The sequence below is a fragment of the Ideonella sp. genome (assembly GCF_041914305.1).
Classification (GTDB): domain Bacteria; phylum Pseudomonadota; class Gammaproteobacteria; order Burkholderiales; family Burkholderiaceae_C; genus Ideonella.
Genome location: NZ_JAYSDQ010000011.1, coordinates 1 through 209,422, shown reverse-complemented (window position 1 = coordinate 209,422; position 209,422 = coordinate 1). Strand labels below are relative to the sequence as shown.

Sequence of the window (209,422 nt, the reverse complement as noted above, 5' to 3'; positions counted from 1 at the left end):
GCGTCGCGCCGAGCGTTCGCCAGCCCGCCGCCACGCAACTGGCGCAGCGCTGATCCGCAGAGCGGTTCAACACCAGCAAGAAGGGCGGGCTTGACCCCGCCCTTTTTTGCGTTGGGCCCGGCCTACACCGCCAGCAATTGGCGGTACAGCGCCGCATAACGCGCCGCCGACGCTGACCAGCCCACGTCGCCCGTCATGCCGGCCTGTTGCAGGCGTTGCCAGGGCGCCCCTTCGGCGTACAGGTGCACGGCCTTGCGCACCGCCGCCATCAGGCCTTCGTGGCTGACCGAGGTCAGCTGCAGGCCGGTGGCCACGCCGGCGCGCAGCGCCGCATCGTTGGCGTCGATCACCGTGTCGGCCAGGCCGCCGACACGCGCGACGATCGGCACGCAGCCGTAGCGAAGCCCGCACAACTGCGTCAGCCCACACGGCTCGAAGCGCGACGGCACCAGGATCGCGTCGCAGCCGCCTTGCATCAGGTGCGACAGCGGCTCGTCGTAGCCGATCTGCACGCCGACCTTGGCCGGGTAGTGCACGGCCGCGGCCTTGAGCTGGCTCTCGAACGCCCGGTCGCCCGAGCCCAGCACCACCAGCCGCGCCCCGGCGTGCACCAGGGGGTCGAGCGCATCGATCACCAGGTCGATACCCTTCTGGTCGGTCAGGCGACTGATCACGCACAGCAGCAGGCTGTTGTCGTCGGGCGGCAAGCCGAAGTGGCGCTCGACCGCGCGCCGGTTGTGGATGCGGTCGGCCGCGGTGGCCGCGCTGTAGCGCCGCGCCAGGTGCGTGTCGGTGGCCGGGTTCCAGACCTCGGTGTCGATGCCGTTGACGATGCCGCTCACCGCCTCGGCCCGCCAGCGCAGGATGCCGTCGAGCCCCATGCCGCCATGCGGCGTGCGGATCTCGTCGGCATAACTCGGGCTGACAGTGGTAATCGCATCGGCCAGCAACAGGCCGGCTTTCAGGAAGCCGACGTCGCCGTGGTACTCGAGCCCTTCGCTGGTGTAGGCCTGGGCCGGCAGCCCCAGCAGGCCGAACAGCCGGCGGTCGAAGCGGCCCTGGAAGGCCAGGTTGTGCACGGTCAGCACGGTGCGCGGCCGCGGTCGATCGCGGCTCAAGTAGTGCAGGTAGGCCGCGGCCAACGCCGCCTGCCAGTCGTGCGCGTGCACCACCTGAGGCGCCGGCACCGGCGTGTCGCCCCAGCCGATGCGCGCGGCGGCCAGCGACAGCGCGGCGAAGCGCTCGCCGTTGTCGGGCCAGTCGCGCCCGTCCGGGCCGAGATAGGGGTTGCCGTCGCGCGCGTACAGGTGCGGCGCGTCCAGCGCGAGAATGTCCAGCCCGTCGAGCCGGCCTTGCAGCAGCCGCGCAGAGCCGCCGAAATGGTCGGGCCAGACGGCGATGCGCTCGGCCTGCGACAGCGCCTGCAGCACCGCCGGGTAGCCGGGCAGCAGTGTCTGCACATGCACGCCCTGCGGGGCCAGCGCTGCCGGCAATGCGCCGGTCACATCGGCCAGGCCGCCGGTCTTGACCAGCGGGAACATCTCGGACGCGACCGAGAGCACCCGCAGCGTGGTGGGATCGTCGATGGTGATGGCCATGCGCTCAGCGTAGCTTGTCGAGCATCGGCTGCGTGATCAGGCAAACACCCTTGGCGCTGCGGCGAAAACGCTTCGCGTCGAGCTCCGGGTCTTCGCCGACGACCAGCCCGTCGGGGATCTCGACGCTGCGGTCGACCACCGCCTTGCTCAGGCGTGCGTGGCGGCCGATGCGCGCCCGCGGCAAGATCACCGAATCGGCGACCGATGCGTACGAATGCGTGTGCACGTTGGTGAACAGCACGCTGCGTTGGATGCGGGTGCCCGAGATGATGCAGCCGCCCGAGACCAGCGAGTTGATCGCCTCGCCGCGCCGCTCGCCCTCGTCGTGCACGAACTTGGCCGGCGGCGCGAGCTCGCTGTAGGTCCAGATCGGCCAGTTGTTGTCATACAGGTTCAGCGCCGGCTGCACCGCGCACAGGTCGATGTTGGCCTCCCAGTAGGCGTCCACCGTGCCCACGTCGCGCCAGTAGGGCTCGTCCTCGTCGGCACCACGCACGCACGACTGCGAGAACCGATGCGCCACCGCCTTGCCGTGCTGCACGATGTAGGGCACCAGGTCGTGGCCGAAGTCGTGGCTCGAGTGCGGGTTGGCCGCATCGCGCTTGAGCAGCTCGAACAGGTAGTCGGTGTTGAAGATGTACAGCCCCATCGATGCCAGCGCGATGTCGGGCCGGCCGGGCATGGCCGGCGGGTCGGCCGGCTTCTCGACGAAGCTCAGGATGCGGGCGTGCTCGTCGACATGCATCACGCCGAAGCCAGTGGCCTCCATGCGCGGCACTTCGAGGCAGCCGATGGTGATGTCGGCCTTGGTCTCCACGTGCTGCACCAGCATCAGCTCGTAGTCCATCTTGTAGATGTGGTCGCCGGCCAGCACCACCACGTAGCGCGGCGCGTAGCTGCCGATGATGTCGAGGTTCTGGTAGACCGCGTCGGCGGTGCCGCGGTACCACATCTCTTCGTCCACGCGCTGGCTGGCAGGCAGGATGTCGAAGCTCTCGTTGCGCTCGGCGCGCATGAAGCTCCAGCCGCGTTGCAGGTGGCGGATCAGGCTGTGGGCCTTGTACTGCGTGGCCACGCCGATGCGGCGGATGCCCGAGTTCAACGCGTTGGACAACGCGAAATCGATGATGCGGGTCTTGCCGCCGAAGTAGACGGCCGGCTTGACGCGCCGGTCGGTCAGCTCGTGCAGCCGGCTGCCGCGGCCGCCGGCGAGCACGAAGGCCATCGCTTCGCGGGCCAGCGGCTGGTACCTCTGAGGGTTGGACATGGGGCCTCCGTCAGCAGAAGACCGGGCCATCATGCCCCTGCGCCATCACCCCGACAAGCCGCGGGTTCACCTGCACGCGGGCACGGGCAGGCCTGCCGATGGGTCAGCCACGGGCGATGCCGGGCCACGAGGCAACCACCGATTCAAGGCCCATCCAGCCCGGTGCGGCTGAACCACGCCTGCACGAACTCCACGCAGATCCGCACCCTGGCCGAAGCCGACAGCCGGGACGGACAGACCGCCCAGACATCAGCCGGCTGGTGATGGTCTGGCAAGACCTGGGTCAAGCGCCCGGCTTCCAGGTCCTGCCGCACATCCCAGGTCGAGCGCAGGATGATGCCGTGACCTTCCAGCGCCCATTGCCGTACGACGCCGCCATGGTTGGCCGACAGCGGCCCCGACACCCGCACCGAGGCCGGGCCTGCAGGGCCGATCAACTCCCACCGGCCGAAGTCCTGGTCTCGTTCACGAATGGCGATGCACTGGTGCGCCCGAAGTTCGTCCAGCGTTTGCGGTGTGCCGCGGCGGCGAAGATAGTCCGGCGCCGCGCACAGGATGCGGCGGTTGCTCGCAACCCGCCGGGCGGTGACATGGCCTTCGCGCACCTGGCCCACGCGGATGTCGAGCTGGAAGCCCTCTTCGATCAGGTCCACCGGCCGGTCCAGCAGTTCCAGGTGGATCTCCAACTGGGGATGACTCCGCGCCAAGGCCGACAAGGCCGGGGCGAGGTGTCGGCTTCCGAAGCCGGTACTGCTGCAAAGCCGCAGCTGGCCGGCTGGGGCCACCCGCTCGAAAGAGATGGCCTCGCCCAACAGGTCGACGTCTTCGGCGATGCGCCGGGCCCATTGCAGGACAACCTCGCCTTGGACCGTCAACGTCACGCTGCGGGTGGTGCGGTGGAAGAGCTGGACCTGCAACGCAGACTCGAGCAGCCCGATGCGTTTGCTGATCAATGCCTTCGAAACGCCCAGCGTGCGGGCCGCCACGGCAAAGCTGGGATGGCGCGCCATGTCGCTGAACAGGCGAAGGTCCTCCAGCTGGGGTCGAGCTTTGGCGTTCACAGTTCGTGTCCATCACGTCAACGGAATGAGAGATTGTTTCCCAATTCGTTGTCAGTAAGCTCCTTGTGCGTCCACCAACTCGACACCAAGGAGCCCACAAATGGCACACCGCATCGCAGTGATCGCCGGCGACGGCATCGGCCAGGAAGTCATGCCCGAGGGACTGCGCGTCTTGAACTCGGCCGCGCGCCGGTTCGACATCGACCTGCGGTTCACCCACTTCGACTGGGCCCATTGCGACTACTACCTGCAGCACGGGACGATGATGCCCGGCGACTGGTTCGACCAGCTCAAGGGCTTCGACGCCATCTACTTCGGTGCCGTGGGATGGCCCGCCAAGGTGCCCGACCACATCTCGTTGTGGGGCTCGCTGCTGAAGTTTCGGCGGCAATTCGACCAGTACGCCAACGTGCGCCCGGTACGGCTGATGCCCGGCGTTCCATGCCCGCTGGCCGGCAAGAAGGTCGGCGACATCGACTTCGTGGTCGTGCGCGAGAACACCGAGGGCGAGTACTCCTCGGTCGGTGGGCGCATCTTCGAAGGCACGGACCGCGAGGTGGTGGTCCAGGAATCGGTCTTCAGCCGTCACGGCACCGACCGCATCCTCAAATACGCGTTCGAGCTGGCCCAGTCACGCCCGAAGAAGCACCTGACCTCGGCCACCAAGTCCAACGGCATGGCCATCAGCATGCCCTACTGGGACGAGCGCGTGCAGGCCATGGCCCAGCACTACCCGCTCGTCCGCTGGGACAAAGACCACATCGACATCCTGACGGCGCGCTTCGTCCTCAGCCCCGAGCGATTTGACGTCGTCGTCGCATCCAACCTGTTCGGCGACATCCTCTCCGACCTCGGTCCGGCCTGCACTGGCACCATCGGCATCGCACCATCGGCCAACCTGAACCCGGAGCGCCGCTTCCCGTCACTGTTCGAGCCCGTTCACGGCTCGGCCCCCGACATCCACGGCCGAGGCATCGCCAACCCGATTGCGATGATCTGGTCCGGCGCGATCATGCTGGACTATCTTGGCCGGGGCGACCCACGCCACCAGGCAGCCCATGACGCGATCCTGAAGGCCATCGAAACCGTTCTCGTGGAAGGCCCCCGAACGCCTGACATGGGCGGCACGGCCGGGACGACCGATGTGGGATCGGCGATCGCGGATCGGCTGAACAGCGCCAACCGCTGATCGGCCGCCAGCCGTCCTAGGTGCCGACGGGCGGCTCGTCCACGGCACCGGCGCGCGCCGCGGCCAGCGCCTCGCGCAGCACCCGCAGGTCGCCGATGTGGTTGGCCAGCAGCAGCACCAGCCGGGCGTTGACGAGCTGGCTCTGCTCGTCGCTCAAGCCCCGGTGCGCGTCGATCAGCGCCTCGTAGAAATCGTCGCCGGGCGTGAAGGCGCGGGCGAAGCGTTGGCCGGGGACGCCGAAGTTCGGCTGGGTGTTCAGGTGCGGCATGGCGGGCATCCCTTCAGGCGGTGGTCAGCAGGCGGCCCAGCGCGCGGGCCAGCGCGGCCTGCACGGCCGATGCATCGAAGCGGCGCCAGCGCGCCACCACATGCTGGTCGGGGCGGATCAGGTAACAGGTGCCGGGGCGACCGTCGTAGCGGCGCGCCACCAGGCCCTCGGTGTCGACCCAGGCGCCGTGGGCGGCCACGGTGCCAACGCGCACCAACCGCAGCGGCACCGGCGTGTCGGGCAGCTCGATCGGCGCACCGCCGAAGACCAGCAGCGTGAAGCCGCCACCGGCCGCCACCTCGTGCAGCAGCCAACCCGGGCGGCCGTCGACCGCCACCGGCGCGTCGTCCATCGGCGCGCCGGGCACCATCCAGCCCTCGAACGCCTCGTCGTCGGGCGTATTCAGCGGCGAGTCGAGCGCCAGCGTCGGCACCGACAGGCGGCCCGAGTTGACCAGCGCGCGCGCAAACGCATGCTCGCGCGCCAGGCCCAGCACCGCGTTGCGGAACAGCTTCGAGGTGGCGCTCTTGGGCGTGATGAAGTCGGTCGAGCGGGTCGAGTTCAGGATGTTCTCGTCGGCCGCCGCGCCGCGCTCGCTGGCGTAGGTGTCCAGCAGCGCCGCGGGCGCCTCGCCGCGGATCACCGCCTGCAACTTCCAACCCAGGTTGTCGGCGTCCTGGATGCCCGAGTTGGCCCCGCGGGCACCGAACGGCGAGACCTGGTGCGCAGCGTCGCCGATGAACAGCACCGGCCCATGGCGAAACTGCGGCATGCGCCGGCACTGGAAGGTGTAGACGCTGACCCATTCGAGCTCGAACTCCCGCTCCGGGCCGAGCATCGCCCGGATGCGCGGGATCACCTTCTCGGGCTTCTTCTCTTCGTCGGGGTCGGCGTTCCAGCCGAGCTGAAAGTCGATGCGCCAGACCTGGTCGGCCTGCTTGTGCAGCAGCACACTCTGGCCGCGGTGAAACGGCGGGTCGAACCAGAACCATCTTTCCGCCGGCCACTCGCCGGCCCCCACGCCCGGGTCTTCGACGCCGTGCTGCCCCCCAAGGGGGCTCTCGGCCGCATGGGAGCGGCCCTGCGCCGGCCTCGGCGGCTGCATCACCACGTCCGCGATCAGGAAGCGGTCATGGAAGACCTGGCCCTCGATCTCCAGCCCGAGCTGGCGGCGGATGGGGCTGCGGGCACCGTCGGCCACCAAGAGCCAGTCGGCCTCGACGCCGAACACCCCGTCGGCCGTCTCGACCTGCAGCGTCGCGCCATCGCCGTGCGGCTCGACCCTGATGACCTTGTGCCTCCAGCGCAGGTCGAGGTTGGGCAGCTCCCCGGCGCGCTGGACCAGGAACTCTTCGAGGTAGTACTGCTGCAGGTTGATCATGCCGGGCCGCTGGTGGCCGGCCTCGGGCTGCAGGTTGAAGTGGAAGACCTCGTCGGTGTCGAAGAAGGTGCGGCCGACGTTCCAGGTCACGCCCTTGTCGACCAGCCGCTGGCCGCAGCCCAGGCGGTCCAGCACCTCGAGCGTGCGCTTGGCATAGCAGACGCCGCGCGAGCCCAGGCTGACCGTGTCGTCGTCGTCCAGCAGCAGCACCGGCAGGCCGCGCTGCGCCAGGTCGATCGCCGCGGCCAGGCCGATCGGGCCGGCGCCGACCACCACCACCGGGTGCCGGCGCGGCGATGCTTCGCCCAGTTCCGGCGGGCGCCGGTAGTCGAACTTCGGGTAGGTGTAGGTCGAGAGCATGGGGCGTCTTCGCCTTCCGTTCCGGCTCGGGCTGGCCGGGCACCGAAGACTATCTCACCAAAAACAGGGTCGCCCCTCGGGCTGCCTTCGAGGTCGCCTGTTTGCAGGCTTGTAGGCCGCGTCCGACAACAGGATGGCGCCCTGCCCGCTTCGTGGCCGCGCGGCCGATCGGTCCAATCCCATCCGACAGGCCCTGCAAGCGTTTGTCAGCTTCGCAACACGACACGCTGACGGCGCCACGCAGCAAGGGCCGAAACCACTTGACCTGGGAGAACCCAAATGGAACACGTGATCAACATGATGCTGGGTGGTTTGCTGGGTTGGACGATCACCCTCTTGTTCGAACACCAGCGCTGGCTGCCTTGCCAGGGCGACTTCGTCGGCGGACTGCTCGGCAGCCTGGCGGGGAGCGTGATGGCCACGACCTTGGGCGGTGCCGCGGCCAGCAACACCCACACGATGGCGTCGTTGGTGGGCGCCGCCGTGGCCATCGCGGTGTGGCGCAGCGTTCGAGGCCGGTTCACACGCCGGGCGGCGGGCCCGTCGGCGAGTCATCGATCGGGCTCGCTGCCCCGCTCGATGGCATGAGCGGTCGGCGCGCCGCTCACCCCTCCAGCGTCTGCCACATCTGCCGGTCGCGCTCGGCCGTCCAGACGCGCGGGTCGACGTGATTCGTCGCCTCGTCGTAGCAGCGGGTCACGTCGAAGGGCAGGCAGTGGTCGAAGATCACCCAGTGCCCGTACTTGGGCTTCAGCGCGGCGTAGGTGGCCTTGTAGACGGCGTTCAGCGCCTGCCCCGCCGCCACGCCTGCCTTGACCTGGGCCCACATGTCGCTGACGAAGGCGCGGGTGCCGGCCAGGCCGGCAGCCACCTGCTCAGGCGTGGTCAGCGCCGCGCCGCGGCCGGGCACCAGAGCGCGCGGCTGCAGCGCGGCGATGTTGTCCAGCGTCTGCGGCCAGTCCTGAAAATAGGCGTCGCCGGCATAGGGCGTGGCGTCGAACTCGACCAGGTCACCCGAGAACAGGATCTTCTGCTCGGGCAGCCAGGCCACCGTGTCGCCCTTGGTGTGGCCACGGCCGAGCTGGATCAGCTGCACCTCGAGCTTGCCGAGCCAGATGCTCATGCGGCCGCTGAAGGTGATGGTCGGCCAGGTCAGCCCCGCCGGCACCGACTCGACGTTGCGGAACAGGCGCGGAAAGCGGCCAATCTCGCTCGCCTTGTCTTGCTCGCCGCGCTCGACGATCAGGTCGTAGGTGTCGCGGCTGGCGATGATGTGCTCGGGCGCGTAGCCCGAGGCGCCGAGCACCCGCACCGCGTGGTAGTGGCTCAGCACCACGTACTTGATCGGCTTGTCGGTCACCTCGCGGATGCGGCGGATCACGTCTTGCGCCATCACCGGCGTGGCCTGGGTGTCGATCACCATCACGGCGTCGTCGCCGACGATCACGCCGGTGTTCGGGTCCCCCTCGGCCGTGTAGGCGTAGGCGTTGTCCGAAAGCTTGGTGAAGCTGACCTGCTTTTCTTCCAGGTCGGCTTGCGAGGCGAAGGCTTTGGTGTTCATGGCGGCGCCTGTGCAGCGGTTGGGTGATCGGAAATCTTAAGCCCGCCGTCGCGCCGGCGTGGCCACCGGCCGCCAGGATCGGGATTCCGAGGGGATCGTCACCGATGCACCGTGCGAGACTCGCGCCAGTGCAGTGTTTGATGCCAGGCGGCCAAAGGCGCGGTTTTATGTTCCGCATAGCGTCGAGCACTGCCCAGCACCATGCTCGGCGCCACCCATCATTCCCCCCTGGTCAAGAGAATCCTGCTGCTGGTGGGCGGGCTGGGTTTGGCAGTCTCCTTGCTGTGGGGTGGCATCGCCAGCGAGATCGACCGCTCGCGCTCGCTGCAGGCGGCCACCGAATCGGCCCATTCGGCGATCGAAGCCAGCGCCGAGCCGATCGCGCTGGCGGCCTGGCTGCTCGACCAGCGTCTGCTGGCCGCCCACACCCGCGGCCTGACGCAGAACCGCGCCATCGTGCACGCCCGCGTGGTGGCCACCGACGGCCTGACGCTGGCGCAGGCCGGCAACCAGCCACCGCCCGGCAGCAAGCAGCGCAGCGTCACGCTGTATTCGCCCGACGGCAAGACACGCATCGGCGAGCTGCAGGTGAGCGAATCGTTGGCCGAGATCGAGGCCGAGGTCGGCCGCCGCTCGGCCTGGCTGTTTGTCGGCGAGGTGGTCAAGGTGCTGCTGCTGACGGCGGTGGTGCTGGTGGTGCTGCATGCGCTGGTCACGCGCCGGCTGATGAGCCTGTCGAAGCAGCTGCACGCCGTGCCGGCGGACGGCACGCCGCCGACCATGGTCGTGCCGACCAGCCGGCTGGCCGGGCGCGACGAGCTGGTGCTGCTGGCCGAGGCGCTGAGCCAGCACCTGAAAGACCGCGACGCCGTGCGCCGCCTGGCGCGCGAGCGCGATTCGGCCGAAGCCGCGAGCCAGGCCAAGTCCGACTTCCTGTCGCGCATGAGCCATGAGCTGCGCACGCCGCTGAACGGCATCCTCGGTTTCGCGCAGGCGTTTCGCCGCCACCCGGCCGTGGCCAACGACGAGACGCTGCTGCGCTACGCCCGGCTGATGCTGCGCTCGGGCTGGCACCTGAAATCGCTGATCGACGATGTGCTCGACCTGTCACGCATCGAGTCGGGCACCGCGCGCATCGCGATCGTGCCGGTCGAAGTGGGCAGCACGGTGGACGCCGCGACGTCGATGCTGCGGGCCGAGGCCGAGGCACGGCAGATCGGCATCGACACCGGCGTGCCTTTCGGGCTGCCGGCGGTGATGGCCGACCCGCTGCGCCTGCAGCAGGTGTTGATCAACCTGATCAGCAATGCGGTGAAGTACAACCGCGAGGGCGGCCGGCTCTCGGTGCTGGCCGGCAGCGGCGACGACGCGCGGGTGTGGATCCGCGTCAGCGACACCGGCCTGGGCATGAGCGCCGAGCAGCTGGCGATGCTGTACCAGCCGTTCAACCGGCTCGGCCGTGAACACACCGGCGCTGCCGGCACCGGCATCGGCCTGGTCATCACGCGCCGCCTGGTCGAGATGATGGGCGGCGAGCTGCTGGTCGACAGCACCGCGGGCGTCGGCTCGCAGTTCACCGTCTGGCTGCCGGCCAGCACCGCGCCGGTCGAGCCGCTGCCCACGCGGCCAGCCAAGCTGGCGCCCGGCGACGGCGAGCGCCGCACGGTGCTGTATGTCGAAGACGACCCGGTCAATGTCGAGGTGATGCGCGCGCTGCTGCAGGCGCGGCCGCTGATCACGCTGGCGGTGGCGCCCGACCTGGCCTCGGCCAGCCAGCAGATCGGCCGCCAGGCGCCCGACCTGGTGCTGCTGGACATGAACCTGCCCGACGGCGAAGGCCTGGTGCTGCTGCAGGCCCTGCGCGAAGACCCGATGCACCACGACCTGCCGGTGGTGGTGGTCTCGGCCGACGCGATGGACGCCAGCGTCGGCCGCGCGATGCAGGCCGGCGCGCAGGCCTACCTGACCAAGCCCTACAACTTCGACGCCGCGCTGAAAGAGGTCGACAAGCTGCTCGCGTGATCCAAGCGGCTCAGCCGGACCGGCGCGGCAGCGTCAGCGTGAAGCAGGTGTGGCCATCGGCCGAGCAGGCCTCGACGCGGCCGCCATGGGCTTGCGCGATCTGGTCGACGATGTACAGGCCCAGCCCCAGCCCGGCACGGCTTTCACGCGGCCGCGCGCTGCCGCGAAACGGGTCGAAGATGTGGGGCAACAGCTCGGGCGGGATGCTGCCGGCGTTGTCGACGCTCACCGCCACCGTGTCGGCCGCACGGCCGTCCAGCCGCAGCGTGATCGGCCGGCCCCGCTCGCCGTGCACCAGCGCATTGCCAACCAGGTTGGCCAGCGCCTGGGCCAGGCGGTCTTCGTCCCACGCGCCGGTCAGTGGGCCTTCGGCCTGCAGCACGAACTCGCGGTCGGGGTGGGCGGCGCGCTGCTCGTCGACCACCCGCTGCGCCACGCGGCCCAGCTCGGCCGGCTCGCACTGCACCGGGATGCCACCGGCCAGCCGGGCGCGGGCCAGGTCCAGCATGTCGCCGATCATGCGGCTCATCGACCGGCCGCTGGCCACGATGCGGCCGGCCGAGCGCCGGATCGCGTCGCTCTCGGCCTGGCGGTCGATCAGCATCGCCGCGGTCAGCATCGCGTTCAGCGGGTCGCGCAGGTCGTGCGCCAGCACGGCGGCGAAGATCTCGTTCAGCCGCAGCGTCTCGGTGCGCTCGTCCAGCTCTTGCGCCAGCTGCTGGCGGCTGCGGTAGAGGTCGAAGAAGACCTGCGCCTTGCTCTGCAGGATCCACGGCTCGATCGGCTTGAACAGGAAGTCGACCGCGCCCGCGTCGTAGCCCTTGAACAGGCGCTGCGTCTCGCGCGCGCCGGCGGTGACGAAGATCAGCGGCACATGGCGCGTGCGCTCGCTGCTGCGCATCAGCTCGGCCAGCTCGAAGCCGTCCATCTCGGGCATCTGCACATCGAGCAGCGCCAGCGCCACGTCGTGCACCAGCAGCAGCTCGAGCGCCTCGCGGCCCGATCGCGCGGTCAGCACCTCGACCCCATCGCTGCGCAGCAGCGCCGACATCGTCAACAGGTTGTCGTCCAGGTCATCGACCAACAGGCACTTCACCGGCATCTTCACAGGCAATTTCATCGAAGCGATTTCCTGGCCACATCTCTCAGCAGCGTTCCCATGTCATTCAAACCCAGCACCCGCGCCGCGGGGCAGCGGCGGATGGCAAACAGCGGCATCGCCGGCGTGGCCGCATCCTCGGGCCGCTGCACCAGCGTGGCGCCCCCGGCGCGGTGGATGGCCAGCAGCCCGCTGGCGCCGTCTTCGCTGGCGCCGGTCAACACGATGCCCATCAGCCCGGCACCATAGACGTCGGCCGCCGATTCGAACAGCGCGTCGATCGCCGGCCGCGAAAAATGCACCGGCGGGTCGGCCGACAAGGCCAGCTGCGGGCCCGGGTCCAGCAGCAGGTGGTAGTCGGGCGGCGCAAAGTACACCGTGCCGGGCTCGACCATCTCCTTGTCCTCGGCCTCTTTCACCCGCAGCGCGCACTTGGGCTGGAAGATCTCGGGCAGCAGGCTGGGCTGCGTGGGCGGCAGGTGCAGCACGACGAACACCGCCAGCCGAGTCTCGGCCACCAGCATCGGCAGCAGCAGGGCCAGTGCGTCGATGCCACCGGCCGACGCACCGATCGCGATCGCGTCGATGCGCCTCATGCGTCGCCCCGCTTCTGGTACAGCCGCAGCGACGGCACCAGCTCGGCGAACGCGTCGTGGTGGTCGGAAAAGCGCAGCGACTCTTTCGAGCCGATGCCGAGAAAGCCCTGGCGGCACAGCGCCTCGCGGAACAGGCCGATCGCGCGGTTCTGCAACGCGCGGTTGAAGTAGATCAGCACGTTGCGGCACGACACCAGCTGCATCTCGGCGAACACGCTGTCGGTGGCCAGGCTGTGGTCGGAAAAGACGATGTGCTTCTTCAATCGCTTGTCGAACACCGCGTTGCCATAGGCCGCGGTGTAGTGGTCCGACAGCGACGTGGGCGCGCCCGAGCGGCGGTGGTTGTCGGTGAAGCCGGCGATGCGGTCGGTGGCGTAGACCCCCGCTTCGGCGGCCTGCAGCGCGTGGGCGTTGATGTCGGTCGCGTAGATCAGCGTGCGCTCCAGCAGCCCCTCTTCGCGCAGCAGGATGGCCATCGACCAGGCCTCTTCGCCGGTGCTGCAGCCGGCCACCCAGACCTTCAGCGACGGGTAGGTGCGCAGCACCGGCACCACCGATTCGCGAAGCGCCTTGAAGTATGGCGGGTCGCGGAACATCTCGCTGACCTGCACCGTCAGGTAGTCGAGCAGGGCCGGGAAGACGCTGCCGTCGTGCAGCAGGCGGTCTTGCAGCTGCGACAGCGTCTGGCAGCCGAAGTGCCCCAGCGCGGCGCGCAGCCGGCGTTTCAGCGACGACGGCGCGTACTGACGAAAGTCGTAGTGGTAGCGCAGATAGACCGCGTCGACGAACAGGCGCAGCTCGATGTCGAAGGTGGTGTCGGGCGGCTGCTCGCCGCCCGCCAGGTCGAGGGGATCGGTGTTCACTTGGGCATCCACACGCGGATCAGCGACAGCAGCTTCTCCACATCCAGCGGCTTGGCGATGTAGTCGTTGGCGCCGGCGGCCAGGCACTTCTCCTGGTCGTCCTTCATCGCCTTGGCGGTCAGCGCGATGATCGGCAGCTTGCCCAGCTCGGGCCGCTTGCGGATCTCGCGCATCGCCGTCAGGCCGTCCATCTCGGGCATCATCACATCCATCAGCACCAGGTGGATGGCCTCGGACTTCGGGCCCGCCGGCAGCGCCAGGCGGTCCAACGCCTCGCGGCCGTTGCGCGCGATCTCGACCTTGATGCCCTTGGGCTCGAGCACCGCCGACAGCGCGAAGATGTTGCGCACGTCGTCTTCGACCACCAGCACGCGGCGGCCTTCGAGCGCGGTTTCACGGTTGCGCGCCGCCTTGAGCATGCGCTGCCGTTCGGCCGGCAGGTTGGCCTCGACCTGGTGCAGGAACAGCGTGACCTCGTCGAGCAGGCGCTCGGGCGAACGCGCGTCCTTGACGATGATCGCCTTCGAGAAGCGACGCAGCTGCTGCTCCTGCTCGGTCGTGAGCGAACGGCCGGTGTAGACGATGACCGGCGGGAACGAGACGCCGTCGTGGTCGGCCATTTTCTGCAGCAGCTCGTAGCCGCTGAGGTCCGGCAGGTTCAGGTCGAGCACCATGCAGTCGAAGGTCGCGCTGGCCAGCTCGCGCAGCGCCTGCGCCGCGCTGTCGACACCGACGATCTGCACCTCGTCGCTGGCCAGCAGCTGGCCCACGCTCTCGCGCTGGCGCGCATCGTCCTCGACCACCAGCACGCGCCGCAGGCCTTGCGTGAAGCGCGCCTCCAGCCGCTGCAGCGCCTGCACCAGCTCGTCGCGCTTGACCGGCTTGAGCGCATAGCTGACCGCGCCCATCTCCATCGCCTCGTGCGCGTAGTCGGCCACCGAGGTCACGTGGACCGGGATGTGGCGCGTCACCGAATTGCGCTTGAGCTGGTCGAGCACGCCCATGCCGGAATGGTCGGGCAGGTTCACGTCGAGCAGGATCGCGTTGGGCAGGTAACGCTCGGCCGCCGCCAGCCCATCGCCCGCGGTCTGCGTCAACACGCACTGGAAACCCTGCTCATGGATCAGGTCGCGCAGGATCTCGGCAAAGTGCAGGTCGTCTTCGATCACCAGGATCAACCGAGTCTGCGCGTTCAGCTGGTGGCGGTCGTCGGGCAAGGCCGGTGGCCGCGGTGCGGCGGGCGGCGGCGGGGCGCGGCCGCTGTCGCGCGGTGGCCATTCGGCCGGCGGCGGCATGGCGGGGCCGGCAGCGGCGGCAGGCGCCGGGCGCTGGCCGGTGCTGGCCGCTTCAGCGTCCCGCAGCACGGTCTCGCGCGGCAGCGTCAAGGTGAACACACTGCCCTGCCCTGGCGTGCTCTGCACCGTGATGTCACCGCCCAGCAGGCGCGCCAGGTCGCGCGCGATCGACAGGCCGAGCCCCGTGCCGCCGTACTTGCGGTGGGTGCTGCCGTCGGCCTGGCGAAAGGCCTCGAAGATGATCTCGCGCTGGTGCTCGCCGATGCCGATGCCGCTGTCGCGCACATGAAAGGCCAGCATGTCGCCCGCGGCGTTGGCCGCCACGCGCAGCGCCACCTCGCCCCGCTCGGTGAACTTGATCGCGTTGGACAGCAGGTTCTTCAGGATCTGGCCGCAGCGCATCTCGTCGGTCAGCATCACCTCGGGCACGCCCGGCTCGATCGTCACGCCAAAACCCAGGCCCCGCTGGCGCGCCAACGGCTCGAAGGTCGCGGCCATCGCATCGGCCAGCCGCTGCACACCGACCCGTTCGAGGTTGACCTCGACCTTGCCGGCCTCGATCTTCGACAGGTCGAGGATGTCGTTGATCAAGGTCAGCAGGTCGTTGCCGGCCGAGGCAATCGTCTGCGCGAACTTGACCTGCTCGTCGTTCAGGTTGCCGGTCTTGTTGTCGGCCAGCAGCTTGGCCAGGATCAGTGTCGAGTTCAGCGGCGTGCGCAGCTCGTGGCTCATGTTGGCCAGGAACTCGCTCTTGTACTGGTTGGCGCGCTCCAGCTCGTCGGCCCGCTCGGTCAGCGTGGCCTGGGCGCGGGTGAGCTCGTCCTTCTGGCTGCCCAGCAGCTGGGCCTGCTCTTCGAGCTGGGCGTTGGTCTGCTCCAGCTCGGCCTGCTGATTCTCGAGCCGGGCCTGCGATTCGCGCAGCGCGCGGCCCTGCTCTTCGAGCTCTTCGTTGTTGACGCGCAGCTCTTCTTGCTGGGTCTGCAGCTCTTCGGCCTGGCGCTGGGTTTCTTCGAGCAGCTCTTCCATCCGCGTGCGGTCTTTCGACGCGCGGGTCGCCATCGCCAGCGTTTCGGAGATGCGGTCCAGCAGCTCGCGGTATTCCGGCCGTACCGGCTTGAAGAAGCCCAGCTCCAGCACACAGTGCACCGCGCCGTCGACGACAGCCGGCTGCAGCAGCAGCTCGCACGGCGCCGCGGCGCCCACGCTTGAATGCACGTTGAGGTAGCCCGCCGGCACGTCCAGCACGTGCATCGCGCGCTTGTCCTTCACGGCCTGGCCCAGCAGCCCCTGGCCGGGCACGACCTGCTCGCGATCGAGCAGCGAGCTGAGCGCAAAGCTCGCCATGCGGCGCAGCTGGCCGCTGCGCTCGACCACGTAGATCGCGCCGACCTGGGCGTCCAGAAAGCTCGCCAGGAACGACAGCACCTGCTCGCCCATGTGCTCGAGCCGCAGGTCGCCTTGCAGGCTTTCGCTGACGCCGGCCTGGCCCGTCTTCAGCCAGGCATCGATCTCGCGCAGGCGGTAGTCGCGCGAGGTCATCACCGCCGCGGCCACGATCAGGATCAGCAGCGTGGCCGCGCCGCCCCAGGTCACCGCGCGGCTGAGCAGCACCGCTTCGCTCCACTCGTCGCGCCGGCTGCGGAAGTTGTTGCGCTCTTCGGCCTCGAGCTCGGCCGCCGCCACGCGAATGCGGTCCATCAGGTCGCGGCCTTGGTCGGTGCGCATCATCGCCATCGCCGCGTCGCCGCGTCCGTCGCGCTTCAGTGCGACCGACTCGCGCAGCTCTTCGAGCTTCTCGTTGGCCAGGCGCTCCAGCGCGTCCACCGCCACACGCCGGCGCCCGTCCGGCTGGGCGAGCTGGCGCAACGCGCGGATCTGGCCCGCCACCTGGGCGCGTGCGCTCTCGTAGGGCTGCAGGTATTGCTCGGCGCCGGTCAGCAGGTAGCCGCGCTGGCCGGTCTCGGCGTCTTTCAGGCTCGAGCTGATCGACTGCACCTGCTGGATCATCTCGAGCGCCTGCGAGACGGCTTGCGCCGCTTCAGAGCGGCTGCGGTCGGCCTGGTAGGAGAACAGCGAGATCAGCAGCACCGCGAAGATCGCCACGCCGAAGCCGATCACGGTGAGCGGCGGCAGCAGCCCTCCCCAACCGGTGGGCAAGACGATGGCGCGGGCGGCACGGGCAATGAGTCGTTGAGGCATTGAAGAGAGAGGGAGTTGTCCTGGCCGGTCCTGGCTGGATCGGAGCGGCAGCATCCCACAATGTTCCGCGACCGGCGCAGCGCATCCCCTCATTTCGAGCCGCGCAGCGGCGCGCAGACCACAGGCACGCCGTTTGCTACTCGCGCTCACCGTTGTCGATGAACGAGCCATGCCGATCACATCTTCCCAGACCGCCCCCGCCCCGGGCCCAGCCACCGTCAAGATCCTGGTGGTCGACGACATGGACGCCAACCTCGTCGCGATGCGCGCCTTGTTGGGCAGCGATGCGCTGGAGGTCGTCACCGCCGGCTCGGGCGCCGAGGCGCTGGAGATGCTGCTGGTGCACGACGTGGCCCTGGCCCTGCTCGACGTGCAGATGCCCAGCATGGACGGCTACGCGCTGGCCGAGCTGATGCGCGGCAGCGAGCGCTCGCGCCACGTGCCGATCATCTTCCTGACCGCCGGCGCGCAAGAGGCGCGCAACAGCTTTCGTGGCTACGAGAGCGGCGCAGTCGACTTCCTGTTCAAGCCGATCGACGAGCGGGTGCTGCGCAGCAAGGTGGCGGTGTTCGTCGAGCTGCACCGGCAACGCCGGACGATTGCCGAGCACGCGCAGCAGCTGGCGCGGCTGGCACACGCCAACGCGTTGACGATCGCCGCGCTGTCGCACGACCTGCAAGAGCCGCTGACCGCCCTCGCGCTGAACGCCGAGCTGGTGCTGCAGCGCAGCGATGCGCCGGCCTTGCGCCAGGCCGCGGCGCGGCAGAAGTCGGCCACCGCGCTGCTGCGGCGCCAGGTCGCCCACCTGATCAACCTGGCCAAATCGCCTTGCGCCGAGCTGAGGGTCTGCGCCGGCAGCACCGACCTGGCGGCGCTGGTGCGCGAGCGCTGGCAGGCCGGCCGAGACCAGTCGCTGCCCCTGAAAGCCGGCGAGCTGACGGCCGAGGGCGACACCACCGGCCAGTGGGACGCGCGCCTGCTGACGACCGCCATCGACCAGTTGCTGCTGCAAGCCGAAGCGCACTGCAGCGCGACACCGATCAACGTGGTGGTCGACGGCAGCGCGCGCGGCGCGGTGGTGCTGCGCATCAGCTTCGACAAGCCCTTGCAGGACACCGCCGCTGAGCACCTGCTGGGGCCCAGCCTGCCGACCGACGACCAGCTGCCGCCGCCGGTGGGCGCGGGCCTGCGCGAGCCCGAGCGCATCGCCCGGGCCCATGGCGGCTCGCTCGTCGCCAGCACCCGCACGCGCGAGGGCACGAGCTTCGAGCTGATGCTGCCGCGTGGCGCGTAGGCCGCACGAACCGCACAACGCGCCCACGGCGGCCCCGCCGCCGATGCGGTTCTGCGTTTTGCGTTAGGGTGAGCATCAAACGCACCCGCGGGACAGGACACATCCACCATGGCTTTCACCACCCACTTCGTGTCGCCCGAGCCGACGCGCGCCGAGGTCGACGCGCTGACCGGCGCGACGGTCATCGAGTTCGGCACCGGCTGGTGCGGCTTCTGCCTGCGCGCGCAGCCGCTGCTGGCCAGCGCCTTCGCGTCGCATGCCGACGTGCGGCACCTGAAGGTCGAAGACGGCCCGGGCAAGCCGCTGGGCCGCTCTTACCGCGTCAAGCTGTGGCCGAGCCTGATCTTCCTGCGCGACGGGCAAGAGGTGGCGCGCCTGGTGCGGCCACAAAGCGAAGACGAGGTCGCCAAGGCGCTGGGCGAGCTGAGCGCCGCCACCAGCGGCCCGGCGCCCTAGTGTCAGCGGCGTGGCGTCGCCGCGGCGGTGCGCGGCGCCACCTGCGTGACCGACGCCAGGCCCGCGTCCACCGCGGCCCAGTAGCGGTCGTCGTCCATGCCGAGTGCATAGACCGAGGTGCCGCCCAGGCCGTAGGCGTTCACCAGGCCGGCCTTCATCGTCACGCTGCGTTTGTTCTCGGTCCACACGGTGTGGGTGCCGGTGCCGTCGTTGGGCTTGTAGCTGAAGTGCACCGAGTTGGTCGCCACGTCGTACTTCGGTGTCACCTGGTACTGGTCGATCAAGGCCGGCGTGTCGACCCAGTACAGCTGCGTGCCGCTCAAGTCGGCGCGCCAGTCGTAGCCGTAGGCCTGCAGGCCGCTAAGCAGCTTGGCCGGCGGCACCTGCGACACCACATAGTCCAGGTCGTCTTCGACCCAATCCGAGCCCGACACCGGCCCTGGGTCCCAGCCCGGGATGGCCTCGTCGTAGGTCATCACCTGCAGGTAGTCCGCCCCGAGGCCAAGCGCATGCAGGTCGAAGGCGCGGTTGTACGGGTGCTGGGCATCGACCGCCGAGAACGCTGGCACCGAGACGATCAGCTTCAGGCCCTGCGCGTGCAGCGCATCACCCAGCACCTGCACGAAATGGCTGAAGTTGGCCCGGTCGCTCTGGTCGACCGCTTCGAAATCGATGTTGATGCCGGCGAACCGGTGGGCCTGCGCGAACGACACGAGGTTGGCGACCGCCGCGTCCAGCGCCAAGGTCATCACCGCATGCGCCACCGTCGGGCTCCACTCGCCGTGCTTCACGTTCGAGACGCAGCCGTAGGCCGGGATCTTCTGGCGCCGCAGGAAGTCGATCGCCTCGGTCGGTGCCGGGTCGCCGTTGCCGACCACCGCGCCCTTGCCGGTGATGTTGTAGTAGTCGATCGACGCCGCGTTGAAGTGCTGGTAGTGGGCCGTCAGCGACGCATAGTTGTTCGGGTACCCCGAGTAGTAGGCCAGCACCATCGGTTCGGCCGCGTGTGCAGTGCCGGCCATCTGCAGGGTTAGCCAGCAGGAGGCGGCCAGCAGGCCAAGTGTTCGCTTCATGGATGACGCCATGGTTGGGTCGGCTCAATGGCCCAGCACCTGGATTTCCCAGAACGTCGGCTTGTCCACCGCGGTGTTGCAGACGAGCTTGACGTAGCGCGCATTGACGGCCTTCGGCAGCAGCACGGTCGTGCGGGTGTCGGCCGAGCTTGCCGCCTTGGTGCCGCGGTAGGCCTTGGACCAGGTCTTGCCGTCGCTCGACACACGGAAGGTGTAGGTCGTCACGCGGCTGCGGTACTCGTCGAGCACGAACTGGTTGATCGACTTCACGCTGCCCAGGTCCACCTGCCACCACTGCTTGTCGACCGCCGCCGAGGCCCAGCGCGTGGTGGTGCTGCCGTCGGCCGCGGCCCCGGCCGGGTAGTTGGCCGAGTACTCGCTGCTCGCGGTGGCCGGGCGGCCCTGCGCCAGGTTCACGCCGGCCAGGTCACGCTGGTTCTTGACCCACAAGAAGCGCGAGAAGCGGTCGATCGAGGTCGTGCCGACGCCGGGCGTCAGGTCTTCCGACACCATGCTGAGGTAGGCATCGGGGCGAAACTGCGCCAGCAGCAGATACGCGCTGCGGATGTAGCTGGTGTCGGACGAGTGGCCGTCGCCGCTGCTGCCATCGACGCGGCCGGCGTAGTGGTTGGGCCCCAGCGTCATCACGTCGACGAAGGTGTTCGCGAACTGCGTCAACTGGGCGGTCGTGATGTGGTAGCGGCCGGTCAGGAAGGCCCGGTGCATCCCCGCCACGTCCAGCGCCCCGTGGTTCGAGTCTTCGCCCGATGTCGAGGGCGGCGCATAGGCCCAGTTGAACGCGGCGTGGCCGTCGCTGTCGATGTAGGTCGTCGCGCCGGTGGCGAAGAACGAATCGATGTTGGTCTGGATGATGCCTTCGTAGCGGCTGACCCGCGCGGCATCGTCGGCCAGCACGCGGTGCGCCTCGGCCAGGTTCTGCAGGCCGTAATTGAACATCATCTGCTGGTTCCACGGCACCGGGTCACCCGGCTTGTAGGGCCCCGCCGCCGAGAACCGGTACAGGTTGTTGTTCGACAGGTCCAGCAGCGAGGCCGCCACGTGGTGGTCCCACGCGTAGTCGGCCTCGGCCACGTATTTCTTCGCCCGGGCGAGGTAGGTCTTGCCGTAGTGGCGCGGGTCGCCGTCGGGCACGTTCAGGTTCCACACGGCCGGCGTCTGCAGCACCAACCGGGCGCAGTTTCCGAGGTGGCCGATCGGGTCACCCTGCTCGCCGCCGGTGCCGATCGGCGTGATGTCCACGTTGTTGGGCCACGCGGGGTCGATGCGGCCAGTCCAGATCACATGCTGGCCCACCGGCTTGGGGGCCAGGTCGTTGCGCTCGGACAGCACCGCGTCGCAGTACGTGAGCATCTTGTCGAGGATGGCCGTGTCGTGCGAGATCTCGTAGACCAGGCCCATCGCCTTCGTCTGCTCACCGCTGGCGCCCTGCGCCCAGGCGTTGCCGATGTTGCTGGCGGCCGGGCTGATCGTCGTCAGGTAGGTCTTGAACGAATCGATCTCGCTTTGTGTCACCGGCCCGCTGAAGCTGCTGACGACCATCAGGTTCGAGTCGGCCGGCACGGCGCCGTGGGCGGGGGCCACGCCTGCGGTGAATGCGCAGGCCCAGGCCGCGACGATGCGTCGGTCCATCGGTTCTCCTCCTCGTCGGTGGACGCCTGCCGGATCACGGCGCGCGCCCGTTGGTATGGTGGGGTCGATCGACTCTATGCGAAGCGCCGGTGGCTGGCTTGGCGTGGATCCACCGACCCGATGTGGTGGATCCCCTTAAGACGGTGAGGCGGCAGCGCGCAGAACTGGCGCCGACGCTCACATGGGCGCAAGCGGGTTCTTGTTCTGCTTCGCGAGGGCGTACCAGGCAGTGGCCCCGATGTGCAGGGCGCTGAAGTACTTGTCACTACCGTCGCCCGTCGACAGTCCGTCCTTCGATGCGGCGATGATGCCTTGACCATCGGCGTGGGGCCCGTTGACCTGCGCCGACTCGATGCTCGCCAGGTATTGGGCCACCAAGGTCGCATCGCCCGTCTGATTGCGCCGCTTCAAGGCCAGCGCCGTTTGCGCGGTGCCTTCGAACCACACGCCGCTTGTGTCCGACGCGCTGAAACTCAGCCCGGCGTAGGGGCCATCGCCTTTGAGCGCCGTGGTCGACCACGTCAGCGACGCCGCCGAATGCGCGTTCGGCATGGCGAGATAACCCCAGGACTGCACGTCCTCTGGAAGCAGGCTCTTGTTGACGACCGAGTTGCTGGTGTCGGCACCCGTCCAGTAGTACTTTCCGGCGGCATTCCACATGTGCAATTGCACGTAGTTCGAACTGGCTGCTTCCAGTTGTGCCCAGGTATGCCCCGCGGGGGCCGCTGCGCCCGCGGCATCGAGGATCGTGAAGAGCGCATTCACGTCGATGTTGTATTCGGCCGATGACCACTTGATGGCGGTCCGCTTGGCGGTCCAGCCACCCAGGAAGCCGCCGAACCCTTTGGTGGTGTAGGTGTTCTTGACAGCCCAGTCGGCGATGCTCGTGGCGGCATCCAGGTACTTGGCGTCATTCGTCTTGCGGTACAGCTGCGCCAGGGCCAGGCCGGCCCAGGCCACGTTGCCGAGATCGGCGCCGTTGTCGTCCTTGCCGATCTTGCCGGCGGAACTCACGTAGTAGCTGTTCAGGACGCGCCCATCCGGCACGGGCGCCTGGCTTTGCAAGAGGATGAACGCATCACCGATCACGCGTGCGCGCACCATGTCGTCCGGGGTGCCCCGCGCCAGGTAGGCGAGCAACACGAGCGCATTGTCGTAGGTGAAGGCGATGTGATCGATCTGCAGCTTCGGCGTGGATACGTAGCTCTGTACCAGGCGGAGCGTGGATCCCGCATGGTATTTGTCCATCATCTTGTCCAGGAACAGGTAGGCGTTGTCCAGGGGCACGCTCGCCGCTGTGGGCACGTTGCCGTCCTCGGCAGCCTGCGCGGGGCCGAATGCCAGGCAGGCGGCCACGGTCAGGGGAAGCAAGGCCGCGAACCGGGTGATTTGACGCATGTGAATCCTGGTGGAAGGCGATCGACTCTATGCGAAGCCCCGGCGGCTGGCATGGCGTGGATCCACCGACCCGATGTGGTGGATCCCCTGAGACGGCGGCTTGGCGCCGCGCTTCAGTCTTCGACGATATCGAGCACCGGCAGCCCGTGCGCCTGGCAGTGCTGCCGGTACTCGGCGAGTTGCGTCGCCGCATTCGCGCGACCGCGCACCACGCCGCCCGGCCCGAGGAACTCGACCTCGCCCATCACCACGACCAGCGCGACCATCGTCTCGTCGCCGACGATCTTCCACCAGTCGGTGTTGCCCGGCGGCTCGAACACATAGTCGCCCGGGCCGATGGTCTCGCCGGTGCACAGCTGGCGGCTGCCGCTCAGGTTGTAGGCGTGGATCTCGCCCGAGTGGCGGTGCAGCGGCATCACGACGCCGGGCTCCATGCGCAGCAGCTCGACGAAGCCACTGCCACCGGGCAGAAAACGCAAGGGCTTGGCCGATTTGCCCGGCGTGCCCGACGGGATCCACGGCAGGCCGGCGGTGGTCGAGAAGCGGGCGGGCAGATACGACTGCAAGGCGGTCCATCCATTCGTGTTGGCGGTGTTCATGTCAGGCTCCGATGGCGTGAAAGAAGCGGTTGAACGACGCATCGACCGCGGCGCGGCCGTCGCGCGTGATGTTGCGGCCCCAGCTGAAGCCGAACACCTGCTCGAAATCGAACGGCGCCAGCCGCTCGCGCATCGCCCGCACATCGCCCGGCTTCATCGGGATGTAGTTCGGGTAGCTGTACATGAAGCCCACGTGGCGCCGGTCCGACGCGACCTGCAGCGCGTCGCCCGGGAACAGCGCGCCGCCGGGTGTCGGGCCATTGGCCCAGTGCAGCGCGGTGCTGCCGGCAAAGTGGCCGCCGCAGCGCACCAGCGTCACCGCGGCCGACAGGCGCTTCGAGTCGCCGCGCCAGAACTCGACCTGCGGTGCCGGCCGCATCACCCATTCGCGGTCGGCCTCGTGCAGCAGGATTGGCACACCGCCCAGCGCGTTGCTCCACTCGACCATCGCGCTGTAGAAGTGTGGGTGCGAAATCGCGATCAGGTCGACACCGCCGCGCGCCTGCAGCGCGGCCACCGCCTCGGGCGTGACCAGGCTGATGCATTCCCACAGGATGTTGCCGGCGTCGGTGGGGAGCAGCAGCGCGCGCTGCGGGATCGCGAACTCGCCCGGCAGTGCGATGCCGAGCAGGCCGTCGTCGTCGCCGATGCGCAGCGTGAAGCGGCGCGCGAGATCGTCGTGCGTGGCCCAGCGCTGGCCTTGCCAGCCGACGTATTGCCGCTCGTCGTCGCAGACCCGGCACCGGGTCGGCGGCTCGGGCGTGTCGGCGTACTGGGTGCCGCAGGTTTCGCAGAGGTAGCAAGGCATGGCGCGCTCCGTGGAAGGCGGGTTGGAATGGCGCCAGCTTAGAGTTCGACTGGATCCTAGAATGGTCCAGCTCTTGACATTTTCATGGTGCCAGTTTTCCCCTTCGACCTGACCCTGCCGCTGCCCGGTGGCGGCACGCTGGTGCAGTCGCTGCACCAGCAGTTGCGGGCCGCCGTGCTCGATGGGCGGCTCGTGGCTGGCAGTGCGTTGCCGTCGACACGCGCGGTGGCGGCGGCGCTCGGCGTGAGCCGCAACACGGTCGTTGCGGCCTACGACCTGCTCGTCGCCGAAGGTTATGTGCGGCCGCGGCCCGGCGCGAAGGCGGTGGTGGCCGAGGTGGCCACACGCCGCCCGGCCAAGGCGCCGCGCGCCCACGGCCGCCGGCTCGAAGACGAGCGCCTGAATCCGCTCTGGCGCACCCCGTTCATGCGGCCCGAGCCGCCACGCGAGCTGCCTGAGCGTTGCTTTCGCCTGGGCATTCCGGACCATCTTCACTTCCCGCACGAGGTCTGGCGGCGCCTGACCGCGCAGTCGCTGCGCGCCTGGTCACGCACCCGCTTCAGCTACCCGCCGACCGAGGGCCTGCCCGAGCTTCGCGAGGCGATCGCGCAGCACGTGGCGTTCGCCCGCGCCGTGGCCTGCGGGTGCGACGACGTGCTGGTCACCTCGGGCGCGCAGCAGGCTTTCGATCTGCTCGCGCGGCTGCTGGTGGCGCCCGGCCAGACCAAGGTCGCGGTGGAAGAGCCCGGCTACCCGCCACTGCGGGCGGCCTTTGCCGCGGCCGGTGCGCGGCTGGTGCCGATGCCGGTGGACGACGAAGGGCTGTGCGTCGACCAGCTGCCGCCCGATGTGCGCGTGATCAGCGTGACACCGTCGCACCAGTCGCCGACCGGCGTGGCCTTGTCGATGCGCCGGCGCATGGCGCTGCTGGCGTTTGCGCGCGAGCACGACGCGGTGGTGCTGGAGGACGACTACGACGGCGAGTTCCGCTTCGGCGCGCGGCCGCTGGACGCGCTGCAGACGCTGGACCGCGACGGCCTGGTGTTCTACATCGGCACGTTCTCGAAGAGCCTGTTTCCGTCGCTTCGCAAGGGCTTCGTCGTCGCGCCGGCCTGGGCGCGCGATGCGCTGGCCAGCGTCAAGCACTGCGCCGATTCGCACTGCGACACGATCACCCAGGCCGCGCTGGCGGCGTTCATCCGCGACGGCCACCTGGCGCGCCATGTGCGGCACATGCGGCCGATCTATGCGCAACGCCGCGAGGCGCTGCTGGGCGGCCTGCGGCGTGAGTTGGAGCCGTGGCTGGAGGTGATCCCGTCCGAAGCCGGGCTGCACCTGGCAGCGCGCATCCGGCAGCCGCGCCAGGCTGGGCGAATCGTCGCCGCGATGCACCACTGCACCCCCGGCGCACAGACCACCGCCGACTACGCGATGCTGCCCGGCGCACCGTGGGCGCTGACCTTCGGCTACGGCGTCATCGACGCCGACGAGATCGGCCGTGCGCTCAGGCGCATGCGAAGTGCACTGCTGACCTGAAGGGCGCTCCAGGCGCGCGAAGCGCCGCCGCCCATCAAGTGGCGTGCGCGGATCTGGCTCCGCCAGTCCGCTGCGCGAGCCCCCTCGGGGGGCAGGCCCCGGAAGGGGCCGTGGGGGTCAGTTTCAGGCTGGCTGCAAGCGGAACACGCTGACGGCGTCGACCAAGCCGCCGGCCTGCTGCTTCAGGCTCTCGGCCGCGGCGGCGCTTTGCTCCACCAGCGCGGCGTTCTGCTGCGTTACTTCGTCGAGCTGCACCACGGCCTGGTTGACCTGGCCGATGCCGCTGGTCTGCTCGATCGTCGCACTGCTGATCTCGCCGATCAGGTCGGTCACGCGCTGCACCTGGCCGACGATGTCGGCCATCGTCGCGCCGGCGTCACCGACCAGGCGCGAGCCGGTCTCGACGCTTTCGACGCTGGCGCTGATCAGGGTCTTGATCTCCTTGGCGGCCTGCGCCGAGCGCTGGGCCAGGGCCCGCACCTCGCCCGCCACCACCGCGAAGCCGCGGCCCTGCTCACCGGCGCGCGCGGCTTCCACCGCGGCGTTCAGTGCCAGGATGTTGGTCTGGAAGGCGATGCCGTCGATCGTGCCGATGATGTCGGCGATGCGCTTGGAGCTGGTGGTGATGTCCTGCATCGTGCTGACCACCTGGGTCACCACGTTGCCGCCCTTGGCCGCCGCGGCGCTGGCCGAATGGGCCATCTGCGCCGCACTGCGGGCGGTGTCGGCGTTGTTCTTCACGGTCGAGTTCAGCTGCTCCATCGAGGCGGCCGTCTGCTGCAGGCTCGACGCCTGCAGCTCGGTGCGGCGGCTCAGATCGTTGTTGCCCACCGCGATCTCGACCGACGCGGTCTGCATCGTCTCGGCGGCCTCTTGCACCTGGCGCATCGTGCGGCCCAGGTCGTTGTTGACCTTCTTCAGGGCCTGCAGCAGGTTGCCCACCTCGTCGTGCGAGCGAACCGTGATCTCACGCGTCAGGTCGCCTTCGGCCACGGCCTGGGCCACCGCCACCGCCTGGTTCAGCGGCTGGGTGATGCTGCGCTGGATCAACCAGGCGATCAGCCCGCCCAGCACCAGGGCCGCCACCGACAGCACGATGATCAGGCTGACGGCGCGGTGGTAGGCCACGTCGGCCTGGTCGTTGCGCTGCTTCGATGCGGTCTTGATCGCCTCGATGACGTCGTCCAGCGCCTTGATCTGCGCCAGCTGCGCCGGGCGCACCTCTTCGCGCATGGCCTGGGCAGCGCCGGGCACGTCGTCGGACATCGACAGGTCGATCGCCTTCTCGATCGGTGCCTTGGTGGCGGCCAGCAAGGTCGAGGCCTTGTCGAGTGCTGCCTTGACCTCGGGCTCGATCGGCATCGCGGCCAGTTGCTGCGCCGTGCGGTCGTAGTCCGCACGGGCCTTCTTCATCTGGTCGAACTCTTTCTTCTTGAAGGCCACGTCGTCCTGCAAGACCGCATCGCGCAGGGCCATGCCCTGGTAGCGCACGAGGTCACGCATCGAGTTGGCCAGGCGCTCGGGCGCTTCGCCGGTCACGGCCTCCAGGTCGGCCTTGATGGCCGACAGGCGGCTCAGCGAGATGGCGCTGATGATGGTCATCAACACCAGCACGGCCGCAAAGCCCAGCGCCAGACGAGCGCCCACTTTCAGGTTCTTGAACATGGCAGTCTCCAACAACGACCTGGCGACCAGGCGTGCGGTTTGCAGATGACGGGTCGACGCTTACTTGGCGGTCACGCCGGCGTGCAGCACGCCGATGGGCTTGCCGGCGTCGAGCACCGGTGCGGCCACGTGCACGCTCGGGATCTGCGTCGACGTGTCGGGCTTGATCTCGCCGGCCGACCAGGGCTGGCCCTTGATCGCGTTGGCGAACACCGGGCGGGTGGCGTTGTTGAAGATCAGCGGGCGCGTGCTGGCACCCACCAGGTTGCCCTTCTGGTCGCGCAGCACGATCTTGTTGACCGTGTCGTCGGCCTGCTCCCACTTGGCGATCTGCAGGCTGACCTTGTTGCTCAGCGCCTGCTTGACGACGGGGTCGTTGTCGCTCAGCTCGATCCACTTACCGTTGCCCATGCCACCGGTGTCGTGCCCGTTGGCTTCGCGGACGGCCGCCAGCACCACCGGGTCCGCCGCCAGTTCGGTCAGGCGCTTCTTCGCCTTCTCTACCTTGGCGGCCACATCGGCGGGCAGTTCGCCGGCACGGGCCGGTGCCATCAGGCAAGCCAGGGTCGTTGCGGAAATGGCCATCAGCGCGGCCAGGCGCGTCACGTTCTTCATTGAGTTTCCCTGAAATATGAATTGACTGTCAGTGCGGCCGACGGATCGTTGCCGCCTTGCACCGAGCGGTGTATCGGCAAGTTTCAGCGCAGGTTGAGGGCAGCGATCGCTCGAAGTGGCGGCAATTTCGAGGCCAGCTGCAGCCGCCTGCGCCCACCCGTCCGGAAACAAGCCGAGAGGGTTTCGTGTGCGGAATTCCCTACACGGCCCATCAACACCTCCCCCTAGCCGTCGATGGCCAGGGGACGCCAGCACGGGCCCAAGACCCGCGCGGCGCTGTCAACCCCCGCAACCGACGCCGGCCCCACCGCTTGTCCCCGCTCTCGCCGAGCGGGCTGGCGGAGCTCGGCCCATTTCAGATTCAGAGAGGCCCGCAAATGAAAGTCTTCATGATTGGCACCCAGCGTTCAGGCTCCAACCTGCTGCGCCTGATGGTCAACCAAGCCCCCACCATCGCGGCGCCTCACCCCCCTCATGTGCTGGAACGCTTCACCCCGCTGCTGCGGGCCTATGGCAACCTGCAAGACGAGTCGAACTTCGAACGCCTGATCGACGACGTGGTGCGCCTGGTCGAGGTGAACCCGGTGTCGTGGGGCGTCACCTTCGACCGCGCGAACATCCGCGCACGCTGCCGCGACAACAGCCTGGTGGCGGTGTTCGGCTCGGTGATGGACCACATGGCCGAGAGCTACGGCAAGCCAGACTGGATGTGCAAGTCGCTGGCCAACGTGCACTTCCTGCCTGAGATCGAGCGCTACTTCGGTGCCGATGCGCGCTATCTCTATCTGTACCGCGACGGCCGCGATGTGTGCCTGTCGTTCCTGAAGGCGGTGGTCGGCGAGAAGACGGCCTACCACGTCGCCAAGCAGTGGGACGTCGAGCAGCAGCTGGCGCTGGACTGCGGCCGCCGCGTGCCGTCGTCGCAGTTCCTGGCGCTGTCGTACGAAGAATTGACGAGCAACCCCGAGTCGACGCTGCGCCTGCTGTGCCGCTGGCTGGGCATCGACTTCAGCCCCAAGATGCTCGACTTCCATGAGTCGGAAGAGGCCAACAAGACCGCCGCGTCCGGCAAGCTGTGGGAGAACGTCAAGAAGCCGGTGATGGCCACCAACACCAAGAAGTGGCTGACCGGCATGACGCCCGACCAGATCATCGATTTCGAGTCGGTCGCCGGTCGTTCGCTGGTGCAGCTGGGCTACGAGCTCGAGTTCGTCGGCCGCACCCAACCCGCCCGCACTTATGACGACGAGGCCAAGGCCGCGCTGGACGCCGACAACCGCCAACGCAAGGCCGCGGTGAAGGAAGAGCTGCCGCCGGAAGACCTGGCCGCCCGCAAGCCGCAGGAAGACCTGCTGGCTTCGGTGCGCGCACGCCTGGTCGCGGTCTGACCGTTGTGTGAGACTGGGCATGAGCGAAATCACCAGCACCGTCGAGGTCACGCCGCTGACTGCGTCTGTTCTTCCACCGCCGACCAAGGGCCGTTTGTTCGTCGACTGCGCCGTGCTGGGCCTGACGGCCTGGGGCGGCTTCATGGCCCTGCTGGCGCAAGCGCAGGAGCGCTTCGTCAAGCAGCGGCAGTGGTTGACTGAAAAGGAGTTTCTCGACCTGATCGCGCTGGTGACGATGTTGCCGGGCCCGCAGGCTGTCAATGCGATCGCGGCGATGGGCCACCGCGTGGCGGGCTGGGGCGGCTTTGCCGCGGCCCTGGCCGGCATCGTGCTGCCGGGCTTCGGCATCATCCTGGCGCTGTGGTACGGCTACTCGATGCTCAGCGGCCACCCGGGCGTACTGCGGGCCTTGACGGTCGGCGTGCTGGCGCCGCTGGCGATGATCCTCGCGCAAGCGGCCTTCAACCAGGCCAAGAAGGCCGCGCCCGGGGTGAAGGAGAAGATGCTCGCGGCCACGGCCACCGTGCTGCTGCTGGTGATCCCGTACTGGGCCGCGCCGATCTATGTGCTGGCGTTTGGCGCAGCGGTGTCGATGCTCTTCTGGCCGGCGCCCAAGCAGGCTGAGCAAGGCCCCGGCCGGCGCCTGACGCCGCTGGAGATGCTGCTGTGCTTTGCGCCGGTGGGGCTGGCGGTGTTCCAGCTGGTGCCGGCGCTGTTGCCCGATGCGCTGGTGGCGCAGGTCGGCCTGGCCTTCGCGGGCCTGGGCACCACGCTATTCGGCGGTGGGCTGGTGATGATCCCCTTGCTCGAAGGCTTCATTGTCGACCACCTGAAGTGGCTCGACCATGCCGGCTTCAGCGCCGCGCTGGCGGCCAGCCAGCTGACGCCGGGGCCGATCCTGAGCGTGGCCACCTTCACCGGCATGCAGGCCGCCGGCCTGGCCGGCGCGGTGGCGGCCACGATCGGCATCTACCTGCCCACGGCGCTGATCAGCGTCGGCGTCAGCGGCGTGGCCGATCGGCTGAAGGGCTCGCGCCGCTTCCAGCATGCGATGGCCGGCGTGCGCTGCGCGGTGGTCGGCCTGATCGCCGGCGCGGCGATCTCGCTGCTGATGAAGATGCCGTTCAAGGCCGTGCCGTGGCAGACCGTGGCGCTGGTGGCCGCGGCCTACGTCGCCGTCTGGCGCTTCAAGCAGCCGCCCTACATCTCGCTGCCGATCGGCGTGGCACTGGCCTGGTTGCTGCTGTGATGCGTCGCTGATCGGGGCCGGCCGCCCCGCTCGGTATCACCGTGCCAACGAGGCGCATGGGTTCACGCCGCCCGTGGCCACGCCATCAGCCACCTGCCACAGCCCGGTGCCCAGGCTGTAGTTGCGGCCGCCGTTGTTGTCCCAGGTGCCGTTGCCGTTGTTGAACACCGTCTGCCAACCGGTCGCCTGGCCGAGGTTGACGGTGTAGACATCCCAGCCGGCGCAGGCCGGGCTCATCGGCACACCCGGCACCGGCGTCCAGCTGCCGCCGTTGGGCGCGTAGTGGATGTTCACCACCGACCAGCCGCTGGGCACCTTGTAGTACACCGTGGCCGAGTTGCCCGACGCGGTGGTGACCTGCGTCGCGGCAGACGGTACCGACTGGTTGCCGGCGGCGTCTTCGGCCTTCACGGTGTAGCTGTAGGTGGTCGACGGCGTCAGGCCGCTGTCGTCGAAGCTCAGGCCCGCCGACGTGCCCACCTGGCTGCCGTTGCGCAGCACCAGGTACTTCGCAACGCCGTAGTTGTCGCTCGCCGCCGTCCAGCCGAGCGTCAGCGTGTTGCCGGTGACGCCCGACGCCACCGGCGCGCCAGGCGCGGTCGGCGCCTGGGTGTCGGGTGCGCGCGTGGTCACGTTGCGCGCCACGCTCTTGGCCGACTGGTTGCCGGCCGCATCGTAGGCCGCCACCTGGTAGCTGTAGGCCGTTTGCGGCGTCAGGCCACTGTCGGTGTAGCCGGGGGTTGGCGTGGTGCCGACCGCCGCGCCGTTGCGAAAGACCCGGTAGCCGGTCACGCCGACGTTGTCGCTCGACGCGGGCCAGTTCAGGCTGACGCTGCGATCGGTGAGCTGGCCGAGCGTCGGCTTGGGCGGCACGCTGGGCGGCGTGCTGTCAGTCAAGACAAACGGGTAGACCCCGGGCACCGTGCCGTTCACGTCTTCGGTGAAGCCCGAGTTGCCGCCGGGGCGGTAGGTGCCCGCACCGACATACACCTGCTGGATCTCCGAGCGCGTGACGTTGCCCGCCGCATCGGTCATCTTCACGTAGTAGTCGAGCAGCTGGTTGCGGTAGTCCGACAGGTAGGCGTAGTAGAGGTTGCCGATCTCCTGCGCCGGCACCACCTTCAACGTGTCCATCGTCGGCTGCACCCAGCTGACGCCGTTCATCACCGGCGTCATGTCGCGCATTTGCATCGGGTAGGCCTTCCATGCGCCCACCTTGCTCGGCGTGATGTTCAGCCCCGGCTTGCCGACCATCTTCTTCGGGCTGTAGACCTTGTAGGTGTCGTCGTCGTTGTCGATGGTGTTCTGGCTGTGCACACGCACCATCAGCCTGGCCGACGCGATGCCCGACACGTCGAAGCCGTAGGTGTAGACCGCGAAGTCCTGGCTGTAGTGCTGGATCGTCCAGCCCTCGGCCTTCGAGCCGTTGACCGAGCCCGGGTTGTACGGGTAACGCTGCGGCCACCAGACCGACGGGCCGGTGCGGTCTTTCGCCAGGTTGGCGCTGACATAGGGCTTGGAGAACGCGAGCGAGTTGTTGAAGGCCAGCGTCGGCTTGACCACGTCGTCCTTGTTCTCGTCGTAGTAGCCGAAGCCCGAGTCCATCGCCGGCAGCAAGAAATACCAGGCCAGCTCGGCCGGGTTGGCGCCGCCGGCATAGTCGGCCGCGGCGTTGCCCTTGACCGGGAACGACAACATCCACGGGTTCAGCTGGTTGCCGGCGTGGGTCACCTGCTGGTCCAGCGCGCTGGTCGGCGACCAGTGGTTCGGGTGCGCGTCGAGCCAGATCTGCTCGGCCGTCTTCGCGTAGTTGAGCGCCGGCTGCAGCAGCGCGAAGTTGCGCTCGAGGTAGTGCCAGCCGTGTTCGAGGCTGACGGTCGCGCCTTCGTTCTGGCCTTTGAGGTTTTTCTTCGGCGCCAGGTTCAGGCCGGTGGCCTGGTTGAAGGCATTGAACTGCCCTTGCCAGATCAGCGGCGGCAAATGCCAGTGGTACCAGGTCGGGTCGGACGAGCTGTCGCGCGTATCGACCCACGAGCCGTCTTGCACATGCTGCACGTCGCCATCGGGGATCGGGTGGGCCTTCAGGTACTCGTCGATGCCCTGGCAGAAGCCGTTGCCGGCGCAGGTGACGCGGTGGCCGTTCTGCCAGGTGTCCAGCGAGCCGGCGCGGCCGCCCGAGTTGTCGCCATCGTGCGCGACGACGAAGAACTGCCGCGGCTCCTGCGCGGTGTACGGCATCAGCTCGTCGACGGTCGTCGAGCCGTCCCAGCCCTCGGCCCACGAGCCGTTCTGGCTGACGGGGATGGCCGCGATTTTCGACACGGCGCCGGTGGCCGGGTCGACCGCGCGCACCCAGTGCGGCGTCGACGCGAACGGGAACTTGTTGACGATGACCTGCTGCTCGTGCGCCATGCCGTTGGCCACCCAGCTGCCGGTGTTGGCGGTGTTGCGCAGGTCCGCCCGGTTCGGTGGCGAGATCAGCGTGTCGCCGGTCGCGTCGTAGGTGCTGAAGGGGTAGTCCTTCAGCGTGCGCGAGAAGTGGTTGTTGCCGACCACCGCCCACTGCACGCCCATCTTCGCGAGCGACGGGATCAGGCGCTCCGAGAAGCCCAGCTCGGTCGGGAAGAAGCCGTGCGACGAGGTGTAGCTGCTGCCCAGGAAGTAGGGCTGCGCCATGGTCGCGCCGTGGAAGATCAGGTCTTTGAGAAAGTAGTCCGGCCCGACCAGCGGCCCCATCGTGTGGTGGCCGGTGAAGTGGATCAGGTCCAGCGTGCGGTGGCCATGGGTGGTGGGCAGGCCGTTGTAGGCCGTGGTCCACGAGGCACCCCAGTTCGGGTTGGTGTAGCCCGGCACGTTCTGCAGGTTCTCGAGGCTGTTGACGTTGTTGACCACCGCGCCGGACATCGTCACGTGGATCTGCCCGCTGCCGCCGGACCAGCTCTTGACCTCGCCCGCGTCCTGCTGCGGCCACCACTGGTAGGCGCCGGTCTTCGCGTCGGGCGAGTAGTAGTTCACCAGGTCGTCGTGCGGCATGATGCCGCCGCCCAAAGAGGCAGGCAGGTAGTAGCTGTAGCCCGGCGGCGGGCTCTTCTTCAGGTTGATGACCTGGCCGTCGTAGGTGTAGCGGATCGGCTGGCCAACCGCGGTGGCGTTGTAGGTGGCCGCCACGTCCACACCGTAGAACGGCCAGAAGTTCGGCATGTGGTTGTGATAGACGTGGGCCGCCGGGATGCTGGCGGCCGTTGCCGGCAACGGCTGGCCGGCCAGGGCAGCCACAGCGGCCACGGCCAAGGCATGGGGTACGAAACGAATGGGCATGGGCTCTCCCTTCCCGCCACGCGGGAATGCAGGTGTCAAGACGTGGGTCAAGGATCTGACGCGTTAGTTCGCAGACAACTCGCCGCTTCATGAGCAGCAAGCGCTGGGGCGCAGATCGGTGTGGCGTCAGGGGGCCGCAGCTGCCGGCTTGGGCGTCACGGCGGCGACTCTACTAAAACAAAACTACCGGCAACTCTTCGTTTTCCCTAGCCTGAGTCGCAGGGTTGCAACGGCTGTTTTCACAGGAGAAACCACGCTCGCTTCGACTACATCGTAGTTTCAATGTAGCCAGACTACAGACTCAACTCACACCACTCAGCGAGATGCCAGGTAGCGCTGCAGCCGCGCCACGCCAGCGTCCAGCCGCGCCGTGTCGCAGGCGTAGCACCAGCGCACGAAGCCCTCGCCCTCGGGGCCAAACGCGCTGCCCGGCGCGAGGCCCAGGCCGGCCTCGCGCACCAGCGCCTTGCACAGCGCGAGGCTGTGCTCGGCGCCGGGCATCGAGAAGAACAGGTACATCGCCCCCGGCGGCGCCTTGGCCTGCACCCCGGGCAGCGCCGACAAGGCCTGCACCAGGTGATCGCGCGAGGCGCGCAGGTCGCCTACCAGCTGCTGCACAAAGCTTTCGCCCTGCGTCAGCGCGGCGATGCCGGCCTGTTGCACGAAGACCGGCGCGCACGAGGTGTTGTATTCGATCAGCTTGCCGAGGTCGCCCATCAATGCGTCGGGCGCAACGATCCAGCCCAGGCGCCAGCCGGTCATCAGCCAGGCCTTGGAGAACGAGTTAACGCAGATGACGCGCTCGTTGCGCTCGGCGATGTCGAGGAACGACGGCGCTGCCGCACCATCGTCGGCATAACTCAAACGTTCGTAGACCTCGTCGGCGATGATCCAGATGCCCAAGCGCCGGCAATGGTCCAGCACCGTGCGCTGGTCGTCGCGGCTCATCACCCAGCCGGTCGGGTTGTTGGGCGAGTTCAGCAGCAGCAGCCGGGTGCCCGGCGTCAGCGCCGCCAGCAACTGGTCCATGTCGAGCGACCAGCCTTGTGCGCCGAAGCGCAGGCCCACCGTCTGCACGTCGGCGCCGAGGATCTTCGGGATCTCGACCAGGTTGGGCCACAACGGCGTGACCGCCACCACCTGGTCACCAGCGCCCGCCACCAGCTGTGTGGCCAGCATCAGCGCGCTGACGCCCGAGCTGGTCACCGCCACCTGGTCGGCGGTGGTCGGGCCGTGCAGCCGCGTCACGTAGCCGGCCAGCGCCTCGCGCAGCGGTGCGATGCCCAGGTTGTGCGAATAGAAGGTCGCGCCCTGCCCCAGCGCAGCGGCGGCAGCGTCGCGGATGAACTGGGGCGTCACCCGGTCGGACTCGCCGAACCAGAACGCCAGCACGTCGGGCACGCCCAGGCCCGCGTTGGCCACCTCGCGGATCTGCGACGAGCGCAGTGCGCGGACGTTGTCGCGCGCGTCAGCGGTGAGAAGACCTGAGGCAGCGGGCTGGTTCATGCGGTCCATCCATGGCGGTTGAGCCCCGATGCTAACGAGTGCCCCCAAGGTCCGGGCTGCGCCCAGCCCGTCCCCCCGCGGGGGATCAAGAAACTCGGGAACGGCCCTTCGTTTCTTGAGAGCGCAGCACTCAATTGCCTGGGCAAAAATAGCTGCCAGCCGAAGTCAGCTTTAGCATCCAGACCCGCCCCACCCACCGGAGCCTTCACCTGTGCGCGCCAGCCGCCTGCTCTCGATCCAGATGTTGTTGGAGACGCGCGGCCGCATGAGCGCGCGGGCACTGGCCGATGCGCTGGAGATTTCAGTCCGCACGCTGTACCGCGATGTCGACGAGCTGACGGCCGCCGGCGTGCCGGTCTACGCCGAGCGGGGCCGCGCCGGCGGCTTCGAGCTGATGCGCGGCTGGAAGACCACGCTGACCGGGCTGACCCCTTCGGAGGCGCAGGCCGTGTTCTTGAGCGGCCTGGCGGGGCCGGCGGCCGAGCTGGGGCTGGGCGACCATGTCGAGCAGGCGCAGCTGAAGTTGCTCGCCGCGCTGCCCGCCTCTTGGCGCGACGATGCGCGCCGCGTCAGCTCGCGCCTGTACCTCGACCCGATCGACTGGTACCGCGAATCACAGCCCCTGCCGCACCTGGCCACCGTGGCCACCGCGGTCTGGGACGAGCGGCCGCTGGCGATGCACTACGAGAGCTGGAAGCTCACCTCGCGCCGCACCATCCACCCGCTGGGCCTGGTGCTGAAGGCCGGTGCCTGGTACCTGGTGGCGGCCAGCGACGACAAGCTGCGCACCTACCGCGTGGCCAGCATCCTCGATGCCGAGTTGCAGCCCGGCGTGGTCAAGCGCCCCAAGGGCTTCAACCTGACCGAGTACTGGCGCCAGTCGGTGCAGCGTTTCGAGGCCGAGGTCTTCAAGGGCGAGGCCACCGTGCGCGCCACGGCCACCGGCCTGAAGAGCCTGTCGTACCTCAGCGCAGCGGTGGCCAAGGCGGTGGCCGCGGTCAACCCGCCCGAGGGCGACGGCGAGCGCGTCGAGCTGCGCATCCCGATCGAGACGATCGACCACGCCACCGGCCAGCTGCTGCGGCTGGCGCCCGAGGTCGAGGTGCTCGGGCCGCCGGCCCTGAAGCGCGCGACGATCGAGCGGCTGCGGCGCATCGTGGCCCTCTACGGTCTTTGACGCCCCCTCTGCTCAAGTCGGCGGCCAGTGGGCCGATAGAGGCGGCAGGGCCACCACCGGTGGCTCCGGCTCGTCATCTGTGGATCTCCTGCGTCTCTGTCTTCGCGTCACCCGCGCCCTGGGCTGGCCCTGCCGGGTGCTGACGGCGGCCGCCTGCCTGTGGCTGGGCGGCACCGCCACCGCGCAGGCCGCCCCCATCGTGTTGACGCCCGGCCAGGACCGCCTGGCCATCGCCGGCCAGGCCGAGCTGCTGGAAGACCCCAGCCACCAATTGCGGGCCGACCAGGTGCTCGCCCCATCGCAGGCCTGGCGGCCGGTGGCCACGCCGGTGCTGAACCTCGCGCATTCACCGTCGGCCTGGTGGCTGCACCTGCGCCTGGTGGGCGCCGCCGGCGCCGCGACCACGCGCGTGCTCGAACTCGACAACCCGCGGCTGGACGACATCGAGGTGCATGTGCTGCACGCCGGCGGCGCGGCCAGCCACTACCGCGCCGGCGACCAACGCCCCTTTGCCGACCGGCCGATCGCCTACCACGGCTTCGCCTTTCCGCTGGCGGTGTCGGCCGGCGAGACGGTGGACGTGCTGGTGCGGCTCGATTCGCGCGACGGCTTTCTCGGCCTGCTGCCGATCAAGCTGTGGTCGGAGCAGGCGTTTCAGCAGGCGATGCAGCGACACACACTGCTGTGCGGCCTGTACTACGGCGCGCTGTTGATCCTGCTGCTGTACCACCTGTGCTTGCTCGGCAGCACCCGGCACGCAGCGTTTGGCTGGTATGTCGGCTACCTGTTCTGCCTGGTGGCGACGCGCTTCGCCTTCGAGGGCCATGCGGCGCAGTACCTGCAAGGACTGCCGCCGCTGTGGATCAACCAAGGGTTGCTGGTCAACTACTCGATGAGCGTGGTGCTGTTCGGCGCGATGCTGATCGCCAACGTCAAGCCCGCGCTGGCCCGGCGGCCGTGGCTGCTGCGGCTGTGCTGGGCCGTGGTGGGGCTGAACGCCCTGCCGGTGCCGATGGCGCTGGTCGGCTCGTACAGCGGCACGCTGAAGCTCGCGATGCCGGCCACGATGGCGAGCATCCTCTTCGCGATGGGGCTGAGCATCTGGGCCTGGCGCCAGGGGCTGCGCCATACCCGGTTCTTCCTGCTGGGCGCGGCGTGCATGCTGGTGGGCCTGATGGCCGAGCGCATGCGGCTCGAAGCCACCTTGCCCGATCACCCGCTGCTGGCCTATGGCGTGGCGATCGGCTCGGTGCTCGAAGCGCTGTGCATTGCCATCGCACTGGCCGAGGGCATGAACCGGATGAAGGCCGACAAGCTGCTGGCCGAGCGCCAGGCGCTCGAAGCCGAGACACGCCTGAACAACGAGCTGGGTCAGCTGGTGCGGGCGCGCACGCGCGAGCTCGAGGCCGCCAACCAGCGCCTGACCACCTTGTCGATCACCGACGAATTGACCGGCGCCTTCAACCGCCGCCATTTCCAGGACCAGCTGGCCTACCGCCTGGCCCATGTGCGGCGCGAGGGCGGCGCGATCGGGCTGTGCCTGTTCGACCTCGACCACTTCAAGGGCTACAACGACCACTACGGCCACCCCGCCGGTGACGAGGTGCTGCGGCGCGTCAGCGCCACGGTGCAGGCCTGCCTGAAACGATCGACCGACCGGCTGTTCCGCGTCGGCGGCGAAGAATTTGCCTTGCTGCTGTCGGGGCCCGACCGCTCGCACCTGCTGGGCTTTCTGGACGAGGTGCGGCGCTCGATCGAGGCGCTCGGCATCCCCCATGCCCAGCACGGAGCCGGCGTGGTGACCGCATCATTCGGTCTGGCCTGGTGCGACCACGCGGCCACCGCCGAGACGGACGAAGAGGCGCTGTACCGCTGCGCCGACGAGTTGCTCTACCGGGCCAAGGCACGCGGCCGCAACCGCGTCGACAGCGCCGAGGTGCCGGGCGCCCTCGCGCAGCACCAGGCCGGTTGAGGCTCGCCGCCGCCCGGCGCGGCGTCAATACGGCATGCCCGGCACCTTCAGGTCGACCTTGAAGACGCCGCGACCGTTGCCCTGGCCCATCGCGGTGATGAACAGCGTCTTGCGTTTGGCGCCGCCGAAGGCCACGTTGGTGACACTGCCGGCGCCGGCGGGCATCGGCAGGCGGTCGATCTCCTTGCCCGAGGGGTTCAGCACAATCACATCGGTGCTGGTGACGTAGAGGTTGCCCGCGCAGTCGACCACCATGCCGTCGGCGCCGCCGATCTGGCTGGCAAAACGCTTCGCCGGCCCGACCGACCCGTCGGCCGCCACCGCGTACTTGTACAGCCCGTCGAGTGACGACAGGTACAGCGTCTTCTCGTCGGGTGACAGCGTGATGCCGTTGGGCTGCGAGCGGTTGGCGTCGACCACCAGCGCCTTGTGCGAACCGGGGGCGACGCGGTAGACACGCGTCTTGGCCTGCGGCGGCGGGCTGGGCGCCTGCCAAGTCGGGTCGGTGAAGTAAAGCGTGCCGTCGCTGCGAAACGCCAGGTCGTTCGGCGAATTGAACCGTTGGCCCTGGTAGCTGGCCACGATCACGGTCGGCTCCTCGCCGGCGGCGCCGAAACGCACGATTCCACCCACTTTGTGGCTCGCGCCGTAGAGCTTGCCGGCCGCGTCGGTGGCCAGGCCATTGGTGCCGGCGGTGGCCGAGAACACCACACCGGGGGTGTCACCCGTGATCTGCAACACCCGCGACGGCGGCGGGTTGGCGCCCTGGCCGAACTCGCTGACATACAGCGAGCCGCCCAGCCACACCGGGCCCTCGACGTTGGCATTCAAGTTGCCGTTCTGGTTGAACGCGTCGCGCGGCAAGGCGTTGTCGAGGTGGGTGATCTGCGCCCCGGGTGGCACCGGGTGGCCGAACGGGCCGGCCGGGCACGACCAGCCGGCATGCGCCTTGCCCACCATGCCAGCCAGCGAGGCCATCGCGACCAAGGCGCCGACTGTCATCGCCCGCCTCGGCGGGTTGCGAGCGGGGTTCGGGGGCATGAGCTGGTGGCGGGCGTCGGTCATCGGTGGTGTCTCCTCGGTTCGCGCCGCGGCCAGCGCTGGAAAGGGCGCGGTCAGCGCGCCCAGGGAGTTCAACGATAGCGCGTCAGGCCGTGACGCATCACGCGACTCATCGCACCAGCGCGGGTGTCGATGTCCGCACCGTGAAACAAAAGGAACAGACTTTGCCGCACCCCGCCCCAGCTGGGCCCGACTCGGCCCCCGCCCCCATGGCACCGGAGCCGTCGGCACCACCCCCTGGCGGGCCCGTGCGGGCCGAGAACGCCGCCTTGCCCGAATGGCCGCTGCCCGAGCCGCAAGACTGGCGCTACCTGTTTGAGGCGAATCCGCTGCCGCTGCTGGTCTACGACCTGGCATCGCTGCGGATCATGGACGTCAACGCCGCGGCCTGCAGCGTCTATGGCTACGGCCACGACGAGTTCTGCGCGCTGACGATCCGCGACATCCGGCCGGCCGAAGACGTGCAGTACGTCGAAGAATCGGTGCGCCGAATGCCGCGGTCCAGCCGCTATTCGGGGGTCTGGCGCCACCTGACCAAAGACCAGCTGCTGATCTACGTGGAGATCAATTCGCGCGAGCTGCTCTACCAGGGCCGGCCGGCGCGGCTGGTCTGCCCGGTGGACGTGACGCAGCGGGTGCACGCCGAGACGACGCTGCGTGAACGCGAGGCCGAGCTGAACCGCGCGCAGGGCCTGGCGCAGCTGGCGCATGTGGTGACATCGGAAGTCGGCTGGTTCGAGAACTGGTCGGACACGCTGCACCAGCTCGCCGGCTGCGAGCGCGCGAACCTGCCGCGCAGCCTGCTCGATTGGTCGCAGCTGATCCACCCCGACGACCGCGACACCTTCTTGCAGACGATGGCCGTCGGCGCGCTGCCGGCCAGGCGGGTCGATGTGGAGTACCGGCTGCTTCAGGCGTCGGGCGCGCAGATCCATGTGCACCAGACGATCGAGCCCCTGGCCAGCGGCGCGGGCGACGGCCAGCGCCATTGGTTCAACACGCTGCAGGACGTGACGGCGCAAAAGGCGATGGCCGCCCACGCGCAGCGCCTGAACGAGGTGCTCGAGCGCCGCATCCACCAGCGCACCGCCGAGCTCGAGCGCTCGAACGAGGCGCTGGCCGCGGCCAAGGCGGCGGCCGAGCAGGCCAACCGTGCCAAGTCCGATTTCCTGTCCAGCATGAGCCATGAGCTGCGCACACCGCTGAACGCCGTCATCGGTTTCGGCCAGTTGCTGGCCGCCACCGGCGGCAAGCCGGCCAGCGCCGAGCAGCACGCGGGTTATGTGCGCCACATCGTCGAGGCCGGCCAGCACCTGCTGCTGTTGATCAACGAGTTGCTCGACCTGGCGCAGATCGAAGCCGGCAAGGTCAACATCCAGCTGCAGGCGGTGGCCCTGGCGCCGTTGCTGGACGAATGCGTGCGCATGATGGAGCCGCTGGCGGCCACCCGGTCGGTGCAGCTGCACGCGCCGGCCGCTTGCGAGCTGCTGGCCGTGGCCGACCGCGGCCGGCTGAAGCAGGCGCTGATCAACCTGCTGTCCAACGCGATCAAGTACAACCGGCCTCGCGGCGAGGTCCGCATCGTCTGCACCCGTGCGCACGAGCTGTGCCTGCGCATCGAGGTGCAAGACACCGGCGCCGGGCTGCTACCGGCGCAGATCAGCGCACTGTTCCAGCCCTTCAACCGCCTCGGCCAGGAGACCGGCAAGACCGAGGGCTCGGGCATCGGCCTGGTGTTGACGAAGCGGCTGGTCGAGCTGATGAACGGCGAGATCGGCGCGAGCAGCACGCCGCAGGTCGGCAGCGTGTTCTGGATCGAGCTGCCGGCCGCGGCCGCGCCGCGCGCATCGACAGGCAGTGCCCCGGAACACGCCACGCCGGCCACCGCGCGCCAGGCGCAGGAAGACGAGCCACCGCTCACCGCGCTGTGCGTGGACGATCACCCGGCGAGCCAGATGCTGGTCGAAGAGATCCTGCGACACCGCCCGAGGCTGAAGCTGCTGAAGGCCGACAACGGCCAGCTCGGCGTCGAGATGGCGCGCGCCCACCGGCCGGCGGTCATCTTCATGGACAACAACATGCCCGGCATGAGCGGCCGCCAGGCGCAACGCATCTTGCGCAGCGACCCACGCACCGCACACATCCCGATCATTGCGCTCACGGCCAGCGCGATGGCGGGTGATGTCGACAGCGGCGTGGCGGCGGGCTTCTTCCGCTACCTGACCAAGCCGGTCGACGTGGGCCAGTTGCTGGCGGCGGTCGACGATGCCTTGGGCCACACGCCGCCGCCCGGCCCTCGGGCGTAGCGCACGCGCGCCAAACCGGTGTCCGAATCCGGCGCGACAAGCCGCGCCGCCGCCGGCACATTGAGGCACTTGACCCGTTCAATGCTTCATCAGGAGTCGGCATGCACCAGCGGCAAGAACCCGCGATCCTCTACTTCGGCACCCCGGTGGTCGTGATCAGCACGATCAACGACGACGGCAGCCCCAACCTCGCCCCGATGTCGTCGGCCTTCTGGCTCGGCTGGCGCTGCGTGCTGGGCTTGGGGGCGGCCTCGCAAACGGCGCGCAACCTGCAGCGTGAGCGCGAGTGCGTGCTGAACCTGCCGTCGCAACACGAAGTCGGTTTCGTCGACCGGCTGGCGCTGACGACCGGCGCCAACCCGGTGCCGCCGGCCAAGGCCGCGCGTGGCTATCGCCATGCGCACGACAAGTTCGCCACATCGGGCTTTTCACCCGTGCCGTCAGAGACGGTGGCGCCGCCGCGGGTGCACGAATGCCCGGTGCAGTTGGAGGCCGTGGTCGAGGCCGTTCACGGCGTCGGCGACGACGACGCGATGCTGCGCGGCCGGGTGCTGAACATCGAGGTGCGCATCCAGCGCGTGCACCTGCACCCGTCGATCCTGATGCACGACCGCCCCGACCATGTCGACCCCGACAAGTGGCGGCCGCTGATCATGAGCTTCCAGAAGTTCTACGGCCTGGCCGACGGGCAGTTGCACACCTCCGCGCTGTCCTCGATCCCCGAGGCGATGTACCGCAGCCCCGACGTGGACCGGGCACGCCGGGCCGACACCTCGGCCACGCCCGCCTGAACCTGCGCAAAGGTCGCGAGGCGACCACCGAGACCGTCGCAGCCAAAGCGGCCGGGCAAGAAAAAACGGGCTAGACGCCGAAGCATCTAACCCGTTGATCCATTTCTTATTGTTTGGTGCGGCTGGCAGGATTCGAACCCACGACCCCTTGGTTCGTAGCCAAGTACTCTATCCAACTGAGCTACAGCCGCTGAGCCATGCACTATAGCATGGATTTTTCTTTTGTCTCAACTTTCGTGTTGCGATGCACTAAGGCGACACCGAATCAGTCGATCGCAGCCGCGCGCTGGTCGTAGCTGTGGGCGTGTTCTTCGTGCCCTTCTTCGCGCGCGATCGCGGCCAGGCAACGCAGCGCTTGGCGGCGCACCGGCGACGGCAGGCTCGATGCCGACGCGGTCTGCTCCAGCGGGCGGCGGGCCTTGCCCCACAGCTGGCGGTCAGCGAAGGCCATGCCGGCCGCGGCCACCAGCGCAGGCTCGTGGCCGTGCACCGCGAGCGCAGATTCGATGCGCGGCAACCAGTCGCTGCCGACACCGGGCGCGCAGTCGACCAGCGCCAGCGCGAGCTCGCGGCGCGCATCAGGGCCGGCGGTGGCGATCGCGTCCCACGAGGGCTGTAGCCAGGTGCGCCCCTGCGCGGCATGGCCCATCGATTGGGCGCGGCGCGCGGCACGCGCGACGACGAACGCGTCGCGCCGGTCGTCGGCATCGAGTTGCGACCAGACGCGGCGCAGCTGGTCGAGATCGAACGCCTGGTCGATCGCCTCGATCGCCAGCGAGCGCAGCAATGACTGGGCGGCCGGCGCCGAGAAACCCTGGTGCTTGGCCAGCAGGCGCGCGGTCTGCAGGGCGTCCAGCGGGCGGCGCTGCTGGCGCGCGGCCTGCAGCTTCAGGCGCAGGGCCTGGGTGCGGCGCGCCACGCCAGGTGGCAGCTCGGCCAGCAGCGCGAGGCCACGTTCGGCGTCGCGGTCTTCGAGCGCCCACTCGGCGCTCAGCAGTTGCAGGCCGTCGAACGCGGTGCCGCTGCCGATGCGCCCACGCACCAGGGCCAGCGCCGCGTTGACGTGTTCGTCGCGGGCCTTCTTGTCTTGCAGGCGGTGCAGGCCCGAGGCCGCCACCATCTCGGCCAGCACGGTGAACTGCAGGTCGCTGCGCAGGCCGCTGCTCAGCGCCTGCAGGTCGAGCGCGCGCTGGGCCGCACGTTGCGCCCGCGCATAACGCGCGGCGAACAGCTCGGCCAGCGCCTCGCGCAGCGCGGCACCGGCAGCGCGCTCACGCTTTTGCTCGCGCCATTCGCGCGCCCGGGTCGGCAAGCTCAGCAGCGACTGGGTGGCCTGCAAGCCGGCGAAGACGATGAAGACTGCCGCCAGCAGCACGAACAGGAACAGGTTGAGCGAGAGGTCGACCCGCACCGTGCCGTAGAACACCGACACCAGCGCGTCGTTGCGCCCCAGCACCGTGGCGGTGACCACCGCCGCGGTGAACAGCAACACCAGCCAGATGACCGAGCGCATGCAGCCTTCGCCCTTGCTAGCGCCCGGCCGAGGCCGCAGCCAGCGCGGCCAGGGTCTCGTCGGGTCGGGGCAGGTTGACCTGGCGCGTCTGCGAGGCCACCTGGCGCAGCAGTTCGGACGTGGTGTTGACGCGTCGCGAGCTGCGGTCGAAGTAGCGCTCGAGCGAGGTCTGCGCCTGCGCCAGGTCGCTCTGCGCCTGATCGAACTGGCGCGACAACAAGGCCAGCCGCGCATTCAGCAGGCGCAGCTTGAGGTTCTCGCGCAGGAAGTAGGCCTGCTCGGGTGCGACCAGCATCGCCTCGGGTTGGTCGATGCGCGTCACGCGCACCAGCGAACGCACCTCGGCCCAGGTTTCGGTGGCCACACGCTGCCAGGCCTGGTCGATCATGCCCAGCCAGTCTTCTGCCTGGCGCCGCACGGCAGAGGCGGACGGATCTCGCATCGGCGCCGAGGCCACCGGGGCTGGCGCCACCGCCGCCTTGCGTTCGGGGTTCACCAGCATCGGCAATTCATCGACCTGGCGCACCGCCTCGTCGAGCTTGATCGACAGGCTGGGCACATCGGCCACCGTGACGGCGCGGGCACGGTCGAGGTCGCGCGCGACCGCGCGGCGCACCCGCTCGAGCCGAGGCTGGTTGTAGCGCGCCAGGCGTTCATCGGCCTGGCGCAGCACCGCCACCATCGGCTCGGCACTGCCGGTGATGGCCGACTGCTGCTGCGCCACGCGCAGGCCCGCTTCGACGTCGGCCAGCACGTTTTCATCGCGCGAGCGCGACAGCGACTGGATCAGCTCTTCGACCTGCGTGCGCTGCAGCGCCGATTCGGCCACCCGGGCCTCGACCAGCGCCAGCTTGGCCGCGACATCGGCGGCCGCGTCGTGCGCCTGGCGCGCCAGCAAGCGCGCTTCGGTGGACTGATCCTGGCTGCTTTGCTGGCGCCGCACCAGCTCTTGTTCGAGCGACTTGACACGCTGCTGCGTGCTCCACACCAGCGATAGGCTGGCGACACTCAACACGGTCAGCGCCAACGCCCCCAGCGGCCACATCAGGCTGCGCGCGGGCGAAACCGCCGGGCTCGGCGGGGGGGCCACGGCAGCCGCAGCAGGCGCCGCGGACACCGGTTCAGTGGCGCCGGGCACCGGCGTAGACGAGGGCAATTCAGGGGCGTTCACGGGTGCGCGGATTGTATCGACGGGCCTTGTTCACCAGAGGTGGGCGCGGCTTCTGCGCCACAGTGCCTGGGCCATGGCGCAGCCAAGATGAGCGTCTAGGCAGACAGCGTGCCCAGGGCCTCGGCCACCGCCTCGGGCGTCGGTTTCAGCTCGATCACCTGGCCAAAACCCAGTGCGCGTGCGCGCTCGGCAATGCGGGGGTGCGAGGCCATGGCCAGCGCGCCAGACCAGTCGGCGCCGGGCGCCAGGGCGGCCAGATGATCGATCGACTCGGAGCTGCTCAGCAACCAGGCATGGGCGGCGGGTTGCGCCAGCGCACGCGCCAGCAAGGCCTGTTCGTCGGGATTCAGGCGGGGCGCACCGCGCGCATACGACTGGACGAAGCCGACCCGCGCGCCGGCCGCGCGCAGCTGCGTGGCGAGCCAGTCGCGCCCGCCCTCGCCGCGAACAATGCCCACGCGTTGGCCGGCCCAGTCACGCATCGGCGCCAGCACGGCCCACAAGGCCTCGGAGTCGAACTGCGCCGCGTCTTCGGGCGGCGCGACGATCAACCCCGGCGGCACGCCCGCGGCGCGCAGCACGGCCACGGTGCCGGGGCCGGTGGCGGCGGCCAGTGCGCCCTCGGGCCAGCGCCAGCCGGCCGGCAAGGCATCGAACAGGCCACTCGCCGCGTTCGGGCTGACGAACATCACCAGCGCAGCCGGCTGGAACGGGCCGCCGGCCGCGAGGCCGGCAAACCACAGGCGCAGCGCCGCGGGGTCGGGCGCGGGGCCGATGTCGATCAGCGGCAGCAGCTCGGCCTGCACGCCCAGCGCACGCAGCCGCTGCTGCCAGGCCGCACCCTGCGCCCGCGGGCGCGTCACCAGCGCACAGCGGGCCGGCGCGGGGGTCGGGCTCATCCGCCCAGCGGGGCCAGGTAGCGCGACGCGCCGGCGTCGCGCAGGCGCCCCGCGGCCAGCCGGCCCAGCGCCTCGGCCGCGTCGGTGTCGGCCACCTCGGCCTGCATCTCGGCCTTCAGCAAGGGCAGCAAGGTGTTTTCGGCATCACCCAAGGCGACCGCCAGGTGCATCTGGCCCGGCGATGGCCAGGTCGCATGGGCCGCCAGCGGCACCGAGCAGCTGCCGCCGAGCGAGCGCGACACCGCGCGCTCGGCGTGCGTGGCCAGCCAGGTGGGCGAGTGGCTCAGCCGCGCCAGCGCTTGCTGCAGCGGCTCGTCGTCTTCGCGCACCTCCAGGCCCAGCGCGCCCTGCCCGGCCGCCGGGATCATCTGCACGACGTCGAACAGCGCGCGGATGCGATTGGCCAGGCCCAGGCGCTTGAGGCCGGCGGCCGCCAGCACGATGGCGTCGTAGCCGCCTTCGTCGAGCTTGCGCAGCCGGGTGTCGAGGTTGCCGCGCAAGGGCTCGATGCGCAGGTCGGGCCGCAAGGCCTTCAGCTGCACCACCCGGCGCAGGCTGGACGTGCCGACGCAGGCGCCCTGCGGCAAGGCGCTCAACTGGTCGTAGTGGTTCGAGACGAAGGCGTCGCGCGGGTCTTCGCGCTCCAGGATCGCCGCCAGCGCAAAACCGGGCGGCAGGTCCATCGGCACGTCTTTCAGCGAATGCACCGCCAGGCGGGCGTCGCCGTTCTCGAGCGCGGTCTCGAGCTCTTTCACGAACAGGCCCTTGCCGCCGACCTTGCTCAGGCTGCGGTCGAGGATCTGGTCGCCGCGGGTGGTCATGCCCAGCAGCTCAGCCCGCAGGCCCAGCTCGGCGGCAAGGCGGTCGCGCACGTGCTCGGCCTGCCACAGCGCCAGGCGGCTTTCGCGGGTGGCGATGACGACCGTGGGTTCGGCGGACGCGGGGGTGGGGGCGGTGTTGACGGGCATGGGCGAATTATGGCCACCCGGGGCGGCGCGACACGACCGTGATTTATGCGTCGGCGAGGCCCCAGAAGCCTGCTACGATCGCGCAGTGGTAATTTAGTTACCCCGTTTGGAGCCTCTATGCCTCGCGCCGCCCGCACCGCCCCGCCCTCGCCCGCCGCCGCACCAAAATCGCGCAAAACCGCTGTAGCGGTGAACGCCAAGAGCGATGCGGCAGAAAAGAACAAGCCGCTGATGGAGGATATCCGGTTACTCGGTCGCATCCTCGGCGACGTGATCCGTGAGCAAGAGGGCCGCGCCGCCTTCGATCTGATCGAGCGGGTGCGGCAGCTCTCGGTGGCCTACCGGCTGAAGAAAGACGCGTCGGCCGGCCGGGTGCTCGACCGCTTGCTGAAGAACCTGTCGGCCGACCAGACGGTCAGCGTGATCCGCGCCTTCAGCTATTTCTCGCACCTGGCCAACATCGCCGAAGACCGCCACCATGTGCGCCGGCGCATGCACCACGAGGCCGAAGGCCATCTGCAGGAAGGCTCGCTGGCCTTCTGCTTCGAGCGTCTGGCCCGTGCCGACCACCGCGGCGCCGACATCGCGGCGATGCTGCAACGGGCCTACATCTCGCCGGTGCTCACTGCCCACCCGACCGAGGTGCAGCGCACCAGCATCCTCGACGCCGAGCGCGCCATCGCCACGCTGATCACCCAGCGCGACGAGCTGCGCAGCGAGCGCGACCGGCAGGAGAACGAGCAACTGATCCGCGCCCGCGTGACCCAGCTGTGGCAGACCCGCATGCTGCGCTATGCCAAGCTGCGCGTGTCCGACGAGATCGAGAACGCGCTGTCGTACTACCACGCGACCTTCCTGCGCCAGATCCCGCGCATGTACCGCGAGATCGAGCAGGCGCTGCCCGGCCACGAGGTGCCGCCGTTCTTTCGCATGGGGCACTGGATCGGCGGCGACCGCGACGGCAACCCCAACGTGACCGCCGAAACGCTGAACCTGGCCTTGTCGCGCCAGGCCGAGACCGCCCTGCGCCACTACCTGACCGAGGTGCATTCGCTCGGCGCCGAGCTGTCGATGTCGGCCATGCTGGCGCCGGTGCCGCCCGAGATGCAGGCGCTGGCCGCGCGCTCGCCGGACAAGAACCCGCACCGCGAGGACGAGCCCTACCGCCGCGCGCTGATCGGCGTGTACGCCCGCCTGGCCGCGACGCTGCACGCGCTAACGGGCACCGAGGCGCTGCGCCATGCGGTGGCGCCGCAAGACCCCTACGCCAGCGCCGAAGAGTTCGCCGCCGACCTGGACGTGATCGAACAGTCGCTGCGCTTTCACCATGCCGAAGCATTGGTCGCACCGCGCCTGGCGCCGCTGCAGCGCGCGGTGCAGGTGTTCGGTTTCCACCTGGCCACCGTCGACCTGCGCCAGAGTTCGGACCAGCACGAGCTGGTGGTGGCCGAGCTGCTGCGCGTGGCCCGCATCGAGCCCGACTACGCCGCGCTGAGCGAAGACGAGCGCCGCGCCCTGCTGCTGCGCCAGCTCGACGACGCGCGCGGCCTGCGCGTGCGCGGCGCCGACTATTCGCCGCTGGCGCAAAGCGAGCTGGCGATCTTCGAAGCCGCCGCGGTGGGCCGCGCACGCTTCGGCGCCCACGCGATCCGCCACTACATCATCTCGCACACCGAGACGGTGAGCGACCTGCTGGAGGTGCTGCTGCTGCAGAAGGAAACCGGCCTGCTGCAGGGCACCTTGAACGACCACGCCCGCGCGGCGCTGATCGTCGTGCCACTGTTCGAGACCATCGCCGACCTGCGCAACGCCGTCGACATCATGCGCGACTTCTACGCCCTGCCCGGCATCACCGCGCTGGTGGCGCGCGGCGGCGGCGAGCAGGACGTGATGCTGGGCTACTCGGACAGCAACAAGGACGGCGGCTTCTTCACCAGCAACTGGGAGCTCTACCGCGCCGAGATCGCGCTGGTCGAGATGTTCGACACCTTGGAAGCAGAGCACAACATCAGGCTGCGTCTCTTCCACGGCCGTGGCGGCACCGTCGGCCGCGGCGGTGGCCCCAGCTACCAGGCCATCCTGGCGCAGCCCCCGGGCACCGTGAAGGGCCAGATCCGCCTGACCGAGCAAGGCGAGGTGATCGCGTCGAAATACGCCCACCCCGAGATTGGCCGGCGCAACCTCGAGACGCTCGTGGCCGCCACGCTCGAAGCGAGCCTGCTGCACCCGACCAAGGCCGCGCCCAAGGCTTTTCTCGAAGCGGCCGAGAGCCTGAGCCAGGCCAGCATGGCCGCCTACCGCCACCTGGTCTACGACACCGACGGCTTCACCGACTACTTCTTCGCCGCCACGCCGATCCGCGAGATCGCCGAGCTGAACATCGGCTCGCGGCCCGCGTCACGCAAGGCCACGCGCGCGATCGAAGACCTGCGCGCGATCCCCTGGGGTTTCTCGTGGGGCCAGTGCCGCGTGGCGCTGCCGGGCTGGTGCGGCTTCGGCTCGGCGGTCGAAACCTTCCTCGGCGAAGGCGCCGGGCGCGCGGCCAGGCTGGACCTGCTGCAGCGCATGCACAGGCAATGGCCGTTCTTCCGCACGCTGCTGTCCAACCTCGACATGGTGCTGGCCAAGAGCGACGTGCGCATCGCGCAGCGTTATGTCGAGCTGGTCGAGGACAAGCGCCTGGGCAAGCGCATCTTCACCGCCATCCGCACCGAGTGGGACAAGACCCACGACGCACTGGCGCTGATCACCGGCGAGGGCGAGCGGCTGCAAAGCAACCCGGCGCTGGCCCGCTCGATCGAGCACCGCTTCCCCTACCTCGACCCGCTGAACCACCTGCAGGTCGAGCTGATGCGGCGCTACCGCAAGCGCCCCAAGGGCGAGACGGTCGACCCGTCCAACGACCGCGTGCAGCGCGGCATCCACCTGTCCATCAACGGCATCGCCGCCGGCCTGCGAAATACGGGTTGAACCCCACCCAGGCGCGCGAAGCGCCGCCGCCCCTCAAGTGGCGTGCGCGGATCCGGCTCTGCCGGTCCGCTGCGCGAGCCCCCTCGGGGGGCAGGGCCCGGCAGGGCCCGTGGGGGCCTCACTTTTCTTGCTGGCGCTGCAACGCGCGGCGCGCGGCCTGCATCTCGTTGCCGTTGCTGACCAGCGCGAACGAGGCTTCGACCCGGCGGTAGGTTTCGCAGGCCTGGGCCATCGTCATCGGGCCCGGCTGGTCGAAGCCGAAGTTGGTTTCTTCGACGAAGGCCTCGCTCAGCGCACGCTGCTCTTCGGCCAGGGCGTCGACCCGCTCGGCCGGCCAGCCGCTGCGGCGCGCCAGGCCGATGCCGATGCCGTGTTCCATCAAGGTGTCGCCGTGCTCGATCATCAGCCCGGCCACCGCGCCGCATTCGGCCCGCCGCTGCGGCGCGGCCAGCGCATCGGTCGAACACAGGCGCGAAATCGCCAGCAGGCCGTTGTTGACCAGCAGGCTGCCCACGCCGATCAGGTCGGCGGCCAGCACCTGGCGCTCCACCGGCGGCAAGGCCTGCAGAACGGTGCTGTTCGACAAGGGCATCAGGTCGCTCCAGATCAGGCGGCTGCCACGGCTTTGCGCCGCGCGGCTGAGCGCCTCGCGCGCGGTGCGGTTGTCCGAGCGCTCCAGCGCCTCGGCCGCCACCGCGAGCCAGGCCTGCACGTTGTCCGGGTCGACCGCGGCCCAGCGCGCCGGCGACATCGACGAGCAGGCCGCCGCGTGCTCGGCCGGCGCGGTGTCGCACAGCTGCGTGGCCAAGGCCGCCACGCGCGGGTCGTTGCTGCTCAGGGCCTCGCTGACCAGCGCCAGGTAGGTGTCGGCATCGGGCGGCCCTTCGACATCGTTGGCGCGCGCCATCAGCAAGCGGCCGGCAATGCGCTCGAAGGCCTCGGGCGACGCCGCCAGCAACTGGCCGGCATGGGCCAGCGCCGTGGGCCGCAGGCGGCGAAACACCTTGTCGATCGCATCGGCCGGCTTGCCCGCCAGCGCGCGCCACGGCGGCGGGCAACCCGGGTCGACCGGGCCGGCGGCGGGTGCGGCGTCCGGCTCCGAGGCGGCGCTCGCGCCGGGCAGCGGCGCAGACGCCGCCTGGCTGGCCATCACCGCATGCTGCGTCGCCTCGGCCACGCTGGACAAGGCCTGCACCACCGAATCGTCGGCCGGATCGGCTTGCTGCCACCAGCGGTAGCCGGCGGCCCCCAAGCCCAGCAACAGCACCAATGCCAGCAGCGCCCAGCGACGGGCTCGTGCGGCCGGCTCGGTCACCGGGCCGTCAACCGGCACGCGCCAGCACCTCGCGCACCTGCGGCAACTGGCGGCGCGACACCGCCAGCCACTCGCCGATCGGGTCGACCTGCACCGCCCAGCTCTCGCCGGCCTCTTCGGCCTCGGCGCCCGGCAGCGCGCGCCGCTCCAGCGCACGCACCGCCGACTTGGCCACCAGCATGCTGCGGTGGATGCGCACCACCGCGCTGCCCAGGCGTTGTTCGAGGTCGGTCAGCGCATCGTCCAGCACGTAGCGGTGCTTGGTGGTGCACAGCGTCACGTACTTCATCTCGGCCCGCAGGTACACCACCTCGGACACGGGGATGCGCAGCACGCGGCCCCGGTCGCTGACGACCAGGGTCGGCGCCTCGGCGGCCGGCACGCTGGCCACGGGCGGCGACAACGACGCGCGCCCCAGGCGGTGTTCGACCCGGCCCAGCGCCTCTTGCAGGCGGGCGCGCCGCACGGGCTTGGTCAGGTAGTCGACCGCATCGACCTCGAAGGCCTGCAGCGCGTGCTCGGCATGCGCGGTCACCAGCACCACCGCGGGTGCAGGCTGCTGCTCGCGCAGCTTGCGCGCGAGGCTGATGCCGTCCATGCCGGGCATGTGGATGTCGAGCAGCACCGCGTCGACCGGCTGGCGCGCCAGGGCATGCAGGGCCTCGGCCGCGCTGCCGGCCTCGTCGACCACCGTCACCGCGGGGCGAACACAATCGGCCAGCAGGCTGCGCAGGCGCATGCGGGCCAGCGGCTCATCGTCGACGATCAGTACACGCAAACGGTCCATGGTGCAGACGATTGTCGGCGCTGGGGGCGGGTGCTGCCAGCGTGAAAAGAAAGCAGCGGTTGCATCGGTTGCCGGGGTTCAGCAGGGCAGGCCGATGCTGACGCGAAAGCGCCCGTCCTCGGTCAGGCCGCAGCGGAAATCGGCGTCCAGGTCGTGCATCAGGCGCAGCCGCTCGCGCACGCTCGCAATTCCGATGCCATGGCCCGGCCGCGACGGGCCGGGGGCGACGGTGTTGGTGACCGAGATCAGCACGCGGTCGCGGCGGCGCCGGGTGCGGATCTCGATCGTGCCGCCCTTGTCGGCCGGCTCGATGCCGTGGCGCACCGCGTTCTCGACCAGCGGCTGCAGCGCCAGCGGCGGCAGCTTGGCGGCGGCGGCGTTGGCGTCCAGATCCCATTCCACCTCGAGCCGACGAGGGCCAAAGCGAAGTTGCTCGATCGCCAGGTAGCGGCGCGCCAGCTCGATCTCGGCACCGACGGTGGTCGCCTGGTCGAGCGCGCCCAGCGCCGCGCGGAACAGGTCCGACAGGTCTTCCAGCACCTCTTCGGCCCGCTTCGGGTCGAGCTGCACCAGCGTGATCGCGGTGTTGAGCGTGTTGAACAGAAAGTGCGGGCGGATGCGGGTCTGCAGATCGGCCAGGCGCGCGGCCGCGGCGGCGGGCAAGCGCGCGCGCTGGCGCCAGCGCTCGGACTGGAACACCAGCGTCGCCAGCAAGGCCCCGGTCAAGGCCGGCGCAATCGCGTGGGTGCTGCCCGGTGCCATACCCACCGAGGCCATCGGCCACCACAGCATCAGCGCGGCCACCGCCCCCAGCGTGGACGCCGCGGCCACCTGCACCGCCGGCGCCGCGCGGGCAATCAAGTGGCGGGCGGCGCACGCCATCAAGACCCACAGCAAGGTGGCCGGCACCGCCACCGTGGCCGCACCGGACAGATCGGCCAGCCAGCTGCCCGGGCCGTGCGCACCGAACATCAGGCCCACGCCGAGCACCACGATGACCAGCAGCATCGCGCGCAGCAAGGTGCCGCTGCGGCACAGTTGCAGCGCCTCGGCCATCGAGGCGTCGGGGGCGGTGACGGCCTCGCGCAGATCGTCGAAAAGGGTGCTCGCCCCGGTGTCGTGCATGCGTTTCACGGGGCTCATTCTGGCCGCGCCGCTCGCTCGCGGGCCGCGTGACTCCTAGAATCAGTGGTTTCCCTGATCACCCTCCTACCCCATCGCAGGCGCTTCATGAGTAGCAATCAGCTGGATAAGAAGTCACAAGCTTGGTCGGCCCTGTTCTCCGAGCCGATGAGCGAACTGGTCAAGCGCTACACCGCCAGCGTGTTCTTCGACCAGCGCCTGTGGCGGGCCGACATCGAGGGCAGCCTGGCCCACGCCGGCATGCTGGCGCGCCAGGGCATCATCAGCGCGCAAGACCTGGCCGACATCGAACGCGGCATGGCGATGGTCAAGGCCGAGATCGAGAACGGCGAGTTCATCTGGAAGCCCGAGCTCGAAGACGTGCACCTGAACATCGAGGCCCGCCTGACCCAGCTGGTGGGCGACGCCGGCAAGCGCCTGCACACCGGCCGCTCGCGCAACGACCAGGTCGCCACCGACGTGCGGCTGTGGCTGCGCAGCGAGATCGACGCGATCGCGCCGCTGCTGGCCGACATGCAGCGCGCGCTGCTGGCCGTGGCCTCGCACCACACCGAAACGGTGATGCCCGGCTTCACCCACATGCAGGTCGCGCAACCGGTGAGCTTTGCGCACCACATGCTGGCCTATGTGGAGATGTTCGCCCGCGACGCCGAGCGGCTGGCCGACGTGCGCAAGCGCGTCAACCGCCTGCCGCTGGGCGCCGCCGCGCTGGCCGGCACCAGCTACCCGCTGGACCGCGAGAGCGTGGCGCAGGCACTGGGCTTCGACGGCGTGTGCCAGAACAGCCTGGACGCCGTGAGCGACCGCGACTTCGCGATCGAGTTCAGCTCGTTCGCGACGCTGGTGATGATCCACGTCTCGCGCCTGGCCGAAGAGATCGTGCTGTGGATGAGCCAGAACTTCGGCTTCATCGACCTGTCGGACCGCTACTGCACCGGCTCGTCGATCATGCCGCAGAAGCGCAACCCCGATGTCGCCGAGCTGGCGCGCGGCAAGAGCGGCCGCGTGGTCGGCCACCTGATGGGCCTGATCACCTTGATGAAGGGCCAGCCGCTGACCTACAACAAGGACAACCAGGAAGACAAGGAGCCGCTGTTCGACACCGTCGACACGGTGAAGGACACGCTGCGCATCATGGCCGAGATGGTGGGCGGCGAGGTCGATGCCAACGGCACCCGCAGCGGTGGCCTGAAGGTCAAGGCCGAGGCGATGCAGCAGGCCGCGCGCCGCGGTTACGCCACCGCCACCGACCTGGCCGACTACCTGGTCAAGAAGGGCCTGCCGTTCCGCGACGCCCACGAGGTGGTCGCCCATGCGGTGAAAGAAGGCCTGAAGCTCGGCGTCGACCTGTCGGACTTGCCGCTGGCCACGCTGCAGGGCTTTCACGCCTCGATCGGCGACGACGTGTTCGAGGTGCTGAGCCTGACCGGCTCGCTGAACGCCCGCAATGTGATCGGCGGCACCGCGCCGCAGCAGGCGCGGGCGCAGATCGAGCGCCACCGCGCCCGCCTGGGCGCGTGACGCCGCTGCCGGCCGCTCCGCGCCGCCGGCCGTGCATCAATCCTCGATCTTGATCCGCTCGGCGAGCACGACCGTGCCGTCGGTGGACAAGCGGCCCCGCACCTCGACCTTCTTGTCGTTGGCCAGATCGGCCTCGCTGAGGTTGTCGTCGAACACGGCGTCGGTGTAGTCGATCAGCTGGCCGCGCAGCACGAAGGTCTTGGCCTGCGTGTCCAGCAGCGAGATGCGGCCGCTCAATTCGAGGTCGCGGCCACCGCCATCATCGTCGCCACCGTCGTCGCCGCTGCCTTTGACCTCCAGCTTGGTCGCCATCAACACCCCGGCGTTGATGGTGCCCTCCACCTCCACGCGCAGGCCGGCGGCCAGCGTGGCACCGGCCGGCTCGATGCGGGCCGACGAGGCATTCACCGTCAGGCCGGACATCGTGAAACTGGCGTTCGAGGTGAAGGTGGCGATCACGCTTTCGATCTCGGCCTCGCTGCCTTCGGCCGGGCGCGAGCGACCGTCGTCGAAGCGGCCGACCACCCAGCGGCCGTTGCCGTCGACCTGGGTCTGCAGCTGCAGCCGCAGGGTCTGACCGTTGGCCAGGTCGGCCGGGGCGATGCCCTCGGCGTAGCTGAAGCCGGCGCCGCCCATGCGGAAGGTGTGCTGGGTCTTGTCGAGCTGGCTCACCACGCCGCGCAGCTTGTAGGCCGACGGCGCGGCCTTCAGCTCGATGCGCTGCGCCGCGTAGACGCCCGTGACCGGGTCGAGGATCGCGTACACCTGCAAGGTGCTGCCCAGCGTCACCGCGGCCTGGCCGCCGGCCAGCGCGTCGTCGAACACGGTGGACGAGGTCACGCGCACCGTCTGGCCGAGCAGGCCGATGTGCTGCGCCAGCAGGTCGTTGGTGGTGACCGGGCCGATCAGGTCACTGCCCACGTGCACCGCGGTGGCCACCGCGGTGGCCAGGGTCTGGTCGATGGCGCCGGCGTCCACCCGCACCGTCATGCCGAGCTTCAGGTCGGTGGGGGCCAGGCTGTGGCCCTCGTCGTCGCTGATCTGGGCCCGGCTTTCGTCGAAGTGCACGCCGTTGACGACGATCGAGCCATAGCCGGCGATCGGGCCTTCGCTGTAGCTGACCGAGCCCGTGCCCTGCCCCTCGACACCGCCGCAGGCGTGCAGCAAGGCCGCCGTGACGGCCAGCAAGGCCCCGGCCAGGGCACGGCCTGTCGAGGCGGGCAGAAAACGCATCCAACGGTTCATCAAGAGTCTCCTGCCGGCGGCGGCGGGTCGCCTTGTGGCGGCACCGCCGGGTCCGGCTGGTGGTAGCTGTACAGGCCGATCAGCACACGCTGTGCTGCTTCGACCGGGGGATCGTTCGCTGGGCCTGCCGCGCCGTCGGCGCCCGCGTCGATCAGGCGTTCGAGCGCGGGCACCAGGCTGTCGAAGGCCAGCTTCCATTGGGCGGCCACCAGTTGCCGCACGGCTTGAAGTGCGTCAAATGGCACGCCGCTGGCGACGATGGCCTGCTCGAAATGCTGGCGCCCGTCGCCCAGCACATTGGCCACCGCGCCCGACAGATGGCCGCCGACGTTGGCGCCCAGGATGCGCAGCGAGCGCGGCAGGTCGCCGCGCGGCACCAGCGCGTCCTTGGTCGGCGCCACCTCGTCGCTGGCCTCAGTCCACTGCGCGTAGCCCAGGCGCTGCATCTCGCTCAGCAGGCTGCGGGGGTGCACGTCGCTGGTGATCTCGCGCGCCAGCGTCTCGAAACTGGGCCGCGGGCCCTGGCGCGGCAGCGCCCTCGGCTGGCCGGCCACGTCGCGGTACAGCGGGTTGGTCAGCCAGTGGGCATAGACCTCGCCGGCCAGCGAGCGGCGCGGCCGTGCCTGCTCGAGGTGGGCGTTGACCAGCCGGGTGACCTCGCGCCGGTTGATGCCGGTGGCGGTGCTGATCCGGCTGACTTGGCGGTGCGGCAGGCCGCCCGGGTGGGCCTCACGCGCCGCCTGCACGAAGGCCGTCTTCAGCCGCTCTTCGACCTCGCTGAACTGCACGCCGCGGGCCACGGCCAGGCGCGCCAGCGGCGCCAGCAGGGCGTTGACGGCTTCCAGCACGGCTTGCTGATCCGGCGGCAGGGAGGATTCGGTGGGTTCGGACATCGGCCTGGACATCGCATCAGAACAAATGTGCGCTTTGCCCAGGCGGAATGCTAACCCGCCCGGCCGGTGCCTGGTGGCGCCGTGGCCGGGCGGGTGCTACCGATCAGTCCTCGAGCGAGATGCGCGTCGCGTCGAGGTGGGTGCCGTCGGCCGACAGGTTGCCCTTGACCTCGACCTTCACATCGACGGCCAGCCCGGTGTCGGCCAGGCCGCGCCACTCGGTGGTGTCGGTGTAGGCCACCACCACGCCGCGCAGCGTGAAGGTGTGGGCCAGCGCGTCGACCGCGGTGATCGCGCCGTGCAGCTCATAGTCTTCGCCGCGCTCGTGCTCCTGCTCCTCGTCTTCGACGTGCACCTTGGTGGCCATTAGCACGCCGCCGACGATCGCACCCTCGACCTCGACCCGCGCGCCGAGCACCACGCCGGCCTGCCCGTCCGGGAAAGTGGCGTTGCGGGCGTCGACGGCCAGCCCATCGAGGCTGAACTGGGTGGCCGAGGTCCAGGCCGTGATCAGGCCGGTCATCTCGGCTTCGCTGTGGTCTTCGTGCTCACGCTCGCCGTTGTCCACGCGGGTGGCGATCCACTGCCCGCCGGCCGCGGTCGTCTGCAGCCGCACACGCACCCGAACGCCGTTGGCCAGTTGCGGCGTCACCTCTGCCGCGCTGGCGTAGTTGATCGTTGCCGCACCGATCTGGAAGGTGTGGCCGGCCGCGTCCAACGCCGCCACCAGGCCGCGCAGCTTGAACTCCGACGGCGCGCCGGCAGCTTCGATGCGGGTGGCCCGGTACAGGCCCTGCGCCGCGTCAAACTGGGCATGCACTTCGAGCACCTGGTCGACCTGCACGCCGGCCAGGCCGCCCGTCAGCTGGTCGTCGAAGACCGTGCGCGCACCCACCGCCACCTGCTGCCCCAGCACCGTCAGGCGCTGGCCGGCCAGGTCGATGGCCGACACCGGGCCGACCAGTTCGCTGCCGAAGCGGATGCGGGTGGCCACGCCGTGGCCGCTGGCGCGGTCGACCGACGAAGCTTCGATCTCGACCTGCGCGCCGAGCTTGAGGTCGTCGCGGCCGTGGCGCCCACCGTCGTCGTCGACCACCTCGGCGCCGCTGTCGTCGAAGCGCACGCCGTTGACGATCACCGAGCCGAAGCCGCTGATGGCGCCGCTGGTGAACGACGAAGCCGCCTGCGGCGGCGGGTTGGTGTCGGGCGGCGTGGCCCCACCGCCGCCACCGCAGGCGGCAACCACCACGGCCAGCACGGCGGCGCTGCCGGCGGCCGGCAGCAAGCGGGCACCGCGGCCGAGGGCGGCAACGGCGCGGGCGATCACGTTGATTTGGCGAGACATCTGAGGGCTCCTTCCACAAGCGGTTTCGTACAAGCCACAGAGGTGGTGGTGGCCGGATCCGTACATCGACCCGAAAAAACATCCAGCCCTCGGCATGGCTTCACTATAAATGTGCAATTCGCCCATTTCAAGCGAAATCCGCTGCACCCTGGCTGGCGAGTAGGTGCTGGCGGGGCCATCGTTCGCCGGGCCCCCTGTCCAACGGCGGCGTTCGTACTGATAATCCATACAGCCATCTGCCTGTATGTCGACACGCCGCCGCCTCATCGCCCACCTCGACATGGACGCCTTCTATGCGTCGGTCGAGCTGCTGCGTTACCCCGACCTGCGCGGCCGGCCGGTGGTGGTGGGCGGTGGCCGGCGCCACCAGCCCGAAACCCTGCCCGACGGCACGCGCCGCTACTCGCTGCTGCGCGACTACACCGGCCGCGGCGTCATCACCACCTCGACCTACGAGGCCCGCGCGATGGGCGTGTTTTCGGCCATGGGCACGATGAAAGCCGCCGCGCTGGCGCCCAACGCGGTGCTGCTGCCGGTCGACTTCGAGCAGTACCGCCTGTACTCGCGCAAGTTCAAGGCCGCGGTGGCCGAGCTCGCGCCGGTGATCGAAGACCGTGGCATCGACGAGATCTACATCGACCTGACCGACGTGCCCGGCGCACAAGACACCGTCGGCCACGACCCGCTGGGCGGCGTGCGCGCGCTGGCGCTGGAGATCAAGAACAACGTCAAGCGCGTGACCGGCGGCCTGACCTGCTCGATCGGCGTCACGCCGAACAAGCTGCTGTCCAAGATCGCATCCGAGCTGGACAAGCCCGACGGCCTGACCGTGCTGACGATGGACGACCTGCCGACGCGCGTCTGGCCGCTGGCTGCGCGCAAGATCAACGGCATCGGCCCGAAGGCCGCCGCCAAGCTGGCCGAGCTGGGCATCCACACCGTTGGCGACATCGCCCAGCGCGAGCGCGACTGGCTGGTCGAGCGCTTCGGCCGCAGCTACGGCGCGTGGCTGAACGACGCCGCCTGGGGCCGCGACGACCGGCCGCTGGTGACCCACGGCGAGCCGGTCTCGATGAGCCACGAGACCACCTTCGACCGCGACCTGCACGCCAAGCGCGACCGGGCCGAGCTGGGCGCGATCTTCACCCAGTTGTGCGAGCGGCTGGCCGCCGACCTGTCGCGCAAGGGCTATGTCACGCAGACCGTGGGCATCAAGCTGCGCTTCGACGATTTCAAGAGCGTCACCCGCGACCTGACGCTGCCCGAGCCGACCGCCGATGCCGCCGCCATTCGACGCGCCGCCGGCGAATGCCTGAAGCGGGTCGACCTGAGCCGGCGCCTGCGGCTGCTGGGCGTACGTGGCGGCAAGCTGATGACACCCGGCGAGTGGCAGGCGCGCCAGGCCCGCGCCGCGGCCAACCCCGGCCGCCGCGTCAAGCCGGCCGAAACGACTGTGGCGCAAGAGCCACCCGCGGCCTACAACCTGCCGTTGTTCGATTCCGCGGCAGACGAAGCCGTGTGAACAATGGCACACCCGAGCGCGTGGGGCTGACGAATCGGCCCGCTACCGCCCCCGGGCATGCATCCAATCGAGCGCAGTCGACGTAGGTCCGCTGGTCACCCTTGAGCGACCACCGGTTTCACTCTCTTTCCAGAGACCCTGCATGACCCGACACCTTGTGCCCACCCTCGCCGCCGCGCTGGCCCTGACCGCCAGCGCCGCCACCCAGGCAGAAGAACCGCCACCTCCATCACCCCCCCTCACCCACGGCAACGGCAAGCTGCTGCTGACCGGCGGCGTCAGCACGATCGATGGCGCGGCCGGCGGCGGCCTGACACCCTGGGCCGTGACCGCCAGCTACGCCACCGCCAACCAGTTCGGCGGCACCGCCCACGCCACCCGCGTGGTGACGCAGGACTACGCGATGAACGCCTATGGCGCCGCGCTCGGCATCGACGACCGCTTCGAGCTCTCGATCGCGCGACAAGACTTCGACACCGGCCCGACCGGCCCGGCCCTCGGCCTGCCCGGCCTGCACCTGAAGCAAGACATCATTGGCCTGAAGTGGCACTTTGCCGGCGACGCGGTGCTCGACAGCGACAGCTGGATGCCGCAGCTGGCGATCGGCCTCGAACACAAACGTGTCGACGCGGGCGGCCTTGAGCCCACGTTGAAGGCGCTGGGCGCCGACCTCAGCGGCACCGACCTGTACCTGAGCGCGACCAAGCTCTTTCTGGCCACCGGCGTGCTGGTCAACGGCACGCTGCGGGTGACCAAGGCCAACCAGAACGGCCTGCTCGGCTTCGGCGGCACCGAACACGACAGCTACAGCCTGCAGCCCGAGGTCTCGCTGGCCTGGCTGCTGCGCAAAGACCTGGCCATCGGCGTCGAGTACCGCGCCAAGCCCGACAACCTGAACCCGTCGATCCTGGCCGCGGGCCTGAAGGAAGACGACTGGGCCGATGTCTTCGTCGCCTGGGCACCGAACAAGCATGTGTCACTCACCGTGGCCTACGTCGACCTCGGCCACATCGTGCCGGCCGTCGTCGCCAAGCGCCAGACCGGCGCCTACCTGTCGGCACAACTCGCCTTCTGACGGAGCCCCACCATGCGAACCCTCTCCCGCTCCTTTCGCCTGCTGCTGGGCATGGGCCTGCTGGCCTGCGCCAGCCTGAGCCCGGCCCAGACGGGCACACCGCGCGACGACACCCTGTACCAGCAGCTCGGCGGGCAGCCCGGCCTGGTCAAGCTGATGGACAACTTCATGCAACGCCTGCTGGCCGATGCGCGCATGAACCCCTTCTTCAAGGACGTCGACCAGGCCCATGTGAAGGCCCAGCTGGTCGACCAGTTCTGCGAAGTCTCCGGCGGCCCGTGCCGGCTCAATGGCCCCGACATGAAGAAGGTGCACAGCGGCGTCGACATCACCCGCGCCGATTTCAACGCGCTGGTCGAGGTGCTGCAGCAGGCGATGGATGCGCAAGGCATTGCCTTCACCGCGCAGAACCGCCTGCTGGCCAAGCTGGCGCCGATGCACCGCGACATCGTCAACGTGCCTTGAGCGCGCGAGCCACCGCGCCCGAACCACCCTCGCCTTCCTCTTGCCTTTCGGACCCGACCATGCCGCTGAACCGCTTCTCACCCGCCCACACCGCCCTGGCCCTGCTGCTCGCCAGCCTGGGCACCGCCAGCCACGCCAGCACGGTGGACATCAGCGTGCTCGACCGCGACGGGCAGCCCGCCGCCGACGTGGTGCTGCTGCTGCAGGTGCCGGGTTATGCCTCGACCAAGCCGGCGCCGGCCCCGATCGTGATCGCGCAGCAGGACCTGCGCTACGTGCCCTTCCTGACGGTGGTGCCGGTGGGCAGCACGCTGCGCTTCGTCAACAAGGACAGCTACGACCACCACGTGCGCACCACGCCCAGCGGCACGCTCGGCAGCATCCCGTCGGTCGAGTCGTTCGAGCTGCGGCTGGACGCCTCGAAGGCGCCGCCCAGCAGCGGCAGCTACGGCAGCGACGACTACAAGACGCCCGCCGCGCCCAGCAAGAAATCTGGCGCGAGCTCGGCCGACGTCAAGGTCGAGCACGCCGGGCCGATCGGGCTGGGCTGCCACATCCACGGCTCGATGCGCGGCCAGGTCTACGTCAGCGCCAGCCCCTTCTTCGCCAAGACCGACGCCAAAGGCATCGCCCACATCGAAGGCGTGCCCGACGGCGCGGCCGAGCTGGTGGTCTGGCACCCGGACCAATTGCAGGACCAGGCACCGGTCAAGGTGCTGGTCGGCGGGGCCACCACCAAGGTCGACAGCACGCTGAACTTCACGCCCCGGCGCCGCCGCAGCTGAAGCCTGCACGCCGCCGCAGCGTGACACAAGTCGCGCCAACGGTGGCTTCGCAGCGGCAGGCACGCGCCTTGCGCGGCCTGCGCTTCATCCCCAGCCTGGTGCGGCCGAAACACCGAGTGCCTGGTCTTGCTGGCCGGGCTTGCCTCTTGCTGCCCGGCCCCATGCACCATTCCCCACGCGACCTGTCGATCGGCTACCGCCTCGGCCTGTGCTTTTCGCTGATCCTCGTGCTGATGATCGGCGTGGCCGGCGTGGCGCTCGGCAGCGCCCGCGCATCGCGCGACCAGCTGGTGCACATGGTGGTGGCCTCGAACGGCCGCTTGAGCGACCTCGAAGCGATGCGCCAGCACCTGGTGCGCCAGGGCATGTATGCGCAGCAGCTGGCCGTGGTCACGACGCACGACGCCTCGCTGGCCCGCATGCAGGACATCGAAGACGAAGCCCGCCGCTACCGCGACGTGGCCGCGCGCTTCGCCGCCACGCCGGCCAGCCCGGAAGAACATCTGTACCTGGTCGCGATGGCCGGCTATGCCGCGTCGGTGGTCGAGCCGCTGCAAGAGGCCCGCGAGAGCGTCAACGGCTTCAACCCGGGCCGCGCCGCGCGCATCCTGAATGCCGACGTGCTGCCGGTGCACAACCGCTGGCTGCAAGACCTGGACGCGCTGCTGCAGTGGCAGTACCGCAAGATCGAAATGGGCCTGCTGTCGTTCGACGACAACGCCAACCGCTCGGACGTCGCGATCCTGACGATCTCGGGCGTCGCGCTGCTGCTCGCGGCGGTGGTGGCCTGGTGGTTGACACGCAGCATCACGGTGCCGCTGCGCCAGGCCGTGCGTTTCGCCAACGCGGTGGCCGGCGGCAACCTGGCGGTCAGCGCACCGCCGGCCGGTGCCGACGAGCCCGGCCAGTTGCTGCGGGCGCTGGACAACATGGCGCTGCGCTTGAAAGACGCCCGCGAATCGATGCAACGGCTGGCCAACGAAGACGGCCTGACCGGCGCCGCCAACCGCCGCCACTTCGACGACCTGCTGCGCCAGGAGCACGCCCGCTCGCTGCGCCTGCGCCAACGCGGCGAGACGGTGCCGCAGCAATCGCACGTGTCGCTGCTGCTGCTCGATGTCGACCACTTCAAGCACTACAACGACCACTTCGGCCACCAGCAAGGCGACCGCTGCCTGCAGCGGATCGTCGATGCCATCCGCCAGTCGGGGCTGCGGCCGGACGACCTGGTGGCCCGCTACGGCGGCGAGGAATTCGCGCTGATCCTGCCCAACTGCTCGCTCGCCGGCGCCCGCGTGGTGGCCGAGCGGGTGCGTGCGGCGGTGGCCGCGCTGAAACTGCCCACCGACCTGCCCGAGCGGCCGCTGGTCAGCATCAGCATCGGTGTCGCCACCTTGACCGACGCTGCGAACCAGAGCACGGCCGACCTGGTGCGCTGGGCCGACGAAGCGCTGTACGAAGCCAAGCACGGCGGGCGCGACCGCGTGCACTGCAAGCAGCCGGTGGCCGCCCCGAAAACCACGCCGGCCGACAGCCAGCCGGCTTGATCAGTGGCGAGTGGGCAGCCGCCACAGCCACACCGCGGTGGCGATGCAGCACAGCGCCGGCACATAGCGCCAGAGCGACGGGATCACCCAAGCCGCCCAGGCGCTGCTGACCGTCATCATCACCGTGGCCAGTTGCTTGGCCCGCAGCGGCACCGCGCGGTAGGCGCGCCAGTCGCGCACCAGCGGGCCCCACAGCCGGTGCGCCAGCAACCAACGCTCCCAACGCTCGCTGCCGCGGGCAAAGCAGAAGGCGGCCAGCAGCACGAACGGCGTGGTCGGCAGCAGCGGCAGGAACACACCGATGAAGCCCAGCAACAGCGCCAGCGCGCCCCCGGCCAGCCACAGCGGGCGCAGCCACGAGGCCGTGGCGGCCGTGGTCATGGCAGGGTCGACAGGGGGCTCGCTGGGCATGCGGTCATTGTGGCCGCAGCGGGCCTGGTTTGCGCCAGATCAAAGTCTCGCCAAATCGACGGCCGGTGACGCTACGGCGCCACGAGAATGCCCGGCCCAGCCCCACCCGAAACCCGCCGCCATGCCTACGCTGACCTGGACCGCCGACCTCGCCTTGTCCCACCAGCAGATGGACACGACGCACGAAGAATTCGTCGAGCTGCTCGGCGCCACCGAGGTGGCGCTGGTCGACTCGAACGACGCGGCGCTGACCGCGTACGACGCGCTGCTGGCGCACACGATCGACCATTTCGGGCAGGAAGACCGCTGGATGACCGCCACCGGTTTCTCGCCCGAGAACTGCCACAGTTTTCAGCACGCGCAGGTGCTGGGCCTGATGCACGAGGTGTCGCGCATGGCCCGCGAGCAGGGCGATTTCGGCCCGCTCGAACGGGTGCTGCCCGAGCTTGCCGGCTGGTTTCGTGCCCACGCGCAGACCATGGACGCAGCGCTGGCCGCCCACCTCGACCAGGTGGGCTACGACGTCACCACCGGTGCGATCGCCCGGCCGCCGGCCGCCGCCGGCATGACCGGTTGCGGCGGCGCCAGCTGTTCGCCTGCGCCCGCGCCAGCCCCCGGCGCCACGACCGCGGCCTGAGCGCTGGTGCAGTGTTCGATGCCAGGCGGAACTTAAGAAACCGATGAATTTGGTCGTCTGGCTAGGCGCAAACCACAGCGATGCCCAGTGGCATCGCGAGGATTTGCAACGACGCCAGGCGGCCAAAGGCGCGGTTTTGTATTCCGCCTAGCGTCGAACACTGCACTAGAGTGCGGGCGTGAGCGCCCCGCCCCCCTCATCGCCCTCGCCTGACCTGCGCCTGCCGTCGCTCGACGGCCTGCGTGCCTTCGAAGCGGCCGCGCGGCTGGGCACTTTCGAGCGCGCGGCCGACGAACTGGCGATCACCGCCAGCGCGATCGGCAAACGCATCGGCGCGCTCGAAGAACTGCTGGGCGTGGCGCTGCTGCAGCGTGGCGCCAAGTCGCTGGTCTTGTCGGCCGCGGGCAAGGAATACCTCGTGCAGGTGCGCCAGGTGCTCGCGCTGCTGGCGGCGATGCCGCAGCACCAGCGCACCGCCCAGCGCAAGGAAAGGCTGCGCCTGAGCGCGCCGCCCACCTTCGCGCGCCAGGTGCTGGTGCCGGCGCTGCCCGAGTTCACCGAGCAGCACCCCGAAATCGAGCTCGAGGTGGTTCTGTCGGTGCCCTTTCTCGACCTGGCCGGCGCCGACGCGGAGCTCGCCGTGCGCCACGGCCCGCTCGACAGCGCCGGTGCCGGCCTGCTGTGGCGCGACCACCTGCTGCCGCTGGCCAGCCCCGCGCTGTTGGCCGCCGAGCCCCTGCGCGGCCCGGCCGACCTGGCCCGCGTGCCCTTGCTGCGCACCCCGGTCGACCCGTGGCTGCCGTGGTTTCGCGCCCAGGGGCTGGACTGGCCCGAGCCCGACCACGGCCCACGTCTGGTCGACCTGGGCCTGACGCTCGAAGCCGCGCGCTGCGGCCAGGGCGTGGCGCTGGCCCGCCCGGCCCTGGCCCGCCAGTGGCTGCGCAGCGGCGAGCTGCGGCCGGCGTTCGGCGCCGGGCAGACCCCGCTGCTGCTGGCCGACACCGCCTACCACCTGCTGCCCGCCGCCCACCCGACACCGGCCGCCGACGCCCTGGCCGCCTGGCTGCACGACGTGGGCACCCGCGCGGCGGCCGAAGGGCTGGCGCTGGTTTCCGCCGTCGCCTGAATTTCTTTCCGGCCACGGCGGCACCGGCGCCGCTAGCATCCGCTGCGACCCTAGTGTCCTATCTCAGAAATATGCTGCATTGGACGGGCCGCAATGGGGATGATCGCGAGACGACGAGCCGGGCAGATACCGCGTGGTATCTGCCCGGCTTGGCGACGCTGCGAGCGCCCCATTTCGGCCCGCCCTTCGGGTTCGACCAGATGGCGCGCTCGCGCGCCCGGCCGTCAGGGCAGATACGCTGGGTATCTGCCCAGCCGTCCGGACGCGCGATCATCACCATCTGGTCGAATCTCAATGCGGCGTATTTCTGAGATAGGACACCAAAACACCGCCCGGAGACAGCGCATGACCGTGATCACCAACATCGAAGACCTGCGTGTGCTGGCCAAAGCCCGCGTGCCGCGCATGTTCTACGACTACGCGGATTCGGGCTCGTGGACCGAAGGCACCTACCGCGCCAATGAAACGGATTTCGCCAAGATCAAGCTGCGCCAGCGCGTGGCCGTGAACATGGAAGGCCGCTCGACCGCGACGACGATGGTCGGCCAGCCGGTGGCGATGCCGGTGGCGATTGCACCCACCGGCCTGACCGGCATGCAGCACGCCGACGGCGAGATCTTGGCCGCGCGCGCCGCCGAAAAGTTCGGCGTGCCGTTCACCTTGTCGACGATGAGCATCTGCTCGATCGAAGACGTGGCCGCGGCCACCACCGCACCGTTCTGGTTCCAGCTCTACGTGATGCGCGACCGCGACTTCATCGAGCGGCTGATCGACCGCGCAAAAGCGGCGAAGTGCTCGGCCCTGATGCTGACGCTGGACCTGCAGATCCTGGGTCAGCGTCACAAGGATCTGAAGAACGGCTTGTCGGCACCGCCGAAGCCCACGCTCGCCAACCTGATCAACCTCATGACCAAGCCGCGTTGGTGCCTCGGCATGCTGGGCACGAAGCGGCGCAGTTTCGGCAACATCGTCGGCCATGCCAAGGGTGTGGGCGACCTGTCATCTCTGAGCGCATGGACGGCCGAGCAGTTCGACCCGGCCCTGAGCTGGGCCGATGTCGAGTGGATCAAGAAGCGCTGGGGCGGCAAGCTGATCCTCAAGGGCATCATGGATTCGGAAGACGCGAAGCTCGCCGCGAACTCCGGCGCCGACGCGCTGATCGTCAGCAACCATGGCGGCCGCCAGCTCGATGGCGCCCCCTCGTCGATCGAGGCCTTGCCGGCGATTGCCGACGCCGTGGGCTCGCAGATCGAGGTCTGGATGGACGGCGGCATTCGCTCGGGGCAGGACGTGTTGAAAGCCCGCGCACTCGGCGCCCGCGGCACCCTCATCGGCCGCGCCTTTCTGTATGGCCTGGGCGCGATGGGCGAGGCCGGCGTGACCAAGGCGCTGGAGATCATCCACAAGGAGCTCGACCTGACGATGGCCTTCTGCGGGCATACGAAAATCAGTACGGTCGACAAAGGGATTCTCCTGCCCGGCACGGCGCCCCGCTAACCAGGTGGCTGCGTATACTTTCGCCGCCCCGCGGGAGCGGGGAGACCGCGCCTCAAGGAACCCCATGAAAACCCGCATCGCCTGCCTGTTCGCCGCCCCCTTGCTCACCCTCGCCGTGGCCGCCCACGCCGCCGACCCGGTCTACATCACGCTCGACCATTCGACCGACACCGTGCTCGACAAGGCCACCGCCCAGGCCGTCTGGGCCGAAGGCCTGGCCGGCAAGACCGAGAAGCTGAACAAGCTCTACCCGACCAAGCGCTGGGGCTTCGTGAGCGAAGTCGAAGGCGGCTTCAACCAGGCCAAGACCTGCGTCGTCACCGCCCGCGTGATGATGCTGCCGGTCACGGTGGCCAAGTCGCTGGTGTTCAAGCCGAACAAGACCGCCACCGCCTTCGACGCCCTGCCCAACGCCACCCGCGAGCAATGCCAGGACCTGGCCAAGACCAAGCTGAAGGAAGCGATCCAGGGCGTGCTGTCCAGCCTGTCGAATTGACCCCCACGCCCGGCGCAGTAAGCCTTTGTGCGGCGCGCGAAGCGCCGCCGCCTCCAAGTGGCGTGCGCGGATCTGGCTCTGCCAGTCCGCTGCGCGAGCCCCCTCGGGGGGCAGCCCCCGGTAGGGGGCGTGGGGGCTAAGCCACGAAAGCCCAGACGGCGACCAGCGCCATCAGCGTCGTCAGCGCCACGAAGTAGAAGAAGCCCAGGGTCATCACGCGCAGCGTGGTGGCCCACCAGCGGCCGCCGTAGACCACCTGCAACGCGATCACCGAATACAGCGGGATCGCCACCAGCGCCGCCGTGCCAAGCACCGGAACGCCGGTCAGCTTGACCAGCACCATCGCGAAGATGAAGGCATGCAGGTGCAGCGCGAACACCAGGTGTTCGGACCAGCGCATGCGCCGGTTGATGTATAGCAGCTTCAAGAAGAACGCGTACAGCGGCAGCAACGCGAACATCGCGCTGCCCCAGTGCGAGACAAAGCGCTCGGGCACTTTGCGCAACTCACGTTCCATGCCCTTGGCATCGAGCGAGAAGCGCTCCTTCAGCCGCTCGCACCAGGCCGCTGGCAGGCCGCGGCAAACGAACTTGCCGTTTTCCATGCCGGCCTTGAGTGCGTCGGTGATCTCGAGCCGCGTGTTGTTGATCTCGTCCGAACCATCGAAGCGGACGAAGTCCTTGCCATCGGTGGGCCCGAACGAGCCGAACCACTGAAATGAGAGCAGCGTGATGACGCTGATCGTCAGGTACAGCCGCAGCGGCAACACGTAGCGGCGCTTGCGCCCACTCAGGTACTCGCGCGTCAGCCGGCCGGGCACGAACAGCAGCAGCAGCAAGGTGCGCCAGAGCGCGCCTTCCATCGAGATGTAGCTGCCGCCGAACTGCTGCGCAAACTCCAGCAGCGTCGGCGGCTTCAGGTTGGTTTCCTGCCCGCAATGGCCACAGTAGTTGGGGCGGGGCTGTGGCAGCACCTCGCCGCAGTTGCGGCAAGCCTGGGGGTTGTCGACGGGTGGGGGTGGGGTGACGGTGATGGCGCTCACGGCGGGGGGATTATTGCTGTGCCTGCGCTTGCGGGTGGCGGGGGTGGCGGGGGTGGCGCGGGTGGCGCGGGTGGCGCGGGTGGCGCGGGTGGCGCGGGTGGCGCGTGCCGAGGGCGGGGGTGATCGGCTCCGTTCATGTCCCCCGGCGCCGGGCCATGCCCGGCACCTCCTCCTAATACTTCACTGCGCCGATCACCCCCACCCTCGGCCATCACCGTGGCCTGATTGCGTTGAACAGCCACGACGGCGCCTGATCAGGGAGGCGGGATGCGTCCCGAAGCGAAGTAAAGGGGGAGCCGACGGCCGCAGGCCGGCGGCGGAGGACATGAGCGCAGGGATGCATCCCGACTCCCTGATCCGCTCACACACGTCGGAAATAGACCGAATCCCCCCAGCTTTTCCCGCTCAAGCTTTCGCCACCACCCGGCACCATCCAAGGTGACATGGCCGATTCAGCCCAAGACCGCAACTTACCCGCATCAGAGCGGAAGAGAAGCAAAGCCCGCGAGGACGGGCAGATACCGCGTTCCCGCGACCTGGCGCACTTCGGTGCGCTGGCAATGGGCGGTGCGCTGCTGCTGGGCGCCGCGCGGCCGTTGTCGGGCTGGATGCAGCAGATGTTGATGTCGGGGCTGCGCTTCGACCACGACACGATCGCCAACCCCGCCGCAATGGGCGAACAGTTCTGGGCCCTGGGCCTGAAGGGCCTGATGGTCATCGTGCCGATGGGGCTGATGATGATCGCGGTGGCCATCCTCGCCGCGGTGCTGGGCGGCGGCTGGAACGTCAGCTTCAAGGCACTCAAACCCGACCTGGGCCGATTCAACCCGATCTCGGGCATCGGCCGCATGTTTTCCAAGCGCCATCTGGTGGACTTGGCGAAGATGATTCTCCTCGCCTCGATCGTCGGCACCGTCGGCGTGTTCTATTTGAAGGCGCAATGGCAGGGCCTGACGCAGTTGCTGGCCATGCCGCTGCCCGAAGGCATCGCCACGCTGAGCCAGACGATCGCCGGTGGCTTCGGGATGATGCTGATGGTGGTGGGCGGCTGGGCACTGATCGACGTGCCGCTGCAGAAACACTTGTGGCTCGAGAAGCTCAAGATGACCCGCGAGGAAGTCAAGCAAGAGCACAAGGACGCCGAGGGTAACGTCGAGGTCAAGGGCAAGATCAAGGCACGCATGCGCGAGATGGTGCGCAAGCGCATGCTGGCCGCCGTGCCGCAGGCCGACCTGGTGGTGATGAACCCGACCCACTACGCGGTGGCGCTGAAGTACGACGACACCAAGATGGGCGCACCGCGCGTGATCGCCAAGGGCGCCGACCTGCTGGCGCTGAAGATCCGCGACATCGCCCGCGAATCCAAGGTGCCGGTGCTGCAGGCCCCGCCGCTGGCGCGGGCGCTGTACGCGCACTGCGAGATCGACCAGGAGGTGCCCGCCTCGCTGTTCGCCGCCGTGGCGCAGGTGCTAGCCTGGGTCTACGCGCTGCGCCGCACGCCAAACGCCCGCATCGACCAGCCGGATGTCAGCGTGCCGGACGAGCTCGATCCGCATTCGCCGGCTTTCAAGAAACGTTGACCCCCACGCCCCCTTCCGGGGGCTGCCCCCAAGGGGGCTCGCGCAGCGGACCGGCAAAGCCGGCTCCGCGCACGCCACTTGGAGGGGGCGGCGCTGAAGCGCGTCCCATGAGACTCGGGGCACCGGCTTCGCACCACGCCTAGGCTGGACTCGCTCCACCGCGCCAGAAAACCGACCTCACCGCCCAGCCCCATGGCATGAACAGCCGTTCGTGACATTCCGCACCTGAGCGCACCGCCAACCCTGCCGACCCGTCCAGCTCACCGCAGATGACAGCCGATTTCCGGCCCCTTTTCCGGCTCAAGTTTTCGGCGCGCCCGGGCAACATTCAGTTTCACCACAGGCCCTGCCCGCATTCCATTTCCAAACCCTCCGATGAACGCCATCCAACAGCAACTGCAAGCCCTGTTCGGCCAAAACGCCGCCATGGTCAAGGCACTGATGGCGCCGATCTTCATCGTGATGGTGCTGGCGATGATGGTGCTGCCGCTGCCGGCCTTCGCGCTGGACCTGCTGTTCACCTTCAACATCGCGATGTCGCTGATGGTCATGCTGGTGGCCGCCAACATGATCAAGCCGCTGGACTTCGCGGCCTTCCCGACCGTGCTGCTGGTCACCACGCTGCTGCGCCTGTCGCTGAACGTGGCCTCCACCCGCGTGGTGCTGGTCGAAGGCCACACCGGCCCCGGCGCCGCCGGCAAGGTGATCGAAGCTTTCGGCCACTTCCTGATCGGCGGCAACTTCGCCGTCGGCCTGATCGTCTTCGCGATCCTGGTCGTCATCAACTTCATCGTGGTGACCAAGGGTGCCGAGCGCATCGCCGAAGTCGGCGCGCGCTTCACCTTGGACGCGATGCCCGGCAAGCAGATGGCGATCGACGCCGACCTGAACGCCGGCCTGATCGACGAAGCCGAAGCCAAGCGCCGCCGCGCCGAAGTGGGCGAAGAAGCCGACTTCTTCGGCTCGATGGACGGTGCGTCGAAATTCGTGCGTGGCGACGCGGTCGCCGGCATGCTGATCCTGCTGATCAACGTGGTCGGCGGCTTCATCATCGGTGTCGCCCAGCACGGCCTGTCGGCCAGCGACGCGGCCAACAGCTACATCCTGCTGGCCGTCGGTGACGCGCTGGTCGCGCAGATCCCCGGCCTGCTGATCTCGGTCGCCGCGGCGATGGTGGTCTCACGCGTCGGCACCGACACCGACATCGGCAGCCAGATCCGCGCCCAGGTCTTCAGCTCGCCCCGCTCGCTCGGCCTGACCGCCGGCATCATCGGCCTGCTGGGCCTGGTGCCGGGCATGCCGCACCTGGTGTTCCTGCTGATGAGCGGCGTGATCGGCTACTACGCCTGGTGGCTGACCCAGAAGGCCAAGCGCGAGGCCAGGCAGCCCAAGGTCGACACCACCCAAGCCGCCCCGGCCGCCAACGCCGAAGCCAGCTGGGACGACCTGCAGCCGGTCGACACGCTGGGCCTCGAAGTGGGCTACCGCCTGATCGCGCTGGTCGACAAGGACCGCAAGGGCGACCTGCTGGCCCGCATCAAGGGCATCCGCAAGAAGTTCGCGCAAGAGGTCGGTTTCCTGCCGCCTTCGGTGCACATCCGCGACAACCTCGACCTCAAGCCCAGCATGTACCGCGTCACCTTGCGTGGCGCCGTGGTGGGCGAAGGCGAGGCTTTCCCGGGCATGTACATGGCCATCAACCCGGGCGGCAAGGTGCCTGCGCTGCCGGGCACCAAGACGATCGACCCCGCATTCGGCCTGCCCGCCGTGTGGATCGAGGAACGCCACCGCGAGCAAGCCCAAATGAGCGGGTTTACGGTGGTTGATTGCTCGACTGTGGTGGCCACCCACCTTTCACACTTGATGCAAGTGAATGCCGCCAAGTTGTTGGGTCGTTTGGAGACCCAGGCGCTGGTCGAGCATGTGACGAAACTGGCTCCCAAACTGATCGAAGACGTGGTCCCCAAGATGGTCGGCATCGCAACCCTTCAGAAAGTCCTGCAGCTGCTGCTGGACGAAGGCGTGCACATCCGCGATTACCGCTCGATCATCGAATGCCTGGCCGAGCACGCCGCGATGGTCACCGACCCGGCCGAGCTGGCCCGCCGCATCCGCATCCACCTGGCCCCAGCCATCGTGCAGCAGATCTACGGCCCGGCCAAGGAGCTGGACGTGATCGCGCTGGAGCCCGACCTGGAGCGCATGGTCAACCAGGCCCTGAATTCCCCGCACGGTGCCGTGCTGGACCCCGGCGTTGCCGAGGCCCTGACCAAGCAGGCCGCCGACAGCGTGCGCAAGCAAGAGAACCTCGGCGTGCCGGCCTGCCTGCTGGTGCCGGACGCCCTGCGCGCCCCGCTGGCCCGCCTGTTGAAGCGTGCCGCCCCTCGCCTGAAGGTGCTGGCGCACAGCGAGATTCCTGAGACCCACTCGATCCGGATCGGCTCGATCATCGGAGCAACGTCATGAATGTGAAGCGCTTTACTGCCCGTACCTCCCGCGAAGCGTTCGCGCTGGTTCGACAGGCTTTCGGCGAAGACGCCGTGGTGCTCTCGACGAAGCCCGCGCCGGAAGGTGTCGAAGTGCTGGCGATGGCGCCGGACTCGATGGAACAGATCGAACGCGTGGCCGACAGCGCCCCGCAGGTCAGCGCCCCGCGCGGCAATGCCCGCCCCGCCCCGCGCAGCGAGAGCCTGGCCGCCCGCGTCGAGCGCCAGAACGCCCAACCGGCCGCCGCCACCGGCCGCCGCGCCGCCGCCCCCGAGGTGCAGGAAGACGTGGAGCAGATGGCGATGAGCACGCTGTCGTTCCAGGACTATGTGCGTGAGCGCATGCTCAAGCGCCGCCAGGCCGCGCTGGGGCAAGACGACATCGGCAGCGCCGGCACCTACGCCGACCACCACGTGCCGGCCCAACCCGCCCCGCGTGCCCCGGCCCGCGCCGCCGCGCCCGAAGCCCCGGCCCGCCGCCCGCTGCCGCGTGCGCAAGAGCCGCGCCACGACGACGTGCGCGACACCCGCCCCGAGCCGCGCGATTTCGCGATGCCTTCGTTGTCGACCGTGGCGGCCGCCCCGTCGCTCGAAGAGGCCCCGGCCCGCCGCGACCAGCAAGACATGATGAACGAGCTGCGCTCGATGAAGGGCCTGATCGAAGAGCGCTTCGGCGCCCTGGCCTTCATGGAGAAGCTGCAGCGCCAGCCGCGCCAGGCCCTGCTGGCGCAGAAGCTGCTCGACGCCGGCTTCTCGCCCGGCCTGATCCGCAAGCTGGTCGACGCACTGCCCGCCAACGCCGCTGACGAAGCCGTCTGGGCCGCCAGCGTGCTGGAGCGCAACCTGCACGCCGGCGACACCGAGCCTGCGCTCGAAGAGCAAGGCGGCGTGTTCGCGCTGATCGGCTCCACCGGTGTCGGCAAGACCACCAGCACCGCCAAGCTGGCCGCCGCCTTCGCCACGCAATACGGCGCCGCCAACCTGGGCCTGATCACGCTCGACGCCTACCGCGTTGGCGCCCACGAACAACTGCGCGCCTACGGCCGCATCCTCGGCGTGCCGGTGCACACCGCCCACGACCGCGCCTCGCTCGAAGACCTGCTGGAACTGCTGTCGGGCAAGAAGATGGTCCTGATCGACACCGCCGGCATGGCCCAGCGCGACAGCCGCACCCGCGAGCTGCTGGACATGCTGAGCCACCGCTCGATCCAGCGCCTGCTGGTGGTCGACGCGTCGGCCCAGGGCGAGACGATCGACGAGGTCATCACCAACTGGCGCGCCGCCCAGTGCAAAGGCGTGGTGCTGAGCAAGATCGACGAGGCCGTCAAGCTGGCCCCGGCGCTGGACGCGATCATCCGCCACAAGCTCAAGGTGCTGGGCGTGGCCAACGGCCAGCGCGTGCCCGAAGACTGGCACCGCCTGTCGCCCAACGCGCTGGTGCAGCGCGCCCTGCGCGCCCCGACCAGCTCGACCTGGAAGCTCGAAGCCGACGACGTGCAGCTGGTGTTCGCCACCGCCACCCGCGGCGGCCGCGCGGCCGGCGGCGCCTCGCTGCACCTGTGAACGCCACGGACGACACCGCCATGCGCCCGCTGCCCTACCCCACCGAAGACGAAGGCTCCGGCCCGGTCGACCAGGCCGAGGGCCTGCGCCGGCTGTTCGCGTCTGGCCGCCGCCAGCGGCTGGTGCCGATCGCCTTCAACGCCCATGTCGACTGCACGCCGATCTTGCTCGAGCGGCTGGCCGGCGCCTTCACCGAGCTCGGCGCCCACGCGCTGGTGGTCGACGCGGCCGACTGCGCCCCGCGCGCCAACGCGATGGCCGAGATCGACCTCGCCGCGGCGATCGAATCGCTCGGGCCGAACATGTCCTACCTGGCCGCCCGCGGCCTGCCACTGCGCCACGTCAACAGCCGCGGCTCGTGCGAAGCCTGGCTCAACGCCGTCGAAACCGCGGCGCCGCAGGCCGACGTGCTGCTGCTGCACGCCAACGCCCGCGACCTGGTCCGCCTGCTCGGCCGGCGCGAGGTGCGCACCGTGCTGACCACCACGCTCGACCCGGCCAGCCTGACCGACGCCTACACCTCGATGAAGCTGCTGTCGCAGCGCAGCGGGCTGATGACCTTCGACCTGCTGACCGGCATGGCCGGCGCGCCCAAGGCCGCGCAACGCATCGCCGAGCGCCTGGCCGAGACGGCCGACAGCTTCCTGGGCACCGTGGTGCGCGAAGCCGTGTGGCTCGACAAGCGCGACCCGCTGACCGCCCCTGCCACGCCGGCCCTGGCCCGCCTGGCCGCGAACCAACTGCTCGACCCCGAAGCGCCCGACACCGGCTTTGGCTTGGCCCCGCTCAGCGCGGGCCACGACGTGCACGCCTACTGACCCGAACACGCCCCCTCTCGGAGACCGCCCATGTACACCGCCACCGGCCGACTCGACGCCAAAGCGATGCCCGGCATCGACGCCAACGCGATGCTCAAGCAGTACAGCCCGCTGGTGCGCCGCCTGGCGCACCAGATGATCGCCAAGCTGCCGGCCAACGTGGAGATCGACGACCTGATCCAGGTCGGCATGATCGGCCTGCACGACGCGATGGGCCGCTTCGACACCGACCAGGGCGTGCAGTTCGAAACCTTCGCCACCCAGCGCATCCGCGGCGCGATGCTCGACGAGCTGCGCGGCAGCGACTGGATGAGCCGCGGCAACCGCCGCCAGCAGCGCGAGATCGAGGCCGCCGTGCACAAGCTCGAGCAGCAATACGGCCGCGCCCCGGCCGAAAGCGAGATCGCCAAGGAAATGGGCGTCACGCTGACCGAATACCAGGACACGCTGACCAAGGTGCGCGGCACCCAGCTGGTCTACCTGGAAGACATGTCCGGCGACGAAGGCGGCGACGAGTTCCTCGACCGCCACGTGGCCAACGAAGACGGCAACCCGCTGGCGCAGCTGCAAGACCACCGCATGCGCGAAGCCCTGGTCGAAGCGATCAAGAAGCTGCCCGAGCGCGAGCAGTACGTGATGAGCATGTACTACGAGCACGACATGAACCTGAAGGAAATCGCCGCCGTGCTGGGCGTGACCGAGTCGCGCGTGTGCCAGCTGCACAGCCAGTCGATCGCGCGCTTGCGGGTCAAGCTGCGCGAGTGGTGACCCGCCGCAGCTGAGTCGGAACGTGTGGTGCAACGCCTCCTTCGGGAGGCGTTGGCGTTTCTGGGCCGCGCCCGCCCCCGGGATGCGCTTGATGGCGGCCTGGCTCGGCAGGCGCCCCCTTGGACGTGGGGGGCACGATGTTCAACATGGTTCAGCGGGGTGCTTTCAGGGCCCGTGCCAAGCGCAGAATCGCTCGCTTGCACCGGCGCAGGGGCGCCGCCATCCCAGCGCCCAACTTTGAGGAGCATTCGAGGTCATGAGCAAATCGAACGTCAGATGGCACCGCCTTTCCCTCGTGGCCCTGGCCATTGCCAGCGGCACGGCCTGGGCCGGGCAGATCAATGGCGATCTCGCCGCAGCGGCGCGCCGCGACGGGCGGGCCGAAGCACTGATCGTGCTCAAGGACCAGAAGACGCCGGCCGTGGCGTCGCTCCCAGAAGGGGCCGACTACAAGGCCAAGCGCCGCGCGCTGGTCAATGCGCTGGTCAACCGCGCCGATGCGCAGCAAGGTGGCCTGCGCGCCTGGCTGGATTCGCGCGGCATCGAATACCAGGCGTTCTGGATCGCGAACGTCGTCTACGCCAAGCTCTCGGCGGCCGACCTGGCGGCGCTCGCCGCGCGCGACGAAGTCAGCCGCATCGAGCCCAACCCGACCATCAAGGTGCAGCTGCCGCAGCGTGACGCCAGCCGCACCGAATCGCCGACGGGCGTCGAGTCGATCGCCTGGGGCGTGGACAAGATCAACGCCCCCAAGGTCTGGGCCGAAGGCGTCAAGGGCGAAGGCGTGACCATCGCCGGCGAAGACACCGGCTACCGCTGGGATCACTCGGCGCTGAAGTCGCAGTACCGCGGCTGGAACGGCAGCACCGCCGACCACAACTACAACTGGCACGACGCCATCCACACCGCCAACAGCAGCTGCCCGGCCAACTCGCCGCAGCCCTGTGACGACCATGGCCACGGCACCCACACCGCCGGCACCTTCGCCGGTGACGACAACGCCACCCACCAGGTCGGCGTGGCCCCTGGCGCCAAGTGGATCGGCTGCCGCAACATGAACGCCGGTAACGGCACGCCGGCCACCTACATCGAGTGCATGCAGTGGATGCTGGCGCCCACCGACCTGCAGAACAAGAACCCCGACCCGGACAAGGCGCCGGACATCATCAGCAACTCGTGGGGCTGCACCGACGGCGAAGGCTGCACGGTCGGCACCGAGATCAAGGCCGCCGTCAACAACCTGGTCAAGGGCGGCATCCTGTTCGTGGCCGCCGCCGCCAACGACGGCCCGAACTGCAGCACGATCACCGACCCGCCGGCGATCTATCAGCTGTCGTTCACGATCGGCGCAACCGACAGCGCCGACAAGCTGGCCGGCTTCTCGAGCCGCGGCCCGGTGGCCAAGGTGAAGGGCGTCAAGCCCGATGTCTCCGCCCCGGGTGTCAACATCTTCTCGGCCTACCCGCCCAACACCTACACCACGATGAGCGGCACCAGCATGGCCACGCCGCACGTGGCCGGCGCCGCCGCCCTGCTGATGTCGGCCGTGCCGTCGCTGAAGGGCAACCCGGCCGCGGTCGAGAAGCTGTTCCGCAAGACGGCGCAGCAAGACGGCGTGACCGACCCGGTCAACCAGACCTGCGGCGGCACCTCGCCCACCACCTGGCCCAACAACATGATCGGCTACGGCCGCATCGACGTGTACGCGGCCTACAAGAAGGCCATCGCCAGCCCGCTGGACCTGTCGAACGACGACTGATCGAGCACTGAGCCGGCGCAGCCGGCTCGCCCCGCTTCGCAACGCCTCCTTCGGGAGGCGTTGCTGCTTTCGCGGGCAGCGCCCGCGCGTTCAGAACGCCAGCGACTGGCGAATGAAGTCGATGGTCTCGGGCTGGAGAAAGTAGTTGACGTGGTGGACCCGGTCGTTGGTGCCGAAGTCGAACCTGTTTCGCGGATCGACGATGTCGGCACCGACACCGACCCGCGCCATCGACTCGGTGTCGACCACAAAATCATTCGCGCCCGAGAACAGCAGGTCGGTGCCCGCGTCGGCCAGGCGTTGCGCCGGGCGGCGAAAGGCCTCCCAGAAGCGCCAGCCGACCGCCGCCGATTCGAAGTTGCTGGTCACTGCGAAATAACCCGGCGGCGGGGCGGTCCAGCCGAACGACAACTTCTCCAGCTCCACATTGCCCTTGATGAAGTCGACGCCGTCCGGTCCGTAGCGCGACATCGAGGCCAGCCCCGGCACCATCGCCACGGCGGCGTCGGCCACCGGCGAGCTGCCCAGCAGCGCGCTGCCCGAAGCCAGCAAGGTGGCCAGGCCTTCGACCACCTTGAACATCGGCAACGCCAACCCGGCCAGGCCGGCCGCGCCGCCCACGGCTGCGCTGTAGTTGGCCAGCAGCTTCAGCGCGGTGCGCAGGCGGTAGGGCGACGCCAGCCCCGTGCCCATCAGCGGCGAGGCAACGAAGACCACCCGGGCGCTGGCGAGCATCTGCGGTTGCAGCACCTCGAGCCACCAGCGTGTCACCAGCCCCCCGCGGCTGTGGCAGACCACGTCGACCTGGGCTCGCGAGCCCGCGAATGCGCGCGCCAGGTCGAGCGCATTGACCCACGGCCCGACCTGCAACGTGGGGTGCTCGAAGACCAGCACCTGCTGGTAGGCGGTGCCGGCGGCCTGCAGCAGCTGGCGACCGACCGACTGACCGGCGGCATTCTTCGCCTCGCGCAGCTGGCCGAGGATCGCATCGCCCTTGCTGAAGGTGCCGTGCACGATGAGCAAGACCTTGCCCGCCGGCGCGACCTGGTTCACCCGTTGCCCGTGCAGGTCGAACAGGCCGTAGCGGGGGTTGAAGCCGTTGTCGAGTTTTTCCAGAAACTCGCTGACCTTGGAGCCTTCGACCGGCCGGAACAGCGTGTGGTTGATCGGCACGGCGTCGAAGATGCCGGGCGCACCGCGGCGCCAGGCCCGCTGCCGCGGGCGCATCGCGGGGCCCGCGTCGCACTGGAAGTCCAGCAGCCCGTCGCTGCCGCGCACCAGCGTGAGATAGGCCGCCCGGCCGGCCGTGGGGGCGGCGGCCATGCGGCGGCGGCGCGCCTCGGCCACACGCAGCGCCGGGCCGGCCTTGTTGCCGACCTCGAGCCCGTCGTCTTCGAGGCTGCGGGTGGCCGCGTCGAACAGCGCGGCCGCGGGATCGATGACAGGCGGGATCATGGCGCGGCCCCCAGCAGCGGCAAGGGCGTGACGCCCAGGTCCCGCGACAAGCGCAGGTCGATCATGGCCTGGTAGTCGGCCGAGCGCACGTTGTGGCGCCCTTCCTCGGCAGCGGCCTGGAAGCTGCCGCGCGAGGTCAACCAGGTCGCCTCCAGCGGCACCAGGTGGCCGAGGTGGATGTGGCGCTGGACCTCGCGCTGCTGGTCCTTGCCGACCACGCCCTTCGGGTTGTTCAAGGTGCTGCCGGCGCCCCTGTCGTCCGAGCCCTCCTTGACGGCCACGACCTGGCCCTGCGGCACCGAGCGGAAGCTCTCGTACGACGCCTCGCTGCGCCAGTAGCCGGCGAAGGCATGGCCGGACAGCAGGAACAGCACCGGCGAGATGCCCACGTACTCGAGGCAGGCCGCGAGCAGCAGCGCCAGGTCGATGCAGGTGCCTCTCCGCTCGGCCAGTAGCTGGCTCGGCGTGCGCAGGCGCTGCGTGCCCTGGCCGTAGGACGGCGGGGGGTTGATGTAGGTGAGGCCGTGCTGGTTGAGGATCGCGTACCACAGCGCCTGCACCTGCTTGTCGACGCAGCCGTAGCGTGCATCGTCGTCGGCGCCGTTCTCGTCGACGCTCTGGTAGCCGTCGAAGCCGGCCGCGGTGTCATCGGCCAGTGCGCACAGGATCGCCTGGGCCGAATCGACGATGCGCGCCACCGCAGGGTCTCTGGGCAGCACGAACGAAGGCAGCCAGCGCCACTCGGCAAGTTCGCCGTCCTGCCACTCGTCGACCGGCGCCAGGCCGACCCGGTGCGTCTCCTGGGTCACCAGCTCGCCGCCGCAGTGCACCGCCACCCGCAGGCTGCTCTGGATGCGCTCGCTCTGGGTGCGGATCAGCGTGCTGGTCAAGGGCAGCACCACGCGGTCGGTGAGCACGAGCGCCGAGCGCTCCTCGGGCAGGTCGAAGGTCGCGTTGTACGGAAACGCGACATCGCCGGCGTGCAGCTCGATGGAGACCTGGATGTCGCGGATCGGCCCCTGCACGCGCGCACGCTCGATGACCAGCGAGCTGAACGGGCTCTGGCCGTTGTGCAGCAGCGAGTAGTTGATGAGCGGCAGCGGCTCGACCCGCACCTGGATGCGTTCACGCGCCGACACCTCGTCGGCGTTCCGGGGCCGCGGGACACGGCTCTTGGCGACCCTCGTCTTGGCCTGCAACAGCGAGACGGACGACCACAGCACCACGCCCGCGCCGCGCAGAATGTCTTGCTGCCGCAGCGTGGCCAGCGAGTGGCCGAAGGCCTCGAGCACACTGCGGCCTTCGGCCAGTTGCCCGTACAGCGAGGTGCAGAACAGCGCCGCCATGCTGTCGTCGATGGCGTCGTGGTAGCCGATCGCCATCTTGGCCCCGTGCGCCACCATGCGGGCGGCCACGCGCGAGGCCGAGTTGTAGAAGTTGCACATCACCAGGTCGGGCTTGCTGGTGGCGCAGATGGCCTGGGCCAGCGCGTCGGCATCGGCGATGGCCATCGGTTCGTCGGGGTCGGCGCTGCGCATCGCATAACCATCGCGCCGCGCGCGCGAGGGGTACTTGCGTTCGAGGCCGAGCAGCGCAATGGCCTGGTGTGTGTCGACGCCGGCCAGGTGCAGCAGGCTGGGCTGCGTGCTGCCGAGCCAGCGCTCGAGATCATCCAGCGTCGGGTCGCGCAGGCGCTCTTTCACCTTGGCGGGGTCGAAGCCCAGCGCCTTCAGCATCAGGTCGCCTTCGCGCCGCGCGTCGTAGAACTGCGCCAGCCGAAGCGGCGCCGACTCCACGATGGCCGGGCGCTGCAAGCGGACCGACGCATCGGCGCTCGCCCCCTCGACCCGCAGATGGCGGATGATCGTGAGCGAACGCGAGCGCCGCGTGCGCGTGATCGCCGACAGCACGTATTCCCACGGGAAGACCCGGTACTCCCAGCCCCGTTCCTCGATCACCGATCCGGGCAGGCTGACCTCCACGATCTCGGCACGCGCGATGCGGTCAATGTCGTCGGCGCTCAGGTAACTCTGCAGCGGCCCGCCTTCACCTTGCGCAGGGTCCTGCCCGTCGGTGCGCCAACGCTCGCGCGTGCGCGCCACGTACGACCACTGCATCGCGGCCGTCTGGAAGGTGGCCGGATCGGGATGAAACTCGATCGGCTCCTTGTCCCCGCCGAGCCGGATCGTCACCCGCGTGGCATCCGGGCCGGACTGCTTGTTTCTGGTGGCCATGGGCGCTCCGATACCGGATGCGGATGCTGACGCGGCGCGCTCGTGCAAGCATCCACAGCTTGAGGGACGACGCGTTGTTCTGCACGCGCCGAAGACGCGAACTGTATCTGGCCTAATCCCGGTATTGGACTGGAGGCAGCATGCTGGACCGCACCCATCGAATCGCTGCCTGCGTCACCTGCAGCGCACTGGCCTGGCTGCCCCTTCGAAGCCCGGCCGCGAGTGCTCTACCGCCTCCGGTGCCCGTTGTCAGGCCCGACGGGCCGGCGTTGCCAGTAGACCCGCCCTTCTCGTTCGACAAGAAGAAGACCCGGCAATCCGCCAGTGGCATCGCCTGCGCACCGAGTGGAGCGAACAGGCACTGCCTGGTCGTATTCGACGAAGGCACCCAAGCGCAGTTTGCGTGGCTGGGCCCCCAGCGGATGCAACCGATCGGCCCGCCGATCGACTTGACCGGAGCGGACGGCGAGATGGACGCCGAGGGCGCCGCGTTCTCGGGCGACATGTTCTATGTGCTGGGGTCGCATTCGGTCAAGCGCGAGTCCTGCAAACCCAACCCGGCCAGCCGCGTCCTGGTGCGGTTCAAGGCGGCGGCGCCGAACGGCGCACTCGCGGGTATCGAGAGCCGGGTGACGACGACGCGCCTTTGGGACCTGATACTGAAGGACCCCTACCTGCGGCTGCATGCGCAGGGCTGCCTGGGTGACGGCAAAGGTGGTTCCGCAGAACAGTTGCAGCACCGGCCGGGCATCAACATCGAAGGCCTGGCGGTATCCGGCGGACGACTCTACGCGGGCTTCCGCGGCCCATCGGAAGACGGCACGGCGCCGGTCTTTTCAGTCAACGCACAGGCATTGTTCGACGGCACGGACGCCGCGCCGGCCCTGCACCGGCTGGCGCTGGGCACGCGCGTGGGCATCCGCGACATGGCGGCCGCCAGCCATTCGCTGCTGTTGCTGCTCGGCCCGGACGACCATGACGCCGGCGCCGACGCCACATGGAGCGTGGCGGAGTGGCAACCAGCAGGCGCGGCCGGGCAGAACCCTCAGCCCAGGCGGCTGGCGGTGCTCGACATTCGCAAGAGCGACCTGGGAGGCGCCTGTTCCGACGCCATCAAGCCGGAAGCCCTGTCCATCCTCGAGGAGTCGACGACCCGCTACCGGATCGTCGTCCTGTCGGACGGGGTCTGCGACGGCGGGCCGCTCGTGTTCGACATTCCTCGTTAGTGTCCTGTCCCGGACCCACCCATCGGCTTTCGCAAGGTCGCCACTTGATCCACGCCCGCCTTCTTCGCCACCTTGATGTGTCGCCCCCGGCGGGCGACCGCGGCTGCAGCCACCTGAGCGCCGCCAGCGGCCTGGTGCGAATCGACACCACGCTCTACGTGGTGGCCGATGACGAACTCAGCCTGGGCGTGTTCGATCTGGCGGCCAATCGCCCGGGCCGGTTGGTGCGCCTGGTCGAGAACGAACTGCCCACCGATCCCGCGCAACGCAAGGCCGCCAAGCCGGACTTCGAGGCCTTGACCACCCTGCCCGCTTTCGAGGGCTACCCGTTCGGATGCTTGCTGGCGCTCGGGTCGGGCTCGCGGGCCAACCGGCAGCGGGCCGTCCTGTGGGGTCTGGATGCGCGCGGCCAACTCGTCGGCGCCGTGCGCGAGCTCGACATGGCGCCGCTGTACGAGCCGCTGCGACACCGCTTTGCGGATCTCAACCTGGAAGGTGCGTTCGTCGCTGGCGGTGACCTGTGCCTGCTTCAACGCGGCCACCGCGGGTCGCCGGTCAACGCGTGCGTGCGCTTCGCCTGGCAAGGTGTCGAGCGCTGGCTGTGCGGCGTCGGGCCCGTACCGGCGGCCCGCTCCCTCAGCGAGATCGAATTGGGCGGCCTCGACGGTGTGCCCTTGTGCCTCACCGATGGCGCAGCCCTGTCGGACGGGTCGTGGGTGTTCTGTGCCGCGGCCGAAGACACGAGCGACGCCTACGCCGATGGCCGCTGCATGGGGTCGGCCGTCGGGGTGGTGAGCGCCGCCGGCGACCTGATGCGGCTGGAGCCGCTGGCTGTGCCGTGCAAGGCCGAGGGCATCGCACTGGCATCGGGGGGCCCACGGCCCGAACTGCTCCTGGTGACCGATGCCGACGACCGCCGCGTCGCGGCACAGCTGCTGTCGCTGAGCCTGCCCTAGGCTTGCCCGCAACGACGGCCGTCCAGGCGACCACCAGCCTCGCTATTCGACGGGGTCCAGACGCACCGCCACGTACTGGTGGTCCGCCAGCCGCACCGCGGTCGCGGCGATCTGGCCGCGGTCATTGATCGCACCGGGCTCGCGAATCTCGTAGCGGCCCGCGTCCTCGGGCCGAAGCAGGTCGTTCAGGTCGCGCATCGCGCTTCGGTCATGAACAAAGCCATGGCGGCGCGTCGCATCGAGCGGGTCGACATCGCTGACCCCAACCACGTGCTGCCCCGATTCATTGATCGCCGTCGCGCATGCGCCGCCCCTGGTGCCCGCGACAAGCGCGCCCAGGTAGGCGACGCGCCCTTCGCGCCAGACAGCCGCCACGGTGGGCTCACCGGCCCTGGTGTTGGCACAGCCGACGACGATGCCGGCGTTGTTGACGCCCAAGGCCATCGAATTTCTGAACTCGGGTGCGTTCGCGGCCAGGTCCGTCGTGACCCCGTCGCGGTAGATGAACGCGTGCGAGTCACCGGTGGCCGCGACGTACAACTGGCCGACCACCATGCCCTGGTCGTTGATGCCATAGGCCCGCCCCTGGGTGCCGCCGGGCGTCGGCAGGTAGCGAAGCGCGGTGTCGTACACAAACGGCCTGACCTTCAGCGTCGCCCCGACGATCACGCCGCTGGCATTGATGTCGTAGGCATTGCCCCGCTGCAGCAACGCCACCCCCTGGCCGGCGATGCGCCGCGAGGCGTAGGCGACGCCATCGGACCAGACCGTCCCCGCCGTGTCCCCCTGGGGATTCATCGCACGCCAGTCGGTCGAATGCGTGTGCTTGGACAGGTGGCGGCAATCGTCGAGCGAGCACAGCTCGCCGGCCGAAAACACCTGGTTGTTCTTCACCACCTCGACCGTGGCGAGCACATGCCCGTCCTGATCGATGTCCCGCGCGGTCGCCCACCAGTCGTTGTCCGGGCGCGGCAACACGGTCGGCAACTCGTGCACCGCGTAGACGGCCGCGGCAGCCGGCCCCGCCCACCCGGCCAGGGCCGCCAACGCCGTCACCACACTCCGCCAACGCATGCCGCTCATCCCGTGTCCCTCATCTTCGAAGTCAGGGTAGCAGCGTAACGCAGTTCGCAGCTTTCAGTACGAGGCCAGCCAGCGGCTTCAGCACACCCGAGCCTGCACAGCGCCGTCGACAATGTCGACTTCCAGGGTGGCGCCGTCAGGCACGTCGCCGAACAGGGCGCGTGCGATCGCCGCGACCACGTGCTGCTCGACGGCGCGCTGCAGCGGTCGTGCGCCGTAGCGCGGGCTGAAGCCGACGGTGGCGACGAAATCGACCACCGATGGCGCGAAGCGCAGCGTCAAGCCGCGCCGAAGCAGCCCCTCGCGTCGCTCGAGCGCCTGCAGCTCCTGCCGTGCGATGGATGCAATGGCTTCGCGGCCCAATGGCGCGAAGTGCACGAGGCGATCGATGCGGTTGAAAAACTCCGGACGGAAGAACTGGCGGATCTCTTGCGTCGCGTCGACAGCCGCGTCGAAACCCGCAAAGCCAGGCGACGAGCCGTGGCGCACACCGAGGTTCGTGGTCATCACAACGATCGTGCCGCGGAAGTCGGTGACGCGGCCGTGGCTGTCGCGCAGCCGGCCCTCGTCGAGCACGCCCAGCAGCATGTCGAACACCGAGGCGTCGGCCTTCTCGATCTCGTCGAGCAGCACCACCGAGAACGGCCGCTGCCGCACGTGCTCCACCAGCTTGCCGGGTCGCTTGCCGGTGCCGATCAGGCGCGCGATCTGGAACGCGTGCTGGAATTCGCTCATGTCGACGCGAAACAGCGGATCGACCCCGCTGTTGGCGCCGTAGAAATAGCCCGCCAGCGCCTTGGCCGCCGCCGTCTTGCCGACGCCGGTGGGCCCCGCGAAGAGCAGCGTCGCAATCGGTTTGGCCGGGTCGTTGAGGCCCGACTTGAACAGGTACACCACGTCTTTCAGGTGGCGGATCGCGGCGTCTTGCCCGAACAGCTGGCCGGCGAAGTAGGCCTGCACCTCGGCATCGTCCAGCGGCTGGTCGTCGCGCAGGAAGCGCTCGGGCAGGCCGGTGAAGCGCGCGAACTGTGCGATGGCGCGCGTCTCGGTCACCACGGGCTCGCGGTCGGCGATCGCCTCGCGCACGCACTCGCCGAAGAATCGCACGGCCTTGCCGGGGAAACGCTCGTAGCGCACGTAGCGCGTGAGCAGGCGATAGCCGATGTCGAGCGCAGGCTGCTCGATCTCGACCGACAACGCGCTCTTGGACTGCGCCGCGAACAGCTCCAGCACGCGGCGCGCACGCTGGCCATCCATCTCGGGCAGGCTCATCGGCTCGAAGCAGTCGACGAAGGCAGGCAGTCTGCGGCGCGCCGCCTCCAGCTCGCCCGGATTCGCCTCGCCGATCAACCGCAGCGTGCCGCGCTTCAACGCCGGCAGCAGGTAGGCGGCCATCGACTCTTCAGGACCTTCGCCGCCGATCTGCAGCAGGTTCAGGAAATCGGTGACCCACAACACGCCGCGCGAGATGTCCAGCCACTGCATCGCCTGGTCGCACAACGCTTGCCACTCGCCGAGGTACTTGGCCCGACCGACCAGGCGCTCAGAGTTGCTGCGCCAGAACGTCGGCGGCGCAGTGCGGTGGGTGGTGGCGCGGTGCGCCTTGCGGATCGCCTCTGCGATGACCACGCTCTTGCCCACCCCTGTCTCGCCCACCAGCAGCAGGTTGCCGCCGCGCGCCAGGCGCGCAGCGATCTCATCGACCAGTGCGCCCTGCTCCCAGGCCGTTTCCGAAAGCCCCTGCGCAGAACGGCGGCCGCCGACCTCAGGCAGGCGGTCGGCCACGATGGCCAGCTGGGCGTGCGCATCGCGCACATGGCGCGGCACGTACTGGCGCGCGGCCTCACGATCCTCGCGGCGCGACTCTACGACCTCCAGCCACGGCGTGCCGCGCGCCACGTAGCGCTGCGCCTGCTCCGGCGCCGTGCCGTCGAGGCGATCGCGCGTGAAATGCTGGATCAGCATCGGCAGCTGCGCTTCATCGTAGTAGTAGAAGCTTTCTTCCAGCCAGGGCAGCCAGCACTTCAGGTAGCCCTCGCTCGCCTTCGCGCCATACACGGCCGCGACGGCGATCTCGGTGCGCGTGGGCACCGGAAAGCTGCCCTTGTCCGTGCGGTGTGCGAGGTTCACCTGCACCTTCACGATGCGCAGCTGCGGCTCGTCGACGTCGGGATCGGGCACGAAGCGGCCGCGCTCTCGTTCGCGTTGCAGGATCTCTGCCATCGCGGTCTTGAGCCGTTTGGCGTTGCGCTCGACAGCCTGGAAGTCGGTGCCCAGCAGCATGCCGAAGACCGAGTCGTCGTCGAGCTGCCAGCAGACCAGGGGATAGGACAGCACCGCCATCTCAGCGCTCCTCGGGCGATCGCGCCGTGGCCATCGCATTCCATAGCAGCAGGCGCCAGTCCTCTTCAGCCAAAGGCTCGGCGAACTTGCGCACGAGCCCCGAGCGCAGGTCGGTCACGCGACGGTGGTCGCCTCGCTTCCCCGGCTCGTACCGGATGCGCACCACCTCGGTGGGTAGCGCCACCACCGTGTCGCCCTCCAGCGGCAGCATGCGCACCGCCAACGGCACCGGCCGGTCGTCGCCGAGGTACCAGAAGTGCACGCCGCACTCGCCGGCGAACACCTCGGCCAGACCCGCCCCTTCGAAGCAATGAACGCCGGGCCTGGGCGACGGCAGCTCGTGCGCGTCGAGCTGAGACAGCAGCGCGGCGTAGTCCGACCAGGCGGTCTTCACCAGCGCCGCGCCGTCGCCCGCCTGCAGTGGCACGATCTGGACGCACACCCTGTCGATGCCGCCGCGCGCGAGGCAGTCCGCCCGTCGCGCCAGCAGGCTCAGTTCGAGCTGCCAGCGAACAAGCTCCGACTCGACACCGCGCAAGGGTGTCGAGTCAGCCTGCAGGCGATCGAAGAATTCGTGGATGTCCAGCGCGGCCTCCAGCATGTCGCTGGTCTGCCTGCCGTATTCGCGCCAGTCGCGCGCCCGCGCCGTGTTGATCGTCGGCCGGCCCGCCGGCACCGCGCGGCGCTCAGCCAGGTCCCAGCAGCGGCGCTCGAGCACCTCGCGCAACGGATCGAGCCGCACCTGCAGAGCCCGCAGCGCGAACTCGACCTCGTCAGGCGGTCCGGCATCCAACGCCGCCACCAGCGATGCGTGCAGCCCCAGCGCCGAGTCACGCACACGCTGATAGCCCGACGCCGTTCCGTCGTCGACCGGCAAGGGCACCGGATGCGCGCTCGCAAAACTCAGCAGCGTCGCGCGCGTGGCGAGCGAGCCGTCGGCGAACGACACGTCCAGCAGCATCGGGTCGCCGGGGCGCGACGAGGCGAGCCGCTGCGCGATCGGGCCGGTGAGCGAGCGCTCGATGCCGCGCTTGAGTGCGCGCGCGCCGAGCGACTCGTCGCGCCCCATGTCCGCGAGGTGATCCAGCGCGTCACCCGAGACGTTGAGAAAGGTCAGGCGCAGCACGAAGCCGTCGCGCGCCAGCACGCGATCGAGCTGCAGCCGCGCGATGCCGGCGATGTCCTCGCGCGCCAGCGGCGTGAAGCCGACGACCTGGTCGATGCGGTTCAAGAACTCGGGCCGAAAGAAGCGCTCCACCGCCTCGCGGTAGGTGTGGGCCGCATCGCTCGCCTGTTTCATGAAGCCGGTGCTGCGCTCGGCCGCGGCGGCGCCGAGGTTGGAGGTGAGGATCACCACACACTGCGAGAAATCGGTGGTGCGGCCCAGCGCGTCGGTGAGACGCCCCTCACCCAACAGTTGCAGCAGCAGGTCGTGCACGGCCGGATGCGCCTTCTCGATCTCGTCGAGCAGCAGCACGCAGGCGCGCCGCTGCCGAACCGCAGCCGTGAGCTGACCATCGGGCCGCGCCGCATCGCCGATCAGGCGGTCGAGCGCGTCGGGGTCGACATACTCGTTCATGTCGAAGCGAACGAGGCCGCCCTCGTCGGCGAACAGGTAGTCGGCCAGCAGCTTGGCCGCTTCGCTCTTGCCCACGCCGGTGGGGCCGATGAACAGCAGCGAAGACAGCGGCTTGCCGGGCGCCGCGAGCCCGGACTTGACCAGCGCGACGACGTCGACCAGGCTCGCCCGCGCCTGCGGCTGACCGACCAGCCGTGCCGCAAAGTGTTTCGTCACCTCCGAAGGCGCGAGGCCGACATGGCGCGAGAACAGGCGCTCGCGAAAATGAAAGTCGGACAGGTAAGCAGCCATCACCTCGGCGCGCCCCACCGTCTGCTTGGCGTGCCGCAAGGCCAGGCGATCGAGTACGCGCAGCGCCGAACCCGGCAGCACCTCGTCACCGGCGAAGCGGCGTTCGAGCTTCAGCAGCTCGGCCACCGCGGTCGATTCGACCTTGCAGCCATGGCGCTGCTCGAGCTCTGCGCGGCGCCAGCCCACGACGCGGATGGCGTCGGCGCGGGCCGGCGCTTCGACGCGGATGACGCGGAACAGGTCTGCGAAACGGCGATCGCGCTGCTGCACTTTCTGCCAGGCCTCGGGTGTGGCTTCGCCGATCAGCGTGAAGGCGCGACGCTCCAGCTGCGGACGCAAGACGTCGGCCAGCGTCAGCGCGCTCTGTGAGCTCTTGCCCATCGCCAGCAGCGCCACGAGGTTGTCGCAGTAGAGGTGGTCGGGCTTGCCGATCCCGTGCGTCTCTCGCAGCCGAGACTGCACGTGCTGCATCACCACCGCCATGCGGCGCTGCCACTGGCCGATGACGCTCATGCCGGAGATGACCCGTATCGGATCGAGGTGCCAGACCTTCTGCAGCTTGCCGCGCTGGCGGCCCGCCTGACCTTCGATATGCCGGCGAACGGCGCCATGCACCAGCGCGGTCTTGCCGGCGCCGCGCGGCCCCACGAGCACGAAAGCACTCGCATCGGCGCGGTAGATCGCCTGCTCCACCTCGGCCACTTGGGCGTCGCGCAGGATCGCGCGGCCGAGTTCTTCCGGGTAGAGCTCGTTCAGGTCGGTGGCCACGCGCGCCATCTCGGTGGGCCCGTCGCCGATGTCGTCACCACGCAGCGCGGCAAAGCGGTCAGCCATCGCCTCGAACGGGAAGCGGCCGTTGGCCACGTGCAGCGACAACTCCAGCTCGCCCAACTCGTCGTTGGCAGAGGCCAGGCAGCGCAGCGGATCGAACGCCTCACCGAGCTCCTTGCGCTGCTCGCGGAAGTAGCGTTGGATGCAGGCCACCAGGCGCTCGGTGCGCTCCGCCTGCGGCACGCCGCCGTCGCCGAGATCGGCCACGATGCCATCCAGCTGCGGCAGACAGGCATAGCGCCGTTCGCCGAGCGTGAAATGCGCTGCGGCGAACACCCCCTCGACCCAACGACGGCCGGAATCGAAACCCAGCGGCACAAGCTCGAAGCGCAGCGATGGCGTGAAGGCGAGCCACAGGCGCTCGTCCAGCGTCGAACGATCGCTGCGAGTGCCTTGGAAATAGCCCACGATGGCCTGGCGCAGCTTGTTCAGCGCAGATTCGTAGCGCTCGGCCGTCGCTTCGATGTGCGGCAGAAAGAGGCAACGCAACTTGTAGCCCGACTCCTTGCGGTGCGCGACCAGCAGCGGGATGCGAAGTGCTTCCATCACACCTCCTCCCCGAGCAGCATGCGGCCAATCAAGGCCTCGAACTGGCGATCGAGCGCGCGCTTCCAGGCTCTCGCGTCGGGGAATTCGCAGCGCCGGTCCGACGCCGGGTCGATCAGTTGCCCGCCCTTGATGTGGCGGTGCACGGGCAGTGCATCAAAGAAATGCTGGCGGTGCACGTTGGCCGGCGTGTCGAACTTGTCCAGCGTGACCGGGCGCACCGCCACCCAGATCTCGGCCTTGCGGTCGCCCTCGAACAGGCGCCAGACACCGGCCTCCAGCCGCAGGAAGTCGTACGCCGCCGGTCCGCGGCATTCGAACTCGAAGCCGACCATGGGCCCCTCTGTGGACGGATGCACCTTCTCGACCCGCGGCCAGGCGGACTTCTGGTACGGCCCGGGCACAGACTTGGCCTCCCCTTCGGTCTCTTTTCGGCCGCCCTCTTCACGCAGCGATACCACCTGGCAGCGCTGTTCGAAGCCCGCCTGCTTGATCACGTCGGTCCATGCCGACAGCAGCATCGGCAACAGGCGCGGCGCGGCGTACAGGCCCACCGTGCAGACGCCGCTGTCTGGGCGCATCGCGTGGAACGCTCGCTGCTGGAACGCAGCGAAGCGCTGGCGCCACGCTTCGACGTCGGGCGACGGCTGCGGCTCGCCCGCGAGCGCGAGCAGCGCCTGGCCTTCGAGGTCCATGATCTCGGCGAGCAGGCCCTTCGCTTCCTGCTGCACCGTGTCCAGTTCGCGCCAACGTGCAGCCGGCGCCGTGGTGTCCCAGTGCGGCATCGCCGGATCACCGCGGCGCCGCTTCTCGTGGCGCTGGCGTTCGCGATCCAACCGGAACACCTGGTTGACGAGGTTCACGAACATCGGGCCATCGGTCACGCGCATCCAGTGGCGGCGTGCGTCGGCCAGCGTGTCGGCCGCGAGCAGCGGCGCGCTGTCGACCGGGCGCAGCGAGGGCTCCACGTCGACGCTCGGCGAGCCTTGCGCACCCGCGTCGATGCGCACCGTCACCGGCGTGACGTAGGCATGCGGCGACAGCGCATGCGCCAGCGGCAGCACGAGCTCGCGGCGCAGCGTGCGCTGCACGTCGCGCGCGCCGTAGCGCGCGTCGCCCGGCAGCGCGGCCAACTGCACAGGCAGGCCCGTGTCCACATGCAGCTCGGCGTGGCGCTCCAGCAGGCCATCGCGCCGGCGCAGCAGGCCGATCTCACGCTCGAAGATCGGCGCGCGTTCGGCAGCGCTCAACGCAGCGAACGGCACGACGTGGTCGATGCGGTTGAACAGCTCGGGCCGCAGACTCTCTTGCACCACGCGCTCGAAGTGCTTGCGCGGATCGTCATTGCCGCGCATCACGCCGATCGGCGCGCGCATCGAGGCCTCGGCGCCGAGGTTTGACGTCATCACCACGAAGCAGCCACAGAAGTTGGCGGTCAGGCCGTCGCCGCCTGTCAGCCGGCCTTCACCGAGCACCTGCAGCAGCAGGTCGAAGAAGCTCGGATGCGCCTTCTCGAGCTCGTCGAGCAGCAGCACCGAGAACGGTTGTCGCCGCACCGCGCCGGTCAACACCCCCTCCTCGCCGCCCAGATCGCCCAGCAGCCGCACAACCGCGGCCGGGTCGGCGTACTCGCTCATGTCGAAACGGATCATCCGGCGCGGATCGCCGAACATGAACTCGGCCAACGCCTTGGCGGTCTCGGTCTTGCCGACGCCAGTGGGGCCGATCAACAGCAACGAGGCGATGGGCTTGCCGGTGCGGGCGAGGCCCGTCTTGGTCGTCGCCAGCAGGCCGGTGACAACGTCGATCGCGTCGGGCTGGCCAAACAGGCGGCGGCGGAAGAACGCATCCACCTCGGCGAGATCCAGCGGCTGGCGCGGGTCGAGCATGCGCCGCGGCATGCCCGTCTCCGCGCAAAACGCCTCGATCGCGTCGTCGCGGCCCAGGCTTGCCGTTCGGCCGCGCGCGTGCAGGATCAGCTCTTCGAAGAAGCGGATGCCCTTGCCCGGGAAGCCCGAGTACGGCGAGAAGCGCCGCTGCAGCGCGAGCAGCTCGGCCACCGCGTCGCGCGCGACCGTCACGCGGTGCTCGCGCGCCAGCGCCGCCACCGCCTCGACCATCACGCGCTCCTGCGCGGCCTCGCCGAGCTCGGGCATGCGCACCGTCTGGAACAGCGCGCCGAAGCCGGGCGAACGCAGCTCGATGCGCGCCAGCTCGGCCGGCGTTGCCTCGGCCAGCAGCATCAGCCGGCCGCGCGCGAGCGGCTCGCGCAAGGCCTCGCCCAGGCTCACGGCGTTGCCCTGGTACTGGCCCACCTCGAACAGCTCGGACAGGTGGTCGACGTACAGGATCACGTCGCGCTGTGCCAGCTCGCCGCACAGCACCGCCAATGCATGCTGCCAGCCGCCGTCGCGCGTCAGGCCCTGGATCAGGCGGGCGGCGGTGGTCTCCCACGGTGCGGCGGCGTGGCGCCGGGCGCGATCGCGCGCGTAGTGGCGGACCAGCGCCGTCTTGCCGCTGCCCTCGGCGCCCACGACAAGCACACTGCGCGCGAACGCACCTTCGACGGCGCGCTCCAGCATCGCCAGCGGTTCCTCGAGCCCGATGGCGGTGCGCGGGCCGGGCCGCATCTCCTCGGCCACGCCGTTCAGCATGGGCTCGCTGCGCTGCTGCAGCTTGCGCAGCGCCTCGGCACCGTGGAACTCCAACGCCAGCGTCTCAGCCTTGAGCTCCACCTGTTCGAACCACGACGCGGCCACCTGCTTGCGCACGTCGGCCAGCCTGCCCATGCGCCGATGCTCCAGCACGATGGCCTGGATCACCGCGTCACGCAGGCCCGCAACATCGGCCAGCGCCACGACGCCCAGCGCCGGCACGCAGCCGATCGCCCGCGCGCCCTCGGCGCCTGTCGACAGGAAGGCCACGTAAGTCACGCGCCGTGCCGGCTGCGCGATCGGATCGGCGCCGGCCGGCAGGTCCACCTGCAGCTCATGGCGCTCGAGCTCGCAGCCACCAGCGGTGGCCTGCACCGCCTCCAGGTACTCGCCCTGGTCGATCAGGTGCTTCTGCACCGCACCAGCCATCTTGCGAGCCATGGCCGCCGCGGTGCTGCCGACCCAGGCCATCTCCGGAAAAGCCAGCGGCGTGACAACGACCTCGCCCGATGACGTGGTCAGTTCGAAGAAGGCGAGGCCGGGTTGGTTGGCGGAGCGCATCGAGCCGTCAGTCGGGCAAGCGCAAATCGAGCGCTGGGCCAGCAGACAGCCTGCAGACTTCTTGGTGTTTCATTGACTGCAAGATCCCTTTGGAGAGATTCTCGCAGCAGAAGATCCTTGGTAAGAGGGGGCGGCCCCACTCCTCACGACAATGGCGCGATGGCCTCGATCTCCGCCCATCGTCTCATCGCCGCCGGCATGCATCGGGTGCCCAAGCCTTTTCGTGCCTTCGCGGTGCGCAGCGACGAGCCGCGACACGCCTTCGATGCGCGTGCGCCCTATGGCCAGGTGCACCTCGTGCACACCACGTTTCTCGATGCGGGCTCGCTCGCGGGCCTGGTGGCCCAGGGTTATGCGCGGGTGAACATCGAGGTCTTCTCGGACATCGACTACGCCACCACCACGCAGGACGACCTGGCCTCGGCGGCCCCCGGCGTGACCGACCTGGTCGGTGAGATCGCCGGTGCATTGCAGGTGACCGGGGTTCTGGGCGACGAGTTCGCCTGCTACCGGGACAGCGTCGCCACCCGCATCGATTACCTGGCCTCGTGCGGCGCCGGTTTTCACAACGATGTCAGCCGCCACTGGTCGGGTTGCCTGTTCTGGCTGCTGGCACTCGATGTCGTCGACGTGGAATTCGTGATGCCGCATGCCGGTGTGCGCCTGGCGCTGGCACCCGGTGATCTGCTGGTCTTCGACCAGACGATGGCGCATGGCCTGTGCCGGCCGGCCGACCACGGCGAGGCGGTGGCCACGTCTTTCGAAGCCGGGCCTCATCGGCACCAGCTCTTCCTGACCGGTGAGATGCTGCTGACCGACACCCAGTGGGCAGCGCTCGGCGCACCGTGGCTGCCTGTGGAAGAGCATGATCGCCGCGGGGCGCTCGATCTGATGGTCGCCGAGTTCGACGAGCGCAGCGGCGTCATCAAGCGCTTGCATGCGCTGCGCGATGGCATGAAGCGCAGCACTTGCCACGTCGACGAGTCCACTGGCTGACGTGCTCGGGCTTGGATGCAAACGGCCCACCGAGGCGAAACAGGTGTTCTGCCAATGGCCCAAGTTCCAACGCGGGTGCATGTCTGCTTCAGACTACCCAGGCGGCCGCACGCTGCATTCCTCGTCTGATATGTCGAAGAGGGAAGGTCCGACGAATTGCGTCTCAAGCCTTAGCCGAAGCGTTTGCACGTTGAACGTGCCCTTGGCAGACCATGACTCGCTTTTCAGCCAGAATGTTAGGACATCTCCAGTCCTTTGATATGAACGCGGCTGATCCCCGAAGGCGATCTGCTTTGCGTCGTAGTCGATGCGAAAGAACGAGCCGCCCACATTGAAGTACGGAGTTGGCTTGCATACGTAATCGACCACCTGGGCACCGGCTGGTGCCATGCAGGCAGCACAGAGGAGTACAGCGGAAAGCCATCTTGCCAGCCTAGCTGTGCTTGGAGGACACCAACACGTGGGGGTCATGGGGGTGATCCTGCTGAAGTTGGTTCGGCGCAGGCGAGAATGCCACCGTCACGTCGTTCCGCATCACCAAGGTTGATGACTACAGCGCCGCCCGCGTGGCTTCCTTTCGAGGAGCACGGGGGCGGTGGTTCGCCCTCCTCAAGCAGGCTCGTTCCTCACATCAGCGTGACGAATCGAACCGCCTTCTTCGACGATCAAGACGAACCTGCAGCGGTGCCTGCGACCGAGAACATCGACCATTGAAATGACTGCGTCGACTGTCCGAGGAGTGACCTGCGTCTCCCAGTTGAAGTCAACAGTCTCGCCTTGGCCGCAGGCGTCCCATCGCCTTAGCGAATCTACATCTCCGTCGATCTTCAATGTCAGCTTGATTGCATGACCGCCATAGTTCGTGACCCGAAACCCGCGACTACATCTTTCGGGGCCAATTGATCCCCCCGATGGTTCCAAACTCAGCCTCGGGCTTGCCGATTCTTCTCGCCATCGTCGGTCGAAATCAACAGCGGTCTTTTCGTCCTCGAAGGCTTTGAGAGTCGCCGTCAATTGCCGACGCTGCAAGAAATAGCCAAGGGCCAACCAGATGAATGCAAGTGGGGCAAAGAACCCTGCCAAAAAGTCGCCCCATTCATTTGGTGGCATGGCGCTGGCCTTGCTCCAGTTGAAATGGAGGAACACTACGATGCCCAAAATCCAGACCACGGTCAGCACGACGGCGATCCAAATGGCAATGTCTCCGCGATCGATCTTCGAATTGGTCTTCGACATCAAGCCCCCTCTCTACGGCGGCTAGTCCTACGCGACGGTGGAGGCTTCCGGCGTGGCCGCGTAGCTCCCCGTCCTCGATTCTCTCAGCGTCGGCTCCGGCCAGGCCAGATGTTTCCATGCAGGTGGACTGCCGGCGGGTACCGGACGGCCCGCAGCGGAAGCGTGAGCGGCGCACAGGCTTTTGCGGAGGAGCCTTCCGCCAAGTCATTGAATGCCCGATGTGAGTTTTGAGGCGAGCCAGGAAGCCGCCAGCCAGCGCGTCGTCACTCCTCGCCTGTGATCGGTTGAGCTTCTGGGGCCGCCTGAATCGTCGAGGCGCATCTTGGCGGTCCCTCAACTCGATGGGAGACCATCATGGGAACCGCAGCCAACACCATCCAACGCGAGCCGTGGAACAAGGGCAAGATCGTCGAGCAGAAGGCGCCGTTCAAGCTCAGGGACATCTGGGCACTCCGGGTTCGTCTACAGATGGAGAACCAAGTGCGCGAGCTGGCGCTTTTCAATCTCGGCATCGACAGCAAGCTTCGCGGATGCGGTCTCGTTGCCCTCAAGGTGCGCGATGTCTGCCACGGCGACCAGGTAGCCGCACGCGCCGTCGTGATGCAGCACAAGACCCAGCGCCCCGTTCAGTTCGAGATCACGCCTGCTGCCCGCGAGGCTGTGCAGAAGTGGATCAAGGCAGCGGGGCTGAAGTCCGACGACTCCCTGTTCCGCAGCGGCATTCACGACTCGCCGCACCTCGGGACCCGTCAGTACGCCCGGATTCTCGAAGGCTGGGTCAAGGAGCTCGGTCTTGACGCGGCAGAGTACGGCACGCACTCGATGCGGCGAACCAAGGCGACGCTGATCTATCGGCGGACCAAGAACCTGCGCGCCGTGCAGTTGCTGCTGGGCCACTCCAAGCTTGAGTGCACTGTGCGTCACCTCGGCATCGAGGTGGATGACGCCCTGGAGACCTCGGAGCAAACGGAAATCTGATCCCGAGTGGCCGCCCGGCCGTCGGTGAACGCGCAGGCCGCCGGACGGCCTTCGAGGGGAGGAGACCTGGACACCGCGTCTACAGGCGGCGGCTTCCTGTCGCGCCCTCGATTCACAGTCGCGGCCAGAAGCGGTTGTCCGACCTGTTTGCCTAGACCGGCCATTCGAGCGCGGTGGCGGAAAGTCCAGCCACCCGTTACGGCCGATGGGAAAGCGGAACCGTCGTGAACGCTAAGTAGTGGGGGCGCTCGCGGAGAGGAACGGCTTAAGGACCCGCTCTGCGAATTCTTGAAGGCCCACAGCGTGTGACGCGCAAACGATGCCGATGACGTCTTGTCCGGGATAGCTGCGCCGAAAGGCCTTGTAGAGCGCCTTGGGGCGGCCAGGTCCGGGCTGCAAAGCGGCATACATTGAGTCGGCCAGCTTCGGCGTGAAGCCCGCGTCATCGTAGATAGTCGCGAACGCGGTCTCCAACGACCACAACGGCATGCAGTGCGTGTCAGGAACTGCGGCGTGCCCTGTCGCCACTTGGTCCCCATCGAGGATTGCAATCACAGCAGCTGCTGGCCCCAAGAACCCGTGGGTGCGGTTGCGTTGCAGCAGGCTAACGACTTGGCCGGCACCTCCGACCTCGATGATGAAGTGGCTGAAGTAGGTTGGGGCGCAGTAACTACTGATGAGACGCTCAACCACCGCTTTCGCTGCCTCGTCTTCTACGAGGACGTAGCGGTCCCAGCCCTGGAAGCCAAACATCAGGCTCTTGACGTAGCTGAACGAGCGCGGCTCGAGAATGGACCTGTCGCCACTGGACTCAAGGTAGAGCAGTTCGCCGTCGCCCAAGGTCTGCATGAGGGCAAGTGAGTGGCTGGTGAAAACGACGTTCACAGAAAACTGCGTGCACAGGGCGCGCAACCGTGCGACCAGCCTGGCCTGCGCGGCTGCGTCCAGAGAAATGTCGATCTCATCCACGAAGATGAGGCGAATCCCGGACTGCAGGCGACGGTAGAGGTTGACCAGGAAGAACTCGCCCGAGCTGAAGTAGTCCTCCCGAACGTAGCGACCATCGTCAGTTCTGTAGAAGCAGCACGCACCGCGCGAAAACTTGACCTCGCGTAGGTCTTCAAATCGCGCTTCGCCGTAGATGTTGGTGAGGAATTCGATCATCCCAGCGGGCCGCGAGTCCTGCTCCAGAATGATGCCTACCCTAATCTCGTCGTCAGCATCCGCCAGCGTGCGGAAGTAGCTGAACCTCAAGCCATGCGGGATAGGGAGCTCGACAGTGACGAGCCTCTGCAGTGCTCGGGGCACCGGCTGCCGAGTGCTGAGCGTCCGAGCGGCTGGGTCGTAGGCGAAGTCAAAGGTGCTCTCGTCAACCCTGTAGCGCACCGTGCTGCTGGCACGCAACGCCCCTGAAGACGTCGTTCTGCTGAACGTGTCGGCAAGGACAAAGTTCATCACCGCCTTTGCCAAGGTGGTCTTTCCCGCTCCATTGCGGCCAACGATACACAGCGGCGCATTTCTATCGAGGTCCAGGCACAACTCAAGCGCCCTGACGGGTCGCACATCGTTGATCTCGACCTTGAACAGCATCGGGCCTCAGCCGAACGACCGGTGCAGAAACAGGTCGACCACTGCCGCACCGTACTTGCGCCGAAGCTTGTCCAGATAGGCCTGGTCGACCGTGTTGACGTAGTTCAGAAGGCCAGCTAGCCGAGCTTCAACCTTGTCAGGCCCTGCTTCCAGTAGCGCGTTGAAACGCTCACGATTGCGAAGGTAGAGGTGCAGCATGGTCTCAATCTCGTCCTTCACCGCCGAATCGACGGAGACGCTCCCGTTGGGAAGCAAGACCATGCCCAGGAGCTTGATCTTGCCGCCTGCCTTCAAGAACTTGGACTTGCCGCGGTGGAGCTGAAGAGTGTTGTTGAACATGCTCCCCAAAAGTTCCTCCAGGAGGCACGCACTCGCCTCAACCTGAGAGCGTTCGGCCGCAGAGAGGATGATGTCGTCGGCGTATCGGGTGAAGGTGACACCTAGGCCTACGCACCGGTCCTGGAAAGCCCCGTCGAAGGCGTAGAGCGCGGCATTGCTCAGGCCTGGTGAGGTGGAGAATCCCACCGGCAAAGAGCCATCCACGCACATCAGGTCGAGCATGTGCTCGAGGTGCTCCTGAAGGTCTGCAATCGGAAGGCGTTCGGTAGCAGCAACGATTGTCTCGCGCACCAGCCCACGTGTGATGCTAGGGAAAAACGACTCGACGTCGGTGACAAAGAAATGGCGGCCTGCTGTGTGTTTCTCGACGGCTGCACGGGCGTTCACGCCCTTCCTGTATGAGAAGACGGCCTCATGGACGGGCAAGAAGTCCACGAGAAAGAGCTTCAGGAAGTTGTGGTGCGCTCGAAGGCGCTCGCTCGGGCTGACGAGCACCAGCTGCTTCAAGCCCTTTTTCACCTCCTTGCGGTCGAGGTCGTCCACCGACACCTTGCGCATGAAGTCGGCGAAGGTCCTCTTGCCATGAAACATGGCCTCGAACAGAGCTTGCAGGGGCTTCTTCACAGTGGGCTTGGGTTCCTGCGCGGTGGACCGAGAGGGCGGGCTGCGCTACCATGTTGCCATGCTGGCTGACTAGGAGCATCTCCGGTCATCACAAGCCAGCCTCTAGGCCGTCTGATCTACTTGTGTGATGCGTCCCTCGTGGCGCTCACACAAGGCGTAGACTGGTTCGGAGTGGCCCCACCTGCTCCTCAGTCACGATTGCGCCCCTCCCAAGGTAGCTATAGCGTAGCCCTCCCGTCGTATACATGATGACCCGGCCACGGTCGCTGAACCCGTGTGGCTCGGCGTCCATCTCGGCCAGTTCGTTCAACAGCCAAGCTCCTCGCTGACGGATTCATCCAGCTGAACGCAATAGCGCTACCGGCTGCCCATGGCTCAATGCCCCCAGGTTGCCCCTGAGCCGTCGCAGAATGCGTGGCTACAAGAGACTGCTACCGCTGCGTACCGGCCTCCCGCTCCCGCGGGCTGAGGGATCGCAACGGGTCGACTTGAGCGCGTCGCGGCGGGCGGGAGCGGCCTTTCGCGGAGCGGCCTTCACGGTCGCGACGTTAGCGTCAGCTTGACCTCGCATAGCTGACGCTCGGGCCACCACGGGCTGCCGAAGTGGGCGTCAGCTTGATGGCGCTTGCCGTGACCACGCCCGACGGCTGCGAGCGGCTCCTCCCGCTGCATCGCAGACATACGCCCGCCGCACACCCACCCCAACCACCCCTCACACCAGCCTCCACCGCCAAGCCCCGTAAGATCCCCCTCCATCCATGAGCGAAAAGTCAGCTCACCGCTTCTACCGAGACCCCCGCTTTCCGCACATCGAGGTGCGGGACGTTCGTGACGCGCGCGATGTGGGGTATGCCCGTCATTCGCACGACAGCTTCTCGATCGGCATCGTCACCGGTGGACGCAGCACGTATCTGCACGAGCGCGGGCAAGACGAGGTGGGGGCCGGCGCAGTCGTCCTGATGAATCCGGGCGCGATACATGCCTGCAACCCGGTCGATTCGGCCACCTGGTCGTATCGCATGGTGCATGTGGATGCGGCCTGGTTGTGCCGGTTCCAATGCGAGCTCGGTGTCGACGCGGCGGGGAGCCTGCATGAGTTCGGGGTGACGTCGACGATGGATGCGGCGCTTCATGGCGGCGTCGCCACGCTCTGTGATCGCTTCGCGGATTCGACAGAGGACGAATTCGCTCGGCACGAGGCCATCGTCGAGCTGGCCACGGCGCTGCATGAGCGCTTTCCCAGGCGCCCGCTGCCGGCGCGGTCCATCCCGCCGGGGCTGGCGCGGGTGGCCGAGTACATCGCTGCGAACTACGCGCAGCCTGTTTCGCTGGCTGAGCTGTGCAAGGTGTCAGGGCTGTCCGAATCGCACCTGGTGCGTTCGTTCAAGAAGCGCTTCGGCATGACGCCGCACGAGTACCTGATCGATCAGCGCATTCGCCACAGCCGCCACGAATTGCGGCGCGGTCGGCCGATCGCCGAGCTTGCGCTGGAGCTCGGCTTCGCCGACCAGGCCCATCTGCAGCGCATGTTCAAGCGCATCGTCGCCACCACGCCCGGCCAGTACCGCCTTTCGAACGGGGCGCCTGTCAGCCCACCGCTCAGTGCCACAACATGACGACGGCACTGATGGCCAACAGCCCGGCCATCAGCGCGTTGAAGCGGCGCATTGTTCGCGCATTGGTGAGCATGGACGACACGGCGCTTCCGGCCACTGCCCAAGCGCCCACCGACGCAAAGCAGATCGCGAAGTAGATCGCGGCGAACAGCCACACCCTGGCCATGTCGCCGTCTGCGGCGTACACCGCGATGCCTGAAACCGACGCCAGCCACGCTTTCGGGTTCAGCCACTGCATCGCCGCGCCCGCCCACATCGACGGGCGGCGATCCGGCTTCTTCGACTGGCCGATCTCGCCGCTGTCCAGCAGCAACCTGAACGCCATGTAGAGCAGGAACAGCACGCCCGCCCAGCGCATGCCCTGCATCAGCATCGGCAGCGCTCGCGCCGCCTGCTGCAACCCCAACCCGACGAGCACCAGCAGCGCCGTGAAGCCGACCGTGGCACCGGCCACATACGGCAGGCTCGAGCGCCAGCCGTGCCGGGCGCCGCTGCTCAGCGCCACCAGGTTGACCGGCCCCGGTGTGGCCGACGCGACCAGCGCGAATGCGGCCATGGAAAGTTCGATGTTCATGACGTCTGCGATGCGAAAAGCCGCACCGTAGCGTCGAGGCTTGGGGCCTGTATTGAAGGAAGTTGCTCTTCTCGAAGGCCATCGACCGTGAGCCGCTGGACAGCCTCGCCCAGTCGCTGATGTCCCCAACCCTGAGGATGGGCGTCCATGCGCGATGGGATGCGAGGTTCAGGCTTGTCAGCAGCCGGGCGATGAACGCGCCAGGTGTGGACGACGTCGCGAGAAATCGCATCGGGCATAAGGTTGCTTCATGGCTGTGACACTGCGCACTTCCAATTCCAACCATGAGGTGACACCCCGATGAGATTCGCTTCCCTGCGCAATCACCTGCTCGTGGGCGCCGTTGCGCTCGCCTGCGCGGCCGCCCACGCGGCGTCGCAAGCCCCCGTCGCGGCCGAGAACGGCATGGTCGTGACCGCCCAGCACCTGGCCACGCGCGTCGGTGTCGACGTGCTGAAGGACGGTGGCAACGCCATCGATGCCGCGGTGGCGGTGGGCTACGCGCTGGCCGTGGTCTACCCCGCGGCCGGCAACCTGGGCGGCGGTGGTTTCATGACCATCCAGCTCGCCGACGGCCGCAAGACCTTTCTCGACTTCCGCGAGAAGGCGCCGCTGGCCGCCACCGCCCACATGTACCTCGACAAGGACGGCAACGTCGTCAAGGGCGCGAGCACGATTGGCCACCTGGCTGTCGGCGTGCCCGGCACCGTGTCGGGCCTGGAGCTGGCGCGAGAAAAGTACGGCACGATGAAGCGCCCCACCCTGCTCGCGCCGGCCATCAAGCTCGCTCACGACGGCTTCGTGCTCGAACAGGGCGACATCGACCTGCTCGCCACCGCGACCAACGATTTCAAGAAAGACCCGTCAACGGCCGCGATCTTCCTGAACAAGGGCGAGCCGTTCCAGCCCGGCCAAAAGCTGGTGCAGAAGGACCTCGCGGCCACGCTGAGGCTGATCAGCGACAAGGGCAGCAGCGGCTTCTACCAAGGCAGCGTGGGCGCCGCAATCGTCGCGTCGAGCCAGGCCGGCAAGGGCCTCATCACGCAGGCCGACCTCGACCAGTACAAGACCCGCGAGATGGCGCCCGTCGAGTGCGACTACCGTGGCTACCACGTGGTCTCGGCGCCGCCGCCGAGCTCGGGCGGGGTGATCATCTGCGAGATCCTCAATGTGCTCGAAGGCTACCCGCTGAAGGAGATGGGCTTCCGCTCGGCACAGGCGGTGCACTACCAGATCGAGGCGATGCGCCATGCCTATGTGGACCGCAACTCGTACCTCGGCGACCCCGACTTCGTGAAGAACCCGCTCGACCGGCTGCTGTCGAAAGACTACGCCGCCAAGCTGCGCGCGGCGATCGACCCCGCCAAGGCCGGCGTCAGCCAGGAAATCAAGCCCGGCGTGGCGCCGCACGAAGGCAGCAACACCACCCACTACTCGATCGTCGACAAATGGGGCAACGCCGTGTCGGTGACCTACACGCTGAACGACTGGTTCGGTGCCAAGGTCACCGCCGCGAAGACCGGCGTGTTGCTCAACGACGAGATGGACGACTTCACCGCCAAGATCGGCGTGCCCAACCTCTACGGCCTGGTGCAGGGCGAGGCGAACGCGATCGCCCCGGGCAAGCGGCCGCTGTCGTCGATGAGCCCGACCATCGTCACCAAGGACGGCAAGCCGGTGATGGTCGTCGGCACACCGGGTGGCAGCCGCATCATCACCGCGGTGCTGCACACGCTGCTCAACGTGATCGACTACGGCATGACCGTGCAAGAGGCGGTGGATGCGCCGCGCTTTCACCAGCAGTGGCTGCCCGAGGCCACCAATGTCGAGCACTTCGCGCTCAGCCCCGACACGCGCAAGATCCTCGAAGGCATGGGCCACAAGCTGAGCGACCCGCAGCCGGCGAATCACCTTGCGGCCATCCTGGTCGGCGCGCCGTCACTGGGCGGCAAGCCGGTGGGCAAGAACCGCTTCTACGGCGCGAACGACCCGCGGCGCAACAGCGGCTTGGCGCTGGGCTACTGAAAATGACGCGGGCGCTCCCACCCAAGGTGTGGAGCGCCCGCGGGCCTGGTGACAGAGCCAGCTACAGGAGCTTGAGATCGGCCCCAGACCGGGAGATTGAAGACATATCACCTCCTTTCGTAGTTGCTGCGACGCCCGCAGATTACTCGTTTTGGGCCGCAGGTCAACCGCCCCTCACGCTCGGTTACCGCAGCAACCGTCATGGCACGCGGCGGCGGGGCTTTGCCGGCCCTCACGCACAGTCGCGCAGCTCGTCGGCCAGCTTCGGTATCGGCGCGCCGCCCGTGCCGAACTTGGCTTCGTGGGCCTTGAACAGCTCGTCGCTCTTGCGCAGGTAGCGGCAGGCCTCGGCCTTGTCGGCCCGCACCGCCGCGGCCGGTTGCCGCGGCGCCTCGGCCCGCGCCTTCAGCGCGCTGGCCATGTTGTAGTAGGCTAGGCCGTAGTCGCGCAGCGAGACGAGGTTGGTGCGCGCCTCATCCGGCACCTTGGCAAAGGCGTCGAGCGCCTGCTGGGCCGCCTCGACGGCGGCCTGCCATTGGCCGGCCACGAGCAAGGTGTCGGCCAGCTCGCCGCTGAAGGTGCCCAGGTCGATCCGCAGCATCGCGTTGTCCGGGTCTTTCGCGACCATCGGCTTCAGCACGTCCACCGCCTGCCGGTGGGCGGTGATCGCTTCGTCCATGCGCTTGAGCAGCAGCAGTGCATAGCCGCTGTGGTCGTAGACCACGGCCAGGTTGGCCTTCAGCATGGTGTCGTCGGGGTGCGCCTTCAGCAGATCGTTGAGCACCGCCGCGCTGCGGTTCAGGTCGGCCAGCATCGCCGGCGCGTCGACCTCTGGTGTTGCGCCCTGGGCCAGGTGCTGGCTGCGAATGCCGTACATGCTGGCCAGGTTGGCGCCGGTCGACACCTCGTCGGGCTGGTTGGCATGCAGGCGCTCGAGCAAGGTGATGGCCTCGTCGATGGCGGGGCCGAAGTCCTTGTCCTGGCCGGCGAACAGGTGGATCTGCGCCAACGCCCCCAACAAGGTGGCCAGCTGGCGCTGGCCCGCCAGGTTGTTGGGGTCGGCCTTCAGCTGGCGCCGCGTGGCGGCAATGCCCTGCTCGGCGCGCTGGCGGCCGGCGTCCAGCTCGCCCTGCGACGCCAGCAGCACGGCCAGCACGCGGATGGTCCGGCCCAACTCGAGGTACACCCCCGCCGCGGTCTTGGCCGGCAGTTCGGTGTTCAGCAAGGGCTCGAGCAAGGCCAGGCCGCGCTCGTAGCTGGCACGCGCGCTCTTGGGGTCGCCCAGGTTCGAGGCCATCGGCCCGCCCTGGATGTCGCCGATCTGGCGGTAGCCGGTGGCCAGCTCGACCTTCAGCTGGGCATCGTCTTGCGCCTCGGCGCCCAGCCGCTCCAGGTAGGTCAAGGCGTTCTTCACGATCAGCTGCCGCGCCGGCGTGGAGCCGGGCAGATGCTCGATCGCCTGGTGCACGTCGAACACCAGCATGTTCGCCAGCGCGCGCACGCTGGCGAAGTGCTCCTGGGCCCGCTCTTTCTGGCGCTTGGCCTCGATGCCCTCGTAGGCGGCTAGGCCCAGGCCCGCGACCAGCGCCAGGTTGGCCACCAGCGCGGCGCCCATGGCCGCGCGGTGGCGCAGCACGAAGCGGCCGGCGCGGTAGCTCCAGGCACCGCGGCGCGCTTGCACCGGCAGCCCTTCGAGGTGGCGAAACAGGTCGTCCGACAGCTGCTCGGCGCTGGCATAGCGGCGCGCGGGCTGCTTGCGCAAGGCCATCAGCACCACCGCGTCGAGGTCACCCTTCAGGCGTTGGCGTAACGCGCGATTGGTACGCACTGCCGCGCTGGGCGGTGCGGGCTCGTCGTTGCAGATGGCCTGGCTGAGCGTGAAGTCGCTGCTCGTCGTGTCACCCGGGTAGGGGCTGGTCTGCGCCAGCAGGCGGTAGAGCACCACGCCGAGCGCATACACATCGCTGGCCGGCGTCACCGGCTGCCCCAGCACCTGCTCGGGGCTGGCGTAGGCCAGCGTCATCACGCGCTGCTGGGTCGCGGTGGGGGCGTCGCCGTCGCCGGGCATCGCCACCCGCTTGGCGATGCCGAAGTCGACCAGCTTGACCACCCCTTCGTCGGTCACCAGGATGTTGGCCGGCTTCAGGTCGCGGTGCACCACGCCCTTCTGGTGCGCGTAGTGCACGACCGCGCAGACGGTGCGAAACAGCCTCAGCCGCGCCGACACGTCCAGCCCGCGCTGCTGGGCATGCACATCGACCGGCACGCCGACCACGCGCTCCATCACGAAGTACGGCACGCCCTCTTCGGTGATGCCGCCGTCGAGCACCTTGGCGAGGTTCGGGTGGTCCAGGCTCGCCAAAATCTGCCGCTCGGCCCGAAAGCGCTCGACCAGCGACGGGTCGGACAGGCCCTCGCGCATCAACTTGATCGCCACCTGCTGCTCGTACTGCCCGTCGACCCGCTCGGCCAGGTAGACCTGGCCCATGCCGCCCTGGGCGATCAGCGAGACCAGCTTGAACGCGCCCAGCCGCCGCCCGAGCCACTGCTGGGCCAGGTGCGCGTCCAGCGCATCCAGCGCGAGCTCGGCAGGCGCCTCGTCCAGCAGGCTGCGCGAGGGCTCGGCGGCCGCCAGCAAGGTGCCGAGCTCGGCCAGCAATTCGGCGTCGTCGCCTGCGCGCTCGGCCACGTAGGCATGGCGCTGCTCGGCCGGCTGCTCCAGCGCATCGGCCAGCAAACGCTTGATGAGTTGCCAGCGCTCGGCCGGCAGCGGGGTGTTCATGTCGCAGCGTCCTTTCGGTGGCGTGCGATTCACGCACGCCGCCCGGCCCGCTGCAAGACTCTGGCGCCTGGATTTACCCCGTGCTACGAATTTTCGTAGCGCCCGATCGGGTGGCTTTTACGTGGGCCAGCGCTGCGGCGCCGATCACGCCGCGCGCGGGCTCAGCCGCAGCAGCCCGCGCTGGGCCGGGCGGGTGGTGTGGCCGGCAGCGCCAGGTCTTCCAGGATCGTGCAGTCCGGCCGCCCGCCACCCCCAGCAGCGGCACGGCGCAACACGCCACGCAGGCCGCACCGAGCCCCACCATCACTTTCCACGGTCGCATGAACACTCCTTTTGCCGGGACCGATCGTCCCCAGGCCAGAAGGTAGAACCTCAAGCCACTTGAGGAGCAAGCGGTTCTTGCGGCTGGCGGGTGCGTGGGCGCGAGACGGCGCGCCTCAAGCCGGCAGCGCGTCCCCGAACACCTGCAGCGCCTGGCCGTGCAGTGCGCGCAGCAGGTCGACCGGGTCGACCGCCTCGGCCAGCGCCAGCGCGCCGCTGCGGCGATACGTCGGCGCGAGCAGGCGCAGCGCGGCTTCGACGACGATCGGCGCGGTGACGGCGTAGATGTCTTGCCCCCGCACGCCGGCCGACCGGGTGGCCCCGGCTTGCGCCACCTGCACCACGAGCTCGAAGCGTTGCGCCGAGCGGCCGTCGGCGTCGACCGCGGTGGGCGTGGGGGTGGACGCGTCGCGGATGTCGTCGATCGCCGAGCGGTTGATCAGCGAGCGGATCGTGTCGGCCTGCAGATGGTGCGCCAGCATCACAATCTCGCTGAACGGCAGCTCGATCATCTGCTGGCGGCCCATCGGCGGCGCAAAAGCCCAGTCCGGCACATCGGCCGACGGCAGCAGCGGCGCGAACTGCCCACCCTTGACCACCACACGAGGCACGTTGTTGCGCTCGCCCGTCTTGCGCGTGCCGGCGGTGGGCCACCAGCGGTCGAGCGCCACCGCGACGGTGATCTCGTCGATCTGGCCGGCGCGTGCCAGCGCACTGGCCAACAGATCGGCCAAGCCGCCGTAGAACCCGGCCGCCGGCAGCACGACCCGTCCCGCGGCGCGCGCCGCGGCGTCGAAATCGGCCAGGCTGGCTTGCGCGCTCGCCTGCTCGGCGGTCACGTCGATGTAGTGGCAACCGGCCCGCAACGCGGCCTGCGCCACCGGCGCGGCGGTGTCGAGAAACGGGCCAGCGCAGTTGATGACCACCGCGCAGCCGGCAAAGGCCTGCTCGAGGCCGGCCGCGTCGTCGAGCGCCGCCACGCGCGCAACAGCCGACGGGAACAGCTGCCCGAGCCGCGCAGCGTTGCGCCCGACCACCACCACCTGAAGCCCGCGACGCTGCGCTTCATGGACGACGAATTGGCCGGTGTGGCCGGTGGCGCCGTAGACAGCGATGAACGGGGCGGTGGCGAGAGAAGTCGAGGGCATGGGAACCTTTCAATGAGATACAGACCTGTCTGTTCTTCAAATACTACAGACAGGTCTGTATCATGTCAAACATGCCCAGCTCACCTGCATCCCGCCTGTCGCGAACCGCCTCTTCGCCCGGCCACGCCGGCGCGGCGTCGAAACGTTCTTCCAAGGCCAAGCTCGACGCCCCCTCGGCCGAGCCCACCGCCGACGTGCGCGGCCGCATCCTCGACACCGCGTCGGCCCTGTTCTACGAGCGTGGCGTGCGCGCTGTCGGCGTCGACCTGGTGGTGCAGGAGGCGGCGGTCGCCAAGACCAGCCTGTACCGCTACTTCCCGACCAAGGACGACCTGATCGTCGCCTTCCTCGAGCGGGAAGACGTCGAGTTCTGGGGCCAGTGGGACGGCGTGGCCGCGCAGCATGCCGACGACCCCGCCGGCGAACTGGCCGCCCACCTGCGCTGGATCGGCGAGCGCCTGGCCCGCGCCAACTACCGCGGCTGCCCGCAGATCAACGTGGCCGCCGAGTTCGCCGAGCAAGACCACCCGGCCCGGCAGGTGTCGCAGCGGCACATGCAGGCGCTGCGCGGCCGCTTGCTGGCGATCACCAAGCGACTGGGCATCGCCAAGCCCGACGCGTTGGCGGCACAGCTCGCGGTGCTGGTCAACGGCGCCTTCGTCAGCTCGGCGCTGCTGAGCCCCGAAGAAGCCACCGGCGTCTTGCTCGGGGCGCTGAAGGCGCTGCTCGCCGGCGCACGCGCCAGCCGCTGAGCGTGGCGGCGAGCCGCCCAGGTCATCGCCCCGACACGTGAGGCCCCTACGCTGCGCAGCCTCATCTGCTGTTCCAACGAGGAGCCCCATGCACCGATCTCTTGCCCTTCACTTCGCCGTTGCCGCCGCACTGGCCGCCTCGGCGCTGTCGGCCTGCGCGGCCGCGGCCGTCACCGAGACGGCGTACAAGGTGCCGTCGGTGCAGCTCGGCCCGCGCCCGTTCTTCCTCGTCAACGACATGCCTGAGGGCAAGTTGAAGCGCGAGCTCAACGCCTGCGCGAAGAAGACCGAGCAGTACCACGTCAGCGCGTTCTCGATCGCCCACCGTGGCGCGCCGCTGCAGTTTCCCGAGCACTCCCGCGAGGCCTACGAGGCCGGTGCGCGCATGGGCGCCGGCATCATGGAATGCGACGTCGCCTTCACGAAGGACAAGGAGCTCGTCTGCCGCCATGCGCAGAACGACCTGCACACGACCACCAACATCCTGCAGACGCCGCTGGCGGCCAAGTGCACCACGCCGTTCCAGCCCGCCACCTTTGACGACGCCGGCAACCTGGTGAGCCCGGCGAAGGCCGAGTGCCGCACCAGCGACATCACGCTGGCCGAGTTCAAGACCTTGCGCGGCAAGATGGACGCGTTCAACCCGCGCGCCAGGACCGTGGCCGAGTACCTGGCCGGCACGCCGACCTTCCGCACCGATCTGTACGCGGGCCCGACCAGCGGCACGCTGATGACCCACGCCGAGAGCATCGAGCTGTTCAAGAAGTTCGGCGTCAAGATGACGCCGGAGCTGAAGACGCCGGTGGTCGCGATGCCGTTCGACGGCTTCACGCAGCAGGCCTATGCGCAGAAGATGATCGATGAGTACAAGGCCGCGGGCGTGGCGCCGGGCAAGGTGTATGCGCAGTCGTTCTTGAAAGACGACATCCTCTACTGGCTCGCGCATGAGCCGGCGTTCGGCAAACAGGCCGTCTACCTCGACGACGCCGCCACCGTGCCCGACCTGCCGACCGCCGCCGAGCTGCAGGCCTACAAGGCGCAGGGCATCAACATCTGGGCGCCGCCGAGCTGGGCCTTGCTGGCGCTGGACGGCTCGAACAACATCGTGCCGTCGCAAGCCGCCAAAGACGCCAAGGCGGCCGGCCTGGGCTTGATCACTTGGTCGCTGGAGCGCAGCGGCATCCTCGCCGACGGCAACAACGGCTCGTACTACCAGACCATCGATGCGGCCATCTCGCGCGAGGGCGATGTGCTGCGCGTGATCGATGTGTTGGCGAAGGACGTCGGCGTGATCGGCATCTTCAGCGACTGGCCGGCGACGGTGTCGTTCTACGCGAACTGCAAGGGGCTCTGAAGCCACTTGGCCGCAGCAGCCCACGCGCGGGCTGCCGCGGCACGAAGGCGGGTTCAGGCGCCGACGTAGGCCGCGAGGTGTTGGCCGGTCAGCGTCGAGCGCTTCTTGACCAGATCGGCCGGCGTGCCCTCGAAGACGACCCGGCCGCCGTCGTGCCCCGCGCCAGGGCCGAGGTCGATGATCCAGTCGGCATGTGCCATCACCGCCTGGTGGTGCTCGATCACGACCACCGACTTGCCGGCGTCGACCAGCCGGTCGAGCAGGCCGAGCAGTTGCTCGACATCGGCCAGGTGCAGCCCGGTGGTCGGCTCGTCGAGCACGTAGACATCGCCCTTCTCGGCCATCTGCGTGGCCAGCTTGAGCCGCTGCCGCTCGCCGCCGGACAGCGTGGTCAGCGGCTGGCCCAGGCCCAGGTAGCCCAACCCCACCTCGGCCAAGCGCTCGAGGATGGTGTGCGCCGCGGGCGTGCGCGCCGGGCCGGTGCCGAAGAAGTCTTTCGCCTCGGCGACCGACATCGCGAGCACCTCGCTGATGTTGCGCCCACCGAGGTGGTAGCCCAGCACCGAGGCCTGGAAGCGCCTGCCCTCGCACTCTTCGCAGACGGTGGTCACGCCGGCCATCACGCCCAGATCGGTGTAGATCACGCCGGCGCCGTTGCAGCTGGGGCAGGCGCCTTCGGAGTTGGCGCTGAACAGCGCCGGCTTGACGCCGTTGGCCTTGGCGAACGCCGAGCGGATCGGGTCGAGCAGGCCTGTGTAGGTGGCCGGGTAGCTGCGGCGCGAGCCGTGGATCGCGCCCTGGTCGATCGTGACGACGCCGGCACCGGCGGGGATCGACCCGTGCACGAGCGAGCTCTTGCCCGAGCCCGCCACGCCGGTGACGACCACCAGCACCCCGAGCGGGATGTCGACGTCGACATCGCGCAGGTTGTGCGTCTTCGCGCCGCGGATGGCCAGCTGGCCGGTGGGCCGGCGCACCGCCTTCTTCAGCTTGGCGCGGTCGTCGAAGTGGCGGCCGGTCAGGGTCTGGCTGGCGCGCAGCCCGTCGACCGTGCCTTCGAAACAGAGGCTGCCGCCGGCGGCACCGGCCCCGGGGCCGAGGTCGACCACGTGGTCGGCGATCGCGATCGTCTCGGGCTTGTGCTCCACCACGAGCACCGTGTTGCCCTTGTCGCGCAGCCGCAGCAGCAGCTCGTTCATGCGCTGGATGTCGTGCGGGTGCAGCCCGATCGTCGGCTCGTCGAACACGTAGGTGATGTCGGTCAACGACGAGCCGAGGTGGCGGATCATCTTCACGCGCTGTGCCTCGCCGCCCGACAGCGTGCCCGACGGCCGGTCGAGGCTGAGGTAGCCCAGCCCGATCTCGACGAACGAGTCGAGCGTGTGGGCCAGCGCGGTGAGCAGCGGCGCCACGGTCGGCTCGTCGAGCCCGCGCACCCACTGGGCCAGGTCGCTGATCTGCATTGCGCAGGCGTCGGCGATGCTGATCTTCTTGATCTTCGACGAGCGTGCGCCTTCGCTCAGCCGCGTGCCGCCGCAGTCGGGGCAGGTGGTGAAGGTGACCGCCCGCTCGACGAACGCGCGCACATGCGGCTGCAGCGCGTCCACGTCTTTCGACAGCATCGATTTCTGGATCTTCGGGATCAGCCCTTCGTAGGTCAGGTTGATGTTGTCGACCTTGATCTTGGTCGGCTCCTTGTGCAGCAGGTCGTGCAGCTCGCGCTTGGTGAACTTGCGGATCGGCTTGTCGGGGTCGAAGAAGCCGCAGCCGGTGAAGATGCGGCCGAACCAGCCGTCCATGCTGTAGCCGGGGATCGTCAGCGCGCCTTCGTTGAGCGACTTGCTGTCGTCGTAGAGCTGCGTCAGGTCGATGTCGCTGACCGAGCCCATGCCGTCGCAGCGCGGGCACATGCCGCCGGTGCGGTTGAAGGTCTGCTTGACGGTCTGCGTCTTGCCCTCGCCACGCTCGACCGTGATCGCACCAGCCGCCCGCACCGACGGCACGTTGAACGCGAACGCGCTGGGCGGGCCGAGGTGCGGCTTGCCGAGCCGGCTGAACAAGATGCGCAGCATCGCGTTCGCATCGGTCACCGTGCCGACGGTGGAGCGCGGGTTGGCGACCAGGCGCTCCTGGTCGACGATGATCGCGGTGGTCAGCCCTTCGAGCACGTCGACCTCGGGCCGCGCCAGCGTCGGCATGAAGCCCTGCACGAAGGCGCTGTAGGTCTCGTTGATCAGCCGCTGCGACTCGGCGGCGATGGTGCCGAACACCAGCGAGCTCTTGCCCGAGCCCGAGATGCCGGTGAACACCGTCAACCGGCGCTTGGGCAGCTCGAGGCTGATGTCCTTGAGGTTGTTCTCGCGCGCGCCCTGCACGCGGATCAGGTCGTGGCTGTCGGGCCCTTGAGTCGCGGGCGACGGCGTCTTCTTCTTGGTGGCCATGCTCTGGTGGTGTCTTTCGTCTTTCAACGCCGCAGTCGCCCGGCGCTCAGCGCGCCTGCTGGATACGGATCATGTTGCCCGCCGGGTCGCGCACGCCGCAGTCGCGCACGCCGTAGGGCTGGTCGGTGGGCTCCTGCACGATCTCGGCGTCGCGCGACTGCAGGCGGTCGAAGGTGGCGTCGAGGTCCTTGGTGGCCAGCAGCAGCATCGCGAAGGTGCCCTTGGCCATCATCTCGGTGATGGTGCGGCGCTCGTCATCGGTGACGCCGGGGGTGGCGCCGGGCGGGTACAGCACGATCGAGGTGCCGGGCTGGCCAACCGGGCCGACGGTGATCCAGCGCATGCCGTTGTAGCCCACGTCGTTGCGGACCTCGAAGCCGAGGGTGTCGCGGTAGAAGGCCAGCGAGACCTCCGGGTCGGTGTGCGGCAGAAAAGTCGAGTGGATGGTGATGTCCATGGGGCGGTCTCCTTGAGGGGTGGTGGAGGCCCTCGGGCCCGGTGTCAGCGGCGTCCGAGGTCCATGGCGGTCAGTCTAGGTCGGGCTCGGTGATCGGCGCTTCTCGATTCCTGATCGGTCGCGTCACCTGCTTGGCGACACAAGAAGGCATCCCCGCCGTCTCGTGGGCCGACTCGCGCCGGTAGACGCTGGGCGACACGCCCACCAGCTCGGTGAAGCGTGTGCTGAAGGTGCCCAGCGACGAGCAGCCGACCTCGAAGCAGACCTCGGTGACGTTGAGATCGCCCCGCCGCAGCAAGGCCATCGCGCGCTCGATGCGCCGGGTCATCAGGTAGGAGTACACCGATTCGCCGTAGGCCAGCCGGAACTGGCGGCTCAGGTGCCCGGCCGACATGCCGGCGTCGCGCGCGAGGGCGTCCACGTCCAGCGGCTGCGCGTACTCGCGGTCGATGCGGTCGCGCACGCGGCGCAGGCGTGCCAGGTCGCGCAAGCGCTGCGCCTCGGTGGGTTTGTGGGTCGCCTAGTGTCCTGTCCCGCAAATAACTGTCATTGCGACGGGCCGCAATGGGGATGATCGGGAGGCACCGAGCCGGGCAGATACCGGGCGGTATCTGCTCGGCTTGGCAACGCTGCGAGCGCCCCATTTCGGCCCGCCAGAAATGCCGAAAGTGGGTTCGACCAGATGGCGCGCTCGCGCGCCCGGCCATCAGGGCAGATACGCTCGGTATCTGCCCAGCTGTCCGGCCGCACCATCATCACCATCTGGTCGAATCTCAATGGCAGTTATTTGCGGGACAGGACACTAGACGATCGTGCCAGATCACCCCGGCGCGCTCAAGTCCGCAGATTCGGTGCTCGGCCGGCCACCGGGCCGCCTGCTCAGCGGCGCACGGCCGCAGCAGACGGGTCCCGGCTTTCGAGGTAGGCCGCGAGCCACGCGCAGACCGAGGCCAGCTCGGCCTCCACCGGCGACAGCCGCCCGCGCACGGCCGGGTGGTCCTCGCGAAGGGCCGTCTCCAGTTCGCGAGCCAGGTCCGCCAGGTGCAGCGCGCCGACCAGGCCAGCCGACGAGATCAGTGTGTGGGCGGTGCGCGCCGCGCCCTCGTGGTCTTGCGCCGACAGGCACTGCTGCAGTGCGCCGACCACGTCGCCCGCGCTGGCAACGAAACGCTCGGCCACCCGGGCGTAGAGATCGGCCCTGCCCATGCAGCGCGCCAGGCCGGCCTCGATCGACACACCGGCGGGTCGCAGGGCCACCGGATCGCCGGCGCCGGCTTGGCCCTGCCCCGCCGGCGCATCCGGCATCCACTTGGCCAGGACGCGGAACAGCTCGTCCGGCACGAAGGGCTTGGTGACGAAGTCGTCCATCCCGGCTTGCTGGCACATCGCCCGGTCCTTGGCCATGGCGTGCGCGGTCATCGCAACGATGGGCAGCCTCGCCCACCTCGGGTCGGCCCTGAGCCGGCGGGTGGTTTCGTAGCCGTCCATCTCGGGCATCTGCACGTCCATCAGCACCAGGTCGAATGGCGCGGCGCCGATCTTGGCCAGCGCGTCGCGGCCCGAGCTGGCGACCTCCACGCTGACCGCACACACATCCTCGAGCAGCTCCCTGGCCACGATCTGGTTGATGTCGTTGTCCTCGACCAGCAGGATCCGCCGGCCCTTCAAGGCGGCGTAGGTGGGCAGCTCGCCGGCAGAGGGCACCGCGTCGGGCGCGGCGCCATCGGACGCCGCAGTGCCGAACTGGGCCGTGAACACGAACTCGCTGCCCTGACCGAGCTCGGAGCTGGCGACGATCTCGCCGCCCATCAACTCGACCAGGCGCCTGCAGATGGCCAGCCCCAGACCGGTGCCACCGTACACGCGCGTGGTGGAGGCGTCGGCCTGGTTGAAAGGCTCGAACAGCCTGCGCACCTGCGCCTGCGACATGCCGATCCCGCTGTCGCGGACCGAGAACCGCAGCACGACCCGATCGGCCGGCAAGGGCTGGTGCGCGTCGTGCACGTCGGACCGCTCCACCCGCAGCAGGATCTTGCCCCGCTCGGTGAACTTCACGGCGTTGGAGCACAGGTTCAGCAGCACCTGCTCCAGGCGAAGCGAGTCACCGATCAACAGGTCGGGCACCCCCGCGCCGACATCGAGCTTCAGCGGCAGGCCCTTCTCCTGGGCGCGCATGCCGGCGATCGCCATCACGCTGTCGAACACGTCTCGCAACGAGAACGCCTGCTGCTCCATGTTCAGCTTGCCGGCCTCGATCTTCGAGAAGTCGAGGATGTCGTTGATGATGCCCAGCAGCGAATGAGCCGCCGTCTTGGCCATTGCCAGATAGCCGCGCTGCTTGGCGTGCAGTTCGCCCCGCAGCGCCAGATCGATCATCCCGATCACCGCGTTCATCGGCGTGCGGATCTCGTGGCTCATGTTGGCCAGGAACTCGCTCTTGGCCTGCGTGGCCGAGTTGGCGGCGGCAAGCGCAACGGTCAGCGCCTCGGTCCGCTCGGTGACCAGCTTTTCGAGGTGGTCCCGGTGCTGGATGAGCTCTTGCTCGGCGTTCTTGAGCGCGGTGACGTCGAAATTGACACCGACCATGCGCTGCGCCTTCCCCTGTTCGTCGCGCACGGTGCGGCCGAAGCTGCTCAGCACATGCACCGAGCCATCGGGCCAGATGACCCTGAACTCGGTCACGAACTCGCGCTCGCCCCGCAGGGCGGCGATGACATCGGCCTTGGCCCGCTTCAGGTCGTCGGGGTGCACCCAGGCCGACCAACGCACGCGGCCCTGCGCGTGGTCTTCGCGGCGCATGCCGTACAGGCGGTACATCTCGTCGTCCCAGACCAGTTCATCGGTGACGACGTTCCAGTCCCAGATGCCCATCCGGGCTGCGCTGGTGGCCAGCTGCAGGCGCTCGGTATGGCGGTTGAGCTGCGCCGCCATGTCGTTGAACGACTCGGCCAGCACGCCCAGCTCTTCGAGCCGGCTGTGCGCGATGCGGTGGTTGAGCTCGCCCCGCGCCAGGGCCCGGGTGGCATCGGAGATGCGGCGGATCGGCGCCGTGACCAGCTCGGCCAGCAGCACGGCGACGATCAACGACAGGATCAGCGCCACCACCAGCACCTTGGCCGTGCCGACGTTGCCCTCGCGCACGCCCGACAGGTAGTAGGCCTCGGGCATCGCCGTCAGCAAGATCCAGTCGGCATGGCCACCGCCGCGGTCCTGGTAGGGGGTGGCGTGGGCCAGCCAGGTCTCGCGCGACAGCGGCTTGGCGGTGACGATGTCGAAGCGGAACGGCAGGCTGGCGTGCAATGCCGCCAGGCCACCGGGGGCCTGGCGCAGCGTGCGAAGGGTCTGGTCGACCACCAGGTCCTCGCGCACCGCGGCGGGCAGCTCGCCGGTCGGCAGGCGCTCGCCGCTGCGCAGCGACGAGGCCACGAGGCCGCCGGCGCGGTCGATGATGAAGGCCCTGCCGCTGCGGGCGATCGGCAGTTGCCACAGCAGCTCGTCGACCGTCTCGCCGCGCCCGGCGCCGGCCTGGGCACGCTCGAGGTGTTCGTCGAGCTTCAGGTTGATGGTTTCGGCGATCTCTTCGTGCAGCCGGCTGGCGAGCTTGGTGGCATCGGCCTGGGCATTGCTCAGGGTCAGGTAGGCGGTGGTCACCACCATGGCCAGCACCAGCGCGATGAACGGAGCGACCAGCACGATCCGCACCGGCAAGCCTTGGGCGGCGGCGGCATCAAGGCCAGTCGCCGCGGCGCCGCTCTCCCAGGCCGGTTCGGTGCTGCGCCAGCGGCGCTCGCGGGCATGGCCTGGGATGTCGGCCCAGAACAGGCCGAAGCGCCGCGCCAGGGGCAGCGCCGCCAGCATCGCCCACGGCGCGAGCAGCCAGGTGATCGAGGTGGTGAAGAACAGTGCCGGCGTGATGTTGCGGTAAGAGATCTCGGCCGAGAATTTCTCGGAACAGATGTAGCCCCAGAGCTGCGGCTCGATGGCCATGAACAGCAACACGTGTGCGCCATACCAGCCCCAGGTTCGCGCACGCCGGAAATCGGGGTTCTTGCCGATGAGTTGCAGCGCAACCCAGAAGCACGCCGGGTTGATGAAGTAGCCCTCCAGCCAGTTCAGCAGGAAATTCGGCGGCACCCCTTCGATCAGGTCGGACAGCCCGTAGGCCAACGGCACGGCCAGCAGCGCCGGGTAGCCGAACAGCACGATGCACAGGAAGACACAAAGGTCCTTCAGCGACTCGAAGGTCTGCGCGCCGGGCACCAGCACGATGAACGAGCCGAGGTAGCCGGTGGCCAGGATCAGCACGAAGGTCAGCGCCACGCTGAGCAGCGCCTTCGCGTCCCAGGTCTGCTGGATGCGGCCCAGGCCCCAGCGCCCGCCCGGGCGCAAGGCGAATCCGCCATAAGCCGCCAACATCAGCAGCAGGCCGAGCAGGTACGCAAAGCGACCCCAGACTTCCATCAAGGGCAGCGGGACGGCGCTGAACAGGGTTCCCAGCGATTTGATGATCGCGTCTATGCTGACCTCCCATCGGTACAGCCTGAACCTAACGCACCAGCGCATGCTACGCCAATGGCGCAGCGAGGGCGAATAAATGACAGTCGGCGGCCCGTGTCGATTCCAGCGCCACCCGATCGTCGAGCGAATAGGCGCCGCCGTCGCGGCCCACCACCTGCCACCGAAAGGATCCACCATGGCCACCGGCACCGTTCGTCTGCACCGCGTGCTTCGCACCAAACCCGAGCGCATCTACCGCGCGTTTCTCGATGCCGATGCGATGGCCAAGTGGCTGCCGCCCCATGGCTTCACCTGCAAGGTTCACCACCTGGACGCCCGGGTCGGCGGCACCTACAAGATGTCGTTCACCAACTTCTCGTCGGGCAACGGCCACGCGTTCGGCGGCGAGTACATCGAGCTGGTGCCGAACCAGCGGATCCTGTATACCGACCGCTTCGACGACCCGAACCTGAACAGCGAGATGCGCACCACCATCGACCTGCGCCCGGTCGCCTGCGGCACCGAGCTGACCATCGTGCAAGAAGGGCTGCCCGAGGTGATCCCGGTGGAGATGTGCTACCTGGGCTGGCAAGAGTCGCTCGAGCAACTGGCCCGGCTGGTCGAGCCCGAGATCCCGGGCTGAGCCGGCCGCCCCGGCCACCGACTGCGCCGCCATCCCACGCCCCCACCGGAGGGTTCACGTGCTTCAAGGATCCTGTCATTGCAACGCCGTCCAGTGGACGTTCAAGGGCATCCCCGAATCCGCCACCGCGTGCAACTGCACGGTCTGCCGGCGCTACGGCGTGCTGTGGGCTTACGACTTCGAGGGCGAAGGCATCAGCGTCTCGGGGCCGACCCACGCCTACATTCGCGGGCGGGCGATCGAGTTTCATTTCTGCCCGAACTGCGGCTGCGTCGCGTTCTGGCGCGGGCGGCGAACCGAAGAGGACGGGCGGGTGCGCATCGCCGTGAATCTGCGCCTGACCGAGCCCGGGCCGATCGCGCGGGTGCCGATCGACCATTTCGACGGCCTGGACACGTTCGACGATCTGCCGAGAGACGGCCGCTGCGTCGGCGACTACTGGTTCTGAGGCGCCCTGAACTTTTCGACGCGTGAACTGGCGTGGGCGTGGTTCGCCGCCACGCTGCTGAGCGGCGCGCCGTCGACCGCCTATGCCTGGTGGTCGGGCGGTGACCCGTGGGAAGCCACCTGGGCCGCGGGCGCGATGCTGATCGCCGCCGGCTCACCGCACGCCGCGTTGTTCGCGGCCGCGGCCGTGGTGCACGGTTCGGTGTCGGTGTTCTGGGCCGGCGTCGCCGGCATGCTGCTGCCGCGCCGGCACACCACCGGGTGGGCGATCGCGCTGGCGGTGGCCATCGGTTGGCTGGACCTGCGCGTCATCGCGCCACACTGGTTCCCTTCGGTCCAGGCGCTGGCGTTCTGGCCGCAGATGGCCGACCACCTGATGTGGGGCGCATGCCTGGGCGTGGTCTTGCAGAGGCAGAGCGCCCGCCATCCCCGCCCGGCCGAGTGAAAGACCGGCCCGTCAGGGCGCCGCCGGCACCGCACTGGCGCGGGGCGCCGGCTCGGCTGGCGTGAAGTCGTCGGCGCTGAGCAGCTTGCCAAAGAACAAGCGGCAGGCCAGCAGCAAGACCCCGGCGCTCGCGACGAGGATCGCGTGCATGCCCCAGAACTCGCGGCCCGGCATCGTGTCGAGGAAACCGGCGAGCCAGCCGACGAAGGTGTTGCCCAGGAACAGGTGCAGGTAATACACGCCGATCACCATGCCCTCCAGCCGCCGCGGCGCAGCGCGCGAGTACAGCGCCAGGCCCACCGGCAGGATGTTGGCGAAGCCGAAGTCGTTGACGATCGTGTAGGCCAGCGTCCAGGCGAAACCCACCTTCTCGTTGGTGCCCTCGACCATGCTGGCGGCCAGCGCAATCAGCGCCGGGCCACCGGCGGCCAGCAGCGAGCCGAGCGCCATCTTCATCAGGTCGTCGGGCTCGCGCCGCCGTGTGGCCCACCAGCGCCAGAAGGCGATCGAGGCGACCATCGTCGCGGTGCTGATGAACGCATCGACCGCCTGCAGCCAGGTCACCGGCACCTGCCAGCCGAACAGGACGAGGTCCATGTACTTTTGCGACCACAGCGGGAAGGCGTTGTAGTACTGCTGGTTGCCGACGATCGACAGCATCAGCACCGGGATCAGCAGCACCAGCAGCGCGAAGCGGGTCTTCTCGGCGCTGGTCATGCGCGCCGGCTCGGCGTGCGAATCGCTGGCGCCCGCGCGCCGAGCCGCCAGGCTCGTCTCGGCCGGCAGCCAGCGCCGGCCGGCGAGGTAGACCACCAGGCCGACCAGCATGCCGACACCCGCGGCACCGAAGCCCCAGTGCCAGGCCACCTTCTCGCCCAGCGTGCCGCAGACGATGGGCGCCAGGATCACCGCGATCTGGATCGCGAGCATGAAGATCTGGAACGCACTCGCGCGCCGCTTGTCGCCCGGCGCATAGAGGTCACCCACCTGGGCCGCGATGTTGCCCTTGAAGCAGCCCACGCCGAGCACCAGGCAGGCCAGCGCGAACAGCAGGCTGCCCTCGAAGGCCATCAGAAAGTGGCCCAGCGCCATCAGGCAGGCGCCGATGACCACCGTCTTCGTGCGGCCGAGCCAGCGGTCGGCCACCAGCCCGCCAAACAGCGGCGTGAGGTACACGAAGCCGGCATACAGGCCGAAGACGACCGAGGCCAGCTGCTGCGGCGAGCGCGGGCCGGTGACGCCCTCGATCAGGCCGCGCAGTCCGTCCAAGCCGGTCACGTTGCCGATGTTCTGCGGCAGGAACAGGTAGTTGCTGAGGTACAGCACCAGCAGGGCCTGCATGCCGTAGTAAGAGAACCGTTCCCAGAGTTCGCAGAAAGCGAGCCAGCCCAGGCCGGCAGGGTGGCCGAAGAAGGCGCGGTCGGTGGGGTCGCCGCGGGCGGCGGGCGTGGCGTCGACAGTGGCAGTGAGAGGTGACACGGTGAGGCGGCTCCCGGCAGTTTTTTTGAAGAAAGCCGCGACTGTCGTCGAAACCGGCCCGCGCGACAACTCGCAACGACCCGCAAAGGGTCACTGGCGCCTGGACACCACACGGCGCGGCGGCGCGGCCGGTGCCGCGCGCCGCAGGTCGGTCAGAGCGACATCGATGGCCGCAGCGCCATCGCCGCCCGCCAGCGTTGCAAGTGCGGGTGCGCATCGCCCGGCTTGACCTTCACGATGCGCGCGAAATCGACCGCCACCACTGCGGTGATGTCCGCGATGCTGAAGACGCCGGCGGCAATGAAGTCGCGGCCGGCCAAGTGCTCGTTCAGCATGACGAAAAAGTGCTGCACCCTGGCCAGGCCGCGCTGCGCCAGCTCGGGGATCTGCGGGTAGTCCACCGGGCCGGGCAACGCGCGGTTGGCCATCGCCGGCGCGCTGTTGCGCAGCGCCTCGGCGATCGCCATCAGGCCCTCGAACTCGACCCGCCAGTGCCAGCTGGCGATCTCGGCTTTTTCGAGCGGCGTGCGGCCCTGCAGCGGCGGTTCGGGGTAGCGCGCTTCCAGGTAGGCGGCGATGGCCGCGTTGTCAGTCAGCAGCGCGCCCTCTTCGGTGCGCAGCGCCGGCACGGTGCATTGCGGGTTGACCTGGCGGTAGGTCTCGCCCAGTTGCTCGCCGCTGCGCAGGTCGACCTGCACCGTGTCGTGGGCCACGCCTTTTTCGGCCAGCAGGATGCGCGCGCGGCGCGGGCTCGGCGCGGTGGCGCAGTCGTACAGGGTGATCATGGTGGGGTGGTCCTTGCGCTGTCGGGCTCTCAGCCCTGGGCGGCCAGCTTGTCGAAGTCGGCCGCGTCGTGGCGCTCGTGCAATTGGCTGGACGGCTGGCCCCAGGTGCGGTTGACCATGCGGCCACGCTTGACCGCCGGGCGCTGCGCGATCTGATTGGTCCAGCGCAGCACGTGGGTGTATTCGTGCACTTGCAAAAACTCGCCCGCCTCGTACAGCTGGCCCTTGACGAGTGTGCCGTACCAGGGCCACACGGCCATGTCGGCGATCGTGTAGTCGTCGCCCGCCAGGTAGGGCCGCCCGGCCAGGTGCTGGTCGAGCACGTCGAGCTGGCGCTTGACCTCCATCGCGTAGCGGTCGATGGCGTATTCGATCTTGGCCGGTGCGTAGGCGTAGAAGTGGCCGAAGCCACCGCCGAGAAACGGCGCACTGCCCATCTGCCAGAACAACCACGACAGGCATTCGGCACGCTCGGCGCCGCCGGCGGGCAGGAAGGCACCGAACTTCTCGGCCAGGTACAGCAAGATCGCGCCGGACTCGAACACGCGCACCGGCGCCGGCCCGCTATGGTCGACCAGCGCCGGGATCTTCGAGTTCGGGTTGGCCTGGACGAAGCCGCTGCCGAACTGGTCGCCATCGTTGATGCGGATCAGCCACGCGTCGTACTCGGCGCCGGCGTGGCCGAGCGCAAGCAGCTCTTCGAGCATCACCGTGACCTTGACACCGTTCGGCGTGGCCAGCGAATACAGCTGCAGCGGGTGGCGCCCCACGGGCAACGGCTGGTCGTGGGTCGGGCCGGCGACCGGGCGGTTGATGTTCGCAAACCGCCCCCCGTTGCCTGGGTTCCACGTCCAGACCTTGGGCGGCGTGTAGGCGGGCGAATCGTCCATGCGGTGTGCTCTCCAGGCGGGGTCGGGCCCGACGATAGCAGCCGCCCCGCCGGCACCGCGGGCCGGGCCGAAAGCCCCGCGGCGGCGGCCGGGTTCATGCCCCGGCCACACGCCGCTGCGCGGTTTGCCGCCAGCAATTTGACGGTGGTCAAACCGGCCGGTGAACGCCGCGGCGCGCGGAACTAAGCCCGAAACCAATCCCACTTCAAGCGATGGCATTGGCCCCTGGCCGGCCAATATGGGCTTATCTTTGCCAACTGTCCCCACAGCGACCAGCGTTCATCCATGAACATCGAACTCAACCTGCCGGCGCACCCGCAAACGCTGATCCAGCTGGGCGAGCTGCTGCGCAAGCCCGACCTCAACCTCAGCGACGTCAGCCAGCTGATCGAGAAAGACCTGTCGCTCGCGGCGGCGGTGATGAACACCGTCATCTCGCCGCTGTACGGGTTGAAGGGGCGCGTGCAGAGCGTGCAGCAGGCCGTCACCTTTCTGGGGGTGCGCGAGATCTCGGCCATTGCCTACGAAACCGGCTTGCGCTCGGCGTTCCCGCAGGTGCCCGAGCTGCACGCGGTATGGGAGCGTGCCCGCATGCGCGGCATGCTGATGGGCCGCATGGCGCAGGCGCTGTCGATGGAGGCCTGGAGCGCCCACACCGCCGGCCTGTTCGAAGAATGCGGCAAGGCGGTGCTCTACGCCAACGCGCCGGACGTCTACCTGCCGCTGCTGAAGAACGCCGTCAACGACGGTGCGCTGGTCGAGCTGGAGCAAAAAGCCTTTGGCGTCGACCATGCCGAGGTCGGCGCGCGCCTGTGCGAAAGCTGGGGCCTGCCAGCCGCCACGGTCAACAGCGTGCGCCACCATGTGATGACCAACCTGACGCATCGGCTGCCGCAGGTGTCGCACCGCTATGTGTGCGTGCTGTCGACGCTGGCCGACACGCTGATGAGCGCACCGGACGAACTGGAGCAAGTCGTCTCCAAGGTCGCGCCGCAGGCGATGATGGACCAGACCTCGCTGCTGCGGAACCTGCACCGCGTGAAAGACAAGATCGACGACACGCTGGCCAACGGCTGAAACCGGCCAGCGCTCCCCCACGACGCCCTCTTCGGAGGGCGTTGTCGTTTCGGGCCGGCGTTGGTGGAAACGGGTGCGCTGTCTTTTGACGTTAGGGCGACCCGAGCCGTCGTCACCCGACGGCCGCGTGTGCAAGAAGCTCACCCGTGCGATTGCGCCTAGACTGCGCCGCACGATGCCCAACCAACCCGCTGCTCGCCACTCATTTTTGATCAACCGTCGTGATGCACTGGCCCTGGCAGCGGGTGCTGCCGCGGCCGCCTCGGCGGGCCTGGGCGCGGGCTGCGCGCTGATCTCGCCGCCGGCCGGCTTCGACGCCTGGGCCGATGGTCTCGCGGCCGACTGGGTCCGCCTGTCGCCCGAGCGGGCCACCTTCACGCAGTACTTCGGTGGCGCCGAGCAGGCGCTCATCGACCGCCGGCTGACGCCACAAACCGCCGAGCATCGCCAGCACCAGCGTGACACCGCCCGCGCCGGTCTGGCGCAGCTGGCCCGCTTCGACCCGGCGGCGCTGACGCCCGAGCAGCGCACCAGCGCTGCGACGATCGGCTGGAGCCTGCAACGCACGCTGGCGGCCGAGCCGTTCGAAGATCACCACTTCGTCTTCAATCAGTTCGGCGGGCTGCAGATCCGGCTCGTGTCGCTGTTCGACGAAGCGCAGCCGCTGCGCGCGCCGGCCGACGCTGGCATCTTCGTGGATCGCCTGTCGCAGGTGGCCGGGCGCATCGACGAGGCCATCGCCCGCGTGCGCGGCGCGGCGGCCAAGGGCCTGCTGCCGCCGCGCTTCATCCTCGAACGGGCACGCACGCAGGTGCAGGACTTCCTGGCCCCACCGGCGCCGAAGAACCTGTTCGTCCAGGCGCTGGAGCGGCGCAGCGCATCGATCGACGGCCTGGCGGCGGCCGACCGCGCCCAGGCCATCGCCGACGCCACCCACCTGGTCGACACGCAGATCCGCCCGGCGTGGCAGCGCCTGCTCGCGCTGATGGACGAGTTGCACCCGCGCACCAACGACGATGCCGGGCTGTGGCGCTTGCCCGACGGCGGCGCGGCCTATGCCCAGGCGCTGGCCACCGCCACGACCACCACGCTGAGCGCCGACGAGGTCCACGCGATCGGGCTGCGCGAGGTGGCGCGCATCGAGGGCGAGATGGACCGCGTGCTGGCCTCGCTCGGCCGCCGCGACGGCAGCGTCGAAGATCGCATGAAAGCGCTGCGCACCGAGCTGCAGCCACCGGGTGAGCCCGACCCGCGGCCGGCGCTGATCGAGCGTTTCAAGGCCTACGTGGCCGACAACCAGCGGCGCAGCCAGGCGCTGTTCAACCTGCAGCCCTCAGCGCCAGTGGAAGTGCGCCGCGAGCCGGCGCTGACCGAGAAGACCGCCGCCGCGCACTACAGCATCCCCGCACCGGACGGCAGCCGCCCCGGTGTCTTCTGGGCGCCGCTGCCGGGGCCCGTGTTCAATGTGCCGGGCATGCGCAGCCTGGCGGTGCACGAGGCGGTGCCGGGCCACCACTTCCAGCTCGCGATCCAGCAAGAGCGCCGCGACCTGCCGCGCTGGCGCCAGCGCCTGGTCTTCGGCGGCGGCAGCGCACACGGCGAAGGCTGGGCTTTGTACGCCGAGCGGCTGGCCATCGACCATGGCTGGTACGAGGGCGACCCGCCGCAGCTGCTGGGCGCGCTGGACAGCCAGCTGTTCCGCGCCCGCCGCCTGGTCGTCGACACCGGCCTGCATGCGAAGCGCTGGACGCGCGAGCAGGCCATCGCCTACGGCATCAGCGCACAAGAGGTGGAGCGTTATGTCGCCAACCCCGGCCAGGCCTGCGCCTACATGATCGGCATGCTGCGCCTGCTGGACCTGCGCGACCGGGCTCGCCACGCCATGGGTGCCCGCTTCGACGCACGGGCCTTCCACGACCTGGTGCTGAAGACCGGCTCGGTGCCGCTGGACGTGCTGGGCGAGGTGGTGCAGCGCTGGTCGGGCACCGTGTGATTCACCCGGCAGGCGGTGGCCGGGCGGGTCTTCAACCTAGGGGCAGCCGCACAAATGTGTGTCGGGAAGCAACCAGGGAGCGGTAAACAAAGCGGTTAGCTACGAAGCATGACGGCAGTGTGACGAGAATCACGCTCCATCGCCAGACCGTCTGTCCCGAGGTCCGACGTTGAACGCCAGCGATGGCGGTCGCGGCCCGGCCCAGCCCCATGCGCTTCATCCTGCAGTTGTTTTATGCACCCGCCATCCGCACCGTGTCGGAGGCGCAAGCCCTCGCCCACCGGCGGCGGGAGGCCACCGCGAGCCAGCTCGCCCGTTTTCGCGCCTTTGCCGACGCCTGTGCCGACAGCTGCGCCGACACCGCCGCGCAGGCCGGGCTGGAGATCGACGATGCCGCGGACGCGGTGCTGGCCGTCACGCTGCGCCCCTCGGCCGGCCCGGCGCTGGTGATCCCGCTGGCGCGGGCGGCCGCTTCGGCAGGGTTGCATGTGCTCGATCCGCAGAACCAGCTGCTGTACCGCGCCGATGGCCACATCGTCGACGCGCGCGGCGGCGTCGCGCCGATGCCACCGCTGCCCAGTGCTGCCGCCGTCTCGAAAGACGCCGTGCTGGCCCATGTGCGCGCTCGCTTTGCCGAGCGCTTCGTGGCCCAGGGCTTCGTGCCGGGGGCCGGCCAGACGGTCGTGCGCCGCGGCGACACGATCGACCAGAAGGTCTGCTTCGATGCCGAGCAGCTGGCGGATTCGGTGCGGCTGCGGGCCTGGGTGGCCTTTCAGTGCCCCGACGTGTCCCATGTCTGGCAAGACGCGCTCGGCGACGCCGCCGCGCCCTCGGCCCAGCGCCTGTGGAGCGAGCCGCTGCCCGACGTGACCCTGCGGCCGAGCGAGCTGGCGACCGGCCCGGTGCGGCCGGCCGACGATGCTGCGGTGCAGTCGCTGCCCGACGCCGACCGCTGGCTCGAAGGCTTTTGCACCTGGTTCGCCAGCACCGCCCTGCCTCGGCTGGACGTGGTGCGGCGCGCCGCCGACCTCGGCCGCCTCGCGCTGACCGACACCCAGCTGAAGCAACTGCCCCGCCGCCACGACCTGCCGCCCTGCGAGCAGTACAGCCGGCTGGTGCTCGCCGCCGCCTTCGACCCCGAGCGCCTGCCGCTGTGGACCAACGCGCTGCGCGGCCGGTCGATCGGCGTGGCCACCCCCGACCGCCAGCGCCTGGACCGCCTGGCCGCGTTCTTGCAGGCCTGAGCGCCCCTGGCGCTCAGGCCATCGACAACACCAGGCCCACGTCCGGCGGCACCTGGCCCGCCAGCGCCTGCGCATAGGCGGCCTGCACCGCCGCGGCGCCGGCGCCGTGCCGCACCGTCAACCACCCGCGCGCCATCGGCACGAAACGGTGCCATTGCTCTGCCACGCGCGGCTCGATGCCGCCGCGGCCCCAATCCTGGGCCCGTTTGCGCAGCCGGTCCGGCGCGAAGAAGAAGATCGGCTTGACGCCCGGCACCGGTGACTTGGCGCGTGCGGTGTCGCGGTGCGACAAGCCGACCGCGCAGCTGTAGGCCAGCTGGTCGCCCAGGTGCTCGTGCACCTGCTGGCGCAGCGTGGCGCTGCCGGCGAAGTCGACATACACCGTGGCCCGGTCGGCCGGCAACTCGGCCAGCTGGTCGTAGCCCAACACGCGCTGATAACAGCCCAGCCCCGCGACGAAGCCGCGGTTGCCGGCCGAGGTCAGGCCCACCACCTCGGCCCCGCCGCGCCGGTGCAGCAGAAACGCCAGGCCGATCGCCGTCTTCGCCGACGCGCTGGACAGCACGACCCGCGTCGCGCCAAAGAAGCCCTCGTCGGCGAGAAAGTCGTCGATCAGGAACGAGGTGATGAACATCGGCCGCAGCAGCGCCTGCAGGTCTTCGTCTTCGCGGCGGTAGCCGGGGTCGCCGGCGGTGCGCAGGTACAGGTTATAGGCTGCGGGCAAGGCCTGGCGGTGGGGCGTCGCGTCGACGAAGCTGGCGTCGGTCACGCGCTGCGGGCGCAGCACCAGATGCGTGGCCATCGGCCAGAAGCCGTAGATGCGCTCGCCGGGCGCGAGGCCTTCGCAGCGCGACTCGACCACGTCGGCAAAACCCCAGACCGGGATCTGGCCCCAGCCCTCGGGGGCGGGAAAGAACTGCCAGTAGCCGATCGAGTCGCCGGTCTCGGCGTAGGTCACGTTGTTGGCGGTGAACGCGAAGCAGTCGACCTTCAGCAGCAGTTCACCGTCGCCCAGCGGCGGCAAGGTGTGCTCGAGGGTGTCGGTGCGGGCCAGGTCGTTGCGCGCAACCACGAAGGAACGGGTCAGGGTCATCGGGTCTCCTGATGGCTCGAAGCCGGGGTGGCGAGATGGTCGCAGGCCGCCGGCGATGGGCCGTGTCACCGGTGCGACGAACGCGCTCTGAGAAAATGGCGGCACAAGAACGAGGGATTCGATGATGAGAATGAGAAGAGCGACCGCCCGCCAATGCCTGGTGGCCGTGGCGGTGTTGGTGGGTTGGTGGTGGCACAGCTATGCCGACGCGGCCCCCAGCCGCAGCGCAGCTGGCAACGCCCGCAGCGCGCCCAGGCGCTGACGCCGCCCCCGAGGCGGGCCATCGAACCGATGGCCCAGGGCCGCCGACCACACCGGCCGGTCAATAGCCGATCCCGCGCGCCATCAGCGCCGCCAGCACCGGGATCAACGCGATCAGCACAGCTTCGGCCAGCATCCACCGGCGCAGCGCGCGCATTGCCGCGACCTCGGGCACCACGCCCCGCTTGCGCCAGCGGATCAGCCGCACCGTCGGCACCGCCGACAGCAGGCCGATGACGACGAAGACGCCAATCTTGGCCCAGAACACCTCGTTGTGGGCGTAGTAGACCCAGCCCTTGGCGCCATAGACGGCGCGGGTGAAGCCGGCCGCCACCACCGCCATTGACAACATGCCGTAGGCCCCATCGAGCGCGCCCAGCTGGCGCAGGCGCCCGGCGTCCGGCGCGGCACTGGCCAACGCCAGCTCGGCGAACAGCACGGCCACCAGCGAGAACACCAGCAAGTGGTGCAGCGAGGCCAACACGGCGTCCGGGGCGATCGGGCTCATGGTCATCTTTCTATTGTCTGGACAAACCGGCGAGCTGTTTGGGTTCGACGCCGAGCAACTGGCCCACCCACTGCAGTGGGCATGTCACTAACTTGTTAAAAGAGTGGTCTCCCGCGCCGGACGTCACCCAGCTGACCAATCGAATACCAATTCCCGGATCGAGGGGATCAGCCTCGGGTTTGCACCGACCCATCACCTCGCCAGCCGAGCCGCCGTAACCAGCGGTTGCCGATCTTGCCGCGCCGCAGCGTGCTGCCCCGCGCAGCGCGGGCCCGGGTGACTAGCATCGACACACGAGTCATCAATGACCACCCCACCGCCTCTGTTCCGGAGTACTCCATGCCTGGCCAATCCCTGCCGTTCACCCGCCCCACCCTGCACCTGCTCGCCGCCGCCAGCCTGTGCGCCCTGTGCGCCACCACCTGGGCCGCGGCGGGCCCGGCGGTGACGGTCGATGCCACCGCCGGCAACCACAGCATCAGCAACGACATCTACGGCATGAACTACGCCTCGGAGGCGTTGGCCAAGGACCTGAAGCTGCCGGTGCGGCGCTGGGGCGGCAACAGCACCACCCGCTACAACTGGAAGAACGACACCTACAACACCGGCAGCGACTGGTACTTCGAGAACATCCCGAACGCGCTGCCGAACGACGGGCGCACGCTGCCCAATGGCTCGGCCGCCGACAAGTTCGTCGAGCAAGACCGCCGCACCGGCACCCAGACGCTGATGACGCTGCCGATCACCGGCTGGGTCGCCAAGCGCCGGCCGCCGAACGACAACCACCCGTTCGACTGCGGCTTCAAGGTCAGCGTCTACGGCGCGCAGCAATCGGTCGACCCGTGGGACACCGACTGCGGCAACGGCGTCAAGACCAACGGCACCAACATCACCGGCAACAACGCGACCGACACCAGCCTCGCGGTCGGCACCCCGTTCGTGCAGGACTGGGTTCGCCACCTGATCGCCAACTACGGCACCGCCGCCAACGGGGGCGTGAAGTTCTACAACCTCGACAACGAGCCCGAGCTGTGGCGCTTCACGCACCGCGACATCCGCCCGCAGCCGCTGAGCTACGACGAGCTGCGTGACCGCACCTGGGAGTACGCCGCCGCCTTGAAGGCGGTCGACCCGAGCGCGCAGACGCTGGGCCCGTCGGGCTGGGGCTGGACGGCCTATTTCTACTCCGACCTCGACACCGCCCAGGGCGGCGACTGGTGGAACCACCCGCTCGACCGCAACGCCCACGGCGGCGTGCCGCACGCCGAGTGGTACCTGCAGCAGATGAAGGCCTACGAGCAGCAGCACGGCAAGCGCATCCTCGACTACCTGGACGAGCACTACTACCCGCAGGCCAACGGCGTGTTCTCGAACAACACCGACGCCGCCACCAACGCGCTGCGCCTGCGCTCGACCCGCGCCCTGTGGGACCCGACCTACACCGACGAAAGCTGGATCGCCGACAAGGTGAACCTGATTCCGCGCATGAAGAGCTGGGTGGCCAACAACTACCCCGGCACCAAGCTGGCGATCAGCGAATACAGCTGGGGCGCACCGGGCCACATCAACGGCGCGCTGGCCCAGGCCGACGTGCTGGGCATCTTCGGCCGCGAAGGGGTGGACCTGGCCACGCTGTGGTCGCCGCCGAACGCCAACGACCCGGTGGCCTTCGCCTTCCGCATGTACTTGAACATGGACGGCAAGGGCGGCCGCTTCGGCGCCTATGCGGTGAAGGCGACCAGCGCCGACCAGGGCAAGCTGGCGGTCTACGCGTCGCGCCGCGGCAAGAAAGGCGCCATGACCTTGATCGCGGTCAACAAATCCGGCACGCCGCTGAGCAGCGCGATCACGTTGAGCCACTTTGCCGCCGGCACCAATGCCAAGGTCTACCGCTACTCGCCGGCCAATCTGTCGGCGATCCAGCACCTGGCCAACACCCCGGTCAAGGCTGGCGTGATCAATGCCGATCTGCCGGCCGACTCGATCACGATGTACGTGGTGCCGGTGGCCGCCAACTGAAGCGCAACACTGCACCACGCCAAGCTGCCAACTGGTTCACACCCGAGCCGCCAGCCCCTCCATTGAACGTGGGGGGTAGGCGGCCGGGCGGGCCGTTGGGCGCCTTCGTCACGCGACACTCTTGGTGTCACGAAGACGGAGGGATCGTCCATGACGAGCATCAGCATGCAGGCGGCGGATCGGGCGCAGCCTGCGACATCGGCCAAACTGGCCAACGATTCGGCCAACAAATTGGCCACCGACCCGGCCCACGGTTCGACCATCACCCCGGCAACGGCCCGCGCCGGCCTGGCGCTGGTGGCCGCGGCCAGCCTCGCCGCCTGCGGCGGTGGCGAAGACTCCACCGCGCCGGCCTCACCCGCAGCGGCCTCACCCGCAGTGGCCGACACGCGGCGCCATGCGCAGCGCCTGGCCGGTGCCGACACGCGCGTGGCCTACACCCCCGAGGAACTGGCCGCGGCCTTTGCCCCTGACGGCCAGGGCGCGGTCAATGCACAGGTCGCCGCGCGCTTCCTGATCCACGCCAGCCACGGGCCCACCGTGTCGACGCTGGCGGCCGTGCGCACCCAGGGGCTGGCGCCGTGGATCGAGAGCGGCTTCGCCGCGCCACGCGGCGAGCGCCATGTCGACCGCATCTTCGCGCAGCGCGACGCACTCGGCGGCTGGCTCTACGACATCCCGACCTTCGGCCCGCCGAACTCCGAGTTCATGATGAACGAGGCCTGGCGCGCCTTCATGACCGGGCCCGACGCGCTGCGCCAGCGCATCGTCGCCGCGCTGCTCGAGATCTTCGTCATCACCACGCGCGTCGGCATCATCGGCATCGGCCAGAACCAGATCACCGCGGCCGCCTTCGTGGACATGCTGAACGACCGCTGCTTCGGCAACTTCCGCGACCTGCTCGAGGGCGTGACGCTCAGCTCGGCGATGGGCGTGTACCTGTCGTACCGCGACAACCTGAAGGCCGAGTACGGCCCCGATGGCGTGCCGACCCGGGTACCCGACGAGAACTACGCGCGCGAGCTGATGCAGCTGTTCTCGATCGGCCTGTACGAGCTCAACCCCGACGGCAGCCTGAAGCTGAAGAAGGGCAAGCCGCGCGAGACCTACACGCAAGACGACGTGTTCAACCTGGCCCGCGTGTTCACCGGCTGGCGCGTGCCCAAGCCGCTGCCGGGCGAGCCCGACATGAACGAGTGGAGCAAGCCGATGGTCGCGGTGGCGGCCAACCACTCGCCCGAAGAAAAGCGCTTCCTGGGCAAGGTCATCCCGGCCGGCACCAAGCCCGCCAACAGCCTGAAGCGCGCGCTGGACACGGTGTTCGCCCACGCCAACGTCGGCCCGTTCATCGGCAAGCAGCTGATCCAGCGCCTGGTCACCAGCAACCCCAGCCCCGCCTACGTGGCGCGCGTCTCGGCCGCCTTTGCCGACAACGGCCACGGCGTGCGTGGCGACATGCGGGCGCTGATCCGCGCGGTGCTGCTCGACCCCGAAGCCCGTGCGGGCGACACCGGCGGCGGCGACCTGGCCAACATCCGCGGCAAGGTGCGCGAGCCGATGCTGCGGCTGGTGGCCGTGGCGCGGGCCATGGAGGCGGGTGACCCCGGCACGGTGGTCTTTCCGATCGCCAACTTGAGCGGCGCGTCCACCGGCGTCGGCCAGGCCCCGCTGAAGTCGCCGTCGGTCTTCAACTTCTTCCGCCCGGGGTATGCGGCACCGCAGTCCGAGCTGGGTGCGCAAGGGTATGTGGCGCCCGAGTTCCAGCTCGTCAACGGGCCGGTGATCGCGGCCTCGATCAACAAGATCAACGAGTTCGTGCGCGACGCCGACGACTATCTGCTGATCGAGATCGGCCACCTGCGGGGCCTGACGCCACGCGCACTGGTCGAGCGCGTCAGCCTGCTGCTGACCGGCAACAGCGTGCCGGCCGCCGACCTGGATGCGTTCACGCAGATCGTCAACAAGGTCTCGCCGTTCGACCCCAAGCTGCGCGTGCAAGTGGCGCTGCAGCTGGTCGCCTCGTCGGCGGCCTTTCTTGTTCAAGCCTGGTGAAGGGGCGCACGATGAGCCAGATTTCCCGCCGCGCCTTTCTGCGCCACGCCAGCCGTTTTGCCGCCCTCGGCGCCGCCGCCCCGCTGGGCCTGAGCCTGGCGTGGATCGGCGCTGCCTCGGCCGCCACGCTGCCCGACGACTACCGCGCGCTGGTCTGCGTGTTCCTCTACGGCGGCAACGACAGCCACAACACCATCGTCAGCTGCGACGAACCCACCCACGCGCGCTACAGCCAGGCCCGCGGCAACCTGGCGCTGGCCCGCAACGCGCTGCTGCCCTACCAGCTGGACCCTGCCCAGCCCTGGCCCGACGAGCAGGCCTTTGCGCTGAACCCGGCGCTGCAAGCGCTGCTGCCGGTGTTCAACAGCGGCCAACTGGCGATGGCGATGCGGGTGGGCACCCTGCTGCGGCCGGTGACGCGTGACGACTTCTTCGCCCAGCGCCACCTGCCACCCAAGCTGATGTCGCACAACGATCAGTTCAGCGAATGGCAATCGCTGCTCGCCGAGGGCGCGCAATCGGGCTGGGGCGGGCGCATCGGCGACCTGCTGGCGGCCGACGCCGGCCAGCAAGGCTCGCTGTTCACCGCCATTTCGCTCGACCAGAGCGCGGTGTACTCCACAGGCAGCGCGGTCAACGAGTTCATGGTCGCCTCGAGCGGGCCGGTGCGGCTGGCGGCGATCCCCGGTGCGCCCGGCTCGGACGCAGCGATCTACAACGCCCTGACGCGGACCAGCAGCCACCTGATGGCGCGCGAGCTGACGCGGCGCACGCAGGTGGCCGAAAGCGGCGCCGGCCAGCTCGACAGCGCACTGGCCGGCATCGGCGATTTCAACCTGCCGCCGACCACGCTGGGACTGCAGCTGAACATGGTGGCCCGGTTGATCGCGGCGCGCAGCGCGCTGGGCCTGAAGCGCCAGACCTACTTCGTCTCGCTTGGCGGCTTCGACCTGCACAACGGCATGGCCAGCACCCACGGCCCGCTGCTGCAAGAGGTGGGCGACGCGATGGCCGCCTTCCAGACCGCGATGAACACCGCCGGCCTGGGCGACCAGGTGCTGAGCTTCACTGCGTCGGACTTCGGCCGCGCGCTGACCATCAACGGCGACGGCACCGACCACGGCTGGGCCGGCCACCATCTCGTGATGGGCGGCGCCGTCAAGCCGAAGCAGTGGGTGGGCGCGGTGCCGCGCTGCGAGCTGGGTGCTGCCGACGAAGTGGGCCAGGGCCGCATGCTGCCGGCGATCTCGGTCGACCAGCTCGGCGCAACGCTGGCCACCTGGATGGGCGTGCCCGACAGCGACCTGGCCACCGTGTTCCCGAACATCGGCGAGTTCGCCACCCGCACGCTCGACCTGTTGCGTTAGGCCTCTTTCCCCTCGGGCCCGCGTGAAGCACTCGCGCGGGCCCTTTTCATGTCAATCCGACGCAGCCCCGAAGGCCTAACGGTTTTGTGGAGTTGCATCGGCGTCGGCCCCGACGATCCGCCCAGATCATCACGATCCTTCAACGAGCTGGGTGGTCCGAAGGGCAAACGCTATTGACGCTGTGCAGGGCCGCCAAAGATAAAGGCGGCCTTGCAGTAACACCATGTAGTCGCTCCCCATGAAGTACCACCACCGTTCGACTTTGATCGCCGTCTCGATGCTCGCGGGCCTGGCCGGTTGCGCCACGCCCGTCCACTTCGAATCCGACCCCCCGGGCGCCGAGATCGTTTACGAGCAACGCCTGCAGACGCTGGGAACGACGCCTTTCGATCTCACCATCAACGACGACTTCGGCTGGTTCAGCGTCTACCGCTTCACGGCCACCCTGGCCGGCTACGAGCCGGTCACGCTCGAATTCCGCGAACGCACGCCGCTGGATGCGCAGCAGGTGGTGCCTTCGCTGGTGCGCTTCGAAATGAAGCCGAAGCAGGTCGCCTCCAGCGCTGCGGCGGCGTCGAGCGTCGCCGAGTAAGCCGCGCCGGCGCGGCCCGCGGCGCCGGCCTCAAACGGGGTCTTTGTCGAAGGCCACAACGCCCGGCGGCAGCTGGACCCACGGGTGCCGCCGGCAGTCGTACACCGACACCCGCGGCGCTGGGAAACCCGGGTCGGCAAACGCCCCCACCGCCACGCTGACACCGCCGTCTTCGCCCACCTCGGTGTGAAAGAGGTTGGTCCCGCAGACCGGGCAGAAACGGAAGACGAACTGCGCGCCCTGGTCGCCCGTGCGCAAGTACTCGGTGGCCTCACCGCTGACCTGGTACGGCGCAGCAAAGCCCGCCAGCGCGGCAAACACACTGCCCGTCCTGCGCTGGCAGGCGAGGCAGTTGCAGATGCCGACGCCTCTCGGCTCGCCATGTACTTCGATGCGCAGCTGGCCACAGCTGCACGATGCTGTTCGGGTTGTCATCGCCGTCTCGACGTTGGTTGGGGTACACGCCGTTGGCCGCTTGGGCAACGACACCCGCATGTTGCCAGCGCCAAGAGGCATCGGGCCCGCGCAGACGACACCGCGCAGGCCCGGCGAGCCCGTCGCAACAGGCGGTCAGAACCCGTCCAGCACCGCCTTGCCGATGCTGCGGCCGCTTTCGACGTGGGCCTGCGCTTCACGCAACGTGGCCAGGCTCAGTGGGCCGAAGTGGCGGGTCATCGTGCTGCGCAGCGTGCCGGCGTCGACCGCGGCGGCGACCTGGGCCAGCAGCTCGCCCTGCTTGGCGATGTCGTCGGTCTGGAAGCGGCTGCGGGTGAACATCATTTCCCAGTGCAGCGAGAGCGACTTGGCCTTCAGCGGGCGCGCGTCGATCGGCTCGTTCGAGTCGTCGATCAGTGCCAGCTTGCCTTGCGGCGCCAGCGCGTTGATCAGCGCGGCGTAGTGCTGCTGCGTGTGCGTCAGGCTGGCCACCAGGTGAACCGGGCCCAGGCCGGCCGCGACCAATGCCTGGTCCAGCGGCTGGGTGTGGTCGATCACGTGGTGGGCGCCCATCTCTTGCACCCAGGCTTGGGTGTCGGGCCGCGACGCGGTGCCAATCACCTGCAGCTGGGTCAGCCTGCGCGCCAGCTGCACGAGGATCGAGCCGACCCCGCCTGCCGCACCCACCACCAACAGGCACTGGCCCTGGCCGCCGCCGGGCGCCACGCCGAGGCGGTCGAACAGCATCTCCCACGCGGTGATGGCCGTCAGCGGCAAGGCCGCCGCCTGCGCAAAATCGAGCTTGGCCGGCATGCGGCTGGCGATGCGGGCATCGACCACCTGGCGCTCGGCGTTGCTGCCCTGGCGGTCCAGCGCACCGGCGTACCAGACGCGGTCGCCGATCGCAAAGCCTTGCACGGCGCTGCCGACCGCGAGCACGGTGCCGGCAGCGTCCCAGCCCAGCACCCGCACCTGGCCTTCGGGCACCGGCATGCCGGCGCGCACCTTCACGTCGACCGGGTTGACGGACACGGCCTTCACCTGCACCAGCAGGTCGTGGGGCCCGGGGCTGGGCTCGGGCAGGTCGACCAGCTCCAGCGCATCGGCGGCGCTCAGCGGTGCGGGGTGGCGGTGGGCAATGGCTTTCATCGTGGGTCCTTTGGTCCAGCAAATCGGGTGACAACGGACGGCATCGTGCCGCGCCGACGGTCAACAAACCAGACGTGGCAGACTGCGTCACTCACAAACCAGGTTTGTCAGTCAAAGGACCCGTGATGCCACGCCGCGCCCGCTCCGAGCCCACCCCGCAGTTGCCGCTCGAGCTGCCGTCGTTGCGCCTGGCGCTGCGCGTGGCCGAGCTGGGCAGCGTGGCCGCCGCCGCGCGCGAGGCCGACCTGCTGCCGGCCACCGCCACCGCGGCGGTGCGACGGCTCGAAACACAGCTGGGCGCAGCGCTGTTCACCCGCAACACGCGCGCGCTGAAGGCCACCGTCGAAGGCGCGCTGTTCCTCGAGCGCGCGCGCCACGCACTGGCCCTGCTGGACCAGGGCACGGCCGAGTTGCACGCGCCGTTGACGCAGGTGCGCGGCACGCTGCGCCTGTCGGTGTCGACCGACCTCGGCCTGCATGTGTTGCGGCCGATGCTCGACGAGTTCATGGTGCTGCACCCGCAGCTGCAGCTGGATCTGCGGGTCGGCGACCGGGTCAGCGACATCGGCCGCGAGCCGGTCGACGTGGCGCTGCGCTACGGCGTGCCGGCGTCGGGCGAACAGATCGTGCGCCTGATGGCCGACAACACCGCGGTGCTGGTCGCTTCACCGGCCTACCTCGAACGCGCCGGCACGCCGCGCACCCCAGCCGACTTGGCCACGCACCAGGGCATCGTGCTGCGGCTGTCGGGCCGGCCGGGCCATGTGTGGACGCTGCTGCGCGGCGATGAAAGCGTCGACGTGCAGCCGCGCCCGCGGCGGGCCGCCGACAACGGCCTGCTGGCCCGGCTGTGGGCGCTGGACGGCCACGGCATCGTGCTCAAGTCGCGGCTGGACGTGGCGGCCGACCTGCTGGCCGGCCGGTTGGTGCGGGTGCTGCCGGGCTACGAGAGCCAGCCCTACCCGCTGACGATGGTGTTCGCCCGCGGCACGCACCTGAGCGCGCGCATGCGGGCGTTGGCCGACTTTCTGCAACCGCGCCTGCAGGCGCTGGCCACCAGTGTCAGCGACGCAGCGCTGCGCAGTTGACCCAGCGCAAGCCGATCACGGCACGCCGGTGCACCATCTCCCACCGATTCGGAGGGTCTCGACATGGGCCAGGCAATACGAGTGGGGTTTCGCGCGCTTTGCGCGGGGCTTCTGGCGTTCGCTACTTCCACCTTTGCACAGACCACCGAGGGTTGGCCGCACATCGACGATTGGCCACAGTTCCTGCACGGGGCCGCGCACCAGGGTCGACAGCCCTACGAGTTCCAGCTGTCGCGCTGGACCGTGCCGAAGCTGCAGCTGCTGTGGACCGGCCCGACCGGCACCCGAAGCAACGGCGGGCCGGTGGTCGCCGGCGGTCGCGTGTTCGTGCAGAACGACGATGGGCGCGTCTTTGCGTTCGCGGTCGACTGTGCCGACAACGGCGGCGACTGCGCGCCACTGTGGCAAAGCCAGCCGCCGTTTTACGGGATGGGCACGCAATGGGGCGTGCCGGCGGTCGCCGACGGCGTCGTCTACTACTACGCCGACCGGCTGTACGCGTACGACGCCAATTGCGGCACGGGCGGCGCCACCTGCTCGCCACTCTGGCAGGCATGGTTGAGCCACATCTTCTATGCCACCAGCCCGACGGTCAAAAATGGCGTGGTCTACGTCGCCGGTACCCGGCTGTACGCCTTCGATGCCCACTGCAACAGCGGGGGCGGCACTTGCACGCCGCTCTGGCAAAGCAGCAACACATCCACCTATGGCATGGGCTCGCCGACGATCGCCGGCGACGAGATCTTCGTGCTCAGCGCGGAGGGCGATTTCTACGCCCATCCGCTGCACTGCCCGACCGCCGAGTGCGCCCCCACCTGGCACGCCAAGACCGATGTCGGCTTCTTCACCTGGGGCCCGAACTCGTCCGCCGCCTCGGCCGATGGCCAGGTCTACGTGCCCGGCCTGAACGGCTGGCTCTACGCCTTCCCCACCCATTGCGCCACGGGTGGCAACCTGTGCGAGCCGTTGTGGGCCGCACGCACCGGCGGCTACGTGATGGGCAGCCCCGCCGTCGCAGGCGACACGGTCTACGTTGGCGCCTACGACGGCTTGCTCTACGCGTTCCCCACCCACTGCAGCCGCGACTGCCGGCCGCGCTGGACGGGGCGCACCGCCAGCAGCATCAGCCGGTCATCGCCAGCCATCGCCAACGGCGTCGTCTACATCAGCAGCTGGCGCGGCAGCGTCTACGCGTTTGCGGCCCACTGCGGCCAGGGCGGCGCCGATTGCCCACCCTTGTGGGTGGGTGACGCTGGCGCCTTCAACGACTCGGCGCCAGCCGTTTCACGCGGTGTCCTGTACACCGGCTCGCTCGACGGCCGAATCCACGCCTTCGGGCTGAAGCGCCAGCGCCCTTGATCACGGGAACGCAAAGTTCACCGGCGGCACCGGCAGCCGGGTGTCGATCGGCTGCGTCTTCACGCTGCCGTCGGAGGCCGCCTCCAGCGTGTACAGGCCGGCTGCCGCACCGTCGGCGGTGAAGGTGATCGAGGTCGGCGACGGCACGTAGGCGGTTGTCAGCGGCGCATCGATCGGCAGCGCCAGCGTGTAGGCACCGCTGAGGCTGTCGACCAGGCCGAAGCCCGCCTCCACCGTCGGGCCACCGGTGAGGCTTTGCAGCGCGCGCACCGTTGCGGTGGCGGGTGCCAGCGTGCCGACCACCGGCCGCAGGCCCAACGGCGCCGGGGCGGGCACGATCGGCACCGTGGCGCTGTTGACGTAGGTGTAGTCGACCGTGTCGGTCGGCACGCCGGTCATCACCGCGGTGGCGCGGCCCTCGGCGGTGATCACCAGGTCGTAGGTCCCCACGGGCACCGGGTACAGCACGAACCTGCCGTTGCCGTCCGGGCTGGTCTCCTTGACCGGCAGGCCGTCGACCTGCACCGAGACGTGGGTGCTGGGCAGCGCCAGCGCCGGGTCGAGGTAACCCACCACGCCCTGGCCGGCGGTCGTCACCAGCGGGATCGCGGTGATCACCGGCTTGAGCTTGTAGTGGCCCGAGTTGCCGGCCTTGACGACCGACTTGCAGGCGTCGAAGTCGAGCACCACGTCGAGCACCTGGCCGTCGTTGACCGTCGTGTCGAGGTTGATCTTCAGCCCGCTTTGCTGGCCGCTCGGGGTGTCGAGCGCGGTCTCGTCTTCACCAGTGGGCACCACCGAGTTGGCCAGCGGCGTGGCGTGGTCGTTCTCGGCCAGCACCAGCCGCATCTGGGTGTAGCGGCCGGCCTTCAACGGCAACTCGCCCAGCGCCTCGACGACACCGTTCTGCAGCGTCAGCAGGTCGACCCGGCGCACCGGGTTCAGCACCAGTTCGGCCCAGCCGGCGTCGTTGTCGCCGGCGTTGGCGTCCTGGTGCACGCGCACTTTGGTGATCGAGACATTGACCTCGTCGTAGCCGCAAGACGGCGCATCGGTCAGGCCGATCCGCATCGTGCCGGTACCGCCGATGCCACCCCCGCCGCCACTGCCACCACCGCCACCGCAGGCCAGCAACATCGACGTGACGATCCCGCCCAGCAGGGCGTTCCAACGACGCAGGTTCATCGTTCTTCTCCAGTGAAAACAAGGTCCTCCTTCGAAGCGTCGTCGATCGGCTCTTCGAAGTAGTAGATGCCCAGGCCGACGCGCGCGGCGCGGGGCTCGGGGCCGTCTTCGGGCACGCCGGTGTCGTGCTCCTGCAGCCAGCGGTCCATGCGCTCCAGCAGCGCCTGGGCCTGCACGGCGGTGAGCTTGCGCAACGCCGGCAACTGCGCCGTGGCGATGCGGTGGTACATGACCTTGCGCTGGAAGCGCGGCTCGGTCTTGCCGTGGTCGATGTTGTGCTCGATCGTCGCGATCAGGTCGGCCACGTCGGCGCCGAGGATCGCCAGCTTGTCGACCACGCTGGCGGCGGGCACGTAGGCGCGCGTCAGCGGCTCGATGCGGCCATCGTCGTGCCGGCGCACCGCGCCGACGCGCAGCAGCTCGTCGAGCACCGCGCGGGCAGGCACGTCGCCGCTGTGGCGGCGCACCAGCTCGGCAAAGCTGCGCGGCCCTTCGTCGCGCAGCCAGCGCGGCGAGCCGTCGGCTTCGGTGAAGTCGATGTCACGCAGCCAGCCGGTCAGCACCCGGGCCGCGCGGTTGTAGCGCTCGCCCGGCTCGGCCTCGTCGCCGGGCCGCTCGGCCAGCAGCCGGGCGACCTCTTTGCGGGTCAGCCCCGACAAGATCGCCGCGCGCGACATCGACGGGGCCTTGCCTTCAATACCGAAGTCCTTCATCGCCACCTCCACAAACACGCGCTTGGCAATCTCTTCAAAGGCGATGAAGGACATGGACTGCCTCAGCAACAGGCGGAACAACGGTCGCAACAGAGTCGCGACCGCTGTTTCCAGAACCCGTTGAGCGCGTACCAGCGTGGTCATTATTGGGAAAATTTTCCCAAATTCTAGATGACCACGCCATCGGTAGATGTATGCGGCAGGGCTGGGGCGTGGCGGCGCGTCTGTCCGCGGCGGCTGTCCGGCCCGGTGTCCGCGGACAGTCACACGCGCCGCCCGCGCGACGTAAGTCGTTGATCCGACGAAAGAAATTCCAACCTGGCGGTTGGTACGGCGCTTGCGAACAAGCCCATCGAGACGACTGAACGAAGCGCCGGACAACCATGATTCGTGACACCTCTGCCCAAGACCGGGTGCTGACACCCGACCCGCGCCAGCGCCGCCGCCGGGCCGTGCTGATCGCGGCCGCCGGCGGCCTGGCGGTGGCCGGGCTGCTGGCCTGGGGCTGGCCGGCGCTGTCGCGCGGGCTGTCGACGCAAGGGTCGTCGGTGAGCCTCGCCCGCCTGACGCTGGCCGACGTCGAGCGTGGCCCGCTGGTGCGCGACGTGGCCGGCGAAGGCAAGGTGGTCGCCGCGGTCAGCCCGACGCTGTATGCCGGCAGCGCCGGCACCGTGGCGCTGTCGGTCCAGGCCGGTGACCAAGTCAAGCATGGCCAGGCACTGGCCCGCATCGCCAGCCCCGACCTGGCCGCCCGGCTGGCCCAGGAGCGCTCGAACGCCGACGCCCTGCAAAGCGAAGCGCTGCGCGCCGAGGCCGACGCGCGCCAGCAGCGGGCAATGGCCCAAGGCCAGCTGGACACCGCCGCGATCACCTACAAGACCGCGCAGAACGAGCTGGCGCGCCAGACCCAGGCCTTCGAGGCCGGCGCCACCGCTCGTGCCCAGGTCGACCAGGCGAAGGACGCGGTCGACCGCGCCGCCGTCGCGCTGAAGCAGGCCCAGGCGCTGCTGAACCTGAAGGACGACGCGATGCGCTTCGAGCTGCAGGCCAAGCGCCAGGCCTTCGAGCGCCAGCACCTGGTCGTCAAGGACGTCGAGCGCCAGGCCGACGAGCTCACCGTGCGCTCGCCGGTCGATGGCCAGGTCGGCCAGCTCTTCGTCAGCGACCGCATGAGCGTGGCCAAGGACGCGAAGCTGCTGACCGTGGTCGACTTGTCGCAGCTCGAGGTGCAGATGCAGGTGGCCGAGAGCTTTGCGCGCGAGCTGCAACCGGGCATGCCCGGCGAGATCAGCGGCAACGGCCAGCAGTGGGCCGGCAAGGTCAGCTCGGTCTCGCCCGAGGTCGTCAACAACGAGGTCGCCGCCCGCCTGCGCTTCGACGGCGCACTGCCCGCGCAACTGCGCCAGAACCAGCGCCTGTCGGTGCGCGTGCTGCTGGACCGGCGCGACAACGTGCTGACCGTCGCACGCGGCAGTTTTGTCGACGAAGGCGGCGGCCGCGTCGCCTATGTGCTGCGCGACGGCGTGGCCGAGAAGCGCGCCGTCAAGCTCGGTGCGCAGAGCCTGGCCAAGGTCGAGGTGCTCGAAGGGCTGCGGCCCGGCGACCGCGTCGTCACCTCGGGCAGCGAGAACTTCCGTGGTGCCGAGCGCGTCACCGTCAGCCCCTGATCCATCGCCTATCCAAGCCGGAGAACCACCATGACCGCCATGCTGAAGATGCAGTCCCTGTCCAAGGTCTACCGCACCGAGATGGTCGAGACCTATGCGCTGCGCAACTTCGATCTCGAAGTGCGCCAGGGCGAGTTCGTCGCCGTCACCGGCCCTTCGGGGTCGGGCAAGACCACCTTCCTGACGATCGCCGGGCTGCTCGAAGCCTTCACCGGCGGCACCTACCTGCTCGATGGGGTCGACGTCAGCCACATGGCCGACGACGAGCGCTCGCGCATCCGCAACCAGAAGATCGGCTTCATCTTCCAGGCCTTCAACCTGATCCCGGACCTGAACGTGATGGACAACATCGAGGTGCCGTTGCGCTACCGCGGCCTGCCCCATGCCGAGCGCCGCCAGCGCGTGGCCGATGCGCTGGCCCGCGTCGGGCTGTCGGCCCGTGCCAAGCATTACCCCAACGAGCTGTCCGGCGGCCAGCAGCAACGCGTGGCGATCGCCCGTGCGCTGGCCGGCGCGCCGAAGCTGCTGCTGGCCGACGAGCCGACCGGCAACCTCGACAGCCAGATGGCGCGCAGCGTGATGGACCTGCTCGAAGAGCTGCACCTCGAAGGCGCGACGATCGTGATGGTCACCCACGACCCGCAGCTGGCCGCCCGCGCGCAACGCAACGTGCACGTGATCGACGGCCAGGTGGTCGACATCGCGGCCGAGCTGCACCTCGACCCGGCGTTGCTGCGCTCGCGCCCCGCCACCACCTCGTCGGCCACGTGACGATGCGGCTCAGCCTTGTCATCGCCGCGTTGGCGCTGGCCCTCGCCCACACCGCGCAGGCCGAAGACCTGCTGCAGGTCTATGCCGAAGCGCGCGCGGCCGACCCGGTGCTCGCGGCGGCCGATGCGCAGCGCGGTGTCCAGCGCGAGCTCGCCACCCAGGCCCGCGCCGCGCTGCTGCCGCAGTGGCAGTTGAGCGCCACCGACACCCGCGACCAGCAAGACGGCAGCCGCAGCCGCACGCTCGGCAGCAGCGTCAGCCAGGCCTTGTTCGACCTCGGCCGCCTGCGCACCTGGGACGCCGAGCGCACGCTCGAAAGCGCGCAGGACCTGCGCCTGCGCGCCGCCGAGCAGGCGCTGTGCGCCCGCGTCGCATCGGCCTACTTCGGCGTGTTGTCGGCGCAGGCCACGCTGGCCACCACGCGGGCCAACGAAGACGCCTTCGCGGCCCAGGTCACGCAGGCGCAGAAGCGTTTCGAAGCCGGCCTGTCGGCGCAGGTCGATCTCGAACAGGCCCGCGCCTACCACGCGCTGGCCCGCGGCGCCACGCTGCAGGCGCAGCAGGCGCTGGCCGACGCACGCGAAGCGGTGGCCGAGCTGACCGGCCACCCGCCGGGCGAGCTGAAGCCGCTGGCCATGTCGCTGGCCGCCCAGCAGCCCGAGCCCGCCCAGCCGCAGGCCTGGGTGGACCAGGCCTTGCGCGCCAACCCGCTGCTGCTGGCGCAGGCCCGCGTGGTCGACGCCAGCGAGCAGCGCATCGGTGCCGCGCGCGCCGCCCACTGGCCCACGCTGAGCGCGGGGCTCGACAGCGCGCGCAGCAGCGGCGCCGGCATCAGCGATGACCAACGCCGCGGCGGCACCCAGTTCGCGCTGCGCCTGACCGTGCCGCTGTTCGCCGGCGGTGCCACGCAGTCGCAGTTGCGGCAGGCCGGCTACCAGCGCGACATCGCACGCGACGACCACGAGGCCGCACGCCGCGCGCTCGTGCGCGAAACCCAGGCGCACTACCAAGCCGTCGTCTCGGGCGTTGCCTTGCTCGACAGCACCCGCGCCGCGGTGGCCGCCGCCGACCAGGCGCTGGCATCCACCCGCGCCGGGCAGAGCCTGGGCACCCGCACGATGACCGACCTGCTGCTCGCGATCCAGACCCAGGCCGCCGCCCAGAACGCGCACGACCAGGCGCGGCACGGCTACGTGATGGCCAAGCTGCTGCTGCAGCAGGCCGCCGGCGCTCTCGGCGAGCCCGAGCTGGCGGCCGTCAACCAATTGCTCGGAGAACCATGATGCTGGCCTACTACATCGACCTTGCGCTGCGCAGCTTCAAGTCTGCGCGCGCCTTGAGCCTGCTGATGATCCTGGCGCTCGGCCTGGGCATCGGCGCCTGCATGACCACGCTGACGGTCTACAAGGTGCTGGCCGGCGACCCGATCCCGCACAAGAGCGACCGGCTCTTCAACGTGCAGCTCGACGCGGGCAGCATGATCGGCTACCAGGCGGGCCAGGAGCCCGTCTTCCAGCTCAGCCGGTTCGACGCCGAAGCCTTGATGCACGCCCGCCACGCCAAACGGCAGGTGATGATGACCGGGGCCAACGTGCCGGTGCAGCCCGAATCCACCGCGCTCAAGCCCTTCTTCGCCGTCGCGCGCTATGCGACGACCGACTTCTTCGCGATGTTCGACGCGCCCTTCGCCTACGGCGGCGGCTGGGATGCCCAGGCCGATGCGAGCGAGGCGCGGGTCGCCGTGATCTCCAGCGAGTTGAACGACAAGCTCTTCGGCGGCGAGAACAGCGTGGGCCGCGATCTGCGCATCCGCAGCGAGGCCTTTCGCATCGTCGGTGTGCTGAAGGCCTGGAAGCCGGTGCCGCACTACTACGACATGACGATGGGCATGACCGAGTACGAGCAGGTGCTGCTGCCCTTCTCGACCGCGATGGGCCTGAAGTTCGGCAGCTCGGGCAACATGGACTGCTGGGGCAGCTCGAACGGCCTGAGCCCGCGCGACCTCAACTCGCCCTGCGCCTGGATCCAGTACTGGGTCGAGCTCGAATCGGCTGACCAGGCGCCGGCCTTTCGCGACTACCTGGTGCAGTACTCCGAAGAGCAGCGACGCGCCGGCCGCTTCGAGCGCCCGGCCAACGTGCGCCTGCGCAACGTGACCGACTGGCTGGTGTTCCAGAAGGCCTTGCCGAGCGACGTGCGCCTGCAGGTCTGGCTCGCCTTCGGCTTCTTGCTGGTGTGCCTGACCAACACCGTCGGTCTGCTGCTGGCCAAGTGCCTGCGCCGCTCGGCCGAGATCGGCGTGCGCCGCGCGCTGGGCGCCACCAGGCGCGACGTGTTCGCGCAGTTCCTGGTCGAGGCCGGCACGATCGGCGTGGCGGGCGGCGTGCTGGGCCTGGTGCTGGCGGTGCTCGGCCTGTGGCTGGTGCAGCACAGCCCGGCCGAATACGCGCCGCTGGTCAGCATGGATTGGCCGATGCTGTCGCTGACGCTGCTGCTGGCGCTCGCATCCAGCCTGATCGCCGGCCTGCTGCCGGCCTGGCGCGCGGCCCACGTGACGCCGGCACAGCAACTGAAGACGCAATAAGAAGGAGCTCGTGACGCCATGGACATCCTGCCCATCCTCTCCACGCTGCGCCGGCACAAGACCGCCGCCAGCCTGATCGTGCTCGAGATCGCGTTGACCAGCGCCATCGTCTGCAACGCCCTGCACCTGATCAGCCAGCGCATCGACACGCTGAACCACGACAGCGGGCTGCCCGAAGCGGAGCTGGTCGTGATCGGCGTGCGGGGCACCGGCAGCAACGCCGACCCCGACGAACTGACCACGCGCGACCTGACGGCCATCCGCCAGTTGCCGGGCGTGAAGGGCGCCACGGTGGCGAACCAGGTGATCTACGGTCAGAACAGCAACAACACCGACGTGCGTCGGCCGGCCGACAAGAACGGCCCTCGCTACTCGAGCTCGTTGTATGCCCTGGGCGAGCAGGGGCTGGACGCCATGGGCCTGAAGCTGGTCGCGGGGCGTGACTTCAGGCCAGAGGAGTTTCAGCGGGGCACCGACATCGACAAGCAGGCCGATCCGACCGTGGGCCAGGTCATCATCAACCGCGCACTGGCCGAGAAGCTCTTTCCCGGCGAGTCGCCGCTGGGTCAATCGATCTATGCCTACAACGACAACCCTTCGGTGGTCATCGGCGTCGTCGAGCGGCTGACCCACCCCTACCCCGGCAAGGCCAGGCGCGACAACGAGGGTTTCTCGATGGTGCTTCCGCTGCGCGGCACCTACCGCGGCGGCGACTACCTCATTCGCACCGAGCCCGCCCAGCGCGATGCGGTGCTGAAGGCGGCCGCAGCCGCCATCGAGCGCAACGACCCGTCGCGCATCGTCACGCACACCAAGACCCTCGCCGAGATGCACGCCAGCTACTACGCGCAGGATCGCGCGATGTTGTGGCTGATGGGCGGCGTGATCGTGGCGCTGCTGGTGGTCACCGCCTTCGGCATCGTCGGCCTGGCCAGCTTCTGGGTGCAGCAGCGCACACGGATGATCGGCACGCGCCGCGCGATGGGCGCGACCCAGGGCCAGATCCTGCGCTACTTCCAGCTCGAGAACTTCCTGCTGTCGACAGTGGGCATCGTGCTGGGCATGGCCGGCGCCTTCGGCCTGAGCCTGGTGCTGATGACCAGCTACGAGATGCCGCGGCTGCCGCTGATCTACCTGCCGGTCGGTGCGCTGGCCCTGTGGGCGCTGGGCCAGATCGCGGTGCTCGCACCGGCGCGGCGCGCTGCCGCGCTGCCCCCCGTGGCCGCGCTGCGCAGTTGATATGCTCGGCGCCCGATGCACACCGTCCTGATCATCGACGACAACCCGGGTGTCGGCGAGGCCCTTGTCCTGCTGCTGTCGCTGCGTGACATCCAGGCCCTGCACGCCGCCACGCCGGCCGAGGGCCTGGCGCTGCTGGCGCGCCAGCCGGTCGACCTGGTGATCCAGGACATGAACTTCAGCGCCGACACCACCTCGGGCGAAGAAGGGGTGGCGCTGTTCCGCGCGCTGCGCCAGCGCAGCCCCGACCTGCCGGTGATCCTGCTGACCGCGTGGACGCGGCTGGAGAACGCGGTCGAGCTGGTCAAGGCCGGTGCGGCCGATTACCTGGCCAAGCCGTGGGACGACGCCAAGCTGCTGGCCACGGTGCAGAACCTGCTCGAGCTGGGCGACTCGAACCGCGAGCTGAGCCGCGCGCGCCAAGAGCGCCAGGCCCGCCGCGACGCGCTGCTGCAGCGGCTGGACATCGACGGCCTGGTGTTCCAGAGCGAGGCGATGCTGTCGATGCTCGAGCTGGCGGCGCAGGTCGCGCGCACCGAGCTGCCGGTGCTGGTGACCGGGCCGAACGGCAGCGGCAAGGAGCATGTGGCGACGATCCTGCATGCCAACTCGGCGCGCCGGCGCCTGCCCTTCGTCGCGCTGAACTGCGGCGCACTGCCGGCCGAGCTGATCGAGGCCGAGCTCTTCGGCGCCGACAGCGGCGCCTACACCGGCGCCCACCGCGCACGCGAGGGCCGCTTCGAGGCGGCGCACGGCGGCACGCTGTTTCTCGATGAGATCGGCAACCTGCCGCTGGCCGGCCAGGTCAAGCTGCTGCGCGTGCTCGAGACGGGCCGCTTCGAACGGCTCGGCTCCAGCAAGACCCGCGAGTCGAACGTTCGCATCGTCAGCGCCACCAACGCCGACCTGCGCGCGATGGTCGCGGCCGGCAGCTTTCGCGAAGACCTCTACTACCGGCTCAACGTGTTCGAGCTGCGGGTGCCGCCGCTGGTGCAGCGGCGTGACGACGTGCTGCCGCTGGCGATCCACTTTCTCGGCGGCGATGCGAAGCGCCTGGGCGACGCGGCGCGCGATGCGCTGTTGGCCCACCCTTGGCCCGGCAACGTGCGCGAGCTGAAAAACGTGATGGCCCGCGCCGCCTTGCTGGCTGGCGACGGCCCGATCCTGCCGGCCCACCTGCAGATCGACACACCCGCCAAGCCGGCCGCAGCGCGCGACCTGAACGAGCCGAGCCGCGAGACGGTGCTGGCGGCGCTGGGCGAGGCCCACGGCGTGGTCAGCCGGGCCGCGCAGGCCCTGGGCTTGTCGCGCCAGGCCTTGTACCGGCGCATGGAGCGCTACGGCCTGGCCACCGACGCCGGCCCCACGCCCTGACGCGCATGCGCTCGCGCGGGCCGATCCACAGCCTGCAGGCGCGGCTGGCGTTGCTGCTGCTGGCGATCGTGGTGCTGGCCGGCTTGCTGCACGCCGCGCTGGTGCAGTGGCCACTGCCGGCGCTGCTGGGCCTGCTGCACCGCCGGCTCGGCTGGAGCGTGAGCGCACCACTGCCCGGCAGCGCCGCGGCGCTGGGCTGGACGCTGCTGTTGCTGCTGCCGTGGGTGCTGGTCTTGTCGGCCTACGCCACCGCGCCGCTGCACCACCTGCTGCGCGCGCTGCAGGGCGCGGTGCTGAGCTACCGCGAAGGCGACTTCAGCATGTCGATCCGCGCCCAGGGCCACGGCGAGCTGGGCGAACTGCTGCGCCTGCACAGCGAGCTCGGCCATGCCCTGCGCGAGCAACGCCAGCAACTGGCGCAGCGCGAGCTGCTGCTGGACACGGTGGTGCAGAACACGCCGCTGGCACTGCTGCTGTGCGACGTTTGCGCTGGCGCGTCCGGCCGGGTCGTCTACGCCAACATCGCCGCGCGGCAGTTGCTGGCGCAAGGCCGGTCCCTGGTCGGCACGCCGCTGGACACCCTGCTGGCCGACGCATCACCCGACCTGCGCGACGCGGTGGCCAGCCAGCAGGACCAGCTGTTCTCGATCACCGACGACAGCGGCCACGAAGAGCACTTTCACCTGTCGCAGCGCGCGCTGCTGCTGCAGGGCACGCCGCACCGGTTGATCCTGCTGCGGCGCATGACCCGTGAGCTGGCGCGCGAAGAGGTGGCGAGCTGGAAGCGCGTGATCCGCGTCATCAGCCATGAGCTGAACAACTCGCTGGCGCCGATCTCGTCGCTCGCCCACAGCGGCGCCGAGCTGGCCCGCCGCGGCCAGACCGAGAAACTGCCGCAGGTCTTCGACAGCATCGGCGGCCGGGCCGCCCACCTGCACAGCTTTCTGTCGAGCTACGCGCAGTTCGCCAAGCTGCCGCAGCCGCGCATCGAGCCGGTCGACTGGGCCGGCTTCCTGGCCCGCCTGGAAGCGCACAGCCCGTTCCGCCTGGGCGGCAACGTGCCCTCGGTGCCGGCGCGTTTCGACGCCGGCCAGATCGAGCAGGCGCTGATCAACCTGCTGAAGAACGCGCACGAGGCGGGCGGCCCGGCCGATGCGGTGAGCCTGGCCGTCAGCACCCGCGATGGCGAAACCCGCTTCACCGTGGCCGACCGCGGCCCCGGCATGAGCGAGGCCGTGCTGGCGCAGGCGCTGCTGCCCTTTTACTCGACCAAACGCAGCGGCACCGGCCTGGGCCTGGCGCTGGCCCGCGAGATCGCCGAGGCCCACGGCGGCCGCATTGCGCTGGCCAACCGCGAGGGCGGCGGCCTGGTCGTGACGGTGGTGCTGCCGGGCGGCTGATGGCGCGCATGGCGCCCGGCGCCGGCGTTATGCTTGCCGCTCACTCACTCGAAGTTCCGCACCATGCTGCTGGTGATCACGGGTGGCGTTCTCGCCCTGCTGGGTTTCCTGTCGGCCGTGATCCTGGTGGGGGCGCCGTTGGGCTGGATGGCCGCCACACCCGGCCTGATGCTGTGGGTGCTGTTCCCGTTGTTCACGCTGGTCGGCTACGGCCTGCTGGTGGTGGGCAGCCGCGATCCGGCCGTGCAGGCGCCGACGCGCTGGCTGGGCGGCGGCCTGTTGCTGCTGGCGCTGCTGGCCGCGATCGGCCTGATGGCCAGTGCCGCGGGCCTGCTGCAGTTGCGCGGGGACAGCAGCGCGCCGCTGTGGTACGTGCTGTTGCTGGGCGGCGTGATCGGCGGGGTGGGCAGCGCCAGCGCCGGCCGGGTCAGCCGAAGCGCCTGAACACCAGGTCGCGGTAGCCGCGGTAGACGAAGGTGAAGATGAAGGTTGCGAGCAGCGCGAGGCAGAGGTACATCGCGATCAGCAGCACCGACGCGGCCCCTTCGCCGCGGCCGAACCAGACCGCCGGGACCGCCGCCACCCACATGGCCGCCGCATAGGCCCGGCGCTCACCGAGCCAGCGCGCCAGGCCGCAGAAGCCCACGAACGCCGCCAGCATGATGGCGGCAAAGACCTGCCAGCGGCCGATGTCCGACATCGGCGCCGCGTGGGGCCCCGCGCGCCGCGGGGGGTCGAGCAGGCCGGCGAACGCACTGCCGATCAGCGCGGCCGACAGCACCAGCATCAGCAGCAAGGGCAACCAGCCGCCCATCATCACGCCGTGCAGGCGCGACGGTAGCCACCGGCTCGACCCGCGGGGCCGGCCGCCGGTGTGTGCTGGGGTAGCGGGCGAGCCGGCGGGCCTCGGCGGCGGCCAGGTCGGCCAGCTCGGCTTCGGCGGCATCGAGCAGGGGGTCGATATCGGGCAGGTCGTGCGCGACCACCATGTGGCCGCAGCGCGAGCAGTGGATCTCGCGGCCCGGGTCCAGCGGCGCGCCGCAGCCGCGGCAGGGCCAGTTCAGGTGCCGCCCCAGGCCCTGCGGCGAAGCGGCCATCAACTCGGCCCGCGGCCGCAGCGAGTGCGCCAGCCGCGGCAGGTCCAGCACCAGCAGCGGCGTGCGGCAGTAGCGGCACTGGTCGTCGGCCGCTGCGGCCGCGGCGCCGCAGTTCAGGCAGTGCAGCGCGAGCTTCTCCTGGGCCAGTGCGCGGCGCTCGGCCAGGCCCGGCGGCCTGACCAGGCCCCGCTCCGACAGCAGGCCGCTGTGGCTGTGCAGGTGGCCATGGCCGTGGCGGCATTCGAGAACGGCGAACAGGCCGAAACGGGTGCGGTTCTGTACCGGCCGCAACCGCCCGGCGCAGATCGGGCAGGCCGGGTGCTCGACCAGCGCGTCGGCCAAAGGCTGCTTCGCCGAGGCCTCCATCACCCGCAGCAACCGGGCCCAGCCCAGTGCCTCCAGGTGCACCGACTCGAAACGGTCGAACCAGACCAGCCGGCAGCCCGGGCAGTGCTCCACCGTGACCGGCGTGCCCTTGTGCGACGGCAGCGCCAGTGCCTGCATCGGCGCCTGGCAGCGCGGGCATCCCATCAGACGGGTCGAGGTCTCGTCGGCGGGGCTGGTCGGCATCACACTGCGCATTCTGAGCGACCCGCGCGCCGTGGCCGCACGCGGCCCACCCAGTCTCGCCAGCGGTGCACGAAAGGCGCGTGACGTGATACCGGCGCGGCGGTGCATCCCCCCAATCCAAAACTGACGCGAAACTGACAACAGCGCTACGATTCAGCCTGAGCAGCCGCCAGGGAGCCCGTGATGAACCTCGTCCAACTGTCCGCGATGAAAGCCTGGATGGTGGCGCACCGCTCCCACCAACCGGTCGAATACCACGCCTGGGACGCGGTGCTGACGCTGTGGCTGATGGGCTGGATGGGCGCACCGGCCTTCATCGTGCTGGACGACCCGTGGGCGGTGCTGGCCTGCGTCTCGCTGTTCTTCGCGCCGCCCGGCTACCTGCGGCTGCGGCGCCGCCTGCACCACCGCCAGCGCCTGCGCTGCGACTGGCTGCAGGTGGTGCAAACCGGGCCGACCGAAACCGCCTGAAGCGCCCGGCGCGGCGGCCTCATGGCGGCCCGGTGCCGGCGTCGGTTTCGTCGTCCGGCGCGCCCCGCGGCAGCCCGGCGCGTTCGTCGCGGGGGGCGCGGGCCACGCTGGCGGCCACCAGCATCTGCACCTGCACCACGTCGATCGGCTGGCTCAGGCGGCACTTGTAGCTGCGCGCACCCCGGCCGCTGCCTTCGAGAAACGCCAGGCCCTCGGGCAGCAGGTGACCGTTGAAGATCTGCAGGCTGACATGGCCCCGGTGCGGCGCAATCGCCAGCAGCGGTGAGCCAGCCCAGACGAACACCAGCTGGCCCCAGCGGATGATCTCGGTCAGCGTGGGCTCGGCCTCGCGCACCGCGGCGCGCAGCGCCTGCGCCACCTCGCGCTGCGCTTCGGGCAGAAAGTCCAACCAGGCCGAGACCAGGGCCTTGGAGCGGGGGCCGGTGCGCATGATCGAGGCGGGCTCAGCAGTGCGCGTGTCGATGGGAGGCGGGGCTAGGCTAGAGCTGCCGCGCCTGGAAGGTGTCGCAGTCCTGCACGCGGCCGCCGTCGAGCCCGCGGCGGAACCAGGCCACGCGTTGCGCGCTGGTGCCGTGTGTGAAGCTCTCGGGCACCACGTGGCCCTGCGATTGGCGCTGCAGCGCGTCGTCGCCGATGCGCGACGCGGCGTTCAGCGCCTCTTCGACGTCGCCCGATTCGAGGATCTGCCGCGCGTTGTTGGCATGGTGGCCCCAGACGCCGGCAAAACAGTCGGCCTGCAGTTCGAGCCGCACCGACAGCGCGTTGGCCTGGGCTTCGCTGCCGCGCCCACGGCGCTGCTCGACCTTTTCGCTGATGCCCATCAGGTTCTGCACGTGGTGGCCGACCTCGTGCGCGATCACGTAGGCCTGGGCAAAGTCGCCCGGCGCGCCGAGCTGCTGGCGCAGCGTGTCGTAGAACGCCAGGTCGATGTAGACCTTCTGGTCACCGGGGCAATAGAACGGGCCCATCGCCGATTGGCCTTGGCCGCAGGCGGTGCGCGTGGCGCCTCGAAACAGAACCAGCCGGGGCACCTGGTAGCGGCTGCCCGACTGCTGGAACAGCTGGCCCCAGACGTCTTCGGTGTCGGCCAGCACGGTCGAGACGAAGGCCGCTTCCTTGTCGCTGGCCGGCGGCGCATGGGCGGGCGCCTGCGTGGCCGAACCCGCACCGGGGTCGCCGCTGAGCAGGCCCAGCATCGTCAGCGGGTTGATGCCGAAGATCCAGCCGGCCACGACCGCCACCGCCACCGTGCCCAGGCCGACACTGCCGCCGCCCAGCCGCAGCCCACCACCACCACCGCCGTCACGGCGGTCTTCGACGTTGTCGCTCTGTCGGTTGCCTTCCCAGCGCATGGCACCATCCCCCGAGGTTGTTCAGCGCCGGGCGGTCACCCGGCCGGGCCTTGTGTTTCACATCGCGTTGCCCATCGGGCCGCCCAGGACACCGGGGCAAAACTCGCACCATGCCCGGGGCTGGCCCGCTGCAAAGGGCACGCGCCGCGGTGGGCCCGATCGGGCGATTGTGAAACTTTTTATGACAAGGTGCGCTGTGCCGAGCCGCTGTAGTGGCAGGCATGGAACAGCTGCAACGCCAGCTGGCGCAGCGCGGGGTCGCTGCTGGCGTGGGCCAGCGCGATGCGCTCGTAGGCGTAGAGCCGGTCGAAGCACAGGCGCGTGATCTGCACCGGGTGGCCTTCGACCGCCATCAGCGCGTGAAAACGTTGCAGCGCCTGCAGGCCGGCGTCGCCGCCGTGGGCGCCCAGCGGCAGGCTGGCCAGGGCCTCGGCATCCAGGCCGGCCACGGGGGGCAGGCCGGCGCGGGTGGGGGCAAGGGCGGTGGTCGGGCTGGGCATCGCAGTCTCCTGAAAGCGCATGGCTTGGGGCATGCTGCTGCGATGGTGCGCCGGGGGCCGGCCGGCCAATCGGCCGAACAACGGTCGAAATGGGGCCGAAACGGGGTCAAGACAGGGCCGAAGCCCGGGGCGGGGTCAGCCGGCCGCGGCTCAGAGCCTGGGAGTTTTTCGGGCGTGACCGAGCAGCGCGGCAAAGGGCGCCCGGTCGAGGCGCAAAGCACAGCCATAGCTCGGGCTATGGCGAGCATTTGCAACGACGAGCGGGTGGCATTTGACGTGATGAGCGGGCATGAGCGAAAGACTCTCAGGCTCTCAGGTCTTGGGCAGCGTGACGCCGCGCTGGCCCTGGTATTTGCCGCCGCGGTCGGCGTAGCTGGTCTCGCAGACCTCGTCGCTCTCGAAGAACAGCACCTGCGCGCAGCCTTCACCCGCGTAGATCTTGGCCGGCAGCGGCGTGGTGTTGCTGAATTCCAGCGTCACATACCCCTCCCATTCGGGCTCGAACGGGGTCACGTTGACGATGATGCCGCAGCGGGCATAGGTGCTCTTGCCCAGGCAGATGGTCAGCACGCTGCGCGGGATGCGAAAGTACTCGACCGTGCGCGCCAGCGCGAAGCTGTTGGGCGGGATGATGCAGACATCGCTCTCGATGTCGACAAAGCTCTTCTCGTCGAAGTTCTTCGGGTCGACCACCGTCGAGTGGATGTTGGTGAAGACCTTGAATTCGCGCGCGCAGCGGATGTCGTAGCCGTAGCTCGAGGTGCCGTAGCTGACGATCTTGTGGCCGTCGGGCGCGTGACGCACCTGGCCCGGCTCGAACGGCTCGATCATGCCGTGTTGTTCGGCCATGCGCCGGATCCACTTGTCGCTCTTGATGCTCATCGGATAGGGCCTTCAGGTAAGCGCGGATTCTCTCATCGGGCCGGGGCGCTTTTGTCGAGTTGCGCCTCCAGCCGCGCGAGGTGTTCGCGCATGCCCTGACCCATCGCAATCTGCGGGTTCGAATAGCCGTCGGTCTTGCCCGCCTCTTTCTCGCGCTGGTCGATCACCAGGCGGGCCTGGGCATGGGCCTGCTCGAACGAGCGGGTCTGGCGCAACTGCTCGCCGTACATCGCGCGGCCGAAGAAGGTCAGGTCCGAACGGCGGCCGCAGCCGTACGAGGTGTGGTCGCTGTCGGCCGCGGTCATCACCAGCGTGTCCGGGTCGGCCAGCGGGGTGACCCAGCTGCCCGAGTAGCAGGCCGAGATCGACAGGATGCGATAGCGGATACCGGCGTCGTCCAGCCATTGCCGCAGGTGGGTGGGCGTGACCGGCTCCACCTCCAGCGGCCAGAAGCTGGCCGCCAGCTCGCCCGACTGCGCACCGTGCGAGGTCATGTGGATGAACAACACGTCTTGCTCGCGGTCCATCAGCGCGGCCACATGGCGGATCGCACGCTGCAGGTTCAACGGCGTGGCCCACGGCCAATCGTGCGCCGCGTCGCGGTGGTTCACCAGTTGGATGGTGCGGCCGTCGGCGTCGAAGCGCTGCGCCATCACGTCGGCGACGAGCTGGCTCTCGCGGCGGAACACGTCCGCCTCGGCGTAGGGCGCGAAGGTGATCGCATAGACGTCGATCGCCTTCTTGCGCTGGGGCCGCAGTGCCTTCAGCCGCTCGGCCATCAGCGCGGGCTGCAGCTCGATCAGCTCCTGCGTCAGCGTGAACGCCTCGTCGCCCTCGTCGCCGGCCGATGGGCGCGGTGCCTCGGGGTACCAGTGCCGGACGGACGAAGCGCTCACGGCCATCAGCACCGTGGCCAGCACCAGCAGCACGCACCCGGCCAACTTGATGTACGGCCGCGCCGTGGCGCTGCGCCACAGCAAGACGACCTGGGCCAGCGCGGGCCACAGCATCGGCACCAACATCAGCAGCCATGCGCCCCACGGGCCGAACGCCTGCGGCAGGTCGACCTCGCCTTGCGCCACCGGCACCATCAGCAGGCCCACGCACAGCGTGAGCGGCAGCGTCTGCGCCAGCATCATCGACAGCAGGCCGGCCCCGCTCGGCGCCTGCGCGGCAGCGGGCTGCCCATCGGCAGGCAGCGGGTCCTCCGGCACCACCGGCACCACCCACCAGCAGACCCAGGCCCAGGCGACGAGCCAGACCGCGCCTGACATCAGCGCCGGCCAGTAGAAGCGGGCCGGCCCGTCGATGTAGAGCCGCTCCAGGCCGATGGCCGCGGCCGAGGCGACCAGCGCCAGCCAGCACAGGTTGGCCGGCGAGACCTGCAAGCCCTGCCAACGTGGCCGCATCAGCAGCGCCGTGCGCACGCCCTGGGCCCACCACGCGCCCAGCGCGCCCGGGCGCATCGGCTCGTGCCGGGGCTCGCGCACCGACGCAGGCGCCACGGCCACCGCGTCCGATATCGGCGGTACCACCGGTACCGTGAGTTCTTCTGTCATGGTGTTCCCCTCCCTTGCCGCCCGGACTTTAGCCAGTGTCCTGACCCAGCGCCGCCAACGCGGCCAGGTCGAGCAACTCGATGCCACCGTAGTGCAGCACGATCACGCCGCGGGCCGCCAGCGCCCGCAAGGCCTTGTTGGCGCTTTGCCGGCTCACGCCCAGCATCAGGGCCAGTTGCTCCTGCGGCAGGTGCAGCATGCGGCGCGGCGTGCCGGTGCGCGCGCCGTAGCCATGGGCGACCAGCCACAGGCGCTTGGCCAGCCGCGCCTCGAGCGGCAGGCGGGCGATGTCTTCGATCACGTCGAACAGCATGCGCAGCTTGGCGCAGGCCAGTTGGGCCACCGCCTGCCAATGCGCCGGGTGCTCGGCCAGCCAGGCGAGCAGCGCGGCCTGCGGCACCAGCAGCACGGCGGTCGGCCCGTCGGCCACGGCGTCGTGGGTGCGCGGCTGGCCATCGATCAGCGAGATCTCGCCGAACCACTGGCCCGGCTCGACGAACGCCAGCACCGTCTCGCTGCCATCGGCCTGCACCGCGCCCACGCGCAAGGCGCCGCTCAGCACACAGCACAGCCCTTCGGCCGCCTGGCCCCGCCCGAACAGGGCCTGGCCCGGGCCCAGCGCCTGCAGCCGCCCGAGCCGCAGCAGCGCCGCGCGCAGCGCAGGCGGCGCGCCGGCGAACCAGGCATCGGCCAACAGCACCTCGCGCCAGGCGCCCAGGGTGCCCGGCCAGTCGCTGTCGGCCGGGGGCCGCTCGGGTTCGGGAATGTCCTGATCCTGCATGGTCTTTCGCGCGGGCCGAATGTCGGCGTTTTGACAGTCGTCAAGCCAGCGAATCCCTACGATCCGCAGCCCATGCCACGACAGGAGATCTCCCCATGCGCAGCGCGAACGAACTGTTGATCCAGTATGCCCACTACCACCGCGACCGCCGCAACATCGCGACCCACTTCGTCGGCATCCCGATGATCGTCTTCGCGGTCGGCGCGCTGTTGGCGCGGGCCAGCTTCACGGTCGGCGGCTTCACGTTGACCGCTGCCTGGGTGACCGCCGCGCTGGTGACGGTGTGGTACCTGACGCGCGGCCGACTCGACCTGGCCGTGGCCGTCAGCGCGGCCACCTGGGTGCTGGTAGCGCTGGCGCACCAGGTCGCCGGCGGCAGCACCGCCGAGTGGCTGACCTGGGGCGTGGGCACGTTCGTCGTCGGCTGGGTGCTGCAGTTCATCGGCCACTACTACGAGGGCCGCAAGCCGGCCTTCGTCGACGACATCGTCGGCCTGCTGGTCGGGCCGATGTTCGTGACGGCCGAGGCGCTGTTCTCGCTCGGCTGGGGCCGCGACCTGCACGCCGAGATCGAACGCCAGGCCGGCCCGACGCACATCCGCGACCTGAAGCAGCCGCTGGCTTCGCATTGAGCCCCGCCCCGCTGCGCGCCGCGCCGGGGCCGGTGCTGGTGATGGGTGCCGGCAGCGTCGGCGGCTATGTCGGCGGCTGCCTGCAGGCCGCCGGCGCCGAGGTGCATTTCGTCGGCCGGCCCCGCATGCTCGGCGCCTGGCGCGCGCAGGGCCTGCGGGTGACCGACCAGGACGGCCGCGACCAGCACCTGGCGCCCGCCGACCTGCACCTGTGGGACACGGTGCCACGCGGGGTCACGCCATCGCTGGTGCTGCTGACGGTCAAGTGCGGTGCCACGCGCGACGCCGCCGCCGCACTGGCCGCGGCCTTGCCGGCCGGCACGCCGGTGCTGTCGCTGCAAAACGGCATCGGCAATGCCGACACGGGCCGCGCCGCGGCGCCGGCACTGCGCTGGCTGGCGGGCATGGTGCCCTACAACATCGCCGAACTCGGGCCCGGTCACCTGCACCGCGGCACCGGCGGCAAGCTGGCCGCCGAAGACGACCCCACCCTGCGCGCCTGGCTGCCGGTGTTCGACGCGGCGCGCCTGCCGCTGCGCCTGCAGGCCGACCTGAAGCCGGTGCAATGGGGCAAGCTGCTGCTGAACCTGAACAACCCGGTCAATGCCTTGTCCGGCCTGCCGCTGCGGGCCGAGCTGATGCAGCGCGGCTACCGCCAGGTGTTTGCCGCCCTGCAGCGCGAGGCCCTGGCCGCGTTGGCCGCCGCTGGCATCACGCCGGCCCAGGTGGCCGCAGTGCCGCCGCAGCGGCTGCCTCTGATCCTGTCGCTGCCGGACTGGTTGTTTCGCCGCCTCGCAGCGCGCATGCTGCGCATCGACCCCGAAGCCCGCTCCAGCATGGCCGACGACCTGGCCCTGGGTCGCACGACCGAGGTCGATGCGTTGTGCGGCGAGGTCGTGCGCCTGGCCCACGCCCACGGCTGCCAGGCGCCGCTGAACCAGCGCATCCAGGCGCTGGTCGAAGCCTGGCCGGGTGATCCGGCGCCGCTGTCGGCGGCCGCGTTGAAGCAGCGCATAGGCCTGCATTGACGGGTGTCACACAAACCCGCCACACGGGCGGCATGGAGCCCTGTTCAGCCCCCTTGGCTGGCGCTAGCATCACACCATGCACCGACACCGGGAGGCTGCCATGCCCTCACCTTTCCGCCCGGCCCGTGAGCTGCTGGTCCAGTACGCCCACTACCACCGCGACCGCCGCAACATCGCGACCCACTTCGTCGGTATCCCGATGATCGTCTTCGCCGTCGGCGTGTTGCTGGCGCGGCCCACGGTCGACCTGGCCACACCGGCCGGCGGCATGGCGCTGACGCCGGCCCTGCTGCTGTGGGCCTGCAGCACGCTGTGGTACCTGACGCGCGGCGAGTTCATGCTGGGCGCCGCGGTCAGCCTGCTCAACGGGGCGCTGATCCTGCTGGCAGCGCCACTGGCCGCGCATGGCGTGGTTACCTGGCTGGCATGGGGGTTCGGCCTGTTCCTGCTGGGCTGGGTGCTCCAGTTCCTCGGCCATCTCTACGAGGGTCGCCGGCCTGCCTTCACCGACGATCTGGTCGGCCTGCTGGTCGGGCCGGCGTTCGTCACCGCCGAGGCCTTGTTCTCGTTTGGCATGCTGCATGGCCTGCGCGACGAGATCGAGCGCCGCGCCGGCCCCACCCACATTCGCGACCTGGCCTTGCCGGCCTGAGCGCCACCTTCGCGAGGCGCCGGCCCACCGCCGCCCCGGTGATCAGGTCGATGTCGAGACGCTGATCGTCGGAAACTTGGCCGAGAAGTCTTTGGCTTTTTGCGCGACCTTCACCGCCACCTGCCGCGCGACCGACTTGTACAGGCCGGCGATCTCGCTGTCGGGCTCAGCCACCACCGTCGGGTGACCGCTGTCGGCCTGCTCACGGATCTTCATCGTCAGCGGCAACGCGCCCAGGTAGGGCACGCCGCGGGCCTCGGCCATCTTGCGGCCGCCGTCGGCGCCGAAGATGTGCTCGGTGTGGCCGCAGTTCGGGCAGCAATAGACCGCCATGTTCTCGACGATGCCCAGCACCGGCACGCCGACCTTCTCGAACATCGAGAAGCCGCGCTGGGCGTCGAGCAGCGCAATGTCTTGCGGGGTGGTGACGATCACCGCGCCGGTCAGCGGCACGCGCTGGCTGAGCGTGAGCTGGATGTCGCCGGTGCCGGGTGGCATGTCGACCAGCAGGTAGTCGAGGTCGCTCCAGTTCGTCTGCCGCAGCAGTTGGTCCAGCGCCTGCGTGGCCATCGGGCCGCGCCAGATCATGGCCTGGTCGGGCTCGACGATGAAGCCGATCGACATCACCTGCACGCCGTGGTTTTGCAGCGGCTGCATGGTCTTGCCGTCTTCGCTTTCGGGCCGGCCGCTGATGCCCATCATCATCGGCTGGCTCGGGCCGTAGATGTCGGCATCGAGAATGCCGACGCGCGCGCCCTCGGCGGCCAGTGCGAGCGCGAGGTTGGCGGTGGTCGTGCTCTTGCCGACACCACCCTTGCCCGAGGCCACGGCGATGATGTTGCGCACCTGCGGCAGCAGCGCCACCCCCCGCTGAACGGCATGGGCGACGACCTTGAAGCCGAACTGGATCTGGACCTCAGCCACGCCGTCGACACGGCGGGCCGCCGCGGTCAGCGCGCTCTGGAACGCCGGATACTGGCTCTTGGCCGGGTACCCCAGCTCGATATCGAACGAGACCTTGCCACCATCGATGCGAAGGTTGCGCAATTGCTTGCCCGACACGAAGTCCTGCTGGGTCTGGGGGTCGACGACGGTGCGCAAGGCGTCAAGCAGCGCGGGCTCGGAAACGGGCATGGCGTGGGCAAAGGTGAGGCGGGGGCAACGCCCGGCGGTCGCCGGCAACGTAAGCTACGCAGTCTAGCCGAGCCAAATTCCCTGCGCCGATGGGCTTTTTCTTCGCCACCAACCCTGCCGCCGAATCTGCCGTGACCCCCGAAGCAAGCGTCGATGCCCTGCTCGCCCAGGCCGCGCACCTGGCCCGCATCGGGCAGGTGCGCGAAGCCATCGTGGCCTACCAGAAGGCGCTCGAGCAGCGCCCGGCGTCGCCCAACAGCTGGTACAACCTCGCGCGGCTGCTGCGCCGCGTGCGCCGCTTCGACGACGCGCTGCAGGCCTACCAGCACGCGCTCGACCACAAGGCCGACCAGCCCGAAGAGGTGCACCTAAACCGCGCCGTGATCCTGGCCGATTACCTGGCGCGCCCGGTCGAGGCAGAAAAAGAGCTGCGCACCGCGCTGGCGTTGAACCCGCGCTATGTGCCGGCGCTGCTGAACCTGGGCAACATCTGCGAGCACCGCCGCGACCGCTCGGGCGCGATCGCGCACTACAGCCGCGCCCTGTTCCTCGACCCCTACAACGCGCTGGCGCTGTCGCGCCTGACCAGCATCCAGCCGCTGTCACGCGCCGACGACCCGCTGATCCTGCGGCTGAAGCAGGCGATCGCGCGGCCCGGCGCCCAGGCGGCCGAGCGCGCCGACCTGGGCTTCAGCCTGGGCTCGGCACTGGACAAGATCGCGGCCTACGACGATGCATTCGCGGCCTACCAGGCGGCCAATGAGGCCAGCCGCCAATCGGCCCCCCCGCCGGGGGTGCGCTACGACCGGCAGGCCAACGAGCAGATGATCGACAACCTGATCCGCTCGTTCCCGCAGGCCGCGCCACCACGCCAGGTGACCGAGGGCCCACCGCAGATGGTGTTCGTTTGCGGCATGTTCCGCTCGGGCTCGACGCTGGTCGAGCAGATCCTGGCCAGCCATTCGCAGGTCACCGCCGGCGGCGAGCTGGACGTGCTGCCCGCGCTGGTGCGCCAGCACCTGCCCGGCCTGGGCGCGGTCGCCGCACCGGTCGACCCGGCGATGGTCATCCGCATGCGCGAGCGTTACCTGGCCACCGTGCGCGGCCTGCACCCGAACGCCACGGTGCTGACCGACAAGCGGCCCGACAACTTCCTCTACATCGGCCTGATCAAGGCGATGTTCCCGCATGCGCGGATCGTGCACACCCGGCGCCACCCGATCGACAACTGCCTGGCGGTCTACTTCCTGCACCTCAGCCACGCGATGCCCTATGCGCTGGACCTGGTTGACACCGCGCACTGGTACGGCCAGTACCACCGCCTGATGCAGCACTGGAAGGCGCTGTACGGCGCAGACATCCACGATGTCGATTACGACGCGCTGGTGCAGGAGCCCGAGCCGCAGATCCGTGGCCTGCTCGACGGCCTCGGCCTGCCGTGGGAATCGGCCTGCCTCGACTTCCACCGCAACGACACCGTGGTCAAGACCGACAGCCTGTGGCAGGTGCGGCAGGCGCTGTACACCCGCTCGTCGGGCCGCTGGAAGCACTACGCGCGGCACCTCGATCCATTGGTGCTCGAACTGCGCCGGCAACTGGGCGACGACCTGCACTGAGCGCACGGCGCGGGAACGTGCATTGCCCCGTCGGCAAGCGGAGGTTTCCCGATGCGCAAATTCCTCGCAGGTTCGGGGCTGACGGCCGCGCTGCTGCTGGCCGCCATGCCGGCGGTGGTGGAGGTCCAGCCTTGCCCGATCGACAAGACGGCGATGACCGCTACCGGCAACACGCGGCAAGAGGCGGGCAAGACGCTCGCCGAGTACAAGTGCGAACAAGGCCACGTCTACTGGATCGCCGTCGATTGAGTGGCGGCGGCGCGGCGTCAAGCGGCGGCGCCGGTGTCCGCGTCAACGGGCGGCTGCAGCACGATGTCGCGCTCGAACAGCTCGATCGCCGCTTTGGCCACCTGGACCGTGTCGTAGTAGGCATAGGCCGCGACGCCCATCGCGCCGACCACCGGCAGCCAGCGCGAGGCGCCGTGCGACAGGCCACGCTGCGTGACCTTCATGCCGATGCGCTGGGCCACCGCCTGCAGCGCCTTCAGCGACGCCTGCTTGACCAGCATGCGCTCGCCCATGCGAACCACCAGATCGCGCACGGCTTGTGACGCCGTGTGCTTGAACAGGCAGTACAGCATCTGCTCTTGCGTCAGCGTGCCGGACTTGCCGTAGTAGGCGGCGATGTCGGCCACCATGTTGGCCTGGATGCGCCAGACCGCCAGCATCTCGGGCAGGATGGTCAGCCAACCGAGCGGGCCGGGCGGCAACGCCAACGTGCCCGCGGCGGCCGCGGCCTTGGCGGCCGACGTGACCGCGATCGCGCGCGCGGCTTCGGCGGGGTGGCCGCTGGGGCGGGCCGTGGAGCCCGGCACCTCGCCCAGAAAACCGAGGATGACGTTGGCCACCCTCGAAGCCCCGCCGGGCGCGTGAGGGTCACCCATGGTGGCAGGCAGTCGGGCGCGTTCGCGCGAGGGGTCTGGGTCTTTCACACCGCCATCATGGCATCAGCGCGCGCGATGCGCCGAGCCGATCGAAGAGCCCGACGGGGCTCGGCGGATCACGCGCCGGTCAGGCGCTTGGCGGTGACCACGACCACCTGCGTCGGCGCATCATCGGCCTGGGCCATCAGTGCGTCGTCGTACAGGCCGTCGGCCACCTGGCCCAGCGCCGCCATCAGGCTCAAGGCCATCACCAGCGCCACGCCGGCCGCCGTGCGGCGAACCTGGGATTCTTGCTGCGCGAAACGGAAGGGGCTGCGGGTCATGGTCGGCTCCTGGGGGGAGAGGGGCTGTCGATGGGGTGGACTGTAGGCAAGCCCCTCGCGGCCGGCCACCGGCGTGCGACCAGCTGCAGCGCCGACGCGCTCGATGGCATGAGGGCCGGATGAACCGTCAGCGCTCGCTGCCCGGCGGGTGTGCCGATTGCCGGCGGCATCGATAGCATGGCACCGAGACAGGACCGCTCTGATGAAGATCGCGACCTACAACATCAACGGCATCAACGCCCGCCTGCCCGGCCTGCTGCGCTGGCTGGCCGACAGCGCACCGGACATCGTCTGCCTGCAGGAATTGAAGACTTCGGACGCCACCTTCCCCAGCGCGGCGATCGAAGAGGCTGGCTACGGCGCGTTGTGGAGCGGGCAGAAGTCGTACAACGGCGTGGCCATCCTCGTGCGCGGCAACCAGCCGATCGAGACCCGGCGCGGCCTGCCCGGTGACGCGGACGACAAGCAAAGCCGCTACCTCGAAGCCGCGGCCCTGGGCGTGCTGGTCGGTTGCCTGTACCTGCCCAACGGCAACCCACAACCGGGCCCCAAGTTCGACTACAAGCTGGCCTGGTTCAAGCGCCTGATCGCGCATGCAGGCAGCCTGGTCGACCACCCCGAGCCGGTGCTGCTGGTGGGCGACTACAACGTGGTGCCGACCGACGACGTGGCCGACATCTACAACACCCGCTCCTGGCTCGACGACGCCCTGCTGCAGCCCGCCTCGCGCGCCGCCTACCGAGAGCTGCTGGCGCAAGGCTGGACCGATGCGATCGCGGCGAAGCACCCGGGCGAGCCGATGTACACCTTCTGGGACTACTTTCGCCAGCGCTGGCAACGCAACGCCGGCCTGCGCATCGACCACCTGCTGCTGAACCCGGCCGCCGCCCGGCGGTTGACCGACGCGGGTGTCGACCGGGCGGTGCGCGGCCTCGAGAAGGCCAGCGACCATGCCCCGGCGTTGGTGACGCTGGCGCCCGCCCAACGCCGCAGCTGAGGCATCCGCCGGTCCTATTTCTTGCCCGACTGCTTGGGGATCACCGCGACCTCGCCGCTCGGCTCGAGGTAGATCCGCTCGACACCGGCGAAATCGTCGATGCCCTCTTGGTGGATCTTGTCTCTCAGCTCTTCGGCGGTGATGAACGCGCGCCGCATCTGGTGGCGCTGCAACTGGCCATTCTTGAACAGGCACTGTCGCCGGCCCATCGCCAAGCGCTCGAAGGCGGGCGAGCGGTAGGCCAGCACGTCCAGCAGCACGTTCCAGCCCACCAGCGTGGCGATCAGCAGCATCGAGTCGGACGACGACGTGGCATCGCCGATCATGCCGTTCTGCGCCGCGTCGCCGATTAACACGATGAACAGGAAATCGGTGACGCCCATCGAGCCGGCATCGCGCCGCAGCACGAAGCGGAACACGCAGAACAGAAACCAGTAGAGCAGCGTGCCCCGCAGCACCAGCTCGAGAGGCGGCACCGTGAAGGCGAAGAGGTGGGACCAGTCCATGGCGACCTCGCGTGAGGAGTCCCCTGAACTTAGCCGTTGGGCCCTCTCGCGGTTGTCGGCCGCCATGACGACCCGCGGTCAGACAAGGCCGCGCTCGCGCCGACACGGCGCCGAGCTGGCAGCCTGCAATCGGCGATCGGCGATCGGCGATCGGCGATCGACCAATGAAAAAAGGACTTGCGTTGCGGCAAGTCCTTTTTCATTCGAATTTGGTGGGCCCTGTAGGATTCGAACCTACGACCAACGGATTAAGAGTCCGCTGCTCTACCAACTGAGCTAAGAGCCCGTGATCGAAACCGACCAAAACTGGTGGCTTACCTGGTGGGTTGTGCAGGATTCGAACCTGCGACCAACGGATTAAAAGTCCGCTGCTCTACCGACTGAGCTAACAACCCTTACCCCGGTAGAGCCCTAGATCATATCATGACTTTTTCTTGATTGAAAAGAGGCTTGTTGCGCGAGACACAACGAAAGCGTTTCGCCGGCGGCTGCAAAGCCAAAGCTCGCGGTCACGGTGACCGCCGAGCCGTAGCCATGGCAATTGAGGCTGCCGTCGCTGGCACCGGTGTCGCAGGCCGCGTCGGCCGGGGGCGCCACGCTCTCGCGAGAGAACACGCAGCGCACGCCGATCTCGCCCTGGCCGGCCTTGGCCGCGCCGTGTTCACGCCGCAAGCGTTGGCGCAACGAGGCGAGCAGCGGGTCGTGCGTCACCGCGGCCAGGTCGGCGATGTCCAGCCGCTCGGCGTGGCGCTTGCCGCCGGCCGCGCCGCAGCACACCAGCGGCACGCGCTCTTGCAAGGCCCAGGCGGCCATCGCGGCTTTCGCGCGAACCTGGTCGCAGGCGTCGATCAGGGCATCGACCGGGCCAGGCAAGAGGCCAGGCCAGTTCGCTGCATCGACGAATTCGTCCACCAGATGCACTTGGCAACCGGGGTGGATGTCGGCCACGCGCTGCGCCAGCGCCTGGCCCTTGGCCATGCCCAGCGTTGCGCCGGTGGCCTGGATCTGGCGGTTGATGTTGGATTCGGCGACATGGTCCATGTCGATCAGGACCAGCTCGGCCACGCCCGAGCGCGCCAGCGCCTCGACCGCCCACGAGCCCACGCCGCCCAGGCCCACCACCGCGATGCGCAGCTTGCGCAGCCGCTCGTAGGCCGCGTGGCCATACAGCCGCCGCAGGCCGCCGAAACGGCGCTCGAGATCGGGCGTGTCTGGCGGCGGCGCGCTGGGAGTTGTCGCGTCGTTCACCCGGTCACTTCAGCGTGACGATGCGCTCGCGGCCGGCTTGTGCGGCTTCGGACTTCGGGTATTGGCGGATCAGCTCTTCGAGCGTGCGCTTGGCGCTCTTGTTGTCCTTCAGCTCGGCCTGACAATTGGCCAGCGCCAGCAAGGCCTCGGGCGTGCGCGGGTTGTCCGGCGCCGCGGTCACGAAGGCGCGGAAGGTCGCGATCGCGTCCTTGTACTGGCGCAGGCCGTATTGCGCGTTGCCCAGCCAGTAGCGTGCCGAGTCGACATAGCCGCTGCTCGGGTAACGCTTCAAGAAGGCGACCAGCGCCGGCGCCGCCTTGTCGAACTCACCGCCGCGCATCGCGGCCATCGCATCGTCGTAGGCGCGCTTTTCGTCGGCCTCGACGAAAAACTCTTTGCCGTCGACCGACACCTGCTGCGGCTCGAGCCTGCGCACGCGCTCGTCGACGTTTTGCGCAATGTCTTTCTGGTGCCGCTGCACCTCGGACAGGTCGCGCAACATCTGCTCATCTTGCCCGCGCAGGCGCGCCACGTCGGCGCGCAACTGCTCGTTCTGGTTGTTCATGTCGAGCAGGTTGCGCTGCAGCGCCTGGACCTGCTCGGTGAGTTGCTTCACCTGCGCGGCGAGTTCGCCGCGTTGCTGCTCGCCCTGGGTCACTCTGCTGCGCAGGTCGAGGATGGCCTTGCGCGCTTCTTCGTCGTCGAACAAGCCCGCCTGAGCGGGCAGCCAAACGGCCATCAACGCGCCAAGCGCGACGGTACGCAGCATGTGTCGGGCGAGCAGCATGGGGTCAGCGGTCCTTCAGCTCAGCGCGGCGGTTCTTGGCCCAGGCGGCCTCGTCGCTGCCCTGGGCGGCCGGGCGCTCTTCGCCGAAGCTCACCGCTTCGAGCTGGCCATCGGTCGCGCCGACCAGCAGCATCGACTTCTGCACGGCTTCGGCGCGCTTCTGGCCCAGCGCCAGGTTGTATTCACGGCTGCCACGCTCGTCGGTGTGGCCTTCGATCAGCATCTTCTTGGCCTTGTTGGCGCCCAGGTACTTGGCGTAACCCTCGACGATCGGGCGGTATTCGTCCTTGACGACGAAGCTGTCGAAGTCGAAGTACACCGTGCGGCCCAGGCCAGCCGGCGGCATGGCGTTGGCGTTCAGGTCCACCGTCTTGACCGCGCTCTCGGCGGGCTTGGCGCCAGCGTTGTTTGCGCCTACTTCAGTCGGGGTGCGGTTCTCGACCGGTGCCGGCTCGTCCAGCTTCGTCGAGCTGCAGCCCGCCAGCCAGACCAGTGCCAATGCCGACATGGTGCCGGCCCCAACGTTCCACTTGACCTTCACGGCTCTCTCCTTCGTGTTGACGTGATTGTTTGCGATGCGCCTGAAGCGCCTTACCTGCCGTAAGGGCCCCAGACCGGCTCGCGGATATCGAGGCCGCTGGTCAACAGCCTCGTCTTGATCTTGCCATCCAGGGTGGTGGTCATCAACAGTTCTCGCCCTGAGGCGCGGGTCGCATAGATGATGAAGCGGCCATTGGGCGAGAAGCTCGGGCTCTCGTCGTCGTTGGTGTCGCTGACCGTTTGCACGGCGCCGCCGGCCAGGTCCATCGTCATCACCTTGAAGCCCCCGCTGCCCGTGCGCTGCACGAAGGCCATCGTCTTGCCATCGGGGCTGATGGCCGGGCTGACGTTGTAGCTGCCCTGGAACGTGATGCGCTCGGCGCCGCCGCCGCCCACCGGCTGGCGGTAGATCTGCGGGCTGCCGCCGCGGTCGCTGACGAAGTAGATCGACTTCGCATCGGGGCTGAACACCGGCTCGGTGTCGATCGCGTGGCTTTGCGTGATGCGGCGTGGGTTCGAGCCGTCGCGGTTGATCAGGAACAACTGCGAGCCGCCGTCGCGCGACAGCGTGACCGCCAGCTCGCGCCCGTCCGGCGACCAGGCCGGCGCGCTGTTCGAGCCCTTGAAGTTGGCCACCATGCGGCGCTGGCCGCTGGCCATGTCCTGCACCCACACCACCGGCTTGCGCGTCTCGAACGACACGTAGGCCAGCTCGCGGCCATCGGGCGACCAGGCGGGAGAAATGATCGGGTCCGGGCTGGTCAGCGGCACCTGGCCGCCTTCGCCGTCGGCGTCGGCCACGCGCAGCGTGTAGCGGCCACCGCCCTTGGTGACGAAGGCGATGCGGGTGGCGAACACCCCCTTCTCGCCGGTCAGCTTTTCGTAGATCGCATCGGCGATGCGGTGGGCCGCCAGCCGCAGGTCGGCGGCGGGCACCGCCAGGCTCTGGCCGCCTTGGTCAGCGCCCTTGACCACGTCCCACAGCTTGTAGCGCACGTCGAAGCGGCCATCGACCAGCTTGCTGACCGAGCCGGCCACCAGCGCATCGGTATTGCGGCTGCGCAGGTCGGCAAAGCCGGGGGCACCGGTTTCGTCGATGTTCAGCGGCGCGTCGACGAAGCGGAACGCACCGCTGCGCTCGAGGTCGGCCTTGACGATGGCCGAGACCAGGTTCTCGCCGCCCTGCTCTTCGCCGCGAAACCGCAGCAGCGTGATCGGCAGCTGCGTGGCACCAATGCCGGAGATTTCTACCCGGAACTCGGCACGCGCCGGCAGCGCAGCGGCTCCACCCAGGGCGCCGAGCGCGCCCATCCAATGTCGTCGGGACCACATAGGGGCTGATCGAGTCATGCTGCGGGCCGAAGGTTCCCCCCGGCGTTGTTGTCAAGTCTGGCGCGGCGCATTTTAGGGGCGCGGCCCCGGCGGCATACCATCACGCCCTCGGCCACGCCTGTTCCGCCTGTCGCCATGAGCAACCTGCCCCCGATCAGCCGCTTTCCTGTCCCGACCGTGGCCGAGCTGCCCGAAGACCTGCACCAGCGCATTCTCGAGGTGCAGGAAAAGGCCGGCTTCGTGCCCAACGTCTTTCTCGCGCTGGCCCACCGGCCGGCCGAGATGCGCGCCTTTCTGGCCTACCACGATGCGCTCTTGCTCAAGGAGGGCGGCAACCTCAGCAAGGGTGAGCGCGAGATGATCATCGTCGCCACCTCGGGCGCCAATCGATGCCTGTACTGCGTCGTCGCGCACGGCGCCATCTTGCGGGTGTACGAGAAGAAGCCGCTGATCGCCGACCAGCTTGCCGTGAACCACCGCAAGGCCGACATCACACCGCGCCAGCGCGCGATGCTGGATTTCGCGATGAAGGTCTGTCTGCGTGCCGACGAGATCGAAGAGGCCGACTACGCCACGCTGCACGAGCACGGCTTCGACGACGAAGACGCCTGGGACATCGGCGCGATCGCCGCGTTCTTCGGCCTGTCCAACCGCATGGCCAACCTGATCGGCCTGCGCCCCAACGACGAGTTCTACCTGATGGGGCGCGTGCCCCGGCAAAAGTGATGTCCGATACCGCTGCAATGAAGCTCTCGCCCCTGGTGGCCGGCGCCTGGCGCCTGGCCGAATGGGATTTCAACGTGGCCCAGCGCGTGGGCTGGATCGAAGGCAACATCGAACGCGGCCTGACCAGCTTCGACCACGCCGACATCTACGGCGGCTACCAGGTCGAAGCGCTGTTCGGCGAAGCGCTGGCCCACTCGCCTGGGCTGCGCAACCGGATGCAGCTGGTGACCAAGTGCGGCATCAAGCTGACCGGCCCGGCGCGGCCGGCGCACGAGACGCATTGTTATGACACCTCGGCCGCGCACATCACCGCGTCGGTCGAGAACAGCCTGCGCGCGCTGCACACCGACCGCATCGACCTGCTGCTGATCCACCGGCCCGATGCGCTGATGGACGCCGACGAAGTGGCCACCACTTTCGAGCGCCTGAAGCGCGACGGCAAGGTGCTGCACTTCGGCGTATCGAACTTCACCGTGCAGCAGTACGAGCTGCTGAACAGCCGCATCCGCCTCGAGACCAACCAGGTCGAGTGCTCGCCGCTGCAGCTGGCCCCCATCCACGACGGCACCTTCGACCAGGCGCAGCGCCTGCGCGCCCGGCCGATGATCTGGTCGCCACTGGCCGGCGGCCAGCTGTTCAACGCCGACACCGAGGCGGCGCACCGCGTGCGCTGGGTGATGGGCGAGATCGGCGCGCGCCTGGGGCTGTCGACCACCACGCTGGCGATCGCCTGGCTGCTGCGCCTGCCGTGCCAGCCGATCCCGGTGATCGGCTCGCGGCGCCTGAGCGCGTCGGACGAAGCCGTGGCCGCGCTGAAGGTGAGGCTCGGCGCAGACGACTGGTACCGCATCTGGGCCGCGTCGACCGGCCACGAAGTGCCCTGATTCACCCCGCCGCGCCACGACTTCGTCGCGCGTATTCGTGGTTCGCGCCGCGAGGGCTTGGCGGCCGCCGGCCTCACGCGTATGGTGATCGGTTTCGACCACCTCTCAAGAGAGCCCCATGAGCGTGAATGTCTACCTCTTCTTCGACGGCCGCGCCGAACAGGCTATCGAGTTCTACAAGAAGACGCTGGGTGCCAACGTCGAGTTCATGATGCGCATGTCGGACAGCCCCGAGCCGCCGCCGCCCGATTGCCCACCGATGCCCAGCGACGCGATCATGCACGCGAGCTTTCGCATCGGCGACACCGTGCTGATGGCCTCCGACGCGCCGCCCACCGGCGACAAGCCGTTCAAGGGCTTTTCGCTGTCCCTCAGCTACACCACCGAAGCCGAAGCGCACAAGACCTTCGACGCGTTGGCACAAGGCGGCAAAGTCGAGATGCCACTCGGCAAGACCTTTTGGTCACCCTGCTTCGGCATGCTGACCGACCAGTTCGGCGTCGGCTGGATGGTCAGCGTGGATCGTTAGCCCCCACGGCCCCTTCCGGGGCCGGCCCCCCAAGGGGGCTCGCGCAGCGGACCGGCAAAGCCGGCTCCGCGCACGCCACTTGGAGGGGGCGGCGCTTCGCGCGCCCGCTGGCAAGCAGAGCGCGGGCGCTTCGCGCCCGCTACAACAAGACGATGTCGTACTGCTCGGGGTTCATCGTCGGCTCGGCAGACAGCGAGATCGGCTTGCCGATGAAGGCCGACAGGTCGGCCAGGTGCTGGCTCTCTTCGTCGAGCAGCATCTCGACCACCGAGGCGCTGGCGACGACGCGGAACTCCTTCGGGTTGAACTGCCGCGCCTCACGCAGGATCTCGCGCAGCACGTCGTAGCAGACGCTGCGTGCGGTCTTGACCTGGCCGCGGCCGCCGCAAGTGGGGCACGGCTCGCACAGCATGTGGGCCAGCGATTCGCGCGTGCGCTTGCGGGTCATCTCGACCAGGCCCAGCGCGGTGAAGCCGCTGACGGTCGTCTTGGTGCGGTCTTTGCTGAGCTGCTTGCGAAACTCGGCCAGCACCGACTGCTGGTGGTCCTCGCGCACCATGTCGATGAAGTCGACGATGATGATGCCGCCCAGGTTGCGCAGCCGCAACTGGCGCGCAATCGCCTGCGCCGCCTCGAGGTTGGTCTTGAAGATCGTGTCGTCGAAATTGCGCGCACCGACATAACCACCGGTGTTGACGTCGATCGTCGTCAACGCCTCGGTCTGGTCGACGATCAGGTAGCCGCCCGACTTGAGCTCGACCCGCCGCGCCAATGCACGCGAGATCTCTTCTTCGATGCCGAAGAGGTCGAAGATCGGCCGCTCGCCGCGATAGTGTTCGAGCTTGGCGACCGCCGTGGGGGTGTAGACGCCGCCAAAGGCCTTCAGCGTGTCGAACTGCATCTTCGAATCGATGCGGATCGACTGGGTCTGCTCGGTGGCCAGGTCGCGCAGCACACGCTCGACCAGGCTCAGGTCCTGGTGCAGCAGCGTGCCGGGCGGCTGCGACAGCGCACGCTGGCGGATCTGGCCCCAGGTCTTGCGCAGGTAGGCGATGTCGTCGCCCAGCTCCTGGTCGGTCGCTTCTTCGGCGTTGGTGCGCAGGATGAAGCCGCCCCCACCGCCTTCTTCGGGCTTGCCGACCAGCGCCTGCATGCGGGTGCGCAGTTGCTCGCGCGCCTCGGCCGAGCCGATCTTCTGCGAGATGCCGATGTGGTTGTCCTGCGGCAGGAAGACCAGCATGCGCCCGGCGATGCTGACCTGCGTCGACAGGCGCGCGCCCTTGGTGCCGATCGGGTCTTTCACCACCTGCACGGTCAGCGTCTGGCCTTCGAAGACCTGCTTCTCGATTGGGGTTGGGGCGCTGTTGTCGTTGCCAGCGCGGGGGTTGAAGCCGGCCGTGTGCAGGTCGGCCACGTGCAGGAACGCGGCGCGTTCGAGGCCGATGTCGATGAACGCGCTCTGCATGCCGGGCAGCACGCGCGCGACCTTGCCGAGGTAGATGTTGCCGACCAGCCCACGCTCCAGCGTGCGCTCGAGGTGCAGCTCTTGAATCGCGCCGTTTTCGATGAGGGCGACCCGCGTCTCTTGCGGGGCCCAGTTGATCAGGATGTCGTGCATGGGGCCTCGCCCCGTTGCTGCAATCTACACGCGCAGACCGGCGCGGCGCAGCAACTGGGTTGTCTCGTAGAGGGGCAAACCCATGATACCGGAGTAGCTGCCGGCGATGCGCTCGATCCAGCCGGCCAGCGAGCTCTGGATCGCATACGCGCCGGCCTTGCCGAAGGGCTCGCCGCTGTCGACATACGCCGTGATCACCTCGCGCGGCAGCGGCGCGAACTTCACATGCGAGTCGTTGACCGCCAGCGAGGTGCGGCGGCCATCGAACACCGCCACCGCGGTCAGCACGCGGTGGCTGCGGCCCGACAACGCGGTGAGCGTGGCCACGGCATCGGCCGCGTCGGCCGGCTTGCCGAGGATGCGGCGACCGAGCGCGACGGTGGTGTCGGCACACAGGATGGGCGCCAGCGGCAGGCCGCGGCGCCTCAGCCGCTCGCGCGCCGCTTGCAGCTTGGCGCGCGTGACGCGCTCAACATAAGCGCGCGGCAACTCGCCAGCGCGCGTGGCCTCCAGCGCCTCGGCGTCCTCGTCGGCATCGGCCAGCAACAGCTCGTGCCGCACGCCGATCTGGCCCAGCAGTTGGCGCCGGCGCGGGCTTTGGGAGGCGAGGTAGATGAAGTCGTGGCGGGCCATGGTCATGCTTGCCAGCGCAGGCGCCAGCGGCGGTTGAGCGGTTCGGCGAAGTGCTTCGAGATCAAGGCCGCCAGCAACGCGCTGGTCAGCACGAAGGCCAACAGCAGCGGCGCACGGTGGTCGTGGTGCAGCGATTCGCGGCTGACGAACTGGCGCATCCCCGCCAGCACGATGACGTGGAACAGGTACAGCTCGTAGCTGTGGCGGCCCAGCCAGCGCAGCGGCGTGGTCGCCCACGCCAACGCGTGACGCAGGCTGGCGCCGAACGCGGGCGCAGGCGCGCGCGTGGCCCAGATGAACAGCGCCGCCGACAGCGCCATCGCCGTGAAGCCGAACACCCGGTGCTGGTCGAAGCCGACGAGGTAGACCGCGGCCATCAGGGCCGCTGCCAGCGGCGCCAACACGCGCGCCACCGGCACCGGCAGGGCCCAGCGACGGCACACGAGCGCGCACAGGCAGCCGAAGGCGATCGCGTCGAAACAGGCCGGGTAGGCGTAGAGGTAGGCCACTTCGTTGTCGCTGTGCTGCGCGCGAAAGACCGGCCCCAGCGCGACGAGCAGCAGACAGGCCGCAGCGATCAAGGCCTCGCGCCGCAACAACAGGCACAGCAGCGGGAACACGAGGTAGAACACCTCTTCGACCGACAGCGACCAGTAGACATTCAGGCAGTAGTTGAAGTAGCCCGCGCTCTGCATCAGCTGGTTGTGCCAGAAGGTCAGCACCGAGCCCACCGCCGGCCACCAGAAGCTCGCCGGGCGGGTGGTGTCGCCGTCGCTGTTGTCGAAGAACGGCAGCCCTGCCAGGCCCAGCGGCACGATGACCACGAGCGCCAGCAACAAGGGTGGCAGGATGCGGCCCGAGCGGGCGACATAGAACTGCCGCAGGCTCAGGCGCGACAGCTCGCCATGGCGCGCCAGCAGCCCCGAGGTGATCAAAAAACCCGAGACGACGAAGAACACCGTGACACCATAGTTGCCGCTGCGCACCAGCGCGCCGGTGAAGGGGCGCCCGAAGAGATCGCCGATCGCGCTGTCGGACACGCCGAAGGCCAGCGCGAAGTGCAGCAGCAGCACGAGCGTGATCGCGATGCCGCGCAGGCTGTCGATCGCCAGATCGCGCGGCGGAGCTGGGGCGTTCATTCGCGGTGGTAAGGGTGGCCGATGGCCAGCGACCAGGCGCGGTACAGCGCCTCGGCCAGCAGCACCCGCACAAAGGCGTGCGGCAGGGTCAGGTCGGACAAGCGCAGGCTCTCGTCGGCGGTGGTCTTCAAGGCCGGGTCCAGCCCGTCGGGGCCGCCGATGAAGAAGACCACGTCGCGGCCTTCGCTGCGCCAGGCGTTCATGCGCTCGGCCAGCTGCACCGTGGTCAAACGGGTGCCGCGTTCGTCGAGCAACACGCGGCGCGCGCCCTTGGGCGCGGCGGCCTCCAGGCGCTGCGCCTCGGCCGCCATCAGCTGCGCGGCGGTCTTGCCACCGCTGCGCGGCTCGGCCTTCACCGCCTTCAGCTCCAGCCGCATCTCTGGCGGAAAGCGCTTGGCGAAGTCGTCGTAGGCGGTGTCGGCCCAGGCGGGCTGGCGCTGGCCGACCGCCGCGATCAGCAGGCGCATGGGCGCGGTGGCGGCGGCTTCAGCGCGCCGTGGTCTTGCGCGGCGCGGCCTTCTTGGCCGGCGCTGCGGCCTTCTTCGCCGGTGCCGCCTTCTTCGCCGCGGCCTTCACCGGGGCTGCCTTCACCGGCGCGGCTTTGCGCGCCACCGGCTTCGGCGCCGCGGCCTTGCGGGCCGGGGCCTTCTTGGCGGCGGGCGCCGCAGCCCCCACCTTGCCGCTGCTGACCTTGCGCGCTGGTGCCGGCTTCTTCACCGCCACCGGTGCATCATCCGCGCTCTTGCCGCTCTTGCGCTTGGGCGATGCCTTGCCGAGCGCCGCACGGCCAGCGGCCGACTTCTCGGTCTGCGCCGGCTTGGCCGACTTGGCCGGCGCCTTCTTCGCCGCCGGCTTCTTCTTCACCGGGGCGGGCTCGTCCTCGTCGTCGCTTTCCGACGCCTTGGGCAGCGAGACTTTGTCGTCGGCGAGCTTCAGCTTGACCGGCTTGCCACCCCAGATCTCTTCGAGGCGGTAGTAGTCGCGGATGGCCGGCTGCATGATGTGCGCGACCGCCGCACCGCAGTCGACGATGATCCACTCGCCGTTGTCTTCGCCCTCGGTGCGCAGCACCTGCTGCCCGCTGGACTTGACCGCGTCGCGCACGCTGGCGGCGAGGGCCTTGGTCTGGCGGTTGCTGGTGCCCGAGGCCACGATCACGCGCTCGAACAGCGGCGACAGGTGCTCGGTGTTGAAGACCACGATGTGCTGGGCCTTCACGTCTTCGAGGCCATCGACGATGGCGCGTTGCAGTTTGCGGATGTCCATTCAGTGTCCGGGGGCTGCCCGGTAAAGCTGCTGTTGATCAATATAGCCTGCGACCGCCTCGCCCACCAGCGGGGAAACGGGCTCGCCGGCGGCGGCGCGACGGCGCACTTCGGTGGCCGAGATGTCGATGCGGGGCAAGGGCAGCTCCCGCCAGGCCAGCGGCGCGCCGGCCCAGGCGGCGGGTGGCCGAACGGCCTGGCCCTCGCGCGCAGCCACGGCCAGCGTGGCCAGGAGGGCGATGTCGGCGGCGTCTTTCCAGGTGTCTAGCTGCGCAAACTGGTCGGCCCCGATGACCAGGAACAGCGCCGCGCCGGGTTGCTCGGCCGCGACCTCGCGCACCGTGTCGACCGTGTAGCTGGGCCCTTGGCGCTGCAGTTCGCGGGTGTCGATGACGAAGCCCGGTTCGTCATCGACCAGCCGCCGAAGCATCGCCTCACGCTGCGCTGGGCTGGCCACCAGGCGGCCCGGCTTCTGCCAGGGCTGGCCGGCGGGCTGCCAGCGCAGCTCGTCCAGCGCCAGCGTGTCGCGTGCGACGCGGGCCAGCGCCAGGTGCGCGAGGTGCGGCGGGTCGAAGCTGCCGCCGTACAGGCCGATGCGAAGGGTCACGCAGGGCTCTCGTCGGCCCACTCGCGCGGGCGCAGGAAATCTGAGTACAGCCTGGCTTCAGGTGTACCGGCTTCGGGCTGCCACGCGTAGCGCCAGCGCACGATCGGCGGCATCGACATCAGGATCGCCTCGGTGCGGCCGCCAGACTGCAGGCCGAACAGGGTGCCGCGGTCGAACACCAGGTTGAACTCGACATAACGCCCACGCCGGTAGGCCTGGAAATCGCGCTGCTGCTCGGTGTAGGGCGTGTCGCGCCGGCGCTCGGCGATCGGCACATAGGCATCGAGGAAAGCGTCGCCCACGCTTTGCGTCAGCGCGAAGCTGCGCTCGATGCCCAGCTCGTTGAAGTCGTCGTAGAAGATGCCGCCGACGCCACGCGGCTCGTTGCGGTGCTTCAGGAAGAAGTACTCGTCGCACCAGCGCTTGAAGCGCGGGTGGAACCCGTCGCCGAAGGGCGCGAGCGCGGCGCGGCAGGTGCGGTGGAAGTGCACCGCGTCGGCCTCGACCCCGTAGTAGGGCGTGAGGTCCATGCCGCCACCGAACCAGACCACCGGCTCGGCGTCTTTCGGCGTGGCCGCGAACAGGCGCACGTTCATGTGCACCGTCGGCACATGCGGGTTGCGCGGGTGCAGCACCAGCGACACGCCCATCGCCTCGAAGGGCGCGCCGGCCAGCGCCGGGCGGTGCGCCGTCGCCGACGCCGGCATGGCCTGGCCCTGCACGTGGCTGAAGTTGCAGCCGCCACGCTCGAAGAGATCACCCTCCTCGACCAGGCGCGAGATGCCGTCGCCCTGCAGGCGCTCGCCGGGCGGTCGTGTCCACGCATCGGTCAGGAAAGGCTGGCCATCCAGCGCGGCCAGCGTGCCCACGATGCGCTCTTGCAGCCCGAGGAAGTAGGCGCGTGCAGCAGTGGTGTCGAAGCTCATGCTCATCAACCTTTGAAGACGATCGGTGCGGCCAGTTCGGGGTGCTTGCCGGACGCGTGTTGGTAGGCCTGGGCGATCGCCGCGAGGTCGGCGTCGCGGTCGCCGCTCAGCAGCATGAAGCATTCGACGCCGATGCGCTTGCGTGCATAGTCGAAGAAGGCCAGCCCGAGCGGCACGCCTGTTTGTACCGCCACCTGGTAGAAGCCGCTGCGCCAATGCGGCTGGTACTTGCGGGTGCCTTCGGGGGCCAGCGCGAGCCAGAGAAACTCGTCGCGCTCGCGCGCCTGCTCGAAGCGCTGCGCCATCTCGCCGACGATGCCGCTGGCGTTGAACCGATCGACCGGGATGCCACCGAGCCAGCGCAGCCACGGGCCGAACAAGGGGATGCGGAACAGGCTGTCCTTGCCCCAGAACGCAAAGTGCAGCCCGAGCGACCACTTGGTCAGCACGCCGACGATGAAGTCCCAGTTCGACGTGTGCGGGTAGGCAATGATGATGCCTTGCCGCGCCGGCAGCCCGTCGTACACCAGTTGCCAGCCGGCCAGGCGCAACAGCGCCCGGGCGAGACGGCTGCCGCGGGCGGCCGGCAGCCGGGTCGTGACGATCTGCGGGCTGGCGGTCGAGTGGGCGCTGGGGTCAGCGTTTGATGGCACGGTGGCCGATGTCGGAACGGAAGATCGCGCCGTCGAAGTGGATCGCCTGCAGCACCTCGTAGGCCCGGTGCTGCGCGGCGCGGGCCGAATCACCCAACGCCGTCACGCACAGCACGCGGCCGCCGCTGGTGACCAGGTGCTTGTCTTGCTGCGCCGTGCCGGCGTGAAAGACCATCGCGTCTTCGACACCCGCCGGGTCGGCCGGCAGGCCGCTGATCGCATCGCCCTTGCGCGGGGTCGCCGGGTAGCCGGCAGCAGCCATCACCACGCCGAGCGCGAAGCGGCGGTCCCAGTGCAGTTCGACCTGGTCCAGCGTGCCGTCGGTGGCGTGTATCATCACGTCGACCAGGTCGCTCTTGAGCCGCATCATGATCGGCTGCGTCTCGGGGTCGCCCATGCGGGTGTTGAACTCGAGCGTCTTCGGCTGGCCGTTGGCGTCGATCATCAGCCCGGCGTAGAGAAAGCCGGTGAACGGGATGCCGTCCTTGGCCATGCCGGCGATCGTCGGCAGGATGATCTCGTGCATCGCCCGCGCGTGCACGTTGGGCGTGACCACCGGTGCGGGCGAGTAGGCGCCCATGCCGCCGGTGTTGGGGCCGGTGTCGCCGTCGCCCACGCGCTTGTGGTCCTGGCTCGTGGCCAGCGGCAACACGTTCTTGCCGTCGCACAGCACGATGAAGCTGGCTTCCTCACCCTGCAGAAACTCTTCGATCACGACGCGCGCGCCGCCGGCGTTGTGCACCACGCCGAGCGTGTTGTCTTCGAGCATGAAGCGCACCGCCTCGTGCGCCTCTTCGAGCGTCATCGCGACCACCACGCCCTTGCCGGCCGCCAGGCCGTCGGCCTTGACGACGATCGGCGCGCCCAGCCGGTCGACGTAGGCGTGCGCCTGGGCCGGGTCGCTGAAGGTCTCGTAGGCCGCGGTCGGGATGCCGTGGCGCTTCATGAAGTCCTTCGAGAAGGCCTTCGAGCTTTCGAGCTGCGCCGCCGCCTTGGTCGGGCCGAAGATGCGCAGGCCGCGGGCGCGGAAGATGTCGACCACGCCCTGCGACAGCGGCACCTCGGGGCCGACGACCGTCAAGCCCACCTTCTCGGCCACCGCAAAGTCGGCGAGCTGCGCCGGGTCGGTGATCGCGACGTTGGTCAGCCGCTTGTCCAGCGCGGTGCCGCCATTGCCGGGCGCCACGAAGACATGCTGCACCTTCTCGCTCGCCGCCAGCTTCCAGGCCAGCGCGTGCTCGCGGCCACCGCCGCCGATCACCAGGACGTTCATGCCGGCCTCCGACGAGCCGCCGCCAGGAGGACGAGCGCCCCCTCGGGCGGCTGCGGGCGAAGTTCGCTGGGGGGCATCATGCTTCTTCTATTTCGGCGTTGTGATAGACGTCCTGCACATCGTCGAGGTCTTCGATCACGTCGAGCAGCTTCTGCATCCGAGCGGCGTCTTCGCCGGCCAGTGCGACCGTGTTCTCGGCGCGCATCGTGACTTCGGCGATCTCGGGCTTCAGGCCGGCGGCTTCGAGCGCGTTCTTCACCGCTTCGAAATCGGCCGGCGGCGTCAGCACCTCGATCGCGCCGTCGTCGTCGGCGATCACGTCTTCGGCACCGGCTTCGAGCGCCACTTCCATCACCTTGTCTTCCGAGGTGCCGGGGGCGAAGACCAGTTGGCCGCAGTGCTTGAACTGGAACGCCACCGAGCCCTCGGTGCCGAGGTTGCCGCCGTACTTGCTGAAGGCGTGCCGGACCTCGGCCACCGTGCGCACACGGTTGTCGGTCATGCAGTCAACGATGATCGCCGCGCCGCCGATGCCGTAGCCCTCGTAGCGGATCTCCTCGTAGTTCACGCCTTCGAGGTTGCCGGTGGCCTTGTCGATGTTGCGCTTGACGGTGTCGACCGGCAGGTTGACGGCCTTGGCCTTTTCAATCGCCAGCCGCAGGCGCGGGTTGGCGCTCGGGTCGCCACCACCCAGCCGGGCCGCGACCATGATTTCGCGGATCACGCGGGTCCAGGCCTTGCCGCGCTTTTCGTCTTGGCGGCCCTTGCGGTGCTGGATGTTGGCCCATTTGGAATGACCGGCCATGAGAACTCCTGTGCCGCCACCGCGGGCACAGAACCGGCCGGGCAGCGTTGTCGTCAATCGGGGGAACCCGTCATTTTAGCCGGGCGCCGCGCCGCCATCGGCCCCAGCCCGGCCGCGCCGGCTGACGTTGACGCAAAACAAGGTCTGCGCGCTAATATCCGTCGGGCAGGGTGGCGCCACCAGCGCGGCCCGCGATCCCCTACACACATTGGAGGTAACCCGCATGCGCCAGCTGTCTGTCATCCCCGCCCTGCTGCTTTGCGCAGGCACCCTGCTGTCCGGTTGCGCTGTCGCGCCGGCCGAACCCGAGCCGGCAGTTGCGCAAGCGGACGTTCCCGAGCCCTCGCGCCAGAAGTGCGCCACCACCACCGGCAGCCGCATCGCGCAGACCTGCTCGAACCTGGTCAAGTCGACCAACAACACCGCGGCCGTGCGCGAGATGCAGCGCCACCAGCCGATGGACGGCGGCAAGTAAGCCCCGCCTCGACCACCCGCACCCTGGCGGCTGGCGCACGCGCCGGCCGCCATTTCGTTTTCCCTGAACAAGCTTGACGATTGCGAGCTTCGGGGTCAACGATGTAACCCGTTACCATGAATGTTCAGCGGCGCGCCCTTGGGGGCCGTGCGGCTGGCCATCACCAAAACCATGGAGGTACACCCATGCGTCTGCGACGCGATGCCCTTTCTTTGGCCCTGGCGGCCTGTGCAACCCTGGCGCTGAGCGCTTGCGCCACGCCCGAGCCGGCGCCTGCAGAGGCCGGCACCGCTGCGGCGGCAGCACCCCGCGCGATGGTCTCGGTCGAATGCGAGACCAACACCGGCAGCCGTCTGTCGGCCTCGTGCAAGCGGCCGAAGAAGTTGGCCGACAACGCCGCCACGGCCAACGCCACGGCCGAGACGCCGGCCGAAGTCAGCAAGTAAAAACGGCCGGGTGACTCCGCTAGACTGGGGCGGCTGTGCCTCCTCAGTCCCTTCCGCGAGTCCTCACATGGCCGAACCCATCCTCGTCGCCCAGCATGGCGACACCCAGTGCCACCTGCTGCCCGGCCTGGCCAATCGCCACGGGCTGATCACCGGCGCCACCGGCACCGGCAAGACGATCACGCTGCAGACGCTGGCGGAGAGCTTCTCCAAACTCGGCGTTCCGGTCTTCATGGCCGACGTCAAGGGTGACCTGACCGGCATCACCCAGGCCGGCCGCGTGAGCGACAAGCTCGCCGCCGTGCTGAAAGAGCGTGGCCTGGGCACCCCCGAGCCGTTCGCCTGCCCCGCCACGCTGTGGGACGTGTTCGGCGAGGCCGGCCACCCGGTGCGCGCCACCGTGAGCGACATGGGCCCGCTGCTGCTGGCCCGCATGCTGGCGCTGAACGAGACCCAGAGCGGCGTGCTGAACCTGGTGTTCAAGATCGCCGACGACCATGGGCTGGCGCTGCTCGACCTGAAAGACCTGCGCGCGATGCTGCAGTACGTGGGCGAGAACGGCAGCCAGTTCACCACCGAGTACGGCAACGTCAGCGCCGCCAGCGTCGGCGCGATCCAGCGCGGGCTGCTGCAGATCGAAGAGCAAGGCGGCGACAAGTTCTTCGGCGAGCCGATGCTCAACATCAGCGACTTCATGCAGACGGTGGATGGCAAGGGTGTGGTCAACATCCTGGCCGCCGACAAGCTGATGAACGCGCCGCGTCTGTACGCCACCTTCTTGCTGTGGATGCTGTCGGAGCTGTTCGAGACGCTGCCCGAGGTCGGCGATGTCGAGCAACCCAAGCTGGTGTTCTTCTTCGACGAGGCCCACCTGCTGTTCAAGGACGCCCCGGCGGCGCTGGTCGAGCGCATCGAGCTGGTCGTGCGCCTGGTGCGCAGCAAGGGTGTCGGCGTCTACTTCGTGACCCAGAACCCGCTGGATGTGCCCGACACCGTGCTCGGCCAGCTCGGCAACCGTGTCCAGCATGCGCTGCGCGCTTTCACGCCGCGCGACCAGAAGGCCGTCAAGACAGCCGCCGAAACGATGCGCGCCAACCCCGGGCTGGACATCGCCACCGCGATCACCGAGCTGGCGGTGGGCGAAGCGCTGGTCAGCTTTCTCGACGCCAAAGGCCGGCCCGAGGTCACCCAGCGCGTGTTCGTGTTGCCGCCCGGCAGCCAGATCGGCCCGATCACGCCGGCCCAGCGCCAGGCGCTGCTGCAGGGCTCGCTGGTGGCCGGCGTCTACGAAAAAACCGTCGACCGCGAATCGGCCTACGAAAAGCTCAAGGGCCGCGCGGCGGCGAGCGCCGACAACGCCCAATCGATGGCCGAAGAGGCCGAGCGCGCCACGCGCAGCAGCCCGGCGCCCGCGGGCGGCTCGGCCGGCGGCGCTGCCGCACCCGCCCCGGCCGGTGGCGGCCTCTGGGGCAGCCTGAGCGGCGTGCTGTTCGGCAGCACCGGCCCGCGCGGCGGCCGCCACGAGGGCCTGGCCGAGTCGGCGGCGCGCAGCGCCATGCGCTCGGTGGGCTCGGCCGTCGGCCGCGAGATCGTGCGCGGCGTGCTGGGCTCGATCCTGGGCGGCGGCTCGCGCCGCCGCTGAGCGCTCGCCGGCGCAGGCCCCACGGCCCGCTCAGGCGGCCTGCGCCAGCGTCGGGCGCAGCAGCACGCGCGGCGTGTAGCCGCGCACCTCCAGGTCGTGCTTGTCTTCGGCCACGGCCGCCAGCAGCTCCTTGCGGATCTGGCTTTCGAGCAGCGGGCGGATCAGGCCGCCGACCACCGGCGGCAACGGCAACCGCACGGTGACGGTCACCCGCGTGCCGACGCGGGCCTCGCGGGTCTCGGCACGGAACTCGAAGTGCAACGAGCCGCCCTTGTTGAAGCCCTCGACCGAGGTGTCGGTCATGCTGCCGCCGGCGCCGAACTCACGCTCGAACACGTCGCGCTGCCGAATACCGAGCAGCCGCACCTGCTGCACATAGCGCGCCCGCCGCGGCGACTGGTGCAGCACCTCGAACGTCAGCTTCGGGTGCACGTTGGCGTGGATGTGGTGCTCCAGGTCGGCGAACTGCGCCTTGACGCGCGGCAGGTCGGCGGCGATCCATTCTTCATGCTGGACTTCGGCAAAGCGTGTCATGGGGGTCTCCTCGGGTTGCCGCGCAACGGCCGTGCGGCTTCACGACAACCATACGCAGCCGGCGCCGGCCCGGATTCAGCCCCTGCGGCTCGCGGCGCCGCGCGGGGGTTTGGCGCCCGCCGGCCACCAACCATCGCGCGAGGGCGGACCACCCAGCCCCTCGACGCCGACAATCGCGCCAATGGCTGAACCATCGATGTCTGCGCCGCCCGCACCTGCCTCGCCGCTGCGCGCCTGGGGGTTGCGCTCGCTGCGCCACGTGGGCTACGCGCTGGTGCTGGGCACCGGCGTGGCCGTGTTGCTGATGCTGCTGTTTCGGCGCAATGCCTGGTACACGCTGGTCTACTCGTGGTGCATCTCGATGGGCTGCAGCGTGTCGATCGACGTGCTGCGCCACCTCGCCTCGGCCTGGGTCTACCGGCACGAGCCCCAGGCCAGTGCCCAGGCACAGGCCGACTGGCCGGGCTGGGGCTGGATGTCGGCCTGCCTGGTGCTCGGCACCGTCTCCGGCATGACGCTCGGGACCGAGCTGGGCAACTGGATCATCGGCCAGCAGGGCCACGCCTTCAGCGGCGGGCGCGGCGTGGGCGTCGGCATGCTGCTGATCGCGCTGCTGCCCGGCGTCGGCATCACCTACTACTACCACACCAAGGGTCGGCTGCAGAGCGCGCAGGCGCTGGCCGACACGGCCCAGCGCCTGGCCACCGAGACGCGCCTGAAGCTGCTCGAATCGCAGCTCGAGCCGCACATGCTGTTCAACACGCTGGCCAACCTGCGGGCGCTGATCGCCCTCGACCCCGAGCGGGCCCAGGCCATGCTCGACCGGCTGATCGACTTTCTGCGCGCCACGCTGGGCGCCAGCCGCGCGCCGCTGCACCCGCTGTCGGCCGAGTTCTCGCGGCTGGGCGACTACCTGGCGCTGATGCAGATCCGCATGGGCGACCGGCTGCGCGTCGAGCTGGACCTGCCGTCGGCACTGGCCGGCACACCGGTGCCGCCGCTGCTGCTGCAACCGCTGGTCGAGAACGCGATCAAGCACGGCCTCGAGCCCAAACGTGGCGGCGGGCTGATCCGCGTGCAGGCGGCCGCCGAGGCGGGTGACTTGGTGCTGCGCGTGGCCGACACCGGCATCGGCCCCGCTGCGCCGTCGGCCGACGGCGCGCCCGCGGCCAGCGCCACCGCCGGCACCGGCTTCGGCCTGGCGCAGGTGCGCGAGCGCCTGGCCACGCTGTATGGCGCCAAGGCCTCGCTGTCGCTGCAAGCCGGCCCGCCCGAAGCCGGCGGCACCATCGTCACGCTGCGCTGGCCGCTGGCGGCCAGCGACACCTCATCCACCGGATTGCCATGACCGCTACCTTCGCCGACGACCCGCAGCTGCCCGCCACCGCCCTGATCGCCGAAGACGAGCCGCTGCTCGCGCAGGCGCTGCAAGCCGAGCTGAAGCGCGCCTGGCCCGGCTTGAACATCGTGGCGCTCGCACCGGACGGCGACAGCGCGATCGAGCAGGCGCTGGCGCTGCTGCCCGAGCTGCTGTTCCTGGACATCCGCATGCCCGGCCGCAGCGGCCTGGAGGCGGCGCAGGCGGTGGTCGAAGACTGGCCGGCCGAGCGGCCGCTGCCGCTGGTCGTCTTCATCACGGCCTACGACCAATACGCGCTGCAAGCCTTCGAAGCCTGCGCGGTGGACTACCTGCTCAAACCCGTGCAACCGGCGCGCCTGGCCGCCGCCTGCCAGCGCCTGCGTGGCCTGGTGGCGCATCGCCGGCCCGCAGGTGGCTCACCGAGCCCGGCGTTGGCCGACAGCGAGCAGTTGGTCCACCAGCTGCGCCAATTGCTGGGCGCGCCGGTGGCGGGCAGCGCGCCGCAATTGCTGAGCGTGATCCAGGCGTCCAGCGGCTCGGTGGTGCACATGGTGCCGGTCGAAGACGTGGTCTATTTCGAGGCGGCCGACAAGTACGTGCGGGTGCTCACCGCGACGCACGAGCACCTGATCCGCACCTCGCTGCGCGAGCTGTTGCCGCAGCTCGACCCGCAGCGCTTCTGGCAAGTGCACCGCGGCACCGTGGTGCAGGCGCGCGAGATCGAGCAGGCGCTGCGCGACGAGGCCGGCCGCGTGCAGCTGGTGCTGCGCCACCGGCCCGAGCGGCTGAACGTCAGCCGCATCTACGCACCGCGCTTCAAGGGCATGTGAGGGCGCGGCCGCTCGCGCCCGCCGCCGACCACTCGCGACCGCCGGCAACCGGGCGTCGCATCGCGCTGGTGCGGCGGCACCGGCCGCGCGACGATGCAGTCATCCCCAACGCCACCGAGAGACTGCCATGAACGACTGGACCGCCACCCCCGCCCCTGCAGCCACCACCACCGCCAGCGCCGCGTCGATCGATGCATCGCTGCTGCGCCGGGCGCGTCGGCGCGTGGCGCTGAAGACCGGCTTCTTCATCCACGCGCTGGTCTTCACGCTGGTGAACCTGGGCCTGTTCACGTTGAACCAGGCGATCGGCGGCCGTCCGTGGAGCCACTTTCCGCTCGGCGGCTGGGGCATCGCGCTGGCGATCCACGGCATCGTCACCATCGTCAAGCTGACGGGCGACGGCTGGCGCGATCGTCTGCTGGCCACCGAAGTGGCCCGGCTGCGCAGCCAGGCTTGAAATGACCACGGCGCCGGCCGGCCCTGGCGGGACGGTGCGGCGCCGTGGTCGCGGCCTGGCGGGGCGGCCGGTCAGGAGGCCTTTTCGCCCAGCAGCAGCGGCTTCAGCGAGGTGTCGGCCGGCTTGTCGCCGAGCCAGATCTTCAGCAGCGCGTTGTAGAAGGCCAGATCGGGCAAGGGCTCGGACACCGACTTGCCGTTCAGCGTCATCACCGTGCCGGTGCCCGGCACCCAGTCGGTGACCAGGATGTCACCCTTCTTCAGGCTGCCCTGGGTGGTGAAGATCTCGCCGAACCTGGCCATCTGGTTGATGATCTTGCTCTTCTCGGCCTTGTCGGTGTTCTTGTTGATGCCGCTCATGAAGGCTTCGCCGAAGTCTTCACCGCTGATGTCGCGCAGCATCACCAGCGTGAAGCGGCGCGGCCCATCGACCGCCAGCACATCGGCCGTGGTCTTCTTCTTGTCCGGCAGGTACAGGCCCATCACGTAGACCTTGAAGATCGCTCGCGTGCGCACACCAGCGCCGTTAAGCTTCAGGTCCTTCCCGGCGACCTTGGCGCTGTCGTCGAGCTTGACGCCTTCGACCTCGGCGGCGGCCGCCGGCAAGGCCAGCGCCATCGCGCACAGCAGCCCACCCATCAGGCGGGGGATCGCGGAACTCAGTTTCATGCGGACTCCACAAACAAGGGATGACAAAAGCGAGGGCCGCAGCGCGACGGCACGGCGCTCGTATCAGGGCACAGTGGCCGGCGGCCTGTCAAGGCCGGGAAACAGTTGATAGCGCAACAGGCCTTGGCTGCGCTTGACTGACAACGCGGCCCGCGTGGCGGCGGTTGTCACGCCGGGGGCCGGTGGCGAAGTTTCCGCCGCGTCAGTCGTGCAGCTTGAACAGGCTGACGGTCTGCTCCAACGTCTGCGACTGGCTGCGCAGCGATTCGGCAGCGGCCGCCGCCTGCTCGACCAGCGCGGCGTTCTGCTGGGTCGAGCTGTCCATCTGGTCGATGGTGCGGCTGACCTGCTCGATGCCCTGGCTCTGCTCCTGGCTGGCGGCACTGATCTCGCTCATGATGTCGGTCACGCGGCGCACGCTGGCGACCACCTCGCCCATCGTCGTGCCAGCCTGTGCCACCAGCTGGCTGCCCACCGCCACCTTTTCGACCGAGTCGGTGATCAGCGTGCGGATCTCTTTCGCGGCACCGGCCGAGCGCTGCGCCAGCGAGCGCACTTCGCCCGCCACCACCGCGAAACCACGGCCCTGCTCACCGGCACGCGCGGCCTCGACCGCGGCGTTCAGCGCCAGGATGTTCGTCTGGAAGGCGATGCCATCGATCACGCCGATGATGTCGCCGATCTTCTTGGACGATGCGTCGATCGAGCCCATCGTCTGCACGACCTGCGAGACCACCTCGCCGCCTTGCTTGGCCACCTCGGAGGCCGAGCGCACCAGCTGGTCGGCCTGGCGGGCGTTGTCGGCGTTCTGGCGCACGTTGTTGGTCAGGTCCTTGATCGAATGCGCCGTCTGCTGCAGCGACGCGGCCTGCTGCTCGGTGCGGGTCGACAAGTCCATGTTGCCGCTGGCGATCTCAGCCGACGCCGCGGCGATCGACTCGGTGCCCTGGCGCACGTTGCCGACGATCTGCTGCAGGCATTCGTTCATGTCGACCAGCGCCGACATCAGCTGGCCGGTTTCGTCCTGCGTGCGGACCTCCAGGCGGCTGGTCAGGTCGCCGGCGGCCACGCGCTGCGCGATCGTCACCGCGTGCGTCAGCGGCACCGTGATGCTGCGGGTACACAGGTAGGCCACGCCCAGGCTCAACGCGGCGGCGCCCAGCGCCATGCCCAGGATCAGCAGGCCGGTGCGCTTGGCCTGCGCGGCCGAGGCGACGCGCGCCTCTTCCATCTGGCCGTGCTGGTAGCTGATGAACTTGTCGAGCGCGGCAAAGTACTTCAGCTGCACCGGGCGGATGGCGAAGATGAACTTCACCATCGCATCGTCCTTGTTGTCCTCGGCCACCAGCTGCGAGAAGGCGGCCGACACCGGCTTGAACTTGTCGCGCAGCGCGGCGATCTCCTTCAGGTGTTCCTGGCCGGCCTCGTCGGTGATCAAGGTCTTCAGGCTCTCGAAGGTCGCATCGTTGGCCTTCATCACCTTGTCGATGTTCTCGAGCTCCTTCTTGATCTGGCCGGGCTCGGTCATGATCAGGATGTTGCCCATGTTGCGCGACACCTCGTTCAGCTCGGACTTGATCTGCCCGGCCACCACCGTCTTCTGGTAGCGATCGCCCACCAGCACGCCGATCTCGTCGCTCATCGCGCCGATGCGCATGTAGGCCAGGCCGGCCATGACGCCGAATACGGCGATCACGACGCCAAAGCCAAGTGCCAGCCGCTGGCCGATCTTCAATCGGGTGATGTTGAACATGCGATTTCCGTGGTGTACGCCAGCCCGGAACGGCCAGCCGCCGGCCCCACCGCAAGCGGGTGCCGATCCTTCTCACGAAGATTTTCGGCCGCGGCAACGTTTTCTTGAGCCTGGAAATGCGGGACAAAGCCTCAGCTTCTGTCGGCCCGACACGGCTCGATCACCACGGTTTGCGCGGCAAAAAAACAACGGCCGGTGCGCAGGCACCGGCCGTTGACGGGAAGCGGAGGTTCAGGCGGGGTTCAGCGTGCCGAGGCCACCGGGCCGTAGCCGCCATGCCCCGGGTTGCCGGAGCCCGGCCGCACCGAGTGCCAGTTCTGCACCGGCGGGCCGTGGTGATACCCCGGGCGGAAGACCACCGGCGGGCGGTAGTAGTACGGCCGCGGTGCCGCGTAGTAGACCGGGCGCGGCGCATACACCACCGGCGCCACATACACCGGCGGCGGCGGCGCGTAGACCACAGGCGGCTCCACATAGACCGGGGGCGGCGCATACACGACCGGCGCGGGGTAGTAGCGCGGGGCATGCCCACCGTTGATCACGGTGCCCACATGCACCCCGGGGGCGATCGGCGCGTTGATGCCGACCGACCAGCTCACGCCGCCGGCCTGGGCGGGCACGCTGACGGCCGCAACAGCCAGCGCGGCGGCAAAGGGGGCAGAGAAAGCAAAGCGAAGCAGGCGGGTGAACATGTCAGCTCCTTTCGAGCGGGCGGCCGTGGCGGTCACCCTTTGAGCGAACAACGAAGCGGCGGAACACGCCGTTGACGGCGGGTCGTGGCAAGTTGTAACCCCTCGCGCGCCCGGCCTGCCGACACCCTCGCCGCGCAGGGCTGCCGCACAGGCGGCCCCCTACAATCGATCGCTACTTTTCCCAGCGATCACCCGCTACATGAGCGACCACAAGTCCACCCCCGCCTCCGAGGCAGCCAAGCCGAGCAACTTCCTGCGCGCGATCGTCGAGCGCGACCTGGCGGCGGGCACCTACGACCAGCGGCCCTTCGGTGGCAGCCCGGGTGATGCCGCCCACCATGCGGCGGGCCAGCCCGACCCGGCGCGCGTGCGCCTGCGCTTCCCGCCCGAGCCCAACGGTTACCTGCATGTGGGCCACGCGAAGAGCATCTGCCTGAACTTCGGCCTGGCGCGCGACTTTGGTGGCGTGTGCCACCTGCGCTTCGACGACACCAACCCCGAGAAGGAAGAGCAGGAGTACGTCGACGCGATCGAAGAGATGGTGCACTGGCTGGGCTGGGACTGGAACGCCTTCGGCACGCCCCACCTCTATTTCGCCAGCAACTATTTCGACTTCATGTACCGCGCGGCCGAGCACCTGATCGAGCGCGGCCTGGCCTATGTCGACGAGCAGACGGCCGACGAGATGCGCGCCAACCGGGGCGACTTCACCACCCCCGGCACCGACAGCCCGTTCCGCGGCCGCACGCCACAAGAGAACCTGGCGCGCTTTCGCGAAATGCGCGATGGCCAGCATGCCGACGGCGCGATGGTGCTGCGCGCGAAGATCGACATGGCCTCGCCCAACATCAACCTGCGCGATCCGGCCATCTACCGCATCCGCCGCGCGACCCACCACAACACCGGCGACAAATGGTGCATCTACCCGATGTACACCTACGCCCACCCGATCGAAGACGCGCTGGAGCGCATCACCCACTCGATCTGCACGCTCGAGTTCGAAGACCAGCGGCCGTTCTACGACTGGCTGCTGGAGCGCCTGGCCGAAGGTGGCCTGCTCTCGCACCCGCTGCCCAAGCAGTACGAGTTCGGCCGGCTCAATCTCAGCTACGTGATCACCAGCAAGCGCAAGCTGAAGCAGCTGGTCGACGAGAAGCATGTCGAAGGCTGGGACGACCCGCGCATGCCCACGCTGGCCGGCATGCGCCGGCGCGGCTACACGCCCGCGGCGATCCGCAAGATGGCCGACGACTCGGGTGCCAGCAAGACCAACATCTGGCTCGACTACTCGGTGCTCGACATCGCGCAGCGCGACGACCTCGACCCGCAGGTGGCCCGCGCGATGGCGGTGATCGACCCGCTGCCGCTGAAGCTGACCAACTACGCCGACGTGTTCGGCAGCGGCCACGAGCCCTGCCACGCGCCGGTGCACCCGCACCACCCCGAGATGGGCCAGCGCCAGTTCAGCCTCGGCCCGGCGCTGTGGATCGAGCGTGACGACTTTGCCGAAGTGCCGCCCAAGGGCTTCTTCCGCCTGTTCCCCGGCAACAAGGTGCGGCTGAAGTACGGCGTGGTCGTCGAGTGCACGGGCTGCGAGAAAGATGCCAACGGCCACATCACCGCCGTGACCGCCACCATCGTGCCCGACACCAAGAGCGGCACGCCGGGCGCCGATGCGATCAAGGTCAAGGGGGTGATCACCTGGGTCGGCGCGCACGACGCGGTGGCCACCGAGCTGCGCCTGTTCGACCGCCTGTTCACCGAGGCCCAGCCCGATGCCGGCGGCCGCGACTACCTCACCGTGCTGAACCCGGCCAGCAAGCGGGTGGTGCAGGGCTATGTCGAGCCTTCACTCGCCGGCGCACCGGCCGAGACCCGTGTGCAGTTCGAGCGCCACGGCTACTTCATCACCGACCGCGTCGACCACCGCGCCGATGCGCCGGTGTTCAACCGCATCACCGGGTTGAAGGACAGCTGGGGCAAGTAGAACGGGGAAATGCACTCTCCTTGATCTGCGTCAAACATCGATTTGGTTCCCTTGGCGCAGGGCGGAAACAGCAGGAGATGGCGATCGTTGATCGGTGAAAGGTGATGGGGAAGTCGGCCGCAAGATGCACGCTTGCGCTGCGGTGCCGACTATTCCAACCATTTCATCGAGGGGGTGCGCCATGCGCAACAACCAACCGGTCACACAGAGGGAGTTCGACTTCCCCGCCGACACGACCTTGATGTCGAGCACCGACACCAGCGGCCGCATCACCTACGCCAACGAGGCCTTCGTCGCGATCAGCGGCTACGAGGCCGCCGAGCTCCTGGGCCAGCCGCACAACCTGGTCCGCCACCCGGACATGCCGGCCGAGGCCTTCGCCGACATGTGGGCCACCCTGCAGGGCGGCGAATCGTGGACGGCGCTGGTCAAGAACCGCCGCAAGAACGGCGACCACTACTGGGTGCGCGCCAACGCCACGCCGGTCACCCGCGACGGTCGCACGGTGGGCTACCTGTCCGTGCGCACCCAGCCGGGCCGCGACGAGGTGGCCCGTGCCGAAGCCTTGTATGCCGCCCTGCGTGGCGGCCAGGCCGGGCCGCTGCGCTTGTTCAAGGGTGCCGTGGTGTCGCGCCGCGCGTGGTCGATCCCCACGCTGGCCAAGACCATGCCGGTGCGCTGGCGCGTGCGGCTACCACTGCTGGGTGTGGCCTGCACGGCGGTCGCTGCGGCGGCCGCCTCGGGCCTGGCCGCCGCACCGCTGCTCGGCATGGCTGGCGCCACGCTGGCCGGCACCGGGCTGGCGCTGTGGGCGCTGCAACACCAGGTCGTGGCGCCGATCGAGGCGTTGCGCACCCATGCGCAGCGGGTGGCCAACGGCGAAACCAACGAGCTGCACAACGACCGCGTCGACGAGATCGGCATGGCCCAGCGTGCGGTGAACCAGCTCGGCCTGATGTTTCGCTGGATCATCGCCGACGTGGCGCGGCAGGTGGTCACCTTCCAGGCGGCCAGCGGCGAGATCGCCCAAGGCAACGACGACCTCAGTGCACGCACCGAGCAGTCGGCGGCCAGCCTGCAGCAGACGGCATCGTCGATGGAGCAGATGAGCGCCACCGTGCGCCACAACGCCGACACCTCCCGGCAGGCGGCGGAGATGGCCTTGCAGGCCAGCAGCGCGGCAGAACAGGGGTCGGCCTCGGTGGCGAAGGTGCGCGAGGCGATGCAGGGCATTGCCGACTCCAGCCACCGGATCGCCGACATCCTCGGCGTGATCGACGGCATTGCGTTCCAGACCAATCTCCTGGCGCTGAACGCCGCGGTCGAGGCGGCGCGGGCGGGCGAGCAGGGCCGCGGCTTTGCCGTCGTCGCGGGTGAAGTGCGGGCGCTGGCCCAACGCAGCGCGGGCGCGGCTCGCGAAATCAAGTCGCTGATCGCCGAGAGCGCCGAGCGCGTCGACACCGGCGGCCACGATGTGGCCCAGGCCAACGCCGCGATGGACGGCATTGTTCGGCAGATCGCCCGGGTGAACGAGCTGCTGGCAGACATCAGCACGGCCACCACCCAGCAGTCCACCGGCATCGGTCAGGTGAACCAGGCGATCAGCCAGCTGGACCAATCGACCCAACAGAATGCCGCACTGGTCGAGCAATCTGCGGCGGCAGCACAAAGCCTGCGTGAGCAGGCGCAGCGGCTGGTGGGGGCGGTCTCGGTGTTTGGCGCCGGCTGATCCGGCCGGGGCTCGACGGGCTTTTCAGGCCCACAACCGGTAGGCCCAGAACGACTCGTTCTCGGCGATCAGGCGGTACAGCTCGGCCGGGCTGAAGCCGGTCACGCGCCGGGTCTCGCGGCACAGGTGCGACTGGTCGGCGTAGCCGCCGCTCGCGGCCACCGCCGCCCAGTCCGGCGGCCCCGAAGCGGCCACGTCGAGAAACGCCTGTTCGGCGCGCGCAATGCCACGCAGCTCGCGCATCGACTGGCCGGCCCACTGCTTGATGCGCCGCTCCATCTGGCGCAGGCTGCGTCCCGGGTGCGAGGTGGCCGCCCGCAGCGCCAGGCCCTGGGCCCAATCGGCGTAGCGGTGGCCCGCCAGCGCCACGTGCGGCCGCGCCGCCTGCCAGCGCGGGTCAAGAAAGTCCTCGATCAGGCGGATGCGGGTGTCGTCGTCCGCCGCGGCCTGCACCGCCTCGCACATTGCGATCCAGTCCGGCGGCAGCACCCGGGCCGCATCGTCGAACCGGTCGACCCAGTGGTCGGCTTCGAGCCCCACCAGGTGGTGCATCGCGTCGGGCAACAGCAGCAGCATCATGCCGTGCGTGGGGCCCGGGTTGCGCCACAGCGTGGGCCCGCGGTAAGGGCCGCCGAACACGAATCGCCCCGGCATGCGCACCACCGGCCCGTGCGGATCGCCGAACGGCAGCATCTCGGCCTCGCCCTCGAACCACCAGCTCAGCGTGCACAGCGGCGAGGCGGGAAAGTAGCTCAGGCGCTGGCTGTCGCTGAGCGCGGCAGCGCGGGTGTCACGCCCCATCACCCCGCGCACGCAGGCACTGAGCGACACGCGCGGCAGCCACAGGCGGTTGACGGCGGCCGACAAGGTCGGCGCTGCGGTATCGACAGGCATGCCGGCCAGTGTAGAGGCCCGCCGCCTCGGGAGCCGCCGTGCCCCCACGGTGTCGACATCGTTCAAGACGAGCCGCCACGCCAAGGTTCACACTGCCCCGCATGGACCTTGCCACGACGACCCCCGAAACGCCCCCGACGACCACTGCCCGCCCCGCCGGCGCCCGACCGCCGGGCCCGCAGCGCCGCTGGTGGGGCCTGCCGCTGTTGCGCGAGATGAAGGCCGACTACCTGGGCTTCACCGCCGGCCTGCACCGCGCGCATGGCGACATCAGCCACATGCACATCGGCGCCGAGCACGCCTACGACCTGTTCACGCCCGAGCTGGCGCGCGAAGCGCTGGTCGACCATGCCGACGCGCTGGTGCGCTGGCAGCGGGGCATCGAGATCTTCGAGCAGGTGTTCGGCCAGAGCGTGCTGGTGACCGAGGGCGCCACCTGGCAGCGCCAGCGCCGCATGCTGCAGCCCGCGTTTTCGCCCAAGCGCGTGGCCGGCTACGCGGCGCTGATGCGCGATGCCGCGCTCGACGCGCTGGACCACGCGGTCCCCGCCGGGCAGGCCCAGGGCCTGGTCGAGATGGACGCGCTGTGGACCAAGGTCGCGATGGACGTGATCATGCGCACGCTGTTCACCAGCCGTGCCTCACGCGACGCCCGCGACGCGGCCGAGGCGACGCAGGTGCTGTCGGAGGCCGCAATGCGCGAGATGTTCTGGCCGATGACCCTGCCCGACTGGCTGCCGCTGCCGGGCAAGGCGAAGAAGCGTCGCGCCTTGAAGGCGCTGCGCGGCCTGGTGGGGCGGCACATCGCCGAGCGGCGCGCCGAAGCGGCCGACACACCGTGCGACGACCTGCTGGCGCACCTGCTGGCGCTGCGCGACGAAGGCACCGGCGCCGCCCTGTCAGACCAGGAGGTGTTCGATCAGTGCATGGTCAGCTTCCAGGCCGGGCACGAAACCTCGGCCACGGCGCTGTTGTGGTGGAGCCGGCTGATGGCCGAGCACCCCGAGGTGGCCCGCCGTGCGCAGCAGGAGGTCGACGCCGCACTGGGCTCGCGCGAACCGGGCGCCGAGGACCTGCCCGCGCTGCCCTGGCTGACCGCCACGTTGAAGGAGGCGATGCGCCTGTACCCGCCGATCGCCGCGTTGATGTCACGCCGCACGACGCGCGAGATCACGCTCGGTGGCTGGGTCATCCCGCCCGGGGCGATGCTGCGCATCACGCCGTGGGTGCTGCAGCGCGACGCCCGGTCGTTCAGCGAGCCCGACCGCTTCATGCCCGAACGCTTCATGCCCGACGCGCCCCCGCCGCCGCGCGGCGCGTGGATGCCCTTCGGCAGCGGGCCGCGGGTGTGCATCGGCCAGCACTTTGCGATGCTGGAGATGACGCTGGTGGCCGCCCTGCTGCTGCAGCGCTACACACTGGCCTTGCCGCCGGGCGCCGGCCAGGCCGAGCCGGTGATGAACGTGACACTGCGCCCGCGCGGCGGCGTGCGGCTGCTGCTGCAGCGGCGCACGCCCCGGCCGCAGGGATGAGTCAGCTCGCTGGGCCCGCCATCACCTTGCCGGTGCCGACAGGCCGCTCGCCCACGCTTTGGCGCGGCGCGATGCGCGTGTCCAGCGGCGCCGGGCGGTAGCCGGGCTCGAAACGGCAGCCGGCGCCAAAGCGCGCCTCCAGCGCAGGGCAGGCGGCGGCGATGCCGGCCGGGGTGGGCTTGTCGCCCTGGTCGACCCAGCGCAGCAGCGCCTGCATCAGCGTGGCGTAGGCCGCATCGCTGAGGTAGCTGTGCTCGCGGTCGCGGGTGAAGGTCTGCACCAGCCGATCGGCGCGGCCGGCGCGGGCCACCGTGCGCGCGAACTCGTTGTCGAGCTCGACGAACGCGGTTGCGTCGTCGATGCCGTGCACGCTCAGCATCGGCAGGTCGATGCGGCCGGTCGGGTCGGTGTCGGCACTGAAGCGGGCGATCGCCGCGGCATCGGCGGTGTAGCGCAACACCTGAGCGTTCAGTGCGTCATCGTCGGCCGAGCCGGTGTAGCGCACGCGCAGGTTGCCAAATGCCGGCGCCCCACCGGTGCGGCGCTGCGCGATGTCTTGAAAGTGCCAGGTGGCCCACGCCAGGTGCGGCAGGATCGCTGTTTCGGGGATGCGGATCGTGCGGGTGATCGTCTGCACTTTCTGCTGCTGCTCGGCGCTGCGTTGCCCGGCGGGCTTGTTCAAGCCCAGGCAGTCGTTGACACGCTGGGTCAGCTGCGCGCGCGTCAGCGTCGAGCCCTCGGGCAGGCCCTGCCACAGCGGGTAAGGCGGCTCGTCGGGCTTCGGGTGGTTGTGGCACAGCGCCTGGTAGACCACGCGCAGGTCGAGCCGAAAATCGTACGAACGCGACCCACCGCCGAGCACGCCACTGGTGAGCAGCACCGCGTCGTAGGCCGGCCGCTGGCCCGGCACCAGGCGGCCGTAGACCTCGGCCGTGCGCGCCGCCACGCTGGCGCCCCACGACTGGCCGTGCAGCACCGTGCGGCGCGGCTGCTGCACATGGTCGACGAAGATGCGGCGCACACGCTCGGTGTCTTCGGCGGCCGACAACACCGCCACGCCACCTTGGTGAAAGCTCGAGCCAACCCACGCATAACCGGCCCGCACCATCACCGACCAGCGCTGCAGGTCTTCGACCACCCGCTCGACCTTGGGCTCGCCGAGTGCGGGGCCGCCGTGCGCATGCACCACCAGGTCGCCCTGCCCACCCTGCCAATCGGCGGGGATCGCGATGCGGTAGAAGGCGCCGGCGCTGTCGCGGCCACCGAGGCAGCGTGTGCCGGCAGGCAGGCCGCTGGGGCAGTCGACCGGTTGCGGCGCGGCCTCGGTGGGCCAGGCGGTGGCCACCGCCGGCGCGCTGGGCGCTGTCGTGCCGGCACAGCCCGCCAGAGCGGCCAGCGCAGCGGCGGTCAGCCATCGGGGTGAACAGGTCATGGTCGATCGGGGCATGGGTCTCTCCGGCCGGCACACGCGGCCGTGCCATGATCAAGGCCCGTTCTGCTCGCCACATCCGTAGTCGCCACAGCGGCCCGAGCCCCACGCGACACGGCCCCCACCGATGCGATTGCCCGACATCACGCGCCGCGACTTTCTCAATGGCGTGGCGCTGGCCACGGCGCCGTTCGGCGCCGCGGCGGCGACCGACCCCCACACTGGCCACACCGACCCGATCGCGCTGCGCAGCGGGCTGCAGGGCCAGACCGACACGGCCAACGCGACGGCCCATGCCTGGCGCGACGACCCTGCGCGTTTTCGCGACGCGGCCGCCGAGGTCGACCCCGAGATCGAAGACCTGGTCGTCGTCGGTGCCGGCTTGAGTGGCCTGGCCGGCGCGCACCTGTTTCGCCAGCATGCCGGCCGGCCGGTGCGCATGCTGCTGCTCGACGCGCTCGACGAGGTCGGTGGCCACGCGCGGCGCAACGAGTTCGTCTCGCGTTCTGGCGTCAAGCTGATCGGTTATGGCGGCTCGCAGTCGCTCGATTCGCCGAGCCTGTTTTCACCCGCCGCCGCGGGGCTGCTGAAAGACCTGGGCATCGAGCTCGATCGCTTCAAGACCGAGTTCTTCGACAAGGGCTGGTCCGAGCGCCAAGGCCTGACCCAGCACGGCCTGTTCTTCGGCCGCGAGGCCTGGGGCGAGGATCGGCTGGTGCGCCACGGCAAGGACGAGGCCGTGGCCGACTGGCTGGCGCGCACGCCGATGACACCGGCCGCGCAGGCCGGCCTGGCGGCGCTGCTCGGTGCGCCGCGCAACGTGTTGCCGCAGCTGAAGACGCCAGCCGCGCGCCGCGGCGCGTTGGCGGGCATGACCTACCGCGACTTCCTGCTTCAACGCTGGAAGGTCGACGCGGCGGTGCTGCGCTTCTTCCAAGGCGAGACGCAGGGCTACTTCGGTGTGGGCATCGACGCGACAACCGCCTTGGACGCGTGGGCCGCCGGCCTGCCCGGCTTCGAGGGGCTCGCGTTGGGCGAAGGCCTCGACGCGCGCATGTCGCCCAGCGGCCGCCAGCTGATGGCCAGCCAGGACGAATACATCTACCACTTCCCCGACGGCAACGCCGGTGTCGCGCGGGCGCTGGTGCGCTCGCTGATCCCGTCGGCACTGCCCGGCCAGGGCATGGAGGCGCTGGTCGATGCGACGCTGGACCGCACGCGGCTCGACGCGCCGGACGAGGCGGTGCGCATCCGCCTGGGCGCCACGGTGATCGGCCTGCGCCACCTGGGCCCGCCGGCACAGGCCGAGCGGGTCGAGCTGCGCTATGTCGACGCCACCGGCCGCGTGCGCGTGGTGCGCGCGCGCCAGGTGCTGCTGGCCTGCTGGCACCGCGTGATCGCACGCCTGACGGACGAGCTGCCGAAGGCCCAGGTCGACGCGCTGAACGACCAGGTCAAGACGCCGCTGCTCTACACCACGGTGCTGCTGAACAACTGGCGCGCCTGGCAGCAAGCGGGCCTGCACGGCTTCAACATCGTCGACGGCTTCTGGGGCGACGTGGCGCTGGACTTCCCGGTCAGCATGGGCACGCAGCGCTACCCGCAATCGCCCGACGAGCCGATCCTGCTGCACCTGAGCAAGGTGGTGGTGCCGGGCAATGGCGCGCCGGCCCGGGCCCAGGCGTCACAGGGCCGCGCAATGCTGCTGGGCTGGCGCTTCGATTTCCTCGAACAGCAGGTGCGCACGCTGCTGCAGGGCGCCCTGGGCGAATTCGGTTTCGACGCGGCCCGCGACATCGAGGCGATCACCGTCAACCGCTGGGCCCACGGTTACGCCTACGAATACATGCGCCCCTGGGACCGCTACTGGCCGCAAGGCCCACTGCCCTGCGAGCGCGCCCGCCGCGGCTGGGGCCGGGTGGCGATTGCCAATGCCGACGCCGGCGCCTACGCTTATGCCCACAGCGCCTTCGACCAGGCCACCCGCGCGGTGCAAGAGCTGCTGCCGCAGGCCCACCTGCCGGCGTGGAACCGCGTGCCCGGGCCGGACCCGAAGCGCATCGGGCTGGCTTGAAGCCGGGCCATTCGTGACCGCCAGGGCGGCGAGTGATTTCGCGGCCAAGAAAAAGAAAGGGCCACCGAAGTGGCCCTTGTCGTTGGCGCGAGCGCCGTGGTGATCAGCGCTGGGCCAGCGGCTTCACGTCGCGCGGGGCGGCGCCAACGTAAAGCTGGCGCGGGCGGCCGATCTTGTACTCGGGGTCGCCGATCATCTCGTTGAGTTGCGCGATCCAGCCGACCGTGCGGGCCAGCGCGAAGATCGCGGTGAACAGCGGCACCGGGATGCCGATCGCGCGCTGCACGATGCCCGAGTAGAAGTCGACGTTCGGGTAGAGCTTGCGGGCGACGAAGTATTCGTCTTCCAGCGCGATCTTCTCGAGCTCCATCGCCAGCTTGAACAGCGGGTCGTTCTGCAGGCCCAGCGCTTCCAGCACCTCGTGGCAGGTCTCGCGCATCAGCTTGGCGCGCGGGTCGTAGTTCTTGTAGACCCGGTGGCCGAAGCCCATCAGCTTGACGTTGGAGTTCTTGTCCTTCACCTGCTTGATGAACTCGCCGACCTTCTCGACGCCGCCGTTGCGCTGGATCTCCTCCAGCATGTTCAGCGCCGCCTCGTTGGCGCCGCCGTGCGCCGGGCCCCACAGGCAGGCCACGCCGGCCGCGATGGCCGCGAACGGGTTGGTGCCCGACGAGCCGCACAGGCGCACGGTCGAGGTCGAGGCGTTCTGCTCGTGGTCGGCGTGCAGCGTGAAGATGCGGTCCATCGCCCGCACCAGCACGTCGTTCGGCTTGTACTCCTCGCACGGCGTGGCGAACATCATGCGCATGAAGTTGCCGGCGTAGGTCAGGTCGTTCTTCGGGTAGATGTACGGCTGGCCGATGGTGTACTTGTAGGCCATCGCCACCAGCGTCGGCATCTTCGCGATCAGGCGGATCGCGGCGATCTCGCGGTGCTCGGGGTTATTGATGTCGGTGCTGTCGTGATAGAAGGCCGACAGCGCGCCGACCAGGCCGGTCATCACCGCCATCGGGTGCGCGTCGCGGCGGAAGCCGCGCAGGAAGAACTGCATCTGCTCGTTGACCATCGTGTGGTTGGTCACGCGGGCGGTGAAGTCTTCTTTCTGCGTCGCGTTCGGCAGGTCTCCGTACAGCAGCAGGTAGCAGGTTTCGAGGAAGTCGCAGTTCACCGCGAGCTGCTCGATCGGGTAGCCGCGGTACAGCAGTTCACCCTTGTCGCCATCGATGTAGGTGATGGTCGAGTTGCACGACGCGGTGGACAGGAAGCCCGGGTCGTAGGTGAACTTGCCGGTCTGGCCGTAGAGCTTGCGGATGTCGATCACGTCGGGCCCGATCGAGCCCTTGTAGATCGGCAGGTCCATGCTGGGGCTGCCGTCAGAGAACGACAGGGTGGCTTTCACGTCGGACGGGGTCATCGTCGGTTCCTTTCGAGCAAATTCTTCTACAGCGGCGCTGGCGCTCCCCGACTTTCAGCCGGGTTCCCGCATCAAGGCCAGCACTTCTTTCACATCAGGACGGTCCAGCTCGCCTTCGGGTTCTTTGCGCGCGAGCAGCAGATCCAGCAAATCGTTGTCTGACAGGTCCATCAGGCTTTGCAGGCCCTGGACCTGGTCGAGCGTCAGGCCGGCTTCGTGGCGGCGGAAGAAACGTTCGACGAACAGATCGTTCTCGAGCAAGCCGCGCCGGCAGCGCCACTTGAGGCGACCCAGGTCGGCGCTGGACAACACGGCTTGCATCGCATCAGCGGGTGGCGGCGGTCAGACCGCGCGACGCACCATGAGTTCTTTGATCTTGCCGATCGCCTTCGTCGGGTTCAGCCCCTTCGGGCAGACGTCGACGCAGTTCATGATCGTGTGGCAGCGGAACAGGCGGTACGGGTCTTCCAGGTTGTCCAAGCGGGCACTGGTGGCTTCGTCGCGGCTGTCGGCGATGAAGCGGTAGGCCTGCAGCAGGCCGGCCGGGCCGACGAACTTGTCGGGGTTCCACCAGAAGCTCGGGCAGCTGGTCGAGCAGCTCGCGCACAGGATGCACTCGTACAGCCCGTCGAGCTCTTCGCGCTCCTCGGGCGACTGCAGGCGCTCTTTCTCGGGCGGCGGCGTGTCGTTGACGAGGTAGGGCTTGATCGAGTGGTACTGCTGGAAGAACTGCGTCATGTCGACGATCAGGTCGCGCACCACCGGCAGGCCCGGTAGCGGGCGCAGCACGATCTTGCCCGGCAGCGTGCGCATGTTGGTCAGGCACGCGAGGCCGTTCTTGCCGTTGATGTTCATTGCATCCGAGCCGCACACGCCTTCGCGGCACGAACGGCGGTAAGACAGCGTCGGGTCGACGGCCTTGAGCTTGATCAGCGCGTCCAGCAGCATGCGCTCATGCCCATCGAGCTCGATCTCGATGGTCTGCATGTAGGGCTTGGCGTCTTTGTCCGGGTCGTACCGATAAATCTCGAAAGTACGCTTTTCCATGATTCTTGGTTCTCTGCTGGAGGCTTAGAAGGTACGGACCTTGGGCGGCACGGATTCGACCGTCAGCGGCTGCAACTTGACCGGCTTGTAGTCCAGGCGGTTGCCTTCCGAGTACCACAGCGAGTGCTTCATCCAGTTCGCGTCGTCGCGGTTGGGGTAGTCGTTGTGGGCGTGGGCGCCGCGGCTTTCGGGGCGGGCGGCGGCCGAGATCATCGTGGCCTGGGCGGCCTCGATCAGGTTCTCGACCTCCAGCGCCTCGATGCGCGCGGTGTTGAAGACCTTCGAGCTGTCCTTCAGGCCGATGGCCTTGACGCGCTCGGCGACCTGCTTGATCTTGGCCACGCCCTCGTCCATGACGGCCTGGGTGCGGAACACGCCGGCATGCTTTTGCATCGTCGCGCGGATGTCACCGGCCACGTCCTGCGCGTATTCGCCGTTCTTGTTGCCGTCGAGCCGGGCCAGGCGGGCCAGCGTGCGGTCGGCCGCATCGGCGGGCAGCGGCTTGTGGCTCTTGGTCTTCAGCGCGGTCTCGACGATGTGGTTGCCGGCCGCACGGCCGAACACCACCAGGTCGAGCAGCGAGTTGGTGCCCAGGCGGTTGGCGCCGTGCACGCTGACGCAGGAGCATTCGCCCACCGCATACAGGCCGTTGATGATGTCGTTCGGGTTGCCGTTCTTCGGCACCACCACCTGGCCGTGGATGTTGGTCGGGATGCCGCCCATCTGGTAGTGGATGGTCGGCACCACCGGGATCGGCTCTTTGGTGATGTCGACGTTGGCGAAGTTGTGCCCGATCTCGAACACCGAAGGCAGCCGCTTCATGATGGTCTCGGCGCCCAGGTGGGTCATGTCGAGCAGCACGTAGTCCTTGTTGGGACCGCAGCCGCGACCTTCCTTGATCTCCTGGTCCATCGAGCGCGAGACGAAGTCGCGCGGCGCCAGGTCTTTCAGCGTCGGGGCGTAGCGCTCCATGAAGCGCTCGCCGTTGCTGTTGCGCAGGATCGCGCCTTCGCCGCGGCAGCCTTCGGTCAGCAGCACGCCCGCGCCGGCCACGCCGGTCGGGTGGAACTGCCAGAACTCCATGTCTTCGAGCGGGATGCCGGCGCGCGCCGCCATGCCCAGCCCGTCGCCGGTGTTGATGAAGGCGTTGGTCGACGCGGCGTAGATGCGGCCCGCGCCGCCGGTGGCCATCAGCACCGTCTTGGCTTCGAGGATGTGCAGGTCGCCGGTTTCCATCTCCAGCGCGGTCACGCCGACACAGTCGCCTTCGGCGTCGCGGATCAGGTCCAGCGCCATCCACTCGACGAAGAAGTTGGTGCGGGCCTTGACGTTCTGCTGGTACAGCGTGTGCAGCAGCGCGTGGCCGGTGCGGTCTGCTGCCGCGCAGGCGCGCTGCACCGGCTTCTCGCCGTAGTTGGCGGTGTGGCCGCCGAACGGGCGCTGGTAGATCGTGCCGTCGGGGTTGCGGTCGAACGGCATGCCGAAGTGCTCGAGCTCGTAGACGACCTTCGGCGCTTCGCGGCACATGAACTCGATCGCGTCCTGGTCACCCAGCCAGTCCGAGCCCTTGACGGTGTCGAAGAAGTGGTAGTGCCAGTTGTCTTCGCTCATGTTGCCGAGCGAGGCGCCGATGCCGCCTTGCGCGGCCACGGTGTGCGAGCGGGTCGGGAAGACCTTGGACAGCACGGCCACGTTCAGGCCGGCCAGCGACAGTTGCAGCGACGCGCGCATGCCCGAGCCGCCGGCCCCGACGATGACCACATCGAACTTGCGTTTGGAAATCGAGGCGGCCACGTTCACAGTCTCCACAACACTTGAATCGCCCAGCCGGCACAGCCGACCAGCCACACGATGGTGAACACCTGCAGCGCGAGCTTCAGGCCCACCGGCTTGATGTAGTCCATCCAGATGTCGCGCATGCCGACCCACGCGTGGTACAGCAGCGAGACGATGACGACGAAGGTGAAGACCTTCATCCACTGGCGGGAAAAGATGCCCGCCCATTTCTCGTAGCCCATCGGGCCACCGATCAGGATCTGCAGCAGCAGAACGACCGTGAACAGCGCCATCAGGACGGCGGTGACGCGTTGCGCCAGCCAGTCGCGAAAGCCGTAGTGCGCGCCGACGACCAGGCGCTTGGAACCGTGGTTGATTGCCATGAGTGAATTCCTTCGCGGCCGGGTCAGAACAGGCCGAACAGCTTGGCGCCGAGCAGCACGGTCAGCGTCAGGCTGATGGCCAGCGTGGCGATCGCCGACGACTTGCCCTGCTCCTTCGAGACGCTGTGGGTCATGTCCATCCACAGATGGCGCACGCCAGCGACGAAGTGGTGCAAATAGCTCCAGATCAAGCCCAGCGTCACCAGCTTGACGAACCAGCCGGGCAGGAAGCCCAGGCCGGCCAGGTAGGCGCTGCGGAACGATTCGTACGAAATCTCCGAGGTGACGCTGACATCGAACAGCCAGATCACGAATGGCATCAGCAGGAACAGCACGAAGCCGCTGATGCGATGCAGGATCGAGACGATGCCGGCAGCGGGCAGCCGGTAGTTCGGGAGATCCGTCAACGCGTTGATGTTGCGGAATTCCGGGCGCTTGGCCGACGAGGGGGGCGGCGTTCCGGGCAGCGTATTGGCCATGTCGGGGTCCTTGTGTGACGCTCTTGTCGTTCGAGAAGAAGTCCGGCTCCGTTGCGATCTTGCAGCGCGTAATCGCAGTGAAACCGATCGATTCTATTGCAGCGCAGCAAGCTTTCGCCTGCCTTGCCAGAGGGTGCCCGACCCGCCGGCCTGGACACTTATGCGGCACTAATGCAGCGTTAACTCAGCTCGTTGCGGTAGTAGTGCGAAGTGGTGTTGTACAGGCCGCGGCGCAATTCGACCGGCTGGTCGCCATAGGTGCGCGACAGCCGCTCGACGCTCAGCAGCGGTGCCCCGGGCGCCACCTGCAGCAGCTCGGCGGTCGCCTCGTCGGCGGCCACCGCGCGGATCTTTTCTTCGGCGCGGATCATGCGCACGCCAAATTCGGTCTCGAACAGGCCATACATCGGGCCGGCGTACTGCGCCAGGCGCTCGGCGGTCAGGCCCTTGAACATCTGCGCCGGCAGCCAGATCTCGTCCAGCACCACCGGGCGCTCGTTGCGCCACAGCGTGCGCCGCACCAGCAGCGCCGGCTCACCCGCCTTCAGGCCCAGCGCGCGCGCCACCTCGGCCGGCGCACGCATGCGGCGGCAATCGAGGAAGTGGCGGGCCATGCCGGTGGTCGGCCCCTCGTCGGGCGCCAGGCGCAGGAAGCGGTACTGGATCTGCTCTTCGGCGTGCGTGGCGACGAACGTGCCCTTGCCTTGCTTGCGCACCAGCAGGTTCTCGGTCGCCAGCTCGTCGATCGCCTTGCGCACCGTGCCCTGGCTGACCCGAAAGCGCCCGGCCAGCTCGAGCTCGCTCGGGATCGCCTCGCCCGGCTTCCACTCGCCACCTTGCAGGCTCTTGAGCAGCAGGGACTTGATCTGCTGGTACAGCGGGCTGAATGCCGGCCCGGCGGGCAGCGCGGCGCTGTCAGCGTCAGAAGTGGGCGGCAGGTCGACGGGCATGGTGGCGCGATTGCAGCACAGGCGGATGCCCGGCGTCCATGAGAACTGTGTCTTATATAAGACATAAGAATACCAGAATCCAAGGGTGAACCCGAGGCCTGCGCGGCTACACTTGCGGCCTCGGCTCGCGCGCGTGGCCCCGGCCGCCGACGCACCCGACCCAGGATTCACTTCCCTTCCCTTCGGAGACCCTCACCATGAGCAAGAAGCCCGTCCGCGTGGCTGTCACCGGCGCCGCCGGCCAGATTGGTTATGCCCTGCTGTTCCGCATCGCCTCGGGCGAAATGCTAGGCAAGGACCAGCCCGTGATCCTGCAACTGCTGGAGATCCCCGACGAGAAGGCCCAGAAGGCGCTCAAGGGCGTGATGATGGAGTTGGAAGACTGCGCCTTCCCGCTGCTGGCCGGCATGGAAGCCCACAGCGACCCGATGACCGCCTTCAAGGACACCGACTACGCGCTGCTGGTCGGCTCGCGCCCCCGCGGCCCGGGCATGGAGCGTGCCGAGCTGCTGTCGATCAACGGCGCCATCTTCACCGCCCAGGGCAAGGCACTGAACGCCGTCGCCTCGCGCAATGTCAAGGTGCTGGTGGTCGGCAACCCCGCCAACACCAACGCCTACATCGCGATGAAGGCCGCGCCGGACCTGCCGCGCAAGAACTTCACCGCGATGCTGCGCCTGGACCACAACCGCGCGCTGAGCCAGGTCGCCGCCAAGACCGGCAAGCCGGTCGCCTCGATCAAGCAGCTGGCCGTCTGGGGCAACCACTCGCCCACGATGTACGCCGACTACCGCTTCGCCACCATCGACGGCGCCTCGGTCAAGGACATGATCAACGATCAGGTCTGGAACAAGGACGTGTTCCTGCCGACCGTCGGCAAGCGCGGCGCCGCGATCATCGAAGCGCGCGGCCTGTCGTCGGCCGCCTCGGCCGCCAACGCCGCGATCGACCACATGCGCGACTGGGCCCTGGGCAGCAACGGCGGCTGGGTCACGATGGGCGTGCCCAGCAACGGCGAATACGGCATCCCGAAGGACGTGATGTTCGGCTTCCCGGTCACCACCGAGAACGGCGAGTACAAGATCGTCGAAGGCCTGCCGATCGATGCCTTCTCGCAAGAGTGCATCAACAAGACCCTGGCCGAGTTGCAGGGCGAGCAAGAAGGCGTCAAGCACCTGCTGTGAACGCAGCGCTGAACGCGACATGATCGAAGGCCGGTGGGTTCGCCCCCCGGCCTTTTTTCTTGTCGCCAGGAGCCCCGATGAGCGACTGGAACCCCACCCTCTACCGGCAGTTCGAGGACGAACGCACCCGCCCCGCACGCGAGCTGCTGGCGCGTGTGCCGCTGGCCGCGGCGCGCCGTGTCTACGACCTGGGTTGCGGCCCGGGCAATTCAACCGAGCTGTTGGTCGCCCGCTTCCCCGATGCCAACGTCATCGGCACGGACAACTCGGCGGCAATGTTGGCCGAGGCACGCCAACGCCTGCCGCGGCAAACCTTCGAGCTCGGCGACATCGCCGGCTGGGCCCCCGCCGGCGATGCGCCCGACCTGGTCTACGCCAACGCTTCGCTGCAATGGCTGGGCGACCACGGGGCGCTGATCCCGCGCCTGTTCGCCACCCTGGCCCCGGGCGGGGTGCTGGCGGTGCAGATGCCCGACAACCTGGACGAGCCCTCGCACCGGCTGATGCGCGACGTGGCCAGCCAAGCACCGTGGGTCACGGCGATCGGCGATGCCGGCGCGGTGCGCAGCCGGCTGCTGGAAGCGGGGCAGTACTACGACCTGCTGGCACTCGACGCGGCGCAGGTCGACGTCTGGCATACGGTCTACCGCCACCCGATGGCGTCGGCCCACGCGATCGTGCAGTGGCTGCGCAGCACCGGGCTGCGGCCGTTTCTCGACGCGCTGGATGCACCGCTGCAGCAGAGCTTCGTGGCCGAATACGAGCGCCGCATCGATCAGGCCTACCCGGCCCGTGTCGATGGCCAACGCCTGCTGGCCTTTCCGCGCCTGTTCATCGTGGCGCAGCGAAAATCCTGATTTCCCTGCCCCGAGATGGACCCCGCCATGAGCCGCCCCGACCTCGTCCACCCCCGCGACGCCTTGTTCGATGCGGGCGATCTGCTGCCCGAACTGCCGGTGTGCGACCACTACGCCGGCGTCGAGGCGCGCATGCGCAAGGCGCTGGCGCTGCAGGCCGAGCTGGGCCCGGCGTTCGACGTGACGCTGGACATCGAGGACGGCGCGCCGGTGGGCGGCGAGGTCGAGCATGCTCACCTGATTGCCGAGCTGCTGACCGGCGAGCAGAACCAGTTCGGCCGCGTCGGCGTGCGCCTGCCGCAAACGACCCACGCGGCGTTTGCCGAGACCGCGCGCGTGATCGTCGAGCGCGCCGGTGCGCGGGCCGCCTACCTGATGCTGCCCAAGGTCGACAGCGTGGCCGAGCTGCAGGCCGCCGCCACCGAGATCGACCGCCTCGCCGATCAAGCCGGCCAGGCGCGGCGCATCCCGCTGCATGCGCTGATCGAAACCCACGGCGGGCTGCGTGAGGTGCAGGCGTTGGCGGCGCACCCGCGCATCGAGTCGCTGTCGTTCGGGTTGATGGATTTCGTCTCGGCGCACCGCGGCGCGATCCCGCAGTCGGCGATGAGCGCGCAAGGCCAGTTCGAGCACCCGCTGGTGCTGCGCGCCAAGCTCGAGATCGCCGCCGCCTGCCACGGCCACGCCAAGGTGCCTTCGCACTGCGTGGTGACCGAATTCAAGGACGAGGCCGCGATCCAGGCCGCGGCCGAGCGCGCAGCGCGTCAGCTGGGCTACCTGCGCATGTGGAGCATCCACCCCGACCAGATCCGCCCGATCATCGATGCCTTCGCCCCCAGCGTGGCCGAGGTCGACCAGGCGATCGAGATCATCATGGCCGCGCGGGCCGCGAACTGGGCGCCGATCCGCCATGGCCACCGCGGCCGCGAGCAGTTGCACGACCGCGCCAGCTACCGCTACTTCTGGCAGGTGCTGCAGCGCGCGCACCGCACCTCGTTCGCCGGCGGGCCGCAACTGCCGGCCGAGGTGCGGCTCGAATTCTTCGACGCGTGATTTTGTTGTCGCGCACCCTGCGCCAGAGCCCCTCAGGAAACGTTCGGTCACCCCTGCCCCGGACCAGGGCCCGACAATTCCTGCCGTTGTCCCGACCCTCGGAGTTGTCTTTCATGCCTCGCCTGTTGAACCGCACCCTGACCCTCACGCTGGCCGCCGCCTGGCTGGCTGGCGCCGCCACCGTGGCCCATGCCCAGGCCGCCGCCCCGGCCGCCAAACCCGCGGCACCTGCGGCCAAACCCGCCGCCAAGCCGGCCGCTGCGCCGCTCAAGAAGGCCGCCAAGCCCGTCAAGGCCCCGCCGCCCGAGGTTCCCCTGCCGGCCGCCGACGCCGACCAGCAGAAGGCGGCCGCGATGACCCACATCGGCGCCTACCAGTGCGAGATGAACCAGTCGATCGAACTGGCCACGAACCCGAAGTACGACGGCTACGTCGACGTGTCGTTCAACAAGCAGAAGTACACGATGAAGCCGGTGCTGTCGTCCACCGGCGCGCTGCGCCTGGAAGACGTCAAGGGCCAGACGCTGATGATTCAGATCGCCTACAAGTCGATGCTGATGGACGTGAGGGCCGGCCACCGCCTGGTGGACGAATGCGTGCACGAGAAGCAGGCCGCGGCCAAGAAAGCCGCCGAAGGCCAGGCCAGCCAGGGCCTGATGGGCGGCAGCTAAAGCCCCGCCTCGCCCCAACGCCCCACCAAGCCCGGCCCTGCCGGGCTTTTTCATTGCCGGCGCGCCCACTTGGGGGGCGGCAAGCCCCGCCGGCCCGACCCTCGGGCCGGGTCGGGCGTGGGGGCGGCGAGCTTGCGCCGGCGCCGTCCTGCGGGAGAATCGAAAGTCTTGCCCCACCCCCGGCCGGCGCCCCGCTGCGCCCTGCCCCGGGCGGGTCTTGGCAAGTCTTATATAAGATATAAAATAGCGTAGAAACCCTCGCCCCGTTCTTCAGGAGAGCCCCCGCCATGCTGCAAGCCTATCGCCAACATGTCGCCGAACGCGCCGCCCTCGGCATCCCGCCGCTGCCGCTCGACGCCAAGCAGACCGCCGACGTCATCGAGCTGATCAAGAACCCGCCGGCCGGCGAAGAAGCTTTCCTGCTGGACCTGCTGACCCACCGCGTGCCGCCGGGTGTGGACGACGCCGCCAAGGTCAAGGCCAGCTTCCTGGCCGCCGTCGCGCACGGCGACATCAAGGTCGGCCTGGTCAGCAAGGCCAAGGCCACTGAGCTGCTGGGCACGATGGTCGGCGGCTACAACGTCCACCCGCTGATCGAGCTGCTCGACGACGCCGAAGTGGCCGGTGTCGCCGCCACCGCGCTGAAGAAGACGCTGTTGATGTTCGACTTCTTCAACGACGTGGCCGAGAAGGCCAAGGCCGGCAACGCCAAGGCGAAGGAAGTCATCCAGAGCTGGGCCGACGCCGAGTGGTTCACCTCGCGCCACGAGGTCGACAAGAAGATCACCGTCACGGTGTTCAAGGTGCCCGGCGAAACCAACACCGACGACCTGTCGCCCGCGCCCGATGCCTGGAGCCGCCCGGACATCCCCCTGCACTACCTGGCGATGCTGAAGAACACCCGCGAAGGCGCGGCCTTCAAGCCCGAAGAAGACGGCAAGCGCGGCCCGATGCAATTCATCGAAGAGCTGAAGAAGAAGGGCCATGTGGTCGCCTACGTGGGCGACGTGGTCGGCACCGGCTCGTCGCGCAAGAGCGCCACCAACTCGGTCATCTGGGCCACCGGGCAAGACATCCCGTTCGTGCCGAACAAGCGCTTCGGCGGCGTCACGCTGGGCGGCAAGATCGCGCCGATCTTCTTCAACACGCAAGAAGACTCGGGCAGCCTGCCGATCGAGGTCGATGTGTCGAAGCTCGAGATGGGCGACGTGATCGACATCCTGCCGTACGAAGGCAAGATCGTGAAGAACGGCGAGACGGTCGCCGAGTTCTCGCTCAAGAGCGACGTGCTGTTCGACGAAGTGCGTGCCGGCGGCCGCATCAACCTGATCATCGGCCGCTCGCTGACGACCAAGGCGCGCGAGTTCCTGGGCCTGCCCGCCTCCACGATCTTCCGCCTGCCGAAGCCGCCGGTGGACACCGGCAAGGGCTACACGCTGGCGCAGAAGATGGTCGGCCGCGCCTGTGGCCTGCCGGTCGTCAACGGCCAGCAGAAGGGCATTCGCCCGGGCACCTACTGCGAGCCGAAGATGACGACCGTGGGCTCGCAGGACACCACCGGCCCGATGACGCGCGACGAGCTGAAGGACCTGGCCTGCCTGGGCTTCAGCGCCGACCTGGTGATGCAGAGCTTCTGCCACACGGCGGCCTACCCGAAGCCGGTCGACGTGAAGACGCACCGCGAGCTACCCACCTTCATCAGCAACCGCGGCGGCGTCGCGCTGCGCCCGGGCGACGGCATCATCCACAGCTGGCTCAACCGCCTGCTGCTGCCCGACACCGTGGGCACCGGCGGCGACTCGCACACCCGCTTCCCGAT

Annotated in this window: 180 protein-coding genes and 3 tRNA genes; 84 read left to right on the top strand and 99 right to left on the bottom strand. The window is 69.2% G+C overall.

What is annotated here, in order from left to right:
* Positions 1–122: 122 nt before the first annotated feature.
* From glgA to ACE3SG_RS16265, 3 genes are all read right to left on the bottom strand, one after another.
* Positions 123–1,598, bottom strand: a complete 1,476-nt coding sequence (glgA, locus tag ACE3SG_RS16275) for a glycogen synthase GlgA (RefSeq protein ID WP_374566672.1) — start codon at positions 1,596–1,598, stop codon at positions 123–125.
* A 4-nt stretch (positions 1,599–1,602) separates the two neighbouring features.
* The gene (gene glgC / locus ACE3SG_RS16270) at positions 1,603–2,865 is read right to left on the bottom strand and encodes a glucose-1-phosphate adenylyltransferase (protein WP_374566669.1); all 1,263 of its coding nucleotides are present in this window, start codon (positions 2,863–2,865) and stop codon (positions 1,603–1,605) included.
* Between the two features lie 143 nt (positions 2,866–3,008).
* On the bottom strand, positions 3,009–3,926 hold the full coding sequence (locus ACE3SG_RS16265; RefSeq protein ID WP_374566667.1) for a LysR family transcriptional regulator: 918 nt from the start codon (positions 3,924–3,926) through the stop codon (positions 3,009–3,011).
* Between the two features lie 100 nt (positions 3,927–4,026).
* On the opposite strand from ACE3SG_RS16265, the gene ACE3SG_RS16260 reads away from it, so the two are divergent.
* On the top strand, positions 4,027–5,115 hold the full coding sequence (locus ACE3SG_RS16260) for a tartrate dehydrogenase (RefSeq protein WP_374566665.1): 1,089 nt from the start codon (positions 4,027–4,029) through the stop codon (positions 5,113–5,115).
* A gap of 16 nt (positions 5,116–5,131) precedes the next feature.
* On the opposite strand, the gene ACE3SG_RS16255 is transcribed toward ACE3SG_RS16260, so the two are convergent.
* A complete protein-coding gene (locus ACE3SG_RS16255; protein ID WP_374566663.1) occupies positions 5,132–5,383 on the bottom strand; it encodes a DUF2783 domain-containing protein in 252 nt (83 codons plus the stop codon).
* 13 nt (positions 5,384–5,396) lie between these two features.
* Positions 5,397–7,124, bottom strand: a complete 1,728-nt coding sequence (locus tag ACE3SG_RS16250; protein ID WP_374566661.1) for an FAD-dependent oxidoreductase — start codon at positions 7,122–7,124, stop codon at positions 5,397–5,399.
* 279 nt (positions 7,125–7,403) lie between these two features.
* On the opposite strand from ACE3SG_RS16250, the gene ACE3SG_RS16245 reads away from it, so the two are divergent.
* Positions 7,404–7,712, top strand: coding sequence for a hypothetical protein (locus ACE3SG_RS16245; RefSeq protein WP_374566659.1), 309 nt, complete (start codon positions 7,404–7,406; stop codon positions 7,710–7,712).
* A gap of 16 nt (positions 7,713–7,728) precedes the next feature.
* On the opposite strand, the gene ACE3SG_RS16240 is transcribed toward ACE3SG_RS16245, so the two are convergent.
* Positions 7,729–8,685 (bottom strand): MBL fold metallo-hydrolase, encoded by a 957-nt coding sequence (locus tag ACE3SG_RS16240; protein ID WP_374566657.1) that lies wholly within the window; start codon positions 8,683–8,685, stop codon positions 7,729–7,731.
* Positions 8,686–8,886: 201 nt separating this feature from the next.
* Here ACE3SG_RS16240 and ACE3SG_RS16235 point away from each other — a divergent pair, with 201 nt between their 5' ends.
* Entirely contained in the window at positions 8,887–10,707 is a 1,821-nt protein-coding gene (locus tag ACE3SG_RS16235) for a hybrid sensor histidine kinase/response regulator (protein WP_374566656.1), read from the top strand.
* A 10-nt stretch (positions 10,708–10,717) separates the two neighbouring features.
* On the opposite strand, the gene ACE3SG_RS16230 is transcribed toward ACE3SG_RS16235, so the two are convergent.
* From ACE3SG_RS16230 to ACE3SG_RS16215, 4 genes are read right to left on the bottom strand one after another with little or no spacing between them, the layout of a single operon-like run.
* Entirely contained in the window at positions 10,718–11,827 is a 1,110-nt protein-coding gene (locus ACE3SG_RS16230) for an ATP-binding protein (protein ID WP_374566654.1), read from the bottom strand.
* Positions 11,824–12,402, bottom strand: coding sequence for a chemotaxis protein CheB (locus tag ACE3SG_RS16225; RefSeq protein ID WP_374566651.1), 579 nt, complete (start codon positions 12,400–12,402; stop codon positions 11,824–11,826). The genes ACE3SG_RS16230 and ACE3SG_RS16225 overlap by 4 nt, the downstream gene beginning before the upstream one ends.
* Positions 12,399–13,265 (bottom strand): protein-glutamate O-methyltransferase CheR, encoded by an 867-nt coding sequence (locus ACE3SG_RS16220; protein WP_374566649.1) that lies wholly within the window; start codon positions 13,263–13,265, stop codon positions 12,399–12,401. Before ACE3SG_RS16220 ends, ACE3SG_RS16225 begins: the two co-directional genes overlap by 4 nt.
* Positions 13,262–16,759 carry a response regulator gene (locus tag ACE3SG_RS16215; RefSeq protein ID WP_374566648.1) on the bottom strand — a complete coding sequence of 1,166 codons (3,498 nt, stop codon included), beginning with the start codon at positions 16,757–16,759 and terminating at the stop codon, positions 13,262–13,264. Before ACE3SG_RS16215 ends, ACE3SG_RS16220 begins: the two co-directional genes overlap by 4 nt.
* Positions 16,760–16,928: 169 nt before the next feature.
* On the opposite strand from ACE3SG_RS16215, the gene ACE3SG_RS16210 reads away from it, so the two are divergent.
* Complete coding sequence (locus tag ACE3SG_RS16210; RefSeq protein ID WP_374566646.1) at positions 16,929–18,053, top strand: response regulator; 1,125 nt, start codon at positions 16,929–16,931, stop codon at positions 18,051–18,053.
* Between the two features lie 108 nt (positions 18,054–18,161).
* Positions 18,162–18,509: a thioredoxin family protein gene (locus ACE3SG_RS16205; protein WP_374566644.1), complete on the top strand. Its 348-nt coding sequence runs from the start codon at positions 18,162–18,164 to the stop codon at positions 18,507–18,509.
* Positions 18,510–18,511: 2 nt separating this feature from the next.
* Here ACE3SG_RS16205 and ACE3SG_RS16200 read toward each other — a convergent pair whose 3' ends face one another.
* The 5 genes from ACE3SG_RS16200 to ACE3SG_RS16180 all read right to left on the bottom strand — a co-directional run bounded on the left by ACE3SG_RS16200 (position 18,512) and on the right by ACE3SG_RS16180 (position 24,037).
* On the bottom strand, positions 18,512–19,582 hold the full coding sequence (locus ACE3SG_RS16200; RefSeq protein ID WP_374566642.1) for a glycosyl hydrolase family 18 protein: 1,071 nt from the start codon (positions 19,580–19,582) through the stop codon (positions 18,512–18,514).
* Positions 19,583–19,606: 24 nt separating this feature from the next.
* Entirely contained in the window at positions 19,607–21,232 is a 1,626-nt protein-coding gene (locus ACE3SG_RS16195) for a discoidin domain-containing protein (RefSeq protein WP_374566640.1), read from the bottom strand.
* Positions 21,233–21,409: 177 nt separating this feature from the next.
* Positions 21,410–22,630, bottom strand: a complete 1,221-nt coding sequence (locus tag ACE3SG_RS16190) for a hypothetical protein (protein ID WP_374566637.1) — start codon at positions 22,628–22,630, stop codon at positions 21,410–21,412.
* A gap of 113 nt (positions 22,631–22,743) precedes the next feature.
* Positions 22,744–23,229 (bottom strand): cupin domain-containing protein, encoded by a 486-nt coding sequence (locus ACE3SG_RS16185; RefSeq protein WP_374566635.1) that lies wholly within the window; start codon positions 23,227–23,229, stop codon positions 22,744–22,746.
* 1 nt (position 23,230) lies between these two features.
* Positions 23,231–24,037: an MBL fold metallo-hydrolase gene (locus ACE3SG_RS16180; protein WP_374566633.1), complete on the bottom strand. Its 807-nt coding sequence runs from the start codon at positions 24,035–24,037 to the stop codon at positions 23,231–23,233.
* An 84-nt stretch (positions 24,038–24,121) separates the two neighbouring features.
* On the opposite strand from ACE3SG_RS16180, the gene ACE3SG_RS16175 reads away from it, so the two are divergent.
* The gene (locus ACE3SG_RS16175) at positions 24,122–25,573 is read left to right on the top strand and encodes a PLP-dependent aminotransferase family protein (protein ID WP_374566631.1); all 1,452 of its coding nucleotides are present in this window, start codon (positions 24,122–24,124) and stop codon (positions 25,571–25,573) included.
* 123 nt (positions 25,574–25,696) lie between these two features.
* On the opposite strand, the gene ACE3SG_RS16170 is transcribed toward ACE3SG_RS16175, so the two are convergent.
* Positions 25,697–27,238, bottom strand: coding sequence for a methyl-accepting chemotaxis protein (locus tag ACE3SG_RS16170; RefSeq protein ID WP_374566629.1), 1,542 nt, complete (start codon positions 27,236–27,238; stop codon positions 25,697–25,699).
* Positions 27,239–27,298: 60 nt separating this feature from the next.
* A complete protein-coding gene (locus tag ACE3SG_RS16165; protein WP_374566626.1) occupies positions 27,299–27,853 on the bottom strand; it encodes a hypothetical protein in 555 nt (184 codons plus the stop codon).
* A gap of 377 nt (positions 27,854–28,230) precedes the next feature.
* Here ACE3SG_RS16165 and ACE3SG_RS16160 point away from each other — a divergent pair, with 377 nt between their 5' ends.
* Both ACE3SG_RS16160 and chrA read left to right on the top strand, forming a co-directional pair.
* Positions 28,231–29,241: a sulfotransferase gene (locus tag ACE3SG_RS16160; RefSeq protein WP_374566624.1), complete on the top strand. Its 1,011-nt coding sequence runs from the start codon at positions 28,231–28,233 to the stop codon at positions 29,239–29,241.
* 19 nt (positions 29,242–29,260) lie between these two features.
* Positions 29,261–30,490 carry a chromate efflux transporter gene (gene chrA / locus ACE3SG_RS16155; protein WP_374566622.1) on the top strand — a complete coding sequence of 410 codons (1,230 nt, stop codon included), beginning with the start codon at positions 29,261–29,263 and terminating at the stop codon, positions 30,488–30,490.
* 36 nt (positions 30,491–30,526) lie between these two features.
* On the opposite strand, the gene ACE3SG_RS16150 is transcribed toward chrA, so the two are convergent.
* Both ACE3SG_RS16150 and ACE3SG_RS16145 read right to left on the bottom strand, forming a co-directional pair.
* A complete protein-coding gene (locus ACE3SG_RS16150) occupies positions 30,527–33,808 on the bottom strand; it encodes a carbohydrate binding domain-containing protein (protein ID WP_374566621.1) in 3,282 nt (1,093 codons plus the stop codon).
* 315 nt (positions 33,809–34,123) lie between these two features.
* Positions 34,124–35,314, bottom strand: a complete 1,191-nt coding sequence (locus ACE3SG_RS16145; RefSeq protein ID WP_374566619.1) for a pyridoxal phosphate-dependent aminotransferase — start codon at positions 35,312–35,314, stop codon at positions 34,124–34,126.
* Between the two features lie 211 nt (positions 35,315–35,525).
* Between ACE3SG_RS16145 and ACE3SG_RS16140 the strand changes: the two genes are divergently transcribed.
* Both ACE3SG_RS16140 and ACE3SG_RS16135 read left to right on the top strand, forming a co-directional pair.
* Entirely contained in the window at positions 35,526–36,491 is a 966-nt protein-coding gene (locus ACE3SG_RS16140; protein WP_374566617.1) for a helix-turn-helix transcriptional regulator, read from the top strand.
* 79 nt (positions 36,492–36,570) lie between these two features.
* A complete protein-coding gene (locus ACE3SG_RS16135) occupies positions 36,571–38,463 on the top strand; it encodes a diguanylate cyclase (protein WP_374566616.1) in 1,893 nt (630 codons plus the stop codon).
* Positions 38,464–38,487: 24 nt separating this feature from the next.
* Here ACE3SG_RS16135 and ACE3SG_RS16130 read toward each other — a convergent pair whose 3' ends face one another.
* Entirely contained in the window at positions 38,488–39,465 is a 978-nt protein-coding gene (locus ACE3SG_RS16130; RefSeq protein ID WP_374566614.1) for an SMP-30/gluconolactonase/LRE family protein, read from the bottom strand.
* A 308-nt stretch (positions 39,466–39,773) separates the two neighbouring features.
* On the opposite strand from ACE3SG_RS16130, the gene ACE3SG_RS16125 reads away from it, so the two are divergent.
* Both ACE3SG_RS16125 and ACE3SG_RS16120 read left to right on the top strand, forming a co-directional pair.
* Positions 39,774–41,831 carry an ATP-binding protein gene (locus ACE3SG_RS16125; RefSeq protein WP_374566612.1) on the top strand — a complete coding sequence of 686 codons (2,058 nt, stop codon included), beginning with the start codon at positions 39,774–39,776 and terminating at the stop codon, positions 41,829–41,831.
* A gap of 101 nt (positions 41,832–41,932) precedes the next feature.
* The gene (locus ACE3SG_RS16120) at positions 41,933–42,622 is read left to right on the top strand and encodes a flavin reductase family protein (protein ID WP_374566609.1); all 690 of its coding nucleotides are present in this window, start codon (positions 41,933–41,935) and stop codon (positions 42,620–42,622) included.
* Between the two features lie 114 nt (positions 42,623–42,736).
* On the opposite strand, the gene ACE3SG_RS16115 is transcribed toward ACE3SG_RS16120, so the two are convergent.
* The 5 genes from ACE3SG_RS16115 to hemC all read right to left on the bottom strand — a co-directional run bounded on the left by ACE3SG_RS16115 (position 42,737) and on the right by hemC (position 47,173).
* Positions 42,737–42,813 (bottom strand) — tRNA-Arg (locus tag ACE3SG_RS16115).
* Positions 42,814–42,887: 74 nt separating this feature from the next.
* Entirely contained in the window at positions 42,888–44,135 is a 1,248-nt protein-coding gene (locus ACE3SG_RS16110) for a heme biosynthesis HemY N-terminal domain-containing protein (protein ID WP_374566607.1), read from the bottom strand.
* A gap of 16 nt (positions 44,136–44,151) precedes the next feature.
* Positions 44,152–45,225, bottom strand: coding sequence for a uroporphyrinogen-III C-methyltransferase (locus ACE3SG_RS16105; protein WP_374566605.1), 1,074 nt, complete (start codon positions 45,223–45,225; stop codon positions 44,152–44,154).
* Between the two features lie 176 nt (positions 45,226–45,401).
* The gene (locus ACE3SG_RS16100; RefSeq protein WP_374566604.1) at positions 45,402–46,205 is read right to left on the bottom strand and encodes a uroporphyrinogen-III synthase; all 804 of its coding nucleotides are present in this window, start codon (positions 46,203–46,205) and stop codon (positions 45,402–45,404) included.
* Entirely contained in the window at positions 46,202–47,173 is a 972-nt protein-coding gene (gene hemC / locus ACE3SG_RS16095; protein WP_374566602.1) for a hydroxymethylbilane synthase, read from the bottom strand. Before hemC ends, ACE3SG_RS16100 begins: the two co-directional genes overlap by 4 nt.
* Positions 47,174–47,290: 117 nt before the next feature.
* On the opposite strand from hemC, the gene ppc reads away from it, so the two are divergent.
* The gene (gene ppc / locus ACE3SG_RS16090) at positions 47,291–50,143 is read left to right on the top strand and encodes a phosphoenolpyruvate carboxylase (RefSeq protein WP_374566600.1); all 2,853 of its coding nucleotides are present in this window, start codon (positions 47,291–47,293) and stop codon (positions 50,141–50,143) included.
* Positions 50,144–50,261: 118 nt separating this feature from the next.
* On the opposite strand, the gene ACE3SG_RS16085 is transcribed toward ppc, so the two are convergent.
* The 3 genes from ACE3SG_RS16085 to ACE3SG_RS16075 form a co-directional block, all read right to left on the bottom strand.
* Positions 50,262–51,476 carry a hypothetical protein gene (locus ACE3SG_RS16085; RefSeq protein ID WP_374566598.1) on the bottom strand — a complete coding sequence of 405 codons (1,215 nt, stop codon included), beginning with the start codon at positions 51,474–51,476 and terminating at the stop codon, positions 50,262–50,264.
* The gene (locus tag ACE3SG_RS16080; RefSeq protein WP_374566596.1) at positions 51,466–52,245 is read right to left on the bottom strand and encodes a LytR/AlgR family response regulator transcription factor; all 780 of its coding nucleotides are present in this window, start codon (positions 52,243–52,245) and stop codon (positions 51,466–51,468) included. The genes ACE3SG_RS16085 and ACE3SG_RS16080 overlap by 11 nt, the downstream gene beginning before the upstream one ends.
* 78 nt (positions 52,246–52,323) lie before the next feature.
* Positions 52,324–53,370, bottom strand: coding sequence for a sensor histidine kinase (locus ACE3SG_RS16075; protein WP_374566683.1), 1,047 nt, complete (start codon positions 53,368–53,370; stop codon positions 52,324–52,326).
* 105 nt (positions 53,371–53,475) lie between these two features.
* Between ACE3SG_RS16075 and argH the strand changes: the two genes are divergently transcribed.
* On the top strand, positions 53,476–54,909 hold the full coding sequence (argH, locus tag ACE3SG_RS16070) for an argininosuccinate lyase (RefSeq protein ID WP_374566594.1): 1,434 nt from the start codon (positions 53,476–53,478) through the stop codon (positions 54,907–54,909).
* 36 nt (positions 54,910–54,945) lie between these two features.
* On the opposite strand, the gene ACE3SG_RS16065 is transcribed toward argH, so the two are convergent.
* The 3 genes from ACE3SG_RS16065 to ACE3SG_RS16055 all read right to left on the bottom strand — a co-directional run bounded on the left by ACE3SG_RS16065 (position 54,946) and on the right by ACE3SG_RS16055 (position 58,392).
* A complete protein-coding gene (locus ACE3SG_RS16065) occupies positions 54,946–56,154 on the bottom strand; it encodes a DUF5666 domain-containing protein (protein ID WP_374566592.1) in 1,209 nt (402 codons plus the stop codon).
* Positions 56,154–57,047, bottom strand: a complete 894-nt coding sequence (locus tag ACE3SG_RS16060) for a DUF6502 family protein (protein ID WP_374566591.1) — start codon at positions 57,045–57,047, stop codon at positions 56,154–56,156. Before ACE3SG_RS16060 ends, ACE3SG_RS16065 begins: the two co-directional genes overlap by 1 nt.
* Positions 57,048–57,150: 103 nt before the next feature.
* A complete protein-coding gene (locus tag ACE3SG_RS16055; protein WP_374566589.1) occupies positions 57,151–58,392 on the bottom strand; it encodes a DUF5666 domain-containing protein in 1,242 nt (413 codons plus the stop codon).
* Between the two features lie 244 nt (positions 58,393–58,636).
* Here ACE3SG_RS16055 and ACE3SG_RS16050 point away from each other — a divergent pair, with 244 nt between their 5' ends.
* The 5 genes from ACE3SG_RS16050 to ACE3SG_RS16030 all read left to right on the top strand — a co-directional run bounded on the left by ACE3SG_RS16050 (position 58,637) and on the right by ACE3SG_RS16030 (position 63,786).
* Positions 58,637–59,914: a DNA polymerase IV gene (locus ACE3SG_RS16050; RefSeq protein ID WP_374566587.1), complete on the top strand. Its 1,278-nt coding sequence runs from the start codon at positions 58,637–58,639 to the stop codon at positions 59,912–59,914.
* A 142-nt stretch (positions 59,915–60,056) separates the two neighbouring features.
* Positions 60,057–60,989: a DUF3034 family protein gene (locus tag ACE3SG_RS16045; protein WP_374566585.1), complete on the top strand. Its 933-nt coding sequence runs from the start codon at positions 60,057–60,059 to the stop codon at positions 60,987–60,989.
* 12 nt (positions 60,990–61,001) lie between these two features.
* The gene (locus ACE3SG_RS16040) at positions 61,002–61,454 is read left to right on the top strand and encodes a group 1 truncated hemoglobin (protein WP_374566583.1); all 453 of its coding nucleotides are present in this window, start codon (positions 61,002–61,004) and stop codon (positions 61,452–61,454) included.
* Positions 61,455–61,513: 59 nt separating this feature from the next.
* Positions 61,514–62,239 (top strand): plastocyanin, encoded by a 726-nt coding sequence (locus ACE3SG_RS16035; protein WP_374566582.1) that lies wholly within the window; start codon positions 61,514–61,516, stop codon positions 62,237–62,239.
* Between the two features lie 161 nt (positions 62,240–62,400).
* Complete coding sequence (locus ACE3SG_RS16030) at positions 62,401–63,786, top strand: diguanylate cyclase domain-containing protein (protein WP_374566580.1); 1,386 nt, start codon at positions 62,401–62,403, stop codon at positions 63,784–63,786.
* On the opposite strand, the gene ACE3SG_RS16025 is transcribed toward ACE3SG_RS16030, so the two are convergent.
* Complete coding sequence (locus tag ACE3SG_RS16025; RefSeq protein WP_374566578.1) at positions 63,787–64,167, bottom strand: YbaN family protein; 381 nt, start codon at positions 64,165–64,167, stop codon at positions 63,787–63,789.
* Positions 64,168–64,318: 151 nt separating this feature from the next.
* On the opposite strand from ACE3SG_RS16025, the gene ACE3SG_RS16020 reads away from it, so the two are divergent.
* From ACE3SG_RS16020 to ACE3SG_RS16000, 5 genes are all read left to right on the top strand, one after another.
* A complete protein-coding gene (locus ACE3SG_RS16020; RefSeq protein ID WP_374566577.1) occupies positions 64,319–64,834 on the top strand; it encodes a hemerythrin domain-containing protein in 516 nt (171 codons plus the stop codon).
* A 178-nt stretch (positions 64,835–65,012) separates the two neighbouring features.
* Entirely contained in the window at positions 65,013–65,960 is a 948-nt protein-coding gene (locus ACE3SG_RS16015; RefSeq protein ID WP_374566575.1) for a LysR substrate-binding domain-containing protein, read from the top strand.
* 71 nt (positions 65,961–66,031) lie between these two features.
* Positions 66,032–66,271: a hypothetical protein gene (locus ACE3SG_RS16010; protein ID WP_374566573.1), complete on the top strand. Its 240-nt coding sequence runs from the start codon at positions 66,032–66,034 to the stop codon at positions 66,269–66,271.
* Between the two features lie 34 nt (positions 66,272–66,305).
* Positions 66,306–67,457, top strand: coding sequence for an L-lactate dehydrogenase (locus tag ACE3SG_RS16005; protein WP_374566572.1), 1,152 nt, complete (start codon positions 66,306–66,308; stop codon positions 67,455–67,457).
* A 64-nt stretch (positions 67,458–67,521) separates the two neighbouring features.
* Positions 67,522–67,953 (top strand): hypothetical protein, encoded by a 432-nt coding sequence (locus ACE3SG_RS16000; protein ID WP_374566570.1) that lies wholly within the window; start codon positions 67,522–67,524, stop codon positions 67,951–67,953.
* A gap of 136 nt (positions 67,954–68,089) precedes the next feature.
* Here ACE3SG_RS16000 and ACE3SG_RS15995 read toward each other — a convergent pair whose 3' ends face one another.
* Positions 68,090–68,995 carry a DUF3667 domain-containing protein gene (locus ACE3SG_RS15995; protein WP_374566568.1) on the bottom strand — a complete coding sequence of 302 codons (906 nt, stop codon included), beginning with the start codon at positions 68,993–68,995 and terminating at the stop codon, positions 68,090–68,092.
* Positions 68,996–69,438: 443 nt separating this feature from the next.
* Here ACE3SG_RS15995 and flhB point away from each other — a divergent pair, with 443 nt between their 5' ends.
* The 6 genes from flhB (at position 69,439) to ACE3SG_RS15965 (ending at position 77,969) form a co-directional block, all read left to right on the top strand.
* Complete coding sequence (gene flhB, locus ACE3SG_RS15990; protein ID WP_374566566.1) at positions 69,439–70,575, top strand: flagellar biosynthesis protein FlhB; 1,137 nt, start codon at positions 69,439–69,441, stop codon at positions 70,573–70,575.
* A 375-nt stretch (positions 70,576–70,950) separates the two neighbouring features.
* Positions 70,951–73,041 carry a flagellar biosynthesis protein FlhA gene (gene flhA / locus ACE3SG_RS15985; RefSeq protein ID WP_374566565.1) on the top strand — a complete coding sequence of 697 codons (2,091 nt, stop codon included), beginning with the start codon at positions 70,951–70,953 and terminating at the stop codon, positions 73,039–73,041.
* Positions 73,038–74,624 (top strand): flagellar biosynthesis protein FlhF, encoded by a 1,587-nt coding sequence (gene flhF / locus ACE3SG_RS15980; protein WP_374566563.1) that lies wholly within the window; start codon positions 73,038–73,040, stop codon positions 74,622–74,624. The genes flhA and flhF overlap by 4 nt, the downstream gene beginning before the upstream one ends.
* A 20-nt stretch (positions 74,625–74,644) precedes the next feature.
* On the top strand, positions 74,645–75,442 hold the full coding sequence (locus ACE3SG_RS15975) for a flagellar biosynthesis protein (RefSeq protein ID WP_374566561.1): 798 nt from the start codon (positions 74,645–74,647) through the stop codon (positions 75,440–75,442).
* Between the two features lie 30 nt (positions 75,443–75,472).
* Positions 75,473–76,210, top strand: coding sequence for an RNA polymerase sigma factor FliA (locus tag ACE3SG_RS15970; protein ID WP_374566559.1), 738 nt, complete (start codon positions 75,473–75,475; stop codon positions 76,208–76,210).
* A gap of 256 nt (positions 76,211–76,466) precedes the next feature.
* Complete coding sequence (locus ACE3SG_RS15965) at positions 76,467–77,969, top strand: S8 family serine peptidase (protein ID WP_374566557.1); 1,503 nt, start codon at positions 76,467–76,469, stop codon at positions 77,967–77,969.
* A 90-nt stretch (positions 77,970–78,059) separates the two neighbouring features.
* Here ACE3SG_RS15965 and ACE3SG_RS15960 read toward each other — a convergent pair whose 3' ends face one another.
* Complete coding sequence (locus ACE3SG_RS15960) at positions 78,060–79,424, bottom strand: esterase/lipase family protein (protein ID WP_374566556.1); 1,365 nt, start codon at positions 79,422–79,424, stop codon at positions 78,060–78,062.
* Positions 79,421–81,658 (bottom strand): hypothetical protein, encoded by a 2,238-nt coding sequence (locus tag ACE3SG_RS15955; protein WP_374566554.1) that lies wholly within the window; start codon positions 81,656–81,658, stop codon positions 79,421–79,423. The genes ACE3SG_RS15960 and ACE3SG_RS15955 overlap by 4 nt, the downstream gene beginning before the upstream one ends.
* A gap of 140 nt (positions 81,659–81,798) precedes the next feature.
* Between ACE3SG_RS15955 and ACE3SG_RS15950 the strand changes: the two genes are divergently transcribed.
* Both ACE3SG_RS15950 and ACE3SG_RS15945 read left to right on the top strand, forming a co-directional pair.
* Entirely contained in the window at positions 81,799–82,884 is a 1,086-nt protein-coding gene (locus ACE3SG_RS15950) for a DUF3616 domain-containing protein (protein ID WP_374566552.1), read from the top strand.
* A 44-nt stretch (positions 82,885–82,928) separates the two neighbouring features.
* Positions 82,929–83,840 (top strand): hypothetical protein, encoded by a 912-nt coding sequence (locus tag ACE3SG_RS15945; protein WP_374566550.1) that lies wholly within the window; start codon positions 82,929–82,931, stop codon positions 83,838–83,840.
* 42 nt (positions 83,841–83,882) lie between these two features.
* Here the strand turns inward: ACE3SG_RS15945 and ACE3SG_RS15940 are convergent, their stop codons facing one another.
* The 4 genes from ACE3SG_RS15940 to ACE3SG_RS15925 form a co-directional block, all read right to left on the bottom strand.
* Positions 83,883–84,923, bottom strand: a complete 1,041-nt coding sequence (locus tag ACE3SG_RS15940; protein ID WP_374566548.1) for a hypothetical protein — start codon at positions 84,921–84,923, stop codon at positions 83,883–83,885.
* Positions 84,924–85,001: 78 nt separating this feature from the next.
* Positions 85,002–87,266: an AAA family ATPase gene (locus tag ACE3SG_RS15935; RefSeq protein ID WP_374566546.1), complete on the bottom strand. Its 2,265-nt coding sequence runs from the start codon at positions 87,264–87,266 to the stop codon at positions 85,002–85,004.
* 1 nt (position 87,267) lies between these two features.
* Complete coding sequence (locus tag ACE3SG_RS15930) at positions 87,268–90,513, bottom strand: AAA family ATPase (RefSeq protein WP_374566544.1); 3,246 nt, start codon at positions 90,511–90,513, stop codon at positions 87,268–87,270.
* Entirely contained in the window at positions 90,513–93,728 is a 3,216-nt protein-coding gene (locus ACE3SG_RS15925; protein ID WP_374566542.1) for an AAA family ATPase, read from the bottom strand. Before ACE3SG_RS15925 ends, ACE3SG_RS15930 begins: the two co-directional genes overlap by 1 nt.
* Before the next feature lie 159 nt (positions 93,729–93,887).
* On the opposite strand from ACE3SG_RS15925, the gene ACE3SG_RS15920 reads away from it, so the two are divergent.
* Positions 93,888–94,724: a hypothetical protein gene (locus tag ACE3SG_RS15920; protein ID WP_374566541.1), complete on the top strand. Its 837-nt coding sequence runs from the start codon at positions 93,888–93,890 to the stop codon at positions 94,722–94,724.
* A 609-nt stretch (positions 94,725–95,333) separates the two neighbouring features.
* On the opposite strand, the gene ACE3SG_RS15915 is transcribed toward ACE3SG_RS15920, so the two are convergent.
* The gene (locus ACE3SG_RS15915) at positions 95,334–95,960 is read right to left on the bottom strand and encodes a hypothetical protein (protein WP_374566539.1); all 627 of its coding nucleotides are present in this window, start codon (positions 95,958–95,960) and stop codon (positions 95,334–95,336) included.
* A 354-nt stretch (positions 95,961–96,314) separates the two neighbouring features.
* Between ACE3SG_RS15915 and ACE3SG_RS15910 the strand changes: the two genes are divergently transcribed.
* A complete protein-coding gene (locus ACE3SG_RS15910) occupies positions 96,315–96,938 on the top strand; it encodes a tyrosine-type recombinase/integrase (protein WP_374566537.1) in 624 nt (207 codons plus the stop codon).
* A 231-nt stretch (positions 96,939–97,169) separates the two neighbouring features.
* Here ACE3SG_RS15910 and ACE3SG_RS15905 read toward each other — a convergent pair whose 3' ends face one another.
* Entirely contained in the window at positions 97,170–98,528 is a 1,359-nt protein-coding gene (locus ACE3SG_RS15905) for a hypothetical protein (protein ID WP_374566535.1), read from the bottom strand.
* A 6-nt stretch (positions 98,529–98,534) separates the two neighbouring features.
* Positions 98,535–99,491 (bottom strand): reverse transcriptase domain-containing protein, encoded by a 957-nt coding sequence (locus tag ACE3SG_RS15900; RefSeq protein ID WP_374566533.1) that lies wholly within the window; start codon positions 99,489–99,491, stop codon positions 98,535–98,537.
* Between the two features lie 758 nt (positions 99,492–100,249).
* Between ACE3SG_RS15900 and ACE3SG_RS15895 the strand changes: the two genes are divergently transcribed.
* Complete coding sequence (locus ACE3SG_RS15895; protein ID WP_374566531.1) at positions 100,250–101,107, top strand: helix-turn-helix domain-containing protein; 858 nt, start codon at positions 100,250–100,252, stop codon at positions 101,105–101,107.
* Here the strand turns inward: ACE3SG_RS15895 and ACE3SG_RS15890 are convergent.
* Positions 101,091–101,681: a LysE family translocator gene (locus tag ACE3SG_RS15890; RefSeq protein WP_374566530.1), complete on the bottom strand. Its 591-nt coding sequence runs from the start codon at positions 101,679–101,681 to the stop codon at positions 101,091–101,093. The genes ACE3SG_RS15895 and ACE3SG_RS15890 overlap by 17 nt on opposite strands.
* 300 nt (positions 101,682–101,981) lie before the next feature.
* On the opposite strand from ACE3SG_RS15890, the gene ggt reads away from it, so the two are divergent.
* Positions 101,982–103,706, top strand: coding sequence for a gamma-glutamyltransferase (gene ggt / locus ACE3SG_RS15885; protein ID WP_374566528.1), 1,725 nt, complete (start codon positions 101,982–101,984; stop codon positions 103,704–103,706).
* A 232-nt stretch (positions 103,707–103,938) separates the two neighbouring features.
* Here the strand turns inward: ggt and ACE3SG_RS15880 are convergent, their stop codons facing one another.
* Both ACE3SG_RS15880 and ACE3SG_RS15875 read right to left on the bottom strand, forming a co-directional pair.
* Complete coding sequence (locus tag ACE3SG_RS15880) at positions 103,939–106,488, bottom strand: protein kinase (protein ID WP_374566526.1); 2,550 nt, start codon at positions 106,486–106,488, stop codon at positions 103,939–103,941.
* A 437-nt stretch (positions 106,489–106,925) separates the two neighbouring features.
* A complete protein-coding gene (locus tag ACE3SG_RS15875) occupies positions 106,926–107,957 on the bottom strand; it encodes a saccharopine dehydrogenase NADP-binding domain-containing protein (RefSeq protein WP_374566524.1) in 1,032 nt (343 codons plus the stop codon).
* Between the two features lie 71 nt (positions 107,958–108,028).
* Between ACE3SG_RS15875 and ACE3SG_RS15870 the strand changes: the two genes are divergently transcribed.
* Positions 108,029–108,709, top strand: coding sequence for a TetR/AcrR family transcriptional regulator (locus tag ACE3SG_RS15870; protein WP_374566522.1), 681 nt, complete (start codon positions 108,029–108,031; stop codon positions 108,707–108,709).
* A gap of 88 nt (positions 108,710–108,797) precedes the next feature.
* Positions 108,798–110,063 carry a glycerophosphodiester phosphodiesterase family protein gene (locus ACE3SG_RS15865; protein WP_374566521.1) on the top strand — a complete coding sequence of 422 codons (1,266 nt, stop codon included), beginning with the start codon at positions 108,798–108,800 and terminating at the stop codon, positions 110,061–110,063.
* 53 nt (positions 110,064–110,116) lie between these two features.
* Here ACE3SG_RS15865 and ACE3SG_RS15860 read toward each other — a convergent pair whose 3' ends face one another.
* The 4 genes from ACE3SG_RS15860 to ACE3SG_RS15845 all read right to left on the bottom strand — a co-directional run bounded on the left by ACE3SG_RS15860 (position 110,117) and on the right by ACE3SG_RS15845 (position 117,422).
* Positions 110,117–112,504 carry an ATP-binding cassette domain-containing protein gene (locus ACE3SG_RS15860; RefSeq protein ID WP_374566518.1) on the bottom strand — a complete coding sequence of 796 codons (2,388 nt, stop codon included), beginning with the start codon at positions 112,502–112,504 and terminating at the stop codon, positions 110,117–110,119.
* Positions 112,505–112,550: 46 nt separating this feature from the next.
* Positions 112,551–112,961: a VOC family protein gene (locus tag ACE3SG_RS15855; protein WP_374566516.1), complete on the bottom strand. Its 411-nt coding sequence runs from the start codon at positions 112,959–112,961 to the stop codon at positions 112,551–112,553.
* 70 nt (positions 112,962–113,031) lie between these two features.
* The gene (locus tag ACE3SG_RS15850; protein ID WP_374566514.1) at positions 113,032–113,451 is read right to left on the bottom strand and encodes a helix-turn-helix transcriptional regulator; all 420 of its coding nucleotides are present in this window, start codon (positions 113,449–113,451) and stop codon (positions 113,032–113,034) included.
* Positions 113,452–113,840: 389 nt separating this feature from the next.
* Positions 113,841–117,422 carry a response regulator gene (locus ACE3SG_RS15845; RefSeq protein WP_374566512.1) on the bottom strand — a complete coding sequence of 1,194 codons (3,582 nt, stop codon included), beginning with the start codon at positions 117,420–117,422 and terminating at the stop codon, positions 113,841–113,843.
* Positions 117,423–117,654: 232 nt separating this feature from the next.
* Between ACE3SG_RS15845 and ACE3SG_RS15840 the strand changes: the two genes are divergently transcribed.
* The 3 genes from ACE3SG_RS15840 (at position 117,655) to ACE3SG_RS15830 (ending at position 118,993) form a co-directional block, all read left to right on the top strand.
* The gene (locus ACE3SG_RS15840) at positions 117,655–118,101 is read left to right on the top strand and encodes an SRPBCC family protein (RefSeq protein WP_374566511.1); all 447 of its coding nucleotides are present in this window, start codon (positions 117,655–117,657) and stop codon (positions 118,099–118,101) included.
* A gap of 58 nt (positions 118,102–118,159) precedes the next feature.
* Positions 118,160–118,549, top strand: coding sequence for a GFA family protein (locus ACE3SG_RS15835; RefSeq protein ID WP_374566509.1), 390 nt, complete (start codon positions 118,160–118,162; stop codon positions 118,547–118,549).
* Between the two features lie 135 nt (positions 118,550–118,684).
* Positions 118,685–118,993: a hypothetical protein gene (locus tag ACE3SG_RS15830; RefSeq protein WP_374566507.1), complete on the top strand. Its 309-nt coding sequence runs from the start codon at positions 118,685–118,687 to the stop codon at positions 118,991–118,993.
* A gap of 12 nt (positions 118,994–119,005) precedes the next feature.
* Here ACE3SG_RS15830 and ACE3SG_RS15825 read toward each other — a convergent pair whose 3' ends face one another.
* The 3 genes from ACE3SG_RS15825 to yghU all read right to left on the bottom strand — a co-directional run bounded on the left by ACE3SG_RS15825 (position 119,006) and on the right by yghU (position 122,147).
* Positions 119,006–120,472 (bottom strand): peptide MFS transporter, encoded by a 1,467-nt coding sequence (locus ACE3SG_RS15825; protein ID WP_374566505.1) that lies wholly within the window; start codon positions 120,470–120,472, stop codon positions 119,006–119,008.
* A 152-nt stretch (positions 120,473–120,624) separates the two neighbouring features.
* Positions 120,625–121,257, bottom strand: a complete 633-nt coding sequence (locus ACE3SG_RS15820; protein WP_374566503.1) for a glutathione S-transferase family protein — start codon at positions 121,255–121,257, stop codon at positions 120,625–120,627.
* Positions 121,258–121,286: 29 nt separating this feature from the next.
* Positions 121,287–122,147, bottom strand: a complete 861-nt coding sequence (yghU, locus tag ACE3SG_RS15815; RefSeq protein WP_374566501.1) for a glutathione-dependent disulfide-bond oxidoreductase — start codon at positions 122,145–122,147, stop codon at positions 121,287–121,289.
* Between the two features lie 285 nt (positions 122,148–122,432).
* Between yghU and ACE3SG_RS15810 the strand changes: the two genes are divergently transcribed.
* The 3 genes from ACE3SG_RS15810 (at position 122,433) to ACE3SG_RS15800 (ending at position 126,461) form a co-directional block, all read left to right on the top strand.
* Positions 122,433–123,224, top strand: coding sequence for an HDOD domain-containing protein (locus ACE3SG_RS15810; RefSeq protein WP_374566499.1), 792 nt, complete (start codon positions 122,433–122,435; stop codon positions 123,222–123,224).
* Positions 123,225–123,432: 208 nt separating this feature from the next.
* Complete coding sequence (locus ACE3SG_RS15805) at positions 123,433–125,217, top strand: DUF885 family protein (RefSeq protein ID WP_374566497.1); 1,785 nt, start codon at positions 123,433–123,435, stop codon at positions 125,215–125,217.
* 209 nt (positions 125,218–125,426) lie between these two features.
* On the top strand, positions 125,427–126,461 hold the full coding sequence (locus ACE3SG_RS15800) for a hypothetical protein (RefSeq protein ID WP_374566495.1): 1,035 nt from the start codon (positions 125,427–125,429) through the stop codon (positions 126,459–126,461).
* A 13-nt stretch (positions 126,462–126,474) separates the two neighbouring features.
* On the opposite strand, the gene ACE3SG_RS15795 is transcribed toward ACE3SG_RS15800, so the two are convergent.
* Positions 126,475–127,554 (bottom strand): DUF2855 family protein, encoded by a 1,080-nt coding sequence (locus ACE3SG_RS15795; RefSeq protein WP_374566493.1) that lies wholly within the window; start codon positions 127,552–127,554, stop codon positions 126,475–126,477.
* Between the two features lie 124 nt (positions 127,555–127,678).
* On the opposite strand from ACE3SG_RS15795, the gene ACE3SG_RS15790 reads away from it, so the two are divergent.
* A complete protein-coding gene (locus ACE3SG_RS15790; RefSeq protein ID WP_374566492.1) occupies positions 127,679–127,816 on the top strand; it encodes a hypothetical protein in 138 nt (45 codons plus the stop codon).
* Between the two features lie 60 nt (positions 127,817–127,876).
* Here ACE3SG_RS15790 and ACE3SG_RS15785 read toward each other — a convergent pair whose 3' ends face one another.
* Positions 127,877–128,323 carry a DUF2214 family protein gene (locus ACE3SG_RS15785; RefSeq protein ID WP_374566489.1) on the bottom strand — a complete coding sequence of 149 codons (447 nt, stop codon included), beginning with the start codon at positions 128,321–128,323 and terminating at the stop codon, positions 127,877–127,879.
* Positions 128,324–128,662: 339 nt separating this feature from the next.
* Between ACE3SG_RS15785 and ACE3SG_RS15780 the strand changes: the two genes are divergently transcribed.
* From ACE3SG_RS15780 to ACE3SG_RS15765, 4 genes are all read left to right on the top strand, one after another.
* Positions 128,663–130,342 carry a glycoside hydrolase family 44 protein gene (locus ACE3SG_RS15780; RefSeq protein WP_374566487.1) on the top strand — a complete coding sequence of 560 codons (1,680 nt, stop codon included), beginning with the start codon at positions 128,663–128,665 and terminating at the stop codon, positions 130,340–130,342.
* Positions 130,343–130,492: 150 nt separating this feature from the next.
* A complete protein-coding gene (locus ACE3SG_RS15775; protein ID WP_374566485.1) occupies positions 130,493–132,394 on the top strand; it encodes a DUF1800 family protein in 1,902 nt (633 codons plus the stop codon).
* An 11-nt stretch (positions 132,395–132,405) separates the two neighbouring features.
* On the top strand, positions 132,406–133,761 hold the full coding sequence (locus tag ACE3SG_RS15770; RefSeq protein WP_374566483.1) for a DUF1501 domain-containing protein: 1,356 nt from the start codon (positions 132,406–132,408) through the stop codon (positions 133,759–133,761).
* Positions 133,762–133,999: 238 nt separating this feature from the next.
* The gene (locus tag ACE3SG_RS15765; protein ID WP_374566482.1) at positions 134,000–134,353 is read left to right on the top strand and encodes a hypothetical protein; all 354 of its coding nucleotides are present in this window, start codon (positions 134,000–134,002) and stop codon (positions 134,351–134,353) included.
* 30 nt (positions 134,354–134,383) lie between these two features.
* Here the strand turns inward: ACE3SG_RS15765 and ACE3SG_RS15760 are convergent, their stop codons facing one another.
* Together ACE3SG_RS15760 and ACE3SG_RS15755 are read right to left on the bottom strand one after the other, a co-directional pair.
* On the bottom strand, positions 134,384–134,788 hold the full coding sequence (locus ACE3SG_RS15760; protein WP_374566480.1) for a GFA family protein: 405 nt from the start codon (positions 134,786–134,788) through the stop codon (positions 134,384–134,386).
* A gap of 135 nt (positions 134,789–134,923) precedes the next feature.
* On the bottom strand, positions 134,924–135,937 hold the full coding sequence (locus ACE3SG_RS15755) for a zinc-binding alcohol dehydrogenase family protein (protein WP_374566479.1): 1,014 nt from the start codon (positions 135,935–135,937) through the stop codon (positions 134,924–134,926).
* Positions 135,938–136,062: 125 nt separating this feature from the next.
* On the opposite strand from ACE3SG_RS15755, the gene ACE3SG_RS15750 reads away from it, so the two are divergent.
* Positions 136,063–137,025: a LysR substrate-binding domain-containing protein gene (locus ACE3SG_RS15750; protein ID WP_374566477.1), complete on the top strand. Its 963-nt coding sequence runs from the start codon at positions 136,063–136,065 to the stop codon at positions 137,023–137,025.
* A gap of 63 nt (positions 137,026–137,088) precedes the next feature.
* The gene (locus tag ACE3SG_RS15745; RefSeq protein ID WP_374566475.1) at positions 137,089–138,384 is read left to right on the top strand and encodes a PQQ-binding-like beta-propeller repeat protein; all 1,296 of its coding nucleotides are present in this window, start codon (positions 137,089–137,091) and stop codon (positions 138,382–138,384) included.
* Here ACE3SG_RS15745 and ACE3SG_RS15740 read toward each other — a convergent pair whose 3' ends face one another.
* Both ACE3SG_RS15740 and ACE3SG_RS15735 read right to left on the bottom strand, forming a co-directional pair.
* Positions 138,385–139,569 carry a DUF4382 domain-containing protein gene (locus ACE3SG_RS15740; protein WP_374566473.1) on the bottom strand — a complete coding sequence of 395 codons (1,185 nt, stop codon included), beginning with the start codon at positions 139,567–139,569 and terminating at the stop codon, positions 138,385–138,387. It lies immediately after the preceding gene.
* Complete coding sequence (locus ACE3SG_RS15735; RefSeq protein ID WP_374566471.1) at positions 139,566–140,426, bottom strand: DUF6502 family protein; 861 nt, start codon at positions 140,424–140,426, stop codon at positions 139,566–139,568. Before ACE3SG_RS15735 ends, ACE3SG_RS15740 begins: the two co-directional genes overlap by 4 nt.
* A gap of 239 nt (positions 140,427–140,665) precedes the next feature.
* On the opposite strand from ACE3SG_RS15735, the gene ACE3SG_RS15730 reads away from it, so the two are divergent.
* From ACE3SG_RS15730 to ACE3SG_RS15695, 8 genes are all read left to right on the top strand, one after another.
* Entirely contained in the window at positions 140,666–141,949 is a 1,284-nt protein-coding gene (locus ACE3SG_RS15730) for an efflux RND transporter periplasmic adaptor subunit (RefSeq protein WP_374566469.1), read from the top strand.
* A 39-nt stretch (positions 141,950–141,988) separates the two neighbouring features.
* A complete protein-coding gene (locus tag ACE3SG_RS15725) occupies positions 141,989–142,720 on the top strand; it encodes an ABC transporter ATP-binding protein (protein WP_374566681.1) in 732 nt (243 codons plus the stop codon).
* A 2-nt stretch (positions 142,721–142,722) separates the two neighbouring features.
* Positions 142,723–144,003, top strand: coding sequence for a TolC family outer membrane protein (locus tag ACE3SG_RS15720; protein WP_374566468.1), 1,281 nt, complete (start codon positions 142,723–142,725; stop codon positions 144,001–144,003).
* Positions 144,003–145,304: an ABC transporter permease gene (locus ACE3SG_RS15715; RefSeq protein ID WP_374566466.1), complete on the top strand. Its 1,302-nt coding sequence runs from the start codon at positions 144,003–144,005 to the stop codon at positions 145,302–145,304. Before ACE3SG_RS15720 ends, ACE3SG_RS15715 begins: the two co-directional genes overlap by 1 nt.
* A gap of 18 nt (positions 145,305–145,322) precedes the next feature.
* Complete coding sequence (locus ACE3SG_RS15710; RefSeq protein WP_374566464.1) at positions 145,323–146,543, top strand: ABC transporter permease; 1,221 nt, start codon at positions 145,323–145,325, stop codon at positions 146,541–146,543.
* A 15-nt stretch (positions 146,544–146,558) separates the two neighbouring features.
* Positions 146,559–147,917, top strand: coding sequence for a sigma-54-dependent transcriptional regulator (locus ACE3SG_RS15705; protein ID WP_374566463.1), 1,359 nt, complete (start codon positions 146,559–146,561; stop codon positions 147,915–147,917).
* A 5-nt stretch (positions 147,918–147,922) separates the two neighbouring features.
* Positions 147,923–149,317, top strand: a complete 1,395-nt coding sequence (locus ACE3SG_RS15700) for a PAS domain-containing sensor histidine kinase (RefSeq protein WP_374566461.1) — start codon at positions 147,923–147,925, stop codon at positions 149,315–149,317.
* 63 nt (positions 149,318–149,380) lie between these two features.
* Positions 149,381–149,761 carry a hypothetical protein gene (locus tag ACE3SG_RS15695; RefSeq protein ID WP_374566459.1) on the top strand — a complete coding sequence of 127 codons (381 nt, stop codon included), beginning with the start codon at positions 149,381–149,383 and terminating at the stop codon, positions 149,759–149,761.
* On the opposite strand, the gene ACE3SG_RS15690 is transcribed toward ACE3SG_RS15695, so the two are convergent.
* The gene (locus ACE3SG_RS15690; protein WP_374566458.1) at positions 149,745–149,978 is read right to left on the bottom strand and encodes a hypothetical protein; all 234 of its coding nucleotides are present in this window, start codon (positions 149,976–149,978) and stop codon (positions 149,745–149,747) included. The two genes, ACE3SG_RS15695 and ACE3SG_RS15690, sit on opposite strands and share 17 nt — an antisense overlap.
* On the bottom strand, positions 149,929–150,984 hold the full coding sequence (locus ACE3SG_RS15685; RefSeq protein WP_374566455.1) for a zf-TFIIB domain-containing protein: 1,056 nt from the start codon (positions 150,982–150,984) through the stop codon (positions 149,929–149,931). Before ACE3SG_RS15685 ends, ACE3SG_RS15690 begins: the two co-directional genes overlap by 50 nt.
* A gap of 183 nt (positions 150,985–151,167) precedes the next feature.
* Here ACE3SG_RS15685 and ACE3SG_RS15680 point away from each other — a divergent pair, with 183 nt between their 5' ends.
* Complete coding sequence (locus tag ACE3SG_RS15680) at positions 151,168–151,455, top strand: hypothetical protein (protein WP_374566454.1); 288 nt, start codon at positions 151,168–151,170, stop codon at positions 151,453–151,455.
* Between the two features lie 19 nt (positions 151,456–151,474).
* Here ACE3SG_RS15680 and ACE3SG_RS15675 read toward each other — a convergent pair whose 3' ends face one another.
* The 6 genes from ACE3SG_RS15675 to ACE3SG_RS15650 all read right to left on the bottom strand — a co-directional run bounded on the left by ACE3SG_RS15675 (position 151,475) and on the right by ACE3SG_RS15650 (position 156,550).
* The gene (locus ACE3SG_RS15675; protein WP_374566451.1) at positions 151,475–151,906 is read right to left on the bottom strand and encodes a DUF1801 domain-containing protein; all 432 of its coding nucleotides are present in this window, start codon (positions 151,904–151,906) and stop codon (positions 151,475–151,477) included.
* Between the two features lie 49 nt (positions 151,907–151,955).
* Positions 151,956–152,828 (bottom strand): neutral zinc metallopeptidase, encoded by an 873-nt coding sequence (locus ACE3SG_RS15670; protein ID WP_374566450.1) that lies wholly within the window; start codon positions 152,826–152,828, stop codon positions 151,956–151,958.
* 179 nt (positions 152,829–153,007) lie between these two features.
* On the bottom strand, positions 153,008–153,328 hold the full coding sequence (locus tag ACE3SG_RS15665; RefSeq protein WP_374566448.1) for a hypothetical protein: 321 nt from the start codon (positions 153,326–153,328) through the stop codon (positions 153,008–153,010).
* A gap of 312 nt (positions 153,329–153,640) precedes the next feature.
* Positions 153,641–154,210 carry a dCTP deaminase gene (dcd, locus tag ACE3SG_RS15660; protein ID WP_374566446.1) on the bottom strand — a complete coding sequence of 190 codons (570 nt, stop codon included), beginning with the start codon at positions 154,208–154,210 and terminating at the stop codon, positions 153,641–153,643.
* 32 nt (positions 154,211–154,242) lie between these two features.
* Positions 154,243–155,769, bottom strand: coding sequence for a C13 family peptidase (locus ACE3SG_RS15655; RefSeq protein ID WP_374566444.1), 1,527 nt, complete (start codon positions 155,767–155,769; stop codon positions 154,243–154,245).
* 28 nt (positions 155,770–155,797) lie between these two features.
* On the bottom strand, positions 155,798–156,550 hold the full coding sequence (locus ACE3SG_RS15650; protein WP_374566443.1) for a Crp/Fnr family transcriptional regulator: 753 nt from the start codon (positions 156,548–156,550) through the stop codon (positions 155,798–155,800).
* Positions 156,551–156,645: 95 nt separating this feature from the next.
* Between ACE3SG_RS15650 and ACE3SG_RS15645 the strand changes: the two genes are divergently transcribed.
* The 3 genes from ACE3SG_RS15645 to ACE3SG_RS15635 all read left to right on the top strand — a co-directional run bounded on the left by ACE3SG_RS15645 (position 156,646) and on the right by ACE3SG_RS15635 (position 158,862).
* A complete protein-coding gene (locus ACE3SG_RS15645) occupies positions 156,646–157,182 on the top strand; it encodes a DUF962 domain-containing protein (RefSeq protein WP_374566441.1) in 537 nt (178 codons plus the stop codon).
* 41 nt (positions 157,183–157,223) lie between these two features.
* On the top strand, positions 157,224–158,210 hold the full coding sequence (locus tag ACE3SG_RS15640) for a 2-dehydropantoate 2-reductase (RefSeq protein WP_374566680.1): 987 nt from the start codon (positions 157,224–157,226) through the stop codon (positions 158,208–158,210).
* A 100-nt stretch (positions 158,211–158,310) separates the two neighbouring features.
* On the top strand, positions 158,311–158,862 hold the full coding sequence (locus ACE3SG_RS15635; RefSeq protein WP_374566440.1) for a DUF962 domain-containing protein: 552 nt from the start codon (positions 158,311–158,313) through the stop codon (positions 158,860–158,862).
* A gap of 42 nt (positions 158,863–158,904) precedes the next feature.
* Here the strand turns inward: ACE3SG_RS15635 and apbC are convergent, their stop codons facing one another.
* Positions 158,905–159,996, bottom strand: a complete 1,092-nt coding sequence (gene apbC / locus ACE3SG_RS15630; protein ID WP_374566438.1) for an iron-sulfur cluster carrier protein ApbC — start codon at positions 159,994–159,996, stop codon at positions 158,905–158,907.
* A gap of 131 nt (positions 159,997–160,127) precedes the next feature.
* On the opposite strand from apbC, the gene ACE3SG_RS15625 reads away from it, so the two are divergent.
* The gene (locus ACE3SG_RS15625; RefSeq protein ID WP_374566436.1) at positions 160,128–161,612 is read left to right on the top strand and encodes a sulfotransferase; all 1,485 of its coding nucleotides are present in this window, start codon (positions 160,128–160,130) and stop codon (positions 161,610–161,612) included.
* 51 nt (positions 161,613–161,663) lie between these two features.
* Positions 161,664–161,861 carry a hypothetical protein gene (locus ACE3SG_RS15620; RefSeq protein WP_374566435.1) on the top strand — a complete coding sequence of 66 codons (198 nt, stop codon included), beginning with the start codon at positions 161,664–161,666 and terminating at the stop codon, positions 161,859–161,861.
* A gap of 17 nt (positions 161,862–161,878) precedes the next feature.
* On the opposite strand, the gene ACE3SG_RS15615 is transcribed toward ACE3SG_RS15620, so the two are convergent.
* Positions 161,879–162,496 carry a hypothetical protein gene (locus ACE3SG_RS15615; RefSeq protein WP_374566433.1) on the bottom strand — a complete coding sequence of 206 codons (618 nt, stop codon included), beginning with the start codon at positions 162,494–162,496 and terminating at the stop codon, positions 161,879–161,881.
* Positions 162,497–162,612: 116 nt separating this feature from the next.
* On the bottom strand, positions 162,613–162,819 hold the full coding sequence (locus ACE3SG_RS15610) for a hypothetical protein (protein WP_374566432.1): 207 nt from the start codon (positions 162,817–162,819) through the stop codon (positions 162,613–162,615).
* A gap of 202 nt (positions 162,820–163,021) precedes the next feature.
* Here ACE3SG_RS15610 and xth point away from each other — a divergent pair, with 202 nt between their 5' ends.
* Positions 163,022–163,816 (top strand): exodeoxyribonuclease III, encoded by a 795-nt coding sequence (gene xth / locus ACE3SG_RS15605; protein ID WP_374566430.1) that lies wholly within the window; start codon positions 163,022–163,024, stop codon positions 163,814–163,816.
* 14 nt (positions 163,817–163,830) lie between these two features.
* Here the strand turns inward: xth and ACE3SG_RS15600 are convergent, their stop codons facing one another.
* The 7 genes from ACE3SG_RS15600 to tolB all read right to left on the bottom strand — a co-directional run bounded on the left by ACE3SG_RS15600 (position 163,831) and on the right by tolB (position 168,229).
* The gene (locus ACE3SG_RS15600) at positions 163,831–164,322 is read right to left on the bottom strand and encodes a DUF421 domain-containing protein (protein WP_374566428.1); all 492 of its coding nucleotides are present in this window, start codon (positions 164,320–164,322) and stop codon (positions 163,831–163,833) included.
* Positions 164,323–164,532: 210 nt separating this feature from the next.
* Positions 164,533–164,608, bottom strand: a tRNA-Lys gene (locus ACE3SG_RS15595).
* 33 nt (positions 164,609–164,641) lie between these two features.
* A tRNA-Lys gene (locus ACE3SG_RS15590) sits at positions 164,642–164,717 on the bottom strand.
* Between the two features lie 16 nt (positions 164,718–164,733).
* Entirely contained in the window at positions 164,734–165,570 is an 837-nt protein-coding gene (locus ACE3SG_RS15585) for a ThiF family adenylyltransferase (RefSeq protein ID WP_374566426.1), read from the bottom strand.
* 4 nt (positions 165,571–165,574) lie between these two features.
* Positions 165,575–166,357, bottom strand: coding sequence for a tol-pal system protein YbgF (gene ybgF, locus ACE3SG_RS15580; RefSeq protein ID WP_374566425.1), 783 nt, complete (start codon positions 166,355–166,357; stop codon positions 165,575–165,577).
* Positions 166,358–166,361: 4 nt separating this feature from the next.
* Entirely contained in the window at positions 166,362–166,865 is a 504-nt protein-coding gene (pal, locus tag ACE3SG_RS15575) for a peptidoglycan-associated lipoprotein Pal (protein ID WP_374566678.1), read from the bottom strand.
* 83 nt (positions 166,866–166,948) lie between these two features.
* On the bottom strand, positions 166,949–168,229 hold the full coding sequence (gene tolB, locus ACE3SG_RS15570) for a Tol-Pal system beta propeller repeat protein TolB (protein ID WP_374566423.1): 1,281 nt from the start codon (positions 168,227–168,229) through the stop codon (positions 166,949–166,951).
* 135 nt (positions 168,230–168,364) lie between these two features.
* Between tolB and ACE3SG_RS15565 the strand changes: the two genes are divergently transcribed.
* From ACE3SG_RS15565 to ACE3SG_RS15555, 3 genes are all read left to right on the top strand, one after another.
* The gene (locus ACE3SG_RS15565; RefSeq protein ID WP_374566421.1) at positions 168,365–168,955 is read left to right on the top strand and encodes a peroxidase-related enzyme; all 591 of its coding nucleotides are present in this window, start codon (positions 168,365–168,367) and stop codon (positions 168,953–168,955) included.
* Between the two features lie 17 nt (positions 168,956–168,972).
* Positions 168,973–169,839, top strand: a complete 867-nt coding sequence (locus ACE3SG_RS15560; protein WP_374566419.1) for an aldo/keto reductase family oxidoreductase — start codon at positions 168,973–168,975, stop codon at positions 169,837–169,839.
* A 118-nt stretch (positions 169,840–169,957) separates the two neighbouring features.
* Positions 169,958–170,368: a VOC family protein gene (locus ACE3SG_RS15555; protein ID WP_374566418.1), complete on the top strand. Its 411-nt coding sequence runs from the start codon at positions 169,958–169,960 to the stop codon at positions 170,366–170,368.
* A 139-nt stretch (positions 170,369–170,507) separates the two neighbouring features.
* Here the strand turns inward: ACE3SG_RS15555 and rng are convergent, their stop codons facing one another.
* The 10 genes from rng to ACE3SG_RS15505 all read right to left on the bottom strand — a co-directional run bounded on the left by rng (position 170,508) and on the right by ACE3SG_RS15505 (position 179,287).
* Positions 170,508–171,986 (bottom strand): ribonuclease G, encoded by a 1,479-nt coding sequence (gene rng, locus ACE3SG_RS15550; protein WP_374566416.1) that lies wholly within the window; start codon positions 171,984–171,986, stop codon positions 170,508–170,510.
* Positions 171,987–172,010: 24 nt separating this feature from the next.
* On the bottom strand, positions 172,011–172,619 hold the full coding sequence (locus tag ACE3SG_RS15545; protein WP_374566676.1) for a nucleoside triphosphate pyrophosphatase: 609 nt from the start codon (positions 172,617–172,619) through the stop codon (positions 172,011–172,013).
* Positions 172,620–172,621: 2 nt separating this feature from the next.
* Positions 172,622–173,758: an acyltransferase family protein gene (locus ACE3SG_RS15540; RefSeq protein ID WP_374566414.1), complete on the bottom strand. Its 1,137-nt coding sequence runs from the start codon at positions 173,756–173,758 to the stop codon at positions 172,622–172,624.
* Positions 173,755–174,225 carry a 23S rRNA (pseudouridine(1915)-N(3))-methyltransferase RlmH gene (gene rlmH, locus ACE3SG_RS15535; protein WP_374566412.1) on the bottom strand — a complete coding sequence of 157 codons (471 nt, stop codon included), beginning with the start codon at positions 174,223–174,225 and terminating at the stop codon, positions 173,755–173,757. Before rlmH ends, ACE3SG_RS15540 begins: the two co-directional genes overlap by 4 nt.
* Before the next feature lie 19 nt (positions 174,226–174,244).
* Positions 174,245–175,024 carry a ribosome silencing factor gene (rsfS, locus tag ACE3SG_RS15530; protein WP_374566410.1) on the bottom strand — a complete coding sequence of 260 codons (780 nt, stop codon included), beginning with the start codon at positions 175,022–175,024 and terminating at the stop codon, positions 174,245–174,247.
* Positions 175,025–175,630: a nicotinate-nucleotide adenylyltransferase gene (gene nadD, locus ACE3SG_RS15525; protein ID WP_374566408.1), complete on the bottom strand. Its 606-nt coding sequence runs from the start codon at positions 175,628–175,630 to the stop codon at positions 175,025–175,027. It abuts the gene before it with no gap.
* Positions 175,627–176,562 (bottom strand): oxygen-dependent coproporphyrinogen oxidase, encoded by a 936-nt coding sequence (gene hemF, locus ACE3SG_RS15520; protein WP_374566406.1) that lies wholly within the window; start codon positions 176,560–176,562, stop codon positions 175,627–175,629. Before hemF ends, nadD begins: the two co-directional genes overlap by 4 nt.
* Complete coding sequence (locus ACE3SG_RS15515; RefSeq protein ID WP_374566404.1) at positions 176,562–177,209, bottom strand: 1-acyl-sn-glycerol-3-phosphate acyltransferase; 648 nt, start codon at positions 177,207–177,209, stop codon at positions 176,562–176,564. Before ACE3SG_RS15515 ends, hemF begins: the two co-directional genes overlap by 1 nt.
* Entirely contained in the window at positions 177,193–178,482 is a 1,290-nt protein-coding gene (gene purD / locus ACE3SG_RS15510; RefSeq protein ID WP_374566402.1) for a phosphoribosylamine--glycine ligase, read from the bottom strand. The genes ACE3SG_RS15515 and purD overlap by 17 nt, the downstream gene beginning before the upstream one ends.
* 76 nt (positions 178,483–178,558) lie before the next feature.
* On the bottom strand, positions 178,559–179,287 hold the full coding sequence (locus ACE3SG_RS15505; protein WP_374566401.1) for a YebC/PmpR family DNA-binding transcriptional regulator: 729 nt from the start codon (positions 179,285–179,287) through the stop codon (positions 178,559–178,561).
* Positions 179,288–179,510: 223 nt separating this feature from the next.
* Here ACE3SG_RS15505 and ACE3SG_RS15500 point away from each other — a divergent pair, with 223 nt between their 5' ends.
* The 3 genes from ACE3SG_RS15500 (at position 179,511) to ACE3SG_RS15490 (ending at position 181,850) form a co-directional block, all read left to right on the top strand.
* The gene (locus ACE3SG_RS15500) at positions 179,511–179,762 is read left to right on the top strand and encodes a hypothetical protein (protein ID WP_374566399.1); all 252 of its coding nucleotides are present in this window, start codon (positions 179,511–179,513) and stop codon (positions 179,760–179,762) included.
* Positions 179,763–179,947: 185 nt separating this feature from the next.
* Positions 179,948–180,208 carry a hypothetical protein gene (locus ACE3SG_RS15495; RefSeq protein ID WP_374566397.1) on the top strand — a complete coding sequence of 87 codons (261 nt, stop codon included), beginning with the start codon at positions 179,948–179,950 and terminating at the stop codon, positions 180,206–180,208.
* Between the two features lie 67 nt (positions 180,209–180,275).
* Complete coding sequence (locus ACE3SG_RS15490) at positions 180,276–181,850, top strand: helicase HerA-like C-terminal domain-containing protein (protein ID WP_374566395.1); 1,575 nt, start codon at positions 180,276–180,278, stop codon at positions 181,848–181,850.
* Positions 181,851–181,880: 30 nt separating this feature from the next.
* Here the strand turns inward: ACE3SG_RS15490 and ACE3SG_RS15485 are convergent, their stop codons facing one another.
* The gene (locus tag ACE3SG_RS15485; protein ID WP_374566394.1) at positions 181,881–182,384 is read right to left on the bottom strand and encodes a hypothetical protein; all 504 of its coding nucleotides are present in this window, start codon (positions 182,382–182,384) and stop codon (positions 181,881–181,883) included.
* Positions 182,385–182,565: 181 nt separating this feature from the next.
* On the opposite strand from ACE3SG_RS15485, the gene ACE3SG_RS15480 reads away from it, so the two are divergent.
* The 3 genes from ACE3SG_RS15480 to ACE3SG_RS15470 all read left to right on the top strand — a co-directional run bounded on the left by ACE3SG_RS15480 (position 182,566) and on the right by ACE3SG_RS15470 (position 185,031).
* Positions 182,566–183,732, top strand: coding sequence for a sensor histidine kinase (locus ACE3SG_RS15480; RefSeq protein WP_374566392.1), 1,167 nt, complete (start codon positions 182,566–182,568; stop codon positions 183,730–183,732).
* Positions 183,729–184,574: a LytR/AlgR family response regulator transcription factor gene (locus ACE3SG_RS15475; RefSeq protein WP_374566390.1), complete on the top strand. Its 846-nt coding sequence runs from the start codon at positions 183,729–183,731 to the stop codon at positions 184,572–184,574. The genes ACE3SG_RS15480 and ACE3SG_RS15475 overlap by 4 nt, the downstream gene beginning before the upstream one ends.
* Positions 184,575–184,701: 127 nt before the next feature.
* Positions 184,702–185,031: a 2TM domain-containing protein gene (locus tag ACE3SG_RS15470; RefSeq protein ID WP_374566387.1), complete on the top strand. Its 330-nt coding sequence runs from the start codon at positions 184,702–184,704 to the stop codon at positions 185,029–185,031.
* Positions 185,032–185,102: 71 nt separating this feature from the next.
* Here the strand turns inward: ACE3SG_RS15470 and ACE3SG_RS15465 are convergent, their stop codons facing one another.
* The 3 genes from ACE3SG_RS15465 to ACE3SG_RS15455 form a co-directional block, all read right to left on the bottom strand.
* A complete protein-coding gene (locus ACE3SG_RS15465) occupies positions 185,103–185,699 on the bottom strand; it encodes a chalcone isomerase family protein (RefSeq protein ID WP_374566385.1) in 597 nt (198 codons plus the stop codon).
* Positions 185,700–185,901: 202 nt separating this feature from the next.
* Positions 185,902–187,452: a methyl-accepting chemotaxis protein gene (locus ACE3SG_RS15460; RefSeq protein ID WP_374566383.1), complete on the bottom strand. Its 1,551-nt coding sequence runs from the start codon at positions 187,450–187,452 to the stop codon at positions 185,902–185,904.
* 242 nt (positions 187,453–187,694) lie between these two features.
* Positions 187,695–188,144, bottom strand: a complete 450-nt coding sequence (locus ACE3SG_RS15455; protein WP_374566382.1) for a hypothetical protein — start codon at positions 188,142–188,144, stop codon at positions 187,695–187,697.
* Between the two features lie 199 nt (positions 188,145–188,343).
* Between ACE3SG_RS15455 and ACE3SG_RS15450 the strand changes: the two genes are divergently transcribed.
* Both ACE3SG_RS15450 and ACE3SG_RS15445 read left to right on the top strand, forming a co-directional pair.
* A complete protein-coding gene (locus ACE3SG_RS15450; RefSeq protein WP_374566380.1) occupies positions 188,344–190,131 on the top strand; it encodes a glutamine--tRNA ligase/YqeY domain fusion protein in 1,788 nt (595 codons plus the stop codon).
* Between the two features lie 181 nt (positions 190,132–190,312).
* Entirely contained in the window at positions 190,313–191,860 is a 1,548-nt protein-coding gene (locus ACE3SG_RS15445; protein WP_374566378.1) for a methyl-accepting chemotaxis protein, read from the top strand.
* A 24-nt stretch (positions 191,861–191,884) separates the two neighbouring features.
* Here the strand turns inward: ACE3SG_RS15445 and ACE3SG_RS15440 are convergent, their stop codons facing one another.
* The gene (locus tag ACE3SG_RS15440; protein ID WP_374566376.1) at positions 191,885–192,754 is read right to left on the bottom strand and encodes a helix-turn-helix domain-containing protein; all 870 of its coding nucleotides are present in this window, start codon (positions 192,752–192,754) and stop codon (positions 191,885–191,887) included.
* A 101-nt stretch (positions 192,755–192,855) separates the two neighbouring features.
* Here ACE3SG_RS15440 and ACE3SG_RS15435 point away from each other — a divergent pair, with 101 nt between their 5' ends.
* Positions 192,856–194,286, top strand: a complete 1,431-nt coding sequence (locus tag ACE3SG_RS15435; RefSeq protein WP_374566373.1) for a cytochrome P450 — start codon at positions 192,856–192,858, stop codon at positions 194,284–194,286.
* A 1-nt stretch (position 194,287) separates the two neighbouring features.
* On the opposite strand, the gene ACE3SG_RS15430 is transcribed toward ACE3SG_RS15435, so the two are convergent.
* The gene (locus ACE3SG_RS15430; RefSeq protein WP_374566371.1) at positions 194,288–195,733 is read right to left on the bottom strand and encodes a hypothetical protein; all 1,446 of its coding nucleotides are present in this window, start codon (positions 195,731–195,733) and stop codon (positions 194,288–194,290) included.
* Between the two features lie 109 nt (positions 195,734–195,842).
* Between ACE3SG_RS15430 and ACE3SG_RS15425 the strand changes: the two genes are divergently transcribed.
* Positions 195,843–197,789 (top strand): NAD(P)-binding protein, encoded by a 1,947-nt coding sequence (locus ACE3SG_RS15425; RefSeq protein ID WP_374566369.1) that lies wholly within the window; start codon positions 195,843–195,845, stop codon positions 197,787–197,789.
* Positions 197,790–197,892: 103 nt separating this feature from the next.
* Here ACE3SG_RS15425 and gltA read toward each other — a convergent pair whose 3' ends face one another.
* The 7 genes from gltA to ACE3SG_RS15390 form a co-directional block, all read right to left on the bottom strand.
* Positions 197,893–199,203, bottom strand: a complete 1,311-nt coding sequence (gltA, locus tag ACE3SG_RS15420; protein ID WP_374566367.1) for a citrate synthase — start codon at positions 199,201–199,203, stop codon at positions 197,893–197,895.
* A gap of 54 nt (positions 199,204–199,257) precedes the next feature.
* Entirely contained in the window at positions 199,258–199,524 is a 267-nt protein-coding gene (locus ACE3SG_RS15415; protein ID WP_374566366.1) for a succinate dehydrogenase assembly factor 2, read from the bottom strand.
* Between the two features lie 21 nt (positions 199,525–199,545).
* Positions 199,546–200,250: a succinate dehydrogenase iron-sulfur subunit gene (locus ACE3SG_RS15410; protein WP_374566364.1), complete on the bottom strand. Its 705-nt coding sequence runs from the start codon at positions 200,248–200,250 to the stop codon at positions 199,546–199,548.
* Positions 200,251–200,274: 24 nt separating this feature from the next.
* A complete protein-coding gene (sdhA, locus tag ACE3SG_RS15405) occupies positions 200,275–201,981 on the bottom strand; it encodes a succinate dehydrogenase flavoprotein subunit (protein WP_374566674.1) in 1,707 nt (568 codons plus the stop codon).
* Between the two features lie 65 nt (positions 201,982–202,046).
* Complete coding sequence (gene sdhD / locus ACE3SG_RS15400) at positions 202,047–202,409, bottom strand: succinate dehydrogenase, hydrophobic membrane anchor protein (RefSeq protein ID WP_374566362.1); 363 nt, start codon at positions 202,407–202,409, stop codon at positions 202,047–202,049.
* A gap of 23 nt (positions 202,410–202,432) precedes the next feature.
* Entirely contained in the window at positions 202,433–202,888 is a 456-nt protein-coding gene (gene sdhC, locus ACE3SG_RS15395) for a succinate dehydrogenase, cytochrome b556 subunit (RefSeq protein WP_374566360.1), read from the bottom strand.
* Positions 202,889–203,067: 179 nt separating this feature from the next.
* A complete protein-coding gene (locus ACE3SG_RS15390; protein WP_374566359.1) occupies positions 203,068–203,838 on the bottom strand; it encodes a GntR family transcriptional regulator in 771 nt (256 codons plus the stop codon).
* A gap of 197 nt (positions 203,839–204,035) precedes the next feature.
* Here ACE3SG_RS15390 and ACE3SG_RS15385 point away from each other — a divergent pair, with 197 nt between their 5' ends.
* The 5 genes from ACE3SG_RS15385 to ACE3SG_RS15365 all read left to right on the top strand — a co-directional run.
* On the top strand, positions 204,036–205,022 hold the full coding sequence (locus ACE3SG_RS15385) for a malate dehydrogenase (RefSeq protein ID WP_329724127.1): 987 nt from the start codon (positions 204,036–204,038) through the stop codon (positions 205,020–205,022).
* A 77-nt stretch (positions 205,023–205,099) separates the two neighbouring features.
* Positions 205,100–205,879, top strand: coding sequence for a trans-aconitate 2-methyltransferase (gene tam / locus ACE3SG_RS15380; RefSeq protein WP_374566357.1), 780 nt, complete (start codon positions 205,100–205,102; stop codon positions 205,877–205,879).
* Between the two features lie 27 nt (positions 205,880–205,906).
* Positions 205,907–206,932, top strand: coding sequence for a CoA ester lyase (locus tag ACE3SG_RS15375; RefSeq protein ID WP_374566355.1), 1,026 nt, complete (start codon positions 205,907–205,909; stop codon positions 206,930–206,932).
* Between the two features lie 113 nt (positions 206,933–207,045).
* Complete coding sequence (locus ACE3SG_RS15370) at positions 207,046–207,603, top strand: hypothetical protein (protein WP_374566353.1); 558 nt, start codon at positions 207,046–207,048, stop codon at positions 207,601–207,603.
* A 287-nt stretch (positions 207,604–207,890) separates the two neighbouring features.
* Positions 207,891–209,422: bifunctional aconitate hydratase 2/2-methylisocitrate dehydratase (locus tag ACE3SG_RS15365; RefSeq protein WP_374566351.1), on the top strand; the 1,532-nt coding region annotated here is incomplete at its 3' end.

Excerpts from the sequence above, each read along its gene's own strand:
- ACE3SG_RS15855 (WP_374566516.1), bottom strand. The coding sequence starts at position 112,961 with ATGGACATCACCATCCACTCGACTTTTCTGCCGCACACCGACCCGGAG.
- ACE3SG_RS16005 (WP_374566572.1), top strand. The coding sequence starts at position 66,306 with ATGACCGTGATCACCAACATCGAAGACCTGCGTGTGCTGGCCAAAGCC.
- ACE3SG_RS15670 (WP_374566450.1), bottom strand. The coding sequence starts at position 152,828 with ATGCGCTGGGAAGGCAACCGACAGAGCGACAACGTCGAAGACCGCCGT.
- ACE3SG_RS15755 (WP_374566479.1), bottom strand. The coding sequence starts at position 135,937 with ATGAAAGCCATTGCCCACCGCCACCCCGCACCGCTGAGCGCCGCCGAT.
- ACE3SG_RS15975 (WP_374566561.1), top strand. The coding sequence starts at position 74,645 with ATGCGCCCGCTGCCCTACCCCACCGAAGACGAAGGCTCCGGCCCGGTC.
- ACE3SG_RS15750 (WP_374566477.1), top strand. The coding sequence starts at position 136,063 with ATGCCACGCCGCGCCCGCTCCGAGCCCACCCCGCAGTTGCCGCTCGAG.
- ACE3SG_RS16245 (WP_374566659.1), top strand. The coding sequence starts at position 7,404 with ATGGAACACGTGATCAACATGATGCTGGGTGGTTTGCTGGGTTGGACG.
- ACE3SG_RS15795 (WP_374566493.1), bottom strand. The coding sequence starts at position 127,554 with ATGACCCTGACCCGTTCCTTCGTGGTTGCGCGCAACGACCTGGCCCGC.
- ACE3SG_RS16025 (WP_374566578.1), bottom strand. The coding sequence starts at position 64,167 with ATGACCACGGCCGCCACGGCCTCGTGGCTGCGCCCGCTGTGGCTGGCC.
- ACE3SG_RS15910 (WP_374566537.1), top strand. The coding sequence starts at position 96,315 with ATGGGAACCGCAGCCAACACCATCCAACGCGAGCCGTGGAACAAGGGC.
- ACE3SG_RS15385 (WP_329724127.1), top strand. The coding sequence starts at position 204,036 with ATGAGCAAGAAGCCCGTCCGCGTGGCTGTCACCGGCGCCGCCGGCCAG.
- ACE3SG_RS15470 (WP_374566387.1), top strand. The coding sequence starts at position 184,702 with ATGAACGACTGGACCGCCACCCCCGCCCCTGCAGCCACCACCACCGCC.
- ACE3SG_RS15845 (WP_374566512.1), bottom strand. The coding sequence starts at position 117,422 with ATGGAAGTCTGGGGTCGCTTTGCGTACCTGCTCGGCCTGCTGCTGATG.
- apbC (WP_374566438.1), bottom strand. The coding sequence starts at position 159,996 with ATGCCCGTTTCCGAGCCCGCGCTGCTTGACGCCTTGCGCACCGTCGTC.
- ACE3SG_RS16000 (WP_374566570.1), top strand. The coding sequence starts at position 67,522 with ATGAAAACCCGCATCGCCTGCCTGTTCGCCGCCCCCTTGCTCACCCTC.
- ACE3SG_RS15410 (WP_374566364.1), bottom strand. The coding sequence starts at position 200,250 with ATGGAAAAGCGTACTTTCGAGATTTATCGGTACGACCCGGACAAAGAC.
- ACE3SG_RS15460 (WP_374566383.1), bottom strand. The coding sequence starts at position 187,452 with ATGTTCAACATCACCCGATTGAAGATCGGCCAGCGGCTGGCACTTGGC.
- ACE3SG_RS15445 (WP_374566378.1), top strand. The coding sequence starts at position 190,313 with ATGCGCAACAACCAACCGGTCACACAGAGGGAGTTCGACTTCCCCGCC.
- ACE3SG_RS16055 (WP_374566589.1), bottom strand. The coding sequence starts at position 58,392 with ATGTCTCGCCAAATCAACGTGATCGCCCGCGCCGTTGCCGCCCTCGGC.
- ACE3SG_RS16065 (WP_374566592.1), bottom strand. The coding sequence starts at position 56,154 with ATGAACCGTTGGATGCGTTTTCTGCCCGCCTCGACAGGCCGTGCCCTG.
- ACE3SG_RS15705 (WP_374566463.1), top strand. The coding sequence starts at position 146,559 with ATGCACACCGTCCTGATCATCGACGACAACCCGGGTGTCGGCGAGGCC.
- ACE3SG_RS15490 (WP_374566395.1), top strand. The coding sequence starts at position 180,276 with ATGGCCGAACCCATCCTCGTCGCCCAGCATGGCGACACCCAGTGCCAC.
- hemC (WP_374566602.1), bottom strand. The coding sequence starts at position 47,173 with ATGCCCGTCAACACCGCCCCCACCCCCGCGTCCGCCGAACCCACGGTC.
- ACE3SG_RS16210 (WP_374566646.1), top strand. The coding sequence starts at position 16,929 with ATGCCGATCACATCTTCCCAGACCGCCCCCGCCCCGGGCCCAGCCACC.
- ACE3SG_RS15775 (WP_374566485.1), top strand. The coding sequence starts at position 130,493 with ATGACGAGCATCAGCATGCAGGCGGCGGATCGGGCGCAGCCTGCGACA.
- ACE3SG_RS15655 (WP_374566444.1), bottom strand. The coding sequence starts at position 155,769 with ATGACAGAAGAACTCACGGTACCGGTGGTACCGCCGATATCGGACGCG.
- sdhD (WP_374566362.1), bottom strand. The coding sequence starts at position 202,409 with ATGGCAATCAACCACGGTTCCAAGCGCCTGGTCGTCGGCGCGCACTAC.
- ACE3SG_RS15540 (WP_374566414.1), bottom strand. The coding sequence starts at position 173,758 with ATGAACGCCCCAGCTCCGCCGCGCGATCTGGCGATCGACAGCCTGCGC.
- ACE3SG_RS16240 (WP_374566657.1), bottom strand. The coding sequence starts at position 8,685 with ATGAACACCAAAGCCTTCGCCTCGCAAGCCGACCTGGAAGAAAAGCAG.
- ACE3SG_RS15645 (WP_374566441.1), top strand. The coding sequence starts at position 156,646 with ATGCGCAGCGCGAACGAACTGTTGATCCAGTATGCCCACTACCACCGC.
- purD (WP_374566402.1), bottom strand. The coding sequence starts at position 178,482 with ATGAACGTCCTGGTGATCGGCGGCGGTGGCCGCGAGCACGCGCTGGCC.
- ACE3SG_RS15480 (WP_374566392.1), top strand. The coding sequence starts at position 182,566 with ATGGCTGAACCATCGATGTCTGCGCCGCCCGCACCTGCCTCGCCGCTG.
- ybgF (WP_374566425.1), bottom strand. The coding sequence starts at position 166,357 with ATGCTGCTCGCCCGACACATGCTGCGTACCGTCGCGCTTGGCGCGTTG.
- ACE3SG_RS16110 (WP_374566607.1), bottom strand. The coding sequence starts at position 44,135 with ATGCGCTCGGTCATCTGGCTGGTGTTGCTGTTCACCGCGGCGGTGGTC.
- ACE3SG_RS15720 (WP_374566468.1), top strand. The coding sequence starts at position 142,723 with ATGCGGCTCAGCCTTGTCATCGCCGCGTTGGCGCTGGCCCTCGCCCAC.
- ACE3SG_RS15565 (WP_374566421.1), top strand. The coding sequence starts at position 168,365 with ATGAGCAACCTGCCCCCGATCAGCCGCTTTCCTGTCCCGACCGTGGCC.
- ACE3SG_RS15390 (WP_374566359.1), bottom strand. The coding sequence starts at position 203,838 with ATGCCCGTCGACCTGCCGCCCACTTCTGACGCTGACAGCGCCGCGCTG.
- ACE3SG_RS15770 (WP_374566483.1), top strand. The coding sequence starts at position 132,406 with ATGAGCCAGATTTCCCGCCGCGCCTTTCTGCGCCACGCCAGCCGTTTT.
- ACE3SG_RS15740 (WP_374566473.1), bottom strand. The coding sequence starts at position 139,569 with ATGAACCTGCGTCGTTGGAACGCCCTGCTGGGCGGGATCGTCACGTCG.
- glgC (WP_374566669.1), bottom strand. The coding sequence starts at position 2,865 with ATGTCCAACCCTCAGAGGTACCAGCCGCTGGCCCGCGAAGCGATGGCC.
- flhB (WP_374566566.1), top strand. The coding sequence starts at position 69,439 with ATGGCCGATTCAGCCCAAGACCGCAACTTACCCGCATCAGAGCGGAAG.
- ACE3SG_RS15665 (WP_374566448.1), bottom strand. The coding sequence starts at position 153,328 with ATGCCCAGCCCGACCACCGCCCTTGCCCCCACCCGCGCCGGCCTGCCC.
- ACE3SG_RS15475 (WP_374566390.1), top strand. The coding sequence starts at position 183,729 with ATGACCGCTACCTTCGCCGACGACCCGCAGCTGCCCGCCACCGCCCTG.
- ACE3SG_RS16035 (WP_374566582.1), top strand. The coding sequence starts at position 61,514 with ATGCCGCTGAACCGCTTCTCACCCGCCCACACCGCCCTGGCCCTGCTG.
- ACE3SG_RS15880 (WP_374566526.1), bottom strand. The coding sequence starts at position 106,488 with ATGAACACCCCGCTGCCGGCCGAGCGCTGGCAACTCATCAAGCGTTTG.
- ACE3SG_RS15710 (WP_374566464.1), top strand. The coding sequence starts at position 145,323 with ATGGACATCCTGCCCATCCTCTCCACGCTGCGCCGGCACAAGACCGCC.
- ACE3SG_RS15715 (WP_374566466.1), top strand. The coding sequence starts at position 144,003 with ATGCTGGCCTACTACATCGACCTTGCGCTGCGCAGCTTCAAGTCTGCG.
- ACE3SG_RS15870 (WP_374566522.1), top strand. The coding sequence starts at position 108,029 with ATGCCCAGCTCACCTGCATCCCGCCTGTCGCGAACCGCCTCTTCGCCC.
- ACE3SG_RS16190 (WP_374566637.1), bottom strand. The coding sequence starts at position 22,630 with ATGCGTCAAATCACCCGGTTCGCGGCCTTGCTTCCCCTGACCGTGGCC.
- ACE3SG_RS16180 (WP_374566633.1), bottom strand. The coding sequence starts at position 24,037 with ATGCCTTGCTACCTCTGCGAAACCTGCGGCACCCAGTACGCCGACACG.
- ACE3SG_RS15415 (WP_374566366.1), bottom strand. The coding sequence starts at position 199,524 with ATGCAAGCCGTGTTGTCCAGCGCCGACCTGGGTCGCCTCAAGTGGCGC.
- ACE3SG_RS16130 (WP_374566614.1), bottom strand. The coding sequence starts at position 39,465 with ATGACAGTCGGCGCCTTGGTCGCGATGGCCTCGCTGGCTGGCATGGTG.
- ACE3SG_RS15560 (WP_374566419.1), top strand. The coding sequence starts at position 168,973 with ATGAAGCTCTCGCCCCTGGTGGCCGGCGCCTGGCGCCTGGCCGAATGG.
- ACE3SG_RS15600 (WP_374566428.1), bottom strand. The coding sequence starts at position 164,322 with ATGGACTGGTCCCACCTCTTCGCCTTCACGGTGCCGCCTCTCGAGCTG.
- ACE3SG_RS15970 (WP_374566559.1), top strand. The coding sequence starts at position 75,473 with ATGTACACCGCCACCGGCCGACTCGACGCCAAAGCGATGCCCGGCATC.
- ACE3SG_RS15960 (WP_374566556.1), bottom strand. The coding sequence starts at position 79,424 with ATGATCCCGCCTGTCATCGATCCCGCGGCCGCGCTGTTCGACGCGGCC.
- ACE3SG_RS15810 (WP_374566499.1), top strand. The coding sequence starts at position 122,433 with ATGAACATCGAACTCAACCTGCCGGCGCACCCGCAAACGCTGATCCAG.
- ACE3SG_RS16080 (WP_374566596.1), bottom strand. The coding sequence starts at position 52,245 with ATGGACCGTTTGCGTGTACTGATCGTCGACGATGAGCCGCTGGCCCGC.
- ACE3SG_RS15820 (WP_374566503.1), bottom strand. The coding sequence starts at position 121,257 with ATGATCACCCTGTACGACTGCGCCACCGCGCCGAGCCCGCGCCGCGCG.
- ACE3SG_RS15745 (WP_374566475.1), top strand. The coding sequence starts at position 137,089 with ATGGGCCAGGCAATACGAGTGGGGTTTCGCGCGCTTTGCGCGGGGCTT.
- flhA (WP_374566565.1), top strand. The coding sequence starts at position 70,951 with ATGAACGCCATCCAACAGCAACTGCAAGCCCTGTTCGGCCAAAACGCC.
- ACE3SG_RS16030 (WP_374566580.1), top strand. The coding sequence starts at position 62,401 with ATGCACCATTCCCCACGCGACCTGTCGATCGGCTACCGCCTCGGCCTG.
- ACE3SG_RS16205 (WP_374566644.1), top strand. The coding sequence starts at position 18,162 with ATGGCTTTCACCACCCACTTCGTGTCGCCCGAGCCGACGCGCGCCGAG.
- glgA (WP_374566672.1), bottom strand. The coding sequence starts at position 1,598 with ATGGCCATCACCATCGACGATCCCACCACGCTGCGGGTGCTCTCGGTC.
- ACE3SG_RS15505 (WP_374566401.1), bottom strand. The coding sequence starts at position 179,287 with ATGGCCGGTCATTCCAAATGGGCCAACATCCAGCACCGCAAGGGCCGC.
- hemF (WP_374566406.1), bottom strand. The coding sequence starts at position 176,562 with ATGAGCATGAGCTTCGACACCACTGCTGCACGCGCCTACTTCCTCGGG.
- ACE3SG_RS16075 (WP_374566683.1), bottom strand. The coding sequence starts at position 53,370 with ATGCACGACACCGGGGCGAGCACCCTTTTCGACGATCTGCGCGAGGCC.
- ACE3SG_RS15545 (WP_374566676.1), bottom strand. The coding sequence starts at position 172,619 with ATGGCCCGCCACGACTTCATCTACCTCGCCTCCCAAAGCCCGCGCCGG.
- ACE3SG_RS15875 (WP_374566524.1), bottom strand. The coding sequence starts at position 107,957 with ATGCCCTCGACTTCTCTCGCCACCGCCCCGTTCATCGCTGTCTACGGC.
- ACE3SG_RS15620 (WP_374566435.1), top strand. The coding sequence starts at position 161,664 with ATGCGCAAATTCCTCGCAGGTTCGGGGCTGACGGCCGCGCTGCTGCTG.
- ppc (WP_374566600.1), top strand. The coding sequence starts at position 47,291 with ATGCCTCGCGCCGCCCGCACCGCCCCGCCCTCGCCCGCCGCCGCACCA.
- ACE3SG_RS16185 (WP_374566635.1), bottom strand. The coding sequence starts at position 23,229 with ATGAACACCGCCAACACGAATGGATGGACCGCCTTGCAGTCGTATCTG.
- ACE3SG_RS15675 (WP_374566451.1), bottom strand. The coding sequence starts at position 151,906 with ATGCGCACCGGCCCCCGCTCCAAGGCCCTGGTCTCGGCCTGGTTGGAC.
- ACE3SG_RS16045 (WP_374566585.1), top strand. The coding sequence starts at position 60,057 with ATGACCCGACACCTTGTGCCCACCCTCGCCGCCGCGCTGGCCCTGACC.
- ACE3SG_RS15895 (WP_374566531.1), top strand. The coding sequence starts at position 100,250 with ATGAGCGAAAAGTCAGCTCACCGCTTCTACCGAGACCCCCGCTTTCCG.
- ACE3SG_RS16215 (WP_374566648.1), bottom strand. The coding sequence starts at position 16,759 with ATGCCTCAACGACTCATTGCCCGTGCCGCCCGCGCCATCGTCTTGCCC.
- rsfS (WP_374566410.1), bottom strand. The coding sequence starts at position 175,024 with ATGGACATCCGCAAACTGCAACGCGCCATCGTCGATGGCCTCGAAGAC.
- yghU (WP_374566501.1), bottom strand. The coding sequence starts at position 122,147 with ATGGACGATTCGCCCGCCTACACGCCGCCCAAGGTCTGGACGTGGAAC.
- ACE3SG_RS15650 (WP_374566443.1), bottom strand. The coding sequence starts at position 156,550 with ATGCAGGATCAGGACATTCCCGAACCCGAGCGGCCCCCGGCCGACAGC.
- ACE3SG_RS16250 (WP_374566661.1), bottom strand. The coding sequence starts at position 7,124 with ATGCTCTCGACCTACACCTACCCGAAGTTCGACTACCGGCGCCCGCCG.
- ACE3SG_RS16150 (WP_374566621.1), bottom strand. The coding sequence starts at position 33,808 with ATGCCCATTCGTTTCGTACCCCATGCCTTGGCCGTGGCCGCTGTGGCT.
- ACE3SG_RS15450 (WP_374566380.1), top strand. The coding sequence starts at position 188,344 with ATGAGCGACCACAAGTCCACCCCCGCCTCCGAGGCAGCCAAGCCGAGC.
- ggt (WP_374566528.1), top strand. The coding sequence starts at position 101,982 with ATGAGATTCGCTTCCCTGCGCAATCACCTGCTCGTGGGCGCCGTTGCG.
- ACE3SG_RS15640 (WP_374566680.1), top strand. The coding sequence starts at position 157,224 with ATGGGTGCCGGCAGCGTCGGCGGCTATGTCGGCGGCTGCCTGCAGGCC.
- ACE3SG_RS15940 (WP_374566548.1), bottom strand. The coding sequence starts at position 84,923 with ATGAGCGGCATGCGTTGGCGGAGTGTGGTGACGGCGTTGGCGGCCCTG.
- ACE3SG_RS16160 (WP_374566624.1), top strand. The coding sequence starts at position 28,231 with ATGAAAGTCTTCATGATTGGCACCCAGCGTTCAGGCTCCAACCTGCTG.
- argH (WP_374566594.1), top strand. The coding sequence starts at position 53,476 with ATGAGTAGCAATCAGCTGGATAAGAAGTCACAAGCTTGGTCGGCCCTG.
- ACE3SG_RS15610 (WP_374566432.1), bottom strand. The coding sequence starts at position 162,819 with ATGACCCGCAGCCCCTTCCGTTTCGCGCAGCAAGAATCCCAGGTTCGC.
- ACE3SG_RS15860 (WP_374566518.1), bottom strand. The coding sequence starts at position 112,504 with ATGGCCACCAAGAAGAAGACGCCGTCGCCCGCGACTCAAGGGCCCGAC.
- ACE3SG_RS15700 (WP_374566461.1), top strand. The coding sequence starts at position 147,923 with ATGCGCTCGCGCGGGCCGATCCACAGCCTGCAGGCGCGGCTGGCGTTG.
- ACE3SG_RS16100 (WP_374566604.1), bottom strand. The coding sequence starts at position 46,205 with ATGAGCCCGACCCCCGCGCCGGCCCGCTGTGCGCTGGTGACGCGCCCG.
- ACE3SG_RS15790 (WP_374566492.1), top strand. The coding sequence starts at position 127,679 with ATGAGAATGAGAAGAGCGACCGCCCGCCAATGCCTGGTGGCCGTGGCG.
- ACE3SG_RS15840 (WP_374566511.1), top strand. The coding sequence starts at position 117,655 with ATGGCCACCGGCACCGTTCGTCTGCACCGCGTGCTTCGCACCAAACCC.
- ACE3SG_RS15950 (WP_374566552.1), top strand. The coding sequence starts at position 81,799 with ATGCTGGACCGCACCCATCGAATCGCTGCCTGCGTCACCTGCAGCGCA.
- ACE3SG_RS15690 (WP_374566458.1), bottom strand. The coding sequence starts at position 149,978 with ATGCTGGCGGCGTTCGTGGGCTTCTGCGGCCTGGCGCGCTGGCTCGGT.
- ACE3SG_RS15455 (WP_374566382.1), bottom strand. The coding sequence starts at position 188,144 with ATGTTCACCCGCCTGCTTCGCTTTGCTTTCTCTGCCCCCTTTGCCGCC.
- ACE3SG_RS15760 (WP_374566480.1), bottom strand. The coding sequence starts at position 134,788 with ATGACAACCCGAACAGCATCGTGCAGCTGTGGCCAGCTGCGCATCGAA.
- ACE3SG_RS16050 (WP_374566587.1), top strand. The coding sequence starts at position 58,637 with ATGTCGACACGCCGCCGCCTCATCGCCCACCTCGACATGGACGCCTTC.
- pal (WP_374566678.1), bottom strand. The coding sequence starts at position 166,865 with ATGTCGGCATTGGCACTGGTCTGGCTGGCGGGCTGCAGCTCGACGAAG.
- ACE3SG_RS15920 (WP_374566541.1), top strand. The coding sequence starts at position 93,888 with ATGGCCTCGATCTCCGCCCATCGTCTCATCGCCGCCGGCATGCATCGG.
- ACE3SG_RS15465 (WP_374566385.1), bottom strand. The coding sequence starts at position 185,699 with ATGAAACTGAGTTCCGCGATCCCCCGCCTGATGGGTGGGCTGCTGTGC.
- ACE3SG_RS15865 (WP_374566521.1), top strand. The coding sequence starts at position 108,798 with ATGCACCGATCTCTTGCCCTTCACTTCGCCGTTGCCGCCGCACTGGCC.
- ACE3SG_RS15905 (WP_374566535.1), bottom strand. The coding sequence starts at position 98,528 with ATGCTGTTCAAGGTCGAGATCAACGATGTGCGACCCGTCAGGGCGCTT.
- ACE3SG_RS15785 (WP_374566489.1), bottom strand. The coding sequence starts at position 128,323 with ATGAGCCCGATCGCCCCGGACGCCGTGTTGGCCTCGCTGCACCACTTG.
- ACE3SG_RS16165 (WP_374566626.1), bottom strand. The coding sequence starts at position 27,853 with ATGAAGAACGTGACGCGCCTGGCCGCGCTGATGGCCATTTCCGCAACG.
- ACE3SG_RS15375 (WP_374566355.1), top strand. The coding sequence starts at position 205,907 with ATGAGCCGCCCCGACCTCGTCCACCCCCGCGACGCCTTGTTCGATGCG.
- ACE3SG_RS15780 (WP_374566487.1), top strand. The coding sequence starts at position 128,663 with ATGCCTGGCCAATCCCTGCCGTTCACCCGCCCCACCCTGCACCTGCTC.
- ACE3SG_RS16170 (WP_374566629.1), bottom strand. The coding sequence starts at position 27,238 with ATGTTCAAGAACCTGAAAGTGGGCGCTCGTCTGGCGCTGGGCTTTGCG.
- ACE3SG_RS15615 (WP_374566433.1), bottom strand. The coding sequence starts at position 162,496 with ATGGGTGACCCTCACGCGCCCGGCGGGGCTTCGAGGGTGGCCAACGTC.
- ACE3SG_RS15890 (WP_374566530.1), bottom strand. The coding sequence starts at position 101,681 with ATGAACATCGAACTTTCCATGGCCGCATTCGCGCTGGTCGCGTCGGCC.
- ACE3SG_RS15925 (WP_374566542.1), bottom strand. The coding sequence starts at position 93,728 with ATGCGCTCCGCCAACCAACCCGGCCTCGCCTTCTTCGAACTGACCACG.
- ACE3SG_RS15830 (WP_374566507.1), top strand. The coding sequence starts at position 118,685 with ATGCTGATCGCCGCCGGCTCACCGCACGCCGCGTTGTTCGCGGCCGCG.
- ACE3SG_RS16040 (WP_374566583.1), top strand. The coding sequence starts at position 61,002 with ATGCGAACCCTCTCCCGCTCCTTTCGCCTGCTGCTGGGCATGGGCCTG.
- xth (WP_374566430.1), top strand. The coding sequence starts at position 163,022 with ATGAAGATCGCGACCTACAACATCAACGGCATCAACGCCCGCCTGCCC.
- ACE3SG_RS15425 (WP_374566369.1), top strand. The coding sequence starts at position 195,843 with ATGCGATTGCCCGACATCACGCGCCGCGACTTTCTCAATGGCGTGGCG.
- ACE3SG_RS15495 (WP_374566397.1), top strand. The coding sequence starts at position 179,948 with ATGCGTCTGCGACGCGATGCCCTTTCTTTGGCCCTGGCGGCCTGTGCA.
- ACE3SG_RS16175 (WP_374566631.1), top strand. The coding sequence starts at position 24,122 with ATGGTGCCAGTTTTCCCCTTCGACCTGACCCTGCCGCTGCCCGGTGGC.
- ACE3SG_RS16235 (WP_374566656.1), top strand. The coding sequence starts at position 8,887 with ATGCTCGGCGCCACCCATCATTCCCCCCTGGTCAAGAGAATCCTGCTG.
- sdhC (WP_374566360.1), bottom strand. The coding sequence starts at position 202,888 with ATGGCCAATACGCTGCCCGGAACGCCGCCCCCCTCGTCGGCCAAGCGC.
- ACE3SG_RS16020 (WP_374566577.1), top strand. The coding sequence starts at position 64,319 with ATGCCTACGCTGACCTGGACCGCCGACCTCGCCTTGTCCCACCAGCAG.
- ACE3SG_RS15930 (WP_374566544.1), bottom strand. The coding sequence starts at position 90,513 with ATGGAAGCACTTCGCATCCCGCTGCTGGTCGCGCACCGCAAGGAGTCG.
- ACE3SG_RS15800 (WP_374566495.1), top strand. The coding sequence starts at position 125,427 with ATGCGCTTCATCCTGCAGTTGTTTTATGCACCCGCCATCCGCACCGTG.
- ACE3SG_RS15765 (WP_374566482.1), top strand. The coding sequence starts at position 134,000 with ATGAAGTACCACCACCGTTCGACTTTGATCGCCGTCTCGATGCTCGCG.
- ACE3SG_RS16230 (WP_374566654.1), bottom strand. The coding sequence starts at position 11,827 with ATGAAATTGCCTGTGAAGATGCCGGTGAAGTGCCTGTTGGTCGATGAC.
- ACE3SG_RS16120 (WP_374566609.1), top strand. The coding sequence starts at position 41,933 with ATGCACCAGCGGCAAGAACCCGCGATCCTCTACTTCGGCACCCCGGTG.
- flhF (WP_374566563.1), top strand. The coding sequence starts at position 73,038 with ATGAATGTGAAGCGCTTTACTGCCCGTACCTCCCGCGAAGCGTTCGCG.
- ACE3SG_RS15965 (WP_374566557.1), top strand. The coding sequence starts at position 76,467 with ATGAGCAAATCGAACGTCAGATGGCACCGCCTTTCCCTCGTGGCCCTG.
- ACE3SG_RS15685 (WP_374566455.1), bottom strand. The coding sequence starts at position 150,984 with ATGCCGACCAGCCCCGCCGACGAGACCTCGACCCGTCTGATGGGATGC.
- ACE3SG_RS15735 (WP_374566471.1), bottom strand. The coding sequence starts at position 140,426 with ATGACCACGCTGGTACGCGCTCAACGGGTTCTGGAAACAGCGGTCGCG.
- ACE3SG_RS15555 (WP_374566418.1), top strand. The coding sequence starts at position 169,958 with ATGAGCGTGAATGTCTACCTCTTCTTCGACGGCCGCGCCGAACAGGCT.
- chrA (WP_374566622.1), top strand. The coding sequence starts at position 29,261 with ATGAGCGAAATCACCAGCACCGTCGAGGTCACGCCGCTGACTGCGTCT.
- ACE3SG_RS15955 (WP_374566554.1), bottom strand. The coding sequence starts at position 81,658 with ATGGCCACCAGAAACAAGCAGTCCGGCCCGGATGCCACGCGGGTGACG.
- ACE3SG_RS15730 (WP_374566469.1), top strand. The coding sequence starts at position 140,666 with ATGATTCGTGACACCTCTGCCCAAGACCGGGTGCTGACACCCGACCCG.
- ACE3SG_RS15635 (WP_374566440.1), top strand. The coding sequence starts at position 158,311 with ATGCCCTCACCTTTCCGCCCGGCCCGTGAGCTGCTGGTCCAGTACGCC.
- ACE3SG_RS15725 (WP_374566681.1), top strand. The coding sequence starts at position 141,989 with ATGCTGAAGATGCAGTCCCTGTCCAAGGTCTACCGCACCGAGATGGTC.
- ACE3SG_RS15430 (WP_374566371.1), bottom strand. The coding sequence starts at position 195,733 with ATGCCCCGATCGACCATGACCTGTTCACCCCGATGGCTGACCGCCGCT.
- ACE3SG_RS15915 (WP_374566539.1), bottom strand. The coding sequence starts at position 95,960 with ATGTCGAAGACCAATTCGAAGATCGATCGCGGAGACATTGCCATTTGG.
- ACE3SG_RS15435 (WP_374566373.1), top strand. The coding sequence starts at position 192,856 with ATGGACCTTGCCACGACGACCCCCGAAACGCCCCCGACGACCACTGCC.
- ACE3SG_RS15485 (WP_374566394.1), bottom strand. The coding sequence starts at position 182,384 with ATGACACGCTTTGCCGAAGTCCAGCATGAAGAATGGATCGCCGCCGAC.
- gltA (WP_374566367.1), bottom strand. The coding sequence starts at position 199,203 with ATGACCCCGTCCGACGTGAAAGCCACCCTGTCGTTCTCTGACGGCAGC.
- ACE3SG_RS15935 (WP_374566546.1), bottom strand. The coding sequence starts at position 87,266 with ATGGCGGTGCTGTCCTATCCCCTGGTCTGCTGGCAGCTCGACGACGAC.
- ACE3SG_RS15680 (WP_374566454.1), top strand. The coding sequence starts at position 151,168 with ATGAACCTCGTCCAACTGTCCGCGATGAAAGCCTGGATGGTGGCGCAC.
- rng (WP_374566416.1), bottom strand. The coding sequence starts at position 171,986 with ATGCACGACATCCTGATCAACTGGGCCCCGCAAGAGACGCGGGTCGCC.
- tam (WP_374566357.1), top strand. The coding sequence starts at position 205,100 with ATGAGCGACTGGAACCCCACCCTCTACCGGCAGTTCGAGGACGAACGC.
- ACE3SG_RS15500 (WP_374566399.1), top strand. The coding sequence starts at position 179,511 with ATGCGCCAGCTGTCTGTCATCCCCGCCCTGCTGCTTTGCGCAGGCACC.
- ACE3SG_RS16060 (WP_374566591.1), bottom strand. The coding sequence starts at position 57,047 with ATGTCCGAACCCACCGAATCCTCCCTGCCGCCGGATCAGCAAGCCGTG.
- sdhA (WP_374566674.1), bottom strand. The coding sequence starts at position 201,981 with ATGCGCGCGTCGCTGCAACTGTCGCTGGCCGGCCTGAACGTGGCCGTG.
- tolB (WP_374566423.1), bottom strand. The coding sequence starts at position 168,229 with ATGTGGTCCCGACGACATTGGATGGGCGCGCTCGGCGCCCTGGGTGGA.
- ACE3SG_RS15440 (WP_374566376.1), bottom strand. The coding sequence starts at position 192,754 with ATGCCTGTCGATACCGCAGCGCCGACCTTGTCGGCCGCCGTCAACCGC.
- rlmH (WP_374566412.1), bottom strand. The coding sequence starts at position 174,225 with ATGCGCCTGCTGATCGCGGCGGTCGGCCAGCGCCAGCCCGCCTGGGCC.
- ACE3SG_RS16195 (WP_374566640.1), bottom strand. The coding sequence starts at position 21,232 with ATGGACCGACGCATCGTCGCGGCCTGGGCCTGCGCATTCACCGCAGGC.
- ACE3SG_RS16145 (WP_374566619.1), bottom strand. The coding sequence starts at position 35,314 with ATGAACCAGCCCGCTGCCTCAGGTCTTCTCACCGCTGACGCGCGCGAC.
- ACE3SG_RS16260 (WP_374566665.1), top strand. The coding sequence starts at position 4,027 with ATGGCACACCGCATCGCAGTGATCGCCGGCGACGGCATCGGCCAGGAA.
- ACE3SG_RS16225 (WP_374566651.1), bottom strand. The coding sequence starts at position 12,402 with ATGAGGCGCATCGACGCGATCGCGATCGGTGCGTCGGCCGGTGGCATC.
- ACE3SG_RS15695 (WP_374566459.1), top strand. The coding sequence starts at position 149,381 with ATGCTGCTGGTGATCACGGGTGGCGTTCTCGCCCTGCTGGGTTTCCTG.
- dcd (WP_374566446.1), bottom strand. The coding sequence starts at position 154,210 with ATGAGCATCAAGAGCGACAAGTGGATCCGGCGCATGGCCGAACAACAC.
- ACE3SG_RS16255 (WP_374566663.1), bottom strand. The coding sequence starts at position 5,383 with ATGCCGCACCTGAACACCCAGCCGAACTTCGGCGTCCCCGGCCAACGC.
- ACE3SG_RS16010 (WP_374566573.1), top strand. The coding sequence starts at position 66,032 with ATGCTGCATTGGACGGGCCGCAATGGGGATGATCGCGAGACGACGAGC.
- ACE3SG_RS15370 (WP_374566353.1), top strand. The coding sequence starts at position 207,046 with ATGCCTCGCCTGTTGAACCGCACCCTGACCCTCACGCTGGCCGCCGCC.
- ACE3SG_RS16200 (WP_374566642.1), bottom strand. The coding sequence starts at position 19,582 with ATGAAGCGAACACTTGGCCTGCTGGCCGCCTCCTGCTGGCTAACCCTG.